Here is a 230,686-nt window from a genome sequence, read left to right as displayed (position 1 = left end):
TGGGCACGCGCCGGCGGGCGACTGGTGTTCGTCGCCGAATCGCTGTGGGATGAGCAGACGAAACAGAGCAATGACCTTTTGCTCGACCGGGTGCAACTGCATCAATCCCTGAGCAAGGATCTGAAAGACTTACCCGCAGACGCTGAACCAGAGCGCTTCCCGAAACTGACCAAACTTTATCTGGAAGACGAAGACGCACCGGCCTACGCCGGCTTCGACACCGACTTCCACCTCGAAGACCCGAAGAATCTGGCGCAAGCCTGGGCCAACAGTGCCAAGGCCACGCACATGATGCAGCTGCCCTACAGCCTGGGCACGATCACCGTGGTCACCGACGCCGAGTTGTGGAAAAACAAGACCATCAGCCAATACGACAACGCCTGGCTGCTCTGGTACCTGAGCGCCGACACCGACGTAACGTTGATCTACAACACCGAGCACGACGGCCTGCTGACCTTGCTCTGGCGCTACTTCCCGCAAGCCATCGTCGCCCTGCTCGCATTGATCGGCCTGTGGCTGTGGCATGTCAGTCTGCGTCACGGTCCGCTTCAGACGCCGGCCCCGAGCGGGCGGCGACAGTTGCAGGAACACCTGCGCGCCAGCGCCGATTTCCTGTTGCGCCACAACGGCCAGCAAGCCCTGCTGCAAGCCCTGCAACAAGATGTGCTGCGCCGCGCCCGTCGCCGGCACCCTGGCTTTGATCAATTGAACGTTGCCGAACAATGGCTGGCATTGTCGCGCCTGACCCGGCAACCCACCCGCTCAATCAGCCAGGCCCTGAGCCCGGTGCCGAACCGGCAGCTATCCAGCGCCGAATTCTGCCGCCAGGTCGCCCACCTGCAAACCCTGAGGAACACGCTATGACTGAACAGATCGAGCCCGGCAGCGCCAGCCACGCCGCCCAGCAACGCCAGCGTGCCAGCCAGTTGGCGCAAGCGGTGCGCGGAGAATTGCAGAAGGCCCTGATCGGCCAGAATCAGGTGATTGATGATGTGCTGACAGCGCTCATCGCCGGTGGCCACGTGCTGCTCGAAGGCGTGCCAGGGCTGGGCAAAACCCTGCTGGTGCGGGCACTGGCCCGTTGCTTCGGTGGCGAATTCGCGCGGATTCAATTCACCCCGGACCTGATGCCCAGCGACGTCACCGGTCACGCGGTTTACGACCTGCAAACCGAGCAGTTCAAGCTGCGCAAAGGCCCGCTGTTCACCAACCTGTTGCTGGCCGACGAGATCAACCGCGCCCCGGCGAAAACCCAGGCCGCCCTGCTCGAAGCGATGCAGGAGCGTCAGGTCACGCTCGAAGGTCGCGCCCTGCCGATCGCGCAACCGTTCATGGTTTTGGCCACACAGAACCCGATCGAACAGGAAGGCACCTATCCCCTGCCGGAAGCCGAGCTCGATCGCTTCATGCTCAAGGTGCGCATGGACTATCCCGATGCCGAACAAGAGCTGCACATGGTGCGTCAGGTGTGTCGCTCGACCCGTGCCGACATGCTCGATGTGCAACCGCTGCGCACCGTATTGCAAGCCAAGGATGTGCAAGCCTTGCAACGCATCGCCAGTGATTTGCCACTGGACGACCAGGTGCTCGATTACGCCGTGCGCCTGGCGCGCAGCACGCGCACCTGGCCAGGACCTGATCCTTGGCGCCGGGCCACGCGCCTCGATTGCGTTGGTACGCTGTGCCCGTGCACGCGCCTTGCTGCGTGGCGGTGAGTTCGTGATTCCCGACGACATCAAGGGTTGCGCACTGGCGGTGCTGCGTCATCGGGTGCGCATTGCCCCGGAGCTGGATATCGAAGGCCTGCAGGTCGATCAAGTGCTCCAGCAACTGCTTGAGCAGATTCCGGCGCCGCGTCTGTGAAATTCGGGATGAGCCAAAAAGATCGCAGCCTTCGGCAGCTCCTACACGGAGTGAAGGCATGAAGCCGTCGAAACTGCTGTTGATCTGGCTGGCCTTGTTGCTGGCCATCGGCATTGTGCTGGGCACGTTGCGCGCACTGGAGATCGAGATCCCGGCGAGCCTGATCTCGATCAACTGGGGTTTGCTGCTGGCACTGTTGGCCCTGGCGATACTGGATGCGCTGCGCCTCAAACGTCTGCCGACGCCACGCGTCACTCGACAGATGCCCGGCAGTCTGGCACTCGGCCGTTGGGGTGAAGTGCGTCTGGAAGTCGAACATGACTTGAGCGAGCCGATGCACATTGAACTGTTCGACCACCCGCCAGAAGGGTTGAGCTTCGAAAACCTGCCGCTGTCGACTGAATTGCAACCGGGCCAGCGCAGCCTGCTCGGTTATCGGCTGCGCCCGCTCAAGCGCGGTCATTTCAGCTTCGAATATTGCGAAGTCAGCCTGCCTAGCCCTTTGGGATTATGGTCTGGCAGACGCCGGCTCAATGTCAGCGACCAGACCCGCGTTTATCCCGACTTCGCCCGTCTCTACGGCGGTGAACTCTTGGCAGTGGACAACTGGCTCAGTCAACTCGGCGTACGCCAACGGCAACGTCGCGGTCAGGGTCTGGAATTCCATCAACTGCGCGAATTCCGTGAAGGCGACAGCCTGCGCCAGATCGACTGGAAAGCCACCGCGCGCCAGCGCACACCGATTGCCCGCGAGTATCAGGACGAGCGCGATCAGCAGATCATTTTCATGCTCGACTGCGGCCGCCGCATGCGCAGCCAGGATGATGAACTGTCGCACTTCGACCACGCACTCAATGCCTGTCTGCTGCTCAGTTACGTGGCTCTGCGCCAAGGTGATGCGGTGGGTTTGAGTACATTTGCAGGTGATCAGCCGCGTTATCTGGCGCCGGTCAAAGGAAGCGGGCAACTGAACGTATTGCTCAACGCCGTTTATGACCTGGGCAGTACCCAGCGCCCCGCCGATTACCAGGCGGCCGTCAATCAACTGCTGGCCAGACAAAAGCGCCGGGCGCTGGTGGTGCTGGTGACCAATCTACGTGATGAAGACGACGATGAGCTGCTGAATGCGGTCAAACGCCTGAGCGCGCAACACCGGGTGCTGGTGGCGAGCCTGCGCGAAGAGGCGCTGGATTCGATACGCCAAAGAGCGGTGCAAAACTTGCCCGAAGCGCTAGCTTATTGCGGGACGGTGAATTACCTGAACGAACGGGCAGAACTCCATGAGCGCTTGAGTGTTCATGGGGTTCCGGTGGTGGATGTTCGGCCGGCGGAGTTGGGGGCCGAACTGGTGACGCAATATTTGAGCTGGAAGAAGGCTGGCTGCTATTGATGGAAAAACGCCCTTTTTTTAAAAAGGGCGTAAATGCCTGTAAGAGAAGGTGCTATGGAACAACGCTCCCATCATAAGGATTCTGGATTGTCAGACCGAGCGACGCGCCGGAGTTAAAAATAACGAACTCCCCCGCTTCATTCGTTTTAACAGGGTAAGGCGTTACCCCCACTCCGCTCACCATAACCACAACGTTTGGAGCGGGGTTACTCGAGAACGGAGAGGTCGCGCGAATTCCCCACTCAAACCTTGTCTCACTGTGCCTCGTCATCCACCGCTCAGCAGTTACCAGGTTATGTCCCAGTGACATAGCGAATGGCAAAGATTCCCAATCGCCGCCGCGTGTGGTTTTAAGCTTCAATGAAATTGTTCCGCTCTCCGTGATACCACGACAGATCAGCGTCCAAGACAACCATTCGAGATCAACTTGTTGCTCCTCATCAAGCGCGGGCATTACTTGAACACCAAGACTTTCTCCTTCCCACTCCAACTTGACAAAGCCACCCAACAAAGAACTGTCAGGTTTGGCCCGCAGTTTGAAGACGTGTAACGCTCCAAGGCAGGGGTACGAAGTGCCGTGACCAAAAAATTTCGGGAAGCTGTCGAACTGTACGTCGAATTCATCAAACAACTTACCGGGCAACAATCGATCAGGTATATCGGGGCTGCACAATTTCAACGTAAATTCGCCATTCGGCCCGCTAGTGGCAGCAGATACGGACCAATGAACAGGTTTGCCATCCACCGGATATAGGGTTTCCAGTTCAGGATCAAACTTCAACCCCAGCGCCTCTGCTCCGGTGAAGTCTTCCAGAGCCACACTCGCCCAACCAATCAACCAGCTATGCTTCCTGACCCTTAATTCCAGGTCATAGGCCAAGGCGCGTGACAGAACCAACTTTCCATCAACAAGATCCACCTCTTCGTCATTAAGCCAAAGCGTGAACTCCTGCTGCCAGGTATCCGAGTTTGGAATCGCGGTAAACATTATCGATTTGGCCTCCCATCCGGCATAACCACCTTTGACAGTGGCGAGCAACCACCCCTCCCTGACCGGAGGAAGCCTGAACTTGACTTCGGCTTTGCCGGTAGCGTCCGTTTTCGTCGAGGCAATCTTGATGCCCGGATACTCATATTCCACCTCGACACCAAGCAACGCTTCACCCGTCTGCGTGGAAACCACAACCACATATGCTGAAACTTCCTGTCCCGGATGCCCACTGGGTTCCGCACTTTGCAGTGACTGTATTTCCCGTGGTTGATGCAGGAAATAAGGCAACGCAATTGACTCTGAATACAGGCTGTCGCCCACTGTGGCCGTCAACTGCACTGCACCAGGTGTCGTCGGTACAAACCGCACGCGCGCCCTACCGTAGCGATTGGTGGTGGTTGTCACTTCGCCAAGATCCAGGCTGCGCCACGTCACGGGCACCCCGGCCATCGGCCTGCCGCTGATCACCGATACCACTTCGACTTGCTCCGACACCTCATCCCCCCAGAGCAATGTCTGGTTGACGCGCTGGCGCTCAGCGATTTTCAGCACGCGTTCACCCGGCCCCAGCGACATTGCAATGATGGGGGACAGGCGGGCCAGCCGAGTGGACGCAAAGCGCAAGCCAAAACTTCCGTCCGTGGAGCCGTTCGCCTTGAACGCATAGGTCTGTCCAAGCTCTGAAAAAAGTCGGGGATCACCCAGCCTTGGTTCCTCAAACTGCAAGCCCAGTGCTGCCGGCCCGGGGCCCGTCATTGCCAACGTCAGATACTTGTCCACCAAGGCACTGTTGCTCGGCGCGGTGACGTTCAATACATGCTGGAGATTGTGCCGGGGGAAGAACGTTTGCGTACCCACTGGCTGTTCGTCCTGAAGGTCGAAACTCACCATCAGCCCATCCCAGGGATCGCTTGCCAGCGCGTTGACCGTCATCGGACGACGCTCTTCAAAGCCGTCAAAGCGACTGAGTACGGTCGCGATCACCAACTGTTCGCCGGCTTTTTGCGGCTTGAATTCGAAACCGCTCCAGCCATCCACCGTGGTGTGGATTTCTCGCGGTTCGGCATCGATTGTCCAGCTTACGGGCGCTTGATCAACGGGCTTTTCAGTGTGATGCGAGTAGACCTGCACCCACATCCACGCCGCATCCTGGTTCATGACCGGATCCACCGCCGATTCACGCCACGCCTCAATCCTGAGTTTGTTGTGGTCCAGCACCATCGGCTTGGCGACCGCTTCGAATTGGAGCTGCGGCAAGACCAGCGCGAGGGCAAATTCGTCCGGCCTCTCGCTCCCTTCAAAGTCCAGCTTCCAGGTCGCACCGCCGTCGCTCAATGTCTGTGGATAATCCCAGCGCGGATCAACCTTCGCATTCAATGAGTCAGCGGATGCGCCCGTCCAGATCAACGATGCCTTGAGCCCGACCAAAGGACTCAGCGCATGGGGTAAAACCCTGAAGCGGTGAACAGCCTTGAGACAGGGATACAGACTGCGCTCGTCCAACGAGGACTGCACCTGATCGAGCATCAGCGCTATTTCCTCCTTCAGGTCCTCGGCGAGCAGGCGTCCTGACAACTCGCGTACGCTCGACAGATTTTCAAGTCGCAGTTCAAGCTCAAACAAACTGCTGTGACTATCGGTTTTGTCTGAAACAAGCTCCCACTGCACTCCGCTCTCTATCAACGGTTTGGGCACTGTCAGCTCTGCGGGTTTCAATCCGATACCGGGATCCTTGTCACCCCGCCAGTGCAGGCTTATTTTTTGGTCAAGCCACTCACTGCCGGCAATGGGCACGACCTTCAGCGTGTGGGTCTTTCCACGCAGACAAAGCACACCAAGTGGATTGCCTTGAACATCGGTGTCGTCGATCCAGATGCTGACCTGGCTTTTCCAAGGGCTCGTGGCGATGGCCGAGACGCTGAAGTAGTGCTCAATCGATGCCGCATCATCATCATGGGCCCTGAGAACAGCTTTGACAGTCAGTTCGCCAGCGGTCTTTGGCGTATACAGCAAACTCGCCCAACCACCGGATCCGGTTACATCGCGTACCGGTTCACCATCCGGAATGCTCCATTCGACCAAGGCGTTGCTGACCGGATCACCGTCACCACTGACCGTCTCATGCACGGCCTGCAGCCGTAGCAACACACTTTCGGCTTCGTCCACGACCGGGAACTTGTTGGCTTCGCGCACCTCGCCCACCCTGACCCGATTACGCGCCAGCGACATCGGTTTGGCGGGTGACGGCAACAACAGTTTCGAACAGACCAGAAACAGCTTGAAGGAACCGTCGCGCTTATCTTCACTGCTCAGGGTCCAGACCATATCAGCGCCAGTGCGTTCTACCGGAACCTCAAGCGCAGGCGTGACATCGACACCCAGTTGCTCAGGGCTTTCGCCAATCCAGCGCAAAGAAAACCCGCTTTCCGACAATGGACTGTCAGACGGTAGCGGCAGGCGCACCCGCAGCTCATGAGAGCTTCCACGATTCGGATAACCTTGCGCATCCCAGGCCGTCTCTTTACCTTCGACCACGGCGCGCAGATCTTTCCATGGGTCGTGGGCCAATACCGGCACATTGAAATTTTCAGTCCATACTCCACTGGCGTAATAAAGGCTTTCGACCGACGCTTCGATAACCGCCTCCCCCGCCTCCTTCGGCTCGAAGTCGTAGTAAGCCCAGCCCTGTTCATCGGTATTGGACGCAGCTGTCACTCTGCCCCCCGCCAGCGACCAGTTCACCGTGCAGCCCTCGATGGACTGGGAGGTGTAGTAAGAAATAACCTGCACGCCCAGTCGCACACGTTGTTCAAATTCCAGCACCGGGTAATACGCCGCTTCGAGTTTCTCCCTGAAGACCAAACGGTGATGCCCCAGTGATAGGCAGATCGGAAAGGCTTCTGCGCGGTACTGGTTCTGCAAGCTCAGCGAAAACTCGTAGGGCAGTGGAACATTGATCATCGGAACATCAATCGACCACGCTGATGTCAAAAGTTGATCGACGCCCCAATCGGGCTTCACGACGACCGCCTCCTGCGGATTGCCTGTGCTGATCAAGGCAGCCTTGGTACCTAGCCATGCATTGCCTGGCTCGGGCTCAAACGACAACTGGTGAGGCATGAGCATCGGCAATTGGTTTTGATCCATTGCCGACGATGCCCCCACACACAGATACACCTTTTGCTCTGACGTCAGGCGTTCTTGATCCAGTTGCACCGCTTGCAGCTTCAAATCATCCAGTTGCAGTTGGATGTCCAGTTGGGTGATGCAGATTTTTGAGTAACGATCATTCGCGTCATTTAGCGGGCTGTGAATCTCGATACGCAGCGTGTCATCACGAGCGAACGCCCCCCCCAGAGGCAAATTGTATGGTTTCAGGTCCAGCGCCAATGGTTGCCCGGCTTCGCAATGGGTCTGACCTTGTGCGTGACCAAGCGGGCTGTGTGGTTTGAGTTCGACCCGGTGCAATTCCTCCTCACCCTTGCAGATGCGCACCCAGCCCGATTTTTCGTGTCTCGTTTCGCACATGAAACTCAACGTATAACGCGCGTCTTCACCGGGATTCTGCGGTATCCGCAATTGCTGACTTGCCCGGCCACCATTCTTGATCGACAAAAAGGGGGTCAGGAACCCTTGCCACAACTCTGCCTCTTTGGCAGCTGCCCCCGACGTATTCCAATGAGTCAGTCCTTGAAGAAACTCACCGTTTCGAATCAGACTTTCGTTGGCGTAAATCCCTGGTTTACTCATGGCGGCTCGCTCCTTGACGTTGACGCTTTGCACGCGCTTTTTTAGCCGTGGTGACCAAGTCTTCCACGTGCCGCCCGAAGGCCGGGTCACCCGCCTTGGCCGTGTAGTAGACGCGCACCACGACGTCCGACAGAGAGCGCAGCATTGCCGCCTGGGAATCTTGCGCGGCCCAAGGGAAACTCAATCTCCAGTTGGAAACCGCACCAGTATTTTCGAACGGATTGAGCAAGCCCTCATCAGGCTTCATCGCCGTCAGACCATTGTCGGCAATGCCCTTGGAAAGGACGATCTGTTGACCGCTGCGCAGGTTGAATTGCACCTCGACAGGAGCCCCACCCCCCTCAACGTTATGCAAGTACTTGACCGACTGCGACGTTGCCTTGGTGGCCGTCATGCTACCGAGCTGAACCACAGAGGCGTGCACATCCTCGTGAGGCCCGGTAAGAACCGGCAGATCAATCTCCACCGCGCTGATCTGTCGGCAGTAATGTCCAGGGTGATCGCGGTCGAACAGCAACTGTGTGAGTTTGAATTCCAGCGAGCCATTGGTTTGCAGATCCGTCAACGCATCCGTCCAGCTACCAATACCCGGCTGAGGGTCAATTTCATCATCGAACAATTGGCGCAACGAAACGGTCTTGACAAGTTCCAACCGTCGCTCATTGCGTTGCAGGTACTCTCTTTCCATACGCAGGAGGTACGCACGCAAATGCTCGCCAGCCGTCAACCCATGACGCTGATCCAGCCAGAACTGCTGCAACGGCAACTGTGTTTCGTAATCGCCGGTTTCGGCACTCAAAGACGCCTGGGCACTGAAGCACAAACTGAGCACCGCATCGTAGGCCTGGTAATGCAACGCCTTGAGCTGACCGATCATCCAGCCGTACAGCTCAGCATTGGTCGCACGTTTTTGCAGAAAGTTGTACACCTCCAATGCCTGGCCGTTGGCCCGCAGCGTTTGCGCCAGGTTGGCGAGGGCAGCCGCCACCGCATGCCGTTGCGCCTCGATTTGTGCGTTGATCGCACTGACCTCCGCCAGCGCCTGATCGCGTTGCAACCTCCATTCATCTCGGCGACGGCGATAGCCTTCAGTGGTTGACTGTTTATCGGCATCGATTTGCAACAGCGACGAGGCGATTTCCAGCCCGAAACACACGGCATCGGTGATTTTTTCAACACGATGGCCGCCGTTGGCCAGGCCAAAAACGTTTGGAAACGACGCCAGAACTGCCCCTACAGGCTTGATGACCTTTGCGGTCAACGCCAATACCTTCGACTGATTCAGGCTGGCCATGACCTCATATTCAACTGGCGACACGTGTTCGACAAAGCGCTGTGCATACACATCAGCACGCTCCTGTGCCACCGTACGACTCTGCTCGAGAGCCGTTACGCTCGCCTCCAACTGGGCGATGGATTGCTCTTGTACTGTCTGTGCGTAGCTGCCCAGTTCCACCAGATGGTTTTGCTGCAGTTCTTCCTGCTCGGCGCGGTCGCGACGCTCAAGCAGATTGAGTACCTGACTACCGTAATCCTGCAGTGCTTGCACGGCTCGCAATGCAACCTCGAATGTCACGCGCCAACGGAATGCGTTGACCACCAACCGCCCTCCCAAAGGCCTCGGGCCGGCGGCACCGGCCGCCGCGAGATCGCGCAGCAATTGATTCGGATCAGTCGCAGGGCTGAACAAGGGAATGTCCAGAGGCTTGCCGTCCAGCGAGAGGTTGTTACGCATGTTGAAAATGCGCTGCTGCGGCGCGGCAAACAGGTCGAGCAACGATTGATTGATGGGAATTTTGAATGGCTTGCAGGCCAATAGCCCAAGCATCGGCGCAGTATCTGAGCCGGACGGAACATCGGCCAGACTGAAGTTGAATGTCTGTTCGAATGTTTCCAGAGCCGGACGCGTGCCACACTGCAACAGCAGGTTGCCGACCGTATCGGTTTGCCAATGACTCACCGCCCGAGCATTGGGCGCCTTGCCCATCAGAAAGCCAGCCTGCACGTAACACAGTTTGGCCGCCACCAGGCTGTCTCGTGTCAGTTGGCGGTAATACCAATCCCCCCACGCCATCAGATTTTTAACGTACTCGGTAAACATCAGTATTCTGAAGTGCACTGGCTTCGAATAGCCGATGGCATCCGGGTCGGCCGGAGCCAGCGCTTCGCAGCCGGCATTGCCTTCATCCATCCCCAAGGGTCGGCTGCGCCAATAGCGCGGTTTAGCCGGCAGCGAGGCGTCCTCTTTGATCGCCTGCGGGTCAAAAATGTAATGCAGCCACTGTTGCGCCTCAAGATAACGTTCCTCATCACGCAGGCGTGTCGCCACAAGGTGCGGCAAATGAACAAACAATTCCCAGAAAAACAGCCCGTTGGCACCATCAAAAGCACCGTTTGGCTCGATGAAATCACTGCCTGTCGGCGGCGGTTCATGCATGAACTGGGTGTCCCAGTGCAACACCGCCTCCACCGAGATATTGGCGCGCCAGACCAGTTCCGGACCAATCTGCGAATTCAAGCGGGTGTATTGCAGCTTTAGCGACGATTGGTTGAATGAGAGAAACTGGGCGGCATCGACGGTGTTCTTCACCAGAGTGGGCGGGATGAAATCCAGCAGATTGGCAACATTCAGTGTGAATTTCTTGATGCCGTACGCTCCGGCGTCAAGAGCGAACGTGGTTTCCTTCGACCAGGTTCCTTTCGCTCGAGTGAACTCCTTCGAGGCGTCCACGCACCAGTTACCAGCAATAGCAAGAGACGCCTCGACGTCCAGCGGATCATCATCTGTTCTATTCAACAACTGCAATTTAACGGTCGTCTTAGCGTCACCCGATTGGCCCGTGGGCATACAAAATCCCCGCACCACCAGTACATCTTGACCCGCCGCACCTTCACCTTCACGTCGTGCCGTGACGTGCAACCCCAGAAACGCGGCCATCGTACCGCCTGCTTCTACCCGGCTGACAATTTCTACTTGGCTGGGCAGTCGATGCTGAACGGTCTCGGGAGTCTTGAAGCGCGTCTCCCTCGCCTTGTCCAGCCACGCGCCATCGTCATATGTCACGGGGCGCATCAGTACGTCGTGAACCGTACGCGCCGACACTTCATGAGGGCCATATACCCCTTCGAACAGGATGCCCAGCGTCCCTTTGGGTTCCACAGAATCGGTGCGCACCGTCGCCACCATGGCAGTAAAGGAAAACCTGTCCCCTTCATCAGTACTCCTTGAATACGCGGAACTGTGCACAATCAAGGGTGCCGACCATTGCCCGTTCTGCGTCATGAAAGCCAGATTGATATCCAGCTTGCCGTCTATGGACTCTTCCTTGTCTTTACCGGCGACCGGCTCGCGCCACTCCGCCCAGACCAGACACAATCGGCCATTCCAGAACACCGGGCGTATATCCACAACCCGATTGGCTGGCTGAACCTCAATGGCTTGCCATTCGCTCCACGCCGCCGGGTTGACCGCCGTACAGGTCGGCGTCAGCTCAATCTGTGCCCTGCGCCAGAAGTACTGGCACGGTTGCACACGCTGGCGCCCGATGAAGTAATAATCGGCACGTTCAGGCGTATCTCCGTCCATGTAGCAACTGAGAACATCCAGATCGCAGGTTTGCTCGAACGTTTGCAAATATCCGCGCATCGCTGCCTGAACCGAATCCACACTCAAGCGCGTTTGATTGAGGTCGTTTTCAAGGTTTTTGAACAGGCTGGTCTTGCGCTGGCGGACAAACGGGGTGATGTAGTTTTCCGGGTAGAGGCTGATCAGTTGTACTGCTGCCCAGTCCGGATAGTTGCTGTAGAGGTCCCACTGCGCCAGATGCTCTGCGGGCACTTGGTAATTGGTGAAGCCCGGTTCCAGTTTGCGATGCACCGCATTTATGTACTGCTGCACGCAACTGATCGCTTCAGCGACCCATGAGCTTTGCCTGGCATAAGTGTCCAGTGGATCCATGCGCAGCAATTCAAACAGATCTTCCGGCGTTTTCAGGAACGGGTACTTTTGCCTGTTGACCTTTCCAATGCAGTAATCGAGCAACGCCGAACGACGTTTTTCCAGCAAATCACCAGTGCTGTTCAAATCCATGATCCGTGCTCCCTGAGACAAAATCCTGGGTCAAATGGCCGTGAGGCCACGCTGCTCATTGCTCGGCTTCATGCCGGCAAAGGTGATGGGCTCGAAATAGGCTTCTATTTCGCCACCATCGGTACGCACGCTGAATACGAATGTCCCGCCGGTGGGGCTGGAGACGACCACGCGCGTCACCCCTTCCTGATTGGTGAATCCATCAGCCGGTCGGATGATCGCTTCATTGATTTTCGATGGCGGCACGCTTTCCACGAACCATTTCACAAGCACGTCTTTCCCGAGGTTGCCGTATCTGTCTTCCGCCGTTGCGTAAAGCTCGATTTCCTGCCCTCGGGGAACTATCCCCAGCGGTATCGGGGATTTGAACTCACTGGGAAACCCCATGGTGCTGCCATCAAAGTTGATATAGACGGGGGCGACAGGCTCGGGCGCGAACAAGTCCAGCCAGTAAAGGATCTGGTCTACTCCCATGACCTCGCCAGGCCTGTATTCAACCTCGACCTCACCGTTTATATCGGTTGCTATGTTTCGCATGGTCCCTAATGTGGTTTGCCAGTTAACGTTGACACCCGAAAGGGGGGTGTCTGCAGCATCTGTGACAGTCACTTTATAGGTAGCTTTTTCATCAGCTTTTTTTGCAATCAAATAGTTGCTGTCAATGATTTCAGACCTGGTTTTGACCAATGCCTTGAGGTCTCCCGGTGCATGCACCAGTGGTACCTGGCGTCGGGACTCGTTCAGCAAGGCAAGCTCAGCGGCCTTGGCGTAGGCCACCTTGTCCACCGTCTCAGGCAGATTGCCGATCTGGAAAATCGTCGATGCGTCCATGCCGGTTTTGCTTGATAGCACGCGTACACGCATCAACAGATCGAGTTCGATGAGACCTCCGAGCACCAGATTTCCAGACCGGTCGATGTGTTTCAGACAGTCGCGCGCTTCCTGCGCGCTCCAGCCGAAAAACTCAGCCAGTCTGATTGCCGAGGCCTGTTGCGCCAGCCACAATGCATTCCCTGAGATCTCAGGCAGGGCATTGACCTCGCGCAGGTAATCCAGCAGCTTTTGTGGCGGTTGCTGGCCAAGATCGAAGGCGCGCGTCAGCGTGCTCAAGTAGTACAGAGTGCGCACCGAGAGTTCAGGCTCAGCGTTCGGGTTCTTGCCAAACCAGACCTTGTGGCCGTAATCCACGTAGTCCTGCAATAATTCAGCACTGAGGTTCAGTGTCATGGCCACTTCACTGCGCCGCCGCACTTCGGCCAATAAATCGAACAATGGACCGCCAGCGTCACGACGTCCCTGCTCAATATGCGCAACCACCTGATCCAGAAAAGAGTGAGCGGTTGAATTCGCCCAACTCAATATCGGTATGGCGTGCCCGGCCGGGATCCCGGCATAGACGGCCAACGTCTCCTTCAACAGTGATAATTGAGCATCCCGGGCCTGCAAAAGCACTGTGAGCATTGTGTTGACGAGGGTGTCATGCACAAACTTGTCGAACCCACCAAAAGCATTTTCCACAACCCACAGGAGTTTCGTGCGCACGACAGCCTCGTATGCCTCTGGCGTTCCAGCGAAGGGCAACACCAGTCCGTAATGATCGACGAGAGCTCCCCCCCCCTACTGGTCGACAGGAAGTCCATCCAGTCGACCACGCCAACAGAAGTAACGCCTGCCGTCAAAAAGGCATTATTGGACAGCCGCGCAGCTGGCAGGAGGTTGGTGATTTGATCGAAGAATTGCAGGTCCGACTCGCTCGCCATGCTGACCCGCTGCGGTACGGCAATGTGTCGCAACATCCAGAGCACCGACAGATTACTTTGCTCGCACCATTGCACACAGGTGTCCATGGCTTCGACCAGACTCAGCACATCCGGTTTGGTGCTCGCCGAGGCGTTGATCACCGGCACGCCTGCCAGGCCATCGACCCATTGCTGCCCGCCCAACAACGTCAGCATCAATACACCTTCGACCGGTGTCATGTTAAACAGCCGCGGCAGTATGACCAGGCGACAAAAACTGGAAACGATCGCGGGGGTGAGACGCAAGGTTTCTTCACACTTGTGTGCGCCGGCGACCGCCAGAGCCAGATAATGATAGGTCTGCAGATCGATACCCAAGCCATTGCACAGCTGGCTGATCGTCAGATCGGCTACACCGGGTACCGGCGTCACCGGGAACAATCCATCACCGAGTTTCAAGGGTTCGCGATATGCCCCCTGACCATTGAAGATCTGATCGAATTGCGAAAGGGTTTCGCCACGACCATAGATCGATAATTGGTCAACAATGACAGCGAAATCCGCCGCCGTGCAGCGATAGCGTTCGCGCAAATGCTGGAACAACCCCAACGCATGCACGACGCTGTCCGATATCACCCATGTCGGCTCACTTGTAGTGCTACGAGCTTCAGCTCTGATTGCCGCCGTCAACAGGGCATCCACCTGGTCGCTCGGCAAATCAAGCCAGATGTCCAGGCGCAGTTTGCGGTTCATCCGGTCGATTGCAGTCAGACCTGCCAAGGTCTCGGGTTTAACCGTCAGCGTGTTGAATTCTGCGTAGTCGATATGGATACCGGGGTGCACATTGGCATTGATATAAACGGAGCCAGAACGCGCACTTTCCGCAAATGAGTCCGTATTGTCGACATAGTCGATGTTCCTCGAGCGCACCGGTGCAAAATCACCCACCGATAACAATCGTTCGATCTCCACCGCTCCGAGTTTGGTTGCTTCACCGAAATACTTGACCTGGTTGAAGGTCTTCCAATCAGACTTGTCAGTATCGAAGTTGTCTCGGTAAAACGTCTCGGCATGCGATAAATCGTACATAGGTTCAGTCAGCAGATTTCGCTGATATGGGCCCAGCCGCGAGGCATGCGCCAACGCCCGAGTGTTACGGGCAGCACCGACAACCGACGTTAGAAAATAGGGATAGGACAGATCAATGGTGCGGTCGAAATCGCCCACCGAAAGCCCTTTGGAGCGCGCCACACCGTCAATCGTGACCCAATGCTGATAGTAAGGCAGGCCGTTGGGATAGCGCGCGGTGATCAAGGCATCTTCGATTGACCCTGGTTGCTCTGCCGTGATGAATTTCTCCAGCACCGCGATGATAATGTCGACCGACGACACCGCCTGATGCACCGCTGGCCCGTCGACAGACAGCAACTTCAAGTCGGTACGGCGGTCATGCAGCAGGAGCTTTTCTTTCGCGTCACCATTAGGTTCGATACGCAGTAGAACCCAGCGCAACAGATCGATCAGGTATGCCACGGGCGAGATGCATGATTCCAACGCCTCGGGGGGGCACATGCTATCGAATCGGGTAGGGAAGATAATCTCGTATTTCGGGCCATCAACCATCGACAGCAGCCCGCTCGACGGACCGGTCTGTATGGTTTTATCGCCCTTTAAAGTGTGTTCGATAAACTCACGCCGGATATACGTGACGTAACTGTTGGCCCGCCGGATGAGCTGGCGGGCGTCGCCCACACTGAGTTGGTGCTCACTGACCAAGGCCTGAGCGCCTTTTTCCACCAGCGGAAAAATCGAACCGCCCTGCTCGAGATAAGACCTCAGCTTCTCCAGCCCGGCGTTTTCTGTGATTTGTGCTTCACCAAATATTTGCTCGAACATCTGCACAACGGGGCGGGACGCAACAGTCATGATCAATATCCTTGAGACGATAGCGGGTGCCGGCAACCTGGCTTCACCATCAGATTGCCGGTGGGTGCATAAGGATTTAGCGCTTTTGAGTGACATTCGCCTACTGTCAGATCTGACAGTATTTATGACCACTCATCGGAAAATTGACTTATGAAAATTTCGAAGAACCCGGTTCGACCTCAAAGCGCTCGCTATCAATCCAGTCAGAGCCTTTTTCAGCATCGGTGAGGCTCTGCCTGAATCGAAACCATTGCCCTCCCGCCATCAGCAACGGTCCGGACTGCGCTTGCCAGCCGTTCAAGGGATCGACGGGAATGTTCGCGGTCAATACCAGATCCGGGTTGAACCAGCTCACGACTGCTCCGACGCCTTGGCGACCGTTGCCTGCCAGGGACACCGGGTTAGCCACCCAACTACCTGGTGCCGGCACCTCAATGGTGGGCTCGTAAGTGTTCAACACAATCGGCCGCGTTGCCGGCGCCGATTCGAATTCACCGAGCGCCGAGACCACCTCCAGCAAAGAATCGCCACCAGGCTGGTCGAGTTCCAGCCTCACCCACCAAGTGCGATCGGCCCTCACAGGGGCACTTTGATGTGCACTGCCCACCTTGACCGTGACTGTGTCGCCCGACACGCCGAAACCGGACACAACCAATACCCGCCCGGCATGATCATCTGTCGTCGGGGATTCGATATCAGGTGCTTTCGGGACGACCTGATAGGTCACCCGATCACTATCCCTCGAAGTTTGCGGGTCACCGTCATTGTCGTAAATTTGCAGGGCCCAGATGGTTTTATGACCCACCGGCAAGGTCACCACAACACTCCATTCGCCTTCGCTATTTACCTCCGCTTCGGTGAGTGGCGCAGAAGTATCGCCGAGCATCCACACTTCGACCTGTGCGTACGGCATCCCCTTCCCGGAGAGCGTCGAGGTGCGTGACAACTTTTCTCCGCCGTTCGGACAAGTAATCTCCGGAGGGAGTACAACTGCCTTGAATTTGCATTGCTCACTTCGCTTGAAAGGTCGCTCGTAGATCGTTTGCTCCGCCCGAATGACATGCTCGTCAAAAGCCAGACCGGTGAGGTCGATTGACCATTTATCATTGTTGGTGAGCCTCTGCGGCAAAGTCAGATACTTCCCGAATCGGTCATCCCACAATCGCATCGTGGCGCCCTCCATGCCGCCCGAGCCGGTGACGGATATGTCACGGGGTACTTCACTGCCTTGCAGCGGATAAGTGATGACCGGTTGGGCTATCACAGGATAAACCGTGAAAGTCCTGTCCACTTTCGGTGAATCAAGCCCTTGGGCAACCTGATGCACTTCGATCTTGTGAGGGGTATTCACGCTAAAGGGGGTGGGTCGCTGGAACGTCCAGACCTTTGCAACGACGTTCACTTTATACGTCTGTGGATCATCGCTGAAGTTGATGTACACCTCCGCTCCCGACCAACCGCTGCCGCTGAATACCGGGGAAAGGCCCTCTTCGGAAGGTACGTTGAGTTCGGGCGCCAATGGCGGAATAGTGACGTTGAGGACGCACCAGGTGGGTGACCATTGACCATTCAAAACTTGTTTGATGTGGACTTCCCGATTGTTTGTGGGTCCCCACTCTGCCGAAGCTGTGGTTGACCATTCATTACCGACAACATCTTTCGCTGGCGCGGCCAGGTTGGCACTGTTGGGATGACGAACGTGCACCGTGGCGCCATTGAAACCTTTGCCACTGAAGGTTGGCCGGTATTCCACGGTGTGCTTCAAATCGCTGACATCAGGCAGCGCTTTGTTCAGAGTGAATTCCAGGGGCAGCGATTCGATCCAGCCGCCAGCACCGTCGGTAAGTTTCTGAACAATTGTCAGCTTGTATGTACCAACCGGCCAGTTCGTTGCGATGGTTTCCCATTTGCCATTCGCCACGACAACAGGGGGCGGAGGTGTTGCACTCGGGTCACTGTCGATAGTGAACTGCACTGTGGCGCGGTCATGGCCCGCTCCAGAGAATTTCACTGTGGTGTCAGTGGGATAGGTGACGACAGGGTCGGCCAACTTTGGAGGGCGGATTTTGAAGGCGCGGGCAGCGCTGGGCGTCGATGGAATGCCATCCACTTCCTGCACTGCTACAAGGGACAGCACTCCTGGGGCGAGGCTTGCCAGTGATGCGGCCCAATCTCCGGCCGTCGCACCGGGAATACTGATCAACGGCGGATTGCCGGACAGATCCTTGAAGATCTTGATGGTCGCATTTGCCACCGCGCCTTTCCCAGTGAGGGTGAACGATGTGTTTTGTATGCTTGCTGCAGGAGGACCGGCGATCAGAAGCACGGGAGGCCGGATTTGCAGTGACAACGTTTGGCTACGGCCTGAGCGGACGTTATTCGAAATCTGTTCGACGACGAGATTGAGCTTACCCGACGGTACTCCAGTGAGCGGAATACTCCAGGCACCATCGCCCGCTGGCACGGTGCCCGAGCCATAAAGCGGAGTGTCACCCACAGGGGGCAGCACCTCCAGCCGGGCGCCGGGCGTACCGTTGTTACCTTCCAACAGGAAAGACTGATCGTTCAAGGAAGACGGTAGTGGTTTGAGGACCACAGGTGGGGCCAGCACCGTGAAGAGCACAGGTAATGTATATATGCTGGTCGTACCGACATGAGAAACCAAAGCACTGACCGACACGGGACCATTGAGCGTATTCGCTGTAAGAGGCGCTTGCCAGTTTCCTTGGCCATCAATGGTAGTTTCAGCGCTCAGAACTTCACCATGATGGGGAGGAGACTTGACGATGAGCACCTTCGAGTTCGGAGCACCGATGCCACGAAAAATCAGGCCGTTAGCGAGTTCAGGAGTGTTGGGTCTCGGAAAAGTCAAGATTGCTCGATAGATCTCCATTGGCGCTGTACGTTCAGAATACTGTCCGTCGAGTCTCTGAAGTACTTCGATTCTGCTTTTGTTTACGTTAACGGGGAAAGTGATCGCCCCACTCCATTTTCCGGATGTAACAGGCGCCCCCCCAATTACTCCAGTCGGCGTACCCGCGACATAAATAAAGACATACGCTCCGGAAATACCTGTGCCTGCGCCGGGATAAGGTGAACCGGAAATGTTTTTGATCAGATTGATGGTCGGGGGGGGAGGAGGTATGGAATCAAGAGAGACGTCAGAACTCTCGACAGGGAAGTCAACCTGTTCGGATCCACTTTCAACTTCGCCACCCCCTTGTGGGACTTCCAGGGACTCGCCAGGCGTGTCCTCATTTGTACCGTCATTAGATATGGACATAACTGTCTCCTGGACTGTTCAAGAATGGCGATGCTGAGTGCAAAAAATCCTAGGGCGAACTCGTGCACTTGCGCACCTGATACTTCTGACAGTCCCGACCAACGGCAACACTTCCCACAACCTACTCTGACTGCGTCCTGCAAGGGGAGTGACAGCGGGCTACATCGATCACTACTCAAAAAAGCCGCTACTGCGCCGTCGCGCAATTACGTGAATCGTGGCATGCAGATACTCATGGTCGCGCCTGACGTTAACCCCGAAGCGATGGCCATTCAAACCTACTAAACCTTTTCTTCGGTCAGCATTCTGCTGCTCGACCCCGTGACAGCCCCGAAGACAAGCCAAGGCATCTGACGATGGCGATCTATCAATTGAGAGAGATGGGAGTTATTACAGGTGGAGAAGGCGCTGGATCAGGAGCGAGTGATCGCTGTGGTCTGGTTTTGGATCAGGGGAACCTGTGAAGACTCCATCGTTCGCAAGCCCGCTCCGACAGGGTCTGCGTCGACAGCAGCTCTCATGCACAGTGCCAAACTTACAGGCGGCGGCTTACCAGCAATGGCAACAGCGAGCGCCGCCGAAATCAAGCCGAAGCCGGCAACGGCTGAAAACTGAAATACTGCCGCAACGCCTGCACCAACTGGCCAAACTCCACCGGCGGCTGCAGGAGAATGAACCCGGCGTCGTAATGCAGTGGTGTGGCGTCTTCATGGCACCAGACGCAACACGCGGTGAAGTCCATGACCTGTTGGCAGCCATCGCTGGCGGGGATTTTCAGGCGTAGCTGGAAGTCCACGCCCACCATCATCGGCAACTGGCTGATCAGCATCAGCCCGTCTGCGGAGACATTGCCGAGAAAACCGATCTGTTTGTCGGTAACGGTATTGAACACTCTGAGGAAATACGGCAATTGATGCCGTTCGATCCGGCGGTCGGTAAACATGCGCAGTTCGCCATGCAAGGCTCCGTCACAGAGCCGCACCTTTGCTTCGGAACGTTCCTGCATTGCAGGCCCGCTCTCCCCGCTTCCGGTGTGACGGTCGCTACGTCGCCGTCACTTGACCACTTGCCAGTCGCAGGTGTTGCTCCGGGTTTACAGATTCGGCTCTAAACCCGGGTTATTCGACTATAGCTCAGCTTGTACACACGGCCAGATTTTGTATGACAACTGTCATCAGAAGCGGGTCGGGCGCACCACGGCAGCGGCACTGCGCGTCGGGTAATGGCCCAGGCTCTGCAAGGTTTCCAGACGCGCGCGGGCGCGGAAGGCGTATTCGCTGTTCGGGTAAGACGCAATGATGAACTGGTAGGTCTGCGCCGCGTCGACAAACATCTTCTGCCGTTCCAGACACTGGCCGCGCATCATCGACACTTCCGGCCACACGTACGGGCGGGCACGGCTGGCGCGTTCGACCTTGGACAGTTCGAGCATGACCTGCTCGCAATTGCCGCGGTCATAGGCGCTGTAAGCGTTGTTCAAATGATGGTTCATCGACCAACGGGTGCAGCCCGTCACGGCGAGGACGCTGAGGGCAAGGGCGGCAATGGGCAACAATCGCATGGGGGTTCTCCTGTCTTGTGCTCTGTATCGACCCACGGTCGGAAATCTTCAGGCGCGTTTGTCCCAAAGTTGCCTTGTTCAATAAAGAAACCATTAAGTAGTGCAAACGAACAATGACTACACCCTTCGAGCATAGTAGCCTTCGCTAGCGCTTGAACTCAGGAGTCTTTGCATGTCCGTCCGTCGTACCAAAATCGTCGCTACCCTTGGCCCGGCCAGTAACTCGCCGGAAGTTCTCGAACAGCTGATTCTGGCTGGTCTGGACGTTGCCCGTCTGAACTTCTCCCACGGCACCCCCGACGAGCACAAGGCTCGCGCGAAGCTGGTGCGTGACCTCGCTGCCAAGCACGGCCGCTTCGTCGCCCTGCTCGGTGACCTGCAAGGCCCGAAAATCCGTATCGCCAAATTCGCCAACAAGAAGATCGAGCTGAAGATCGGTGACAAGTTCACCTTCTCCACCAGCCATCCGTTGACCGAAGGCAACCAGCAAGTGGTCGGCATCGACTACCCGGATCTGGTCAAGGACTGCGGCGTGGGCGACGAGCTGCTGCTCGACGACGGCCGTGTGGTGATGCGCGTTGATACCCAAACTGACGACGCATTGCATTGCACCGTGACCATCGGCGGCCCGCTGTCCGACCACAAAGGCATCAACCGTCGCGGTGGCGGCCTGACCGCGCCGGCCCTGACTGAAAAAGACAAGGCCGACATCAAGCTCGCCGCTGAAATGGAAGTCGACTACCTCGCAGTGTCCTTCCCGCGTGACGCTGCCGACATGGAATACGCCCGTCAACTGCGCGACGAAGCCGGCGGCACTGCCTGGCTGGTGGCGAAGATCGAACGTGCTGAAGCCGTGGCCGATGACGAAACCCTCGACGGCCTGATCAAGGCGTCCGACGCAGTGATGGTTGCCCGTGGTGACCTCGGTGTGGAAATCGGCGACGCCGAACTGGTGGGCATTCAGAAGAAAATCATTCTGCACGCACGCCGCCACAACAAGGCTGTGATCGTCGCGACCCAGATGATGGAGTCGATGATCCAGAACCCGATGCCGACCCGCGCCGAAGTGTCCGACGTGGCCAACGCCGTGCTCGACTACACCGACGCCGTGATGCTGTCTGCTGAATCCGCTGCCGGTCTGTACCCACTGGAAGCTGTGCAAGCGATGGCGCGCATCTGCGTTGGCGCTGAAAAGCACCCGACCGGTAAAACGTCCAGCCACCGCATCGGCAAGGAATTCACCCGCTGCGACGAAAGCATCGCACTGGCGACCATGTACACCGCCAACCACTTCCCGGGCGTCAAAGCGATCATCGCCCTGACCGAAAGTGGCTACACCCCGCTGATCATGTCGCGTATCCGTTCTTCGGTGCCGATCTATGCGTTCTCGCCGCACCGCGAGACTCAGGCGCGCGCAGCCATGTTCCGTGGCGTGTACACCGTACCGTTCGATCCGGCCTCGCTGGAACCGCACGAAGTCAGCCAGAAGGCGATCGACGAACTGGTCAAGCGCGGCGTTGTGGAAAAAGGCGACTGGGTCATCCTGACCAAGGGCGACAGCTACCACACCACCGGCGGCACCAACGGCATGAAGATCCTGCACGTGGGCGACCCGCAGGTCTGAGTGATGCGCTGAAAAACCAAAGCCCCGCCATGTGAATGGCGGGGCTTTTTGTTGTCTGCGTTGAATCCGACCGGTTCTTTCAAGTCGATGTATAACGCATTACACCTCGGTCGGCTCCCTCTGGGAGAGGGCTGGGCGGGCGGCGTTCCAATGAGGGTTGGCTTTTCAATGCCGTTTGATAAACCCGGTCAACGCCGCCATTGCTTCCGGCGAACGAAGGCGCTGGGTGAACAACACGCCCTCCTCCTCGATCACCTTGCGAATCAACTCGCGATCCGGGGCTTTCATCAATTGTTTGCTGATGCGCACCGCTTCCGCCGGCAATTCTTCAAAACGCAATGCCACTTCCCGTGCCTTGCGCAACGCCGCTTCACCACTGCCCAACGCCTCAGTGGCAATCCCCCACTGCGCAGCCTGTTCACCGCTAAATCCTTCGCCGAGCAACAACAACTCCGCCGCTTTGGTCTGCCCAAGCAAACGCGGCAGGATCAGGCTCGAGCCGAATTCCGGGCACAACCCAAGATTGACGAACGGCATGCGCAACCGCGCATCGCCGCTGACGTAAACCAGATCGCAATGCAACAACAGCGTGGTGCCGATGCCCACCGCCGCGCCGGCTACAGCGGCAATCACCGGCTTGCGGCATTCGAGCAGATTGAGCATGAAATGAAACACCGGGCTGTCGAGGTCGCTCGGCGGTTGCTGGATAAAGTCGGCGATGTCGTTGCCGGCGGTGAAGCACGCGGCGCTGCCGGTGATCAGCACGGCGTTGATCTCAGGATCGCCATCGGCCTGCTTCAGCGCTTCGGCGAGACGGCTGTACATGGCGCGGGTCAGGGCGTTTTTCTTGTCCGGGCGATTGAGCCGCAGGGTCAGCAAACCGCGTTCGCGCTCCAGCAGGATGGCATCAGTCATGGCGTGTCTCGCGTCTGAAATTCAGCGCTCAACCACGGCTCAAAAATACGTCGGCCAGCAGTTGGTTGCGCGGCAATCCGGCCAGGTACAGACGCCTTGCGAAAGCGTCGACACTGGTCGTCGAGCCGCAGACTAAGGCCAGGGTTTGCCGGGAAACAAGGCGCAGTTGCGCCAAAGCGGCGGCTGAGTCGGCCGCCGCCCACAGTTCGACAGTGAGGTTTTCGCGCTGTGCGGCCAGTGCGGCAAGGGGTTTGGCCAGATAGTGTTCATCAGCGTCATGAGCCACATGAATGACGCGGATCGCGCCTTGGTGATCCTGACGCAAGGCTTCGCGCAGCACGCCGAACAACGGGCCAAGACCGGTGCCGGCGGCGAGCAGCCATAGCGGCCGGCTGTGCCAGTCGGGGTCGTAATGCAAGGCGCCGCCGCGCAATTCGCCAAGGCGAATCGCGTCGCCGATCTGCAAACGTCGCGCCGCATCACTGAATTCGCCTGGCTGACGGCAATCAAGGTGGAATTCGAGAAAACGGTCTTCTTCCGGCAGGCTCGCCAGCGAATATGGCCGAGCGATGTGATCGATCCACAACACCAGATGTTGCCCGGCGCTGTAGCGCAACGGCCGTTGCGGGGTCAGACGCAAGCGCAGGACGCTGTCGCTGAGCCAGTCCAGCGCCTCGACCACCGCCGGGCGACCGTCGGTGACCGGGTCGAAGGTGTGCACCTGCAAGTCTTCGACGACCTGACACTGGCACGCCAGACGCCAGCCTTGCTGACGCTGTTCGGCGCTCAAGGCGTCCGGGCGATTGTCGGTGGGCAGGCCTTGCACGCATTGCACCAGACAGGCATGACAACTGCCGGCGCGGCAGCTGTAAGGCACAGCGACGCCGTTCTGATTGAGGGCATCGAGCAGATTGCTGCCCGCCGCCACTGACCATTGTCGTTCACCGACGCGAAGTTCAGGCATCGACGCTCTCCCACGCGGCCGCACAACGATTGCGCCCGTCACGCTTGGCCCGATACAACGCCTGATCGGCACGCTGCAAGGCGTCGTCCAGATCATCGCCCAACGCCAGCAGGGTCATGCCGGCCGACAGGCTGAGGTTGCGCACATTCAGTCCGACCAATTCGACGTCGGTGAAGGCGATGCGCAGACGCTCGCAACACGCGGTCAGCCGTTCGGCATCGCAATCGGGCAGCAACAGGACGAATTCCTCACCACCATAGCGCGCCAGCACATCGCCGTCGCGCAGACAGGCTTGGGCAACGCCGGCGAAGGCCTGCAACACCTGATCGCCGGCGGCATGGCCGTGCAGGTCATTGATGCGTTTGAAGTGGTCGAGGTCGATCAGTGCCAGACCGTGCACGACATCATCGTCCATTGCATTGAGTTCACGTGTGGCCAGACGCAGAAAGTGCCGACGATTGAACAGGCCGGTCAATTCGTCGGTGGCAACCAGATCTTCGAGCTGACGCATCATCCCGCGCAGGGTGTCCTGATGCGCCTGCAAGGCAAACCGGCGCTGGCGCTGGCGTTGCCGCGAAACCTGGACGAACCGTGCGTAAAGCACCAGCCACGCCAGCACCATCGCCAGAATGCACACCTGCAGGGCAGCAAGCGCCGGTTCGCGCAAGCGGAAGTGGTAGCCGTCCCACAGGGTGATCGCGCAGAAACTGAAGAACACCAGCAGTGCGCAGCGGATGAACGCCCGTCGACTGAGATGGAACAGGCCGAACAGCAGGATCAGCACGTAGAACACCAGAAAGGCGCCACGGGCTTCATCCAGATGGGCGATCAGCCAGGTCTGCCAGCCGAGACCGACCAACACCTGCGCTTCGGTCAGGCTGGGATCGGCAAAGCGCAGGTTGCGCCCGCTCCAGAACAGCGCGAACAGCACCGACTGGCTGATCACCACCAGCGCACTGCCAATGGTCACGGAGCTCAGGGACTGGGCGTAATGTCCGGTAAAAAACGCCAGCCACAGCAGCAGCAAAGCCAATCCATAGGTGGCTGCAGCGAGGGCAAAGCGTTTGAGCAAAAGACGTTGAATGGCGTTATGGGTCAATCGTTGACTCACCGTGCGAAAAGAGGCTGACCGAGTGTCCTACTCTACAGACCGGCTGCCACTTTAGAGGCGTAGTCGATAAATGACCACCGATTTTCGGGCTCGAAATTTGACGTCAAAAGTGTGGCCTGCGTCTACCGTCAAAAGCCCCTCACCCTAGCCCTCTCCCAGAGGGAGAGGGGACTGACCGAGTTGTTTTTCCGAGTTACACCGACCTGAAATACCGAGCCGAACTCAGGCTTGAACAACATGAAGATCAGCTTCCTTTCCCGAGTCGAACTCAGGTCTGAACTACATGAAGGTCGGCTCCCTTTCCCCCTCGCCCCCTTGGGGGAGAGGGCTGGGGTGAGGGGGTAGATGCTGAAGTGCAAACCCGATGTCCGATATTCGCCCACCCATGCGACCAACGAATGACTGCCGGCGCGTGTATGCCCCAGCGAGGCGCGGTATACTGCCGCGCCTTTTTAGCGTCGCGCCAGCAGCCCCGGCGTGCCCGGCCCCAAGGGCCAGCTTCAAGTTGCAAGCTTCAAGCCGCTAGCTCAAGCAGTCCGCGTACTGCTCCAACTTGCCGCTGAAAGTTTGAAGCTTGTAGCTGCCCCATAGAATGTTCCCGTCTTTTAGAGGAGCGCGACTCATGACCGTGATCAAGCAAGACGACCTGATTCAGAGCGTTGCCGACGCCCTGCAGTTCATTTCCTATTACCACCCCGTGGATTTCATCCAGGCGATGCACGAAGCCTACCTGCGCGAAGAATCGCCAGCGGCCCGTGACTCGATGGCGCAGATCCTGATCAACTCGCGCATGTGCGCCACCGGCCATCGCCCGATTTGCCAGGACACCGGTATCGTTACCGTGTTCGTGCGCGTCGGCATGGACGTGCGTTGGGATGGCGCCACCATGGGCCTGGACGACATGATCAACGAAGGCGTGCGTCGCGCCTATAACCTGCCGGAAAACGTCCTGCGCGCCTCGATCCTCGCCGACCCGGCGGGCGCTCGCAAAAACACCAAGGACAACACCCCTGCCGTGATTCACTACTCCATCGTCCCGGGCAACACCGTGGAAGTGGACGTGGCGGCCAAAGGCGGCGGTTCCGAGAACAAGTCGAAAATGGCCATGCTCAACCCGTCCGACTCGATCGTTGACTGGGTGCTGAAGACCGTTCCGACCATGGGCGCCGGCTGGTGCCCACCGGGCATGCTCGGCATCGGCATCGGCGGCACCGCCGAGAAAGCCGCAGTCATGGCCAAAGAAGTGTTGATGGAATCCATCGACATTCACGAGCTGAAGGCCCGTGGCCCACAGAACCGCATCGAAGAAATGCGTCTGGAGTTGTTCGAGAAGGTCAACCAGTTGGGCATCGGCGCCCAGGGCCTCGGTGGCCTGACCACCGTGCTCGACGTGAAAATCATGGACTACCCGACCCACGCCGCCTCGCTGCCGGTGTGCATGATCCCGAACTGCGCCGCCACCCGTCACGCGCACTTTGTGCTCGACGGTTCCGGCCCGGCCTCGCTGGAAGCGCCTCCGCTGGACGCCTACCCGGAAATCGTCTGGGAAGCCGGCCCGTCGGCCCGTCGTGTCAACCTCGACACCTTGACTCCGGAAGACGTGCAGAGCTGGAAGCCGGGCGAAACCGTCCTGCTCAACGGCAAAATGCTCACCGGTCGCGACGCCGCGCACAAGCGCATGGTCGAGATGCTCAACAAGGGTGAAACCCTGCCGGTCGACCTCAAAGGTCGCTTCATCTACTACGTCGGTCCGGTTGATCCGGTCGGTGACGAAGTGGTTGGCCCGGCGGGCCCGACCACCGCAACGCGGATGGACAAGTTCACCCGGCAGATCCTTGAGCAAACCGGCTTGCTGGGCATGATCGGCAAATCCGAGCGCGGCCCTACCGCGATCGAAGCGATCAAGGACAACAAAGCCGTGTACCTGATGGCCGTTGGCGGCGCGGCTTATCTGGTTGCTCAGGCGATCAAGAAGTCGAAGGTGCTGGCATTCGCCGAACTGGGCATGGAAGCGATCTACGAGTTCGAGGTCAAGGACATGCCGGTCACCGTCGCGGTGGACAGCAAAGGTGAATCGGTACACATCACCGGCCCGGCGATCTGGCAACAGAAGATCAGCGAAAGCCTGGCGGTAGAAGTGCAGTAAGCCCTTCGCTCCAATAAAAAACGGCCGGTTCATCCGCAGGGATGAGCCGGCCGTTTTTTGTATGTGTAACACTCTCGCGATAAAAAACCTGCCGAAGCACACAAAATGATCTTGCGCACCTGTCAGATCTGACAGGTTCATTTCAGCGCCATTCTTGTTAGCGTCAACCCATTCACGCCCAACCTGTGCGCAATGGATTCGACCATGGCCGAGCAACAAGAGCTGAGCATCACCACGCCTTCCATCGCCAAAAGCGCATCGATCGCCACCATCGGCAAAAGCTGGGGCGCCGTGGGGCCGACCGGCGCGGCGTCGTTCGATCTGCCGATTCCCGTTTCAGCCGGGCGCGGCTGGGATCCGCAATTTGCACTGGTCTACAGCAGCCAGAGCGGCAACGGTCCTTTCGGCCTCTCGTGGAACCTCAGCGGCGTAGGACAGATCAGCCGCCGCACCAACAAAGGTGTACCGCGTTACACCGACCACGACGAGATCATCGGCACCGATGGCGAAGTGTGGATGCCGGAGCTTGAGGCCGATGGCTCGATCAAATCGCGCGTGGAATCGCACTACAACGGTGTCGAGACCGGCCCGCACGACGTGGTGCGTTACTCGCCGAAGATCGAAAGCGATTTTGCCCTGCGCGAGCGCTGGCAGCCGCAAACGGAAAAAGCAGACGCCGGCGTGTTCTGGCTGATCCACGGTGCCGACGGCTCGCTGCACCTCTACGGAAAAACGGCCGCGTCGCGCATTGCCGATCCCGATGCACCGCAGCGAGTCGCCACCTGGTTGCTCTGCGAAAGTCTGAACGCTCGCGGCGAACATATCTGCTATGAGTACAAGGCCGATGACGAGGATCCCGCCCCCCTGCATGACTATCGAGCTCAGCGCTATCTGCGCCGCGTGTGCTACGGCAACTTCACCGCCAGCAGCGACCTTTACAGCTGGACAATAGACAATCCCGCCGACCTGGACTGGCACTTTCATCTGCTGTTCGATTACGGCGAGCGCAGCCCGTCACTGACCGAAATCCCGGCGTATGACGGGGCTCCATTGAAACCCTGGAATGTCAGGCCGGACCGTTTCTTGACCCACGGCCAGGGTTTTGAACTGGGCACACGCAGGCTTTGCCGGCAAACGTTGATGTTCCATCACTTTCCAAAGTCCCCAACTGACCGACCGAAACTGGTGCGCCGGCTGCTGCTGGAATACCACACGCCGCAGAACGTTACGCAGTGGGCTTACAGCCAGATCAGCGCGGCGCATTATCAGGCCTTCGATGCCAGCGGTGTTGTCGAAAACACACCACCGATCGAGTTTGAGTGCGCCCCTTTCGACCTCCGGAAAACGCCGTCTCGTTTGTTGGAAGCGAGTGTGCAACCCGGAATCGAAGACGCTGACTCTTTCCTTTGCGTCGATCTTTTCGGCGAAAGTCTGCCGGGGTTTCTCTGCCGCCATGACCAATGCTGGTACTACCGCGAACCGCTGCGAGGCAAGCCCGCAACGGATGAAATCACCTACGGGCCATGGACCGCACTGGACAAGATTCCGGTGGCCGATCGCATCCGCGCCGTGCTCCAACTGCTCACCGACATGACCGGCGACGGCCGCCTCGACTGGATCAGTGCGCAACCGGGCAGCAGCGGTTTCCGCACGCTGACCGCACAGCACGTATTCGCCGATTTCGTTCCCTTTGAAAAATTCCCGCTGGAGTTTTTCAACGCACGCTCGGTGCGGGGTGATTTCAGCGGCGACGGCCTGCTCTCCATTGGCTTGATCAGCCCTCACTCGGTCAAGGTCTACGCCAACCGACGCGAACACGGTTTCGCTGCCGCCGAAGAGGTCGCGCACCAGCCAATCGACGATCGCTTGCCAGTGTTCAGCGACTCCCCCACCGAACTGGTGCTGCTGGGCAATCTGCTGGGCAGCGACATGCCTGAGCTATGCCGCATTCGTCACGATGAAATCCGCTGCTGGCCGAACCTCGGTCATGGACGTTTTGGCAAAGGTCGCAAGATCTGCGAGTTGCCGTTCACCTACGAGCAATTCGATGCGTCTCGCGTACGTCTGGCTGACCTTGACGGCTCCGGCACGGCGGCATTGATTTATCTGAAAGCCGACTTTTTCGAGATCTACCTGAATCGCGGCGGCAACGGTGTGGAGCAGATTCCTGTTCTGGTGCCGTGGCCCGAGGGCGTGCGCTACGACCGCCTCAGCCAGGTCAGTTTTGCCGACCTGCAGGGCTTGGGGTGTGCCAGCCTGATTCTGACCGTGCCGTACTTGAAACCGCAGCATTGGCGCTACGATTTCGTCGACGCGAAGCCCTACCTGCTGACCGGCAGCAATAACAACATGGGTTGCAGCGCCGAGGTGGTCTACCGCAGTTCAGCGCAGGAATGGCTGGATGAAAAACAGCGCTTGCTCAGTCTCAAGCGCCTGCCGGTTTCACACTTGCCGTTCCCCGTGGCGGTGGTCAAAAAACAGCAACAGCTGGATGAAATCACCGGCAATTGCCTGACCCAGACCTTCACTTGGCGCGAAGGCGTCTACGACAGTCGTGAGCGCGAATTCCGCGGTTTCGGCCTGCTGCAACAAACCGACAGCGAGAGTGCCAGCGGTGACGACGACGTCGGCTTCAGCGAACCGGTGCGGGTGTGCACCTGGTTTCATACCGGACAGTCGATGGACCGGTCGCGCGATGGCTATTTCAATCACGACCCCGAGGCTGTGCCGCTGGGCAACACGCTGTTCAGTCGTTATCACGCCGAGGATGACTGCGAAGAACTGATAGCTGCGCCGGACGAGGACACCCGCTATCAGATCGCCCGGGCGCTGGTCGGCTCAGTCATTCGCACTGAAACCTGGGCCGATACCGAGGTGGATGCCCCCGGAATCGCCACACCCTACGCGGTCCAAGAGTCACGTTATCTGGTGCGCGAAGTGACCGCCCAAGGCCGCTATGCCGGCTTGATCGTGTTACCGCTGCTGCTGGAGAAAATCAGCTATCAGTACGACCGGTTCGTCGACGACCCGCAATGCCGCCAAGAGGTAAATCTGCGCTGGAATATCCATGGTCAGTCAACGCATTCACTGGTCATCAGCTTCGCCCGGCGCCTCACCGAAATGGACCAACCGCCGTTTGTCGATCTCGATGAGCGGCAATGGTGGTACGACGCTCACGACGAAGCCCAGCAATCGTTTTACCTGAGTGAGATCCGATCAGCGTTCATTGATCTGCTCACTGACTTGCAGCATTGGCGACTGAACTTGCCCTATCTGCAGCGCAGCAATGCGCTGGTCTTGCCCAAGGGCACCCTGCCCGGCGGGCTTACACCAGCGCAAGTTTGCTATGAAAGCCTGATGGCGCATGAAGATTCGCCGAGCTGGAATACCGAGCGGGTATTGACCACGCAGTCGGTGCAACGCTATCTGGATACCGACGGAACGCTGCTGGACGACGGCGTGGCCGGATTCGAAGCTCTGGTCGGCCCGCTGGAGCTGGCGCAACTGGACAAAACTGCACTGGACGCTTACAGCGTACTGCCCCCGCCATTCAACGTGCGGGACGAACTGCAAAAGATCGGTTATCTGCCGATGCCTTTCCTGTTCTGGGTGAGTCCATTGGGCGGTACGGAGCACGACCTGTGGTCGGCCAGTTTCGGCTATGCCGAATACGCTGGCCTCGACGGTTTCTACAAAGTACAGCGTTATCGCGAAACCCTCAGCCATGGCTACACCCGCGCCGAATACGACGCGCACGCACTGGCCGTGACGCGGGTGGTGCTGCCGGACGGCTGCACCACCCGCATTGAGTACGATTACCACGCGCTGCAACCGCTGAAGATCTTCGATGCCAATGACAACGTTCAGGAAGCGATCTACGAGCCATCCGGCCAGCCGATCGCCAGCAGCTTTTTCGGCACAGAAAACGGCCAGCCTGCCGGCTTCTGCCCGCTGGACAAGTACAGCATTCCAGAAGACCGGCGCCCGGAGACGGCCATTGCCGACCCGGCCGCTGCCGTACAGAAAGCAGCGAGCACTCTGCGCAAGGACCTGTTCAGCTGGATGGGCCAGATTGCGAATGACACCAGCGCTGCCAACGAATGGATTGCCAGCGGTTATTTGCTGCCCAGCGGCCACATCAGGGCCAGCGCGCGCCGTCGACTGGCCCAGCGTCACGGTAACCTGACGGCTGCCGAGCAGGCACTGTACGAGGCGATCGTTGCCGCCTGGCGCGAACCGGTGCACAGCGTCATGCTCACTGCCGACCGTTATCCCTACGATCCAGTGTCAGCGCTGATCCAGATCATCAAAGCCTGTGTCGACGGATTTGGCCGAGAACTGCAGACCCAACAATTGGTCGATCCGGGGATCGCCTATGCCGTGGACGCCAAAGGCTGGTTGATCGTAGAAAACGGCCAGTTGGTAACGGTTCAGGCAGACCCGCGCTGGCGCATCAGCGCGCGGGTCGAATACAACAACAAGGGCTTGCCGGTGCGGCAGTTCCGAGCGTTTTTCGCCGACACCCACCGTTACGTCAACGATGGATCCCTGCGCCAATCGGGCTTTTTCGATCAGTTGTTCTATGACGCTCTGGGGCGCCAGATCAAAGTGGTCAACGCCAAAGGCGACTTCTCCCGCGAGATGTACCATCCCTGGTATCACGCCAGCGAAGACTTCAATGACACCGCAGAGTCGCCTGCGTCCGCCAGGACTTCACGGCCGTGACCGCCAACGTGCATCGACGTACCCCGGCACTGGCCGTGAGCGACGCTCGGGGCCTGCCGGTGCGCCAAATTGCCTACCTGCGCAGCGCCGTCGGTGACGTGGCCGAAACCCTGCTAACCCGTCAGACACACGACCACGCTGGACATCCGGTCGCGCAATATGACCCACGCCTGCCGGCCCCGTGTCTGGTCACGGTCTACAGCCTGAACAGTGCCGTGTTGAAATCCGCCAGTGTCGACGCCGGCTGGCGCCTGAACTTGCCGGGCCTGGCCGGTGAACCTTTACAGCGCTGGGATGAACGTGGCAGCCATTGGCGCACGCGCTTCGATGAGCAATTGCGCGTCGTGGCCGTCGAGGAAAACGCCGAGGCCGATGTCGATGTGTTCACCTACGCCGATGCCTCGGCCGATGCCGCGCACAACCAGCGCGGCCAGTTGCTGGAACAGCAGGACCGCTCGGGTTCGCTGCGCGCCGACAGCTTCGCCCTTACCGGCCAGCCGCGGCAAGAGACGCGCACCTTCCACGATGACGCAGCGTTCACCCGTCATCAGGTTTTCAGCCCATTGGGCGCGCTGCTGGAGCAGACCGATGCCGGCGGCCATCGGCAACAGTCGCGCTATGGTCTCGCCGGGCAACTCAAACACACGCAGTTGCTGATCAACGGCAAGACCGATTGGCAACCGGTGATACTGGACGCGCAGTACAACGCGGCCGAGCAGATCACCGAGCAACTGGCCGGCAACAAGGTCCTCAGCCAATGGAGCTATGACCCGGCGGACGGTCGCCTGCACACCCAGTCCAGCCGCAAGAGCGGCGGCGATGTCCTGCAAGACTTCGAATACTTTTACGACCGCGTCGGCAATATCACCCGCATCGAAGACCACGTCTTCCAGCCACGATATTTCGCCAATCAGTTCATCGACGGCCATCGCGATTTCATTTACGACTCGCTTTCCCGCGTGACCAGTGCCACGGGTTACGACGACGCCCCGCCCTCCGACATACCCGGCCTGCCGCAACCGGGCGACCCGAACAATCGCCTCAACTACACCCGGACGTATAAGTACGATCGTGGCGGCAACCTGATCGAACTTCGCCACGTGCGCGCTGGCAACAATTGCACTCGGCAGATGCGCATCGACCCGAACAGCAATCGCGGAGTGCGCTGGAAACCGGGTGATGCAGAACCGGTGTTCGATGTCCTGTTTGATCGACACGGCAATCAGCAAGCGGTGCAACCGGGACAACCGATCACCTGGAACGCCCGCAACGAAGTGCAAAAGGTGACCCTGATAGTGCGCGCAAACGAGCGCAGTGATGCCGAGCACTACGACTACAGTCAAGGCACACGTGTCCTCAAACACTACGAAACCTTCACCGCCAGCACCGAACATTTCCAGCAGGTGCGCTACCTGCCAGGTCTGGAAATCCGTACGCGGGATAACGGCGAAGAACTGCACGTTATCAATATCGGCAACGCGCGCTGCCTGCATTGGGTGGCGAAAAAACCCGAAGGCATCGACAACGATCAACTGCGTTACAGCCTCGAAGACCACCTTGGCTCCTGTGTCATGGAACTCGATCAACAGGCACAAGTGATCAGCCAGGAAGGCTATTACCCCTTCGGCGAAACGGCGTGGATGGCTTGTCGCAACGAAGTAGAGGTGAGTTACAGATTCATCCGTTATTCGGGCAAGGAGATGGATATCAGTGGGCTGTATTACTACGGCGCCAGATATTACGCACCGTGGCTACAGCGCTGGATCAGTGCGGATCCGGCGGGAGATGTGGACGGGTTGAATCTCTATGGTTTTGTCGGCAACAACCCAGTGCTCCATGTCGACCAGACGGGGACTTCAAAAGTTGTTTTCGACTTGATCAAACAAGCCGTCGGTATATTCAATAGCGCAAAAACAGCGACAGAACAGTTGCACAATTTAACCACCGAATTCGATGGTTTGGTCCCGGAGGGCGCGAACATCGAAGAACTTCGCGAACGTATGACGTTTGGCGAATTCATCAAATCCAGGCACGGCATCAAATCAGTCTTTTATGGCGCCGGGAAAGGTATGGTCATTGGCGGCTTTATTGGCACCGCAGTACCGGGCATTGGCAACGTCATAGGTTCAGTCGCAGGAACGATTGCGGGTGCAATCGTTTTCCCGGTACTTCGCTACCACTTTTTCAAGAAGGGTTTGAAGCTGGCGGAGACGCTGCACACGCAGGAACTCAAAGATGGCTTGAATACACTAGGCCAGACGGTTTCAAACCTGGCGGAAGGCGCAGAGGATTTTATCAAAGGTGGCAAAGCCCTGATCGACAGCATCAAAAACTTCGCCGACACCCTCGAAGCCTATCCGGACCGTATTCAGACAACATTCTATAGTCAGTTTGATTCACTCTCCCCCGAGCTACAACGCCGTGTATTGAAACTGATGAGAGAAGGGATGGATCCGTTTGAGTCAATCACTGAGGTAAGGAAAGTAGCGGAAGATACGGGGGGCAATCCGGTCGCCAGCGCGGGATCCCCAGTGGTGCTTGTTCTCGATTCGGAGGGTACCTTCGTGCCTCCTGGTGCCACAGGAGCGACAAGTGCGCGCAGATCCAGCTCATATCGGCGCAGCAGGAGCGAGTCGTTTACACAAGCCAAAAATGAGACGTACGCGTAACGTCAGCTCGAGCGCCCGTCGCCGGTTTTTTCAGGGTGGCACGCATTCATGGGAGACAATCCCGGCCCATGCTATCGTGCCCGCCCGTCCTGCCGACCCTTCGCCCAGCATGCTGCCGACTTCCCGTACCCTGCGTCTGTCGTTGTATACCCTGCTGATCATCGCCGGCGCGGCGCTTGCCGCCACGCTTGCTATCCGCCACGCCGAACGTCAGGCGCTGGAAGAAGACGCCGCACGCGCCAACCAGCAACTGGCGTTGTACGCCAACTCCCTGCACACCCTGATCGACCGCTACCGCGCCCTGCCCGCCGTACTGGCGCTGGACCCGCAATTGCGTTCGGCGCTGGCTGGGCCGGTCGATGCCGACGAACAGGCGGCGCTGAATCTCAAGCTGGAAAAGATCAACGGCGCGGCGCAGTCCTCGACTCTTGAACTGCTCGATCACACCGGTCTGGCCGTGGCGGCGAGCAACTGGCGTCTGCCGAGCAGTTACGTCGGCCACAATTACGGTTTCCGCCCCTACTTCAGTCAGACCCGCACCCAAGGCACCGGGCGTTTTTACGCGGTGGGCGTGACCAGCGGAATTCCCGGCTACTTCCTCTCCAGCGCGGTACTTGGCGATAACGACGAGTTCCTCGGCGCGATGGTGGTCAAGCTGGAATTCCCCGAGCTGGAACGCGAGTGGAGCCAGGGCAATGACACGCTGCTGGTCAGCGATGCGCGCGGGATCATCTTCATCGCCAATCAGCCCGGCTGGCGTTATCGCGCGTTGCGGCCGTTGAGCGCCCGCGACATGGATGAGATCAAAGCCACCCGGCAGTACGACAAGCAATCGCTGCAGCCCTTGACTCATTTATCGCTGCGTCGCTTCGATGACAACAGTGATCTGCGCCGTGTCGAAGGCCCCGAGGGCACAGCGGATTATCTATGGGAATCACTGCCCCTGAGCGCCGAAGGCTGGACCCTGCATCTGCTGCGTCATCCGCAAGTAGCGTTCGAAGATCTGCGCAACGCCGGACTGGCAGCCGCCGGGGTGTGGCTGGCGCTGGTGTTTCTGTTGCTGTTTCTCAACCAGCGCTGGCGCCTGTCGAAGATTCGCCAGCGTAACCGCGAAGAGCTTGAACAATTGGTGGAAGAACGCACCCGCGACTTGCGTACCGCGCAGGACGGTCTGGTGCAATCGGCCAAACTCGCCGCGCTCGGCCAAATGTCCGCCGCGCTGGCCCATGAAATCAATCAGCCGCTGACCGCTCAGCGCATGCAACTGGCGACCTTGCGCCTGCTGCTCGACCATGGCCGGGTCGACGATGCCTATAAGGCGCTGAAACCGGTGGACGAGATGCTCACGCGCATGGCCGCCCTCACCGGCCACCTGAAAACCTTCGCACGCAAAAGTCCCAGCGGCTTGCGCGAACGGCTGGATCTGGCGACGGTGGTCGATCAATCATTGCAGTTGCTCGATGCGCGGCTGCGCGACGAACAGGTCAGTCTGGTGTTGCACCTGACGCGTCCGGCGTGGGTGCGCGGTGATGCGATTCGTCTCGAACAGGTGCTGATCAACCTGCTGCGCAACGCCCTCGATGCGATGCAGGGCAAACCCTGCAAGCGTCTGCAGATCCGTCTGGAAGCCGATGAACAACTGTGGCGCCTGAGCGTCAGCGACAATGGCGGTGGCATTGCCGAAGACCATTTGGGCCAGGTCTTCGATCCGTTTTTCACCACCAAACCGGTGGGTGACGGCCTGGGCCTCGGTTTGGCGGTATCCTTCGCCATCGTGCATGAATCCGGCGGTCGTCTGAGCGCCGAGAATGGCGACAGTGGCGCGGTGTTCAGCCTGACTTTGCCGATCGATCTGGAGGCGCGTATCTGATGCTCAATTCGGTAATGGTGGTCGATGACGAAAGCAGCATTCGCAGCGCCGTCGAGCAGTGGCTGAGCCTGTCGGGGTTCGAGGTGCAGTTGTTCAGCCGCGCCGAAGACTGCCTCGCCGCCCTGCCCGCACATTTTGCCGGGGTGATCCTCAGCGACGTCCGTATGCCCGGCATGGGCGGGCTGGCGTTATTGGCCGAGGTGCAAAAACGCGACGCTGATCTGCCGGTGATTCTGCTCACCGGTCATGGCGATGTACCGATGGCCGTCGAGGCGATGCGCGACGGTGCCTATGACTTTCTGGAAAAACCGTTCAGTCCGGAAACCCTGCTTGGCAGCTTGCGCCGGGCGCTGGACAAACGTCGTCTGATTCTGGAAAACCGTGCGCTGCACGAACAGGCCGACAACCGCGCGAAACTTGATTCGACATTGCTCGGCGTGTCGCGTGGTTTGCAGACCCTGCGTCGGCAAGTGCTGGACCTGGCGGCGTTGCCGGTCAACGTATTGATCCGTGGTGAAACCGGCAGCGGCAAGGAACTGGTTGCACGTTGCCTGCATGATTTCGGCCCGCGCGCGGCCAAGCCGTTCGTGGCGCTGAACTGCGCGGCGATTCCTGAGCAACTGTTCGAGGCCGAGTTGTTCGGTCATGAAAGCGGCGCGTTTACCGGAGCTTCGGGCAAGCGCATCGGCAAACTCGAATACGCCGATGGCGGCACCTTGTTTCTCGATGAGATCGAAAGCATGCCGCTGGCGCAACAGGTCAAACTGCTGCGCGTATTGCAGGAGCAGAAGCTTGAACGGCTGGGATCGAACCAGAGCATTCGTGTCGATCTGCGGATTGTCGCGGCGACCAAACCGGATCTGCTCGACGAGGCTCGGGCCGGGCGTTTTCGCGAGGATCTGGCCTATCGCCTGAACGTCGCCGAACTGCGCTTGCCGCCGTTGCGCGATCGCCGCGAAGACATCCCGTTGCTGTTCGAAACCTTCGCCCACAATGCCGCTGAACGCTTGGGGCGGACCTTTCCACCCTTGAGTGGCGCGCAGTTGAGTCATCTGCTCAGCCACGACTGGCCGGGCAACGTGCGCGAACTGGCCAACGTTGCCGAACGCCAGGTGTTGGGGCTGGATGAGCCTGCGCCGGGAATTGATCCGGGGCAATCGCTGGCGGCGCAACAGGAGGCGTTTGAGGCGCAGTGTTTGCGTGCAGCGCTGACCCGGCACAAGGGCGATGTGAAAGCGGTGCTTGAAGAGTTGCAACTGCCGCGCCGCACGTTCAATGAAAAACTGCAGCGGCATGGGTTGAGTCGGGAGATGTTTCTGAGCGAGTGAGTCGGGCTTGGGACTTTCTGTGTGGCTGGAATCCATCCCCCTCACCCCAGCCCTCTCCCTCAAGGGGGAGAGGGGGGAAAGGGAGCCGATCTTCATGCTTTTCAAACCTGAGTTCGACTCGATATTCCAGGTCGGCGTAACCCTCAAGAACACCGCGGTCAGTCCCCTCTCCCCCCGGGAGAGGGCTAGGGTGAGGGGCTTTTGATCTCAGCTCCAATAAGCGGAAATCCGCTCACACAATCAGATCCATCGGCACAAATCCGCTCACCCAATCCCGCCCCCCCCCTCTAAACCGGCCCTCCCCCCGTTGGCACACCTCCTGCTATAGCCCTCGCAGGCTGCGTTCCAACGCGCTCCACAAAAACAATTAAACGAAGGATCCTTCAATGGATAACTCCAACGCCCTGCCACTTGGGTCGGCTGCCGCGCCCGCCAAAGAAAGAACCACCGCCAGCCGGATCAAATCGATCTTCAGCGGTTCCGTCGGCAACATGGTCGAGTGGTACGACTGGTACGTGTATGCCGCCTTCTCCCTGTACTTCGCGAAAACCTTCTTCCCTGCCGGTTCCACCACCGCCCAACTGATGAACACCGCCGCGATTTTCGCCGTCGGCTTTCTGATGCGTCCGATCGGTGGCTGGCTGATGGGCATGTACGCCGACAAGGTCGGCCGTAAAAAAGCCTTGATGGCCTCGGTCTACCTGATGTGCTTCGGCTCGCTGCTGATCGCCCTCAGCCCGAACTACGAAACCATCGGCATCGGCGCGCCGATCCTGCTGGTGTTCGCGCGTTTGCTGCAAGGCCTGTCGGTCGGTGGTGAATATGGCACCTCGGCGACCTATCTCTCGGAGATGGCGACCAAGGAACGTCGCGGCTTCTTCTCCAGCTTCCAGTACGTAACACTGATCTCCGGCCAGCTCATCGCGCTGGGCGTACTGATCGTGCTGCAGAACGTGCTGACCACTGAACAGCTGTACGCGTGGGGCTGGCGTATTCCGTTCGCCATCGGCGCGCTGTGTGCAGTCGTGGCGCTTTACCTGCGTCGCGGCATGGAAGAAACCGAGTCGTTCACCAAGAAAGAGAAGTCCAAGGAAAGCGCCATGCGCACCTTGATGCGCCACCCCAAAGAGCTGTTGACCGTGGTCGGCCTGACCATGGGCGGCACCCTGGCGTTCTACACCTACACCACTTACATGCAGAAATACCTGGTGAACACGGTCGGCATGAGCATCTCCGACTCGACCACCATTTCTGCCGCCACGCTGTTCCTGTTCATGTGCCTGCAGCCGATCATCGGCGGCCTGTCGGACAAGATCGGTCGTCGTCCGATCCTGATTGCCTTCGGCGTGCTGGGGACGATCTTCACCGTGCCGATCCTGATGACCCTGCACACCATCCAGACCTGGTGGGGCGCGTTCTTCCTGATCATGGCGGCGCTGATCATCGTCAGCGGCTACACCTCGATCAACGCGGTGGTCAAAGCTGAACTGTTCCCGACTGAAATCCGCGCCCTGGGCGTCGGCCTGCCGTACGCACTGACCGTATCGATCTTCGGCGGCACCGCCGAATACATCGCGCTGTGGTTCAAGAGCATCGGCATGGAAACCGGTTACTACTGGTACGTGACGGCGTGCATCGCCGTATCGTTGCTGGTGTATATCACCATGAAGGACACCCAGAAGCATTCGCGCATCGTTACTGACTGATCGGGTTTTCACAGCCACTGCAATGGTGGCTGTGATGGACTCTTCGCGAGCAGGCTCGCTCCCACATCTGGAAGGCATTTCCCTGTGGGAGCGAGCCTGCTCGCGATTGGGTCAACGCGTTATCCAAACCTGCATGAAAAATCCCTCACACACGCCGCACAGCGATTAATCGCTAATTAATGCTGCCCGTTCATTGTGCAATCACCTGATCGATGACCTGCGCGACGCTCGCTCCGACGAAGAAAGCGAATATTCTGCGTTGCCCTTAATATCAATTTAATCGATTGTTTTTAGCATTAATTTGCGCTTTTTAATCAATTTAGTTGGCGTAGCATTAGACCCATGCAAGACACACCCGCCAACGAATCTGGAGTAACCGACATGAAACCCCAACTGATCCTCGCCCTGACCCTTTCCGTACTGGCCGCTAATACCTTTGCTGCCGACGGTTCGGACAAAACCAAATCCGCCGACTTCATCAACGGCGCCAGCGCCGCCATCGAAACCAGCCACACCGGCACTTACGCTGCTGACGGTTTTGATAAAACCAATATTGGCAAAGCTGTTGCAGCCGATGGTTTTGACAAAACCAATCTGGGTAAAACGGTCGCTGCTGACGGCTTCGATAAAACCGGGACTGCTGCTGCCATCAGCTAACACAGCGCAGTTCCTCCACAGCCCGGCCTTGGCCGGGCTTAGTCATTTCTGGGGGATGAAGATTTCTGAATTCCACACAAACCCTTGTAGGAGTGAGCCTGCTCGCGATAGCGGCGGGTCAGTCAAACATCTATCAACTGACACACCGCTATCGCGAGCAGGCTCACTCCTACACGGGGTTTTGCGTCTGGCTGGAAATATGCGGGGCGTCCTTGCACTATGGCTGCATCCGAAACGCAGCCTCAGGAATTCACCCACCATGCCCGATGACATCCACTTCTACGAACCCGCCAACGGCCACGGTCTGCCCCACGATCCGTTCAACGCTATCGTCGGTCCGCGCCCGATCGGCTGGATTTCCTCGCAGGATGCCAATGGTCAGCTCAACCTGGCGCCGTACAGCTTCTTCAACGCCTTCAACTACATTCCGCCGATCATTGGTTTCTCCAGCGTCGGGCGCAAAGACAGCCTGAACAACATCGAGCAGACCGGCGAATTTGTCTGGAACCTCGCCACCCGGCCGCTGGCCGAGCAGATGAACCAGAGCTGCGCGATGGTCGCGCCTGAGGTCAATGAATTCGAATTGGCAGGATTGACGACGGTCGCGTCAAAGGTGATCTCGGTGCCGCGCGTAGCCGAAAGTCCGGTGTCCTTCGAGTGCAAGGTCACCCAGATCATTCAGTTGCAGCGTGCCGATGGCGAGACGGTGCCGAGCTGGCTGGTCCTCGGCGAAGTGGTCGCCGTGCACATTGCCAAGTGGCTGTTGAAGGACGGCATCTACGACACCGCCGCGGCAGAACCGATTCTGCGCGGCGGCGGGCCGGCCGATTATTTCCAACTGGGGCCTGAGGCCCTGTTCAAGATGTGGCGGCCGGGCGCCAACAAGTAACGCGTTACCAGATCAACTCGGCGTCTTCAGTGACGCCCTTGAGGTTATCCAGCTCATTGATCGCCGCTTCATCGGCGGCAATGGCGCCGGGGAAGATCTGATCATTCAGCAGTTTGTGAAAGCGTGGTGCGCCGCCATCGACCAGGGCCTTGACCGCGATTGCCGCGTGATAGCCCTTGTTGCCGCCCAACTCGACGGGGACGACTGCGGAAACTGCTTCGAAGTGTTCGAACTCTTTACGTGCCATGTCACACATCCCGGCTCAGACAAATTAAGCCGGACATTAAACCCTCAACCGACGAGTTTGTGTACCGGCGCCGGGCACTGACCGAGGGCTTGTGCCGCCGACACGTCCTTGAAGGTGTGGAAGTCGAGGCTGTTGACCACCAGTTCCTGCACCAACTCGGCGAAGATTTCCATCGACGGGCTGTTGAAATAGTTGGTCATCATTTGCTGACTGCTCCAGAAGCCGGAGACCAGCCACAACTCGGGATCACACTGCGAATGCTGCAAGGCAAAGCTCAGGCAACCGGGGGCGGCGCGGGACGGCTCGATCAACGCACTGAGGCGTACACCGAGTTCCGCCGAACGCCCGGCGCGCGCTCGAACGAAGGCCATATGACTGACGGGAATCTGCTTGGACATGTTCAACCCTCCCAGGGAGTCGCGTGGCAGCCGGGGGACGGGCTGCGACAGGATCAAAGGTTAAGGGCCGCACGCCCGCCGCCGTTAGTCGATTCCTGCCGCCGCGTTGCACAATCCTGCGAGACTGCATGCAGAACCTGTAACAACCTGTAAACCTGTGCAACACGTCTGTCATACGCGTTTTGTGTAGGAGTTGCCGAAGGCTGCGATCTTTTGATTTTGCTTTAAAGATCAACAGATCGCAGCCTTCGGCAGCTCCTACAGGGTTGGATCGCGACAGGCGCGGAGACACCCCGGGGCAGAATCAGGCAAGCATTTCGCAGGATGTGTCTACCGCTCGCGCTTGCACAAACATATGCTCTGCTCCATTCCACCTCTCCTGCCGAGGATGCCGTGCATGACGTCATTCGATCGTTTTCAAGCCGAACCCAGCGCTGACATGGAAAAACAGCGTGCGGAACTGGCGGCTATCATCCGCCGCAACACCACTGACGATGGCAGCTACGAGACCGCCATTGGCTCGCTGTTCATGTCGCGCCACACAAAATCCCACGACTTTGCCCCGGTGCTCGCGCAACCGGCGCTGTGCATCATGGCGCAGGGACGCAAAGAGGTGCGGCTGGCCGACGAGTACTTCAATTACGACCCGCTGAATTATCTGGTGGTGTCGGTTTCAATGCCGCTGAGTGGGCGCGTGGTCAACGTATCGCCGGAGGATCCGATCCTCGCCGTGCGCCTGGATATCGACCCGACAGAAATCACCGCACTGATCGCCGACGCAGGTCCCATGGGTGTACCAACCCGGCCAACCGGGCGTGGTTTGTATGTCGAGCAAATCGACAGCTCCATGCTCGATGCGGTGTTGCGTCTGGCCCGTCTGCTCGATGCGCCGAAAGACATCGCCATGCTCGCGCCGCTGATTCGCCGGGAGATTCTTTATCGCCTGCTGCGCAGTCCGCAGGGGCATCGCTTGTATGAAATCGCGATTGCCAACAGCCAGAGTCATCGCATCAGCCAGGCGATCAAATGGCTCAACGGCAACTTTGAACAGCCATTGCGTATTGATGATCTGGCGAAAGAAGTGAATCTGAGTGTGTCGACCTTGCATCACCGCTTCAAAGCGATGACGGCGATGAGTCCGCTGCAGTATCAGAAGCAGTTGCGCTTGCAGGAAGCGCGGCGGTTGATGTTGGCGGAGGGGCTGGAAGCGTCGGCGGCGGGGTATCGGGTGGGGTATGAGAGTCCGTCGCAATTCAGCCGCGAATACAGCCGGCTGTTTGGTGCGCCGCCGTTAAGGGATCTGGCGCGGTTGCGGCTTTCGGTGTGACCGTTAGAAGCCCCTCACCCTAACCCTCTCCCGGAGGGAGAGGGAACTGATTGGGGGATATTCAGGAAATACACCGACCTGAAAATGCTTCACCGAATCCATAATCGACTCGATCTCTCAGGTCGATGGACAGCGCCAGACACTTCGGTCGGCCCCCTCTCCCTCTGGGAGAGGGCTGGGGTGAGGGTCGGCTTTCCAAGTGCTTTGACGAATCCATAATCGACCGGATTTTTCAGGTCGATGGACAGCGCCAGACACCTCGGTCGGCCCCCTCTCCCTCCGGGAGAGGGCTGGGGTGAGGGTCGGCTTTTACACCGCCCGGATTACGTGTTTGATTTCCTGAAACGCGGCCAGGCCCCAAGGCCCCAGCTCACGACCAATACTGCTCTGCTTGTACCCGCCCCACGCCGCCTGCGGGAAAATCACTTGCGGCGCATTGATCCAAACCATCCCCGCCTGCAAGGCATTGGCCACGCGATCCGCCGCAGCGGCATCGCTCGTCACAACACTGGCTACCAAGCCAAACGGCGTGTCATTGGCCAAGGCAATCGCCTGCGCTTCAGTGGCGAAACCGCGCACACACAACACCGGCCCGAAAATTTCTTCACACCACAGCGCGCTGTCCAGCGGCACGTCGGTGAAAACGGTTGGCTGCAAGAAATAGCCGCGTGGCAGATCCGCCGGACGGTTGCCGCCGCAAAGCAAACGCGCCCCCGCGCTGAGCCCACGATCGATGTGCCCAAGCACTCGCTGATACTGCGCCTGATTAACCAGCGCGCCCATTTCCACGTTCGGGTCAAACGGATCGGCAACCCGAATCGCTTGTGCACGCTTGTGCAAGCGACGGATGAATTCCTCTTCCAGCTCATCAGCCACCAGCACACGACTGGTCGCCGAACACATCTGCCCGGCGTTGAAAAATGCGCCGCCACAGGCCAGCTCAACCGCCAGATCGAGATCTGCATCCACCAACACCAGCAGCGAAGATTTACCGCCCAACTCCAGGCTGACACCCTTAACCGTTTCCGCTGCGCGCTGCATCACTTGCACGCCGACTGCGTTGCTGCCGGTAAAGGAAATCTTGGCAATACGCGGATCTGCCGACAACGGCGCACCGACCGCCAAACCGGTACCGCAGACCAGATTGAACACGCCGTTCGGCAGACCCGATTCCGCGATGATCGCCGCCAGCTCCAGCTCCGGTAGCGGCGTGACTTCCGACGGTTTCAGCACCACGCAGCAACCGGCGGCGAGGGCCGGCGCGAGTTTCCACGCCGTGGTGACCATCGGGAAATTCCACGGCACGATCAGCCCGACCACTCCGCACGGTTCGCGGCGCAGGCGTGCGCTGAAATCATCGCTGGGCAGCGGCACGTTGCTGTCCTGTTGGGCGTCGAGGCCTTCAGCGAGTTCGGCGTAGTACTCGAATGTGGCGATCACGTCATCGACATCGATAGCCGCTTCGAACTGCGGTTTACCGTTGTTGCTCGACTGCAGTTTCATCAAGTGCTCGCGACCATTGCGCACGCCATTGGCGATGTTGCGCAGGATCGCGCCGCGCTCGGCACCGCTGGTTTTCGACCAGCTCTTGAAGGCTTCGCTGGCGGCCGCAACGGCTTGGTCGACGGCGTGCTCGTCACCGCCATTGACCGTGGTCAGCAGTGCTTCGGTGGCCGGGTTGATCACCCGCAGATGTTCGCGGCCGGCCGACCATTGGCCGTTGATGTAGAGGCCGTCGAGTGTGGTTGGGAAACTGCTCATTGCGCCACCGCCTTCATCCATTGGCTCTGGTCGATTTCAATCAGGGTCGGGCCCTGACGATCGCTTGCACTGCGCAACGCGGTGCGCAGTTGTTCGATGCTGCTGATCGCTTCAGCCGCGCAGCCGAGGCCCTTCGCCACAGCGACGAAATCCGGGGTGTAGATGTCCACGCCGACCGGCTTGATGGCGCGGTTGAGCATGTATTTCTTGATCTCTTCGTAGCCTTGGTTATTCCACAACAGGACGATCACCGGCACCCGCGCTTCGACGGCGCTGGCCAGTTCCGGCAGGGTGAATTGCAGGCCGCCGTCGCCGATCAGGCACACCACCGGAGGGCGTGCGCCTTGGTCGGTTTGGCCGCCGAGCCAGGCACCAATCGCTGCCGGCAAGGCGTAACCAAGCGTGCCGTAACCGGTCGAGGCATTGAACCAGCGACGCGGATGATCCGGGTTGAACGTCAGGTTGCCGGTGTACACCGGTTGCGTCGAGTCGCCGACGAATACGGCGTTGGGCAACTCATCGAGTACGGTGTCGAGGAAACGGGTTTGCGCGAGGGTCGGTGCATCCCAGCTTGCGGCCAGTTCGGCGCGCAGTTTGCCGGCGCGGGCCTGCCCCCAATCGCTGCTGCGCTCGCCGAGCTTTTGCTGCGACAGCATGTTCAACAAAGCTTGCGCGGCGTTGCGCGCATCGGCCACCAGCGCCAGATGCGGCGGGTAGTTGCGCACGGTTTGATCGGCGTCGATATCGATGCGCAGCAGTTTGCCGGGAATCTCGAAACCGCCAGCGAAAGTGACGTCGTAATCGGTCTCAGCCAGTTCAGTGCCGATGGCCAACACCACATCGGCATCGGCGACCAGCGCGCGGGTGGCAATCAGCGTCTGGGTCGAGCCGATCAGCAGCGGATGGCTGCCCGGCAGCATGCCTTTGGCATTGATCGTCAGCGCCACCGGAGCGTCGAGCAACTCGGCAAGTCTGGTCAGCTCTGGCGCTGCGTCGATGGCACCGCCGCCAGCCAGAATCAGCGGACGTTTGGCTTCAGCCAGCAGCTCGCTCATGCGTTTGACGGCCGCTGGCGCAGCGCCGGCGCGGTCGATATTGACCGGCACACTGGCGAGCAATTTATCGGTGTTTTCGACCAGCACGTCCAACGGTATTTCGATGTGCACCGGACGTGGACGACCGGCCTGAAACAAAGCAAACGCACGCGCCAGCACCACTGGTAATTCGGCGGCGGACATCAAGGTATGCGAGAACGCCGCAACACCTGCGACCAGTGCGCTCTGATTCGGCAATTCATGCAGCTTGCCGCGCCCACCGCCCAACTGACTGCGCGATTGCACACTGGAGATCACCAGCATCGGGATCGAATCGGCGTAGACGTCTGGCCCATGGCGGTGGTGATGTTGGTCATGCCCGGGCCGGTGATGATGAAGCACACGCCCGGTTTGCCAGCGGTGCGCGCGTAGCCGTCGGCCATGAACCCGGCGCCCTGCTCATGCCGCGGGGTGACGTGACGAATGCTCGAACGCGCCAGCCCGCGATACAGCTCCACGGTGTGCACCCCGGGAATGCCGAACACCAGCTCGACCCCGTAACCTTCGAGTAACTTGACCAGTACTTCGCCACACGTCGCCATGTCGATTGCCCTTCTTGTTCGCTGAAGACACAGAGCCTTTCTGTAGGAGTGAGCCTGCTCGCGATGGCGTCTGTACATTCAACATTGCGGTGACTGACTCACCGCTATCGCGAGCAGGCTCACTCCTACAAAGAGCCCTTCATGGCTTCATTGGAACGGTCGGCAGGTAGCGGCAACAATCGATTAAAAGTCATACTAGCCATGTCCTCACGTCATACCTTGGATCCCCATGAAACGCCTGCCTCCCCTGCCCGCTCTGCACACGTTTCTGATTACCGCGCAGTGCTGCAACTTCACCCGCGCCGCCGAGCAGTTGCACATCACCCAGGGCGCAGTGAGCCGGCAGATCGCCGGGCTGGAAGCGCATCTCGGTTATCCGCTGTTTATCCGCCTGGCCCGTGGCCTGGCGCTGACCGCCGAAGGACGTGAATGGCTACCCCGTGTGGAAAAAGTCTTCGGCCTGATCAGCGAAGCCACCGAGCAAATCGGCCTGCAGCGCGAAACCCTGCAACTCAAAGCGCCGAGCTGCGTGATGCGCTGGCTGCTGCCGCGCTTGCTGCAATGGCAGAAAGAACGTCCGGACGTGCCGGTAAAACTCACCGCCTCGCTGCAACACGGCGTGGACTTTCAGCGCGAGCAATTTGATGCAGCGGTGATCTACGGCCCGCCACCGGATAACTCCCCGGGCGCCTTGCACCTGTTTGATGAGCAACTGACGCCGGTCTGTTCACCGGCTTTGCTCAAAGGTTCGCCTGCGTTGAATTCACCAGCGGATCTGCAACAGCATCTGCTGCTGCACCCCACTCACGATATTCAGGATTGGTCGGTGTGGCTGAACGCGGCTGAGCTGCGGCTGAACAACATCGGCAGCGGCCAGCATTTCGAAACGCTGGATCAGGCGATGTCGATGGCGTCGCACGGGACGGGGGTGGCGATCGGCGATTGGTCGTTGATTGGTGATGACTTGCGCGCGGGGCGGCTGGTGATGCCGTTTGATTTGAAGGTGAAGACGGGGCTGGCGTATTACATGGTGGTGCCTACGGGAACCGAGCCTTCGCCGCAGCTGGAAGAATTGATGATCTGGTTGGTTGAGCAGGCGCATTGGCGGTGAGGCTTTTTTCCCTCACCCTAACCCTCTCCCAGAGGGAGAGGGGACTGATTGTGGGTTGCTGAAGAAATACACCGACCTGAAAATGCTGTACCGAATCCATAATCGACTCGATCACTCAGGTCGATGTACAACGCCAGACAACTCGGTCGGCTCCCTCTCCTTCGGGAGAGGGCTGGGGTGAGGGGCGAGGTTTCACTCAATACCCGACAGTAAACCGCTGACGCGAATGCTTCGGAGTTTCCACTTCGTCGATCAGCGCAATCGCGTAGTCAGCAAAGGTAATCCAGCTACGCCCCTCGGCACTCACCAGCAAATGATCCTGGTCGACACGGAAACTACCCGTGCGCTCACCTTCAACAAACTCTGCCGACGGCGACAGGAAGGTCCAGTCCAGATCCTGCTCCTGACGCAACGCCTCAAGAAACGCCGCACCGGCACTGGCTTCAGCTTTGTACTCTGCCGGGAAACCCGCGCTGTCGATCACTCGCGTATCGTCCGGCAGCAACAACGAACCGGCACCGCCGACCACCAGCAAACGCTTCACACCCGCCTGCTTCACTGGCCCGACAATCGCCGCCGCTGGCACTGTGGCGAAATGCGCGGCGGTGATCACCACATCGTGACCGGCCACTGCGTCTTGCAGCGCAGCCGAATCCAGCACATCGACATTCTTGCTGAGCACACCAGCACGGGCGCCGATCTTCGAGGTGTCGCGGGCGATAGCGGTAACGCTATGGCCGCGACGCAGGGCTTCTTCCAGCAGTTGGCTACCGGCACGGCCGGTGGCACCAATGATTGCGATCTTGCTCATGACATTCTCCAGTTGGCTTGAGAGTGCTGCGGTTTCGTAAATCGGCTTACCACTGCATTTCGCCCTTGGCGACTTTCGCGCTCAGCTCCAGCGAGCTTTCTTCGCCGAGCTTCGGGTAGCGCTTTTTCATCGCGGCGATCAGTGCGGTGGAGTCTTTGGCCTTGGCGGTTTCCGCGTCGAAAGCCTTAATGTAGTCGGCGGTGAATTTCACGCTGGCCAGCGAACGGCTGCTGTCGCCCAAGTAGTGACCTGGCACCACGGTGTTCGGCTTGAGGGTTTCGATCGAGTGCAGGGTTTCCAGCCAGTCGGCATGAGATTGTGCGGTCTGGGTGTCAGCCATCCACACATGGATGTTCTCGGCGACAACCACACCACCGACCACGGCCTTGAGTGACGGAATCCACACAAAACTGCGATCCGGTTGTTTGCCGTCCAGGCCGACAACCTGCAATTTCTGCCCTTCGAGCATCAGGTTGTCGCCCTTGAGCACACCCGGCACGATGGTTTTCGCCGGAACGTCAGCGCCCATTTTCGGGCCCCAGAAGGCCAGTTTGCCGGCGAAGGTTTTGTTGATGTGATCGACGGTCGGTTGCGAAGCCAGCACCTTGGCGTCGGGGAACGCCTGAGTCAGGGTGTCGAGGCCGAAGTAGTAATCCGGGTCACCGTGGCTGATGTAAATGGTGGTCAGGTGCTTGCCGCTGGCGCGGATCTTTTCCACGACTTGTTCTGCCTGGGATTTGCCGAATTGCGCATCAACGAGGATCGCGTCTTTCTCGCCGCTGACCAGCACCGAGGTCACCGGGAAAATCGCCTTTGTCCCTGGGTTATAGACGTCGAGGGTGAGGTTGGCCGCCGCTGCATGCGCGGCGAAACCCAGGGAAGCGGTGGCGAGCAGAAAGCGTTTGAGTGTGGTGAAGCCGATCATCTGTTGCTCCGGTGTCCGAATGCCGTGTTTGGCGATGGGACAGAGCTTAGTTGCCTGACTCAGTACAAAAAATGCGATGCTTGAACATAGTTTGTTTCTGAAAGCGGGCAAATCATGGATCGTCTCCAAGCAATGCGGGTGTTTGTCACGGTGGTGGATCTGGGCAGTCAGTCGGCTGCGGCTGATCATCTGGACCTTTCGCGACCGGTGGTTTCACGTTATCTGGCGGAGCTGGAGGATTGGGTCGGCGCCCGCCTGATGCACCGCACCACGCGCAAATTGAGCCTGACCGCCGCCGGCAGCGAAATCCTGCCGCGCTGTCGGCAGATGCTCGAACTGTCGACGGACATGCAGGCGGCGGTCAGCGAACCCCACGATGCACCGCGCGGCTTGCTGCGAATCAGCGTCAGCACCTCGTTCGGGCAGGCGCAACTGGCTGATGCGATGGCCGCTTACGTCAAACGCTATCCCGGTGTGAGCATCGATCTGCAAATGCTCGATCGCACGGTGAATCTGGTCGATGAGCGTATCGATCTGGCGATTCGCACCAGTAACGATCTCGACCCGAATCTGATCGCCCGACGTCTGACCGTTTGTCGTTCGGTGGTGTGTGCCGCGCCGGCTTATCTGCAAGAACAGCCGGCGCCGTTGCGGGTCGAGGAACTGAGCCGACACAACTGCCTGACGCACTCGTATTTCGGCAAGAGCCTGTGGCATTTCGAAGAGGATGGCGAACCGGTTTCGGTGCCGGTGCAGGGCAACATCAGCGCCAATGAAGCCAGCACATTGTTGCGCGTGACGCTGGCCGGCGCCGGGGTGGCGATGCTGCCGACCTATCAGGCCGGTGTGCATATTCACAGCGGTGAACTGGTCCGCCTGCTGCCCCATGCCGAACCACGACAAATGAACATCTACGCGGTGTACGCCTCGCGCAAACACATGCCGGCAGCGCTGCGCAGCATGCTGGATTTCCTGGTGCTCAGATTTCCCGAAAATCCCGAATGGGATGAAGCAGCGTCAAGCGTCAAGCCACAAGCTGCGAGCTAGCTGCACCGTAATTCATCTTGACGCTTGCCGCTCCAAGCTTGCAGCTGCCCTTACCTGACCTATGCTGAAAGTAATACCGCAGGGTATGTCGTTCAGAGGTCTACGCCATGAACATCAAAACAAGAAGGTACTTCGCGATTTTCATCACCTGCGCCGCCACGCTGGCGCTGTACGGCACCGCTGCCTGGCGGGTCGAACAGCTGCGACAGCTGCCGCGCGAGTATGCGAGCTGCAACTTCGAGCGCTGTATTCCGCACAATGCAACGCTGAACGCATTGCGCTGAATCATCTGGGCTGGAATGCGATTCTGTGTGGGAGCGAGCCTGCTCGCTCCCACAGTAGACCGCAGCGCTTAGAGGGTTATTGCTCGGCCTTCAGGCTGTCGCGGAAAGCCTTTGGCGATATCCCCACCCTACGCCGAAACAGCCGCGTGAAGTTGGTCGGGTCGGAAAACCCCAACAACTCCGACATCTCGTAAATCGTCATGCTGGTGTACGTCAGCAAGCGCTTGGCCTCCAGCAACTGCCGTTCATGCATGATCTGCAACGCCGGTTGTCCTGCCAGCTCACGGCACGTGCCGTTGAGGTGCGACACCGAAATGCCCAAGCGATGGGCCAGGTCTTCGACCTTGACGTGCTGGCGGTAAGTCTCCTCGACCAACTGAATAAAACCGTTGAGGTATTCGCGCTGACGTTGCGGCCGCTGACTGGCTTTGTGCCGCACGATCGCCTGACGGCTGACCCAGACCATGATCACGCTGACCAGCGAATGCATGAGCATTTCCCGCGCAGGTTGATGACCGTTGTATTCAGCCTGCAACGCCGAAAAAAGGCTGTTGAGGTAATCGCCGTCGTTGCCTGCCGGGTAGTTTTCCGCGCTGGCCAGCGCATGTACCGAATCGCCCAGTTGCGCCTGCAAGTGGTTGATCAGCGGTGTGGCGAGGGTAACGATGAACCCTTCGACGTCTTCGGAAAAACGAAAGCCGTGCACCGACAACGGTGGCAGCACCTGAATCGCCGGGGTCTGGAGTTGCGTGCGTTGCCCTTCGATCTCAAGCTCTGCCTGACCTTTGAAGACGAAGAGTAATTGGCACAAATCAGCATGGCGGTGGGGTTTGATTTCCCACTCATGTTCGCGACTGCGGGAGGAAATGGTTTCACAGTGCAGCAAGTCAGGGGTCGGCCAGTCCAGGCTTTCACCGTAGAGCTTGAACACTGGAATCGAAGGCAGCTCAGGCTTGTTCATCACTTCAATCCAGGCCTCGGGGTTGTGGGCGATAATCGCACCGATTGGCAGAATGTACAGGTATCGGCTCAGTTTTCACCTTCAATTGACAGACCCGCAAGGGAAAAATGCAAGCACTCGATCCATAAAAATCATTCACCGGTCTTGGCCGCGTGAAGCTTGCGAGTCATAAAAACAATGAAAACGCTGAAAACCCAAGTCGCCATTATTGGCGCCGGTCCGTCCGGATTGCTCCTCGGCCAGTTGTTGCACAACGCCGGCATCGATACCCTCATCCTCGAACGCCAGACTCCCGATTATGTCCTCGGCCGTATCCGCGCCGGTGTGCTTGAACAAGGCATGGTAGAGCTGTTGCGTCAGGCTGGCGTGAGTCGGCGCATGGACGCCGAAGGGCTGGTGCATGGCGGTTTCGATCTGGCCCTGGACGGGCGTCAGGTGCACATCGATCTGCACGCGCTGACTGGCGGCAAGACGGTGATGATCTACGGTCAGACTGAAGTGACTCGTGACCTGATGGCCGCTCGTCGGGAGACTGGCGCGCTGACGATTTACCAGGCACGCGATGTCGTTCCTCATGGCATGAAAAGCGACGAAGCTTTTGTCACCTTCGAAAAGGACGGCGAAACCTTTCGCGTCGATTGCGATTACATCGCCGGTTGCGACGGTTTCCACGGCGTCGCTCGCCAATCGATTCCGGCCGATAGCCTGAAAGTGTTCGAGCGGGTTTATCCGTTTGGCTGGCTGGGAATTCTCGCCGACACGCCGCCGGTGCATGAGGAGTTGGTCTACGCCCGTCATGAACGCGGCTTTGCCCTGTGCAGCATGCGCTCGGCCACCCGCACACGTTATTACCTGCAAGTGCCGGCGGATGAAAACGTCGATGCCTGGAGCGATCAGCGCTTTTGGGATGAATTGAAAAAACGCCTGCCAGTGGAGCTTGCCGAAAAACTGGTCACCGGCCCGTCGATTGAAAAAAGCATCGCGCCGCTGCGCAGTTTTGTCGTTGAGCCGATGCAGTACGGGCGGATGTTTCTGATCGGCGACGCGGCACATATCGTCCCGCCCACTGGCGCCAAGGGTTTGAACCTGGCGGCAAGTGACGTCAGCACGCTGTTCAATATTCTGCTGAAGGTTTACCGCGACGATCGCACCGATCTGCTGGAGAAATACTCGGAAATCTGCCTGCGCCGAGTATGGAAGGCCGAGCGCTTTTCCTGGTGGATGACTTCCATGCTGCACCGCTTCGATGATCACGATGACTTCAGCCAGCGCATCAGCGCTTCGGAACTGGACTACTTTGTCAGTTCAGAAGCAGGGCGAAAAACCATTGCAGAAAATTACGTCGGACTTCCGTACGAGGCTATCGAATAGCCTGCTACCGACTTACACTGGCGAGCATCCCCGCTCGCCTGACGATCTGCGGGACTCTCACTGCCCGCAGGTTTTGCCCGTGACCAATCTCAATCAGCCTGAAACGCCCAAACCGGCCATTCGCAGCGTGCTGGTCGCGCTGATGATGGCGATCTTTCTCGGCGCGCTCGACCAGACCATCGTCGCCGTGTCGATGCCGGCCATTTCTGCGCAGTTCAAGGACGTAAGCCTGCTGGCCTGGGTAATTTCCGGGTACATGGTCGCGATGACCGTGGCGGTGCCGATCTACGGCAAGCTCGGCGACTTGTACGGGCGGCGCAAATTGATGCTGTTCGGCATGGGCGTGTTCACCCTCGCCTCCCTGTTTTGCGGCATGGCACAAAGCATGGAGCAACTGGTGCTGGCGCGGATCCTTCAGGGCATCGGCGCCGGCGGGATGATTTCGGTGAGTCAGGCGATCATCGGCGACATCGTGCCGCCGCGTGAACGCGGGCGTTATCAGGGTTACTTCAGCAGCATGTACGCCGTGGCCAGCGTTGCCGGTCCGGTGCTTGGCGGGTACATGACCGAATATCTGTCTTGGCGCTGGGTATTTCTGATCAACCTGCCGCTGGGACTTGGCGCGTATTGGGTGGCGCGACGCAATCTGCGCGGGCTGCCGATTCCGCAGCGCAAACCGATCATCGACTACCTCGGTACGTTGTTGATGATCATCGGCCTCACTGCCCTGCTGCTGGGCATTACTCAGGTTGGTCAGGGTCATTCGTGGCGCAGCGCTGAAGTGCTCGGTTTGTTCGCTTGTGCGGTGGTGGTGCTGGCGCTGTTTGTCTGGCACGAGCGGCGTGCCCGTGAGCCATTGCTGCCGATGCACCTGTTCGCCAACCGCAACGCCCTGCTGTGCTGGTGCACGATTTTCTTCACCAGTTTCCAGGCGATTTCGCTGATTGTGCTGATGCCGCTGCGCTTTCAGACCGTCACCGGTGCCGGTGCTGACAGCGCCGCCCTGCACTTGCTGCCGTTGGCGATGGGACTGCCGATTGGTGCATTTTTCGCTGGCCGACGTACGTCGATCACCGGGCGTTACAAACCACAGATTCTGACCGGCGCTCTGCTGATGCCGATCGCGATTCTCGGTATGGCGTCCAGCCCGCCCGAGGCGACGCTGGTCAGTGGTCTGTTCATGCTGCTCTGCGGTATTTCCAGCGGCATGCAGTTTCCAACCTCGTTGGTCGGCACCCAGAATTCGGTGGAACAACGCGACATCGGTGTAGCGACCAGCACTACCAACCTGTTTCGCTCTCTGGGCGGCGCAGTGGGTGTGGCGTTGATGTCGGCGCTGTTACTGGCGTTGCTGCAGGATTCAAGTTTCGCCCATCTGGCCAGCAGTTCGCTGATGAGCGAAGGTCATTCGGGTAACGTCTTGCTGGATGGTCTGAACGCCGCGCCGGGTGATGCGCAGAACGCCTTGCGTGCGGAGTTGCTGGTGACGTTCCGGCATCTGTTGTGGGTGAGTGCGGCGGTATCGTTGCTCGGGTTGGCAGCGGCGATTGCGATGCCTAACAACCTGCTGCGCGGGCGCGAGCACGGCGCCAAATAACCGCAAAAGATCGCAGCCTTCGGCAACTCCTACATGCGCATGCATAACCCTGTAGGAGCTGCCGAAGGCTGCGATCTTTTGATCTTCATGGGCTGTAGTAACCCACCGCAACGAGGAAATGCCCGGCCTTCTTCAGGTAAGCATGCTTGTCCTCGACCTTGCCGGTCACCGGGTTTTTCCAGCGATATTCATATTCGCCCTCATCCTGCTTGCCGATCAGCGCCAGAATCGGCTCGCCCACCGGTTTGCCTTCCGGATCCTTGACCTTACCGAAGTCGGTGTTGATCAAGCGCAGATTGGTGCCGTGGGCAACGTAACGCTGGGTGTTCAGGTCGACCACAAACACGTACAAGTCATCCTGTAAGTAACCGCCCTTGAGCGAATTGATCGCAGTCAGTGTGGCTTTCTCGTCTTTGCCCAGATCAGTCGCCGCTTTGTCGAGCAATGCCTTGGCCTGCTCCGCCGAGGCTCGCGGCAAGTAATAACCGACCGCCAGAATCCGCTGGCCGATGCGCTGGTAATACACATGCTTGCGCTCGACCTTGCCATCGGACCAGTTCTGCCAACGGTATTCAGCCTGCTGGATGCCATTGCCTTCCGGCACTTTCAAAGCGTCCTTGAAGGTTTTCTGCAAATCAGGGCCGAGCACCTCACTGACATCACGGCCGATCAAAGCCGAGGAAGGCCCGCCGCTGGCGAGCATCACGCCTTTGGTATCGACCACGAACACATAGCGATCCTTGTCGACGAACTCGCCCTGGCGGCTGAACGCGGCGAACGCCTTGTCACCGTTGTCGTGGTAATAGGCCAAGGCTTTTTCCAGCAAGGCGATGGCGGCCTGGCTGTCATCCTTGGCGGTCGTGGCGGCGCTGGCCTGGCCGAAACCGGCCAGTAACATCACGCCGAGCCAGGCCACTTTATGCAAAAACCCCATAGCGCATCCCTCGTTCTTGTTGGTGTTTCAAGAGCGTAGACGGCTTGGGGTGATGTACGAGTATTCAGAATGATGCAGGGGATTACAGAATCCCCTGCACTGATCAACAAAGCTTATGGGCGGGAATTGATCTGCTGCTGCAAATTCTGAATCTGCGCCTGAAGGGTGTTGATGTTGCGGGTCATCTGCCCACGGAAGGCATCGAACTCAGCGGTATTGCCGCCACCCTGAGGAGCCGCCGGGCGGTTGTCCTGCTCGCTTTTGAGTACAACGATTTCCTGTTCGAGACGATCGATCGCCGCGCTCGGATTGCCCTGCTTTTTCAGTGCAGCGATATCAGCGCCGAGGCTTTTGAACTGCGCATCGAATGCTTTCAACTGCGCGTCGACCTTGCTGGTGTCGGCCGGCGTGCTTTTCACCGTCGCCAATTCCGCAGTCAAGGCTTTGACCTGCGCCTGCAACTGGGTATTGGCGTTCTGCTGTTCGGTGGTCTGCGCAGTCATCTGCGCCAGTCGCTTGTCCAGATCACTGGCCTGCCCTGCTACGCCTTGCTGCTGTTTGCTCTGATCGAGCAGCTTGCCTTCGAGCTGTTTGATTTGCAGCTTCAGGGCCTCGCTGTCACTGGTGACGTTGGACTGACTGGCGACGACCTTGCCGGAAATGTCCTGCAGGCGTCCGGCCGCTTCTTCGCTGATTCGCGCGAAGCTTTCCTGAGTCGCGACCAGTTGCTGCTCCATCAACGAGATCTGCTGGAAACTCCACCAGGCCAGACCGACGAAGGCGAAGAACAGCGCACCGACCAAGGCCCACAATGGCCCGGTGCTCGCGGCTTTGACCTTGACCACCGGCGGCGTGCGCGAGTGTACGGAGGTGCGGGCGGTGGTCGGAATGTCATCGTCGTCGAAGGTGTCGGCACGCAAGCTCGGGACATCATCGAAATCGTCGTGGGCATCATTACGCATGGACATTGAGGCAACCTTTGTGAAACGCGGTGATGGCTAAATGCTGCGAAGTATAACCGCCGCAGCCGCAGGGATTGACCCCCAAGCGGCTACACGGTTCATTGCCGCCCGGCCGAATCGTTTCAACGGATGTCCTGAGCTTTCCACCACGCGCAGAACTCATCCAGCGCCGACCACAGGCTGACTTTCGGATCGTAGTCCAGATAATGCCGGGCGCGGCTGATGTCGAGGGTGAAATTTTTTTTCATTACCTGCATGCCCAGACGCGACAGGGTTGGCTCCGGACGCCCGGGCCAGAGCTTGCACGCCCCTTCGTTGAGCGCCGCAACGCTGTAGGCCAGACCATACGAACGGTACTTGGTGACCTGCGGCACTTCCATCTTGCGCATCACGTAATTGACCACATCCCACAACGGTACCGGTGTGCCATTGCTGATGTTGTAGGCCTTGCCCAGCGCGGAACCGGCGGCCAGCAAGCTGCTGAGCATTGCTTCGTTGAGGTTCTGCACACTGGTGAAATCGACCTTGTTCAGGCCATTGCCGATGATCGCCAGCCGGCCCTTGCGCTGCATGTTAAGCAGGCGCGGGAAGATGCTCATGTCGCCGGCGCCGGTGACGAAACGCGGGCGCAGGGCGATGGTTTCGAGGCCGAATTCCTGCGCGCCGAAGACCTTTTGCTCGGCCAGGTACTTGGTCGCGGCGTAGTGATGTTTGAAGCGCTTGGGCACTTGCTCTTCGGTCAGATTGAGGTGATCACGGCCATCGAAGTAGATCGACGGCGACGACAGATGCACCAATCGCCGGACGCGCTGCTTCAGGCAGGCTTCGACGACGTTTTCGGTGACCTGTACGTTGCCTTGGTGAAAGTCCTGATATCGGCCCCACAGCCCGACAGCCCCAGCGCAGTGCACCACGGCTTCGACGTCGGAACACAGTTCGCGTACCAGGTCGGGATCGGTCAGATCGCCGGGGACAAACTCGGCACCACGGCGCACCAGATGTTCGACGCTCTCGGCCCGGCGACCGTTGACCCGCACGTCCAGGCCCTGCTCCAGGGCGAAACGCGCAAAGCGCCCGCCAATGAAGCCGCTTGCGCCGGTGACCAGAATTTTCATGCAAAACTCCAACAAAAAAGCAGCTGCGAGCATCAAGCCTCTAGCTGCAAGTTTAAAACGGTGCGCAGCGCTTGACTTGCCGCTTGCAGCTTGACGCTCATGGCTGTTTTAAAGGCACCAGCCATTGCGCCGATGAACGCACCAATTGCTCGGTCAGCAAGCCCAGCAACTGACCGCCATTGCGCCAATGATGCCAGTACAACGGCACGTCGATCGGTTTATCTGGCAACAGTTCCCGCAATAACCCGCGTTGCAGTTGATCGCGCACTTGCAGTTCCGGCACCAGGCCCCAGCCGAGTCCGGCTTCGGTGAGGCGGATAAAACCCTCCGAGGACGGGCATAAGTGGTGTTCGAATCCACCATCGACACCCAGCGAGGCGAGATAGCGATGCTGGAGGAAATCATCCGGGCCGAACACTAGCGCCGGGGTGCGCGGCAATTGCTCTGCGCGTACGCCGTCGGGGAAATGCCGCTCAATGAACGCAGGGCTGGCCAGCGCGCGATAACGCATCGCCCCGAGCAACACACTGCGCGCGCCGGCCACCGGTCGTTCGCTGGCGCAAAGGCACGCGGCCACTTCGCCGGCGCGCATGCGTTTGAGGCCGACCGTCTGATCTTCGACAATCAGATCGAGCAGCAAATGTTGTTCAGCACAGAAATCGCCTACAGCTTCAGCCCACCAGGTGGCGAGGCTGTCGGCATTCAAGGCGATGCGCAGACGTTCCGGCAGGCCCTCTTCGTCCAGCGCGGGCACAAGGGTTTGCAAGTCGCGCTCAAGCAAACGCACCTGCTGCACATGGTTGAGCAGGCGCCGGCCTATTTCCGTCGGTGCCGGTGGTGTGCCGCGAATCAGCACCGGTTGGCCAACCCGCGCTTCGAGCAGTTTGATCCGCTGCGAAATCGCCGATTGCGACAAGCCGAGCACCTGCGCGGCCCGTTCGAAACCGGCCTGCTCGACCACAGCGGCCAGAGCGGACAGCAATTTATAGTCGAACATCAGTTTTCCTAATGAGCGATCAGCAATATTGGTTTTTCTTATACAGGTTTCGACCGGAGAATAGCCAGCAAGCACTCTTTCTCAAGGATCACTTTCATGGCTGGCGAAACTTCACTCACGACTTTGTTGCGCAGCATGAGCCCGCAACTCAACGTCGGCGAATACGTGTTCTGCACCCTGCGCGACGGTCTGCTTCCAAGCGGTCTGGAGATTGTCGGCAGCTTCCGCGAACAGGAAGGTTTGACGGTGATTCTTGAACGCTCCCATGCCGAACAGGCCGGTTTCAGCTTCGACTATGTCGCCGCGTGGATCACCTTGAATGTGCACTCGGCGCTGGAAGCGGTGGGCCTCACCGCCGCGTTTGCCACGGCATTGGGTAAAGCCGGGATCAGTTGCAACGTGATTGCCGGCTATTACCACGACCATTTGTTCGTCGGTCAGGCCGACGCCGAACACGCCATGCAAGTGCTGCGCGATCTCGCAGCCAACGGGGAGTGAATCTTATGTGGCAAAGCTATGTGAACGGCCTGCTGGTGGCGTTCGGACTGATCATGGCGATCGGCACGCAGAACGCGTTTGTATTGGCGCAGAGCCTGCGTCGTGAACATCACCTGCCGGTGGCGGCGCTGTGCGTGGTGTGCGATGCCCTGCTGGTGGCGGCCGGGGTATTCGGGCTGGCGACGATTCTGGCGCAGAACCCGACGCTGCTGGCGATTGCCCGTTGGGGCGGCGCGACGTTTCTGATCTGGTACGGCGGCCAGGCGCTGCGCCGGGCCTGTTCGAAACAGAGCCTGGGTCAGGGCGAGAACCAGACTGTGCGCTCACTGCGGGCGGTGATGCTCAGCGCTTTGGCGGTGACGCTGCTCAATCCGCACGTTTATCTGGATACGGTGTTGCTGATCGGCTCTCTCGGCGCGCAGCAATCGGTGCCGGGCGCTTATGTAGTGGGCGCGGCGAGCGCTTCGTTGCTGTGGTTTTTCACGTTGGCATTGGGCGCTGCGTGGTTGGCGCCATGGCTGGCGCGTCCGAGCACTTGGCGGATTCTCGATCTGGTGGTGGCGTTGATGATGTTTACCGTGGCCGGGCAATTGATTTTCGCCAGCTGATTTATTCCAAACAGCTAAGGGGATGCCCTCACTAAATGACGGGGCGGCGGCCCTTCGGGTTGGAGCTGTGATCGTGCCAAGCGGCGTTGCGGGACTCCAAGAGGCAAAAAGCATCCTCTTCGTCCCGCGCCTTGCTTGGCACGATCACAGCTCCAACGCGATCCGTCATTTAGTGAGGGCATCCCCTTGAACCTCTATCCCACACAGTTGTTGCGTGGTTATGCCGCAACCCCGGTGCTATGATCGAAACCCTGCGCCGCAAAGAGTAAAAACTCGCCGGTGCATTTCTGGCCGCCCGTGATCGGCCTTGCGCTCACCGCAACAGACCTGATTAGGAGAATCATCATGGCTTTCGAATTGCCGCCGCTGCCTTACGCACACGATGCCCTGCAGCCGCACATTTCCAAGGAAACCCTGGAATACCACCACGACAAGCACCACAACACCTATGTCGTGAACCTGAACAACCTGGTGCCAGGCACCGAGTTCGAAGGCAAGACCCTGGAAGAAATCGTCAAGACTTCCTCGGGCGGTATCTTCAACAACGCCGCTCAGGTCTGGAACCACACTTTCTACTGGAACTGCCTGGCGCCAAACGCCGGCGGTCAACCAACCGGCGCGCTGGCTGAAGCCATCAACGCAGCCTTCGGTTCGTTCGACAAGTTCAAGGAAGAGTTCAGCAAAACCTCGATCGGCACCTTCGGTTCCGGCTGGGGCTGGCTGGTGAAAAAGGCTGACGGTTCCCTGGCCCTGGCCAGCACCATCGGCGCCGGCAACCCGCTGACCAGCGGCGACACCCCGCTGCTGACCTGCGACGTCTGGGAACACGCTTACTACATCGACTACCGCAACGTTCGTCCTAAGTATGTCGAAGCGTTCTGGAACCTGGTCAACTGGAAGTTCGTTGCTGAGCAGTTCGAAGGCAAAACCTTCACCGCTTAAGCTGCGCGCCAGTCAAAAAACCCGGCTTTTGCCGGGTTTTTTATGCCTGCGTTTAAATAGCGTTTTTCTCACCCTGAAAGCCGTCTACCGCTGCTTGCTGCCGTGCCACAGCGGGCTACCATCAAAAAGACGAAAAAATGCTGCGAACCGCTCAAGTTGAAGGCCGAAACTACCGACACAGTACAAATAGGGCTAATACTCCAATCAGCAGCATTTCGGCCAAGGCCACGGGCAAATCATCCCCGGTCTGATTGTCCCTTTGACTGCCAACACGGGATTGCCAATACTCATGGCAACTTGACGCTACCCGCACGGAACAAGGAATAAACCTTTGAAGCTGGAACTCAAGAACAGCTTGTCGGTGAAGTTGCTCCGGGTCGTGCTCCTGTCGGCATTGATCGTAGGCGTAGTCTTGAGCTGCGCGCAGATCGTTTTCGATGCCTACAAAACCCGCCAGGCTGTTGCCGGCGACGCCGAACGAATCCTCGACATGTTCCGCGATCCCTCGACCCAGGCTGTCTACAGCCTCGACAGGGAGATGGGCATGCAGGTGATCGAAGGCCTGTTCCAGGACGATGCCGTGCGCCAGGCCTCAATCGGCCATCCCAACGAAGCCATGCTCGCGCAGAAATCCCGCGACCTGCAGCAGTCCAACAGCCGCTGGCTGACTGACCTGATCCTCGGCCAGGAACGCACCTTCACCACGCAATTGGTGGGACGTGGGCCGTACAGCGAGTATTACGGCGATCTGAGCATCACCCTCGATACCGCCACTTATGGCGAGGGCTTTATCGTCAGTTCGGTGATCATCTTCATTTCCGGGGTTTTGCGCGCACTGGCCATGGGTCTGGTGCTGTATCTGGTTTATCACTGGCTGCTGACCAAACCGTTGTCGCGGATCATCGAACACCTCACCGAGATCAACCCGGATCGCCCCAGCGAGCACAAGATTCCGCAGCTCAAGGGCCACGAAAAAAACGAACTGGGAATCTGGATCAACACCGCCAATCAGTTACTTGAGTCGATCGAGCGCAACACCCATCTGCGCCACGAAGCCGAAAACAGCTTGTTGCGAATGGCCCAGTACGACTTCCTCACCGGCCTGCCGAACCGCCAGCAATTACAGCAGCAACTGGACAAGATTCTGGTCGACGCCGGCAAGCTGCAACGCCGGGTCGCGGTGTTGTGCGTGGGACTGGATGATTTCAAAGGCATCAACGAGCAATTCAGCTACCAGACCGGCGACCAATTGTTGCTGGCTCTGGCCGATCGCTTGCGTGCCCACAGCGGCCGCCTCGGCGCCCTCGCCCGTTTGGGTGGCGATCAGTTCGCCCTGGTCCAGGCTGACATCGAGCAGCCTTATGAAGCGGCAGAACTGGCGCAAAGCATCCTTGATGATCTGGAGGCGGCGTTCGCCCTCGACCATCAGGAAATCCGCCTGCGCGCGACCATCGGCATCACCCTGTTCCCGGAGGACGGCGACAGCACCGAAAAGCTGTTGCAAAAAGCCGAGCAGACCATGACCCTGGCCAAGACCCGCTCGCGCAACCGTTATCAGTTCTACATCGCCAGTGTCGACAGCGAGATGCGCCGTCGTCGTGAACTGGAAAAAGACCTGCGTGATGCGCTGTTGCGCGATCAGTTCTACCTCGTCTATCAACCGCAGATCAGCTATCGCGATCACCGCGTGGTCGGCGTCGAAGCGCTGATTCGCTGGCAGCATCCGGAACACGGTCTGGTGCCGCCGGACCTGTTCATTCCGCTGGCCGAGCAGAACGGCACGATCATCGCCATTGGCGAATGGGTGCTCGATCAGGCCTGCAAGCAATTGCGCGAATGGCACGATATGGGTTTCGCCGACCTGCGTATGGCGGTCAACCTGTCAACGGTGCAGTTGCACCACGCCGAATTGCCGCGCGTGGTCAATAACCTGCTGCAGATGTACCGCCTGCCGCCGCGCAGCCTGGAACTGGAAGTCACCGAAACCGGCCTGATGGAGGACATCAGCACCGCCGCGCAGCACTTGCTCAGCCTGCGCCGCTCCGGCGCGCTGATCGCCATCGATGACTTCGGCACCGGGTATTCGTCACTGAGCTATCTGAAAAGCCTGCCGCTGGACAAGATCAAGATCGACAAGAGCTTCGTCCAGGATCTGCTCGATGACGACGACGATGCGACCATCGTTCGCGCGATCATTCAACTGGGCAAGAGCCTCGGCATGCAGGTGATCGCCGAGGGCGTGGAAACCGCCGAGCAGGAAAGCTACATCATTTCCGAAGGCTGCCACGAAGGTCAGGGCTACCACTACAGCAAGCCGCTGCCGGCCCGGGAACTGGGCGCCTATCTCAAACAGGCACAACGCACTAACGCGGCCATTCTCTAAAAGTCAAAAGATCGCAGCCTGCGGCAGCTCCTACATGAATCGCATTCCCCTGTAGGACCTGTCGAGTGCAACGTGGCTGCGATCTTTTGATCTGTGCCATCACACCGACGTAAATAAGAAATATTTCCAGCCACAACCCTTTACACATAATGCGAAAGATTTGCATTATGTCGCAGTTTTGCGCCCCCCCAGCGCGAGTCCACTCAACTATCGAAGCAGGATGTTCGCCATGATTCGTATGCCTCTGGCTACCGCCAGTCTGCTGGCCATCGCTATTTCCCTCGCCGGTTGCGGCGAAGGCAAAGACAAGGCCGCCGCTCCGGCCGCACCGACGCCAGCCGCCAGCACCGCCGCACCTGCGGCTGCTCCTGCCGCTGCCGGTAAAGTCGACGAAGCCGCCGCCAAGGCTGTGGTCGCGCACTACGCCGACATGGTCTTCGCCGTTTACAGCGATGCCGAATCCACCGCGAAAACCCTGCAGACCGCCGTCGACGCTTTCCTCGCCAAGCCGAACGCCGACACCCTGAAAGCCGCCAAGGCCGCCTGGGTCGCCGCGCGCGTTCCGTACCTGCAGAGTGAAGTGTTCCGCTTCGGCAACACCATCATCGACGATTGGGAAGGTCAGGTTAACGCCTGGCCACTGGACGAGGGTCTGATCGACTACGTCGACAAATCCTACGAGCACGCACTGGGTAACCCGGGCGCCACCGCCAACATCATCGCCAACAGCGAAGTTCAGGTCGGCGAAGACAAGGTCGACGTCAAAGACATCACCGCGGAAAAACTCGCCAGCCTCAACGAGCTGGGCGGTTCCGAAGCCAACGTCGCCACCGGCTACCACGCGATCGAATTCCTGCTCTGGGGCCAGGATCTGAACGGCACCGGCCCTGGCGCTGGCAACCGTCCGGCCTCCGACTACCTGGAAGGCGCCGGCGCCACTGGCGGTCACAACGATCGTCGTCGTGCCTACCTGAAATCCGTGACCCAACTGCTGGTCAGCGACCTCGAAGAAATGGTCGGCAACTGGAAGCCGAACGTGGCTGACAACTACCGCGCCACTCTGGAAGCCGAGCCGGGCGAAACCGGTCTGCGCAAAATGCTCTTCGGCATGGGCAGCCTGTCGCTGGGCGAACTGGCGGGCGAGCGCATGAAGGTTTCCCTGGAAGCCAACTCCCCTGAAGACGAGCAGGACTGCTTCAGCGACAACACGCACAACTCGCACTTCTACGATGCCAAAGGCATTCGAAACGTTTACCTGGGCGAGTACACCCGTGTTGACGGCAGCAAAATGACCGGCGCCAGCCTGTCGTCGCTGGTGGCCAAGGCTGACCCGGCTGCCGACACCGCACTGAAAGCCGATCTGGCTGCAACTGAAGCCAAGATCCAGGTCATGGTTGATCACGCCAACAAGGGTGAGCACTACGACCAGTTGATCGCGGCGGGCAACACCGCTGGCAACCAGATCGTTCGCGACGCCATCGCCTCGCTGGTCAAGCAGACCGGTTCGATCGAAGCCGCTGCCGGCAAACTGGGCATCAGTGATCTGAACCCGGACAACGCTGATCACGAGTTCTGATCAACCGCGTCTGCGTCAAAAAAGGCGACCTTCGGGTCGCCTTTTTCATACCTGCCGTACACAAACCTTTGTAGGAGTGAGCCTGCTCGCGATAGCGGAGTGTCAGCCAGAAGTTAGTCGACTGACACTCCGCTATCGCGAGCAGGCTCACTCCTACAGGGGTTTTGCATTGCTCTTCAGATTTGCGCTGTATCAAGCAAACGATAATTCCTCTTATTCAATCATCCCGGCCCTGTTAGACTTTGCGCCTTTATTTTTGCCCGTCCGCAGGATGTCTGATGCCCTCGCTGCCTCTTCGCTTGTCCGCACTGTTGCTGGCCCTGGGCCTGAGTGCCTGCGATGACGCCCCGCGTTTCACCAAGGCCGAGCCCGGTGAAGCCCGTTCGGGCGGTGCAGCGACCGTGCGCAAGACTGATCAGAATGCGTTTTCGTTGCCTTCGGCGAATCTGCCACCGTCGCGGCGGGTGGACTTCAGTGTCGGCAACAGTTTCTTCCGCAGCCCATGGGTGATCGCACCGTCGACCACCACTGCGCGCGATGGTCTCGGCCCGCTGTTCAACACCAACGCCTGCCAGAACTGCCACATCAAGGACGGTCGCGGCCATCCGCCAACGCCGGATGCCGCCAACGCGGTGTCGATGCTGGTGCGCCTGTCGATCCCTGATGCGCCGCAATTCGCCAAGCTCATTGAGCAAGTCGGCGTAGTGCCGGAGCCGGTCTATGGCGGCCAGTTCCAGGACATGGCGGTGCCCGGTGTCGTGCCGGAAGGCAAAGTCCGCGTTGACTACACGCCAGTGCCGATTCGTTTCAAGGACGGCACCGAAATCGAACTACGCAAACCGGTCTTGCAGATCACCCAGCTCGGCTACGGCCCGATGCACCCGGACACGCGTTTTTCCGCCCGCGTCGCGCCGCCGATGATTGGCCTGGGCCTGCTCGAAGCGATCCCCGAAGAAGCCATCCTTGCCAATGCCGCCGCACAGGCCAAAGCGAAAAACGGCATCAATGGCCGCCCCAATCAGGTCTGGGATGACGCCTTGCAGAAAACCGTCATGGGCCGATTTGGCTGGAAAGCCGGGCAACCGAACCTCAATCAACAAAATGTTCACGCGTTTTCGGGTGATATGGGTCTTACGACGAGCTTGAGACCCTTTGATGACTGCACCGACGCGCAAACCGCCTGCAAACAGGCGCCAAACGGCAATGGCCCGGACGGCGAACCGGAAGTCAGCGACAACATCCTGCGTCTGGTGTTGTTCTATAGCCGCAACCTCGCCGTGCCGGCACGCCGTGGCGTTAACGATGCAGACGTCATCGCTGGCAAAAACCTGTTTTTCCAGGCTGGCTGCGATTCCTGCCACACGCCGAAATACACCACCGCCGCCAACGCCGCCGAACCTGAACTGGCCAATCAGGTTATTCGCCCGTACAGCGATCTGCTGCTGCATGACATGGGCGACGGTCTGGCCGACCACCGCACGGAATTCCAGGCCTCCGGCCGCGACTGGCGCACGCCGCCGTTGTGGGGGATTGGCCTGACGCAAGCGGTCAGTGGCCACACACAGTTTTTGCATGACGGTCGCGCGCGCAATCTGCTTGAAGCGGTGCTCTGGCACGGCGGCGAAGCGAAGGCGGCGCAGCAACAGGTTTTGTCTTTCAATGCCGAGCAGCGCGCTGCGTTGCTGGCGTTTTTGAACTCACTTTAAACACTGATAAAGAATCGGGAGCCCGACATGTTCCGTCCCAAGCTACTGTTCACCAGCCTTGCCGCACTCGCCCTCGGCGCCTGCTCGCCACAGGATCCGCAAGCGGTCACCTCGGCAGCCATCGCCAAATCGGTGATCCTGCCGACCTACACCCGTTGGGTCGAGGCCGACAAGCAACTGGCCGTCAGCGCCCTCGCCTACTGTCAGGGCAAAGAAACCCTGGAAACCGCCCGCGCCGACTTCCTCCACGCACAGAAAGCCTGGGCCGAGCTGCAACCGCTGCTGATCGGTCCGCTGGCCGAGGGCAACCGTTCGTGGCAGGTGCAGTTCTGGCCGGACAAGAAAAACCTCGTCGGCCGTCAGGTCGAGCAGTTGGTCGTCGCGCAGCCGCAGATTGATGCCGCCGCACTGGCCAAATCGAGCGTCGTCGTTCAAGGCCTGTCGGCTTACGAATACATCCTGTTCGACGCCAAGCCTGACGTGGCCAACGCCGAGCAGAAAGCCAAGTACTGCCCGCTGCTGATCGCCATCGGCGAGCGTCAGAAGCAACTGGCCGAAGAGATTCTGCAGAACTGGAACAACACCGACGGCATGCTCGCGCAGATGACCAAGTTCCCCAACCAGCGCTACGCCGACTCCCACGAAGCGATCGCCGATCTGCTGCGCGTGCAGGTCACCGCGCTGGACACCCTGAAGAAAAAACTCGGCACGCCAATGGGCCGCCAGAGCAAGGGCGTGCCACAGCCGTTCCAGGCCGATGCATGGCGTAGCCAGTCGTCCCTGACCGCGCTGGAAGCCAGCCTCGCCGCCGCCAAAGCCGTGTGGGAAGGCGTCGACAACAAAGGCCTGCGCGGTCTGTTGCCGGCTGAGCAGAAGCCACTGGCGGACAAGATCGACGCTGCCTACGCCGCTTCGCTGAAACTGTTCGACAGCACTCAGCGTTCGCTCGGCGAAATGCTCGAAGACGACGCCGGTCGTCAGCAACTCAACGACATCTACGACAGCCTCAACGTCGTCCATCGCCTGCACGAAGGTGAACTGGCCAAGGCGCTGGGCATCCAACTGGGCTTCAACGCCAACGACGGTGACTGATGAGGGCAACGGCCATGCTGCGACGTCAGGTTCTGACTTTAGGTAGTGCACTGCTGGGAGCAGTGACGCTGGGCGGCTGGACGCTGTTCAAACGCAAGGATCAGAGCCCGCTGTTGCTGTCGGCGCGCGACGACACCGACGGCAAGCATTACGCCGTCGGCTATCGTCTGGATGGCACGCGGGTGTTCGCCACCGAAGTCGGCCAGCGTTGCCACGACATCATCAACCACCCGACGCAGCCGATCGCGCTGTTCGTCGCACGTCGCCCGGGCACCGAAAGTTACCTGATCGATCTGCGCGACGGCACGTTGCTGCAGACGGTGACGTCGCAGCCGAACCGGCACTTCTACGGCCACGCCGTGGTGCACAAGGACGGCGAATACCTGTACGCCACCGAGAACGACACGACCGATCCTGGCCGTGGTTTGCTCGGTGTGTACAAGTTCGAAGGCGAACGGCTGGTGCATAGCGGCGAGATTTCCACCCACGGCCTCGGCCCGCATCAGGTGTCATGGATGCCCGATGGGGAGACGCTGGTGGTGGCCAACGGCGGGATTCGTACCGAGGCGGAAAGCCGCGTCGACATGAACCTCAATGCCATGGAGCCGAGCCTGGTCTTGATGCAACGTGACGGCACTCTGCTGAGCAAGGAAACCCTCGCCCAGCAGATGAACAGCGTGCGCCATCTGGGCATCGCCAGCGATGGCACCATCGTTGCCGGTCAGCAGTTCATGGGCGCCTCGCATGAGCGTTCGGAGCTGCTGGCGATCAAGCGTCCGGGGCAGCCGTTCGTGGCGTTCCCGGTGCCGGAGCATCAGTTGCAGTCGATGGGGCATTACACCGCCAGTGTTGCGGTGCACAGCGATTTGCGTCTGGTCGCACTGACAGCTCCGCGTGGCAATCGCTTCTTTATCTGGGATCTGGACAGCGGCGAAGTGCGCCTCGATGCGCCGTTGCCCGATTGCGCCGGTGTCGGTGCGGTGAAGGACGGTTTTGTCGTGACCTCCGGGCAAGGACGTTGCCGGTACTACGATTGCCGTCAGGATGAGCTGTTGGCCAAGCCGCTGGAATTGCCGGCGGGGCTCTGGGACAACCATCTTCATCTGATGGCATAAAACAGCCTTAAAAGATCGCAGCCTGCGGCAGCTCCTACATTGGAATGCACTCCCCTGTAGGAGCTGCCGCAGGCTGCGATCTTTTTGCGCCACCCTGTAAGAACTGCCAGTTGGAATCCCCCCTGTACTCGGAGTAATGTGCCCGCCTGTCTCACCTGATTTATCCAAGGAACTGGAAATATGCTGCGTCGCCGCATGCTGATCATGTTGGGTGTTGTTTTGTTGATCGTCCTGGTGCTGGGCGGGTACAAGGCCTTTTCGATCTACACCATGATCCAGGGCTTTTCCAAGCCGAAACCGCCGATCAGCGTCGCCGTGGCCAACGCCTCCGAACGCCCGTGGCAGATGCGCCTGCCCACCGTCGGCAGCCTCAAGGCGCTGCAAGGCGTCGACCTGAGTCTTGAGGTCGCCGGCACTGTCACCGAACTCAAATTCGAATCAGGACAAAAGGTCAAGGCCGGGCAACCGCTGCTGCAACTCGACAGCGCCGTCGAAGCAGCACTGCTGGAGACCGCCAAGGCCGACCTGGGCCTGGCGCAACTGGACTTCGGTCGTGGCAGCCAACTGATCGACAGTCGCGCCATTTCCAAAGGTGAATACGACCGGCTCTCGGCTGTTCTGCAAAAGGAGCGAGCCACGGTCAATCAGCTCAACGCAGCGCTGGCGAAAAAGCGCATTCTCGCGCCGTTCAGCGGCACCATCGGCATCCGCCAGGTCGACATTGGCGACTACCTCGCCAGCGGCACCAAAATCGCTACCCTGCAGGATTTGAGCAGCCTCTACGCCGACTTCTACGTGCCCGAGCAATCGATCCCGAAGCTGGCCATCGGCCAACCGGTGAATATCTCGGCTGCCGCCTACCCCGGCCAGACCTACCCGGGCAAGATCAGCGCGATCAACCCGATCGTCGAAAGCAGCACACGCAATATTCTGGTGCGCGCCACCCTGGCCAACCCCGATGGCAAACTGCTGCCGGGCATGTTTGCCAGCCTTGAAGTGCTGCTGCCCGATCCGCAAAAACACATCGTCGTGCCGGAAAGCGCGATCACCTACACCCTCTACGGCAACTCAATCTACGTGGTCGGGCAGAAGAAAGCCGAGGACGGCAGCGTCGAAAAGGATGACAAGGGCCAACCGGTGCTGATCGCCGAACGCCGCTTCATCGAAACCGGTGAACGCCGTGATGGCCTGGTAATGATCAACAAGGGCGTGCAGAGCGGCGAACAAGTGGTGACGGCCGGCCAGATCAAACTGGACAACGGCGCACACATTGCCATCAGCGACGACAAGACCCTCGGCGAGCAGAACAGTCCGCCTCGCGCCGACTGATCAAGGAATCCCCATGGCTTTTACTGATCCGTTCATCCGCCGCCCGGTGCTCGCCACCGTGGTCAGTCTATTGATTGTGTTGCTCGGCTTTCAGGCCTGGAGCAAGTTGCCGCTGCGCCAATACCCGCAAATGGAAAACGCCCTGATCACGGTGACCACCGCTTACCCCGGGGCCAACGCCGAAACCATTCAGGGCTACATCACCCAGCCAATGCAGCAAAGTCTGGCGAGCGCCGAGGGCATCGACTACATGACCTCGGTCAGCCGGCAGAACTTCTCGGTGATCTCGATCTACGCACGCATCGGCTCCAATACCGACCGCTTGTTCACCGAACTGCTGGCCAAGGCCAACGAGGTGAAAAACAAGCTGCCGCAGGACGCCGAAGACCCGGTGCTGAGCAAGGAATCGGCCGACGCTTCGGCGCTGATGTACATCAGCTTCTTCAGCAAGGATTTGAGCAACCCGCAGATCACCGATTACCTGTCACGGGTGATCCAGCCAAAACTGGCCACCCTGCCGGGCATGGCCGAGGCTGAGATTCTCGGCAATCAGGTGTTCGCCATGCGCCTGTGGCTCGACCCGGTGAAGCTCGCCGGTTTTGGCCTCAGCGCCGCCGACGTGACCAACGCCGTGCGCCAGTACAACTTCCTCTCCGCCGCCGGCGAAGTGAAAGGCCAGTACGTGGTCACCAGCATCAATGCCAACACCGAGCTTAAATCCGCCGAAGCTTTTGCGGCGATTCCGCTCAAGGTCAGTGGTGACAGCCGCGTGCTGCTCAGCGATGTCGCGCGGGTGGAAATGGGCGCGGAAAACTACGATTCGATCAGCTCGTTCGGTGGCACGCCGTCGGTGTATATCGGCATCAAGGCCACCCCGGGCGCCAACCCGCTGGACGTGATAAAGGAAGTGCGCAAGCTGATGCCCGAGCTGGAAGCGCAACTGCCGCCGAACCTCAAGAGCGAGATCGCTTACGACGCCACATTGTTTATTCAGGCCTCGATCGACGAAGTGGTGAAAACCCTGTTCGAAGCGGTGCTGATAGTGATTGTTGTGGTGTTCCTGTTCCTCGGCGCACTGCGCTCGGTAGTAATCCCGGTGGTGACCATTCCGCTGTCGATGATCGGCGTGATGTTCTTCATGCAGATGATGGGCTACTCGATGAACCTGCTGACGCTGCTGGCGATGGTGCTGGCCATCGGTCTGGTGGTCGACGATGCGATTGTCGTGGTGGAGAACATCCACCGGCACATCGAGGAAGGCAAGACACCGTTCGATGCAGCGCTGGAAGGCGCACGGGAAATCGCCATGCCGGTGGTCTCGATGACCATCACCCTGGCGGCGGTGTATGCGCCGATCGGTTTTCTCACCGGCCTCACAGGAGCGCTGTTCAAGGAGTTTGCCCTGACCCTGGCCGGCGCGGTGGTAATTTCCGGCATCGTCGCCCTGACCCTGTCGCCAATGATGTGCGCGTTTTTGCTGCGTCACGAGGAAAACCCCAGTGGCTTGGCACACCGCCTCGACCGTATCTTCGAAGGCCTCAAGCGCCGCTATCAAAGCATGCTGCATGGAACGCTGAACACACGGCCGGTAGTGCTGGTGTTCGCCGTGATCGTGTTGTGCCTGATCCCGGTGTTCCTCAAGTTCACCAAATCGGAGCTGGCCCCGGACGAAGATCAGGGCATCATTTTCATGATGGCCACTGCGCCGCAGCCGACCAACCTTGATTATCTGAGCACCTACACCGACGAGTTCATCAAGATCTTCAAGGAATTCCCGGAGTACTACTCCTCGTTCCAGATCAACGGCTACAACGGCGTGCAGGCGGGCATCGGCGGCTTCCTGCTCAAGCCGTGGAACGAACGCAGCCGCACGCAGATGCAAATCCTCCCCGAGGTGCAAGGCAAACTCGAACGTATCCCGGGTTTGCAGATCTTCGGTTTCAACCTGCCCTCCTTGCCCGGCACCGGTGAAGGCTTGCCGTTCGAGTTTGTGGTCAATACCGCCAACGATTACGAGCTGTTGTTGCAAGTCGCCGACCGGATCAAGAAACGCGCGATGGAATCGGGCAAGTTCGCCTTCGTCGACCTCGATCTGGCGTTCGACAAACCCGAGGTTGTGGTCGATATCGACCGCGCCAAAGCGGCGCAGATGGGCGTGTCGATGCTGGACCTCGGTGGCACGCTGGCGACGCTGTTGGGCGAGGCGGAAATCAACCGTTTCACCATCGAAGGCCGCAGCTACAAGGTGATTGCTCAGGTCGAACGGCCGTATCGTGATAACCCGGACTGGCTGAACAATTACTACGTGAAGAACACCCAGGGTGAGCTGCTGCCACTGTCGACGCTGATCAAGGTCAGCGACCGCGCGCGACCGCGTCAGCTCAATCAGTTTCAGCAGCTCAACGCGGCGAAGATTTCCGGTTTCCCGTTGGTCAGCATGGGCGAAGCCATCGACACGGTGTTGCAGATTGCCCGCGAAGAAGCACCGGCCGGGTTTGCCTTCGACTATGGCGGCGCCTCACGCCAGTTCGTTCAGGAAGGCAGCGCGTTGTGGGTGACGTTTGCCTTGGCCCTGGCGATTATCTTTCTGGTGCTGGCGGCGCAGTTCGAGAGCTTCCGCGATCCGCTGGTGATTCTGGTGACGGTGCCGTTGTCGATCTGCGGGGCGCTGATTCCGTTGTTTCTCGGCTGGTCGAGCATGAACATCTACACCCAGGTCGGGTTGGTTACGCTGATCGGCCTGATCAGTAAACACGGAATCCTGATCGTCGAGTTCGCCAACCAGTTGCGCAAGGACAAAGGCCTGACGGCGCGTGAAGCCGTTGAGGAAGCGGCGGCGATTCGCTTGCGGCCGGTGCTGATGACCACGGCGGCGATGGTGTTTGGCATGGTGCCGTTAATTCTGGCCACGGGTGCCGGTGCGGTCAGCCGCTTCGATATCGGCATGGTGATTGCCACGGGGATGTCGATTGGCACATTGTTTACGCTGTTCGTCCTGCCGTGTGTTTACACCCTGCTGGCGAAACCTGATCCCAAACCAACCGCGTAACCCCTGTAGGAGTGAGCCTGCTCGCGATAGCGGTATGTCAGTTAATAATGATTTGAATGACACACCGCTATCGCGAGCAGGCTCACTCCTACAAGGGATGTGTGTTGCTCCAGGCATAAAAAAAGGCCTCGCATCTGCGAGGCCTTTTATGTGGGCTTCAATCGTTTCAACTCTGCGGCCTCATCCCTTGAGAAAGTCCGAACATGAACAGCAATAAATCATGATCGGGTTTGGTCGCCACGGCGGCTTTCGCCACCCGTGGGACGGCGCAGTGGGCGTCGTCTACGGACGCGCCAACCACCTGCATGCGAGGCTGCTCCCAGGCAGCCACCGCCAATGACGCAACTGCCAAGGCTCCAACCAAAAACAAACCTCGTGCAATTTCTAGTTTCATCGCTATAAACCTTTGATAGCGCTGCCAAACGCCGTCTCATAAAAGTAGACGAGTTTTTTCCAGTCCGCGTCGCGGAACGACGAATGGCGGCGCAATTGCTTCATATCGTGGGAGGCTGCACGATAGGCGGTCAGACGCTGGCGGCACTTCTCCAGATCGATCAAAGCGACTTCGACATTGGCCGACTCACCTTCGCCCGTCACGCGCACAAACACGTGTTTGATGTAGATGCAGCTGTGCTGCCAACGACCCTTGTGCATGCGCGCCAGGTTCTCGGCGAGGTCCTTGAGCACGCGCTCATAAACCACATCGCCACATTGATCGCGACCGCCGGCAGCCGCCAGCCAGTGTTCCAGTTCCTGGAAACCGTCCAGGGACTTGGTCACCAGCAGCGCGCGCCATTTGTGTTGAGGATCAGGCTGGGCGCCGCAGAAAACGATTTCTGGCACGCGCACACCGAGCTTGCTGACGCCGGTCAGCGCATCCAGCTCGCGCAAAACCGTAGGCCGGCCGAAAGGGTGCAACCAGCTGCGATAGATATGACCCGTCTGGCGCTTGGCGTACAGCAGTTGACCATCGCGCCCCACGACCCTTTGCACACCACTTTCGCCACCGCGTCGAACATTGGGTTCTTCCACCCACTCACCGCGCTGGTTCCAGTAATAGTCAAAGCGATCTTGCGAAGCGACTTCCGTTTCTGCTGCCAATTGCACTGCCATCCTCTTACCTCTTGCGTAATACGTAAACCCGCCACATGGCGTAGAGCGGAATAAAGTCCAGTTGTTCCTGAATCCGAAAACCTGCTTCCTCGAATTCCTTTTCCACCGTAGCGGCCGGTAACACAAAGCGATTCTGATACTCGCGTTTGTCACGGTTGCGCTCGGCTCGCTGGCGTTTCCAGGCTTTGAAATTGCCATCAACCCACAGCGAAACGATCACACTGTCACGGGTGACACGCTCGAATTCGCGCAGAATCGCCCGGCGATGCTCGGCTTCACCGATATGGTGGAGCAGACGCATGCAGAAAATGCTGTCGACGGCGTTGTCAGGCAAGGCAATGTCGAAGGCAGATGTGTGCAAGGGTTGTACCCGTTTCACCACATCGGCCGGTTGCGACTGCATGGCCGTCTTGATCATCGACTCGGAATTGTCCGCGCCGATAATCACCCGATTGGCCTTTTCGCCCAACAGGGGCCAGAAACGCCCGGCACCGCAAGGCAGATCCAGCACCAGTCCCGGCTCACCCACCGACGTCAGCGCCTTGCGGGCCATCTGTTCGTCACGCCAGTGGGAGAGACGACGTCCAAGGCTTTCTTTGTGCTTGCGCAGGTATTTCTGCGCATGTTGATCGTCGTACTTTTCGGAAAAATCGAGTTTGATCGGACCGGCCATCACCTGGACTCCTGAATTGCTGATGTCACCACCTTAAGGAGCGGCGTGTCAGCGTCAGGTCATCCATTTGTGAAAAAAATGTCCGGTAAATAGACAAATTATTACAGCGTTATACAGGATTCAGACAGGTAAGAGGGAGTAGCCTTGCGCCACCCCCTGCGTCAGATTTTGCCCAGATCCACCTCGAAGCGGCAGCCATTGGGTTCCATCGTGCTCAAACTGACGGTCCAGCCCTGGTTCTCACAGATCCGCTGCACCAGCGACAACCCCAGCCCCAGGCCCTCGCCGCGCTTTTCGCTGCCACGTACGAAGGGCTCGAACATGGCTTCGCGCTTTTCTTCCGGAATGCCGACGCCGGAGTCTTCCACCGCGAAGCCATTGGTAGTGAGTGTCAGACGAATGAAGCCGCTTTCGGTGTAATGCAGCGCGTTGCGCAACAGGTTGCCCATCACGGCATTCAACAGGGTCGCGTTGTAGCGAATGTCTGATGGACTGCCAGGTTCGAAGATCAGTTTCAGGCCCTTGCTCTCGATCGGCCCGCGCCACAGACACAACAGACTCTCGGCAACTTGCGAAAGGTCCTGCTGCAGCGCCATGCCGGCATCTTCGTGCTGGGCACGCGCCAGCATCAGGAAGGTCTGCACCAACTCACGCATTTCTTCACTGGCGCGGGCAATACGCTCGACCTGCGAACGACCGCGCTGGTCGATCCCAGGGTTTTCCATCAGCAGTTCGCAGGAGCTGGCCAGCACCATCAATGGCGTTCGCAACTCGTGACTGACATCGCTGGTAAATAATCTTTCACGCGTCAGCGCCTGACGCAGGCGCCCCAACGTGGCGTCGAATGCCACCGCCAGCTCACCCACTTCGTCAGCCGCATAATCCGGTGCCAGCGGTGGTGCCAGGCCGAGTAACTGATCGCGGTGACGCACCTGCCTTGCCAGTCTCACAACCGGTGCCATCACTTTGCGCGCGAGCACCCAGCCGAGGAACACCGCCAGTGCCAGGCTGAGCACGAACCCCACCAGCACCACGGCAAACAGCACGCGCTCGCGCTCTTCAAAATCGCTTTGATCCTGCAGCAATACGTAACGTCGACCGTCAACGATTTCGACCATCGCGTGATACGACAGCTGCTCGCGAAACACTTCATGGAAACCTGAATCGAGGTGGCGCAGGTCTTTGGGCAACTCGAAATCGCCCGGCCCACCGCTGAAATAGAACAACTGATCCGGTTCCGGACGATGGCTCCAATCAGAAACGTTGTCCATCAGCAGCAGGCGCTGTAAATCGCCACCCAGCCCCGCTGAAATCAGTTTTTCTTCTACCAGGTGCACGGTCGCGACAATACCCATCGCAAAGGCTCCGGCCACCAATGCGCTCATCAAGGCAAAGGCAATAATGATCCGCTGGGATAGGCTTTGCTTAAACTCCATTACACATCGGCCAGCCGGTAACCCACGCCGTGCACGGTGTGCAGCAATGGTTTGGTGAACGGTTTGTCGATTACCTGACGCAATTGGTGGACGTGGCTGCGCAGGCTGTCGCTGTCCGGGCAATCATCGCCCCACAACGCCTCTTCGAGAATTTCCCGACGCAGCACGTGCGGGCTCTTCTGCATCAACACTGCCAGCAACTTGAGGCCGACCGGGTTGAGCTTGAGCAATTTGCCTTCTCGGGTCACTTCCAGCGTGTCGAGGTCGTAGCTCAGATCGGCGACCTGCAGCGCCCGACGGCCACCGCCTTGGGCGCGGCGCATTACCGCTTCGACCCGCGCGGCAAGTTCGGACAAGGCAAATGGCTTGATCAGATAATCATCAGCCCCGGACTTGAACCCCTGCAGACGATCATCGAGCTGATCACGAGCGGTGAGCATGATCACCGGCGTGTCGCGGCGGGCATCTTCACGCAGGCGTTTGCACAGGGTGTAGCCGTCGATCCCGGGCAGCATGATATCGAGGACGATCAGGTCGTAATGTTCGGTGGCGGCCAGATGCAGGCCTGACAGACCGTCTTGGGCGCAATCGACGGTATAGCCTTTGAGGCCCAGATAATCGGCCAGATTGGCCAGGATGTCGCGGTTGTCTTCGACCAGCAGAATTCGCATGGGCACCTCCTCCGTACGGGGTAACGGCCGTCTTGGCCCGCGCAGCTTACGGCCAAGTGTGGCTCAGGGCTAGGCGTGTGTCGGGTTGTTTAGCGATAAAAACGCTCATTGCGCATGCCAACGATTTTTTCACTTTCGGTTAACAAATCGGCGACGCCAGCACGCGCAGACTCCGCGCGGTTGCGCTCCTCAGAACATACTTACCGACCAAGGAATTGCCCATGGCGTCGACTTCTGCCCGCCCCGTTTCCAGGCCACTGAATTTTTGGTTATGCCTGGGAATCCCCACCTTCGCGGCGATCATTCTGGTAGTGCTGGAACTGACCGACCTGGACATGGATCTGGCCCGCCTGTTCTACGACCCAGTTGCCGGCGATTTTATCGGGCGGCACAGTTACTTCCTCGAGGACATCCTGCATGACCGCGCCAAACAGGTGGTCATTGCTTTCTCGGTGTTTGCCATCCTCGGTTTCATCGGATCGTTCTTCGTCGGCAGACTGAAACCGTTCAAGCGCGAACTGGGCTGTCTGGTACTGTCGCTGGGCCTTGCCACTTCGTTCGTTACCCCGGTGAAAGCGGTGACTGCGGTGCAATGCCCGTGGAGTCTGGAACAATTCGGTGGTCATGAAACCTATAGCAAGTTGATGGAGCATCGCCCGCAGACCGATAAGCCAGGCCGTTGCTGGCCGGGTGGTCATGCGGCAACGGGGTTCACTCTTTTTGCGCTGTTTTTTGTCTTGCGCGATCGCCGTCCGCGTCTGGCCCGTCAAGCATTCATCTTTGCCTTTGCATTGGGTTCGGTGTTTTCGATCAGCCGGATGATGCAGGGCGCGCACTTCTTTTCGCACAACGTGTGGACGGCGATTTTCTGCTGGCTGATTTGTCTGGGGTCGTATTACTGGGTGCTGTATCGCCCGGCGGTGAAGGCTGAAGTCGTCGCCAAAGCACACCCCGTCAGCGCCTGAAACACAAATCCAATGTAGGAGTGAGCCTGCTCGCGATAGCGGTGTGTCAGTCGCAATCATGTTGAATGAAATACCGCTATCGCGAGCAGGCTCACTCCTACAGGGGTTATGTGTGAAGCTGAAATTTGGGCAATAAAAAACCCCGCTGACTTTCGCCAGCGGGGTTTTGCGTTACAGGGACAAGGCTGGCTTACATCATGCCGCCCATGCCACCCATGCCGCCCATGTCTGGCATGCCGCCGCCAGCACCGCCGTCTTTCTTCGGCGCATCAGCTACTGCCGCTTCGGTGGTCAGGATCAGACCGCCGATCGACGATGCCGCTTGCAGAGCGGAACGAGTCACCTTGGTTGGATCCAGGATGCCCATTTCGATCATGTCGCCGTATTCGCCAGTCGCAGCGTTGTAACCGAAGTTACCTTTGCCGTTCTTGACTTCGTTGACCACAACGCTTGGCTCGTCGCCGCTGTTGGCAGCGATCTGACGCAGCGGAGCTTCAACAGCGCGGCGCAGAACAGCGATACCAACGTCCTGGTCAGCGTTGTCGCCTTTCAGGTCGTTCAGGGTTTGCAGAGCGCGGATCAGCGCAACGCCACCGCCAGGTACCACGCCTTCTTCAACGGCTGCACGAGTTGCGTGCAGGGCGTCTTCAACGCGGGCTTTCTTCTCTTTCATTTCAACTTCGGAACCAGCGCCAACCTTGATCACTGCAACGCCGCCGGACAGCTTGGCCAGACGCTCTTGCAGTTTTTCACGGTCGTAGTCCGAGGAAGTTTCAGCTGCCTGGGCACGGATCTGAGTGATTCGCGCCTGGATATCAGCTTCTACGCCAGCACCGTCAACGATGATGGTGTTTTCCTTGGAGATGGTCACACGCTTGGCGCTACCAAGGTTTTCCAGGGTAGCGGCTTCCAGGCTCAGGCCGATCTCTTCGGAGATAACGGTACCGCCGGTCAGAACAGCGATGTCCTGCAGCATGGCCTTGCGACGGTCGCCGAAGCCTGGCGCCTTGACGGCTGCGACTTTAACGATGCCACGCATGTTGTTCACAACCAGGGTCGCCAGGGCTTCGCCTTCAACGTCTTCGGAAACGATCAGCAGTGGACGGCCGGCTTTGGCAACGGCTTCCAGCACTGGCAGCATTTCGCGGATGTTCGAGATCTTTTTGTCGACCAGCAGGATCAGCGGGCTGTCCAGCTCGGCAACCATGGTCTCTGGCTTGTTGACGAAGTACGGGGACAGGTAGCCACGGTCGAACTGCATGCCTTCGACAACCGACAGTTCGTTTTCCAGGCCAGTGCCTTCTTCAACGGTGATCACGCCTTCTTTGCCGACTTTTTCCATGGCTTCGGCAATGATGTCGCCGATGGAGCTGTCGGAGTTGGCGGAGATGGTGCCTACCTGAGCGATTGCCTTGGTGTCAGCGCATGGCTTGGACAGGTTTTTCAGCTCTTTGACGATGGCGATGGTCGCCTTGTCGATGCCGCGCTTCAGGTCCATCGGGTTCATGCCGGCAGCGACGGCTTTCAGGCCTTCGTTGACGATCGACTGAGCCAGAACGGTAGCGGTGGTAGTACCGTCACCAGCGTCATCATTGGCACGGGAGGCAACGTCTTTGACCAGCTGCGCGCCCATGTTTTCGAAGCGATCTTCGAGTTCGATTTCTTTGGCGACGGAAACGCCGTCCTTGGTGATGGTCGGAGCGCCGAAGCTCTTCTCGATGATCACGTTACGGCCTTTCGGGCCCAGGGTCGCTTTTACTGCGTCAGCCAGGACGTTGACGCCCTTGAGCATTTTTTTACGGGCGGAATCGCCAAACAGAACTTCTTTAGCAGCCATGATCGATATTCCTTAAATACTTTGTAGTAGCGGGAAAATGAACGGGGGTATCAGCCTTCGATAACAGCGAGGATTTCGTTCTCGCTCATTACCAGCAGGTCTTCGCCGTCGACTTTCACTGTATTGCTGCCGGAGTAAGGACCGAATACAACCTTGTCGCCCACTTTCACGGACAATGCATGAACTTCACCGCGCTCGCGTTTGCCTGGGCCTACAGCGAGGATTTCACCGTGGTTGGCTTTTTCAGCAGCCGAACCTGGCAGGACGATACCGCCAGCGGTTTTCTTTTCTTCTTCGCTGCGACGGATTACGACGCGGTCATGCAGAGGACGAAGCTTCATTGTCGATCTCTCCTAATTGTGGTTTTCATCGGCCGGTGTAGTCCCGGCGGGTTTAACAAATCCGGCCTGCGCCGGTTGCGGTTCGTCAAGCGAGCCGCGGAAGACTGACTGGCTCAAATGCCAGAAACCTTTCGGTGACCGATACATAAGGGCGCATAAGCTTATTACAAGGGCGAGCTGAGAAAATTTTTCACTCTGGAGGCCCATAAATGAACACGGCACCCGAAGGTGCCGTGTGGCTAACGCAGTTACTTGCTGTCGCGGTGTTCGAACTCGCCTTCGATCACATCACCCTCGCGGCCCAGAGGCTGACGCGGTGCAGGACCGCCACGGGGTTGCAGATCGTCGGCGAACGCACGCTGACGCATGGCCTGTTCTTCGGCGCGCTGACGCATTTTGTTCGCCAGCAACCGGCGGCTGAATGGCAGCAACATCACCAGACCGACCACGTCGCTGATGAAGCCCGGCAGGATCAGCAGGCCACCGGCCAAAGCCAGCATCAGCCCTTCGAGCATGGTTTGCGCGGGCAGTTCGCCGCGGTTCAGGCTTTCACGGGCACGCAGTGCAGTGGCCAGACCGGCGACGCGCAGCACAAAAACACCGAACATCGAGCCGACAATGATCAGCAGCAGGGCCGGGAAAAACCCGATAGCCCCTGCCACTTTGACGAATACGAACAGCTCCAGCACTGGAAACAGCAGAAAGAGCAACAGAAAAGGGCGCATCAAAGTTTCCTCAACGCAAGAAATGCCTTGCAGTAAGCCTTAGATGACGTCGCCCTTTCGTGAATTCAAGCGTCGACCACTGCATTTTTTGGCCAGACCTGTGCGTGAGCCAATGAAACCAAGGCTTCGCGCACTTGTGTCGGCGTATGACAAGGGGCTTGAAACGGCAACCAGTACAGCGCCTGACCGATGCGCAGGTGCATGCCTTCGGTGTCGATTCCGGCCAGTTGCGCCGGCACGGTTTTCGGCAGACCGGCAAGGTCGACGTAGTGCGCGATGGCTTTGGCGTGGTCGCTGTTCATGTGCTCGACCATGCTGATTTCAGCCTTGCCGGCGAACGGATTGGCCAGGGTCAGTTGATCGACCCAGTGGATCGCGCCGAAACCGCCGATGTAGCGATGACGCACCGGAGTCAGCACCCAGAAATCGAAATCGTGGGCCTTGTGGTAGTTCTGCGAATCCGGGAAAAAACGGTAGTACCGCTCGGCGGCGGCATCGATGGCAGCGGCATCTTCGAGCTTCTGCGCTTCGGCCAGATAAGTCAGGCGACCAACGGCTTGCACGTCATCGGCTTCGCGCTCCCCCACCAACATCGAGCATTTAGGGTCTTTTTGCAGGTTGTGGGTGTGCTGGGCGATGCGACTGATCAGGATCAGCGGCCGACCCTGCTCATCCAGGCAGTAAGGCACCACGGAGCCAAAGGGAAAACCGGGCATCGATTTGGAGTGGGTCGACAGCACTCCCCGGTATTCCTTGAGAAGCAATTCTCGGGCATTCTTCGCCACTTCAACGCTCAATTTATGACTCCTTAAATAGTATCCGTCGAAAAAACGGACGGGCGCCCGGGATCAAGTCCCCGTCACGCCAGCGGGCAATTCTCATGTGCACCCTGCCAAGGCCGGTGCAGATCGGGAGTCGCTGAAAACAAAAACTACTCAGACCTGCTATCGGGGCATGCGAATGCAACTCAACGACAAAGTAATCATTATCACTGGCGGATGCCAGGGTTTGGGCCGTTCGATGGCCGAGTATTTCGCCGGCAAAGGCGCGAAGCTGGCGTTGATCGACCTCAATCAGGAAAAGCTCGACGATGCGGTCGCGGCTTGCAAGGCCAAAGGCGTCGAGGCGCGCAGCTATCTGTGCAACGTGGCCAATGAAGAGCAGGTCGAGCACATGGTCGCTCAGGTCGCCGCCGATTTCGGCGCGATTCACGGCCTGATCAACAACGCCGGGATCCTCCGTGATGGCCTGCTGCTCAAGGTCAAGGACGGCGAAATGACCAAGATGAGCCTGGCACAGTGGCAGGCGGTGATCGACGTCAACCTGACCGGCGTGTTCCTCTGCACCCGTGAAGTGGCGGCGAAAATGGTCGAGCTGAAGACCAGCGGCGCGATCATCAACATCTCGTCGATCTCGCGGGCGGGCAACGTTGGCCAGACCAACTACTCGGCGGCCAAGGCCGGTGTTGCTGCAGCGACAGTGACCTGGGCCAAAGAGCTGGCGCGTTACGGCATTCGTGTCGCGGGGATTGCACCGGGCTTCATCGAAACCGAGATGACCCTGGGCATGAAACCGGAAGCGCTGGAGAAGATGACTTCGGGGATTCCGCTCAAGCGCATGGGCAAGCCGGAAGAGATCGCCCATTCGGCGGCGTACATTTTCGAAAACGACTATTACACCGGGCGGATTCTGGAGATGGATGGCGGGTTGCGGATCTAACCCCCACCACAAAACCCGTGTAGGAGTGAGCCTGCTCGCGATTGCAGTCATTCATTCAACAAATCTGTTGAATGGTATTCCGCTATCGCGAGCAGGCTCACTCCTACAGGTTTATTCAGTGTTGCGGATGCATCAATCGTCGCTGATGGTGATATTCGGCATCGCCGGCGTTGCCGCTTCCTGCAACACGATCCGTGCGCCGACGTGGCGGGCCAGTTCCTGATAGACCATGGCGATCTGGCTGTCCGGCTCGGCGATCACCGTTGGCTTGCCGCCATCGGCCTGCTCACGGATCAGCATCGACAGAGGCAGCGAAGCCAACAGCTCCACACCGTACTGGGTCGCCAGTTTCTCACCACCGCCCTCACCGAACAGATGCTCGGCATGCCCGCAGTTCGAGCAGATGTGCACGGCCATGTTTTCCACCACGCCCAGCACCGGAATGTTGACCTTGCGGAACATTTCCACGCCTTTGCGCGCGTCGAGCAAGGCCAGATCCTGTGGCGTGGTGACGATCACCGCACCGGCCACCGGGACTTTCTGTGCCAGGGTCAACTGGATGTCGCCGGTGCCTGGCGGCATGTCGATGACCAGATAATCCAGATCGCCCCACGCGGTTTGCGTGACCAGTTGCAGCAGCGCGCCGGACACCATCGGCCCGCGCCAGACCATCGGCGTGTTGTCGTCGGTCAGAAAGGCCATCGACATGACTTCAACGCCATGGGCCTTGAGCGGCACGAACCACTTCTGATCCTTGACCTCAGGGCGGGTGCGCTCGGGGATGCCGAACATGATGCCTTGGCTCGGGCCGTAGATGTCGGCGTCGAGAATCCCCACTTTGGCGCCTTCACGGGCCAGGGCCAGCGCGAGGTTGGCGGCGGTGGTCGACTTGCCCACACCGCCCTTGCCCGACGCCACGGCGACCACGTTCTTGACGTTGGCCAGCCCCGGGATCTGCGCTTGCGCCTTGTGCGCGGCAATCACTGTGTTGACCTCGACCTTGGCGACAACCACGCCGTCGAGGTTTTCGATGGCCAGTTGCAACAATTGCGCCCAGCCGCTCTTGAACAGACCGGCGGCGTAACCGATTTCCAGCTGCACGTTGACGCGGTCACCGACGATCTCGATGTGCTTCACGCAACCGGCGCTGACCGGATCCTGGTTCAGGTAAGGGTCGGTGTATTGGCTGAGGACGGCTTCCACCGCTGCGCGAGTGACGGCGCTCATGGGCAACTCCGATAACAAGACTGGGAAAAGATGGCGGGTATCCTACCCCTTCTGTCCTCCGGACGGCACGCCCGGCAACGATTTGCAGGGGTGAAATATCTTTCCCGGCGCTTTATAGTGGCCGACCTCCGTTTCATCAAGTAGCGAAGCCCCACATGTCCGAACCACGCAAGATCCTCGTCACCAGCGCCCTGCCCTACGCCAACGGTTCGATTCACCTTGGCCATATGCTGGAATACATCCAGACCGATATGTGGGTGCGCTTCCAGAAGCATCGCGGCAATCAATGCATTTACGTCTGCGCCGACGACGCCCACGGTTCGGCGATCATGCTGCGCGCGGAAAAGGAAGGCATCACCCCGGAACAACTGATCGCCAATGTGCAGGCTGAACACAGCGCCGACTTTGCCGAGTTCCTGGTTGATTTCGACAACTTCCACTCCACTCACGCCGAAGAAAACCGTGAGCTGTCGAGCCAGATCTACATCAAGCTGCGTGACGCCGGGCACATCGCCCAACGCTCGATCACCCAGTATTTCGACCCGGAAAAGAAAATGTTCCTGGCCGACCGCTTCATCAAGGGCACCTGCCCGAAATGCGGCACCGAAGACCAGTACGGCGACAACTGCGAAAAATGCGGCGCGACCTATGCACCAACTGATTTGAAGGATCCGAAATCTGCGATCTCTGGCGCCACTCCGGTGCTCAAGGATTCCCAGCACTTCTTCTTCAAGCTGCCGGACTTCCAGCAAATGCTGCAGACCTGGACCCGCAGCGGCACCCTGCAGGACGCCGTCGCCAACAAGATCGCCGAATGGCTGGACGCAGGCCTGCAACAGTGGGACATCTCCCGCGATGCGCCGTACTTCGGTTTCGAGATCCCGGGCGAGCCGGGCAAGTATTTCTATGTGTGGCTCGACGCGCCAATCGGCTACATGGCCAGCTTCAAGAACCTTTGCGACCGCACGCCGGATCTGGATTTCGACGCGTTCTGGGCCAAGGATTCCACCGCCGAGCTGTACCACTTCATCGGCAAGGACATCGTCAATTTCCACGCACTGTTCTGGCCGGCGATGCTTGAAGGCGCCGGTTACCGCAAGCCGACCGGCATCAACGTACACGGCTACCTGACCGTCAACGGCCAGAAAATGTCCAAGTCGCGCGGCACCTTCATCAAGGCCCGTACGTATCTGGATCACCTGTCGCCGGAATACCTGCGCTACTACTACGCAGCCAAACTGGGCCGTGGCGTCGATGACCTTGACCTGAACCTCGAAGATTTCGTGCAGAAGGTCAACTCCGACCTGGTCGGCAAAGTGGTCAACATCGCCAGCCGTTGCGCCGGTTTCATCCAGAAAGGTAACGGCGGCCTGCTGGTCGACACCAATGCTGCGCCGGAGCTGACTGAGGCTTTCCTCGCCGCAGCGCCAAGCATTGCGGATGCCTATGAAGCTCGCGACTTCGCCCGCGCCATGCGTGAAACCATGGCCCTCGCCGACCGCGCCAACGCCTGGATCGCCGACAAGGCACCGTGGTCGTTGAACAAGCAGGAAGGCAAACAGGATGAAGTCCAGGCGATCTGCGCCACCGCCATCAATCTGTTCCGCCAACTGGTGATCTTCCTCAAGCCGGTGCTGCCGCTGCTGGCCGCCGATGCCGAGGCGTTCCTCAATGTCGCCCCGCTGACCTGGAACGACCACACCACGCTGCTGGCCAACCACCAGCTCAACGAATTCAAACCGTTGATGACCCGCATCGACCCGGTAAAAGTACAAGCCATGAGCGACGCCTCGAAAGAAGACCTCACCGCCAGCCAGACCGACACCGGCGCCGCCGCCCCGGCCGGCAATGGCGAACTGGCCAAGGACCCGCTGTCGCCGGAAATCGACTTCGATGCCTTTGCCGCGATCGACCTGCGCGTCGCACTGATCGTCAAGGCCGAACACGTGGAAGGTGCTGACAAGCTGCTGCGTTTGACCCTCGACATCGGTGACGAGCAACGCAACGTGTTCTCGGGCATCAAGAGCGCATACCCGGACCCGTCCAAGCTCGATGGTCGCCTGACCATGATGATCGCCAACCTCAAGCCACGGAAAATGAAGTTCGGTATCTCCGAAGGCATGGTGATGGCAGCAGGCCCTGGCGGTGAAGAGATCTACCTGCTGAGCCCGGACAGCGGCGCCAAGCCGGGTCAGCGCATCAAGTAACACTCGGCGGCAGACCGATCCCACAGGCGTGCACCGCATGCCTGTGGGATTTTTCATATCTGGCCGGATAATGCCTAACCTTAAGAGACATCCGCCCGTTTCGCTGGCAGAACCATGACCGAACTCGTGCTTACGCTTATCAGTGCTGCGCTGCTCAACAACTTCGTGTTGCACTGGCCGCTGGGCGTCGATCCGCTGCTCGCGGCCAGTCGTCGACAGGTGCATGCGCTGGGGCTGGCGACGTTGTGTCTGATGCTGATCGTTGGCGTTACCAGTTACGCGGTCTGGCATTGGCTGCTGAGGCCGCTGCAACTTGAAGCCCTGCGCCTGTTCGTGTTTCTGCCGTTGAGTGTGTTGCTGATTGCGCCACTGTTGAAGCTGCTGGCGCGCAGGCTGCCGAATCTGCCTTTCGAAGGTTTGTGGCCATTGTTGCTGGGCAATGCCGGCGTGCTCGGGCTGGCACTGATCAATGCGCAAAACGATCGAGGTCTGCTGCAGGCGACCACTTTGAGCCTCGGTGCCGGGCTGGGTTTCTGGCTGGTACTGAGCCTGTTCCAGGATTTGCGTGAACGTACGGCCGACAACGATATTCCCCTGCCCTTTCGTGGCTTGCCGATCGATTTGATCAGCGCCGGATTGATCGCAGTGATTTTTCTCGGATTCAGTGGACTGATCAAAACATGAGTCTGATTCAACGCATCGATGCCCTTCTGCCGCAGACCCAGTGCGGCAAGTGCGGCCATCCCGGATGCAAGCCGTATGCGCAAGGCATCGTCGCAGGCGAGCCGATCAACAAGTGTCCGCCGGGTGGTGACGAAACCATCGCCGCGCTGGCTGAACTGTTGAAAGTACCGGTGCTGGAACTGGACATCAGTCGCGGCGCAGCGCCGGCGCAGGTGGCGTTCATCCGTGAAGCCGAATGCATTGGCTGCACCAAATGCATTCAGGCCTGCCCGATCGACGCGATCGTCGGCGCGGCGAAACTGATGCACACGGTGATCATTGACGAATGCACCGGTTGCGACCTGTGTGTTGCGCCGTGCCCGGTGGATTGCATCGAAATGCATCCATTGCCACCGAGCACGTTGCCGGTGGTTGGCGGTCTGGCATTCAATCTTGAAGAACAGCGCGCACGGGCGGCCAAACGCGATCACGCGCGTCAACGTTTCGAGCGTCGAAACGAGCGCTTGCAACGCGAAGAACAACAAAAGCAGGCAGAGCGTGAAGCGCGGGCAAAACGGGCGGCGCAACCTGAAGTGACTGCAACCGATCCGGTACAGGCAGCACTGGAACGGGTGCGTGCGCAGAAAGCGGCGACCGCTGATGCGGCGCTGAAGAAAGCCAAGATTGATGTGGCAATGAGCCGTGCGCAACTGCACAAATCGCTGAAGGCCTTCGGCCACCCGCCGACGTTCGAGCAGCAGGCGCAACTGATCGTATTGCAGCAGCAGTTCGAAGCCGCCGAACAAGCTCTGGCGGCCGTTGAAAGCAGCGCTACGCCAGCGCCCGTAGTGCCTGCCCCAGCCAAAGACGCTGATCTGAAACGGGCGAAGATTCAGTTGGCCATGCGCCGCGCTGAACTGAAAAAGGCACAAACCGCCGAAGCGGCGCCCGAGCAGATCGCCGCGCGGGAACAAGCATTGCGCGACGCCGAACAGGCCCTGCACGCCGCCGAAGCCACAAGCGATCAGCCGTTGCCTGACCTGGTGCGCGTCGAAAAACGCCCGATCGACAGCCAGCTTCGCCAGTTGAAAACCGAATTGGCCTACGCCCGCGCGGACCTCAACAAACTCGAACGTCGCGCCGACACGCCCATCGAAACCCTCGACAAGGCCCGCGCCCGCCTGCAAGACGCCGAGCGCCAGGTGCAAGATCATGTCGCCCCTTGAGGCACCGGACGATCGCCTGCCACAGGCGATGAAACTGGTGCTGCTCGCCGCCTTGCCGGGGCTGCTGACGCTGTTCTGGTTGTATGGCTGGGGCGTGTTAATCAATCTGCTGTTGGCGATCGTCACCGCGCTGGTAGTCGAGGCAACTGTCCTCCGACTGCGTCGACAGCCATTGCAGCCGACACTAAGTGACGGCAGTGCGCTGGTCAGCGCGACATTGCTGGCCGCCGCCCTGCCGCCTTATTGCCCGTGGTGGCTGACGGTGACGGCGATTGCCTCGGGTCTGTTGTTTGGCAAGCACTTGTACGGCGGCGTCGGTAGAAATCCATTCAATCCGGCGATGCTCGGGTTTGCCTTGGCCATGGTGATGTTCCCGCAGCCGATGACCCATTGGCCGGCCCATGGCCTGGATCTGACGGCAACGTTTCAACAGGTATTCGGCGCAGGCCAGGCGCCGGACGCCTGGGCGCAAGCTACCGTGCTGGACAGCCTGCGCATCAACAAAAGCCTGACCATGGACGAATTGTTCGCCAGCAATCCGGCGTTCGGTCGCTTTGGCGGCCACGGTGTGGAATGGGTGAATCTGGCGTTTCTCGCCGGCGGGCTGGTTTTGCTGCAGCGCCGGATCTTCGGTTGGCACGCACCAGCAGGCATGCTCGGCAGCCTGTTTGTTGTCAGCCTGCTGTTCTGGAATGGCTCCGGGTCGGACTCTCAGGGTTCGCCGCTGTTCCACCTGCTCAGTGGCGCGACCATGCTGGGCGCGTTCTTCATCATCACTGAACCGGTCTCCGGCGCCAGAACGGCGCTTGCCCGATTGCTGTTTGGCATCGGTGTCGGCTTACTGACTTACCTGATTCGCAGTTGGGGCGGTTACCCGGATGGCGTCGCGTTTGCAGTGCTACTGATGAACCTTTGCGTGCCGGCGCTGGAACGATTTTCCGCGAGTCGTCAGCCACAGGTGAGTTCATGAACCGCACGGCCAGCGCACTGACGTTATTCTTGTGGGCGGTGGTCGGCATTGGTGCGACGTACCTGCTGCAACGCAGCAGCGCACCGCAGATCGCTGCTGAGCAGCGCCTGGTCGACAGTCGCAAACTGCTCGACATGCTTCCCCCTGACAGCTACGACAACCAACCGCTGGAACGGCCAATTACACTGACCGATACCGGTCTGAGCCATAGCACGCTCGCGGCTGGTTACCGTATAACCAAGAATGGTCAAACCGTTGCAGTGTTGCTGCGTAACCAGACCGAGGGCTACGCCGGTGCCATTGAATTGCTGATTGCTATCGATGCCAACGGCAAGTTGCTCGGCGTGAAAACCCTCAAGCAAAACGAAACCCCGGCACTCGGTGGGCCCATTGGCGACTGGCCGAACCGCTGGCTTCAGGTTTTCAACGGCAAATCACGCGGTGAACCGAATGACGCTGGCTGGGCATTGAAAAAAGATCAGGGGCAGTTCGATCAAATCGCCGGTGCGACCATCACCTCTCGCGCGGCGATCAGCGCTATCCATGATGCCCTGCGCTACTTCGATGAACATCGGGCGGCACTGCTGGGGAGCGGAACATGAACCGCTCGGCAGCCCTTTCGAATGCTTTGATGCTGACACTGCTGCTTGGCACCAGTGACTCCTTGGCAGGCGCACTGGGGGCATTATTGATGTTCGCCAGTGTCGTGGGTCTGTATGGCCCGTGCATGCCTGTTTTACGGTCTCGCCTCACTGGCACAAGCGCATTGCTGGCCAGCCTGCTGCTCGCCGCGACTTTCACCAGTTGTGCAGACCTGTTGGCGCAACGCTGGTTTCTGCCCTGGCAGCAAACATTCGGCCTCTATGCCGGCCTGATAGCCTTGCAATGCGTGGCACTGGAGCACAATGGCTTCTGGCGCTCATCGCTGGTCGAGCGCTTGAAACTCTGCGGCATGTTCGGCGGATTGATGTTGCTGCTCGCCGGGCTGCGTGAACTCATCGGTCACGGTAGTCTCGGCCGGGGGCTGTCCGAAGACTGGCCAGGTCTAGTTGTGTTTAGCGAAGGCCTGCACCTGATCACCTTGATCCCCGGTGCTTTTATTTTGTTGGCGCTGCTGTTGGCGGCGCGCCAGGCGTTGATTCGCCCGAACTCGATATCCAAGGAAACGCATCGCCCATGAATGCCGCAAAACGTCTGGAGATTTTCCGCCGCCTGCACGAAGACAATCCGGAGCCGAAGACCGAACTGGCCTACTCCTCACCGTTCGAGCTGTTGATCGCCGTGATTCTTTCGGCGCAGTCGACTGACGTCGGTGTCAACAAAGCCACGGCGAAGCTGTTTCCGGTGGCCAATACGCCGGCGGCGATCCACGCTTTAGGGGTCGAAGGTCTATCGGAATACATCAAGACGATCGGTCTCTACAACAGCAAGGCCAGGAACGTCATCGAAACCTGCCGCCTGCTGGTCGAACGCCATGGCAGTGTAGTTCCGCAAACCCGTGAAGAGCTCGAATCCTTGCCGGGAGTGGGCCGCAAGACCGCCAACGTCGTACTCAACACGGCATTCCGCCAACTGACCATGGCCGTCGACACCCACATCTTTCGCGTCAGCAACCGCACCGGCATCGCACCGGGCAAAAATGTGGTCGAAGTGGAAAACAAGCTGATGAAATTTGTACCCAAGGAATTCCTGCTCGACTCTCATCACTGGCTGATTCTTCACGGTCGCTACGTGTGTCTTGCCCGCAAGCCACGGTGTGGGAGTTGTCGGATCGAAGACTTGTGCGAGTACAAAGACAAAACTTCTGACGATTGACCGGCTATTGGAATAGTTGATAAGTCGATTGAAAAAATCTTTTTTACCCGCTGCAGGAATGTCGATATAAGGAGCGCCAGAGGCATTCTTAGCCGGGAGTTAGCTGATGAGTAGCGACAAAGAGACACTGGATGTAGATGACGATCTCACTGCGGAAACTGATGATGCCGAACCTGTGGTCGAAGTCGCCAAGACCAATCTCAGCAAGCGCCGTACGATCGATAACCTGCTTGAGGAGCGCCGACTGCAAAGGCAATTGGCCGATTACGATTTTGATCTCTGATACTTGAAAGCCTCCCGAACCGGAGGCTTTTCTCTTTGTACGGCTAGCTGAGCTTGATCGGCCCATGACCCCGTCAGCCATCGATAGATTCAGACCAGACCATTGCGCTGCGCCAATTCGATCAGATCAACCAGAGAACGCGCATTGAGCTTCAACAACAAGCGCGTCTTGTAAGTGCTCACGGTTTTGTTGCTCAAAAACATGCCATCTGCAATTTCCTTGTTGGTTTTGCCCCGCGCCAACTGCTGCAGCACCATCATTTCCCGACCGGACAGACGATCCACCATATCGGCTTCACTCGCATTGCCCAGACTTGTACGCACGGTATGCAAAGCCTGATTGGGAAAATAACTGTAGCCGGACAATACGGCCTTGATTGCGCTGAGCAACTCGGTCAAGTCCTGCTGTTTGCACACATAGCCGGCCGCCCCCGACTGCATGCAGCGCATGGAAAAGTGCCCGGGAGCCTGGGAAGTCAGAACCAGTACCTTAATCGGCATGGCCGTTGAAGTCAGGCGTGCGATAACTTCCAGACCATCAAGTTTTGGTATTCCAATGTCCAGAATGACAATATCCGGCATTTGTTCTCGAGCAAGTTGTAATGCATCCACACCGTTATCAGTTTCTGCGATGACTTCGTAGCCATGACGTTCCATCAGCATACGTACCGCAAGACGAATGACAGGGTGATCATCCACGATCAGCACTTTATTCATGGGCAAGTCCAGTTTCGCTGTTCGAATTTTTAGAACACGCACAATAGCCCAGTCACTTGCTCTATGGCATGCCAGTGTTAACACGCACTTGCATCGAGAGACATGCCCTACATCCATCGCGGATTAATCCTACAAAAAACCTCCGTCCATCTAAACATCCGACACCGCAGACTCTTTCGCCGGAGGCAAAAATTCTCTTTTCAACCTGTTACAGACTACGATCACCGGTGCAAAACCCACACCTCGCCGCTGCAGCTCATTGCGCCCGAACGGCGCTGGCGCCCGGGCCTATGTGCGCGCCTGAAAAATATCGGAATATCGGAAACACAAAGCAACAGCGGTGGCACCGGCACTATAACGCTGGGAAAAACATAAACACTTGAAACAAGATATTTATACCAAGCACTATACTTTTGCTATAAAAACAAACACTGAATCCAAACTATCTATGCCCAACCAATACGAACTTATTAACCATGAGAAAGACCAGGCAAAAGAGTACAAACATGCTAAAAATAAAAAAAAAGATCAGCAACCCAATGACCGTCATTGCCATATTTGCGGCCATCTCTGAAACATCAGCCGCTGTATCTCTGCCTTTCCTTGACAACAAGGACAGGGAAATCTATGTGTGGTTCCTGATCAGCTTTCCATTTTACTTGCTATTTCTTTTCTTTATTACCTTGAATTTCAACTACCGTTCCCTCTATTCACCTTCCGATTTCGGTAAAGACAAGAACTTCCTGAAGGTAATCGATACCAATGATCGCGAGAACAAACGACACACCTCGACGCAAGAACCTGGCACACCAGGTACATTCGGGTTCTCCAGTTGTATAGTGCCGAGCGAAACTGGCACTGTCGAATGCAAAGACTCGTGCAAAGTACACAACGCACCTGACCCGCCTGCGGACAGCAACGTAAAACCGAGCCTGATTGTTCAGCACAACATTCAGTTGCCCGCATCGATCAGTAATTTGCATCTCATAGATGCCAGAGATGTCGATGCATCGAGAGAGTTAGCCACAATGGTGGAAAATATCCGCAACCTGGACAGGAAAACGGCCCGTGTGGTCGTCTTTCTTTCCAATCATGTGTCGGATGTTTTACTGACGCAAAATGCACTACTGCAAATAAGGCACATAAAGAAAGGCTCTGGCAACACACTGTGCATTGTTTATAACCTGTGCTCACAAGCGGTGACACTACTGGGGCGGGCCTGAAGGCGGAGTCATTGCCCCACGCGCGAAACCCTGAACATGACTCGAACAGAAACAACCAAAGAATTTACGTAAAAAGGGCGGCGTTGTCTCAATGACAAGGCCGCCCTTTTCATTGCGCGTCAGTCTGTAACACTCAGAACAGCTTGCGGCCCTTGTTGGCAGCAATGCGCATGCGCAGCGCGTTGAGCTTGATGAAGCCCGCCGCGTCGGCCTGGTTGTAAGCACCGCCATCTTCTTCGAAGGTCGCGATGTTGGCGTCGAACAGCGAATCGTCGGACTTGCGGCCAGTGACGATCACGTTGCCTTTGTACAGCTTCAGGCGGACGACACCGTTCACGTTAACCTGGGAAGCATCGATCATCTGTTGCAGCATCAGACGTTCAGGGCTCCACCAGTAACCGGTGTAGATCAGGCTGGCATATTTCGGCATCAGCTCGTCTTTGAGGTGAGCGACTTCGCGGTCCAGGGTGATCGATTCGATGGCGCGGTGAGCGCGCAGCATGATGGTGCCGCCCGGGGTTTCATAGCAGCCACGGGACTTCATGCCGACGTAACGGTTTTCGACGATGTCGAGACGGCCGATACCATGAGCGCCACCGATCTTGTTCAGCGTTGCCAGCACGGTGGCCGGGGTCATTTCGACGCCGTCCAGTGCAACGATGTCGCCGTTACGGTAGGTCAGTTCCAGGTACTGTGGTTTATCAGGAGCGTTCTCCGGGGAGACGGTCCATTTCCACATGTCTTCTTCGTGCTCGGTCCAGGTGTCTTCCAGCACGCCGCCTTCATAAGAGATGTGCAGCAGGTTGGCGTCCATCGAGTACGGCGACTTCTTCTTGCCGTGACGCTCGATCGGGATCGCGTGCTTTTCGGCGTAGTCCATCAGCTTCTCGCGGGACAGCAGGTCCCACTCGCGCCAAGGAGCAATCACTTTAACGCCAGGCTTGAGTGCGTAGGCACCCAGTTCGAAACGCACCTGGTCGTTGCCCTTGCCGGTGGCGCCATGGGAAATGGCGTCAGCGCCGGTTTCGTTGGCGATTTCGATCAGACGTTTGGCGATCAGCGGACGTGCGATGGAAGTACCCAGCAGGTACTCGCCTTCGTAAACGGTGTTGGCGCGGAACATCGGGTACACGAAATCACGCACGAACTCTTCGCGCAGATCATCGATGTAGATTTCTTTGACGCCCATGGCCTGAGCCTTGGCGCGCGCCGGCTCGACCTCTTCGCCCTGACCCAGGTCAGCGGTGAAAGTCACCACTTCACAATTATAAGTATCCTGCAGCCACTTGAGGATCACCGAAGTGTCCAGGCCGCCGGAATACGCCAGAACGACCTTGTTTACGTCCGCCATGCCATCACTCCACGGGGTTCTACGGAAAGCCGAGGAGTCTACCGCCCAAACGCGATAATTTACAGAGGCGCGACAGCTTAAGACGACAAAGCGACAGAATCTGTCGAGAGCGCGACGATGACCGGCAGGTCAGGAAGTCGCTGCAGTACTGGCTGGCGTGCTCGCTTGCGGTGCTGGAGCGGTCACTGGAGCCACGCGCGCCAGTTTGACATTGACCCTACGGTTCTTCGCACGATTGGCCGCATTGGTGTTCGGCACGATCGGATATTGCTCGCCATGGAAGCGCACGGTGATCTGCGATTCCTGAATGCCGTTGGCCTTGAAGAAGTCGACCACTGCCAGCGCTCGGCGGCGCGACAGTTCACGGTTGGTCAGACGATTACCGCTGTTGTCGGAATGGCCATCGAGTTCGATGTGATTGACCGTCGGATCGGCCTTCATGAATTCGAGCATCACTTGCAGCTTGGCCTTGGCGGCGGCATCGAGGTCAACGCCCTCGCCGGGGAAGCCGATCTGCGACTGCTTGATCTGGTCGAAATTCTGCGGAAGCAATTTCGCTACACAAGTCTGATAGTCGTTAAACGCCTTGCTGAATTTCACCGGCAATAAACGCACTTCCGAGACACGGCCATCGCCAGACGCGCGACGTACAACCGGGCTGCGACCGTCCAGCAAACCACTGATCAGACCGCCGGCCTGCGACTGTGAGCTGCTGAACAGCACGTTGCCACTGCCGAGCCTCACGGAGCCCAGATTGATGTCACCACGCCCCGGCTGCCAAGGTGCAGCCGCCGCGAGCAACGTCGCCGAACCACCGCCAAGCATGGCGTTGTAGGCGTTCAGGCGGAAGATCGCCTGCTCGCCCGCCTTGCGCACGAACTCACCCGAGCCGAAATCGGTGATCGGTTGGGTCAGACGACATTCGAACTTGTCGCCGGCGACCGTCCACTCAATGTTCTCCAGACGGGTCTGGTACGTGAGCGCCATCGCGGGGAGGCTGGCAAACACACTGAGCAAGGCTAAATAACGCTGGCGCACGGGAGGCTCCATTGGCTTCTGAAACACAAAGACCGATTCACACTATGTTTACGGCATACCTACGGGATATCGGAAGGTTCCCGCAAAACTTGATAGCGAGTGCCTGCAAGAGTCTTTTCCGGTAGCATTCGCCTCAGTTTGACCCGCCTGGAATCCCCTCATGTCCGACCGCCTGACCCTGCTGCGTCCCGACGACTGGCACATTCATCTTCGCGATGGTGCCGTGTTGACCAATACCGTTGCCGATGTTGCGCGCACTTTTGGCCGCGCGATCATCATGCCCAACCTGGTACCTCCGGTGCGCAACGCCGCTGAAGCCGACGGCTATCGCCAGCGGATTCTCGCTGCCCGCCCGGCCGGCAGTCGCTTTGAGCCGCTGATGGTGCTGTACCTCACCGACCGCACCCAGCCTGAAGAAATTCGTGAAGCCAAGGCCAGTGGTTTTGTCTACGCCGCCAAGCTGTACCCGGCCGGCGCGACCACCAACTCCGACTCCGGCGTGACCAGCATCGACAAGATTCTGCCGGCGATCGAAGCCATGGCCGAAGTCGGCATGCCGCTGTTGATCCACGGTGAAGTCACCCGTGGCGACGTCGATGTGTTCGACCGCGAAAAGATTTTCATCGATGAGCACATGCGCCGCGTCGTCGAGCGCTTCCCGACGCTGAAAGTGGTGTTCGAACACATCACCACCGGCGACGCCGTGCAGTTCGTCAACGAGGCTTCGGCCAACGTCGGCGCGACCATCACTGCGCATCACCTGCTGTACAACCGCAACCACATGTTGGTTGGCGGGATTCGGCCGCATTTCTACTGCCTGCCGATTCTCAAGCGCAATACACATCAGGAAGCCCTGCTCGACGCCGCCACCAGTGGCAGCGCCAAGTTCTTCCTCGGCACCGATTCGGCGCCACATGCGCAGCACGCCAAAGAAGCCGCTTGCGGTTGCGCCGGCTGCTACACCGCGTACGCCGCCATCGAGATGTATGCCGAAGCCTTCGAACAGCGGAACGCGCTGGACAAGCTCGAAGCCTTCGCCAGCCTCAACGGCCCGCGTTTCTACGGCCTGCCGGCGAACACCGACCGCATCACCCTGGTTCGTGAAGAATGGACCGCCCCGACCAGCCTGCCTTTCGGCGAGCTGACCGTTATCCCGCTGCGCGCCGGTGAAAAACTGCGCTGGCGCCTGCTGGAGGAACACGCGTGAGTGAAGACCATTTCGACGACGAACTGGACGGTCAAAGTGGTGGTGGCGGTTCCCGTCACCCGATGGCAGCACGCTTTCGCGGCTACCTGCCGGTTGTCGTCGACGTAGAAACCGGCGGCTTCAACTCGGCCACCGATGCGTTGCTGGAGATTGCCGCGACCACCATCGCCATGGATGAAAAGGGTTTCGTTTACCCGGATCACACCTACTTCTTCCGCGTTGAGCCATTCGAAGGCGCCAACATCGAAGCAGCGGCGCTGGAGTTCACCGGGATCAAGCTCGATCACCCGCTGCGCATGGCCGTCAGCGAAGAAACCGCACTGACCGACATCTTCCGTGGCATCCGCAAGGCGCTGAAGGCCAACGGCTGCAAGCGCGCGATTCTGGTCGGCCACAACAGCAGCTTCGACCTCGGCTTCCTGAACGCGGCGGTCGCACGTCTGGACATGAAGCGCAACCCGTTCCACCCGTTCTCCAGCTTTGACACCGCGACGCTGGCCGGTCTTGCCTACGGTCAAACCGTACTGGCAAAAGCCTGCCAAGCCGCCGACATCGATTTCGACGGCCGTGAAGCGCACTCGGCGCGTTACGACACCGAAAAAACCGCTGAGCTGTTCTGCGGCATCGTCAATCGCTGGAAACAGATGGGTGGCTGGGAAGATTTCGACGACTGATTGATGGTCGTCGGATAAATCCCGCGCATAAAAAAACCGGCTCAATGAGCCGGTTTTTTTGTACCTCGACGTTGCGCCTTACAGGGCAGCAGCGTTCTCGGTCAGGTAAGCCGCAACGCCTTCTGGCGAAGCGTTCATGCCTTTGTCGCCTTTTTTCCAGTTGGCAGGGCAGACTTCGCCGTGCTCTTCGTGGAATTGCAGAGCGTCGACCAGACGGATCAGCTCTTCCATGTTACGGCCCAGTGGCAGGTCGTTGATGATCTGCGAGCGAACAACGCCTTTGTCGTCGATCAGGAACGCGCCACGGAAAGCCACGCCGCCTTCGGATTCAACGTCGTAGGCTTTGGCGATGTCGTGCTTCATGTCAGCAGCCATGGTGTATTTCACCTGGCCGATGCCGCCATTGTTCACTGGGGTGTTGCGCCATGCGTTGTGAGTGAAGTGCGAGTCGATCGACACAGCGATCACTTCAACGTTGCGTGCCTTGAAGTCGGCCATGCGGTTGTCCAGAGCGATCAGCTCGGACGGGCAGACGAAGGTGAAGTCCAGTGGGTAGAAGAACACCAGGCCGTATTTGCCTTTGATGGCCGAGGACAGGGTGAAGCTGTCAACGATCTCGCCATTGCCGAGTACGGCCGGGACGGTGAAGTCAGGGGCTTGTTTGCCTACGAGTACGCTCATTGATATCTCCTGGTGTAAAAACTTGAAGTTCAGGGTCCGCGCCAGCCTGCCACCCTCAGGCGACAGCCCTGTGACACGAACCCCCTTCGCAAGGGCCGACCATCATACACTGCGAATTTGGCCTGTCCTTAACGGTTTTTCAAAGCAGACGCATAACGGTGCTGCATTTACGGGGCCAGGCAAATCGCCAGCAAATACCGTTCGTCAGTGATGGCTGTGAATCAGCAGAAGCGTTCCGAAAGCACTTTGACAATCATTCTCGTTAACATTAAGATCCATCGCAATTGAGTCACAACCAGCGACGGTTCTCACTTATGTATGTTTGTCTCTGCACTGGCGTCACCGACGGACAGATCCGCGAAGCGATCTATGAAGGTTGCTGCAGCTATAAAGAAGTCCGCCAGGCCACCGGCGTCGCCAGCCAATGCGGCAAATGTGCCTGCCTTGCCAAGGAAGTGGTCCGCGAAACCCTGACCAAGCTGCAAACGTCCCAGGCTGCGATCCCCTATCCGGTAGAATTTACTGCCGCGTAATACCCCCTATTTCAAAGAACCGGACTTATGTCCGGTTTTTTTATGCCTGAAAATCAATTGCTTAGCGTCCAGACGCGGAACACAAACATTCTTATTCCGATTAATTTTCATATATTATTCAATAACTTAGGTTTGACACTTATAAGTACGAAGCTCAAACTCTGCCGTATATACAGCGAATACAGGGCAGGACTCCGATCATGAAAGGCGACATTACAGTCATCCAGCATCTCAACAAGATCCTTGCCAATGAGCTGGTCGCGATCAATCAGTACTTCCTGCATGCGCGCATGTATGAAGATTGGGGTCTGAACAAGCTCGGCAAGCACGAATACAAAGAATCCATCGACGAGATGAAACACGCGGACAAGCTGATCAAGCGCATCCTGTTCCTCGAAGGCCTGCCGAACGTGCAGGATCTGGGCAAGCTGCACATCGGCGAGCACACCAAGGAAATGCTTGAGTGCGACCTGCGTATCGAGAAGACCGGCCACGCTGACCTGAAGACCGCGATCGCGCATTGCGAAACCGTCGGTGACTTCGGTAGCCGTGAACTGCTTGAAGACATTCTCGAATCCGAAGAAGAACATATCGACTGGCTGGAAACCCAACTGGGCCTGATCGATAAAGTAGGTCTTGAGAACTATCTGCAATCGCAGATGGGCGAAGAGTAAGCGCTGCCGCCGGCTGCGATCGCTTCAGATTGCACCGGCAACTTGCAGTAACTTTTCGAACGCACTAAAAAGCCCCGCCCTCTTTCGAGTGGCGGGGCTTTTTATTGGCTGAAGATCAGAAGATCGCAGCCTCGTTTCACTCGACAGCTCCTACACAAGCAGGAAGTGTCGGGTGAGACCCAGCCTTATCAGGCTTCGGACTTGTTCGCCGCTGCCGCTTCAACAGCCGACTTGATGGTGGTTTGCAACGAACCATCTGCAGCCATCTCGGTCATGATGTCGCTACCGCCGACCAGCTCACCGCCAACCCACAGTTGCGGGAAAGTCGGCCAGTTGGCGTACTTAGGCAGGTTGGCGCGGATTTCCGGGTTCTGCAGGATGTCCACGTACGCAAACTTTTCGCCACACGCCATCACAGCCTGTGCAGCTTTCGCGGAAAAGCCACACTGTGGGGCATTCGGCGAGCCTTTCATGTAAAGCAGAATGGTGTTGTTGGCAATCTGCTCTTTAATCGTTTCGATGATATCCATGGAGCACCTCGGCTGAACTTTCCGACTCATGGGTCGGCACGGTGACGCATTGTAACGGAATCCCGAGCGCCATGCTCGGTCTCCCCGACAGTCACGTTCAGGCCGCTGCCACCGTGACTGGCACGCCATTAAGCGCCGCGTTACCCGACAACTCATCAAGCTGGCATTCATCGGTCAGGTCATTGGCACTCGATCCGGGCTGGCCACTGGCAATCGCCATTTTCACACCTGGGCGCGCATGGCCCCAGCCGTGCGGCAAACTGACCACGCCTTTCATCATGTCCAGACTGCCGAGCACTTCCACCTCGATCTGGCCGACCCGCGAACTGACACGCACAAGCTGACCATCGTTGAGCCCACGACTGGCGAGATCATCCGGGTGCATCAGCAACTGATGACGCGGCTTGCCCTTCACCAGACGGTGATAGTTGTGCATCCACGAATTGTTGCTGCGTACGTGGCGACGGCCAATCATCAACAGTTCATCGACGGCCGGCGCCTGCAAGGCAGCGAAACGTGCAAGGTCAGCGAGAATCTCTGGCGGAGCGGCCTGCACGCGCTGATTCGGCGTTTTCAAGCGCGACGCCAGATTCGCTTTCAGCGCACCCAGATCAATCCCGTGCGGATGATCGAACAACGTCGCCAGTGACAGCTTTTGCTCAGACGCGTCGCCGTACATCCCCATACGCAGGCCCATGTCGATCATCTTCGCCGGTGGCATGGTCGGCTTCAGCTCTTTACCGGTCTTCTCGGCGAAAGCCTTGGCCAGGCCGACGAAGATCTCCCAGTCATGTAAAGCGCCCTCTGGCTTGGCGAGGATCGCGCGGTTGAAGCGGGTTACGTTACGCACCGCGAACAGATTGAACGTCGTGTCGTAGTGATCGTTTTCCAGCGCCGAGGTCGACGGCAGAATCAGGTCGGCATAGCGCGTGGTTTCGTTGATGTACAGATCGATGCTGACCATGAACTCCAGACCGTCCAGCGCCTGCTCCAGTTGCCGCCCGTTCGGCGTCGACAACACCGGGTTGCCAGCGACGGTGATCAGCGCACGAATCTGGCCCTCGCCTTCGGTAAGCATTTCTTCGGCCAGCGCCGAGACCGGTAACTCGCCGCCATACTCGGGACGCCCGGAAACGCGACTCTGCCATTTGTTGAAATGCCCGCCAGAAGTCGACGCCACCAGATCCACCGCAGGTTCGGTGCACAGTGCGCCGCCGACGCGATCAAGATTACCGGTGACCAGGTTGATCAATTGCACCACCCAGTGGCACAGGGTGCCGAAGGCTTGGGTCGAGACGCCCATCCGTCCGTAACACACCGCACTCGGCGCTGCGGCGAAGTCGCGGGCCAGTTGGCGGATCTGCTCAGCAGGCACGGCGCACAGCGGGCTCATGGCTTCAGCAGTGAAACCTGCGACGGCTGCACGCACTTCGTCCATACCATCAACCGGCAGATGACTGTCGCGGGTCAGGCCTTCACTGAACAGCGTGTTGAGCACGCCAAACAACAACGCCGCATCGCCGCCCGGGCGCACAAACAAGTGCTGATCAGCCATGGCCGCCGTCTCGCTGCGCCGTGGATCGACCACAACGACTTTACCGCCGCGCGCCTGGATTGCCTTTAAACGTTTCTCAACATCCGGCACGGTCATAATGCTGCCGTTGGACGCCAGCGGATTGCCGCCGAGGATCAGCATGAAATCGGTGTGATCGATGTCCGGAATCGGCAGCAACAAGCCGTGGCCGTACATCAAATAGCTGCTCAGGTGATGCGGCAACTGATCGACCGACGTCGCGGAGAAGCGATTACGCGTCTTCAACAACCCAAGGAAATAGTTGCTGTGGGTCATCAACCCGTAATTGTGCACGCTCGGGTTGCCCTGATAGACCGCCACTGCATTCTGCCCATGACGCTCCTGAATTGCCGCCAGTTTCTCGGCCACCAGCGTAAACGCCTCGTCCCACTCGATCGGCAGCCACTCACTGCCCACCCGGCGCATCGGCTGACGCAGACGATCCGGATCGTTCTGGATATCTTGCAGCGCCACGGCTTTGGGGCAGATATGGCCACGGCTGAAGATGTCGAGCGAATCGCCTTTGATCGAGGTGATCGCGACGTTGCCGTCGGTTTCGGTGGTCTCTATGGTCAGACCACAAATGGCTTCACACAGGTGGCAGGCACGGTGATGGAGAGTCTTGGTCATGGCCAGTCTCTGTCTTGTTCTGGGCGGGTAATCACGCCCGCGGGAACAAAACTATGGCCCCGGGGCCGTTCAGGCGCCAGCGACGTTCGTCTTGTGAATCGACGCCTATCAGGTGAGCCGATAAACCGCCATGATCAGTTCGACGGCAACTGCGGCGGCGCGGCCAGCTGAATTTCCTGGATGGTTTCGATCTGCTCGTGGGCGACGTGCACGCCGGTGAGTTCGCCGATCAATCGCCAGTGTTCGTCGAGGTCGGCGCTGATGGTCGCCATGCGATCGATCATATGGCGACCGGCGCTCTTCACCACTTCGTCTTCGCTGCGCAGCAGTTCGAAAGACATTGAGGTGACCGACGCGGTGAGATGAGTCAGTGAGCGAGCCGTGTGGCCCAGCAATTCCATTAACAGTTTTTCTTTCGATTCCATGCGGAGGCTTCCTGCGTCGCTCGAAACTTATTTATAACCCAGCACTTTGCTTTAGCAAATGTTTCAGCCAGAGCATCCGACCAAATGATGGCATGGCGCCACGGTCGTAAACCGACCCAAGCGATACGATCCCCGCCACGCCGCATTGCCAAGCCCTGCGAGGCCAGTGTACAAAGAGTCTCGCGGCGCCTCTGAACCAGGCTGAAAATACGCGACTGCAACATCCAGTGCACCCTTCGATTCCCGCAAAAACCGTAGTCTATTGGAAAAACGCGACATTTAGTGTCAATATCGCGCCTCCCCCTATTTCGTCGCCCCGTGCGGCTTACGCCGCAGGTCTCGCCCGTTGTTCAGTTAAACAAGGCTTTGAGCATCTGCGGTTTGTAGCAAAAAGGTAGTCAATGATGAGCGCAAGGCACTTTCTCTCCCTGATGGATTGCACGCCCGAAGAGCTGGTCAGCGTGATCCGTCGAGGCGTTGAGCTCAAGGACCTGCGTAACCGCGGCGTACTGTTCGAGCCTCTGAAAAACCGCGTGCTGGGCATGATCTTCGAGAAATCCTCGACCCGCACCCGGATCTCGTTCGAGGCCGGCATGATCCAGCTCGGCGGCCAGGCGATCTTCCTGTCGCCGCGCGACACTCAACTGGGCCGTGGCGAGCCGATCGGCGACTGCGCCATCGTCATGTCGAGCATGCTCGATGCGGTGATGATCCGTACCTTTGCCCACAGCACCTTGACCGAATTCGCCGCCAACTCGCGCGTACCAGTGATCAACGGCCTGTCCGATGACCTGCATCCGTGTCAGTTGCTGGCCGACATGCAGACGTTCCTTGAGCATCGTGGCTCGATCCAGGGCAAAACCGTGGCCTGGATCGGCGACGGCAACAACATGTGCAACAGCTATATAGAAGCGGCGATCCAGTTCGACTTCCAGTTGCGCGTCGCCTGCCCGGAAGGCTACGAACCAAATCCTGAGTTCGTCGCCAAGGCCGGCGATCGCGTGACCATCGTTCGCGATCCGGCCGACGCCGTGCGCGGCGCGCACCTGGTGAGCACCGATGTCTGGACTTCGATGGGTCAGGAAGAGGAAACTGCCAAGCGCCTCAAGCTGTTCGCGCCGTTCCAGGTCAACCGTGCCCTGCTCGACCTCGCTGCCGAGGACGTGCTGTTCATGCATTGCCTGCCAGCGCACCGTGGCGAAGAAATCAGTCTCGACCTGCTTGATGACCCGCGCTCCGTCGCCTGGGATCAGGCAGAAAACCGTCTCCACGCACAGAAGGCCCTGCTCGAGTTCCTCGTCGAACCGGCATATCACCACGCATGAGCCATGAATTACTGCTGAACCTGCGCAACCTCGCTTGCGGTTATCAAGATCAACGTGTGGTGCAGAACCTCAATCTGCACCTCAACGCCGGCGACATCGGCTGCCTGCTCGGCTCGTCCGGCTGCGGAAAGACCACCACCCTGCGCGCCATCGCCGGTTTCGAACCGGTGCACGAAGGTGAGATCACCCTCGGTGGCGAAACCATTTCCAGCGCCGGTTTCACCCTGGCGCCGGAGAAACGCCGGATCGGCATGGTGTTCCAGGATTACGCGCTGTTCCCGCACCTGAGCGTCGCCGACAACATCGCCTTCGGTATTCGCAAGCATCCGAACAAGGAGCGCGTCACCGAAGAGCTGCTCGAACTGGTCAATCTGAAGAACCTTGGAAAGCGCTTCCCGCACGAGTTGTCCGGCGGCCAGCAACAGCGCGTCGCCCTCGCCCGAGCCTTGGCGCCGGAACCGCAACTGCTGCTGCTCGATGAGCCGTTCTCCAACCTCGATGGCGAACTGCGGCGCAAGCTCAGCCATGAAGTGCGCGACATCCTCAAGGCTCGTGGCACCAGTGCGATTCTGGTGACTCACGACCAGGAAGAAGCCTTTGCCGTCAGCGACCACGTTGGCGTGTTCAAGGAAGGTCGACTGGAACAGTGGGATACGCCGTACAACCTCTATCACGAGCCGGCAACGCCTTACGTGGCCAGCTTCATCGGTCAGGGTTACTTTATTCGCGGCCAGCTCGGCAGCCCGGAATCGGTGCAGACCGAACTGGGTGAGTTGCGCGGCAATCGCGCTTATACATGGCCGATTGGCGGCGCGGTGGATGTGCTGTTGCGTCCGGATGACATTGTGTATGCGCCGGACAGTGCGCTGAAAGCGCGGATTGTCGGCAAGACGTTCCTTGGCGCGTCGACGCTGTATCGTCTGCAATTGCCGACGGGCGCGCAGCTGGAATCGATCTTCCCAAGCCATGCGGATCATCAGGTTGGCGCGGAAGTGGGAATTCGTGTTGCCGCCGAACACCTGGTGTTGTTCCAGGCATCGGGCAGCACCGCCGCACAAATCCCGGCTGCGGAAAACGGCGTCCGCCGCTACAGCACCGCCCTCTGATCTGCTCTGGATCAAAACTGTGGGAGCGAGCCTGCTCGCGAATGCAATGTATCAGTCACAGATGATTTGACTGACCGACCGTATTCGCGAGCAGGCTCGCTCCCACAGTGTTTTTGGGCTAGTCCAACAACAATGTACCGCTCGCAACCAGCGTCGCATTGCCGCCAATCTTCACCCGTTCGCCCTCTAGCCGACAGAACAGCTCCCCACCCCGCGCCGAACGCTGACAGGCGGTCAGGCTCGACTTACCCAGTCGCTTCGACCAATACGGAATCAGGCTGCAATGCGTCGACCCGGTCACCGGATCCTCATTGATGCCGATCGCCGGTGCGAAATAGCGCGAGACGAAGTCGTGCTGATTACCCCGCGCCGTGACGATCGCGCCCAGCCACGGCAGCTTGGCGAGTGCAACCATGTCCGGTTTGCAATCAAGCACCGCCTGCTCCGATTCCAACACCACAAACAATTCGTTGGAGCCGAGCACATCAACGGCTTCAACGCCCAATGCGCGTTCGACATCCAGCGTCACACCAATCTCTGACGGCACAATCGAAGGGAAATCCAGCCACAAGCGGCCATCTTCACGGCTGACGCTCAATGGCCCGGACTTGCTGGTGAAGTCGATTCGCTCGGCGGTTTCTTTGTAGATCTCGAACAGCACATAAGCACTGGCCAGCGTAGCGTGCCCGCACAACGGCACTTCAGTGGTCGGGGTGAACCAACGAATGTGCCACGCCTGACCTTCGCGGACCAGAAACGCGGTTTCCGCCAGATTGTGTTCCGCTGCGATGTTTTGCATCAGCTCATCCGCAAGCCATGCATCCAACCGGTAAATCATCGCGGGATTGCCACTGAACGGCCGATCACTGAACGCGTCGACCTGATGAAACTCGAGCTGCATAACCTTCTCCCTAAGTCAGTCGCCAGAGCATGCAACCACGATGCGCTCAGCGCCAGTGACAGAACCGGGCAATTTTCTGCATACAGCGATAACGATTACGCGCGGCCAATGTCGGCAAATTTTGCCTGGGTATGTTCGGCGAGCACGGCCGGCGCCAATTCGACTTCCAGACCACGCCGACCGGCGCTGACATAAACAGTCGCAAAACCCTGAGCCGAGTTATCGATGAAGGTGCGCAGGCGCTTTTTCTGCCCCAACGGACTGATGCCTCCCAACAGATAACCGGTGGAGCGCTGGGCCGCCGCAGGGTCAGCCATCTCGACTTTTTTCACCCCCGCCGCATGCGCCAGACCTTTGAGATCGAGGCTTCCGACGACCGGCACCACCGCCACCAGCAACTCGCCTTTTTCGCTGGCCGCCAGCAAGGTTTTAAACACCTGCGCCGGTTCCAGTGCCAGTTTCTCTGCGGCCTCCAGCCCATAGGACGCGGCTTTGGGGTCATGTTCGTAACTGTGCACGCGATGTTCGGCACGAACTTTTTTCAACAAGTCCAACGCAGGGGTCATGGCAGCTCCAGGCTCGGCAGTGACAGAAAAATGCTGCGTCGGATTCTAGGCGATCAGCCCCCAAAAGGCTCTATCCCAAGCCACGATTCCCGTGGCTTGCAGACATTCTGCAAACACCATCGCGCGTGGACGACACAGGATCATTCACGCAACGAATAGTTTTATTGTGACCGACGGTTCACTTTCGACCTTTGACAGGTTTGTTTCTTGTCTATATTTTTTCGAATCTGAATAATGTAAGAATTATCGTCACCGCAGCACCCAGCAGTAAACCGGGAACGGAATGGGGATTCCTACCTGGTGAAAATCGCGCCCTGCCCTATCGGCAAGACGCCAGACAACAACAAAAACCGAGGTTTTCAATGACAACTGCTTTACAGCAACCAACGCTCTCGAGCCAATGCATGGCCGAGTTTCTGGGTACTGCACTACTGATCTTTTTCGGCACCGGCTGTGTTGCCGCGCTCAAAGTCGCGGGCGCCAGCTTCGGCTTGTGGGAAATCAGCATCATCTGGGGCGTCGGCGTGAGCATGGCGATCTACCTCACTGCCGGCGTTTCCGGCGCGCACCTGAACCCGGCCGTGAGCATCGCACTCGCCATTTTCGCCGACTTCGAAAAGCGCAAACTGCCGTTCTACATTCTTGCCCAGATCGCCGGCGCCTTCTGCGGAGCGCTGCTGGTTTACACGCTGTACAGCAATCTTTTCTTCGATTACGAACAAACTCACCAAATGGTTCGCGGCTCGGCCGCCAGCCTCGAGTTGGCCTCGGTGTTCTCAACCTTCCCGAATCCGGTACTGTCGACCGCGCAGGCATTCCTCGTCGAGATGATCATCACCGCAATCCTGATGGGCGTGATCATGGCCCTGACCGATGACAATAATGGCCTGCCAAGAGGCCCGATGGCGCCGCTGCTGATCGGCTTGCTGATCGCGGTGATCGGCAGTTCGATGGGCCCGCTGACCGGTTTTGCGATGAACCCGGCACGTGACTTCGGTCCGAAACTGATGACTTTCTTTACTGGCTGGGGTGAAATTTCCTTCACTGGCGGCCGCGATATTCCGTACTTCCTGATTCCGATTTTTGCACCGATTGTCGGTGCCTGCCTCGGCGCTGCCGGGTATCGCGGGCTCATCGCCCGTCACCTGACCGGCGCCACACCTGCTACAAAGGATGCAGAACCGGCCATTGACGGCAAACCAAGAACTTCTTGAAACAGTCGGCGCAGGCTCCTGCCCAATAGAGCCTGTGCCACGGCCCACTCTCCCTTATTTCGTCCAAGGCAATCGACATGACCGACATTCAGAATAAGAACTACATCATTGCCCTCGATCAGGGTACGACCAGCTCTCGCGCGATCATTTTCGACCGCGATGCGAACGTGGTCTGCACCGCGCAGCGCGAGTTCGCTCAGCATTACCCACAGGCCGGTTGGGTCGAACACGACCCGATGGAAATCTTCGCCACTCAGAGCGCAGTAATGGTTGAAGCGCTGGCCCAGGCCGGTCTGCACCACGACCAGGTCGCCGCCATCGGCATCACCAACCAGCGCGAAACCACCGTGGTCTGGGACAAGACCACCGGCCGCCCGGTGTACAACGCCATTGTCTGGCAGTGCCGCCGCAGCACCGAGATCTGCCAGCAGCTCAAGCGCGACGGTCACGAAGAGTACATCCGCGACAACACCGGCCTGGTCACCGACCCGTACTTTTCCGGCACCAAACTGAAGTGGATCCTCGACAACGTCGAAGGCAGCCGCGAGCGTGCGCGCAACGGCGAACTGCTGTTCGGCACCGTCGATAGCTGGCTGATCTGGAAATTCACCGGCGGCAAGGTACACGTCACCGACTACACCAACGCCTCGCGCACCATGCTCTTCAACATTCACTCGCTGGAGTGGGATTCGAAGATGCTGGAAATCCTCGACATTCCGCGTGAAATGCTCCCTGAAGTGAAGGCTTCTTCGGAAATCTACGGTCGCACCAAGAGCGGCATCGCCATCGGTGGTATCGCTGGCGACCAGCAGGCTGCTCTGTTCGGTCAGATGTGCGTCGAGCCGGGCCAGGCGAAAAACACCTACGGCACTGGCTGCTTCCTGCTGATGAACACCGGCGACAAAGCGGTGAAATCCCAGCACGGCATGCTCACCACCATCGCCTGCGGTCCGCGTGGCGAAGTCGCTTACGCGCTTGAAGGCGCGGTGTTCAACGGCGGTTCGACCGTACAGTGGCTGCGCGATGAACTGAAGATCATCAACGACGCCCACGACACCGAATACTTCGCCAATAAAGTGAAGGACAGCAACGGCGTGTACCTGGTGCCGGCGTTCACAGGTTTAGGCGCTCCATACTGGGACCCGTATGCCCGTGGCGCGCTGTTCGGCCTGACGCGCGGTGTTCGCGTCGATCACATCATCCGCGCCGCGCTGGAATCGATCGCCTATCAGACCCGCGACGTGCTCGACGCCATGCAACAGGACTCCGGCGAACGCCTCAAGGCCCTGCGTGTGGACGGCGGTGCGGTAGCGAACAACTTCCTCATGCAGTTCCAGGCCGACATCCTCGGCACGCAGGTTGAGCGCCCGCAAATGCGCGAAACCACGGCACTCGGTGCGGCATATCTGGCCGGTCTGGCGTGCGGTTTCTGGGGCAGCCTGGAAGAACTGCGCGGCAAAGCGGTAATCGAGCGCGAGTTCGAACCGAGCCTGGACGAAGTCGAAAAAGAGAAGTTGTACAAAGGCTGGAAAAAAGCCGTCAGCCGTACCCGTGACTGGGCGCGTGAAGACGCTGAATAAGCCAACCTGAGTACTCGTATCTGTATGTAACTGGTAGGGAGCGGATTCCTGCGGCATCATGGGCAAATTTTGCACGGCAGCCCAAAGGAAGCCCCATGAATCTGCCTCCCCGTCAGCAGCAAATCCTCGAGCTGGTCCGCGAACGCGGCTATGTGAGCATCGAGGAAATGGCCACGCTGTTCGTTGTAACCCCGCAAACCATCCGCCGCGATATCAATCAGCTCGCGGAAGCCAATCTGCTGCGTCGCTACCATGGCGGTGCTGCCTACGATTCCAGCGTCGAAAACACTGCCTATGCGATGCGCGCCGATCAGATGCGCGATGAAAAACAACGCATCGGTGAAGCCATCGCCGCACAGATACCCGATCACGCCTCGCTGTTCATCAACATCGGCACGACCACCGAATCGATTGCCCGCGCCCTGCTCAATCACAATCACCTGAAGATCATCACCAACAACCTGCACGTAGCGTCAATGCTCAGTGCCAAGGATGATTTCGATGTACTGCTGACCGGCGGTAATGTTCGTCGTGATGGCGGCGTGGTCGGCCAGGCCAGTGTGGATTTCATCAATCAGTTCAAGGTTGATTTCGCCCTGGTCGGGATCAGCGGTATTGATGAAGATGGCAGCTTGCTGGATTTCGATTATCAGGAAGTGCGGGTTTCGCAGGCGATCATTGCCAATGCACGACAGGTGATTCTGGCGGCGGATTCGAGCAAGTTCGGGCGCAATGCGATGATCCGGTTGGGGCCAATCAGTCTGATTGATTGCTTGGTCACGGATCAGCAGCCGGTACCGGCGCTGGCGCAGTTGTTGAGTCAGCACAAGATTCGCCTGGAAGTCGTCTAGTTACTCGTTCCCACGCTCCGCGTGGGAACGCAGCCCGGGACGCTCTGCGTCCCACCTCAAAAGCCGACGCAGAGCGTCGATGGATGCATTCCTTTGCTGCGCATGGGAACGATCTGCCCGTAAATGTTCGAAAATTTTCTTTTAACCGCCCTTCGATGAGTTTTTTCAATCGAACGTGACTGGCTGCGCGCGTGTTTATGGGCTACCATTTTCGCAAATGAACATTCATGTTCGATTTCCAATATAGAAAATCAAAAGAACCCGAGGCCAGCCGATGTCCACCTCTACCTTGCGTACGCCCCCAATCTCCGAGATCTACGATATCGCCGTTATCGGCGGCGGGATCAATGGCGTGGGGATCGCAGCGGATGCCGCCGGTCGCGGGCTTTCGGTGTTCCTTTGTGAGAAAGACGATCTGGCCAGCCACACCTCGTCGGCCAGCAGCAAGCTGATCCACGGTGGCCTGCGCTACCTCGAACATTATGAATTCCGTCTGGTGCGTGAAGCGCTGGCCGAACGCGAAGTGCTGCTGGCCAAGGCGCCGCACATCGTCAAACCGATGCGCTTCGTGCTGCCGCACCGTCCGCACCTGCGCCCGGCGTGGATGATCCGTGCCGGCCTGTTCCTCTACGACAACCTTGGCAAGCGCGAAAAACTGCCAGGTTCGAAAAGCCTGAAGTTCGGCGCCGACAGCGCGCTGAAAAGCGAAATCAAGAAAGGCTTCGAATACTCCGACTGCTGGGTCGATGATGCTCGTTTGGTCGTTCTGAACGCCATGGCCGCCCGCGAAAAAGGCGCCCACGTGCACACTCAGACCCGTTGCGTCAGCGCCCGCCGTGCCAAGGGCCTGTGGCACCTGAACCTGGAACGTGCCGATGGCAGCCTGTTTTCGATCACCGCCAAAGCGCTGGTGAACGCCGCCGGCCCGTGGGTCGCCAAGTTCATTCGTGATGACCTGAAGATGGAGTCGCCGTACGGCATCCGCCTGATTCAGGGCAGCCACATCATCGTGCCGAAGCTGCATGAAGGCGATCACGCGCACATTCTGCAAAACGAAGATCAGCGCATCGTTTTCACCATTCCGTACTTGAACCACTTCACCCTGATCGGCACCACCGACCGCGAGTACACCGGCGATCCGGCGAAAGTGGCAATCACCGAAGGCGAAACCGATTACCTGCTGAAAGTGGTCAACGCGCACTTCAAAAAGCAGATCAGCCGTGACGACATCCAGCACAGTTACTCGGGTGTACGCCCACTGTGCAACGACGAATCCGACAACCCGTCGGCTGTCACCCGCGATTACACCCTGGCCTTGTCGGCTGGCGGCGAAGAAGCGCCACTACTGTCGGTATTCGGCGGCAAGCTGACCACCTACCGCAAACTCGCTGAGTCGGCGATGGCGCAGTTGCTGCCGTTCTTCACCCAGATGCGCCCGAGCTGGACAGCCACCGCTACCCTGCCCGGCGGCGAAGACATGACCACGCCACAGGCTTTGTGCGCGCAGATTCGCGACAAGTTCGACTTCGTGCCGACCGAGATCGCTCGTCGCTGGTCCACCACCTACGGCAGCCGCACCTGGCGCATGCTTGAAGGTGTGGAAACCCTGGCGGACATGGGCGAGCACCTGGGCGGCGGGCTCTACACCCGTGAAGTCGATTACCTGTGCAGCGAAGAGTGGGCAACCACGGCGCACGACATTCTCTGGCGCCGCAGTAAACTGGGCTTGTTCACAACGCCGGCGGAGCAAGAAAAACTGGCCGCATATCTGGGCAAGGTTGAACAGAACCGCAAGATCGAAGCGGCCTGATTTTCGGATCGTCGCTTGAACGAAAGCCCCTGAGTTGTGAGATTCAGGGGCTTTTTGTTGTGCCAATGAGATCCAGCCCCCCTCACCCCAGCCCTCTCCCCCCAAGGGGGGCGAGGGGGAAAGGGAGCAGATTGGGGGGCGTTCAAATACCGCGCAGGGAAAGGGAAGAGCCGATCGGGGCTTTTCAAACTCTGAGGTCGGCTCGATATTTCAGGTCGGCGTAAGTCGCAAGGACGACGCGGTCAGTCCCCTCTCCCTCTGGGAGAGGGCTAGGGTGAGGGGCTTTTAAGCCTGCATCACTGCGCCAAATGCAACAACAGAAAATCAATGAACGCCCGCGACTTGTGCGGCAGATGCGGGGTGTTGGGAAATACCACATTGATTGACTGCGAAGGCAGCGAATACTCCGGCAACAAGCGCACCAGACGTCCGGCGGCAATGTCATCTGCCACCACCCAAGCCGGCAGAACCGACACGCCCAGCGACGACAACGTCATCGAGCGAATCGCCGTCGACGAGTTCGATTCGAAGTGGCTGGTACCGCCAACCTCGACGCCCTGCCCTGACCCATGACGTAATGTCCACTGGGTCGGCGCCTGCAAATTGCTGTTGGCGATCCACGGCACGCTGTTCAGATCCTGCGGTTCCCGCACCGGATACCGGGCGAGAAATGCCTCGGTGGCCACCAGCACGATTTCATAATCGGCCAACTTGCGACTCTTGAATGCCGAATCCGCCAAGTTGCCCAGACGAATCACCAGATCAAGCTTTTCCGCCACCAGATCATTCAACGAAGAGTTGAAGTTGTAGCACAGGCGAATTTCCGGATAACGCTCGGAGAACAGTGGGATCAACGGCAAAATATACTTTTCACCGTATTCACTGGTTGAACTAATCCGCAACTTTCCGGAGACCCGATTATTACCTTTCAGAACATTATCGAAGGCATTGTCGATGTCCGCGACAATCCCCTTGAACTCCTCATAAAACTCCTGACCTATTTCGGTCAGCGATATATTGCGAGTATTGCGGATCAACAGCGTTGCCGACAAAACTTCTTCCAGCGCCTTGACATGCAGGCTGGCCATGGCTTTGCTGATACTCAGATAATTTGCGGCTTTGGTATAAGAACCAAAATCCACCACCGCGAGAAACGTCTGGACCCGATTAAGATGAGAATGCATGGCGCTATGGCTCACTGTTAAATCCTGTCAAACATTGTTTTAAGCATAGTCGTATCGACACTTCAAGTCCATCGCCCCTATGCTGCGCGGCAAAGGGGATACAACATGAACTATCGCTACAAGATTGCGCTAATCTTTTTGATCGGCTTTTTTATTGACTGTATAAACATATTTATGTCGGCTGTGGCATTGCCGAGTATATCGGCAACTTTACAGGTCAGTACTTCATCGGTGGCATGGGTCGCCAATGCTTATATTCTGGGCCTGACCCTGATTATTCCGGTCAGCACCTGGCTGGCCGGGCGTTTTGGCAGCCGCGAGATTCTCACCGCTTCGATGCTGGTGTTCACCGGTTCTGTGTGGATGTGCGGCATGGCCGACAGTTTCCATGAAATGGTGATCTGGCGGTTCGTTCAGGGCGTCGGTGGTGGCTTGCTGATTCCGGTCGGTCAGGCACTGACCTTCAATCTGTTTCAGGGCGAGCAGCGGGCCAAGATCTCCACACTGGTGATGGCCGTCGCGCTGATTGCCCCGGCCATTTCGCCGACAGTCGGCGGCATCATCGTCGACAGCAGTTCCTGGCGTTGGGTGTTCTACAGCAACATTCCGTTCTCGCTGATCGCCGCCGGGCTGTCGTGGTTGTGGATCAAGGAAAGCAAACCAGCGGACCTGCCTCGTCCGGACATCAAAGGCCTGCTATTGGTCAGCGCAGCACTCGCCAGCCTGCTGATGGGCATGTCGCTGTACGGCGGCGACTACCCGGCGCTGGCCGCGTTGAGCTGTGTCGCGGCGGGTTTGCTGTTCATCGCGCTGTACCTGCGGCACTACCGCCGCTGCAGCAACGCGATTATCGAATTGAGCCTGCTCAAAAGTAAAAAACTCAGCACCTCGATCTTCATCTATTACGCGATTCCCGGCGTGTTCACCGGGGTCAACCTGATGAGCATTTTCTTCCTGCAGAACACCCTGCACTTCAGCGCCCGACTGACCGGGATGTTCATGATCCTTTATGCCATCGGCGCGTTCATTGCGATGACGATTTGCGGCCGGGTCTACAACCGCGTCGGCGCGAAACGCCTGTTCACCCTCGGCATGCTGCTGCACAGCGCCGGCATCGCCACGCTGATTCTGGTCAACGCGCCGACGGACCTGTGGGTGATCGTCATCGCTTACAGCCTGATGGGCATCGGTGGCGGTATCGGCGCCAACACCGCGCAAACCACCTCGCTGATGGATTTCGCCGGTGGCGATACGCACAAGGCCAGCGTGATCTGGAACATCAATCGGCAGATGTCGTTCAGCCTCGGTGCCGCGTTGTTTCTGATGATCTTCAATGTGCTGCTCAAGCAGTTCGACACCACACAGGCCTATCACGCGACGTTCGCGATTGCGGCACTGGTCGGGCTGTTCCCGCTGTTTCAGATGAGTCAATTGAACCCTCCAAAGGAATGCCATGAACAACAACCTGGTTGAACGAGCGCAACACAGTATTCATCACGTGCACGAACTGATTCACCGCGTCTTTACCGACGCCGACGGGGCCGGCGCAGACGCCATCGCCCCGCTGATGGCGGTGTTCGCCGAGCACTTCAGCATGGTCACCACGTCGGCCGCCGTGGTCGGTCGGGCGCAAGTCGAGCAACTGTTCAGCGGCGCTGTCGGGGCCCGCAAAGGTCTGGAGATTCTGATCAGCGACCTGCACACGGTCTGGCACGAAGGCTCGACCGTAGCCCTGCGTTACAAGGAAACCCATCGTCTGAATCAAAGCGAAACCTCGCGTATTTCGCTGGCGATCCTTCGCGTCCAGCACCACGACGTCCAGTGGTTGTACCTGCACGAAACACCGATCAGCCAGGAAAAGCCTGCATGAAATACACCGTCACCCACTGCCGGATGCTCTCGGCGTCGATCAAGGAAGTCACCGTCAGCGGTCCAGCCTCCTTGTCAGACATGACTCATGCCGGTGCGCACTTCAGATGGCTGATCCCGGGGCTGGACGACTGTCGGCATTACTCGACTGTGCATGTGGACGAGGTTGCGGATGGTCAGTTCACCTTCGCCATCCGCCTCTCGCCGGACTCCGCCAGCAGCCAGTACATCCGCACCTTGGCGGTCAATGACAGCGTGGAACTTGAAGGTCCGCTGAACACCTTCAACTACCCGCTCAATGCTGACAGCGGGCGCGATATCGCGATTGCCGGCGGCATCGGCATCACGCCGCTGACCGGCATCCTGCGCCACCTGGACGCGTTGAACCGCCCTGCGCACCTGCACTACTTCGCCAAGAGCGCCGACGACGCGGTCTACGCCCGGCACCTGCAAGAACAGCTGCAAGAACGCCTGCAACTGCACCTCTCCGGCAGTCGCCCGGCAATCAGCGAGGTGCTTGCCGACTTGAGCGCCGATGACCGTCTGTATGTCTGCGGCCCGGCGGCGATGCTCAGCGCAGTGCTCAGCCATGCCGAAAGCGTTGGCCTGGCGCGTGAGCAGATCCATCTGGAAGTGTTCAACGTTGCCCGCGATGACGCCGCGCAAGGCTTTGTCATCGAGGCGGCCGACTCCGGCATCAGCGTCAATGTCGGCCCGCAACAGTCGTTGCTCGAAGCCTTGGAGGCGGCCGGACTCGATCCGCTGTACGACTGCCGTCGTGGTGAATGCGGCGTCTGTGCGCTGGATGTACTGGAGGGCGATGTCGATCACCGCGACTTCATCATGAGCGAACAGGAAGCGGCGTGCAGTGCGCGAATCTACCCCTGCGTCTCCCGCGCCAAAAGCCCGCGCCTGAAACTGGCGATCTGAGAGAGGACACCCCGTTGGACAACTATTTCAATGGCAGAGAAGTGCATAAATCTCTGTTCCTTGATCAGGCGCTTTTCGAACAGGAACAACAGCGCGTGTTTGCCGCGAGCTGGTGCTACCTGGGTCACGACAGCCTGATCCCCGAGACCGGCGATTACTTCACCACCACCCTCGCGCAACAGCCGCTGGCGATGGTTCGGCAGAAGAACGGCGGCATCGTCGTGCTGCACAACCGCTGCCCGCACAAAGGCGTGAAAGTGCTGGCCGAAGCCCGCGGTAATGTCGGCCGCTTCATGCGTTGCCCGTACCACGCGTGGACGTTCAAGACTGACGGCGAGCTGCTGAGCATTCCAGTGAAAAAGGAATACGACGACTGCGACCTCAGCAGTTGTTCTGCGCACAAAGGCATGCGCCCGGTGAACGCGGTGCACAACTATCGCGGCTTCGTCTTTGTCCGTTTGACGGAAGAAGGCCTCGGCTTCGAGGAGTTTTTTGGTGAGTCGCTGTCGACGCTCGACAACATGGTCATGCGCTCGCCGCAAGGCGAGTTGAAAGTGATCGGCCAGCCACTGCTGCACCGCCATCGCTGCAACTGGAAAATGGTCGTCGACAACCAGACCGACACCTGCCACCCGATGATCGCCCACGAATCTTCGGCCGGCGAAGCCATCCGCCTGTGGCAGGAAACCGGTGATCAGGGCAAGCCACCGATGGCGGTCGAACTGTTCTCGCCGTTCATGGCCTCCTACGAGTTTTTCGCCGGCATGGGCATTCGGGTCTGGCCCAACGGCCACGGGCACACCGGGGTCAGCAATTCGATCCACAAGGCGTACACCGACATCCCCGGTTACTGGGACTTGATGGTCGAAAGCTACGGTGAAGAGCAGGCCCGGGCGATCCTCGACGACACCCGCCACAACACCGTGTATTTCCCCAACCTGATGGTCAAGGGACCGATCCAGACCTTGCGCGTGATCAAACCGGTCAGCGCCCGCGAAACCATCGTCGAGTCGTGGATCTTCGAACTGCAAGGCGCCCCCGTGCAGTTGCTGGAAAGAACCGTGCAGTACAACAACCTGATCAACTCGCCGTGCTCGATGGTCGCCCACGACGACGTGGAAATGTACGAACGGGCCATGGAAGGCCTGGGCAGCGACGCCAACGAATGGGTCAACGTCGCCCGCCTGTTCAGCCCGAACGAATCCTATGCGCAAACCCAAGTGGTGTCCGGCACCAGCGAAATGGCCATGCGTAATTTCTATAACAGTTGGCAGCACTTGATGCGGGACGACCATGCAACACGATCAATCTAATCACCACGCAATCGAGCAACTGATCGAAACCGAACTGCTCTTGCTCGACCAGCAGGATTTCGCCGCCTGGCAGCAACTGCTCAGCGATGACTACCACTACTGGATTCCCATGACCCGTGAGCAGGTCAGCCCGTTGCACGAATCATCACTAGTGTACGAAGACCGTTTTCTGACCACGCTGCGGATCAACCGGCTGGCCAATGCGCGCAACTTTTCCCAGCAACCGAAGAGTCGCAGCCTGCACATCGCCCAGCGCCCGCGCATCACCCTCGACGCAGCCACGTTCAGCGCCTTCGCCAGTTCCAACATGCTCTATTGCGAAGCGCGCGGCGACAACGAATGGCACTACCCGGTAACCGTCGAACATCAACTGATCAACATCGATGGCACGTGGAAGATTCACGGCAAGAAGATCCTGTTGCTCAACCCCGCACGCGCCCTTGAAAGCCTGCAGTTAATTATCTGATTGATCGAGAAGTCCCCTGTGAAGCCTATTCCCCATGATTGCAGTCAGGCGTCCGCGTGCCTGTCTTTTCCCTACGTCGATCTGCTGTATGACTATGGCCAGTTCCTGCGCAGTGCCGATGAGGCGATTGGTTATCTGCCAGCGGAAACTGCCGAAAAACACATCGGCATCGTCGGCGCCGGCCTCAGCGGGCTGGTCGCCGCTTACGAATTGCTGCGCGCCGGTGCGCGTCGCGTGACGTTGTTTGAAGCGGAACCTGAGCATGTCGGCGGGCGTCTGCTGACGCAGTGTTTTGATGAGGAAAAGCCGCAATTCATCGCGGAAATGGGCGCCATGCGCTTTCCGCCGAGTGAAGTCGGTCTGTTTCATTACCTTAATCGTTTCGGCATCCAGACCACCGAAGCGTTTCCTGACCCGGGCGTTGTCGACACTGAAATTCACTACCGCGGCGAAGCTCATCACTGGGCGGCCATGCAGCCGCCGCCGGCGCTGTTCAGCACTGTGCACCAAGGCTGGATCGCGTTTCTCAGCGAAGGCGTGACCCTCGATGACGGCACGTGCCTGGCACCGCCACTGCTGATCACCGAATTGCTCAAGCAGCACAATTACTGCGAAGTGCAGCCCGAGTGGCAACGCTATCTGGACTGTTTCGGCGACAGCTCGTTTTACTCGGCGATGGTGCGCATCTTCACCAGCAAAAAACCGCCGGGCGGCAAGCCGTGGCGCAAGCCTGAAGACTTCCATCTGTTCGGCTCGCTGGGCATTGGCTCCGGCGGTTTCCAGTCGGTGTACCGCGCCTCGTTCACCGAAATCCTGCGGCTGGTCGTGAATGCGCTGGAGGTCAATCAGCGTCTGGTGCCCAACGGTATTTCCTCGCTGGCCGAGCGGATTGCCGACACCGAATTCAACGGAATTCAGGTGCGCGACATGATTTGCCGCACGCGCATCGAGTCGATCAACAAGGGAGCACACGGCGAGATTCTGCTGGCCGGCAGCAATGGCGAAACCTACGCCTGCGACCGGGTGATCACCACCACCACGACCCGCGCCCTGCAAGTGAACCTCAAGCTCACGCAGAACCAGGCCTTCGTCAATCGCGACGTCGCGCGGGCGATCAACGAAACGCACATGGTCGGTTCATCCAAGTTGTTCATCCTGACCAAGGACAAGTTCTGGCTCAAACATGGCCTGGCGCACAACATCCAGACCGACACCCTGGTCAAGGGCGTGTATTGCCTCGACTACGCGCCGCACGATCCGGATTCCTGGGGCGTGGTGCTGATCAGCTACACCTGGGAAGACGACTCGCACAAGATGGTTTCGATGACCGACAAAGTGCAGCGCTGCCTGCGTCTGGTCGACGAGTTGGCGATGAGTGCACCGGATTTTGCCAGCCATCTGCTGCCGCTGGACGGTGACTACCAGCGTTACGTTCTGGAGTACGACTGGTTGACCGACAAACACGCGCTGGGCGCTTTCAAGCTGAATTTCCCCGGTGACGATATTTACTCCGAGCGCCTGTTCTATCAGTTCCGCACCGCACTCGACCCGAAACAGGACACCGGTTTGTACCTGGCCGGTTGCGGCGCCTCGTTCACTGGCGGCTGGGCCGAAGGCGCCATCCAGACCGCGCTGAATGGCGCGTGCGCGGTGATCAGCAGCCTGGGCGGCGACCTGATTGCCGGCAACCCGCTCGACGACTTGCACTCGCAGTACCGCTACTGCTGACCCAGTCCCTTTCCACGCCGAGAATCATCCATGTACAGCCAGCTTTCAATTGAACAGCTCGTCAACGGCTTTCGCAGTGGTCAACACTGCCCGGACACCTGGCAGCACGCCCTGCGCGAGCGCCACGTGCAGATGCAACACCTGAACAGTTTCATCACCTTCGACCCGTCAGCATTCAAGGCAAATGCTGCCGCGCGCGACAGCGCACTGTATGGCCTGCCGGTGTCGTTCAAGGACAACATCAATGTCAGCGGCCTGCCGACCACCGCCGGCACGCCCGGGCTGGCCGACTATGTGCCGCAGGCCGATGCCGGCATCGTCGAGCGCTTTCGGCAATTGGGTGCGCAGATCGTCGGCAAGAACAACATGCACGAATTGTCGTTCGGCGTGACCTCGGCCAACCATTCCCATGGTGCTGTGATCAATCCCGCCAACGAACGCCACAGTGCCGGTGGCAGCAGCGGCGGTTGCGCGGCGGCAGTCGCCGCCGGGCTGGTCCCGTGCGCGGTCGGCACCGACACCGGTGGCTCGGTGCGGATACCGGCGGCGTTCTGCGGCATCGTCGGGTTTCGTCCGACTACGGGCGTGTACCCCGCCGATGGCATCGTCCCGGTGTCACAAACCAAAGACACCCCGGGCCTGCTGACCCGCACCGTGGAAGACTGCCAGTTCGTTCACGCACAACTGACCGGCAGCCTGCAACAGGCAGAAACCCGGCCGTTGCGCATTGGCATTCCCGAGTGTTTTCTCTGGACCGACCTCGCTGACAATGTGCAACGCGCTTGCCGCGCGGCCATCGATAACCTGGCCGCGCGTGGCGTGATCATCGTGCCGGTCGACGATTCCGTGATTGGCGAGATCAACGAGAGCATCCAGTTTCCCCTGCCGATCTATGAGTTCTTCATCGACTTTCCACGCTTCCTGATGAAAGCAGGCCGCGGCGAACAGTTCCTCGACATCCTCGCGCAGATTCGCGACCCGGCGATCAAGAAAATCCTCACTGCCCAATTGGAAAGCCCGGCGATTTCCTACACCGACTACGTGCAGGCATTGATGAGCAAACTGCGTCTGGAAAAGGAATACCGCGCCCTCTTCAGCCGCCATCAACTGGATCTGCTGGCTTACCCGACCGTCACTTGCAGCGCGCCACTGCTCAGCGCTTGCGCGGATGAGAGCAACTTCGAAACCTTCGTGCGCAACACCGACCCGGCGAGCAACCTGGCGGCGCCGAGTATCAGCGTTCCGGTGGCTGCGGCGGGTGAGTTGCCGGTGGGCCTGTCGTTTGATGCGTTGCCGGGGCAGGACGGCTTTTTGTTGGCGAATGTGCAGCATCTGACGCACCTGCTCGACATCGGTTAACCCACGATCCCTGCTCGCGAAGGCGTCGTGTCAGTCGACATCAACTTCGTCTGCCAGACCGCATTCGCGAGCAGGCTCGCCCCTACAGGGGCTCTGCGTCGATGCACCTATAACAATTCAAATTGCGGGCCTTGCCATGCGCGTCACCTCAATATCTTCCGTTCCCGCTGTCGAACGTTCGCCGTCGATCCTCGGCGGTGCCATGATCATCGGCGGCACCATCGTCGGTGCCGGCATGTTTTCGCTGCCGGTGATCATGTCCGGGCTGTGGTTCTACGGCTCGGTTGCCGTGCTGCTGTTTGCCTGGTTCTGCACGTTGCACTCGGGCCTGATGATTCTTGAAGCCAATCTCAACTACCGTGAAGGGGCGAGTTTCTCCACGATCACCCGCGATCTGCTCGGCAGTAGCTGGAGCCGTTTGAACGGCTTGAGCATTGTCTTTGTCCTGTACACCCTGACGTACGCCTACATTTCCGCCAGCGGCTCAGTGATTCACCACACCGCGCAAACCTTCGGGCTTGAGTTGTCATCGCGCGCCGGCGGTTTGGGGTTCACGCTGCTGGTGGCGTTCATTGTCTGGCTCAGCACCACAGCGGTCAGTCGCATAACCACGCTGGTGTTCGGGGCAAAAATCCTCGCGTTCTTTCTGACCTTCGGCGGTTTGCTGGGCCATGTGCAAAGCACCACGCTGCTTGATCTGAACAGCGGCGACAGCCACTACTGGCCCTATTTGCTGGTGCCCCTGCCCTTTTGCCTGACTTCATTCGGTTTTCACGGCAATGTGCCGAGCCTGATGAAGCACTACGGCAAGGATCCACAGCGGATTCGCGCCTGTCTGGTTGGCGGCACCTTGATCGCACTCGCGCTGTATCTGGTGTGGATGCTCTGCAGCATGGGCAACATTCCCCGCGACACGTTCAAGGACATCGCCCAGCGCGGCGGCAACATCGATGTGCTGATCAGCGCCCTGGGTGCACGGCTCAACAGCGCCAATGTCGATTTGCTGCTGACGTTTTTTTCCAACTTCGCCGTAGCCTGTTCGTTTCTCGGGGTAACCCTGGGTCTGTTCGATTACCTGGCCGATGTGCTGAAGTTCGACGACAGCCCCCTCGGTCGCCTGCAGACCGCAGCCGTGACGTTCGGGCCGCCGATGCTCGGTGGTTTTCTCTGGCCGGAAGGTTTTCTGCATGCCATCGGCTTCGCCGGGTTGGCGGCAACGTTGTGGGCGGTGATCACCCCGGCGCTGCTGGCGCGGGCTTCGCGCAAACGCTTTGGCAGCCCGCGTTATCGCGTGTGGGGCGGCACGCCGATGATCGCGCTGGTGCTGTTTTTCGGGGTAATTTGCGCGACCTCCCATGTGCTGTTCGTGCTGGATTGTCTGCCAGTGTGGCGCTGAGGCACTGCGTTCGGTTTTCCGAACGCGACTTCACGGTCGATTCGGCTAACCGGATCAGCCAAGGTAAAAAATACCGCCACAAAACTTTAATAACGTTATAAATCATCAGCTTAGCTATCGGCGACTGGTCTGGCACGAGTCATGCTCTACACTCTCTCGACGAATGCCTGTTGCGCCAACACTTCAGGAGCCGTCAGGCATTCGAAGCACAAAAGGGCCGACGAACTGGCTCCATAAAAAAAACAATTCGAGGAAAATTTGATGCGCATCGTTCCCCATATCCTGGGCGCAGCCATTGCGGCCGCTCTGATCAGCACGCCAGTTTTCGCCGCCGAACTCACCGGCACCCTGAAGAAGATCAAAGAGTCCGGTGTGATCACACTGGGCCACCGCGACGCCTCCATCCCGTTTTCCTACATCGCTGACGCTTCCGGCAAGCCGGTTGGCTACTCCCACGATATCCAGCTGGCCATCGTCGAAGCGATCAAGAAAGACCTCGACCTGCCAAACCTGCAAGTCAAATACAATCTGGTGACCTCGCAGACCCGTATCCCGCTGGTGCAGAACGGCACCGTGGACGTCGAGTGTGGCTCCACCACCAACAACGTCGAGCGTCAGCAGCAAGTTGATTTCTCCGTCGGCATCTTCGAAATCGGTACTCGTCTGCTGTCCAAGGCTGACTCCAAGTACAAGGATTTCGACGACCTCAAAGGCAAGAACGTCGTGACCACCGCGGGCACCACATCCGAGCGCATCCTGAAAGCGATGAACGCCGACAAACAGATGGGCATGAACGTTATCTCCGCCAAAGACCACGGTGAATCCTTCCAGATGCTGGAATCGGGTCGTGCCGTTGCGTTCATGATGGACGACGCGCTGCTGGCCGGTGAAGCCGCCAAGGCCAAGAAAGCCACCGACTGGGCCGTGACCGGCACTCCACAGTCGTACGAAATCTACGGCTGCATGATGCGCAAAGGCGACGAGCCGTTCAAAAAGGCTGTGGATGACGCCATCAAGGCCACTTACGCTTCGGGCGCGATCAACAAGATCTACGAGAAGTGGTTCATGCAGCCGATTCCGCCAAAAGGCCTGAATCTGAACTTCCCGATGAGCGACGAGCTCAAGGCCCTGATCGCCAATCCGACCGACAAAGCGGCTGACGACAAGAAATCCTGATTTCTGACTAACCTTATCCCCTGAGGAGGCTTCTGCTTTTTCAGGGGATGGTCACTCCCTGCTGGCATTTTCTGGAAACACTCGAACCGGTGGCTGTCGAGCCGATCGCGTGTGCCTGACCGTCAAGGTCAGGGAGGGAACGGAGTTTCCCCAAGCGGGCACTTGTACATCGATCGAATCGAGGGGAGACCCTAATGAATTACAACTGGGACTGGGGCGTGTTCTTCAAGTCCACCGGCGTGGGCAGCGAGACCTATCTCGACTGGTTCATCTCCGGTCTGGGCTGGACCATCGCCATCGCCATCGTGGCCTGGATCATCGCCCTGCTGCTGGGCTCGATACTGGGCGTCATGCGCACCGTGCCGAACCGTATCGTGTCGGGTATCGCGACGTGCTACGTCGAGCTGTTCCGTAACGTGCCGCTGCTGGTTCAGCTGTTCATCTGGTACTTTCTGGTGCCCGACCTGCTGCCGCCGGATCTGCAGGAGTGGTACAAGCAAGACCTCAACCCGACCACTTCGGCTTACCTCAGCGTAGTCGTTTGCCTGGGTCTGTTCACCGCCGCCCGTGTCTGCGAACAAGTGCGCACCGGTATCCAGGCGCTGCCGCGTGGCCAGGAATCCGCCGCCCGCGCCATGGGCTTCAAGCTGCCACAGATCTACTGGAATGTGCTGCTGCCCCAGGCTTACCGGATCATCATTCCGCCGCTTACCTCGGAATTCCTCAACGTCTTCAAGAACTCCTCCGTGGCCTCGCTGATCGGCCTGATGGAGCTGCTCGCGCAAACCAAACAGACTGCCGAGTTCTCGGCCAACCTGTTTGAAGCGTTCACCCTGGCGACCCTGATCTACTTCACCCTGAACATGAGCCTGATGCTACTGATGCGCATGGTCGAGAAGAAAGTCTCAGTGCCCGGCCTGATTTCCGTGGGGGGTAAATAATGGAATTCGATTTCAGTGGCATCGTCCCGGCCATTCCCGGTTTGTGGAACGGCATGGTGATGACCCTCAAGCTGATGGCCATGGGTGTGGTCGGCGGGATCATTCTCGGCACGATCCTCGCGCTCTGCCGTCTGTCGCACAACAAGCTGCTGTCGAATGTTGCCGGCGCGTACGTCAACTATTTCCGCTCGATCCCGCTGCTGCTGGTGATCACCTGGTTCTATCTGGCGGTGCCGTTCGTGCTGCGCTGGATCACTGGCGAAGATACACCGATCGGCGCATTCACCTCGTGCATCGTGGCGTTCATGATGTTCGAAGCGGCGTATTTTTGCGAAATCGTCCGGGCAGGCGTGCAATCGATCCCCAAAGGCCAGATGGGCGCAGCGCAAGCGCTGGGCATGAGCTACGGCCAGATGATGCGTCTGATCATCCTGCCGCAGGCCTTCCGCAAAATGACCCCGCTGTTACTGCAACAGAGCATCATTCTGTTCCAGGACACTTCGCTGGTTTACACCGTGGGTCTGGTTGACTTCCTTAACGCGTCCCGCGCCAGTGGCGACATCATCGGTCGTTCCAACGAGTTCCTGATCTTCGCCGGTGTCGTCTACTTCATCATCAGCTTTGCCGCCTCGCTGCTGGTCAAGCGTCTGCAAAAAAGGTTCGCCGTATGATCTCTATCAAAAACATCAACAAGTGGTATGGCGACTTCCAGGTGCTGACTGATTGCAGCACCGAGGTCAAAAAAGGCGAAGTGATCGTGGTCTGCGGCCCGTCGGGTTCCGGCAAATCGACCCTGATCAAATGCGTCAACGCGCTCGAGCCGTTCCAGAAAGGCGACATCGTCGTCGACGGCACGTCGATTGCGGACCCGAAGACCAACCTGCCGAAACTGCGCTCGCGCGTGGGCATGGTGTTCCAGCATTTCGAACTGTTCCCGCACCTGACCATCACCGAGAACCTGACCATCGCGCAGATCAAGGTATTGGGCCGCAGCAAGGAAGAGGCGACCAAGAAAGGTCTGCAACTGCTCGAACGCGTAGGCCTGTCGGCGCACGCCCACAAGCATCCGGGGCAACTGTCCGGTGGCCAGCAACAGCGTGTGGCGATCGCCCGTGCGCTGGCAATGGACCCGATCGTCATGCTGTTCGACGAACCGACCTCAGCGCTCGACCCGGAGATGGTCAACGAAGTGCTCGACGTGATGGTGCAACTGGCCCACGAAGGCATGACCATGATGTGCGTGACCCACGAAATGGGCTTCGCCCGTAAAGTGGCTGATCGGGTGATCTTCATGGACGCCGGCAAGATCATCGAGGACTGCCCGAAAGAGGAATTCTTCGGCGATATCAGTGCCCGCTCGGAACGCGCGCAGCACTTCCTCGAGAAAATCCTGCAGCACTAAAAGCAACACCGCCTCCCCCTGTAGGAGCTGCCGCAGGCTGCGATCTTTTGACTTTGTTTTTAAAGATCAAAAGATCGCAGCCTGCGGCAGCTCCTACAGGGGATAGGTGAAGTTTGTTGTGGTGGTTGACCCAAGGCAACTGTGATGAAATGCGACCCCAATCTCTATCGCGCCGCGCCGCCATCACTTGCCGTGAAGCCCCGTCTGATTCGTCATTTGTTCCTGCCGCCACTGATCATCGCCCTGATGATCGGGTTGGGTTTTATCGGCTTCTGGACCAGTGAGCATTTCGGCATTCGCAGCCTCGGCGAAAATGGCCAGCGCCAGCTCGAACTGCACGCCCGCGCGGTCGAAAGCGAGATCAGTAAATACACCTACCTGCCCAGCCTGCTGGAACTCGAAACCAGTGTGTCGCAGCTGCTAGCCGACCCGAGCCCGGAGCACCGGCAAAAGGTCAACGATTACCTTGAAGGCCTGAACCGGCGCAGCCGCAGTCGGGCCATCTACGTCATGGACACTACCGGCCGCGTCATGGCCACCAGCAACTGGCGCGATGTCGACAGTTACCTCGGTGAAGATCTGTCCTTTCGTGCCTACTTCCAGAGAGCCATCCGTGGCGAACCCGGGCGGTTCTACGGCATCGGCAGCACCAACGGCGAACCGGGTTACTACCTCGCCCACGGCCTCGAAGAGCACGGCAAGATCATCGGTGTCGCGGTGGTCAAAGTGCGCATGGAAGCCATGGAGGAACGCTGGCAACGCGCGCGTCTCGAAGCGTTCGTCAGCGATGAAAACGGCATCATCATTCTTTCCAGTGACCCGGCGCGACGCCTCAAGTCAGTGATTCCGCTCACCGACGAAATCAAGGAAAAACTCGCGCGCAGCCTGCAGTACTACTGGTTCCCGCTCAATGAACTGCAACCGCTGGCTCGGGAAACATTGTCGGAAGGCGTGGAAAAACTCACCTTCCCGGCCAACAGCGAAGTGCAGTCCGATGCAGACAACATCAGCTATCTCGCGCAAACCCGGCAATTGAGCGACACACCGTGGAATTTCACCCTGCTCACGCCGTTGCAGGACCTGCGCCGTGAAGCGATCAATCAAGGGATTCTGGTCGCGGTCGCCTTCGCGTTGGTGGCCTTTCTGCTGATCGCCTGGAACGAGCGGCGCAAGGTCATCGCCACCCGCCTAGCGGCCCGTGAAGCCTTGCAGGAAGCCAACAATCAGCTGGAGCGTCGGATTACCGAACGCACCACCGACCTGCGCGCCAGCAACGAACGTTTGAAGAGCCAGATCCGCGAACGTCGTCAGGCCGAAGAGACTTTGCGCCGCGCTCAGGATGAATTGGTCCAGGCCGGCAAACTCGCCGCCATCGGCCAGATGTCGACCAGCATTGCCCACGAACTGAACCAGCCGCTGGCAGCGATGCGCACGCTGTCGGGCAACACCGTACGCTTTCTCGAGCGCGGTCAGCTGGATGTGGCCAGCACCAACCTCAAGACCATCAATGACCTGATCGACCGCATGGGCCGGATCACCGCCAGCCTGCGTTCGTTCGCCCGGCGCGGCGACAACCAGGGCCAGGCCAGCCTCGGCAAAGCCGTAGAGGCAGCGCTGCAATTGCTCGGTGCACGCCTGGAGAGTTCGGCGGTGAACATTCACCGCCAGTTCATCGACGTGCAAGTGCAGATCGACCAGACCCGCCTCGAACAGATTCTGGTCAACCTGATCGGCAACGCCCTCGACGCCATGCAGGCGCAACCACAGCCCGAACTGTGGCTGGAGGGCGAAGAGTTCAACGCCAAGTATCGCCTGCGCGTGCGCGACAACGGCCACGGCATCGACGCCGAAGCACGCAAGCATCTGTTCGAGCCTTTCTTCACCACCAAGCCCGGCGAACAAGGCCTGGGCCTGGGCCTGACCCTTTCCGCCAGCCTCGCGGCCGCCACCGGCGGACACCTGGGTGTTGAACACCCGGCCAGCGGTGGCACCACCTTCGTCCTCAGTTTACCGTTGGTAAGCCCTACTCCTGCCGAGCCAATATGAACCACGACCTTAGTGTGCTGATCGTCGAAGACGACCCCCATGTGCTGCTCGGCTGCCAGCAGGCGCTGACCCTGGAAGACATTCCCTGCGTCGGCGTCGGCAGTGCCGAGGAAGCGCTGGAACGTGTCGGCGACAACTTTGCCGGTATCGTCATCAGCGATATCCGCCTGCCGGGCATCGATGGCCTGGAACTGCTGACCCGCCTCAAGCAGCGCGATCGCAGCCTGCCGGTGGTGTTGATCACCGGCCACGGCGACATTTCCATGGCCGTCGGCGCGATGCAGAAAGGCGCCTACGACTTCATGGAAAAACCGTTCTCGCCGGAGCGTCTGGTCGACGTTGCGCGACGGGCGCTGGAGCAACGCAGTCTGGCTCGGGAAGTGTCTTCGCTGCGTCGGCAATTGGCCGAGCGTGACTCCCTGGAAGGACGGATCATCGGCCGCTCGCCAGCCATGCAGAACCTGCGCGAACTGATCGCCAACGTCGCCGACACCTCGGCCAACGTGTTGATCGAGGGCGAGACCGGCACCGGTAAAGAACTGGTCGCGCGTTGCCTGCACGATTTCAGTCGTCGCCACGGCAAACAATTCGTTGCGCTGAACTGCGGCGGTCTGCCGGAAAACCTCTTCGAAAGCGAGATTTTCGGCCACGAGGCCAACGCGTTTACCGGCGCCGGCAAACGCCGGATCGGCAAGATCGAACACGCCGACGGCGGCACGCTGTTCCTCGACGAAGTGGAAAGCATGCCGCTGCCGTTGCAGATCAAACTACTGCGCGTGTTGCAGGAACGTACCCTCGAGCGCCTCGGCTCGAACCAGAGCGTGGCGGTCGATTGCCGGGTGATCGCGGCGACCAAATCCGACCTCGACGCATCAAGCAAGGCCGGCGAGTTCCGCAGCGACTTGTACTACCGCCTCAACGTGGTAACGCTGGAATTGCCGCCCCTGCGCGAACGCCGCGAAGACATCCTGCAACTGTTCGAACACTTCACCCAGCAGTCGGCGCTGCGCTTTGATCGCGCGCTGCCGGAGCTGGATAACCAGACCCTGTCGAACCTGATGAGCCACGACTGGCCGGGCAACGTGCGTGAACTGCGCAACGTTGCCGAACGTTTTGCCCTCGGTCTGCCGGCGTTCAAAAAGTCCGGCGCCGGCAGCGCTGGCCAAGGCCTGGCGTTCGCCGAAGCGGTGGAAGCGTTCGAACGCAACCTGCTCAGCGATGCCCTGCAACGCAGCGGTGGCAACCTGACTCAGGCGAGTCTTGAGCTGGGCATGGCCAAGACCACGCTGTTCGACAAAGTGAAAAAGTACGGGTTGAGCCACTGATGGATCTGTTTTTCAAAGCCCTGTTGGGCGCCGCGGTAGTACTGATCATCGCGGCGCTGTCGAAAACCAGAAACTATTACATCGCCGGGCTGGTGCCGCTGTTTCCGACGTTTGCGCTGATTGCGCATTACATCGTCGGCAAGGGGCGTTCGATTGAGGATTTGAAGACCACGATCGTGTTCGGGATGTGGTCGATCATTCCGTACTTTGTGTATCTGGCGACGTTGTATGTGATGGTCGATCGGATGCGGCTGGAGGCATCGCTGGCGGTGGCGGCGGTGGCGTGGCTGATGGCTGCCACTGTTTTGGTGACTGTTTGGGTTCGCCTGCACAGCTAAGGTCAAAAGCCACCCTCACCCCAGCCCTCTCCCGGAGGGAGAGGGAGCCGACCACAGTGTCTCGCGTCTGACATCGACCTGAAAAACCGAGTCGATTATGGATTCGGTACAACACGCTCAGGTCGGCGTATCACTCCAACATCCCCCAATCAGTCCCCTCTCCCTCTGGGAGAGGGCTAGGGTGAGGGGCTTTTGCTCTTCAGTTGACGGTCCCGCCCTTGGACTCCGCCATAATCTGCCGAATCGCCCCGACAAACGTCTCCACCGGCTGTCCACCCGTCACCGCATACTGCCCGTTGAACACTACCGTCGGCACCGAACTCACCCCACGCTGCAGCCACTGCTGCTCTTCCTCGCGCACCTCATCGGCAAACTCGTCGGAACCCAGAACGGCCTCGGCACGCTGACGATCCAGCCCGACATTTTCCGCAATCTGCACCAGTTGCCGGTGATCCGACGGATTGCCGCCATCACTGAAATACGCCTTGAACAGCGCCTCTTTCAACGGTAGCTGCACACCTTCAAGCCCCGCCCAATGCAGCAAGCGGTGTGCATCAAAAGTGTTGTAGATGCGGCTGTTGCCATCAGTGCGAAAGGCAAACCCCAGCTCGGCGCCACGGGCGCGGATCGCTTCGCGGTTCTTCTGCGACTGCTCCGGGGTCGAGCCGTATTTCTCTTGAATGTGCTCGGCAATGTTCTGCCCTTCGGCGGCCATTTTCGGATTGAGCTCGAACGGCTGAAACCGGATCTCGGCCTGCACTTCGTTGCGCAGAATTTCCAGTGCCTGTAACAGGCCATACAAACCGACGACGCACCAAGGGCAGGACACGTCGCTGACAAAGTCGATTTTCAGAGCGGAATTCATCAAATACCTCGCTGGGGAAATCGTGCGGGAAAGTTTGCACGATACACCTGCGCCAGATTTTTTGGTGACCATAGCGGCCCCCTTCGCGAGCAGGCTCGCTCCCACCCTTGGAGTGCGTTCCTCAGTGGGAGCGAGCCTGCTCGCGAAGAGGCCCGCTCAGACAACACAAATACCTCGGCTACAGCAGATTCGCGCCCACCACCGGCTCGATCTGCGCCCAATGCGAGGTGTCTTCACGATGCGCCTGCAAATACGGCAGCACCGCCGCCAGTAACGGTTCCTTGAATGCCTCCTGAAAACGATGGGCCAACCCCGGAATCAGCTTCAACTGGCTGCCGCGAATATGCGCCGCCAGATGCACGCCGTGCATCACCGGCAGCAACGGATCCGCCGTGCCATGCACCACCAGCGTCGGCACACGCAACTGGTTGAGTAATGCCACCCGACTCGGCTCGGCGAGGATCGCCATGATCTGCCGTTTCACGCCCTCGGGGTTGAACGCACGGTCGTACGACAGCGCCGCCTGATGCAACAAGACCTGCCGATCATCGGTGACCGCCGGGCTGCCCAGTGCCGCGAGCAAATCCGCCTGTTGCTCCAGTGCCACCTGACGATTCGGTGCGCCGCGTCGCGATAGAAGTTGCACCAGCGCTGCACTCGGTGCTGGCAAACCTTCGGCACCGGAACTGGTCATGATCAACGTCAGGCTTTCGACCCTTTGCGGCGCCATCGCCGCCATGTGCTGGGCGATCATCCCGCCCATGCTCGCGCCCAGAACGTGAAACTGCTCGACGTGCAACGCGTCCATCAAACCCAGCGCGTCGTCAGCCATGTCGGTCAGGCTGTACGGCGCTGCCACTGGCAGACCGAGCTTGTAACGCAGCACTTCAAAGGTCAGATTGGCTTCAGCCGGCGCCCGACGCCAGGTCGACAGGCCGACATCGCGGTTGTCATAGCGAATCACCCGAAAGCCCTGCTGACACAGCGCGACCACCACTTCATCCGGCCAGTGGATCAACTGTCCACCCAGGCCCATGACCAGCAACAACGCCGGGTCCGACGCGCGGCCAATACTCTGGTAAGCAAGGCTCACCTGCTGCAGATCGACATGCTCGGTCGGCACATTCACATCGCAGCGCGCCGCCGCAAACGACGACGGAGCGAAAAAAATCGCGGCCAACAAAGCCGCGACAGAAAATAAACCCTTAGCCATGAAAAACACCGAAACGCAGAACCCCAGTAGAGCGCGAGTCTGATGAAGTTTGTACAAGCGCGCTGCCACAGTTCGATGACAGTTTGATGAAGACTGCCGAGCGGTCATGCAGGCACGTTGCAAACAATATCTATGTACCGCCATCGCCTTGCGCGATTTCTCTTGAATGACGCGTTCACGGAGCGGATTTCCCGCTCCACTGCGAGTCCGCCACATGCCCGATCGAATTATTCTGGATGACCCCTCCGCCCCCTCCCCGCTGCCGACGGTAGCCGAGCATTTGCCGGCAGTGACCGATGTCAGCCTGTTATTGCAGGCCAGCCAGCGCTGGCGCGCCAGCAGCGAAGGGTTGCGCGAGTTGTTTAGCACCAGTCCTGCCTTGCGCGACACGGTCAATGAGCTACTGCGACAACACCTGCAACTGGACGGTGAGAAAACCACGCTGCACTTTACTGCCACCGATGGGCAAGCGGAATGCATCGTCAGGCTCACCGATGCCTGTGCCTTTGTCGTTCAGCACCCGACGCTGGAATCAGATCTGGATCAGCGTTGTCACGTTACCGGCATCAGCAAAAATCACCCGTTGTACGCGTTGAAACCGCTGCAACTCCTTGAACAGCTCAAATCGCTCGACCCCAAACAGAGCCACGCCACGCGCTGGCGATCATTCTGGGAAGCACGCGCACCACACACGCCGATATCACGCAGCACCCGCGCCACGCAGCTATACCGTGCGCATTTCGAAGCCACTGCGCACACCGCCCTCGCCCACAAAGCCATTACCGCTGCGCAATTCAAACTTCTGCAACAGATCATCGATTCAGGTGCCGGTGCACTGACCATCGACGGTCAATCCATCCACACGGAAAAACCGGCACTGGTGCTGAGCAACGGCAGCAAAGTCAAACTACCGGGAGCGTGGGTCATCAGCGCGGGCGATCCGGCCACGGCGGGACCGTTGCTGTATCTGCCGGGCAGGCCGGTAGCGATCCAGGCCTTCAAGAACCGCGCAGACCTGCAAACCTGGCTGACTGGCCAGGTGCAGATCCCCACTGGTCTGCCCAAGGACATCCAGCGCTTTGATTACAGCGCTGCGCAAGACCCGATGGTCACAGGGGCAAGCGATCTGTTCGCCGACCGACAACACGCCCAACTGGATGCCTTGCGCAACACCAACAAAGGTAAACCCGGGATAAGCCAGCACGGTGCGCAATCACTGGCCCATGTCGACCTGATCGATCATCAACGCAGCAGCGCTGTCATTGTGGCTGCGCCGCCGAAACCGGTGCTGGCCGCCAGCGATATCGAGGTGGACGAAAAACCCCTGTTCGGCAGTCTGTCGGCCAGTATTCCACTGTCCGTACGGCAGGCAGCGCTGAAGCGTGAGCGCGAGGCGTTCGAACGCTTGCTGGCCAATGACAGCGACGGCTACCGCTACCGGCAGTGCAACGACCTGCTCAAAGCGCTGGAGGCTGCCGAACTGGCCGGCGAGACTGCGGCCACATCCGTGCTTTACCGCGAAAGCGCCTCGGACATGACCGCGTTCAATACGGCATTGAAAACCCTCCAGCAGGCGCATGAGGACGGCTTGCACGCTGAAGCTCAATTGCAAACGGCGCTCGGGCAACTCGACAGCGCCGAGCACGACCTGCTCAAAGCCGTGCTGGAACTCCCCGTCGCCGCCGAACGCGACGCTGAATTTTGCGCTGCCAGCCTGACCTTGTCGCTGACCGCAACAAAGGACGAGGTCACCACCACGCAAAGTGAAACGCTGAGAGGCGCGCTGGTGATCACACGCCAGGCGGCCCTCGCGGACCACGCATCGAGCGCCAGCCTGTTGCTCTACTGGCCCGGCACCGGCGGTGGCCTGCAACGCTTTGCAGACCGCCGCGCACTGGAGCGCGAGCTGTTCAAGATTCACCACCCGGACAGCGAACTGACCTTGCAGCTGAATCTGCTGACCACGGATCCGCTGCACCACTGCCTCAATGAGCTGATTGCCGGCTTCGAAACCAAAGCCAAAGACCTGCGCGCCAAACCTGAACAGGCTGATGCATTGGAAACGCTGCGCCAAGGTTGTCTGGCCAATCTTCAGGTGCCGGTTCACGCGGCCAGAAGCCTGTCTTTTGCCCACTTGCATGAACAGGAACGCAGCGCCACCCTTGCCCGCCAGTTGCCGGACTGGCTGATCAAACTCAAGAACGTCGAACGTAGCGGGCTCAAACAGAACATCAAGGCGTACATCGCGGCGATGCATCACAGCCACACCCTGATGACCCTCGCGCTGGAACCCCGGGATGACTTCACCCGCCGACATCTGCACGCGCGACTGCGCAAGGACTTTGCGCTTGAGGGGCATTTTTCCGTACAGATCGAACTGCCCGACTCGACCAAAACCGAACAGGTCCGCCAGTCCGGACCGGGGGGTGTCAGTTCGGAAACAGTGATTGTACCCAGCAAAACCAGCAGCAAAATGTCCCTGGAGGATCTGGCACAGCTCAATATCGATAATGTGCAATCGGTACTCAATGACGCGCTGTCGCAACGTCTGGTATTCCTGCGCCCGAAAGTGAGCGCGACGCTGAAAAACGATCGCACGCGCCTGCTCAATGGCATCAACCTGACCTATCTGCGCAAAGTCCTGCCGGAACTGGACCTGCCCAAGGCCTACGAACAGAAGATCCGCGACGCGTTCCACGGCGCGGCCCGTGAGTCCGCGTTCGTCAAACAGCATCGCCGCGAAAGCCTGATCGAGCCATGGCGTCTGATGCTCAGGATTCAGAGTGAAAATGCGCGGCTGCAAAAACACCTCAGCCGCGATGAAGCTGCGCTGCTCAACATTGCCATCGACGCCAGCACCCCAGAAGCGTGGCAAGCCGACGGCAAGCGCATTGTCCTGCTGCCGGTGTCGCTGAAAGTCGGTGGCAAGGACACCCCCGGCGAAGGCCCGGTGACCCTGTCCGGCGTCAGCTTCATCGAAGAACAGATCAGCGGCGTCACCTTGCTGTACTTGCCCGACAGCCATGACGAACAGTTTTTCCGTCGCTACGACAACCTCGAAGCGGCGCGCACAGGGCTGTTCAGGTTGTGCAGCAGCGACAAGTGGATCGCCTACTTCGCCGGCAAAGCCTTGCAGGGCAACGTCAGAGCACATGTCAGCCGAATCGGCCAGGCCGTAGAGAAAAACTTCGATGCCATTATCGAAGTCGGCGCGCGCTGGCCGGCGAGTACTTCGCTGGCCGCGCACCTGCTGGATGCGCACATGGGACGCCTGGTCGAAGCCCATCGCGGCACTTCGCGCTCCAACGATGAACTGTTCTTCGAGCGTTACGCCTTGAAAGGCCCGCGTGCCTTCAATTACATAAAAATGGCGCTGGGCATGGTGCCCTTTGTCGGCAGTGTGCTGGCTCTGTATCAGGCCTGGACCGCCGCCAATCAGGCGGTCACAGCATTCTTGCGCGGCGAAGTGGCTGACGGTCTGGCGGAAATCGAGTCCATGCTGCTGTCGCTGGTTGACGCACTGATGGACCTGCTCCCGGGCGAAGCGGTGGCCTCGACCCTGTCCCGAACCACGCGCGCATTGACCCGCGCTCGTCAACTTCACACGCTAACCGGCAACGTGGCGGCGCTGCATGGCAGGACGCAGCGTCAGGCCCGGCATGTGCTGGCACGCTTCAAGGATTACGAATATGAAAAACCGATTTCCCTCGCTGGCACAGAGCCGTCCAGTCATGGTGTCTACCGTGGTGTCTACCGGCATGCCGACGGCGACTTCATCGAGCGTCAGGGCCGCCTTTACCAGGTTGAGCTGAGCAAGGACTCGCGCCAGTGGCGCCTGTTCGGCAACTCGCGAAAAACCTACAAGCAACCGATCGTGCTGGATGAAACCGGGCATTGGGATACGTGGTTCGGCGTCTACGGCACAACCTTTGACGGCGGTCTGGCCGGTGGCGGCAACGTCGTCGGGCGCGTGGCCGATACGCTGGATCCCTACTGGCCGCCGGTGATTCGCCAACGCCTGCCGCGCTGGCTGGCGGATCGCAACTTCCGCCGCCAGCATCAATTGACCGCCGCCGCGGATGATCTGGCCGATCAAATGCAGGTCGCCGGAACCAACAGCGATCGGGTGCTCAACGCCTACCGCGTCACCGCAATAGAAGACCGCCCGGCCCTGTGGCCGGAACTCGAAGCCGTTTGCGTTAACGATATCCGCCTGGCCGAGCGGCGCTATCAAACGTTGACCGAACTGACCGAGCTGACCCACGGCAGAAAACTCAAGGAAGTCGTCGGCATGCAAGGCAAGAGCGCATGGCTTTTAACCGATCGCTATCGGCGCCGCGCTCTTCACGCCTCGCACAATGTTCATGCGATGACCCTGAAAATCAAGGAGCTGAAGGAGACCCGCAAGGCCTTGCCTCTCGGTACCCTGGCGCAACGTTTGAGCATCATGGAAGAAATACGCGGACTGCGTATCGAGATCGTGAAAAAGCTCGACGAGATGGAGGCGTTCAAGGCGCAGGTCAATCACTGGTATGAGCGCATGCTGGCCAAAGACCGACCGAAGATCTCGGCGTACATCGAGGACATCAACACCCGTCACAGCGATGCCGTCCTGCTCTACCTGAAGACCTCGCAACGCCTGGAAATCGTCAAGAAGGCCGGCGATCCCGACGATGCGTCGTGGCTGTATTTTCTCGGGCTTGCCGATCCGCTTCGACTGGACATCGATCGCGTCCTGTACCGCCAGTACGATCTGCCGAATATCGCTGCCACCACCGCCCAACGCAACCAGATGCTTCAGGAATGTGTGGACCTGAGCGAGCGCTTTCGTCGCGAGATGGGCGTGTGGACTGCCAGTTACCCGCAATTCTTCCATCAGGAAGTGGTCGCGCCCTTGCTCGACGGCATTGACCGTTTGGCCGATCGTGCGCGCGCCGGGATCAACAAGCCGCCGGCGCCGGTACCAAGGGTCGCGGAGCAACCTCTGCAGCGCGTATTCATGACCGCAGACAATCAACTGCGCCATGGCTTCGAACAGTGGGATAACGTGACCCAGACCCGCCGCTACAAATGCACAGGGCCTGGTGGCCATGAGGAAATCTGGGAACACCGGGGTGACGGCACCATCATTCTGCTCAACCCGCAGATCATAGCCGCCCGTTCGCCCGCCACATTGAGCCTGGCAAGCTTGGTGGACGAAGCCCGGCAGCGTCTGGATAACGTCCCGAGCTACCGCTCAACGGTTTTGAGAAACGCCGATACGGGCATGCTCCCCGTCGACCTGCAACACATGCTGGACAGTCAGGCCGCCGAACTCAGCACCCGTGCCGAGCGCATCGCCGCCAAGTCTGCGCAGCACCCGATCATCCAGACGTTGCGCGATCAGGCCGCTGAACTGAAAGTGGCCGGGCGCACCCTGCGTACCGAACGCTCACTGACCAGCCAGCAGCCTACCGACGGCATGCTCTACGACCTCATCGGCCAGCATGCCGTGGAGATACGCCGCACCCAAGCGATCAAACACTTGGGCAGGCACCAAGGCCATCCGGACTACATGCAGGAATACGAGATATGGAATCTCTTCGCGCAGCCTGCCGCTCCGTTGTGGTACGCGCATTTTCATTACCGCAGTGCAACAGCTCCGTTTCGCCGGTTCGAAACCGCGCACCTGAAACTGCGCGAGCACCGCTTCCTGACCCACGCCGACGATGCCACCCTGCCGTATTCGAAGATTGGCAAGCAATCGGCGGTTTTGAGTTTTTTTGAAGACGTTTGAACGAAAATCCATCGACCGTCCGTCGCTACTGTCAGATCTGACAGTAGCGCAGTCGGGTGTTTGCGTAGCCAATGGTTCGGCGACGGAAATCATGGTGAACCGTCGATACGAGCACGGGATGACCGACATGAGTAAAAACTTTCTTCAAAACGGCAACTTCAGCACTGGCAAGTTTGCGCCTTGGGAGGTCCACGTATTCCAAGGCAAGGCGAGTGTCGTTCAGCATAATCTCAGTGCTCAAGCGAAGGTGCTGCCCGGTGTGGACACCGGCGTCGTACTGTTGAACAAATTCACCGCCCCGCCCGGTGCTTTTACGATCAAGGTCGATGCCTCCGCGCCCGGGGCCGAATATCATCAGGATCCGCCGAACATCGATACCCACCCGATTCTGTTTTTTTTCATCTCAGGCTATAACGCAGACGGCAAACTTGTTCAATTCGACGTGGGGAACTGGTGGTTGAAACCCAAGCAGAAGTCCTTCATCTATTCGGGCGTCATGCTGACCGGTGTCGTAGAAGTCGAGTTGCAAGTGTCCTTTCCCTCTGACCCTCTTCAGGTCAAGGGCTCGCTCTACATCGATAACGTCAGCTATTCGCTCGATTCGCCAGGGTCGATTCATACAACACGCTGGAGTCAGTGATACGCAAACCTACCACGACGACGCGGATTACCTAGCGCACAACAATACTCAAAATGACAGCCACCTAGCGAATGACCGCTCATCGGGCAATGTGTCCAACCTGTCAGGTATGACAGTAGGCAAGACAATTTCCGCAGTGCTCAATATCAGGGTTCAGAGCCGTAGCTGAATATTGAGCGCTTCAATCCCACAGGGAGTCACCGGAAATGAACGACTTGTCAACCAATAGCAATAACCTGACGCAAGTGCTGATTTTCTCCACCGACCCGGATCCGGTAAGAATTCTGACGGATTACCCTCCATTCATTCCAGGTTACAAGTCGCTGTCCGGGGATATCGCTGGCGTTAACCGAAACATGGTCAACAGCGACCGCCGAGGTTTGCTCGGCTATGTTTTTCCGTACCTGAACATGGACAGCACCGACCAGTTGCGTGTGTACCTTGGGACCCGTCCAACGCTGGTTGCCGGACCTTTTCCCGTTGGCGCGTATATAAACCAACTGGTACCGTTTTATATTCCAGTCGCGTTTCTCGAACAGATGTATGCGACGCCTGTGCCGATTCCCGAAACGCTTGAGCTCTTCTGCAGCATTCAGCGGGTTAGCGAGAACGAGCGAAACTTCCCTCCCCTGCCGCTCCTGTACAAACCTTTTGGTCCCGGCGAACTCGATACCCGACACGACCTGCCGAACAACCAGGGACTGGCTCTGCCAGTGCCCTCGGAAACCGTCATCGACAAAACCGTTATTGAAAACGGCATGTTCGTCACGATTCCGCAGTATTTGTACCAAGCCATCGGCGATTTGATCTACCTGGCGATAGGCCCGCGCGAACTGAGCCTGGAAGTGACTGCATTGGGTGATGTGCTGTTTGAACTGACACCGGGATTTCTAAAAACATTGCCCGACACCGACAAGGTGGCGATCACTTACGAGATTGTCGATATCGTGGAAAACGGCAGCGGCTGGTCATCGGCCGTTTCGCTTGCCTTGAAGCCGAACACGGTGTTGCTCGCAGCACCATTGGTTGATGAATCGGATGCCGAAGACAATCTCGATCACGACGCACTGGACGGCGGGTCGGCAACCGTAGTGATCACGGGTCAGTTCAAGTCCGGTGACATTATCAACCTTACCGTTGTCCTGTTTACCTCGGTGGGTGATCGGCTGGAGCGCATTATCAAAGAGGACGTGAAAGGCACATCACGTTCGCTGCGAATTCCTCTTGAGAATTCGTTCATTCAGAACGGCATCCGTGCGTCGATGGTACTCAGTTACACCAAGTTGAGCGGTGGCATCACGCAGCATTCAAAATGCACCACAGTCACCATCAGCGGCACGTCCCTCCCCGCCGCGGCTCCCACCATTGAGGAACAGCAAGGTAACGAACTGCCCGCTGACACCTCGCCGGCCCATGTGCACATCCCCACCTACTGGCCGCTGCTCGAGGGAGCGACCGTAAGCCTGTATTGGCAAGTCACCTTGTCCAATGGTGTCGAGAACCTGTACATCTTTAGCCAGATCATCAATGACATCACGCAACCTGTGATCTTTACCGTAACCGGCGAATACATCGACCGGTTCGAGAGCTGCCCGCTGACCGTGCTTTACAAGATCGAAAATCCCGGCAAAACCGTGGTGCAGTCCGGATCGCTGAAAATCACTATCGGCGCCGCAGCCGAATTACCGGCTCCACTCCTGGTACAAGCACTGCCCGGAAATCGGGTTCAGCCACTGGACACTCGCAACACCGCGACCGTGCGGGTCAGCGACCCGGCCATGAATCCGAGAAAAACCTACACCCTGACGATCAGAGGGCGTGCAGGTTTCGGCAGCCCGGTCATTACGTCAAAACCGGGTAACAACAGTGGTGAACTGCTATTCGACCTGCCGCCGACGGCTATCCCCGCCAATATTGGCAGTTACATCAAAATCAGTTGTGTGAAAACCGAGAGTGGCAAACCCGACCAGCCTTCCGGTGTCAGCCGCTATGAGGTACTCCCCGTCGCCAACCCGCAAATCAACTTCCCGCAAATGAGCATCGAGGAAGCCAAGGGAGGCGTACTCGACCTCAATAACTTCAGCGGCGACGCACACTGGATATTGCCGCCGTACCTGTTTCAAGCCATCGGTACCCGTATGCGCGTTGCCATGAGCGATGACGAGCACGTCATCATGCTTTTCGATGCAGTGATCAACGCCACCCATGAGCGAGAAGGCTTGAAGGGAACGATCAGTCGGGAAGAACTGAAAAAATATAAAGACGGCACACAGGTCTTCGGCCTGTCAGTCGCCAACTACAGTGATCGGGGCGGCGTCGATACCTTTTTCCCTGTGCGTGAATTGACGATCAAAACGCAAATACTGGCGAGACCGGCGATCACACAATTAATAGACAATCAGGGCGCCATTACCGGGCCCGTTGCGAACGGTGGTGCCTGCGATGCCACGTCACCACAATTGGTCGGCACGGCAACGCCCGCAAGCAAAGTTCATTTGTTCAACGGCGACAACCTGTTAGGTATTTTTGATGTGGAGTCTTCAGGACTTTGGCGTACGAACGTCAATATCGGATTGGGTCGCCATGTATTAACGGCGAAAACTCCCGATGGGCAACTGATATCCGCTCCCTGGGTTGTCACCATTCGCCCGGATCTTTATGACGACACCAGCTTCGTCGGCGGCTTCAACGGCTGGAGTATTGGGCCAGGTGGCGCAACTGGATACCTCGCGGCCCATACCTATACACAGGCGTTCTGGAACATCACACCTGCGGGCCGTAACTATGCCGGAGCCATTCTGTACAAATATTTGCAGCTTGTTGTCGGAGCAAGCTATCGCTTCGTAGCGCAAGTAGGCGATTTTACGGGGTCGGGAGGGCGGCATTTGCCCGTAATAAATTTGCGCGCGGGCAATATGCTAAATACACCGTTGTTCACGCTTGGCAGACAACAGAATTACACCTTGCAGGGCGACTTCACCGCCAATTCCGCCACAGCATTGTTTGAGATAGTCAGCCATCAAGGCACTCCAGACGGAAACGATTTCCTGATCTTCAATTTGCTGGTGCAACAGCTGACTAACCCACCGTCGGCGTGAAACCAGCGAAAACGGGAACTCGCAATGCACAGTAAAAACGCGCTGAGACGTTGCCTCAGCGCGTTTTTTTTGCGGTAAGCCTCAGCATTCGCAGCCCCTCATGGCGCTTCAGGTTCTATAAACCCTTTTGTCGACAGCCAGGCAATCATGAGACAAACTCAACCTTTTAGTGCTTACCACAAGTTTTACTCATGGAGCCATCGGTGCTTGAAATCCGCCACCTGAAAACCCTGCATGCCCTGCGCGAAGCCGACAGCCTGGTCGATGCCGCCGACCGGCTGCACCTGACGCAATCGGCTTTGTCCCATCAGTTCAAGGAATTGGAGGAACGTCTGGGCATGGCGTTGTTCGTGCGCAAGACCAAACCGGTGCGTTTCACCAGCGCCGGTTTGCGCCTGCTGCAACTGGCCGACGCAACCCTGCCGCTGCTGCGAGCCGCCGAACGGGATATCGGTCGTCTGGCCGGTGGCACCGCCGGGCGCTTGCACATGGCCATCGAATGCCACAGCTGCTTCCAGTGGCTGATGCCGACCATCGACCAGTTCCGCGATGCCTGGCCGGAAGTCGAACTCGACCTCGCCTCGGGCTTCGCCTTCGCGCCGCTGCCGGCCTTGGCCCGTGGCGATCTGGATCTGGTAGTGACGTCTGATCCACTGGAAATCGCTGGCATCACCTATGTGCCGCTGTTCACTTATGAAGCCATGCTGGCCGTGGCCAATCAGCATGCACTGGCGAGCAAACCGTACATCGTCCCCGAAGATTTGCTCACGGAAACGCTGATCACCTACCCGGTGGAACGCGACCGCCTCGACATCTTCACGCGCTTCCTGGAACCGGCCGACATTGAGCCGGCCCAAGTACGCACCTCGGAACTGACGGTGATGATGATGCAACTGGTCGCCAGCGGCCGTGGCGTCTGCGGCATGCCGCACTGGGCGCTGCACGAGTACAGCTCGCGCGGATATGTGAAGGGTAAACGGCTGGGGGAAAAGGGTTTGTTTGCAACGTTGTATGCGGCGATTCGTACCGACATGCTCGATGCACCGTACATGCGTGATTTTCTGCTGACGGCGAAGGACACGTCGTTCTCGACCCTTGATGGTGTCAGCGCCGTGCGCTGACGCTAAAAATCAAAAGATCGCAGCCTTCGGCAGCTCCTACAGAGATCAGTGTAGGAGCTGCCGAAGGCTGCGATCTTTTGATCTAGCCCCCCTCTCAAGGTAATTCACGCCACATATGGATCTTGTCGAAGTAGTCTTCACCCACCCGCACCGCCAATGGTTCGAGGCCGAACTGGATGAAGCCGCAGCGCTGGTAGAGGTTGAACGCGGCGTCATTGCCGGCGGTGACGGTGAGCTGGAGCAGTTTCAGCGCCGGATGGTTTTGCGCTTCGGCAATGGCCGCCTGCACCAGTTCATGGCCCAGGCCATGCTGGCGAAAATCCGCCGACACGTACATGCCGAACAACGTGGCCTTGTGACGAGCCTTTTCCCGAGGCTCCAACGCCAGGCCGACTATGCCGGCCAACGTACCGGCTTCAAACGCGCCAAGCACCACATCGAGTTTGCTGGTCAGGCGCCCTTCCCACCAGCTCAATGGCATCACCGCGCGTTCGCGCACGCTTGAGGTGAAGGCCTGCGGATGACGGTCATAGGCTTCGAGCATCAGTTCCCGGTATGCCAGGGCATGGCTGGCGTCCAGCCGTTCGATCCACATGCTCACGCCGTCCTGCGTTGCTCAAACATCAGGCGCACGGCCAGACCAGCCAACACGAAGCCCATGAAATAACGCTGCAGTACCAGCCATGTCGGGTTGCGCACAAACCACGAAGCAATGCCCGCCGCGAACAGTGCGATCAGCAAATTCACGCAGAAACTGACGCTGATCTGGGTGAGGCCGAGAATGATGCTTTGGGTGAACACCGAGCCGTGTTCTGGCGTGATGAATTGCGGGAATACCGAAAGGTAGAACACGGCGATTTTCGGGTTCAGCGCACTGGTGAGAAAGCCCATGGTGATCAGCTTGCGCGACGAGTCCGCCGGCAACTGCTGCGCTTCGAACGGCGAGCGCGCCCCCGGTTTCAGCGCTTGCCAGGCCAGCCACAGCAGGTACAGCGCGCCGGCCCACTTGAGCACTTCGTAGGCCATCGGCACCGCGAGGAACACCGCCGTCAAACCAGCCGCCGCCGCAAACAGATGCACAAAGAACCCCGCCACCACGCCGAGCAACGACGTGACCCCGGCCTTGCGTCCCTGACAGATCGAACGCGAGATCAGGTAGATCATGTTCGGCCCCGGCGTCAGCACCATCAGCAGTGCAGCAGCGGCGAAAATCAGCAGGTCTTGCAACGGGATCATGGCAAAGTCCTTTGCGTGGATGATCAGGCGATTGCGCTTAGCGAGTTGCGATAAAACGGCAGGATCAGGTCGCGTGTCAATGGTGCCAGATCGACTTCAGGATCAGTGGCCGGATCGACCCAGATCACCTCTTCGATTTCCGCCGCCGGCATGACGTCAGTGTCGATCGTCAGTTGAAAGATTTGCGCTTGCACAACGCACCCCGGCTCATTGGCGGCGGGAGCGGAAAACTGCCCGAGAAATGCCGCCTGCGCAGGATCGATCTGCAAACCCAGCTCCTCTTCCAGCTCACGCGCCAGTGCGTGCACCGGCAACTCGTGCGCTTCGATCTTGCCGCCCGGTTGCATGAACGCCGTGGTCCCGCGTTTGCGCACCAGCAGGGTCTGCCCTTGAGTGTTGAGCAACAATGCGGCGGCAATACGAATCGTGGAAGCAGTCGACATACGAAAAATCCTTGGCGCAAAAGCGCCAAGGATCACATGTCGGTCAACGGTATGCCAAGCCGCAAGGTTCAGCTCGCTTCCTGGAAATCCATCTCCGGCGGCTGCCGGCGGAAACCACCAGTGAGCACCGCCAGATACACCACGCCGATCACCAGCCAGCTCAGGCCTAGATACACCGCCAGATGATCGAGGCTGACCATCAGCCACAGATCCGCGACCAGACCAATGAACGGGAAGAGCAAAAACAGCACCAGCTCACGCAGGCCTTTTTTCTCGCCGCCGATCCAGTAATGGAAAATCACCGACAGGTTGACCAGGCTGAAAGCCAGGAACGCGCCGAAGTTGATGAAGGAGGTCGAAGTGGTCACGTCAAGTTTCAGCGCCAGCAACGCCACCACGGCGCAGAGCAGGATGCTGTTGACCGGCGTGCCGAAGCGCGTGTGCAAGGTGCCGAAGAACGACTTCGGCAGAACGCCGTCACGGCCCATGGCGAACAACAGTCGCGAACCGCTGGCCTGTGCCGACAGCCCTGAAGCGAACTGGCCGACAATCAGACCAATCAGGAAGATCGACACAAACAGGTCGCCACCGATGTTGCGGGCAATTTCATAGGCCGCCGAATCGACGCTGTCGAACTGGAACGACGGGTGCGCTATCTGCACAAAGTACGAAACGCCGACGAAGATCAGCCCGCCGATCAAGGTGATCAACATGATCGCCCGCGGGATGGTGCGGCGTGGGTCGCGGGTTTCTTCGGTCAAGGTACTGACCGCATCGAAACCGAGGAACGAATAGCAGGCAATCGCCGCGCCGCTCATGATCAGCGGCATGTGCATGTCGCCGCTGAAGAACGGTTTGATCGACCACAATGGCGTGCTCGCATCGCCCCCGATGTAGTGCACGCACAGCGCGACGAAAGCGATCAGCACGAGGAATTGCACCAGCATCAACAAGGCATTGATGCCGTTGGCCAGTTTCAGGCCAATGATGTTGATTGCGCTGGTGATGCCGATGAACGCCAGCACCCAGATCCATTGCGGGATCGACGGGAATGCCGAGGCCAGATACGCCGCGCCGATCAGCCAGATCGCCATCGGCAGAAACAGGTAATCGAGCAAGACTGCCCAACCGGCGATAAAGCCGAGTTTCGGGCTGATCGCCTTGCGTACGTAGCTGTAAGCGGAACCGGCGACCGGGAATGCGGCAGCCATGCGGCCGTAGCTCATGGCGGTGAAGAACATCGCGATCAGTGCCGCCAGATACGCGGCGGGCACCATGCCGGCGGTCGATTGGGCGAGGATGCCGAAGGTGCCGAGGACAATGATCGGCGTCATGTAGGCGATGCCGAACAGCACCACCGACCCTAATGAAAGGGTGCGTTGCAAACGAGCCATGGGCGACTTACTCCGAATTTTATTGGATTTATGGCAGAGCCGAGTTCGGCGAATGTTTTCGGGTGTGGCTTTGTTGTTCTGGTGTTGTTTGAGTTTTTTGTTCGGCTTGAAATCTTTTCCCCCTCACCCCAGCCCTCTCCCCCAGGGGGTAGTGGGGGAAGGGAGCCGATATCCATGGGTTTCAACTCCTGAGTAGGACTTGAACTCGCAGTTTCAAACCCTGAGTGCGACTGGATCCGTCAGGTCGGCGTACCTCGAACAATCAACTCGGTCAGTCCCCTCTCCCCCCGGGAGAGGGCTAGGGTGAGGGCATCGGTCAACGGCGTGGAATCAGCAACTCGCGAACACCATCGCCGTGCTCCACCACTTCCCCCGGCAACTTCAAGCGCTGATCATCCAGATAGCGGTAATCCCTGCGCGCAATCTCTAACCGCGCGAAATCCAGCTCAACGCAGAACGTCCCTTCTTCCCGTCCGGCCTCGAACAACAGCGCGCCCAGCGGATCGACCAGCGCACTGCCGCCGGCAAACATCAAACCGTCATCCCCCGCCTCCACGCGATTGACCATCAACGCAAAGGCCTGATTCTCCTGGGCACGGGCCATGATCGCGGTGCGGTGAGTCGGCGCGTACGGGTCCATGTTGCCGTTGGTCACGATCAGCAACTCGGCACCGAGTTGCGCGAGGGCACGGGCCGACTCCGGAAACTCGATGTCGTAGCAGATCAGCAGGCCAACGCGCACACCGTTCCACTCGCAGGTGACGTAGCGGTCGCCGGCCTCGAACACGCCGCGATCCGACGCCCACAAATGCGTCTTGCGGTATTTCAGGGCGATGCCTTCAGGAGTAATCAGCAGCGTGGTGTTGTAGAAGCGACCGTGGTCGTTCTCGGCCATGCCGATCACCACAGCGATATTGCGTTTGCGCGCTGCGGCCAACACGGCGCTGACAGTCGGGCCGTCGACGGATTCGGCGGTTTGCGCCACGGTCTCGGCCGTCGGGAAGCCCATCAGGTGGGTTTCCGGGAACACGATCAATTGCGTGTCGGCAGCGCACGCGGCGATCGCTGCCAGTGCGCGTTCGAGGTTATATGCCGTGGCATTGTCACGGCCCGCCAGTTGGGCGAGTTCGACTTTCATGGGAGTTCCTTGTTATGCGCGTCGGGCGCTGAAAGATTGCCCGGTGGCTGTCTGTGGGCCAGTATGCGCAGCAAGCGAGCGGCCAGGGAATTACGCGGCCGGGGTAACCCGATAGGGGTAGATCGATGACACTTTCGTTTGACGACATCACCTGGCACCGCGCCGTCGGGCAATTGATCGACGCGCTGGACAAGCCGAACTTCTGGGCGCAACTGGTGCGACTGCTCGATCAGTACGTGCCGTTCGATAGCTGGGTGGTGCTGCTGTTCAGCGCCGATCAACACCCGCAGGTCTTCGCCGAATGCCCGGGCGCAGACGGCAGCCCTGACCCGTTGTTTCAGGATTATCTGCGCGGCCTGTACCTGCTCGACCCGTTCTACATCGCCTGTCGCGAGCAAACGCGCACCGGTCTGTATCGCTTGTCCGAGGTGGCGCCGGAGCATTTCGAACTGACCGAGTATTACCAGCGATACTTTCGTCTGAATGTCGTGGCCGACGAAATCCAGTTCAATTGTCAGCTCGAAGGTGATCGCACGCTGTGTCTGTCGCTAGGCAGTGAAAAACGTTTCACTGGCGAACACATCGCCTTGCTGTCATTGATCCAGCCTTGGGTGCTGGGCCTGCTGCGCCAACGACTACCCTATGAGATCAACGAAACCGTGGCCCTCGCCGCCGCCCCTGTCCGGGCAGACTGGCGGGTGCAACTGGAGGCGTCGGTGCAACAACTCAAAGGTGCGCAACTGACCGCCCGCGAGCTGGATGTAGGGCGTTTGATGCTCAGCGGTTGCTCCAGTAAAGAAATCGCCCGTAAGCTGGAAATCTCCGTAGAAACCGTGAAAGTCCATAAGAAACACATGTACAGCAAGCTGGGGATCAAATCCCAGTCCGAGCTGTTTTCGATTTTTCTTCAGGCGCAAAACGCCTGATCGTTTGGTGAAGTTGCCTCATGTAGGAGTGAGCCTGCTCGCGATGGCGTCGGGTCAGTCAAATCATTTGTAGCTGATATACCGCTATCGCGAGCAGGCTCACTCCTACAGGGGAATGTGTTTATCCCTGAATCTTCGCTGATTATTCCGAGTCCGAACCAAGGAAACCGTATGAGCCTGTCACTCCTGAGCCGCTACGCCTTCTTTGCCGTCTGCGTGATATTTACCCTCGCCAGCCTGCCCTTTCTCGAACATGACTGGCTGTGGCCAATCACTGCGGTCACCGGCGTGCTGAGCCTGATCGGTCTGTTCGACCTGCTGCAAAGTCCGCACGCCGTACGCCGTAACTACCCGATCCTCGGCAACATCCGCTATCTGGTCGAAGGCATTCGCCCGGAAATTCGCCAGTATTTGCTGGAGTCCGACAGCGATGCCCTGCCCTTCTCCCGCGCGCAACGTTCGCTGGTGTATTCACGAGCGAAAAACGAAACCGCTGACAAGCCGTTCGGCACGCTGATCGATGTCTATCAATCCGGTTTCGAATTCATCGGCCACTCGATGCGCCCAGCGCCGCTGAGCGACCCGAGCAGTTTCCGCGTCACCGTCGGCGGCCCGCAGTGCAGCCAGCCGTACTCGGCCTCGGTGTTCAACATCTCGGCGATGAGCTTCGGCTCGCTCAGTGCCAACGCTATTCGCGCACTCAACCAAGGCGCAAAACTCGGCAACTTTGCCCACGACACCGGTGAAGGCAGCATCAGCCCGTATCACCGCGAACATGGCGGTGACCTGACCTGGGAACTGGGTAGCGGCTACTTCGGTTGCCGCACCAGCGACGGCCGTTTCGACCCGGAACGCTTCGCTACCCAGGCGCAGAATCCGCAGGTGCGGATGATTGAAATCAAGATGAGCCAGGGCGCCAAACCCGGCCACGGCGGCATCCTGCCCAAGCACAAAGTCACCAAGGAAATCGCCGAAACCCGTGGGATCCTGATGGGCGAAGACTGCGTCTCGCCGTCGCGCCATAGCGCGTTTTCCACACCGCTGGAAATGATGCAGTTCATTCAGCAATTGCGTGAGCTGTCCGGCGGCAAACCGGTGGGTTTCAAGTTCTGCCTTGGCCATCCGTGGGAATTCATGGGCATCGCCAAAGCCATGCTGGAAACCGGCATCCTCCCGGACTTCATCGTTGTCGACGGCAAGGAAGGTGGCACCGGCGCCGCCCCGGTCGAATTCACCGACCACATCGGCGTGCCGATGCGCGAAGGCCTGCTGTTTGTCCACAACACCCTGGTCGGCCTGAACCTGCGCGACAAGATCAAACTCGGCGCCAGCGGCAAGATCGTCAGCGCCTTCGACATCGCCAGCGTGCTGGCCATCGGCGCCGACTGGGCCAACTCCGCACGCGGCTTCATGTTTGCCATCGGCTGCATCCAGTCGCAAAGCTGCCACACCAACAAATGCCCGACCGGCGTGGCCACTCAGGACGCTTTGCGCCAACGTGCGCTGGTGGTGCCGGACAAAGCGCAGCGCGTGTTCAACTTCCACCGCAATACCTTGAAGGCTCTGGCGGAAATGCTCGCAGCGGCCGGGCTTGAACATCCATCACAACTGTCGGCCAAGCATCTGGTACGGCGCATGTCGGCGACCGAGATCAAACTGTTTTCGCAGTTGCACGTGTTCCTGAAACCGGGGGAATTGCTCACCGGGGAAGTCAACGGCGAGTTCTATTCGCGGATGTGGCAGATGGCGCGGGCGGACAGTTTTGAGCCGCAGGAAGTCGCGGCCGCGTAACGGCCAATGCGCCGGTCTGCGCAACGGACCGGCGCGTTACTGCTGATTTTGGCGCAACAAGACAAACCGGAAAAAAAGGTAGCCCGACGACAGATTGAACAGTGTGAAAGACACCACTGTGGCCAATCCATGCCAATGCTGCGCATCGGCAATAGCGCCGATGGCAAAACTCACTCCGCCCATGCCGCCGATAAACAACAGGTAGCGGAGCAGCGACGTATTGCGCTCGAAGGTATACAGCACATTCACGTAAAACGAGAACGCCGCGGCCACGCAAAACGCGGTGAAATTACTGGCAGCCTGCGTCAGCCCCGCGGCGGTGAACAGGACAAAAAATATCTGCCAGTGAATCAGTCCATCGGCGAGGCCGATCACAGTCAATGCAGAGAATCCTTTCATCTCGGTTCCTTGCCAAAGCCGTTTTTGGCGAACAGCCAACCTAGGTCATTACACGCTGGTGGTCTACTGTCAGAAATTACAGGTACAGGGCTGATTGCGACCAACGGTCAGCACTTCACCAAGCCCACAAAGACGTTGAAGCGCTGCCCGAGGCTGCGATCTTTTTTGCTATCGGGTTTTCCGACCTGCAACGCCAAACGCTCGCACTTTGCATTGCATTGCCCGGTTGCAACTAATGTTTCAGGCGACGACGTTAACCGCAATCAGTACGTCAGGATCAGGCAACTCGAAGGATGAGAGATCTTCAACACGGTTGCGACTGATGAAACCATTGTCGATGTCGGCGGGATGAAACTCGCTGACATTGAAATCACGACCAGCACGCTTGCTCCCATAGGTATTGAACGTAACGCTCAACGCTCCGCTTTCCAATGCTTTATGCAAACCCTCCTTCATGGCTTCTGGAGTGGCAAACTTCACTAATCCGGAATTGGGTTCGTAAAAAAGCCACTCGGGTTTACCGTTCCTGACTCTTATTGCTGCAAGCATTGCATGGTCTTTACTGGTCAGTCGTAGAATTTTCGAATTCGGAGAAGTTTCCAGTGCTTCGATAATATCGTCAGCATCCATTTTTGTGCGGGGTGCGCCCATATGAAAGGTGTATTTGTTATTCACCGTATTGTGGAACTGCTCCAGGTTGGAGATAAATTTTGTGGCGTCAGGACTGTAGGGCATCTTGGCCGCCTTGGACAGGTTCTCCATCAGCTTGTCTTCATTGCCTTTGAGAATGGCCAGTGCCATCGCGTTTGAAAGCCCTGCGCACTGACCTTTGGAAACCATATTGACGTGCGCCAGATAATGCCCTTGCGAATAGGCAGTGACTTTGACATTTACGCCCTTCACATCCTGAACAAGCAGCGCGGAAGAATACTTGGCGTCCTGAATCATTCTTGTTTTCAGTTCTTTTGTCAGAGCGCCTATCTCTGTTGGCGTGAGCCCGGGTTCCGATGCCAGATCAATCAGGTCATCAAACTTCATTCTCGGTCGATAGCCACTGATATCCAATAACCGACCTTCGAGGTAGCCATGATTGAAATCAGCAATATTTCTCGGGTTTTTCGCAAATTCAATGTTGTGATAAAAGCCAACGTAGACACGGGAGTTGGCCTCACTGCCCAGCGTCCCTCCCCAACTGACCCCACGCGCCGTGAACTCTCTCGGAGGGCCATAAAGTTGACTGGTATCAATGTTGTACTGATACCAATTGTCATTTTTCAGCACGCCCACACTGTCGATAGTTTGTTCACCTACCTTGAAGGTACCTATCAGGGTAGGCCCATGCTGTTGGCCCACTGCGTGGAGAAACTTGAAGCCATCCGGCGCATTGCGCAATTTGTCGAGTTGTCGTACGGCGAAGGCACCTACCAAGCCGAGCCCTTTTCCTAACAGCTTACTTCCTGCCACCGCCAGAGCGGGCAAACCACTGAACGGATTGAGTTCGCCAATGACGAATGCTCCGATTATCCTCGCGGCCCGGAGTCCCCGGCTGATTGCCGAAGCGGTCCTGCCCACGACCTGAGTCAGTTTGGCTGCGGTCGACGCTCCGGCGGTAATGAATCCCAAGGCATCGAAGAACAGATCCACCGCACCGTCGAAATAGTTTCCTTTTATAAAGTTGGTAATGGCTGACTTGAAGGGAACCAAGTCAACCACGAAATCGATTACCTTCTGCGTGACCGCGTCTTCCCGCTCTTGAGTCGTCTGGCCTTTGGCTGCCTGCAGAATGTCCTCGTTATCCAGGTCCAGATGTTGAACGAAGGCCTGGGCGATCAGTTCGGTTCTCTCGCTGGAATAACTGTTGAGCGGTAACGAATCATTGACGGGTTGTGGAGACAGCTTCCCGGCTTTCGATTTGTCAGTCAGATCCATGGGTTCGATCGTGTATATGAGGCTCGGGACCAAGGGATTGACGCGCTTTACGGGCTCCGCCGGGTCATAAGGTTTGCTCTCGATAACGCTGCGCTTCAAATCAATTTCATAGAGTTTTGTGTCACCGTCCCACTCGACTTTCATTGTCAGGGCGCTACGTGTGGATTCCAGTTTTTTGCCAAAGAAATCCAGATTGAGCCTATAAGTCTTATGCTGATAGAACGAGACATTGCCATATTCGAGACTTTTTCTGTCCTTCAGCGGTAACTCGGCTACCAGATGTTTTACGCTCAGGCGAGCGCCTTCCTTGATGTTGCGGAGTGCACTGTCGAACTGCGTTTGAAAGATATCTTTTACGCCCAGTTCGAGGGGCGTGTTGATTTCGTCAAGAAGCGGACGCAAGCGTGGATCACGAGTAGTCCATCGGTAGTAAGGAGGTCCTCCCATCATCACGATGTCCAGCAGGGAATATCTGCCATTGAGCGTCGGGTACAAACCGCTCGGATCTGCCGCTGGCTGCTCCAGAAGCCGCTCTTCAAAAGGGACGTCACCCTTGAACGTCGCCTTGAGCCTGGTCAGCGCGATTGCTTTGCGGTTTGGGAGTTCGCTGTTCAACAGGATCGAAATATTGAGGCGGTCGGTCAGTTGCTGATTGAACTGCGTTTTGACTTTGTCCAGTTCGTCGAGAGTGTAATGCTCCTCGTGGTTTTTTTTGATCACACCCTTGATCACACCCCAGTCCGCCAAAGCGGCGGCATGGACCGGCGGAGCGACTTGTGGGTCGATCATTGCAGCGCTGTCCGCGCTGGCCATGACTTGGGCAAATGTCATTTGCGGGACTTTGCCGGGCGTGTGAACTTCAATCGTCCGCGCTGCAACAGTCAGGTTGACCCATGCCGCGCTGCCGTATTTCAAACTGTCGGGCAGCTTCTCGATAAGGCATTCGGGCGCCTTGCGCGCGAGTAACAAGTTGGCGGCCAATCCGGCCAACCTGGAGCTGCTCAAGCCTGCGTTGGTCAAGTAATCAACAAGACGATCGAATACCGCCGAAGCAGGTTTGCCCCAGAGCTTTTCATCCAGCAGATCAAAACCCGCAGTGGTGGTGCGCGTCGGACGATCAATCTCACCCTGATGCAGGCTCAAATGAATGCCGGCCATGGTGTATTCACTGATGCTGACATCCGTAGCTATTGCGTTCAGACGGGTTTGTATCGCTTGCCCCAGCGCTTGCCCACGGGAACCGGTAATCAGTGTTGCCAATGCCGAGGACGGATCCCGGAGTGCCGTATCTGAAAGAGGATTTTCACTGTTCAAATAATCCAGCACTCCTGCCCCGGGTGTCGAAATGTGATCGAGGCTGTCCAGATACAGGCTGGTGACTTGCAAGACTTCTTTTTGTTCAGCAGTCGTCAATGGAATTGGCCAAGACATTGCTCCACCAAAATCGCCAAACTTGTGCGGCAAGATTTTTTCAACTTCCAGGTAGGTTGCAACTACTTCAGACTGATTATCGACAGCGGACGAAGCTGTATCAATAACGGACTCATTATATTCGTACATTCGATCTTCCTTGACGGATTAAATTGAATGAAAAGTAAATAATGAAAAACGCCAAAACACCAAGCCAGAAACCATTACAAACTACAGAAGTAACAAGCTGCATATACGACAATTAAATACACAACACACCAACTTGTTACCGATTACATATTAGTAGCCGCGCACAGCATGCCATAGCAGACGCTAACAACCCTTGATCAGCCCACTATTCATTACACTCAGAGCAATAGTCATCGAGCTTTATTACACTATACATCCGAACATATGCATTGAAAAAATACGGGAGAGAAAACACGCAACACTGTTAAAACAGAAAAAGATCACATCCCGCAACAAGACCTACACAATTAAAACCATGTAGATACTGTTACTGGAAGCGATCTTTTACTTTGACCCGTCGCGTTTCGGCAATTACGAGACCGAACGCACTGCCACGGACGATGCACTTCTCGGCTGCAACTTGAACACGTAGAACAAAACGGTCAGCAGCACCAGGAACGCAGGTCCCACATACAGCGCCACGCGGGTGTCGGGGAAGTACGCCATCAGGCCGACCACCAGCACCAGAAACGCCAAGGCAAAGTACGAACTGACCGGGTACAGCCACATCTTGTACTTGAGGCCGGCACGTTCGCTGGCGCTCAGGCCTTTGCGGAATTTCAGCTGGGCCAGCAGGATCATCACCCAGGTCCAGATCGCGCCGAAGGTGGCAATCGAGGTCACCCAGACAAAGACTTTTTCCGGCACCAGATAGTTGAGCATTACGCCCAAGAGCAACACCCCGATCGACAGCAACAGCGCACGACGTGGCACACCATTATTCGAGGTCTTGGCAAAACCGGCCGGCGCCTGGCCGTTCTGCGCCAGGCTGTAGAGCATGCGCCCGGTGCTGAAGATGCCGCCGTTGCACGACGACAATGCTGCGGTAATCACCACGAAGTTGATGATGCCGGCGGCGGTCTTGATGCCCAGACGCTCAAAGGTCATCACGAACGGACTGCCCTGCGTGCCAATTTCGTTCCACGGGTAGATCGACAGAATCACGAACAGTGCGCCGACGTAGAACAGCAGAATCCGCCAGAACACCGATCCGATTGCATCGGGAATGGTCTTCTGCGGGTTCTTCGCCTCACCGGCGGTCAGGCCGATCATCTCGACGCCCAAGTAGGCGAACATGACCATTTGCAGCGACATCAGCACGCCGGTCACGCCGTTGGGCATGAAGCCGCCGTGCGCCCAGAGGTTGGAAATCCCCAGTGCCACACCGTCATTGCCGAAACCGAAGGCGATAATGCCGACGCCGCCGATGACCATGGCGATGATCGTGACGATCTTGATCAGCGCGAACCAGAACTCGAATTCACCGAAGGCCTTCACCGCGATCAGGTTGATCGACCCCATGCTGATCAGCGCGGCCAACGCCCAGATCCAGCGCGGTACATCGGGAAACCAGATGCCCATGTACACCGCCACTGCGGTGATTTCCGCGACGCAGGTCACCAGCCACAGAAACCAGTAGTTCCAGCCAGTGAGGAAGCCTGCCAACGGGCCGAGGTAGTCTTGTGCGTAGCGGCTGAACGAGCCAGCGACCGGGTTGTGCACGGCCATTTCGCCGAGGGCACGCATGATCACCAGGATTGCCAGCCCACCGAGAATATAAGACAGCATGATCGCCGGGCCGGCCATCTCGATGGCCTTGGCCGAACCTAAAAACAGACCGACGCCGATACAGGCTCCGAGCGCCATCAGGCGAATATGCCGTTCGCCGAGTTCACGTTTGAGCGGACCGCCCTGAGCGGTGTCGCCGTGAGGCAGTTGATTGCCGACTGGCATAGGGTGCAACCTCGTCTTGTTATTGGATATGACCACCGAGTATCGAAGCGTCGGCCGATAAGCCTTGGCTGGAAATGAAACCGCGCCTGCTTTGTGGGCAGACGCGTCTTGCAGGGCAACCTGAAAGATCAGCGGGGCGTGCAGTATAAAAACCTTGGTGCAGGTCTTTTCACTCTATAAATCACAAGATTCAGCGGGAGTTGCCGCCAATGCACGAGCTGGTCGAGTAGATCAACTGGCAGAGGTAGGAAAACTCGCCACTAAAAACGGCGGCGAGTATTGCACAACCTTGGTGCGTCGTCTTTTCAACGTGCGGTTTTTATCCTCAGGAATCCGCCCTCAAGCCGCGTTACTTTGCTGTGTCGGGGTGACCACGGTTTTCACGACTCTGGAACCGGTTCTGATGATCTTGTCCTGAGCAAAAGCTTTGGCCACACGGGTTGGCGGTTCAAAATAACCAGGATCTTTTACGGAGTATTTGGCAATGGTCGGCGCACCATACTGGGCTTGGTAGTGAAGCATCCATTCCTTCGTCAAACGCTCATATTTCATGTAAGCAAACCCCGTCAGAATCATGTACGCGTTGCCGTTTTCATCATTACGCAACCCGTAATCCGGAAACTCCATGGCGGTACTCAACCCCCAACCATGTTCGTGCGCAGGCAGATCGTTGTATTGCGCAGCTTCCTTGCCAGCCTCCACGTGCCTCACGCGCAGGACATCTTTCCCCATCTGATCCACGGTAAAAGAGCAGCCGCTGAACCCAGGCGTAAACACATGATCGGGTTCGCCCAGTCCAGGGTGAACGGGAATGTCCACATAGCCTCCCTGAGGAGCCCAATATCCCAATACCGCGTTGGTCTGGTGTGGCAGTTTGTCAAGATCGCTCCACACGCTGATAGCGTTGAATTCGCCTTCGATCACGCCGGAAGTTGTCATCCTTTGCATGGAAAAAATCATCTGCCCTCCGCCTTCGGTATTGGCCATTTGCGGATCTACCTTGCGGATATCCGACCAAAACTGGGGCTTGAAAAGATCAGTGCAGATAGAAAGTTTATCGAATTGCGGAGCCGCCAGGGCCTCACGAATATTCGTGGGCCTGGCGGTGAAAGGGACATATTCAAAGGGTCCCCAATCGTAGGAAAGATGGCGAACATCGTTGAGCGTGACCACTTCGATCCGCGGTTCCCACAGACCGTTGGGCAAACGCTCGCGGTGGAAAGACGGGCGCGCCCAGACCGGTCTGCCAGAGGGGCCTGGCTGCGGTCCGCTGACGTCGTCCGTGTCATGAAGATCATCGGTGATATCGCCGCCGAACAGCGATTGCGGTTGCCATTGATCCGGCGCCACTTGCCGGTACCTGCGAGCCGCCAGTTCGTCGTAACTGGAATCGACAAGGATGACGTCGACCACTTCCGCGTTCAGGGTGAAATCATTCTTGACGCGGTACACCGCGACCTTGCCCCTCTCATCTATATTGCGAATATAACGGCGTTGTCCGTCAGCGCTTTGCAAGATCCCTTTGCCTGCCGGGCTGAGGCGCGCTACTTCGGATGGCCTGACGGCATAGCGACGAAACTCCCTGTTACTGAACCCGGCAGGTGTCGGTTCAACGGATGTCGAAGGAGACGGCAACGCATGTTGCCATTCGCCAGCCCCGTCCTGTTCAACAATCGGCTGGTAAGCCTGCGGTTTGTTCGGGTGAAGAATTCTCGATTGCCCGGTGGCCGGTTCGATGACTTTCTCGAAGACGCCGTCCTTGACCTTCACATAGCGACTGGCGCCGATCGCAAACTGATTCTGTGCATCAGGCTCCACATCTACCAACGACACGTCGCTTCGATAAGGTGCAAGGTCAGGCTTCCACAAACGCTTGTGTCCACCGGGCATCTCGATCGGCGTGAACTCCGAATGAACGCCGGCCAGCAACGGCAGCGTCGCCACACCAATGCCGATATTTTCCAACACGTCGGTGATGTGTTCCCAGCCGGCTTCCTTGTCGCCCTTGCTGAGTTCCTCAAGCCCTTCCAGCACTTCGTCCATCAACTGCACGGCCGACACCCCGAGCATGACCAACCCCAATGGAGGCACGGCAAAAGACAGCACATTGAGTGCGGCCAGGTCGAGCTCGAGGGATAGGGCGAGCAACGATTGCGTGTCCCGTGCATCGGCGTCGGCATTGGACACAGCGGCATCGCGGGCATCACGGAAAATCCGCTGGTTGAACTCCCGCTGCAACGTTGTCCAGATGTCATAGTGCTGGGCCCAAGGATCGCCTGAAGGATCCAGTACCCTGAGTTGCAGAAGAAAATCGGGATCATGCTTTTGCCGACGGGTTTCGTGATCCCACAGCCGTGGTTTGCCCGACGCCGTTGGAACCTCTTCGGTAAAGCTGTAGTAGAACGTCGAACGGTCCTTGTAACGCATGAAACGGCTGAAGAATTGTTGATAGGCCGTTGGCGCCTTGGGCGAGTCACTTTCAGCGCTACGCACGAACTGTTCGATCAATCGGGCCTTGAGTTCCGTCACTGTGGCGTAATGCTTTACGGGATGATCAGGGTCGTCGGGAATGTAGGCGATGAAATCGTTCTTGGCGAAACCGTCAACGGTCGGCAGCAGGTCGTCGAGAATGCTTTCATCGTCCGGATCGGCGATCTCGAAAATGATACAGCTGTGTACGGGCAACTCATTGAAACTCAAGCTGCGACACCACAGCGTCTTACCGTCGACGTGAACAGGTTCCTCCCCGGCTATACTCGACATCAACGCTTCAAAATGTTCCGGGCGAATATCACCCTTACATAATGCAATATAACTCGCCGCCTTCAGCGCCGCTTTCTGGTAGTTGACGAACAGCTTATTCAGCTTGCTCCGAGCACTGGCATCTTCCCAGTGAAGTTCAGTATGCAAGTGGGCCTGATACTGTTTGCCGATATCCAGCTGACGGCATAACGCGATGAACTCATGAACTTCAAGTGCGACTTCGACTGTCTTCCCTCCTGGGGCTGTCGTAAAACAATGCGGCTTGAAAAACAACATCGCCTTTTTTTCAGCCGGATGGTTATGCAGGGCGGCGTCAAGCAGCGAAGCGGGCGGAACTTGCGAGGTGTGAAAATCACTCTTGCCGGACAAATCGACCAGCACCCGATTGACGTCCAGATCCAGGCCGCACCTGTCCTTGATGGCCTTGGCAAGCCTGGGCGCGGCGAATTCATGCGGTGTTTTCACGGAGGCCATGGCGTTATTCAACACGGTGTGCTCCGTTATACTTTCCTCTATCAGGCGTCGAGCATCGTCGCGCTGTTTCGGCGACGCACTCTTCAGCCATTGCGGTGCATCGGCGCCAAAACTTTTTAACATCTCCAGGTTTTCTTTTGACATATTCAACAATGGCGACGGCGTTGCCGCCGTCACAACATCAACATGCTCTGCAATACTGAAAACCTGACCATGAGATTTAAACATCACTTCACCCTAGACAAATAATATTGAAGCCGGAGTTAACCTCAAAACATTCAACGGGCGAAGCCTTCGAGTACTACCAGACTTTAGCAACTTACATTCATACAAACAAGCACTTCTATAAAGTTACAATTACAACTCTGGATGCGCAGCCTTGCAAACCGCACCGTCGCATCGCACGCCCCTTGCCGGGCCCCTTGCCGCTTCCCTGGCCGCACATTTTTTTCACCAGCCCCAACCACCGTCTAAGCTTCAGACAAGTCCGATCAATCTGCGTGAATGGATCAATCGACTATGGGCGCTTTGTGGCAAACCGATTCGAGTAAAGCCGTGGTTCCGACTGACCGTGTGGATGAAGCGCCTGTCCCTGAAAAACCCCGCCGCAATCGGCACGGGTGGAAGGCTTTCTGGTTGTTGCTGGTGATTATCGCGATCGTGGTAGGGCTGGCCGCATCCAAAGAAATGCGCACCTCGCGCTTTCAGTCGCGCGAACTCAGCCAATACGCCGCTTCGCTGACTTACCATCTCGAACCCGGACCCAGCGAAGCGATTCGTTATCCGGGCAACGGGCCGTTCGATCTGCGCCTGGGTTACAGCTCCCTCGATGAATTCCTGCCGCGCCTGCTCAAACGCAACTATGTCGTTACCGAGCAGACGCGTTTTTCTCCGGCATTGCTCAGCTACACCGATAAAGGCCTGTTCGTGCCTTACTCGGAAAAGATCCAGGCCGGGCTGTCGATCACCGACTGCCGGGCTGCGCCACTGTACAAGTACAACTATCCACAACAGCTGTACGCCGACTTCGCAGCCATTCCGCCGGTGGTGGTCAGCAGCCTGTTGTTCATCGAAAACCGTTTTCTGCTCGACCCGAAACAACCGCTGGCCAACCCGGCGGTGGACTGGCCGCGCTTCGGCATGGCGGCGTGGTCGCAAGTCGCCAAATTGCTGCGTCTGCCGGGACAATCGGCGGGCGGCAGTACGTTGGCGACGCAATTGGAAAAGTACCGGCATTCACCGGAAGGTCTGACGGTGTCCGGTGCCGAGAAACTGCGCCAGATGATGTCGGCCAGCGTGCGCGCCTATCAGCCTGGGCCGCAAACCTTGGGGGCACGGCAGAACATCGTGCGCGATTACCTCAACAGCGTGCCGCTGTCGGCGGTGCCGGGGCATGGCGAAGTGCATGGCATGGCGGAAGGTTTGCGCGTCTGGTACGGCAGTGACTTCAACCAGGCCAACGCACAGTTGAACAGCCCGGCCACGGATCCGAAAACCATGGCTGCCAAAGGCCTGGCTCTGCGCGAGATGCTCTCGTTGATGATCGCCCAGCGCCGCCCTTCGTATTATCTGACCAAGGGCCGCGAGGAACTCGCCGACCTTACCGACAGCCACTTGCGTCTGCTCAAACAGAACGCGGTGATCGATGGCGCATTGGCCGATGCCGCCCTCGCCAGCAAGGTCAGCTACCGCGACTGGCAGACCCAGCCGACCATGCAACCGATCGAAACCAACAAGGGCATCAGCGCCGCCCGCAGTCGTCTGGCAAGCATGCTCAACCGGCCGCTGTACGATCTCGACCGCCTCGACCTTTCGGCCACCAGCACCCTGCAGGGCGAGCTGCAAACCCAAGCCACCGCGTACCTGAAAAAACTTGCCGACCCGGCCTACGCCGCTGAAATCGGCCTGCTCGGCGAACGCTTGTTGACGCCGACCAGCACTACGCAAGTGCGCTACAGCTTCACCCTCTTTGAACTGACCCCGGACGGTTCCCGCGTGCGGGTGCAGACCGACAGCACCGACCAGCCGTTCGACATCAACGAAGGCAGCAAGCTCGAACTCGGCTCAACGGCGAAAATGCGTGTGCTGACCACGTACCTGCAAATCATCGCCGAGCTGCACGACAAGTACGGCGCCATGAGCGTGCCGGAGCTGAAAAAGGTCGAAATTCCCGATCAGGATCGCTTGAGCCAGTGGGTCATCGATTATCTGATGCAGAACAAGGATCACGACCTGTCGAAGCTGCTCGGCGCAGCACTCGATCGCAAATATTCAGCCAGCCCCGGCGAGGCGTTTTTCACTGGCGGCGGCTTGCACACGTTCCACAACTTTCGCAAGGAAGACAACGGCCGCCTGCCGACCCTGCGCGATGCCCTGCGCGAATCGATCAACCTGCCGTTCATTCGGCTGATGCGCGATGTGGTGCGTTATGTCACTTATTCGGGGCCCAACAGCAGTGCCGAATTACTCAAGGATGATCGTGACCCGCGTCGCCAGGAATACCTGGCCAGTTTCGCCGACCGCGAAGGCACCTCGTTCCAGCTCAAGTTCTGGAAAAAGTACAAAAACAAAGACACTCAGGCGCGTCTCGACACATTCCTCGACAGCATGCGCCCGACGCCGATCCGCATGGCCGCCGTGCATCGCTACCTGCTGCCCGATGCCAGTCAGGCAGACTTCAACACGTTCGTCCGTTCCCACCTGAAAGGCGCCAGGCTCAACGAAAAACTCACCGATGATCGCCTGATCCGCCTCTACGACTCCTACGGTCCCGGCAGTTACGATTTGCCCGATCAAGGCTTCATCGCCAAGGTGCATCCGCTGGACCTGTGGATGATGGGTTATCTGCTGAACCACCCGGACGCGACCTTCAGCGAGATCGTCAAGGCCAGCCATTTCGAACGTCAGGAAGTCTACAGCTGGCTGTTCAAAAGCAAGCACAAGGGCGCCCGCGACAGCCGTATTCGCACCATGCTCGAGATCGAGGCGTTTCTCGATATTCACCAGCGCTGGCAGAAAGTCGGTTATCCGTTCGACCATCTGGTGCCGTCGCTGGCCACCGCGATTGGCAGCTCCGGCGATCGCCCCGCCGCACTCGCCGAATTGATCGGGACCATCCTCAATGATGGCGTGCGCATGCCGACCCTGCGCATCGACAGCCTGCATTTCGCCGCCGGTACACCCTACGAAACGCAACTGGTCAACGACCCGCACGTCGGCAAACGAGTGATGCCATCCGAGGTCGCCACAGCCATGCGCGAAGCGTTGTCGCAAGTGGTCGACGCCGGTACGGCAAAACGTGTTTCCGGCAGTTTCAAACTGGCTGATGGCAGCCCACTGGCCATGGGTGGCAAGACCGGCACCGGTGACAACCGCATCGAGGCCATCGGTTCGGGCGGACGCATCCTCAGTTCGAAGTCGATCAACCGCACGGCGACCTTCGTGTTCTACATCGGCGATCACCATTTCGGCACCCTCACCGCGTTCGTTCCAGGGCGCTCGGCAGAGAACTTCAAGTTCACCTCGGCCCTGCCCGTGCAGGTGCTCAAGGGCATGGCACCGATTCTCACGCCGTATCTGCAACCGGGCAGCGACTCGCAATGCAAGCCGACGCAAACCGCCAGCGTGGCGATGCTTGAACCGCAACTCCCTACAGCGAGGTAACAATTCGTGTCAGGTATTTCTGCATCAGGGTGACGTTTTTTCGCTGTAGCGGGTGGTACTTATGTATTTTTCAGATTCGAATTTTCGTCGGGTTCGCCAGCAGTAGCGCTGTTTGCCTCCCGATCTTTGAACTTTTGTTTTGCCCTGCCGTGAGTAGGCTGATCATTCCTCAACAATCAAGGATGATTGGCCATGACCCTCCCTCCCCTGCCCATCGCAATCACGGAAAAAGGGCAGCATTACGACTTCATCAAGGCAACCGTCAACGACGCGTTCAAGGGCGCCACCCTCAATCGAGGTATCGCACTGGCCGCCACGCCATTGACGATTCAGCCTTGGTACAGCACGGCCCCCCCGGCTTATCTGGCCAAGCTCTCTGCCGCCAATCTGAAGGCATGGAACTCGCAGAATCAGGTGGATCATCTGCTCGCCAGAACCGATCTTTATGCCTTCGCCGAGCCTTTGCTCAAGGCGAAGATCAAGGAACGTCATGGCATCGAACCCGACGTCAAAACCACCTATTTGCGCCTGTACATTCCCGCCGAAAAACCCTGGTACAACATCAACGTTTCCCAGGGTGTCGTTACACGCACGGTGTCGCTGCTGGACGCCGCATTGCATAACTTCGCCAGCAGTGAAACGGACGGTCATGGTTCGGATTACATCAGCAAACCCGATGAGCGTGGTTTGTTCGATGTACTGGCCATCAAACAGCACATGCCCATCAGCCAGTTCCAGGCGCTGTGCCGTGATCTGGACATTGGCGAGCAATACAAAAAACACCTGGAAAGCTACCTGTTGCCCGGCGAACCCGTCGCCGAAAGCGTCCTGCAATACAAGGTCAACAGCAGTCAGAAAGACGCCCTTGCCGTGGCCGCGCATCTGGCTCTGATCAAGGAAGAGATCCCATACGACGCCTACAAAATGGTGCTCAACCTCGCCGAGGACAAATCGCCGTTGCTGCTCAACGGCCACTCGATCCGCTGCAGCGATCTGAAACTGCTCGGTACCCGCCTGACCGGCGTGCTGCTGTTATTGCACGGCACACGGGACAGCCGTGGCGTGCGGCGCCTGATCGTCTACATCCCGCATGATCCCGATCATCCGCTCAAGGAATACGCTTCGCTCAAGGCGTTCAAGGATGAACTGACGCGCCAGTTGCGCGAGGACAAACTTTGCGCCTCGACCGGCCAGACCTATCGGCAGTTCTTCAGCCAGTTTGTCGATCAGCAGCAGCGCGGGCATTTTTTTGCCGAACTCAAGCAACGTTTGTTCATCGTCCGGTACAACCCGCGCCAGGATCCGACCGATCAACGCCCAACGTGGCGCGAGGTTCCTGTGGAGAACCCCAACCTGGAGTTCAAGAACCAACCCTTGCAAGGCGATTACTGGCGCCATGCCTACCAGCAGAAACTCAACAAGATCCTCAATGATGCCCGGGAAATCGCCGTCTCCACCGCCGACACCGACAGCAAGGCACGCTGGGCCTGGTGGGACAATTTCAAGAAGATCGTCTCGGACATTTTCAATGCGGCGCTGCTGATCGCCACACCGTTCGTGCCGGGGCTGGGCGAAGTGATGATGGCGTACACCGCTTATCAACTGACCACGGATGTCATCGAAGGCGTGGTCGATCTGGCCGAAGGTCTGTGGCAGGAAGCCGCCGGCCACGTGATCAGCGTGGTCACTGACGTCATTCAACTGGCCGCGTTCGCGGCGGGCGCGCAGATTGGCGAGGTGTTCAAGGTCAAGCTGTCGAAGCTGGTCGACAACATGAAAGCGGTCAGGCTACCCGATGGCCAACCCAGTCTGTGGCACCCGGATCTGGCCCCTTATGCGCGACAGGAACTGACCCTCTCCGCCGACTCGAAACCCGATCCCCAGGGCCTGCATGACTATGGCAAGGAGAAGCTGGTGTCGCTGGAGGGCCAGTTGTACAGCGTCGAAAAAGCCTACTCCGACGCGTACTCCAAAACCCACCACATCAAACACCCGAAACGCAGCAACGCTTACCGCCCGAAGATCGAACACAACGGCCACGGCGCCTGGCTGCATGAAGCGGAGACTCCGCAAGACTGGACCGATGCCACATTGATGCGCCGACTGGGCCACCGTGCCGAACGGTTCTCACCTTCGGAGCTGGAGCAGATCCGCATCAGCAGCGGCACCGATCACGACATGCTGCGCCAGATGCATGTGCAAAACAGCCCGCCACCACCGCTGCTGGCCGACACCCTCAAACGCGCCAGCGCTTACGACGATGTGCGTGCGGCCACCAGCGATATCCGTGCAGGCCGGCCGATCGACCCGCAAGCGGTGTGGCTGGAACCGATGCTGACTGGCTTGCCGGGTTGGCCGACCGGCAAAGCGCTGGAGGTTTACGCGGATGCCAGCCTGACCGGCTATTCGCACAAGTATGGCAACCCGCAGGCACCAGTCGCCGAGACCTTGAGCATCAGCCTAGGTGACCTCAACGCGGGCCGGCTGCCGGAGCGCGTGGTGGATTTTCTCGCCGAGGACGATCTCAAGCAGTTGCTCGGCAGCGAGGTCGCCCGTAACGAACGCGTCAGCGCACTGCGCAGTCGCCTCGCCGACGCTGTCGATGAGCGCCGCAGTGCCGTGGCCGACCGCATGTACCAGGCCACCGAACAATCCGGCAAAGTCGATTTGCGCGTGGTCAGGCGGACCTTCCCGGAACTGCCACTGCCGCTGGCGGAAAAACTCGTAGCGCAGGCCTCACCCGCTGAGCTGCAGCGTATCGCCGACGAAAACCGTCTGCCGCTGCGCCTCAAGACTCAGGCCCGCGAACTGAATTTCGAAGCCTCTGCCGTGCGCGCCTACGACGGATTCTACCGCGACGAATGGCTGACCGCCGACACCGAGCGGCTCGCGCTGAACACCTTGCGCGTGCAGACCGACACCTTTGCCGATCTGCGTATCGAAGTCCGCGATGGCAGCTATGACGGGCCATTGCGTTGCAGCGTCGGCCCCGAAGAGGCGACCACCGTCAGGCGGCTGATCCGCGACGAACATGGCCGCTACGAAGTGCTCAATGCCGACAACCGTTCGCTGCACGCCGCCGACGATTTTTACCAATCGATTCTGCAGGCCGTGCCGGCCGAAACGTTGTCGAGTGTGGGCTATCAACGCGGTCAGGGCCGCCCGCTCAAACTCTGGCTCATGGAACAATCAGCCGCGCCTGCCGAGCGTCGAGCGGTGCTGGCCGAGCCGCCGATTCGCGCGGTGGCGAGTATCGAAACCGAAACGCTGGTGCGCGGCTGGCCGCGTTGGCTACGCGGCTCGACTCCAGCGGAGCGCGTCAGTGACCTCTACCCGCGAATGCGCGCAAATGAAGTGCAGCGATTCATCGAAAAGCTGCGCATTGATGGCGATCCCGCCGAAGGCATCGAGCGTCTGGAGAAAGAACGCCAGCACTTTCAGGAAACGCTACAGAATTGGCGCCACACTTACCCTGATGAGTTGCAACCTTCCGGAGAATTTGCGCCGGGCGTCAATATGGATTTCACGCTGAACGGCGGACAGCGCGTCAGAGACCAATTGATCGCGTGCTTCGAACGCCGTAGCGAAATGCCTGGCGAACGCGGCCCGTTCCCCGGACAGGGCTACACCCTGGATCTGTCTTCGGAGTTTGTGAACGGCGATCTAATGCGCTGGTGGCGCGATTTGCGCAAGCAACCCGGCATGCAGCAACACCTCGATCAAATCACCGCGCTACGACTGGACAACCGGCATCTGCCTACCAACGCCGATGAACTGCTCGGCAGCTTTCCCAAATTACGCCAGTTGAGCGCTCGCCAATGCGGATTGACCGATATTCCTGCCAGCCTCGGGCAAATGCGTCATCTGGAGGAACTGGACCTGACGGACAACCGCATCCGCATGACGGCAGAAGCGAGCGAACGTCTGGGTGGCCTGATCCGCCTCCAGTCGCTCAACCTCAATGGCAATCCATTGCACGAACCGCCCAATGTCGCTGGCATGTACCGCTTGCGCTCGCTGAGCCTCGCCAAGACCGGCATAGAGACATGGCCCGAAGGCTTGTTCAAAGTCGGCAATGTCGATAAACACAGGCCGCGCGGTTTTATGCTCGATATGCGTTCGACGCCAATCAGAACGTTGCCCGAGGTCAAACCGGGTTCCGATCAAGCCTTCGTGCTCAGCCGCACGCGTTTCGATACAGCGAGGCTTTCGAATGAAGACCGCGTGCGGTTTGGCAACTACCGCGAGTCCACCGGTTTTGCCTTTCTGCAAGACTATTCGCGGGACGTCGCCGACGAGCTTCGTCATTGGCAGGAATTCGATAACGACGCGCAGATTTACAGCCCGTCGCAGGCACTCAGGCAGTATCGCGAAGAGTCCTGGCACGACCTGATGGATGAGCCTGATTCCGAGGGCTTTTTCAGCGTGATTCGCAAACAGCGCGAGAGCCGGGACTACCTCACCGGCGATGGACGCCGACAACTGACCCAGCGCGTCTGGGACATGATCGAAGCCGCGTCACTGGATGCGCAACTGCGTGAAAAACTGTTCAAGCAAGTCGTCTCGCCGGAAGATTGCGGGGACCTCGGCGCGCAACTGTTCAACTCGCTGGGCATCAAGGTTCTGGTGTCAAAAGCCTACGCTGCGCCAACCTCCAGCAAAGTACTGGACGAGACACTCGTGGGTTTGGCACGCAGCGCCGCCCGGTTGAAAAATGTCGGTGAAGAAGCCAAGGCCGAATTCAGCAGGCAAGAGCAACAACACCTGATCGACCCCGGCAATCCGGCCCCCGATGAAGTGGAAATCTATCTTGCGTTCGAGACCGGGCTGGCAGAAAAGCTGGAACTGCCCTGGCAATCTCAGGGCATGCTTTATGACCTGCGCTCTGGCGTGAAGGCCAAACAAATCGACCGCGCCCACGACATGATCATGAACCGGGAGAAAGGCGACGGCCTGGTCAGTGCCATGATCGATCTGGCCCCCGATAACTTCTGGGAGGAACACCTGCGCAAGACCCATCCGACGCAATACGAAACCAATGACCGTCTGTTCGAGGAAAAGCCCGGGCTGCTTGATGAGTTGCGCGAGGCCCAGGCGCAATGGGCCAATGCCACGCCCCAAACGCCGCTCAATCAGCTCGCACGGAAAATGGAGGGTCTGGCGAAACAACTGGGCATTCCCCAGGCCGATGTCTTCAGTGGCGAGGTCATGAGCGAGGCGCGCTACAACAAACTGCTCGATGACATCGGCTACGAACGCAAAGAACTGTCACGACGCCTGACCCTAGAAGCGATGATCAGCGCAGGGCTCTGAAGGCAACGGGGCGTCACTCGGCCAACCCGCAAGGCTGACCGAGCGGCACCGCGTCTAACCGACTTCGGAATCCCAGATCACCGTGATATTGCCGCGATAGGGTTTGTCCGTGGCATGTTTGATCAGCCAGTCGGTGTCCTGCTCGCCGATCTCGAAGTGCAGGGTGCCCGGCTTGCGCTCGATGTAATGCTCGGGCTGGAAGGTGCCGGAAGTTTCACGCCCCAACAGTTTGCGCCGTACCGGTTGGCCGGCGCTGTCGGTCAGGCCATTGGGCAGACTGACGCTGACGGCGACCGGGCCGGCGAAACCCGATTGACGGTCCATGATGGCGCAGCCCGAGCCTGAGCCCAAAGAGTGCTCGCACTCAAGCTTCATGGTGAATTTCGACGACGCCGAGATATGGAAGATCTGATCACGAAAAAGCCGCACAGGCTTGCGTCCACTGTCGAGCCAGCGCTGCCAGCCGCCTTGGGGCTCCAGTGCGATGTGATTGCCGCCGGGTGGGATATCCACCTTCAGGGTGTGCTGCACATCCAGGACGAAATCCAGGGTCAGGCTGCTGTCGTCCGGCTGGAACAGTTTGCCCATGTCGAAATCACGTCCTGGTCCCAGACTGTAAGTCAATGAACCGGTGTAGCGGCCCGTAGACATCGTCAGTGGGTTGGGGGTGCGCAGCTCGTAGGTGATGTCCAGCTTGTCGAAGTACATCGACGGAATATGGTAGGCCGGCACTTTGAAACAGTGGGCTTCCTGTGTGGTTTTCCAGAAGAACCGCCAGCTGTCTGCCTCGTAGGCACCAACGCCGCTGTGCCAGCAAGGGGCCGGTATGCCTTGTACCCAATTCCCCGTGACCCATAATCTGGAATGGCCTTCAAGTGCATTGTTGCCACCAGCCAGCCGCACCGCCGGATGACTCAGTACATATTTGGAGCCCATGCCAGTGATGCGTATTTCCAGGGATTGCGTTTCCTGCGTCTGGCTGTTTGTCACGGTCAGACGCCGCAAATTGGCGGGCGCTTTTACCGCCGCCCAGTCAAAGAGATCCAGATAGCGAGTTGAGCGGAACCGTACGGGCAATTCGATGCTGAACATTCCGTGACTTTCACACTGACCTGGATAGGTCGCGCAATAACCGCTGTTCGGCGTTTTGTTGACGAACGTATTCTTGTCCGGACCTGGAAGAATCCGGTTGAAACAAGGCGCGGATTTCCTGATTGATCGCCTGCGCCTGCGGGCTGCTCAACACGGCCAGCACCCCCAGCCAAATGTACCTTTTCATTATTCGTCCTGCCTCTGATGAGCCTGATCTGTGTTGCTTTCATTGCGCATCCGGCGCCCGCGCGTTGAACAGCAACACCACGTTGCCGTTGTAATCCCCGGAGCGATAACCGCCGACGGGTTCGATCGGTTCGATTTTCAACGCCACGCGTTTGCCGGTGGCGGCTTCCTCCTGCGAGAGCACTTGGCGAGGGATGATGTGCGAGCTCAATTCGACGCCATTGAAGGTGACCTGCAGCTCGATGATTTCGCCGGGGCGGCCGTTTTCCAGGAACGGCTCGGCCCCCAGGCGTGCCTCGATCGCGCTGCTGTCATGGCGCACATCGAAATTTTTCTCAAGGCCGCCGAGCCTGGCGCGCGGGTAATCCCAAGCCAGACGTTGCGGGCGATGAATCCAGTCCGGCTCGACCGGAATGATGTAGAACGGGCGACTGGGAATGGTCAGGGACACTTCGAAGGTATGTTCTTCGCGCGCGGCCCACGCCCCCGCGCCAGTCAGCGCGGTGGCGGCCAACAGCGCGCCGGCGATGGTTTGCTTGATCATGTGGGTTACCCGATGCGTCATTGGAAAAACTGCCTAGCGACTGGCGATCTTCATGGTTTTTTTCTCGCTGCCTTCGATCAGGAAGAAGCGGTATTCGCGACCTTTCTCTTTATCGAAGGCAAAGGTTTTGCCGGCCAGCACATGGTGTTTGGTGGTGGCGCCGCAGTCGGCTTCCTTGGTCAGCGAACAGCTTTTGAACTCGTCGACGATGATCACGGTGTTGCCGTCGTTGCGCAGTTCGTAACGGCTGTCGGTGTCGTTGACGACCGTGGCGAAGCGGGCATCCTTGGGCCGCACAAAGAAGATCGTGCCGAAACCGGTCATGACGTTGACGCCCGCCGTGAGGGACTTCTTGTAGTCGTCGCGCTCTTCGCTGCTGACGACAAAATCGTCTTCCTGTTCCGGCACCACCGGAACGAAACGCACACGGAAATAGCGCTCGCGATCACGCGCGCCCATGTACAACAGCCGCGTGCCCTGCATGCCTTGGGCCGGCACGATCAATCGCGCCGGACTGGCCATCAGGCCATTGCGCGAGGCACCGTCGGCGGCATTTTCGACGGCAATTTCCTGTGGGGTGCCATCGGCGCCGTAAACGATTTCCAGCACATTGATCTTGACGAACGCGGTGGCGTCACCGCTGTTGAATACCCGTTTGAGGTAGGTACTTTTGTCGGCATCGAGATAGTCGTACACAGTGCCGACATTGATCTGCGGTCCAGCCTGCGCTGTCAGGCAAAACACGCTGAGCAGGCTCAGCAGAAAACCACGGTTCATCGTCTTCAACTCCTGAATAGTGAAAATGGCCCGGCGGGAGCAGTCACGCTTCCGAGTCCCAGATAATGGTGATGTTGCCGCGCAGCCGGTCGTTCTTGCCGGGTTGAAGCAGGAAATTGATCGCGAACGGGGTCATGTCGAAATGCAACGTGCCCGGCTTGCGATCGATATACAGCCCAGGCTGGAAAGGCCCGATCCAATTGTTGAACCTCAAGGGCAGTCGGGTGGCGGTGTTGCCGCCGGAATGGGTGATGCCTGCTGGCAGAGTCATGAAAACTTCAACCTCGGCGGTATCGCCTTTCGGGCTGCCAAGGCTGCAAGCGTTGCCTCCCTGCGAGTTGCACAGCAGCATCACTTTGAACCGTGATGAAGCCGAAATGAAAAACGGTTGATCGCGGAAGATTCTTTTCGGCTTGCGCCCGCTGTCGATCCAGCCGGCCCACCCGCCTTCGGGTTCCAGTGACACCTGATTGCCACCCGGTGGCAGATCGATCTTGAGGGTGTGCTGCACGTCGAGCACGAAGTCCAGGGTCAGGCTGTCGTCGTCCGGTTGAAAATCGGCGCCCATACTGAAATCGCCACCGCTGCCAAGGCTGTAGGTCATTGAGCCGGTATACAGCCCCGACGACATGCTCAGCGGATTGGGCGTGCGCAGTTCATAAGCAAAGTCGAGGGTGTCGAAGTACATCGGCCCGATGACCGCCGTAGACTTCTTGACGCAGTGCGCCTCCTCAGGGGTTTTCCAGAAAAACCGGTAGCTGGCAGGATAGGGCACACCGACGCCGCTGTACCGGCAGGGCGCAGCGGCGTAGACCCAACTGCTGCTTTCCCAGAGTCGCTGGTGGCCCAGCAGTTCGTCATCCACGCCGACCAGTTCGTGTGCCGGGCGAGTCAGCACATATTTAGAACCGATACCGCTAATACGCACTTCAACGGTTTCCGTCTCCTGCGTTTCCGTGTTTGTCACCGTCAGTCGCCGCCAATTGGCAGGGGCTTTGATCCCGACGCCCCAATTGGCGCCAATATGATTGGCACTGAAACGAACCGGCAATTGAATGCTGAACATGCCGTTTTCTACACACTGATTCGGAAAAGTGGCGCAGTACCCGCTGTTCGGGGTCTTGTTGACGAACACGTTCTTGTTCGGCTGCGAAGGATCCGGCTGGAACATCGCGCGAATTTCATGACTGGCCGCCTGCGCCGTGGCAACAGCCAGCGTCAGCGCCAATCCCAAGCTTCCTGCTAATAATTTCATCCCTTCAACCCGCCTTCTGTTCTGTGGTCGTCACGTCGGCCAGCGTGTCCGGCGTGCATCGCAGGTCGCCGATCATCAACACATTGTTTTCGCTGCGGTGGCTGTCGGCATCGAGGCGGAACTGACAGAGCAACTGATTGCCCTGACGCACTTCCAGAGTCGGTGAGCCGGCATTCATTTCCATCGAGAAGAAGCCGTCGACTTCGGTCACGCCTCGGCTGGCGTGGTTGATCACGTGATGGCCCTTGAGCGGTCGTCCTTGCTCGTCAATCAGCCGGCCGAGCACGGTCAGGGTTTTCATCACGCGCACCTTGCGATACTCCACGCCGCCCTTGTTCAGGTGATAACGGCTGCGCGCCGGCTCGATGGTGGCCGCCGGTACGTTGTTGCCTTCGAAGTCGAAGCTCACCGAGCTGTTCTGATACGCCGTGATCGGGATGAAATTGCGCCCCGGTTTCAAGGCCGCCCCGCCGCCGCTGTAATCGTCGGCCCGCAGGACGATGTCCTCGATGTCCGACTCAACGTCGACGATCAACCCGGCGCCGCGCACCTCGCTCTGGCTGGTCATGAGCATTTGCTGGCCGCCGACCACCAGCGTGCTGTCGACGTTGAGGCCGCCGGTGAAATTGCCGTTGTAGGACGAACGCTGGACAAACGCATCGCCATTGACCGCATCGGTGCGGAAATTGGTCAGGCTGGACATGCCCAGGCCATAGGTGTCGGTGAGTGCGGTGACTGACACGCTTTGCAGCACGTGATCCTTGAAATCCTTGCGCCAGCCGAGCGAGGCATTGTTGTCACGCGCGCCGTCGCGGGCCGTACGTGAGCCGATGCTGCCGGTGATCTGCTGACCCGGGGCGCCGAGTGCGAGGTTGACGCTCAGGTCGACCCCGCGATTGCGCGCATCGCCACTGCTGTAGCTGCCCGGCCGATCGAACAGCGACAGGCGCCAACTGGCATCGCTGCCAAACAGCTCGGTGCGCTGGGTCCAGCCCAGGTCCACGCCCATGCCTTCGACGTTGCCTTCGCTGTGGGCAATCCGCGCATTGACCGAACTTTTGCTGGTGAGCCGATGGTTGAGCGCCAGCGAGGAGTTGCTGGTCTGGCCGACAAATACATTGCGCGGGCGAACGCGGGTGCCGTCGGGCAAGGTGTCGTAGGTGTACGTGGTGTCGAGCCAACTGCGGGTGTGGCTGACCACCACGCTGCCCGAGCCGTAGTTATAGAGGCTTTGCAGGTCGAGACCGGTGCCGTAGTCCTCGGTTTTATAGACGTTGGCATAGAGGCTGATGTGATTGGCCAGGGTCCAGTCGACCGAGGTGCCGTACTGCAGCTTTTCACGAATCTGCCGCGCCGACAGACCGAGAATCACCCGAGGATGCAGCAGATAGTTCACCGAGGCGCCGGCCGTGGGGCTTCCGCTGGACTGGGTGTCCCAGTTGCTCAGCAACTTCTTTTCTTCGCCGGCGAACAGGTTGTAGCGCCAGCGCTCGTCGAGGTTGCGCCAGTTGTTGGGCTTGTACACCAACTCCTGGGTGGTGGAAGTGATCTGGCCGTCTTCGATCAGGCGCACTTCCACTTCGTAAATGCCACCGGGCAACGGCCGGGTATCGAGAGTCTGCAAACCGGCCGGCACTGATTGGGTGTTGATCAACAGACCATCGCGCCAGATTTCCACCGAACCCTGGCGGTTGGCGGTGACATAGATCGGATAAACGCTGGGCATCGGACTGTTGATGGCCAGACTGTCGGAGCTGCCATACATGACGCCGACGGCGGTGTCGGGGCTGGTGCCGAACGTGCGCGGCTGGCGGGTCAGCCCTTCGGAATTAGGGGTGAAATAGCCCAGACGGAAAAAACTGCCTTGCAGTTCGCGCTGGGTGTGTAACTCGTGGATTGCGTGATAAAGCTTGTCGTCCGGGCCACCGAGACGGGCCATTTGCAGGTTGAGCGTCTGGCTCCAGTTGCCCAGGCTTGAGCTGGCTTCAAGACCGAAGCGCCCACCAAGATCCTGATCCTGACCGCCATTGAGATTGAGCTGGTTACGCACCATCAAACCACTGCTGCCGCCTTCGGGCTGCTCGTAGTAGCGCTTGGCGGCCACATCGCGCTCAGCGTTTTCGGTGGCGATCGATACCAGCGAGTTTTCCAGGTTGTAGTGCACCGCCAGAAACTGATCCGGGCACGAACCGCTGCACGCCCCCAAGGGCACGCCGGGTTTGAGAAAGCTCGCCCACTTTTCCCGTTCGGCAGGGCCGAAACGGTTTTCGCTGGTGTCGGTGAATTCGAGCAGGGTGATGCGATCATCGCGGGACAACACCACCATGGCCTCGCCCAGCGGTTGTTGGTCGACTTCGACCCGCACCGCCAGAGGCACATCAAAGAAATGCTCCTCGAAATCCGCCGGCAAACCTTTGGCCTGCGCCAACAGACTGCGAGGTGTCGTACCGGCGTTGCTGGAAGCCACGGCTGCGCTGGCACAAAACAACAGCGCAAGCGCAGCCGCGATGGGTGTCATCGGGAACATGAACTCGTACTCTGATTACAAACAATGGAAGTCCGACGGGGCAAACACTTGTGCCTGCCCCGTCGGTTAACGCCGCTGTAGGGTCGGGCGCTTAATGCGTGTTCACGCGATCAGTTGACCGGTGGCACTGCATCAAAAATCATCGCCACGGAACCGGTGTAATCACCCGGCTGGAAGTTGCTGCCACGGGCGCTGATTTTCAGCGGGGCGCGATAGTTGACGTCCGACTCGGATTCACCCACGACCATTTGCGGGGTCAGGGTCAGTTCCTTGTTGTTGAGCAGGACTTGCAGGTCGATGGAAGTGTTGCCGGCCACCAGTTTCGGCTGACTCTCAAGGCTGGCGTGTACCGAACCGTTGTTGTTGCGCACATCGAAGAAGCCGTTGACGTCGCGCATCTTGCCAGTGGTCGGCTGATAGCTCATGTCCTGATCCTTGTTGACCAGATCCGGATCGGTCGGCACGACATAGAAACCGTTGGTCGGCACATGCGCGACAAGGCTGATCGAGTGCGACGCTTCACCAGCGGCGAATGCGCCAGTGGAACCCAGTGCCAGAAGAGCCAGTGGAGCGGCGATTGCGAGTTTCTTGAACATCGTTATGTACCTGTTTTCTTGATAGGGGGATGAGCATTAAAAGTTCAAGAAGTTGAGTGCCCGAATCTCTGCCCGAGTTGCGTCAGATCAACTTGAACTTTCAATGCCGGGGCATCATCGGCTGTTGTCTCTGGAATGTAAGCAGGCAACTTCCGACAACCTCGTAGTTAATCAACCCTATGACCCGCAAGAAAAAAGAACAAAAAACAGCCATTCGAAACAGTGACTGTAAGTTCCACCCTACAGACAGTTTCAGCTAAAAAACCATACAGCAACTTTGCCCTTCCAGTACGGCAACTTATTGCTATTTAGAACATATACTCTACAGCGAATAGAGCGATGACTTTAACTTTCAAGTTATCGTTTCCGACAACCGGGCGAAATTCGCTGCTTGCGCCTGAAGCGCTTTTGCCGCTCGTCAGCCGAGGCCCTTTCTCGGGAAAAAACGTCTTGCAAGCTCATTAAGATATATCTTAAGTTGTATCTAAACACGACGAGAGAAGACAAAATGAGAGACCATCATTCCCCCCACCGCGAACACGGCGACGGCCGTGACGGCTTCGAAAAACGCCCTGGACGCGAGCGCGGCGGCCGTGGCCCACGGGTGTTTGCCCCCGGTGACCTGAAATTGCTGCTGCTGGCGCTGGTCGCCGAGCAGCCGTGCCACGGCTACGACCTGATCCGCCAGATCGAGGGCATGTTCGACGGCGCCTACAGCCCAAGCCCGGGCGTGATCTACCCGACCCTGACCTTTCTCGAAGAAAGCGAGCTGATCACCGGCGACGCCGAGGGCGGCAAGAAACGTTACAGCGTCACCGACGCCGGTCGTTTGTCTTTAAGCGAACAAGCCGTGGCGCTGGATGGCGTGCGCATGCGTATCGATGTGAGCAAACGCTCACTGCGCGGCCATGATCGTCCGCCGGAAATCCATGAGGCTGTGCATAACCTGCGCCACGCCTTGCAGATGCATCACGGCCGTTGGAGCGAGGCAGAAATCCTGCGCGTGCGTGACCTGCTCAACGACACCGCCAAAGCCATCGTCGACGGCCCTGCCGTGCAACCTGTTTCGGAGAAAAGCCAATGACTGCAGTCGATAGCCAAACCATTCATCGCGTGATGCACGAAATCAAACGCCGCAAACTGGAAGTCCTGCGCGTGGTCGACCTTACCCCGCGCATGCGCCGCATCACCCTCGGCGGGCCGGAGTTGGCCGGGTTCATCAGCCTCGGCACCGACGACCACGTCAAACTGTTGTTCCCGCAGAATGCCGAACAGGCTGCAGCCCTCGAAACCATGGTGCTCGGCGCCGGCAAGGACGATGGGCCGAAACCGGAAATGCGCGACTACACCCCGCGTCGTTACGACCTTGATGCCCTGGAACTGGACATCGATTTCGTCCTGCACGGTGACGGTCCTGCGTCGACCTGGGCTGAGCAAGCCAAGCCAGGACAATTCCTGCACATCGGCGGCCCGCGCGGCTCGATGATCGTCCCGGACATTTTCGACAGCTACCTGCTGATCGGCGACGAAACCGCCCTGCCCGCCATCGCCCGCCGCCTCGAAGGCCTCGCGGCCAATCGCAAGGCGCTGGTGGTGATAGAAGTGGAGAACGGCGCCGAACAGCAAGTGCTGGAGAGCGCGGCGCAGGTCAATGTGATCTGGGTGTTGCGCGAAGGGAGCAAGGACAACCTGCTGGCGACGGTGAAGCAATTGCAGGTGCCCACGGGCAATCTGTATGCGTGGGTCGCGACCGAAACGAAAGTTTCACGGCAGATTCGCCGGGTGCTGATCGATGAGCATGGGCTGGATGAGCAACTCATCAAAGCCGTCGGCTACTGGCGCGCCGAGGGATCCGAAGAAGAGTGATATCCCTTGTAGGAGTGAGCCTGCTCGCGATAGCGGAGTGTCAGTCAATAAATTTGCAACTGTTCCACCGCCATCGCGAGCAGGCTCACTCCTACAGGTGCTTTAACTTCGTACGGCTTGCCAGCGGTCGAGGCCGATGACCACCAAGCCAATCCCCACAAACCCCAGCAATATCCCCCCGGCATTGACCAGCACCTGTGGATAACCCAACACCGCCACATCAATGAACGGATACGCATACGCGCCAAGCAAATGCCCGCGCAGCAAGGCGTAAATGAAATACACCAGCGGATAAATCAGCCACACCGGCAGATGCCACCAGCGCAAGGTGCCCTTGGGCACGCACAACCACCAATAACCCAGAAACAGCAACGGCATCACGTCGTGCAGCAGTTCATCGGCAATAAATTGCCAACCTTCCGGGTGCCACAAATGCCGCAGCAAAATGCTGTAGGCCCAGCCCGACCACAGCAATGCTCACGGTAATCCCGCTGCTGACCCACGGCTGTAAAAACCAGCGGCGTGGAGCTGATTCGCGAGCGGTCACGGCACAGGTCAGCACCGTCGCCACTAGCGTATTGGTCAAAATCGTGAAGTAACTGAAAAAGCTCACCAGCCCGCCCAACAGGCTGGCGCCGACGCTCAAGCGCGCGAAAAAAATCAGGTAAAGCTGAATGCCCAACCCCGCCCAGCCCAGTATGGCTGCGCAGGTGATCAGGCGACGACGCCAACAACCGGCGTCCATGTCAGAGCGGTCGCTTGGTGCGCATCAACTTCACGTATAAACGCTCGACCTTCTCCCGCGCCCACGGGGTTTTACGCAGGAACGTCAGGCTCGACTTGATGCTCGGATCGCTCTTGAAGCAGCGGATATCAATGCGCTCAGCCAGCCCCGACCATTCGTAATGGCTCACCAAGGCATTGAGGATCTGTTCGAGGGTGACGCCGTGCAGCGGATCGGGGGTTTGTTCGTTCATGCCAGGCCTTTGGGCGAAGTGAAAATGCAGAAGCCGCGCACCTTAGCCGAGGGGGTGTCCGGGTGGAAGGCCTACCTTCAAATGTAGGCCAACCTGAAAAGATCGCAGGCCGCGAACCGGCCGACAATGCGCCCGTTTGCCGCACTGTTACCGAATCCGAAACGCTGCATGTTCACAAAAGGCCTTTGTCTTTTTGTAACAGATCATTATCCTGCCGCCCTTCCGCTGAATCGCTTCACTGCCTGCGACTTATTGAAGCACTCAGCCCGCACCCCGACAACACCAAAAAAAGACTTAGCCATGCCCGATTTTTCCTTCTCCCGAGACAGCGCTATCTCAACCCTGCGCCTGATTGGCGGCTGCACCGCTCTCGGCCTCGCCACCAGCGTCCAAGCGGCGCCCGCGTTCGACAGTGAATCACCGTACATGCTCGGTGACTGGAACGGCACGCGCACCGAACTCTCGGAAAAAGGCTACGACTTCAAGCTCGATTACACCGGCGAAATGGGCAGCAACCTGCACGGTGGCTACGATCACGACCGCACCGCGCGTTACAGCGATCAGTTCGGCTTGGGCACGCACCTCGACCTGCAAAAGATCCTCGGCTGGGAAGACGCCGAGTTTCAACTGACCATCACCAAACGCAGCGGCAACAACATCAGCAACGACCGCATCAACGATCCGCGCGTTGGCGGCTTCACCTCGGCCCAGGAAGTCTGGGGCCGTGGCCAGACCACGCGCCTGACGCAGATGTGGTACCAGCAGAAATTCTTCGATCAGAAACTCGACATCAAGGTCGGACGCTTCGGCGAAGGCGAAGACTTCAACAGCTTCCCGTGCGACTTCCAGAACCTCGCGTTCTGCGGTTCGCAGGTCGGCAACTGGGTCGGCGGCATCTGGTACAACTGGCCGGTCAGCCAATGGGCGCTGCGCGTCAAATATCACCTGACCCCGGAGCTGTATGCACAGGTCGGCGCCTACGAGCAGAACCCGTCGAACCTCGATCGCGGCAATGGCTTCAAACTCAGCGGTAGCGGCACGCAGGGCGCGATCTTGCCGATCGAACTGGTGTGGACGCCGAAGCTCAACGGCCTGGCGGGCGAATACCGCGCTGGTTATTACTACAGCAATGCGAAGGCCAGCGACGTCTATAAAGACAGCCACGGCCAACCGGCGGCTCTCAGTGGCGAAGCCTATCGCAGCGCGTCGAGCAAACACGGCGTGTGGCTGGGTATTCAGCAGCAGATCACCAGCATCGCCAGCGATAACTCGCGCGGCCTCAGCGTGTTCGCCAACGGCACCATGCACGACAAGAAAACCAACGCGATCGACAACTACGTGCAGGCCGGTATCACCTACAAAGGCCCGTTCGACGCGCGCGCCAAGGATGACATCGGTTTCGCCCTCGCCCGCGTGCACGTCAACCCGGCCTTCCGCAAAAACGCCGAAGCCAGTAACCGCGCCAACGCCGTTTACGACTATGACGATCCGTCGTTCCTGCCGCCGCAAGACACCGAATACAGCGCCGAGCTGTATTACGGCGTGCACGTGACCAACTGGCTGACCGTACGCCCGAACCTGCAATACATCCGCCACCCCGGTGGCGTGAACAACGTCGACGACGCCCTGATCGGCGGGATCAAGATCCAGTCCTCGTTCTAAAGCACACCACGGATCAAATGTAGGAGTGAGCCTGCTCGCGATAGCGGTAAGTCAGCCACCACAGATATTGCCTGACACACCGCCATCGCGAGCAGGCTCACTCCTACAGATAAATTTCGTTAGCTAGACAAGTTTTTATCTGAACCATGCCTGTGCCAAATCGTCATCTAAAGTGACTACAGCGCGGGACTACATAAAACGTCACGGAGAATCACACTATGAGCACCGAAAGTGCTTCGAGTCGGGGCCGTTTGCTACCGAGCCTGCTCGGCATTCTGCTTCTACTGATGGGCCTGGCCATGTTGGCCGGTGGGGTCAAGCTGAGCATGCTCGGCGGCTCGCTGTACTACCTGCTGGCCGGTATCGGCATTGCGCTGAGCGGCATCCTGCTGCTGATGCGCCGTCGCGCGGCGCTGGGCCTGTACGCCATCGTCTTGTTTGCCAGCACCGTTTGGGCGCTGTGGGAAGTCGGTCTGGACTGGTGGCAACTGGTGCCACGTCTGGCCCTGTGGTTTGTCCTCGGCTTCGTGATGTTGCTGCCGTGGTTCCGTCGTCCGCTGCTGCTTAACGGCCCGGCGCCGATGGGCACTGGCGGTCTGACCGTCGCTGTGGTGCTGGCCGGCGTCACCGCTTTGGCCAGCCTGTTCACCCACCCGGGTGAAACCTTCGGTGAACTGGGCCGCGACACCGCGGACACCACCAGCACCGCGCCAGCCATGCCCGATGGCGACTGGCAGGCCTATGGCCGCACCGAGTTCGGTGACCGTTACTCGCCGCTGAAGCAGATCACCCCGGCCAACGTCGGCAAGCTGCAAGAAGCCTGGCGCATCCAGACCGGCGACCTGCCGACCGCTGATGACCCGGTTGAGCTGACCAACGAAAACACCCCGCTGAAAGCCAACGGCATGATCTACGCCTGCACCGCGCACAGCAAAGTGTTGGCACTGGATCCGGACACCGGCAAAGAACTGTGGCGCTTCGACCCGCAGATCAAGAGCCCGGTCGGCTTCAAAGGCTTCGCGCACATGACTTGCCGTGGCGTGTCGTACTACGACGAAGCCGCTTACGCGAAAACTGAAAACGCAGCCTCGGCGGTGATTTCCGAAGCTGGCAAAGCCGTTGCTCAGGCCTGCCCGCGTCGTCTGTACCTGCCAACTGCTGATGCCCGTCTGATCGCCCTGAACGCCGACACCGGCAAGATCTGCGAAGGCTTCGGCAACAAAGGCGTGGTTGACCTGACCCAAGGCATCGGCCCGTTCACCGCTGGCGGCTACTACTCCACCTCGCCAGCGGCGATTACCCGTGATCTGGTGATCATGGGCGGTCACGTTACCGACAACGAATCGACCAACGAGCCATCGGGCGTGATTCGCGCCTTCGACGTGCGCGACGGCCACCTCGTATGGAACTGGGACAGCGACAAGCCAGACGCCACCGAGCCTTTGGCACCGGGCGAAACCTACAGCCGCAACTCGGCGAACATGTGGTCGCTGGCCAGTGTCGACGAAAAACTCGGCATGGTTTACCTGCCACTGGGCAACCAGACCCCAGACCAGTGGGGCGCTGACCGCACCCCGGGCGCCGAGAAATTCAGCGCCGGTGTAGTTGCTCTGGACCTGGCCACCGGTAAAGTGCGCTGGAACTACCAGTTCACTCACCACGACCTGTGGGACATGGACGTTGGCAGCCAGCCAACCCTGCTCGACATGAAAACCGCCGATGGCGTGAAACCTGCGCTGATCGCCCCGACCAAGCAGGGCAGCCTGTACGTCCTCGACCGTCGTGACGGCACGCCGATCATTCCGATCAAGGAAATCCCGGTACCGCAAGGCGCCGTGAAAGGCGACCACACCGCACCGACCCAGGCCCGTTCGGACCTCAACCTGCTGGCCCCGGAACTGACCGAAAAAGCCATGTGGGGCGCGAGCCCGTTCGACCAGATGCTGTGCCGCATCCAGTTCAAAGAACTGCGTTACGAAGGCCAGTACACCCCACCGTCGGAACAGGGCAGCCTGATCTATCCGGGTAACGTTGGTGTGTTCAACTGGGGCGGCGTCTCGGTCGACCCGGTTCGCCAAATGCTGTTCACCAGCCCGAACTACATGGCTTTCGTTTCGAAAATGGTGCCACGCGAGCAAGTCGCCGCCGGCAGCAAACGCGAAAGCGAAACCGCTGGCGTGCAACCGAACACCGGCGCGCCATACGCGGTGATCATGCACCCGTTCATGTCGCCATTCGGCGTACCGTGCCAGGCCCCGGCCTGGGGTTACGTTGCCGGTATCGACCTGACCACCAGCAAAGTCGTGTGGAAACGCAAAAACGGCACCAGCCGCGACAGCTCGCCAATCCCGATCGGCTTCACTTTGGGCGTGCCTAGCATGGGCGGCTCGATGGTCACGGCTGGCGGCGTCGGCTTCCTCAGCGGCACCCTCGACCAGTACCTGCGCGCGTACGACGTGAACAGCGGTAAAGAGCTGTGGAAATCGCGTCTGCCGGCAGGTGGCCAAGCGACTCCGATGACCTACACCGGCAAGGACGGCAAGCAATACGTGCTGCTGGTTGTCGGCGGTCACGGCTCGCTGGGCACCAAAATGGGTGACTACGTGATTGCGTACAAACTGCCGGAATAAGTTTTAGCGGCGGTAAAAATGAAGGCGATGTCTCGTGAGGGACATCGCCTTTTTTGTGCACGCCATTTCTGCATACACCTGAGGACCCTGTGGGAGCGAGCCTGCTCGCGAAGGCGTCAGCACATTCAACATCTACGGTGCCTGACACACCGCTTTCGCGAGCAGGCTCGCTCCCACAGGTTGAAAAGTGTTTATCTGTGGGAAAGGTACTCGTCCTACAGACGTTGAAAGTGGCGCGGAGTTTTCCGACAAGTCGCGTCGGTTGTGCCTCGGAAATCGGCTGGATAGGCTCTGGGGGTCGCTGCAAATTCAGCGAACGGGCGTCGCGGCCCGAGCAGTTCATTCGATTTGATGCATAATCGCCAGCCCAAACTGAAGCGCTCAGGTGCTTTTTGTTTGGTTTGATGGTGGCTGTGCGCGGGATACCTTCGGGTATGCCGAGATTGCCGAATGGCTCGGTCCGCGAACCCGCGTACAGCTGCCACCCTCCGTCGCGTCGCGGTGATTGAGAGTGATAGCCCCACTTATCATTCGGAGTTACACCATGAAAAAGCCGACACCCAATCCCCCCGAAACCAACGACACCTCGCCCTACGAATCCCCCGATTCCAAGAAATTCCACGAAGCCGCCGAACGCGCCCTCGACCACTACCTCAAACCCAACGCCTTGACCCTGCGTTTCCACAAACCCAGCACCATGTTCCAGGTCGCCCCCGAACAGGACAGCGAAAGCCTGCTGGTCCACGCCTGCGAATCCCTGGCCCAGGCCAGCCTGATGACAAGCGACATCGCCGCCTACATCGACCTGCCGCAACGGCGGACGATTCTGGCGATTCAGCAGATCATCATGCTCGCCGAACTGGCGGTGAACCGCGTGCTGGATAACCACGAAATCCCGCAACCCCCAACACACAGCTAACCCCCTGTGGGAGCGAGCCGGCTCGCGAAGGCGTCAGCCCATTCAGCCGTTTGAGTGACTGACACAGTGCTTTCGCGAGCAGGTCTGGGGGGTGACGAAATCGAACACATCGAAAAATCACTCCCCCCATACATAGATACCACCCGTCCCCCACTGCCGCTCGCCATGCTGCCCGCTCACCCTCAGCATGAAAAAGCGCCCATGAACCCCGCCACAGCTCCCACGTCCGAAGAGATCAAAAACGATCTCAACGCGATCGGCCATCACCTGTTTGATACACCAACCCCATTGCTTCCCGAGCAGCCACCGACCACCGAACAGGCCTTTCTGAAACGCCTCGACCAGCAATTGAACACCTACCGCACAAGCTACCTGCAACGCAGCCGCGCGCTGTATCAGGCGTTGGATAACAGCGATCTGCAAAGCGATGCAGGCAAACAGCTGATCGCCACGCTGAAAGTCAGACTGGCCACCCAACTGATCAACATGGATCAGAGCGACCGGATCGACGACAAGCCAGCTAAAACCTTTCTTAAACATGACGCCGGCTTCACCGCCATCGGCCACGAAGCCAGGCAGGCTGTCACCGACCGCCTGTTGCACCCGCAAGCCGGTGAACTGCTGCAAAAGCTCGATTTGGCCCCGATGCTGCGTCCGGCCATGTACGCGCTGCAGTTCAACTATCAAGACACCACCGTTGAGCTGGCCGGCGCCTTTGTTGTCACGGAAAAGAACACTCGCCGAGTCAAGGACTTGCAGACCGACCAGAGCATGGGGTTCGCCCTGCTGTTCACCCCCGCAAGAGGCATCGAGTTCTTCAACTCCCTGGCTGATCTCGACAGTCACCTGCGTACATCGCTGAACCGGGCCAGCGGTCGCGAGGCGTTCATGTCCATGCTGCCGACACGCTTTCACGCCGTGGGCGCAGCAGGGATCTGGCCGCTGCTGCTCGCGCCGATCGACAGCACACCCTTGTTCGAACACACCTACGACGCGCTGATCGAAAAACGCACGCAGGATATCGAGCGCGCCTTGAGCTTCGCCGATAACCCGCAGCAAGACCCCAAGCCATTGCTTACAGCGCTGGAGCGCGCAATTGCTGCCGCCCTGCCGGATATCACTCCGCGTCTGGCATTACGCGCGCAAACCTTGTTCGAACGCCACCTGCGCTATAGCGCGCCGGACTGGTTTCGAAGCGCCAGCACCGCGCAAAAAGACGCGCTGGCGCAGCATCTAGGCAATTACCAGCAGGCGCGGCAACACCTGCTCGACCTGATGGAGCCGGTCTTCAGCCTGACGGCACTGGCCCGCCAGCAATGGCTGGAACGCTTGAGCGAAGACCTGGAAATCGACGATCTAGAGCCGGAAAAGTTAAACCTTTCGACCGAACGTCGAGTGCCGGGCTACGGCGTTTATGAACATCAATCCAGTCTGCTCGAGCTGTCCTTGCGCGGCCCGCACACCGGCGATGAATTACCGGGCTCGGCGTTTTTGAAGCACACCACCCTCACCTACGATGACGCGCCTTTGCCGCCAACCTACGCAGACGTGACGCCGGCATGGCTGATCAAGCAAGCCCTGGAGCTACAGCCTCGAATTGACTTCAATCACTTGCAAAAAGCGCTACAGGCCAAGCCCGCGATCAAACCCGCCATCGAGCAGATGCTCGATCGCCGCATCGTCGCCCTCGCTCACACGGCGGTGCTGCAAGGGCACCTGCTCGACAGTGATCTGCAACTGATTCAGCGTCTGCGCGACGGCAGCGATCCGCGCCTGCGCGCCGCCACCCTGTCGCTGCACGGCGCCCAGTTGCAGGACTTGTGGGTACTGCGCCAGAACGATGACGGCGGTGCGCTCAAACGGCTGTTGCTGTGCACGCCACAGGCGCCGCGAGCGCAACAATTCCAGGCCTTCGACAGTGAGCGCGAATGCCAGACCCACCTGCTCGGCTGGGCCAGGCACAGTGATGTCGCCGAGAGCATGGCCGGCTACCTGATCAGCCGCGCGCCCATGCGCTTTCGCGCGAAGCTGCGCCACGTGTTGGCTGGGCTGAGCTTCAAGCCTGAGGCGCTGGAGCATCAAAAGGTCACGTTCGATTACACCGACAGTCATGCCGATTGCCTGCGTACGATGGCTGAACTTTTGCTGGCCAAACGGATAGACGACTACGATTTCTGTACACCGCTGTGGTATCGCGCCACCACTGCCGCCAACCGCAGGAAGCTGACGACCCTGAGCGAAGACGCCGAAGGCGCCTTGCGTGCGTTCAACAGCCACGCCTTGTCGGGCAGTCGCTTTCCGGTCTTTGATGACTATGTGCACGAACAAGCAAAAATCAGCTTGAACCGCTTGCTCAGGCGCACCACCAACGACGTCGATCCGGATACCGTGTGGGCTTACTCGCCGACCTCCCTCGTGCGCTCGTGGACGCCAAAACCTTTGACCTACACAGCGCTTTATCGCGACGGCTACGCCGACGGCATCGGTTTTCTCGATGAGAAATTTTCCCGCTCGGCGCGCTTCAGAGGCCCGCAGGGTATCGATATCAGCAACCTGAGTGCACAGAATGTCGCGCGCTCGGTTACCGGTGTGTGGATCGGCCAGCGCTACATCACCAAGGTCAAGGCTGAACTGCAAAGTTCGACGAGCGAAGGTTACGACTTCAGACGCAACGCGACCCTGGCCATTACCCAGCGCCAGATGAAAAGCGCCGCGCTGGAATGCCAGCTGCAAGGCCATATCGCCAGCCATGATCTGCAATGGCTGGAGCAAAGTATCGACAGTATGGCTGAGACGTCCGGGTCGATGCGCACGAAATATCCGCTCCAGCGGTTGATGATCGACGGCGAATGGGTGCTCGATGCGTGGCTGTTCAGCCATGGCGACAACCCGGCCCTGCTTTACACCCCCGAGGCGCCCGACGGCGTCGCTTTTCGCGAAGCGCGGTTGTTCAATTACCTGCTTCAACAGCAGTCCGGCATGCTCGAATATTTGACCTTGCGCGTCGGCGTCAGCGCTCGGACCCGGGTTCGCACGCACCTTGAAAACATCAGGAAAGGGCTGCCCAAAGACCTCAATAAAACCACACCCAGCCCTGCACGTTACGACTCGACCCGCGCAGTCGCGGCGGTCAGTGATCTGCGCACGGCCCTTTACGACATGAAACTGCAACGGCGCATCGACGACGTTAACGCCACCACCACCAACCGGGCCGAGATGATTGCCAGTCTGGTCTGGACCAGTGTCGAATGGATCAGCGCCATTGCCACTGCGCCATTCCCGCTGCTGAGCTTGAGCACCGGTCTGCTCCTGGCGTTCAAGGACGCCATGCTCGCCCTGCACGCGTACCGCCAGGGTGACCACGGCGAAGCTTTCCAGCATTTGCTCGGTTATTTGTTCAACAGTGCCGGCGCGGTGCTGACCGACCTGCGTCCGGCGCTGCGTTCGCTCAAGCCCGTGCGTCGACCTTTGCGTCAGAGCACAGCCAGCGCCAGTGCCAACAGCGAACAACAGAATGTCATGACCGTGATCGACCAAGTGACACCGGAACCTGCCTGGGACGACATGCGCGTGGTGGTTTTCAGAAATCAGCTGTTCTTTACCGGAAACAGTCCGGACGCACTCGGTCGCTATCTGCTCTATCGGAGCAAGCCGAATTCCCCCGACCTCGTTTCTACCGGCATCCTGACCGTGCGCAACGCCGACGGGATGATGGTACGCAGCGGCATGGCCGGCGGCGCGCCCAAGTACCAAGCCGTGCCGGAGACACCCGGCCCCTACAAGGTATATGGCGTGGAGCGCAAATACCGGCAACGCATCGAAACGGTGATGAATCCGCAAACCCGCGAGGACATCCTCATGCGCGGGCAGGACGATATAGCCAACAGTCCCTACCTGATAATTGCCGGCGTAGTCGATGAACTCGCCTCGACACGCACCGCCTACCTGAAGCAGGTCGAAAAGCTCAGCACAGACGCCACCGCGCATTTCGCCGAACTTGCCCCGCTACCAGCCCGCGCCGAAGTCCCGACAGTCAGCGACGACCTGTCATTTGCCCGGCTGATCGCCAGCGACGCCGTCAAAGGGAAAAATCTGGTGATCGGCGCCCTGCCCGCTTCGATCGCTAGCAAAAAACTGCTGATCGATCATCTGGACGACCTCGTCAAAAACGGCTTCAAGCGACTTTACGTGGAATATCTGGCAGGAGATGTCTTCAATATCAAGCTGGAAAAAATGAACAAGGGCGGAACCTGGAGACACATCAAAACCCATCTTGAAGCCGTCGACCGTGCGCTGGGCCATGAGAAAAACGCGCCATTCTCTTATCTGGCACTGGTGCGTACAGCGCGCGAAAAGGGTCTGAAAATCCATGCGCTGGATGCTTCGACCAGCTACCAACTGGAAGGAGCGATGGTACTCAACGACGTCTCGCCATTAACCCCACGCAGTAACCGCATCAGGAATTTCTATTCACACAAGACGCTGGCTGCCGATAGCGCCGATGCGCCCGAGGAACGCTGGGTGGTCCTCACCGAACAATCACGCATGAGCACTTTCGACAAGACTCCCGGCCTGGCCGACCTGCACGCGGCCGTTGCCGTGCGCGTGGAAGATGTCGCACTCGATCAACCGGCACGCATCGCCCTCGATTCACCCGGTGCCATCGCCGGGGATACGGCGGCCAGGGGCGATTATCGGGTGCAATGGCCGACGGCGTACAAGGCGCCTCAGCCCGCCTCCCGGCCCGCACCGATTGCCCCTGCTGTCGAGCATTTCAGCGAATACGATATCGCGCCCTCCATGCGCGATGATATTGCGCAAATGCTGCATCAACCCTACGCCATGGATTCACGCTATAGCCCGACCGTAGCGAGTGAAAAACAGGCGTTCGAGGCGTTCATCGCCAACCGCGGGCGCCTGGAGAAAAAGGCCAGTGATGCTTTTGCTCACTACACGCCCCCCGAAGCGGCCACGCTCCCGACGCTCACCTCCGACACAACGTTCGAGGAGTTTTTGCGGCTGATGGCCGACGGACGCTTGAACCTGCTGATCGGCGAGGCCCATTCCCACATAGCGAGCAAAGCGCTGCTGAAAAAGCACATGAAAGCGCTTAAGCAAGCCGGCTATGACACGCTATACGTGGAACATCTGTTCACCGATTTGCACCAGGCCGATCTGGATATTTTCTATCGGACACAGCGCATGCCGGACCGACTGAAGGCTTATCTAAGCGTCCAGGACCGTGGCCACATGCCCACCTACGACGGTAACGATACGTACACAGAGGTCTGTCAGGCGGCGGCCAAATACAACATCCGTATCAGGGCACTCGATTGCACCGCGTCTTACCACCTCAAGGGTGTGTACGACGAAGATATCTCGCGAAACGAGATGTTCAGCTATTTTGCCACCCAAGTGATCGAAGCCGACCAACTGGCACACGGACCGCATAAATGGGTAGCCCTTATCGGCAACGCCCACACCAACTACAACCTGGGTGTGCCGGGTCTGGCGGATACCCTCTCGGCGGTCAGTCTCCAGGTACGCGACACTGCTCCGGAACTGGCCAGAGATATCCACCGCGGGGCGTGGGAAGTGGTGGACAGCAAACGCGGCACCAATAGCCGGGCCTTGCGCAGCGATTTCCTGATGGAAGTGGCCGTCGCCGGAACGAAGCAGCCGGACCCGACGCCGTCTGTCAGCCGCACCCAATTAACCCATTCCGGGATGTTCATGATCGAACGTACGGGCACGGACGGGCCCCGACTGGTGCATAAATCCAAGACCGGCGACATCGTTGTGACACCGATCCAGGTCAATGACCACGGCTTGTTTTTCATTGATCGCTGGGGGAAGAAAGATGAGGGTTTCAAATACCTGCAGAGCTTGATCGATATGCTGGTCGATGATGTGAAATTGACCGAGGTGAAATAAACATCAGCCGTCACCTGCGCATTGCCAACAACCACCGGGCTTCACGGCCCGGTGGTTGTTTATGGACGGATGCCAAAGTTTTACGCCATACCGAATAGTGCGGCCCATTGGGCTCGAACGTATAGCGGAAAAAAAGCCAACACTCACTCCACCCGAAATCGACGACACCACACCCTACGATCCTGTCGATCCAGTAAATCATCATGCTGGCTGAACTGGTGGCGAACCGCGTGCTGGATAACCACAAAATCTCTTAATCCCATCTCACAGCTCAACATAAAGCCATTTATATAGCCGATCTTGAGATGAGACATCGCGAACAAGTATAAAAAAACTGTCAGTTATGTCAGTTCACCGTTTATGACTTCTCCCCTCAGACTTCCTTTTTCCAAAAATCATTGAAAGGAAGCATCCCATGAAAACGCCAAAGGAGTACAAAGCAGTCTTCGCATTCGGTTCTCTTGAGATTGATGTGAAAGGCGTCATTGACGGTATTTATTTGGACCTGATCAGTTACAAGACATCATCCACTTCTATCTCTTTCAGCCCGCTCACTGGTTACATTTTTTATTTCCGCCACAACGACGAATTATCGAGCAGACGAGCCCTGTCTATCGGGCTAAGCGACCCGCTGAATCCAACCGGCCCTGGCTACTCTGAACATGTCGTTTCAGAACGTAGTGGTCTCCAGATTTATGAGTTTGCAATGAAGCCCACTTCAACTATCGCCTTCGCCAAACCCAGTCAAAATCTATACCGATATGAGTTCAAAGATTTCAAAACTTCCGGCAAGGCACGCCATAACGATGACAGGCGTGAACTCACCATTAATGGTTTCGCAGTGGTCCAGGAACTGCCGTGGCCTTTGTAACGACCTTTGGGGGGATATGCAGCGACGTGCAAAAGACGCGTCGAATTCACATTCTGAAAAGCCCCTCACCCTAGCCCTCTCCCGGAGGGAGAGGGGACTGACCGAGTTGTTTGGGAGAGTTACGCCGACGTGCGATACCGCGTGGAACTCAGGCTTTGAAAAGCAAAAAATCGGCCCCCTCTCTCTCGGGAGAGGGCTGGGCGGGCGGAGTTCCGATGAGGGGCAAGAGCACCGCAAAAACAAAAGCCGTGCGCGCCGCGCTCCTCACCACTCAATAGGCCGAGTGTCAGCTCGCCTGCTTTTGATCTTGATCTTGATCCACGGGCGACGTCGGAAGGCTGAGTGGAGGGATTGATCCGGGCGTGGGAGCGCAGCGACCGTTTGGCGAAGCCAAACACAGCGAGAGGAGGTGCAGCGAAGCAAACCGTAGGCGCTGCGCCCGGATCGATCCCGGAGCGAAGGAACCCCGAGCCCCAGCGAGCGGGCCGCACGTAGGAGCAAGCGTTTTTTTGCTTACTTTTTTGAGGCGTTTGTCAAAAAAGTGAGTCGCCGTCAGGGCGAAACCCTAAGCCGCCATTACCGAAAAAACGGATATACACACCCAACACACCCCCAACATGGTCGGCCCAGAGGCCGCCAAGTCCAAAGCGTGAACCCTGTCAAAACCCTGAACACACAAGCAGAAACATCCCCCCCCATTGAAACCACCCAAACCCTGCCCCATCTAAGACCCATATCCCATTGCGCAGGTGCCCCATGAGCGACCAGCAAGAATTTCCGGAAAACCCCGACGACTACAGCCAAGCCGAAAACATCGAACACACCTCCTCCGGCAAAGGCCTCGCCCTGCCCGGCCAGAACCTGCCGGACAAGGTCTACATCATTCCGATCCACAACCGCCCATTCTTCCCGGCCCAAGTCCTGCCGGTCATCGTCAACGAAGAACCCTGGGCCGAAACCCTCGAACTGGTCAGCAAATCCGAACACCACTCCCTGGCCCTGTTCTTCATGGACACGCCCCAGGAAGACCCGCGCCACTTCGACACCGGCGCCCTCCCCGAATACGGCACCCTGGTCAAAGTCCACCACGCCAGCCGCGAGAACGGCAAACTGCAATTCGTTGCTCAAGGCCTCGAGCCGCGTACGCATCAAAACCTGGCTCAAACACCATCGCCCACCGTATCTGGTCGAAGTCGAATACCCGCACCAGCCCACCGAGCCGACCGACGAGGTCAAGGCCTACGGCATGGCGCTGATCAACGCGATCAAGGAACTGCTGCCGCTCAACCCGCTGTACAGCGAAGAGCTGAAGAACTACCTCAACCGCTTCAGCCCCAACGATCCGTCGCCACTGACCGACTTCGCCGCCGCCCTGACCTCCGCCACCGGCCCCGAGCTGCAAGGCGTGCTCGACTGCGTGCCGATGCTCAAGCGCATGGAAAAAGTCTTGCCGATGCTGCGCAAGGAAGTCGAAGTCGCGCGTCTGCAAAAAGAGATCTCGGCGGAAGTTAACCGCAAGATCGGCGAGCATCAGCGCGAATTCTTCCTCAAAGAACAACTCAAGGTCATTCAGCAGGAACTCGGCCTGACCAAGGACGACCGCAGTGCCGACCTTGAACAGTTCGAACAACGCCTGGAGGGCAAAGTCCTGCCGGCGCAGGTGCAGAAGCGCCTCGAAGAGGAAATGAACAAACTGTCGATCCTCGAGACCGGTTCGCCCGAGTACGCGGTCACCCGTAATTACCTCGACTGGGCGACGTCAGTGCCGTGGGGCGTCTACGGCGAGGACAAACTCGACCTCAAACACGCGCGCAAAATCCTCGACAAACACCACGCTGGCCTCGACGACATCAAGGATCGCATCCTTGAGTTCCTCGCCGTGGGTGCTTATAAAGGCGAGATCAGCGGTTCCATCGTGCTGCTGGTCGGCCCGCCGGGCGTGGGTAAAACCAGTGTCGGCAAATCCATCGCCGAATCCCTCGGCCGGCCGTTCTACCGCTTCAGCCTTGGCGGCACGCGCGACGAAGCCGAGATCAAGGGCCATCGCCGCACCTACATCGGCGCACAGCCGGGCAAACTCGTCCAGGCATTGAAAGATGTCGAAGTGATGAACCCGGTGATCATGCTCGACGAGATCGACAAGATGGGCCAGAGCTACCAGGGCGACCCGGCCTCGGCGCTGCTGGAAACCCTCGACCCGGAACAGAACGTCGAATTCCTCGATCACTACCTCGACCTGCGCATGGACCTGTCGAAAGTCCTGTTCGTCTGCACCGCCAACACCCTCGACTCGATTCCGGGCCCGTTGCTCGACCGCATGGAAGTGATTCGCCTGTCGGGCTACATCACCGAAGAAAAAGTCGCCATCGCCAAGCGTCACCTGTGGCCAAAACTGCTGGAAAAGGCCGGCGTGTCCAAGGGCAGCCTGAGCATCAGCGACAGCGCGCTCAAAGCCTTGATCGACGGTTATGCCCGCGAAGCCGGCGTGCGTCAGCTGGAAAAGCAAATGGGCAAACTGGTGCGCAAAGCGGTGATGAAGCTGATCGACGAGCCGAAAGCGGTGATCAAACTCGGGCCGAAAGATCTCGAAGCGTCACTGGGTCATCCGGTGTTCCGCAACGAACAAGTGCTGTCTGGTACTGGCGTGATTACCGGTCTGGCCTGGACCAGCATGGGCGGCGCGACTTTGCCGATCGAAGCGACGCGGATCCACACGCTCAATCGCGGTTTCAAACTCACCGGGCAACTCGGTGACGTGATGAAGGAATCGGCGGAGATCGCCTACAGCTACGTCAGCTCGCACCTGAAACAATTCGGCGGCGACGCGAAGTTCTTCGACGAAGCCTTCGTCCACCTGCACGTACCGGAAGGCGCGACACCCAAGGACGGTCCGAGCGCCGGCGTGACCATGGCCAGCGCCCTGCTCTCGCTCGCGCGTAATCAGCCACCGAAAAAAGGCGTGGCGATGACCGGCGAACTGACCCTGACCGGGCATGTGCTGCCGATTGGCGGGGTGCGCGAGAAGGTGATTGCGGCAAGACGGCAGAAGATTTTTGAGCTGATTTTGCCGGAGCCGAACCGGGGTAACTTTGAGGAATTGCCGGATTATCTGAAGGAAGGGATTACCGTGCACTTCGCGAAGAAGTTTGCGGATGTGGCGAAGATCCTGTTCTGACAGACAGCCCCTCATCGGAACGCCGCCCGCCCAGCCCTCTCCCTGAGGGAGAGGGAGCCGACCGAGTTGTCTTGCGCTATACATCGACCTGAAACACCGAGTCGATTATGGATTCAATGATCTATTTCAGGTCAGTGGACTTCTGGAATATCCCCTGCTCAGTCCCCTCTCCCCCTGGGAGAGGGCTAGGGTGAGGGCTTGGTGTTGTCACACTTTGTCTCATCTTCAGTTATGCTCGCCGTTCGTCGCCAACGCCGGAGCCGCTGACCTTATGTCCCCCACTCGCCTGTTTCTCCCCCTCGCCCTCTCGTTGCTTGCCGCTTGCGCCACGCAACCGAAACACAACGTGACCGTGGAAAAACAAAGCGAATGCCCGGTGCGGCTGACCAACGGGCAAAACCTCATCATCATGCTGCCAAGCAACCCGACCACCGGTTATCGCTGGGCCATTCAGGACTCCGCTGGCGGCGTGCTGCGTGCACTCAGCCCCGAGGTCTACAGCAATCCGGAAGATGCCGGTGTGGTCGGTGCTGCGGGTTTGTCGACCTGGCGTTTCCAGGCATTCGCCCCCGGCACCGGACGTCTGCGTCTGACCTCGCAACAGCCATGGGCACCGGAAGTGTTGCCGGTGGAAACCTTTGACTGCGCCATTTCGGTGAACTGATCGTGGGCTGGCTGATTCTGGCGCTGATGGGCGCGGTGACGTTTCTCTACGGCGTCAGCACCCATGCGGCGCTGCTGTGCTTGCTGGTGAAGCCGCTGCCGGTGCTGGCGCTGCTCGGCTGGCTACATGATGCGCCGCCCAGCGACTATCGGCGCTGGATCAGTCTTGGTCTGATTTTCTCGTTGCTGGGTGATGTGTTGCTCGCTTGGCCGGGGGATTTGTTTGTATTCGGACTTGGCGCGTTTCTGGTCGCGCATCTGGCGTATCTGAAGGCATATCTGAGTGACTGCAAGCGTCTGGCAATTCTGCCGCTGGTGCTTGCACTCGGTGTCGGCGCGGTGTTGCTGGGGATGCTCATTTCCAGCGGGCTTGGGCCGTTGCTGGCGCCGGTGATTGTCTACGGCACTGCGATCAGCGCAATGCTCTGGCGCGCCCTCGCTCGCCTCGGCACCGATGTGCCGAAACGTTCGGCGCTACTGGCGGCGGGTGGTGCGCTGGCGTTTGTGTTCTCAGACAGCGTGATTGGTATCGACCGTTTCGTCGCCCCTTTCCACGCCGCACCTTACGTCATCATCCTCAGCTACTGGCTTGGCCAATGGGGCATCGCCGCCTCGGCGTTCTCTCAAAGTAAACGCGCCAGCCTTTAAAAGATCGCAGCCTGCGGCAGCTCCTACAGAAAACCGCATTCCCCTGTAGGAGCTGCCGCAGGCTGCGATCTTTTGATTTGCCGCTTTATCAGACAACCCAAGCATCCCGACGCCACTTTGGCTAAAATGCCGGCCTTTCCACCGACACCGCCGGAACCGCCGTGAGCAAAGAACCCGATCGCATTTTCGCCAAGCCTTTGGCCCAGGTACCTGACTTCGCCTTCAACGAAGACGTCGTGCGGGTGTTCCCGGACATGATCAAGCGCTCGGTGCCGGGTTACCCGACCATCGTCGAAAACCTCGGCGTGCTCGCCGCGCAGTTCGCCCAGCCGAACAGCGTGCTCTACGACCTCGGCTCATCGCTGGGCGCGGTCACTCAAGCCCTGCGCCGCCACGTGCGTACCGACGGTTGCCGGGTGATCGCTGTGGATAACTCTGCAGCGATGGTCGAGCGCTGTCGCGAATACCTCAACGGTCAGGATTCGATGTTCCAAGAGTTGCTGCCGGTGGAAGTCATCGAAGGCGACATCCTCGCCCTCGACTTTCAACCTGCTTCGGTGGTGGCGCTGAACTTCACCCTGCAATTCATCGCCCCCGATCAGCGCACCGCGTTGCTCTCGCGCATTCGCCAATCGTTGCTGCCCGGCGGCGCGCTGATTCTGTCGGAGAAGCTGCGCTTCAACGATGCCGAAGAACACGCATTGCTGACTGATCTGCACGTCGCCTTCAAACGCGCCAACGGCTACAGCGAACTGGAAATCGCCCAGAAGCGCAGCGCCATCGAAAACGTCATGAAGCCCGACAGCCTCGAAGAACACCGCGAACGCCTGCTGGCCGCCGGGTTCTCGAAAGTCGTGCCGTGGTTCCAGTGTCTTAACTTTGCCTCGTTGATTGCCTTGCCATGATTGATCTGTCCCCCCTCGCCCGCCGTCTGGCCGGCACACCGCTGGCCGAATGGGCTAACACCCTGCAAGCGCAACTCGACAAGAAAATGGAGAAAGGTCACGGCGATCTGGAGCGCTGGCAAAGTGCGCTGGATGCCTTGCCGAAGATTCAGCCGAGCGAAATCGATCTGCTCAACGGTCTGAAACTCGACACCGATTGCGACGACGAAACCCGCGCGCAGATGCACACCGCGTTGATGGGCCTGTCGCCGTGGCGCAAAGGGCCGTTCGACTTGTTTGGTGTGCACGTCGACACCGAATGGCGTTCGGACTGGAAGTGGTCGCGTGTCTCTCCGCACCTCGACTTGAAGGGTAAACGCATCCTCGATGTCGGTTGCGGCAACGGGTATTACATGTGGCGCATGCTCGGTGCCGGCGCGAACAGTGTGATCGGTGTTGACCCGAACTGGCTGTTCTTCTGCCAGTTCCAGGCGGTGCAGCGTTATCTGTCAGAACCGAATGCCTGGCACCTGCCCTTTCCGTTCGAAGACCTGCCGCCGAATCTGGAAGGTTTCGACACGGTGTTTTCCATGGGTGTGTTCTATCACCGCCGCTCACCGATCGAACATTTGCTGGCGCTGAAGGATTGCCTGGTCAAGGGCGGCGAACTGGTTCTGGAAACGCTGGTGGTGGAAGGCGACAAACATCAGGTACTGGTGCCGGAAGACCGTTATGCGCAAATGCGTAACGTGTGGTTCCTGCCGTCGGTGCCGGCGCTGGAGTTGTGGTTGCGTCGTGCCGGGTTCACTGATGTGAAGTGTGTGGATGTGAGCACGACAACGGTCGAAGAACAGCGTGGTACCGAGTGGATGAAGTATCAGTCGCTGAGTGATTTCCTTGATCCGGAAGATCACAGCAAAACGATTGAAGGATTGCCGGCACCGATGCGCGCGGTGATTGTCGCGAAGAAGTAATCCGACCAATCACCGAGGTGAGCCCCCCCCTCACCCCAGCCCTCTCCCCAAGGAGAGGGGGCCGATCTTTGGGCTTTTCTAAACTTGAGTTCGACTCGGTATCTCAGGTCGGCGGACCTCGCCCATCCAATTCGGTCAGTCCCCTCTCCCTACGGGCGGTCCGACGTTTCGGGAGGGTTAGGGTGAGGGGCTTTTTGCTCTTCGGGCGCGAAAGAATTCGGTCAACACCGCGCCACATTCCTCCGCCAACACCCCGCCTTCATACAACACCCGGTGATTCAAAAATCCCTGGGTGAAAAACTGTCCCTGACTCTGCACAATCCCCGCCTTCGGCTCTAGCGCGCCATACACCACCCGCACCACCCGCGAATGCACGATCAAACCGGCGCACATGCTGCACGGTTCCAGCGTCACATACAGCGTGCTGCCCGGCAGCCGATAGTTATCCACTGCCTGCGCGGCCGCACGAATGGCGACCATTTCCGCATGGGCACTCGGGTCGCTGGTGCTGATTGGGCAGTTGAAACCGCGCCCGATGATCTCGCCGTCCTGCACCAGCACCGCGCCCACCGGCACTTCACCCAGCGCGGCGCCTTGTGCGGCGAGGGTCAGGGCTTCACGCATGAAGTCACGGTCTCGGCTGCGGTCGATGATCGCGGCAGGGCGAATCTGGCGCATCACTTCACCTCGATGGCGGCCATCAGGCCGGTTTCCATGTGGTCGATCACGTGGCAGTGGAACATCCACACCCCCGGATTATCGGCCACCAGCGCCACTTGCGCGCGCTCGTTCTTGCCCAGCAGATAGGTGTCGGTGAAATACGGAATGATCTTGTGCCGGTTCGACGCGATCACCTTGAAACTCATGCCGTGCAGGTGGATCGGGTGCTGATATTGGGTCATGTTCTTCAATTCGAAGATATAACTCTGCCCCAGTTTCAGGCTGGCGATCGGCCGGTCGGCGCAAGTCTTGTCGGTGATGTCCCAGGCCTTGCCGTTGATCTGCCACAGGCTCGGCGGCCGGCCATTGTCGACGTTGACCGACACCGAGCCGACCCATTCGAAATTGAAGTTGAGTTTCTCGGCGTTGGCCAGGTCCGGCTCAGCCACCGGGTTGGCCGGTAGCGCTTTCGGCCAGTCGGTCGGCGCCTCGTTATTGGCCACCGAACGCAGGGTGCCGAGACGTACCGGGCCATTGCGCAGCGACAACTCTTCGCCGGCCGCCGGAGCCTTGATCGCCAGACAGATACGCATGCCCGGGCCGAGCCAGTATTCCTTGCCCAACGGGCGCGGCGCGACCGGATTGCCGTCCAGCGCATAGATCTGCGCTTCAACACCGGGAATGTTGATGCGGTAAGTCAGGGTGTTGTCGAGGTTGAGCAAGCGCACCCGGGTGATCTGCCCGGCCGGCAGTTCGATCACCGGGTTCGGCACGCCGTTGATGGTCGACAACCGCCCCGCCGTACCGCCACGAGCCGCTTCACGGGGAATACTGAACTCGACGAAATTGCCTTCCTCATCGATGTGCCAGTTTTTCAGGCTCAAGGTTTTTTCGTACTTGAAACCGGTGGGCTCGCGCTCTTCGATGATCAGCGGCCCGACCAACCCGCGCCCGAGTTCTTCGCTGCTGCTGACGTGCGGGTGATACCAATAGCTGCCGGCATCCGGCACGCGGAATTTGTAATCGAAGTATTCACCCGGCAGCACCGGCAGTTGCGAGACGTACGGCACGCCGTCCATTTCCAGCGGCAGACGAATGCCGTGCCAGTGAATGGTCGTCGCCACCGGCAGATGGTTGATGAAGCGCACCCGCAGCCATTCACCCTGACGCACTCGCAACTCGGTGCCCGGCGCCGACGGGCCGAATGCCCAGGCTTCGGTCTTGTGCCCCGGCACCAGCTCGACGTCGAGCGGTGCGGCGATCAGTTCATAATCGTGGCCCGCCTCGGCGTCGGCCATTTTGCCGAGCCAATAACGCGACGCGCCCCCCGCACCGACACCAACGACAATAAGACCGGCCAGGCCACCGAGGATTTGGCGACGGGTAAAGGACATGAACTCAACTACCTCACGTATCAGCGACAGGCCCTGAAGGCCTGCAAAAGGCGAATACGATACACCTGCGGTTGAGAAACAGTAAGGGCGACCTGAGGCCGCACATCACCTGCCGACTTAAGATCGCAGCCCGGTAATCAGGTGCACCACACCGCCCTCCAAGGGCATCACGCCCGCGACACCGGCGGCGCTCAATGCGTGTTGGTCGATATGCGACACATCACGCAACACCACCCGCACCCGCGTCAACGCCAGCGGCTGCTGCGACTTCAGGTTATCCACACCCCCCAGCGCCGCGACGATATCGGCGCTCAACCCATCGCTTGGCTCGGCCGCTGCTGTCGGTGTGTCCGCGACCAGATCCGGGGTCAGGGCTTTCCAGAATGCCTTCTGCAATTGATCGAACATGTTCAGTTCTCCAGAGCCCGTAAAGTATCGACGGTTGCCTCGTGAAACAGCTGCAACGCCTCGCGCACTTGCCCGGCACTTTCCAGACCGAGCACCTGTTGCGCGATGATCTGACAATCCGCCAGCGCCAGTTCGCGCACTGCTGCCTTGACCGGGGCGATCATCGGCACGCTCACCGACAACTCATCCACGCCCAACCCCAGCAACAGCGGCACCGCCAGACGTTCAGAGGCCATCGCCCCGCACACACCGACCCATTTGCCATGGGTGTGCGCAGCCTTCACAGTCATGGCGATCAGACGCAATACCGAGGGATGAAAACTGTCCGCCTGACTGGCCAGACGCGGATGATCGCGATCCATCGCCAAGGTGTATTGCGTCAGGTCGTTGGTACCGATCGAGAAGAAATCCACCAGCGGCGCAAACAGATCCGCCATCAGCGCCGCCGCCGGCACTTCGATCATGATTCCCAGCTTCGGTCGTTGCGTTAGCCCTAACGCAAGGATTTCCTCGTCGAGCATCTGCCGTGCCAGACGCAGCTCCGAGAGTTGCGTGACCATCGGCAACATGATGTGCAAACGCGTCAGCTCGCCGCAGCCGAGCATGGCGCGGAACTGTTCACGCAATAACTGCGGGCGCTCCAGACACAAACGAATGCCGCGCACGCCGAGGAACGGGTTGGTTTCGCTGTCCATCGGCACATAGGCCAGCGGTTTGTCGCCGCCGACATCAAGGGTGCGCACCACCAGATTGTGCGCAGGTCCCACGCAGCGGGCGATGGCGCTGTAAGTAGCGACCTGTTCGTCATGGCTCGGCGCGTGATTGCGCCCCAGATAGAGAAATTCCGAACGCAGCAGACCGACGCCCGCGCCTCCCAAAGCCATGGCCTGCTCGGTTTCAGCCAATGAGGCGACGTTGGCCGACACCTCGACGTGATGCCCGTCACGGGTTCGCGCGGCGAGGGTCGCGTTGGCCAGTTCATGCTCATGGCGTTGGCGCTGTTGCGCGTGGCGCGCCTGCCATTGTTTGATCGCCGACGGGTCCGGATGCACATGCAGTTCGCCCTTGTCGGCCTCAAGCAGTACTTGAGTGCCATTGCTCAGCGCGAGCATTTGCACCTGCACCCCGCAGATCGATGGCAGACCACAGGCGCGGGCAAGAATCGCCACGTGGCTGGTCGCGCCGCCCCCGACCGTAGCGAAACCCAGTACCTTGCTGGTATCGATGCCGGCGGTCTGCGAAGGCGTCAGTTGATCGGCAATCAGAATGCACCCTTGCGGCAGCTCCAGCACCTGATCACCAATCCCTAGAAGCAGCTTGAGCACGCGGCGCCCGACATCGGTCAGGTCCGCCGCCCGTTCGGCCAGCAGTGCACTGCCGAGTTGGCGAAACATGATCGCGGTTTCTTCAGTGGCGGCGCGCCAGGCGAAGGCCGCGCTTTTGCCCTCGTCGATCAACACTTGCGCCTGATCGAGCAGACCCGGATCTTCGAGCAGTTCCTGATGGGCCTTGAAGATCTCGGCTTCGGCTTCACCAGCAGCGGTATCACGCAGATGCTGCAAGGCCAGATCGGCTTCGATCAGGGCATTGGCGAGGGCTGCACACTCGACCTCTGCTCCGCCGCCGAACTCGCTGACGTCGAAGACCGGCTCGCTGATCTGCAGCACTTGGCCCAACGCCGAACCGGGTGACGCGCAGATGCCCCGCAGCAGCGTCAGCGTCTCGGTGGCGACGACATCGACAGGCGCCACCGACGTCACCGTTTCACCGCAGCCCTCGGTCAGTAACCGGGTCAGCGTATTGATTGCCGCGTCAGCGTCATCGCCCACCGCACTGAGCCGCACGCTATCGCCAAAAGCAGTTTGCAACGCCATGATCGCCACCAGCGATTTGGCGTTGGCTTGAGCCTGCTGCTTATGCAGGTAAATCTTTGCCGTGAAGCCCTTCGCCGCTTGCGCGAACACCGCCGCCGGGCGCGCGTGCAAACCATTGGGATTGGGCAGTTTCAATGGTTGCGAGAAAACAACCTGCCCCTCTGACGCCCCGGCTTCCTCGCTGAGTGCCTGCGTGCTGGCTATTTCAAGCAACGGCTGACCGCTTTCGACCTGTCCGCTCGACGCGACGAGCCAGGTAAACGGCTCACCGCTGACCACCAGCATCAACGTCATCAGGCTGCGCGCATGTCGGGCAATGTAATCGGCGTCGAACTCGATCAGGGCCTGCCCGGCAGCAACCCGTTGCCCCTCTTCGACCAGACGGGTGAAACCTTGCCCGGCGAGGTTCACCGTATCCAGGCCGATGTGCATCAATACCTGCACGCCGTTGTCATCAGTGATGCTCACGGCATGCCCGCTGGCCTGGACGTTGCTAATGACCCCGGCCAAGGGTGCACACAGCGTCGACGAGGTCGGGTCGATGCATAGACCATCGCCGATCACGCGTCCGGAAAATACCGGATCGGGCACTTGCTCAAGCGCCATCAGGACACCGGACAAGGGAGCCAGCAGTTGCAAGGGTTGGGGTGTGGCCATGACGTCACCTGCAGTTTTATTCTTTGAAGTGCCGATGGAGCGCGACGCGCCATCAGCATCGCTTATTTCCACCAGTATTCGACCTGCAATCCGACATTCGCGCCGTGGCGGGCATTACCGAAGGCGCCGGTATCGGACAACGCAGAACCTTTCGCCAGTTGGTTGGCCGCACGCTTGGCAGCCTCGTTCCAGGTGGCGTACGTGTAATACAAACGCACCTCGGGACGCGCCCAGAACTCCGGCCCTTTGGGCGACCAGGTCGGGGCAAACGTGAACTTGCTCAGCTTGCGCGTGCCGCCCGGCGCTTCGACTTGATCGTGACCCAGTTCGCTCACCAGTTTGAAGTGTTCGCTGAGCGCGTAGGCAGGCCGTACCCCCAACGAGATCCAGTTCTGATCGGCACCGTCCGGGCGAATGTCTTTCTGATACACCGCCGCGATTTGTCCGCCAAAACGCGGGGTCACCTGCCAGTCGAAAAACTCGACGATCCGGTAACTCTTGTTGCCGTCATCCAGTTTGACGTTGCCGGTATAACCCAGCCCGGTGCCCGGCCCTTCACCGTATTGCAGGGCCAGTTTGTTCTTGCCGCCGAGAAAATCCTTTTGCACATGTTGCGTGGTGATTGCCCAGCCTCGGTGGGCATCGCGGCTGTCGGGTTTGTCGATATAACTCAAGCCGAACTCCAGCTCACCGCCCGGGTTGGTCTTGAAACCGGCCACGTTGAAGTCGTGCCGATTGATGTAGTCCTTCTGGTACAGGTTGTCCTTGCGCGAGAAGGCATAGCTGTATTTCAGGTCGCCGATCAGCACGTCTTCAACCCCGCCTCCCGTGGCGCTCTGGTTCCAGTAATAGAAGTCGGAAATGTGAATGTCATTGCGCTTGTAGTAACGGCGCCCCGCCCACAGCGAACCGCCATTGAGCGCAGGCACCGCCGACCACTGTGCGTAGGCCTGCGGCAAGCGTATCGAACCATTGTCTTCTTTGAAGGTGGGGCTGCGGTCGTAGCGGTTATACAGTGAGGCCATGCCATCGACGCTCAGGACCGAACCGTCGTCGAGGGTGTACAGATCCTGACGCAACTCCAGCTCTCCGTACTGCTCGCATTCATTACCCAAACGATATTTCGTTTGCGCACCGGGTAACTGGAAGCACGACTGACCGCTGCTGTTGACCGACGTACCGACACCACTACGCAAGTAACCGCCGAACTCCAGCGCTTGTGAATTCGGCGGTAAGGCCAGGCAAAAACCTGCGACTGCAAGGCTGCGATTTATTGTTGTTTTCATAAGCCACCCCATTGTTTTTATTGTCTGGTTGCATGAATTCGGCGCGCAGAAATCCCCCGCGCAGTGCTCTGCGTGTTTTTTGAACGTTGTTTTTTTAGTTAAAGGTCAGGGATCGATCAGGTGCAGGACGAAGGACTCGTAAGGTCGCAACGTCACCTGGCGCTTGCGCAACGCGCCCTCTGGATAATTGCTGATCAACTGGCGCTGGCTCATCGATTCACTGATGACCGTCGCCGGTAATTCCACTTCACAGGTTGTCCCGTAGAAGTTGTTCACCACCAACAGGCGCTCGGCATCACCTTCACGCACATACGCCCAGACTTGCGGATGTTCCGCCAGCAATTGTCGGTACAGCCCTTCGGTGATCAACGGCTCGTGGCGACGTAACGCGATCAGACGGCGGTAGTGATGCAACACCGATTCCGGATCATCGATCTGGTGGGCAACGTTGATCTGCGCGGCATTCGCCGGCACGCCGATCCACGGTTCGACGCTACTGAAACCGGCGTTCGGGCCGGCGTCCCAGTGCATCGGTGTACGGCCGTTATCACGGGACTTCTGCATGATCGCCGCCATGTTGTCGGCATCGCTGCTGCCGGCTTCGCGCTTGAGGCGAAAGATGTTCAGCGTCTCGACATCGCGATAATGCTCGATCGATTCGAACCCCGGATTGGTCATGCCCAACTCTTCGCCCTGATACACGAAAGGCGTGCCTTGGAGAAAATGCAATGCAGTGCCGAGCATCTTCGCCGAGAGCTCGCGGTGTTCGCCGTCATCGCCAAAGCGCGAAACCACTCGCGGTTGATCGTGGTTACACCAGAACAGCGCGTTCCAGCCACCGCCGGCCTGCATGCCGGTCTGCCAGTCGGACAGAATCCCCTTGAGCTGAAGGAAATCGAAGTCGGCGCGTACCCACTTCTGCAGGTTCGGATAATCGACTTTCAAGTGGTGAAAGTTGAAGGTCATCGACAGTTCTTTAGACTGCGGATTGGAATAACGAATGCAGTGTTCGAGGCTGGTCGATGACATCTCGCCGACATTGATCAGCTCGTGCCCTGCGAAGACTTCGCGGTGCATCTGCTGCAAGTACGCGTGGACATTCGGCCCGTCGGTGTAGAAGCGTCGGCCATCACTGCTGTCCTCGGGAAAGTCTTCGGGCTTGGAGATCAGATTGATCACGTCCAGCCGAAAACCACCCACACCCTTGTCTCGCCAGAACTGCATCATCCGGAACACTTCGGCACGCACCTGAGGGTTGTCCCAATTCAGGTCGGCCTGGGTGTGGTCGAACAGGTGCAGGTAATACTGACCGGTCTGGGCCTCGTACTCCCAGGCGGAACCGCCGAACTTGGATTCCCAGTTGTTCGGCTGATCACGCCAGATATAGAAGTCACGGTAAGGGTTGTCGAGGCTGCTGCGCGCCTGCTGGAACCAGATGTGTTCGATCGAGGTGTGATTGACCACGATGTCGAGCATCAGCTTGATCCCGCGCTTGCCCGCTTCGGCGATCAGCAATTCACAATCGGCCATGCTGCCGTAGCTCGGGTCGATGGCGTAGTAATCGCTGATGTCGTAGCCATTATCACGCTGCGGCGAACGCAGAAACGGCGTGATCCACAAGCAATCGACACCCAGCCAGTGCAGGTAGTCGAGCTTGGCGACGATACCGAGCAGATCACCTGTCGGGTTGCCGGCGTGGCTATGAAAACTCTTCGGGTAGATCTGGTAGATCACCGAACGCTGCCAGTCTTGCATGGCTCATTTCCCTCTTGAATTTTACGAGCTCCTACAGATCGATTCAGGCAACCCGATAACCGGGCCGGACAATCTTCATGCTCAATGCACAGGTCAGAACAAACGGCACGAGCATGGCAATCAGCATCCCCAGCACAAACATCGGGATGTACTGCGGAATGATCGAGATGAATCCCGGCAGGCCACCGACGCCGATGGCCGAGGCCTGAACCTTGTTCAGCGAAAGGAATACGCAGCCCAGCGCCGAGCCGGTGAGCGCGGCATAGAACGGAAATTTGTAACGCAGGTTGACCCCGAACATCGCCGGCTCGGTGATACCGAAGTAGGCGGAAATCGCCGAGGTCGACGCCATGCTCTTGTCCCGCGCATTACGGGTCATCCAGAACACCGCCAGGGCGGCACTGCCCTGAGCGAGATTGGACATGACGATCATCGGCCAGATGAAGGTGCCGCCCTGGGTCGAGATCAATTGCAGATCGACCGCGAGAAACATGTGGTGCATGCCGGTGATCACCAGCGGCGCATACAGCAGACCGAAAATCGCGCCACCCACCATCGGCGCCAGGTCAAACAGCATGACCAGCCCTTCGGTGATAAAGATTCCGATGTGGCGAGTCACCGGGCCGATTACCGCCAGCGCCAGCACGCCGGTGACGACGATGGTGGTGATCGGAACCACGAGCAACTGAATCGCGTTGGGCACGCGTGCGCGCAGCCATTTTTCGATGACGCTCATCACGTAGGCGGCCAGCAGAATCGGCAGGATCTGCCCCTGGTAACCGACCTTTTCCACCTGGAACAACCCGAGAATGTCGAAGTACGGCAGTTGCTGCCCGTCCAGCCCGGCCACGGCCTTGCCGTAGTTCCAGGCGTTGAGCAGATCGGGATGCACCAGCATCAGACCGAGCACGATGCCGAGGATCTCGCTGCCGCCAAAGCGTTTGGCCGCCGACCAGCCCACCAGCGCCGGCAAAAACACGAACGAGGTGTTGGCCATCAGGTTGATCAGGCTCCACAGCCCGTCGAGTTTCGGGTAGGCATCGAGCAGGGTTTGCCCTTCGATGAACATACCTTTGGCGCCGAGCAGATTGTTGATGCCCATCAACAGGCCGGCAATGATCAGCGCCGGCAGGATGGGCATGAATACGTCGGAAAACACCCGCACCAGACGCTGCATGGCGTTGATCTTTTCGGCGCTTTTCTGTTTGACGTCAGCGATGGTCGACGCCGCGAGACCGGTCTGCCGACGCAATTCGGCATAGACCTTTTCCACGTCACCCGGACCGATCACCACCTGATAGAGGCCACCGGTGAAGAACGAGCCTTTGACCAGATCGATCTGGTTGAGCGTGGCGCTGTCGACCAGGCTCGGGTCCTTCAGGGCCAGTCGCAACCGCGTGACGCAATGGGCGCCCTGTTCGAGGTTGTCGCTGCCACCGAGGCTCTGCAGCAATTGCGCGGCGATGTTCGGGTAGTCGTGGCTCATGCTTGTTCTTCCGCTGGGATTGTTGTTATTGGCAGCACGCCGAAGCGAAAAATACTCGTCTGTACGAGTTAATGCAACAACTCGTACAGACGAGTTTGTTTATGTATGTTCCCGCCAGACCGAAGACGAATTTTCCTACTCGTCCCTAAGGCGATTTCCATCGTCCACATGGACAAAGCCCTACCCTGGCCGTAAGGTTCGAAGCTTTGAGCACCGTCGGCACCGAGCCTCCCCATGAGCAAATACAACCAGATCTATAGCGATCTGCTGGCCAGCATCACGACTGAACGCCTGGAGCGCGGCGCCCGCTTGCCCTCTGAAACCGAACTGATGGACAGCTATCAGGCCAGCCGTGGCACGGTGCGCAAGGCTATCGAACTGCTTCAGGAGCGCGGCTTTGCGCAGAAGATCCACGGCAAGGGCACCTTCGTGCTTTCGACCAACCCGATCGAGTTTCAGCTCGGTGGCATCGTCAGCTTTCAAGAGACCTACCCACGCCTGGGCAACGACGTCAGCACCGAAGTGGTCGAAATGAGCCAGATCCCGCTCGAAGGCGCCCTGCTTGAGCACATCCATGCCGAACCGGGCAGCCTCATCACGCGGATCAAGCGTGTGCGGCGGATTGACGGCAAACGGGTCATCCTCGACATCAACCATTTTGTCAGCGAAGTGATTCCCGGCCTGTCTCTCGATATCGCCGAACAGTCGATCTACGCCCATATCGAACAGACTCTGCAGTTACAGATTGCCTACGCCCAACGCACCATCGAAGCCGTGCCGCGCAGCAAGGACGATCAACTGCACCTGGACCTCGACGGCCAGAGCCATGTGATCGTGGTCAGCAACCAGACCTTCCTTCAGGACGGTCGTCAGTTCGAGTACACCGAATCACGGCACACCCTCGACAAGTTCTACTTTTCCGACGTAGCCCGACGCTGACCCCCGCACGTTTCGAACAACAATGTGCGGTACATATGTAGTGCACTCCACTTGAGTGAACAGGCCATGCTTGGCCTTCATTTTCTCAAGGATGGAGAAAGCATGAACGCCCACCTACCACCGCCCCTGCCTAACGCCGCGGACAAAGCGGCTCTGAAGAAGATCGCCTTTACTGTCGTGCAAAACTGCCCCGGCCTGCAGGAAGCAGCACAGCAAGCTGCCCGTGATCTACTGGAAGCAAACGGCTTGTCGAGCCTCGATCCGGATCAGGTTTACTTCCATCGTTTCAAGACTGCCCAGAGCAGCGTCCACACGTTTACCGGTTGGGAGCACATCGATGAAAAGCCCTACGAATCGATGACCCTGACACAGCTGGTTATTCATCGTTTTCGCGCGACCGACCAGGACAACGCCGATCTTCTCGACTTGTACGGCGGTTTTTATACAAAAGGTCCGCAAACCGGGAATTTCGACGAAAAAAATCAGGTGCGACTGCATGGCAACGAGGTTTTGAAAGCGTTCTGGAGCCTCGATTTCAGTGGTCACTACACCGCCATCCTGACGGACTTCTGGAACACTCACGCCGACGATTTCCGCACCTTGGCCAAATGCAATTTTCTCAACAGGGCGGTGCAGGCTCTGGATCTTGGGCAGCTCACCAGTCATGACTTTCAATGGCTGGTAAATTCAGTGGTGGGGCCTGTCAGTTGGCCGGTCACCCTGAACATGCTGCAAGCGAGTCGAACTGCAACGGGGGATGTTTATGCCTTTGACGTCGACGGGCATGTCGCCACTCGGTTGCTGCGCATTGTTGACTCTGCGGGTCGGCAGATTATCTATCTGCCCGGTGAGGCCGAAGCATTCGTGATCAAGGACACGGCGGCGGATCTGCATTGGTGGGTGCTGGAGCAGATGAACGACGCGAAACGCCGCGCGTCCTTCCTGGATCACTTTGCCCTCGCCGACCGTCAACACATGAGCGAGAACGTGACCGATCTGATGAATCGCCTGGTGGGCACTTGGGGCCGGTCCGATCATCACCTGATCAACCGTACAAACCTGGTGCTGACCGATGATGCATTCAGTTGGCTGCGCGACTCGACTCGCCAGGCGATGTTTGCAGAAGCCCAACTGTCGCTGACATCCAATGGCGATCTGCGCAAAAAGCTGTGGATCGGCTACCTGAGTGGGGGCCTCAAGGTGTTCGGGCCGATGGCCACTGTCGGTTGGCCACTGGCATTGCCAGTGATTGGCGCCACCCTCGCCAGCATGGGTCTGAATATCGATCAGGCACAAAACGGCAAGACAAGGGCCGAGCGCAAGGCCGGCTTGCTGGGCGCAGTCTTGAGTGGCATCAACCTGTTATTCAACCTCCCATTACTTATCGACACCGGGTCGATGCTGGAGGTTGGCGCAGAAGTCGAGGCGGCGGAGGCCGCAGAAATGGCCGAGTACAACGAAGCCTTGAGTCCTGCTGTCGAGAGCGACAACCCATCGCCAATCATGGTGCCGGACGATGTCGATATCACCCTGCCGAATCTTCACGAGACCGTGCTGATCCCGGCGCAAAAAACCGCACCGCCGCCGGTGCCCGAACGCTATCAATGCAACGAGTTGCTCGACGGCACAGCACTCGACGAAGAGTCCGGGAAATACCACGGTGTTTACCGTCTCGACTCCGATCCGCCCTACGCCATTCTGATGAATGACACTCCCTACTATGTGCGCTACTTCGCCAATTCTCGCGGTAGTGGTGATTGGGCAATCGTTGACCCGGAGCGACCCAATCAGTTTGTCCACGCCTTACCGGTCCGCCTCAATGGCGCAGGCGAGTGGGAGCGGATGCCTGCACTGGGACTCAAAGGAGGCGGTCAATGCATGGGCAAAAAATGCACCCCGGATATCGAACTCGATACCTTCGAACCCGTACCGCCCGAGATACCCGCAGAAGAGGCGGCAGAACCGCAGCCCTCGACATCGCGCCCTCCACGTCCGGTGAACAGCGCCTACGACATCGATCCGCTCGTGCGCCGTTCGATAAGAGGCTGGGCGTTGAACCTCAACGAAACCCATGCCCAGTTACAGCCCGACGGGGCCGGTGGCTTTGGCATGGACGACCCGTTCGAGCTGCATGCCGTTGGTAAACGCCTGCTACTGCAGAGTTCAGCCAGAAGCTTTTTCAAGAATCTGCCGTGGATGATCCAGCCCGCGCGGCCAACGCTGCCCGAGCTCAGCGGCTCGATGCCACTGGCCGAACTTGTCGATGGCATTTTTGAAAACGCATCAGGTCTGGTGGTAGGAGAAACCCTTGATCGCATCGCCAGCATGCGTTTTCTGATTGAAAGCATGCCGGCATTGGCCCGCCACGCGAAAACCCTCTACCTGCGCGGGCTGCTCAGTGACTTCGCTCAGGTTGAACTGAATCGCTACTTCACCAGTGGCATTATGTCCGCGGACCTGCGCAGTTATTTGATCAGTCTCGGCACCGATCCGGGCGGTCGTTTCAACCCACTGAAACTGGTTCAGATAGCAGGAGCGAACGGGGTTCGAGTCCAGGCGCTCGACTGCGCCGCGAGCTACAAAATGAAAACACCTCTGCCCTCCGTCGACGAGCAAATGATGAGCACCTACCTGACAAACAACATCATGACCGGCGACGTCTACCTCAACAGCCCGCAGAAATGGATTGTCGTGACGGATGCTCAAAACACCAACACCTTCAGAGGACTACTGGGTGTCAGTGAGTTGAAGGGAGCAATCGGCCTGAGAATCGCTGAAGTCGGCCCCGGTGAAGACCTGGGCGTTGATGTCGATCCGGGTATTGAAGTACCACGCGGCAGCTCGCCCGGCGGCGCTGTCAGGCAAGGTAATCCGGACCTTCTGCGCGCCGACTTGCGATTGAAAGTTCAGGCACCTGAGCAGGCCTGGAGCGAGGAGACGCTGGAGAATCTTTTGTACAGGCGTGGCATGTATCTGTTTGAAAAAGCGGGGGACAGCTACACGCTGATCCACCGCAGCAAACAAGGCATGCTCCAGCGCACGCCGATAACTCGATTGAGCGACGGCAAAGTCTCCCTTCACCGACCTGCGTGGCAGCGGGTGAATGACATCGCGTACGCCAACCTGAAGGACATGTCTCAGCGGCTGTCCGATACCGGACTGATATTGCGTAGCCGGATCCCTGATTGAGGCTCTCCGGTTAAACATGAGCAGGGGAAACCCGACAACAAAAAATGCCCGTCAGCAAAACTGACGGGCATTTTTCATCAAGCTTCCTCCGCACTTGTGAAGCCAGCTAGCGCCTGCAGGACGTCCTGCAATCTGCCCTCCTCCAGCACTCCCACCCTATTATCAACAAGGGCAATGCGGTAGCCCGGTAGTGCACTGCCCTTGCGCGAATCAGTCATGCTCGATCTTTGTTTCTCAAGGATGAAGAACGCATGACCTCACCCGAACGACGTCTCCTGCCAAACGCAGCGGATAAAACTGCCCTCAAAGCCATTGCCGCGACTATCGTGCAGACCTGCCCGAGTTTGCTCGACGCAGCCCGGCAAGTCGCCAACGAAATCCTGGCGGAAAAAGGACTGTCCGGCCTCGATCCTGACCGGATTTACTTCCACCGTTTCAAAACGGCGCAGAGCAGTGCGTTGACCTTCACTGGTTGGGAACATGCGCTGGAAAAACCTTACGAAACGCTCACCCTCACGCAGTTGGTGATCCATCGCTTTCGCGCGACCGATCAAGACAACGCAGATCTGCTTGGCCTCTACTGCGGCTTCTACTCGGATGGCCCGGAGGCAGAGAACTTCAATCAGAGCAATGAAGTGCGATTGCTCGGCAGCGATGTGCTGAGGGCATTCTGGGATGTCGACTTCAGCGCGCGCTACACAGGTCAACTGACGAGATTCTGGCAAACCTCGGCGGATAACTTCCGCGCCCTGGCAAAGTGCAACTTTCTCAGTCTGGCTGTGCAGGCGCTGCAGCAGGGTGACCTGGATGGCGCTGATTTTCAGCGCATCGTCGGCTCGGTCATCGGGCCCGTCACTTGGCCCGTTACCTTGCAAATGCTGCAAGCGCTACACCCGGTCGGTGCTGAAGTGCGGGCGCTGGATCTCGATGGCCACGTCGCCTTCAATGCTCTGCGTCTGGTGGAAAGCAGTGGCCGCCAGACCCTTTACTTGCCAGGCGAGGCCCGAGCATTCCTCTTTAAGGACAATGAAGCGGATCTGCATTGGTGGATACTTGAGCAGATGAATTCAGACGACAAGCGCACGGCATTTCTCCAGCATTTCCCGCTGGCTGACCGTAATCACATCAACGAAAACCTCACCGATCTGATGAACCGCCTGGTGAGCACCTGGGGTCACAGCGATCACCGCATGATTAATCGCAGCAACGTCGCGATCAGCGGTGACGCATTCACTTGGTTGAGCGAGTCGACACGTTCAGGCATGGTTGCCGAGGCGCACTTGGCGCTCACGTCCAACAACGACCTGCGCAAAAAACTCTGGATCGGTTATTTGAGTGCCGGGCTGAAAGTATTCGGCCCGATGGCAGCGGTGGGCTGGCCCTTGGCGTTGCCTTTGATTGGCGCCAGCATCGCGAACATGGGATTGAACATCGATCAGGCCATCAACGGCATTACGCCCACCGAACGCAAGGCCGGTGTTACTGGTGCAGTGCTCAATGCCATCGACATTGTGTTCAGCATTCCGTTTCTGATCAGCACGGGCGCGCAACTTGAAGTGGGCCCGCAGGTGGATTTTGCCGAAGCTGAAGAAATGCTCGGGTTGATCGAGTTCACTTCGCCAGACTCACCCTTCTTGCCGCCTCTGGATCAACCGCCAGTCCCGGTGGTTGATCCAGAGGTAGCCGTTGAGCTGACAAACGAAATCCCCACCGAGACTCCCATCGCATCCATCCGGCCGTTGGCCACGGCTGCTGCGCGCCAAGGTTCGCCCTTGCCAAAGATTCCTGCCCGATATCGATGCAACGAATTACTGGTCCACCGCTCTGTAGAGGCAGCGCCGGGCAAATATGAAGGTATTTACCGCCTGGACAAGGATCCGGGCCATGCCATCGAAATGGAGGGTAGCGCGTACTACGTGCGCTACTTCGCCGACTCCGAAGACGCCGGCAACTGGGCCATCGTCAATCCCGAGCGACCCAATCAGTTCGCTTACTCGTTGCCAGTACGCTTCGGCAGTAGCGGCAAGTGGCAACGCATACCCGCCTTGCGTCTCAGGGGAGGCGGCCAATGCGTGGGCAAGGCCTGTTTCCTGGACTCCGACCTTTCCTCGTCCTCGGCCCAGGCTTCATCAACGCCGTCAGCGGAGCTTCCCCTCGTCGAACCGGTTTCACCGGTCGCGCGACCACTGCGCCTGGTGACGCCCCTCAACGACATCGAAGGCGTGGACATGGCGAGAATGAAAAGATGGGCAATGAACTTGCCCGAGACGTTCGCCGAGCTCTCCAGTGCAAACCGCGGTAAACCATCAAGTGTCGATACGTATGCGGCCTATTTTCGCGACAGACGCTCGTCCTTGCTAAACGAAGCCAAAGAGTATTACTCCGAGCTGAACTGGACCAACTTGCCCGCACGGCCCGTCATCCCGCCAATCGATGCCGCGATGCAGACGGCTGAGTTGATTGATCGCATCTTTGCCAATACCGATGGACTGGTCGTCGGCGAAACCCTTGATCGCATCGCCAGCACACGCTTCATGATCGAAAACATGCCGGCGTTCGCACGGCATATCAACACGCTGTACGTACGGGGTTTGCTGAGTGATTTTGCTCAGGCAGATCTCAACGACTTTTTCCTGTCGGGAGAGATGTCAGAGGATCTTCGAGGCTACTTGTCCAGCCTGGGTACTGACCCTGATGGCCGGTTCAACATGCTGGAATTGATCAAGGCTGCCCAGGCCAATGGCATCCGGACCCAAGGTCTTGAAGTCGCGCACAGTTACAAGCTGAAGATACCGCTGACTTCGATCGAAGAGCAGATGATCCACGCCCGGCTCGCCTCTCAAATCATGTGGGGTGACGAACTCCTCAACAGGCCAGGCAAATGGGTTGCCCTGGTCGAGGCAACGAGCACCAATACCTTCAGAAATCTGCCCGGCATCAGCGAACTCAGGGGTGGCATCGGGTTACGGATTGAAGAAGCGACATCCACCGAAGTGGCCGGCGTCAGGATAGACCCGGGACTGGAAGTCGCTCGGGGCCCGTTTGATAACGGGGCATCGACGCGCAACTCATCCGACTTTCTATTCGCTGATCTGCGCTTGCAGATCGAAACGCCTGTGCCGCGTTGGACTGAGGCAACAGTGAATACCCTGCTGAATCGCAACGGCATGTTCATGCTCGAAAAAACCCAGAATGCATACACGCTTGTGCGTCGCAACAGCGACGGCAATATTGTTCGAACAATGGTGAATCGCCGAGGGGATGGTCAGGTTTACATCTGGGCACAGTCGATGCCCCGAATCAGCGGCATCATGTTCCGTGACATCGGCGCGTTATCCCAGCGCCTGATAGAGATCGGCTTGACCCTGCAAAGTCGCTTACCCAGCTAACCCGTTTTCCGGGCATGAAACGAAAAAACCCTTGGCTTCAGGCCAAGGGTTTTTCGTTAATCAACTTGCAGCGGGATCATTCCCACTCAATGGTCGCCGGCGGCTTGCTCGACACGTCGTAAGTGACGCGGGAGATGCCTTCGATTTCATTGATGATGCGGCCGGAGACGGTTTCCAGCAATTCGTAGGGCAGGTGTGCCCAACGCGCGGTCATGAAGTCGATGGTCTCTACGGCACGCAGGGCCACGACCCAGGCGTAACGACGGCCGTCGCCAACAACGCCAACCGATTTCACTGGCTGGAACACCACGAAGGCCTGGCTGACTTTATGGTACCAGTCGGCTTTGCGCAGTTCTTCGATGAAGATGTGGTCAGCGCGACGCAGCAGGTCGGCGTATTCCTTCTTCACTTCACCGAGGATGCGCACGCCCAGACCCGGGCCCGGGAACGGGTGACGGTAGACCATGTCGTACGGCAGGCCCAGTTCCAGGCCCAGACGACGGACTTCGTCCTTGAACAGTTCGCGCAGTGGCTCGACCAGTTTCAGGTTCATTTCTTCCGGCAGGCCGCCCACGTTGTGGTGCGACTTGATTACGTGAGCCTTGCCGCTTTTCGCGCCAGCCGACTCGATCACGTCCGGGTAGATGGTGCCCTGCGCGAGGTACTTGATGTTTTCCAGTTTATTGGACTGGGCATCGAAGACGTCGATGAAGGTACGACCGATGATCTTGCGCTTCTTCTCCGGATCGGCTTCGCCGGCCAGGTTGTTGAGGAACTGATCTTCAGCGTTGGCGCGAATGACTTTGACGCCCATGTTCTCGGCGAACATGGCCATCACTTGCTCGCCTTCGTGCAGACGCAGCAGGCCATTGTCGACGAAGACGCAGGTCAGTTGGTCGCCGATGGCTTTGTGCAGCAGCGCGGCAACCACCGAGGAGTCAACACCACCGGACAGACCCAGCAGCACGTTGTCGGTGCCGACTTGTGCGCGGATGTTGGCAATGGCGTCTTCAGCGATCTTCGACGGGGTCCACAGGGCTTCACAGCCGCAGATGTCGAGGACAAAACGCGACAGGATGCGACCGCCCTGCTTGGTGTGGGTCACTTCCGGGTGGAACTGCACGCCGTAGTAACCACGGTCGTCGTTGAACATACCGGCGATCGGGCAGCTCGGGGTGCTGGCGAGGATGTGGAAGTCTTCCGGCATCCTGGTGACCTTGTCACCGTGGCTCATCCACACGTCGAGGCCGAACAGGCCGTCAGCGTCGATATGGTCTTCGATGCCGTCGAGCAGGCGGCTCTTGCCGACCACGTCAACGCGGGCGTAACCGAACTCACGCAGTTCGGAACCTTCAACCTTGCCGCCCAGTTGCTCGGCCATGGTCTGCATGCCGTAGCAGATACCGAAGACCGGTACGCCCAGATCGAACACTGCCTTTGGGCAGCGCGGGCTGTCGGCGACGTGCACGGACTCGGGGCCGCCGGCGAGGATGACGCCTTTAGGAGCGAATTCGCGGATCGCATCTTCGTCCATGTCGAACGGGTGCAGTTCGCAGTACACACCGATTTCACGCACGCGGCGGGCAATCAGTTGGGTGTATTGCGAACCGAAGTCGAGGATCAGGATGCGGTGAGCGTGAATATCGAGGGCCATGATTCAGTCTCGTCTAAGTCGTTCAGAAACAGTCGTGATTCAGAAACAACTCGGGGCTGAATCAAACAGCCCCGGTTGCTTACTTTATTGCTTGAAGGCTCAACCTACGCGGTAGTTTGGCGCTTCTTTGGTGATCTGCACGTCGTGAACGTGGGATTCGGCCATGCCAGCGCCGGTGATCCGCACGAATTCAGGCTTGGTGCGCATCTCTTCGATGTTGGCGCTGCCGGTGTAGCCCATCGAGGAACGCAGACCGCCCATCAACTGGTGAATGATCGCGCTCAGGGTGCCTTTGTAAGGAACACGGCCTTCGATGCCTTCCGGAACGAGTTTCTCGGCGCCTGCCGAGGAGTCCTGGAAGTAACGGTCGGAAGAACCTTGTGCCTGGGACATGGCGCCCAGCGATCCCATGCCGCGATAAGCCTTGTACGAACGGCCCTGGAACAGTTCGATTTCGCCCGGCGCTTCTTCAGTACCGGCGAACATCGAGCCCATCATCACGCAGGAAGCACCGGCTACGATGGCCTTGGACAGGTCACCGGAGAAACGGATGCCGCCGTCGGCGATCAACGGAACGCCAGTGCCTTCAAGGGCAGCGGCGACATTGGCGATGGCACTGATTTGCGGGACGCCGACACCGGCGACGATACGGGTGGTGCAGATCGAGCCAGGGCCGATACCGACCTTGACTGCGTCAGCGCCTGCTTCGGCCAGAGCCTTGGCAGCGGCGCCGGTGGCGATGTTGCCGCCGATCACCTGCACTTCAGGGAAATTCTCTTTGACCCAACGAACGCGGTCGATCACGCCTTTGGAGTGACCGTGCGCGGTATCGACTACCACGACGTCCACGCCAGCATTGACCAGAGCGGCAACGCGGTCACCGGTGTCTTTACCGGTGCCGACAGCGGCGCCAACGCGCAGACGACCTTGATCGTCCTTGCTGGCCAGCGGGTAGGCTTTGGCTTTTTCGATATCGTTGACGGTCATCATGCCTTTGAGGGCGAATTTGTCGTCGACGATCAGCACGCGCTCGATGCGGTGCTTGTGCAGCAGTTCGCGTGCTTCGTCCTTGCTCGCGCCTTCCTTGATCGTGACCAAACGCTCTTTGGGCGTCATCACTTCACGGACGGTGGCTTCCAGACGGCTTTCGAAACGCACGTCACGGGAGGTGACGATGCCGACCAGGTCGCCATCGTGCAGCACCGGAACGCCGGAAATGTTGTGCATGCGGGTCAATTCAAACAGATCACGAACCGTGGCATCAGCCTCGATGGTGATCGGATCCTTGACGACGCCGGCTTCGAACTTCTTGACCTTACGCACTTCGGCAGCTTGCTGCTCGATGGTCATGTTCTTGTGGATAATGCCGATGCCACCTTCCTGAGCCATGGCGATTGCCAAACGGGCTTCAGTGACGGTGTCCATTGCAGCAGAAACCAGAGGAATGTTCAGCTCGATGCCACGGGTAAGGCGGGTCTTGAGACTGACTTCGTTAGGAAGCACCTCGGAATAACCAGGCACTAAGAGAATGTCGTCGAATGTCAGAGCTTCTTGGCTGATACGCAGCATCGCGGGGGCTCCCGAGCGGGAAAATGGAAGCGCGCCATTATAGTCATCCACCCCCTGCTGTTCAATGTAAAACTCAGCTTAATATCAATGTTGCTGATGTACGGAGATCCCCGGCCCTACAGCTCCACCTTGACCCAAGAGACAGGTTGATCGAGCCAATCGGCGAACTCATCGATAAAGCTCTGCTTGAAGCCCGCCTCCAGCCAGTTGTTGAAGATGAAACCGAGGTTGGAAAACGCACATTCCTGCAAAAACAGAAAACCGTTGATGTCATCTTCATGCCCGCATTCCGGGCAAGTGAAGTTGTCGGTGCGACCTGGAAACCAGTCTTCAAGGCTTTCGAACAGCGCTTCGCCGACCTCGCGACGGCACTCGGCGCAACCGGCTTCTTCGAGAAAACCTTTGGCCGGGGTGTAGATGCAGCGTTTGGTGACGATCTCCAAGCCGTTGATCGGCTCACCAAACGGCAACGCTTGCGGGTGCAGCACCACGGCGCGCGCGCCGTCAGCGATCGCGTAAGCCATGCGATTGCCGGTGCGGCCACAGGTGCTCAGCTCTTCTTTGATGATGTTCTTGCGTACCAGCCAGCGCACGATCGCCCGCGCCCGGGGCTCGTGGACCGGCAGGGTGGAGATTTTCGGGACGATGATGCTTTGCGAATTCATGGAAAGTCCTGCGGTATGGCTTCTGACGCCTTCGCGAGCAGGCTCGCTCCCACAATGGAATGCAGTTCCCTGTGGGAGCGAGCCTGCTCGCGAAGAGGCCCTAAAGGCCGGCAGCTTAATCCCTGACGAAATCCGGTCAAGTGCTGAGGTAGCGCCCGATCAACGCCAGCCCGCTCGCTAGCACCAGCCATGTCACCAGCCGCACAAACGCTTCGCGCGACAACTTCATGGTCAACCGCCGCCCGATCCACAATCCCAACGCCATGGCCGGTAACAAACACAGCGCCAACATCAACAAGGGTAGCTCGGCATACACGCCGGCGATGGCAAAAAGACTTAAACGCACCACCGTGCTGCAACTGATCAGCGCACTTTGCGTGGCCCGAGCTGAGTCTTTCGGCAGTCGGCTGTTGAGATAAATCGCATATAAAAAGCCGCCACTGCCAAACAGCGCCCCAAACAACCCGCCCACCGTGCCCATCGGCACCGCCCACCCCGCCGACAATTGCGTCGGCCGCGCTTTCACCCACAGGCTGTAAATCGCGTAAGCGCTGATAAACAATCCCATCAATAACAGCAACACATCGGATTTGAGGTTGAGCAGGAAAATAACCCCAAGCGTACAGCCCACCGCCATGCATGGCAGTAGCCGCAACAACTCCGGTTTCGCCACATCCCGCCGCGACGGCAGCAGGTTGCCGAACGCCGCGACAAAATCCAGCAGCACCAGCAACGGTACGATCTTCGACAACGGCATGAACAGAATCAGGATCGGCCCGGCCACTAACGCCGTGCCGAACCCGGCAATGCCGAAAACGATATAGGCCAGGGCGATCCCCAGCCCAATCACCGCCCAGCCGCCGGCGCCCCACGCCCAGTCACTCAACAATCCCGCCACGCTCATCGATTCGCGTCCTTAATAAACCTGCAATGACTTTAGCCAGCGTCGAGCGTTGCGACTAATATCTTCAAAGCCACCGACCCATCTCAAAAAGGCATTGCTGTGCTTTCAACCCGTCAATTGCGTTACTTCGTGGAAATCGCCGAATGCGGCAGTTTCAGTGCGGCGGCCGAGCGCCTGTTTATCGCGCAATCGGCGCTGAGCCGGCAAATCAAGGACATGGAAACGCGTCTGCAAACACCGCTGTTCGAACGCACGGCACGCCAGCCCCGACTGACGGCGGCGGGCGAAGCGTTTTTGCCGCGGGCAAGAAATCTGCTCAATGAGCTGAGCAAGGCCAGCGCCATGGCCACTGAGGTCGGCAATGGTCAGCTCGGCACCTTGCGCCTCAGCCATTCCAGCACAGTGTCGATCAGCGGCCGTTTGCTCAGAGACATCGGCGCGTATCTGCAGCGACAACCCGGTGTATCGCTGGACATCGGCAAGTTGTCTTCCGAGGCGCAACTGGAAGAGTTGGCCGAGGGCCGACTCGATATTGGCTTGCTGCGCCTGCCGGTGTTACGCCAGCGTGAAGGGCTTCAGATTGTGCCGCTGTTTACTGAGCGGTTGCTGCTGGCGGTGCCGATGGATCATCGATTGGCGGAGGCTGAGCGAGTCGATCTGGCGCAATTGAAGGACGAAGCGTTCATCTCCATTCCACACCCGCAACGCGGCGGACTGAGCTACCTGTGTGCCGACTTGTGCATGCGCCAGGGTTTCTTCCCGAAAGCGGCGCGGGTGATGTCGCGCAAGACCACGCAGCTACAGTTGATTCGGGCCGGCTTCGGCATTGCACTGCTGCCGGAATCGATGCAGGACATCGCCCCGAGCGGCGTGCGTTTTGTACCGCTGGCCGATCCCGATTGCCAAAGCACCGTCGCCCTCGCCTATCGCCAGAATCCCACTCCGCTGATTCACCACTTCATCGAAAACTTCACAACCCCCTTGTAGGAGTGAGCCTGCTCGCGATAGCGGTTGAACATTCAACCTATCCTGCGACTGACACACCGCTATCGCGAGCAGGCTCACTCCTACAGGGGACTTGTGGTGATTCAACGGCAAATGCCTTTAAACTGCGCCCCATGATTAAAGATCCCTTTGCAAGACTTGGCCTGGACCGTGAAGTCCTGACCGTCAGCCAGCTCAACGGCCGCGCGCGGGTGTTGCTTGAAGACGTGTTCAGCAACATTTGGGTCGAAGGCGAAATCTCCAACCTCGCCCGCCCGGCGTCCGGCCACATCTATTTCACCCTCAAAGACAGCGGCGCGCAGGTGCGTTGCGCGCTGTTCCGGCAGAACGCCGCGCGAGTGCGCCAGGCGTTGAAGGACGGCTTGGCGGTGAAGGTGCGCGGCAAGGTCTCGCTGTTCGAGGGCCGTGGCGACTATCAGCTGATCCTCGACACTGTGGAGCCTGCCGGTGACGGCGCGCTGCGTCTGGCTTTCGATGCACTCAAAGAAAAGCTCAGCGCCGAAGGCCTGTTCAGTGCCGAACGCAAAGTGCCGCTGCCCGCGCATCCGCAACGCATCGGCATCATCAGTTCGCCGACCGGCGCGGTGATTCGCGACATCATCAGCGTGTTCCGCCGCCGTGCGCCGCAAGTGCAACTGACGCTGATTCCGACCGCCGTGCAGGGCCGCGAAGCCACCGCACAAATCGTTCGTGCGCTGAAAATGGCCGATGCCCGTGGCTTCGATGCGTTGATCCTCGCCCGTGGCGGCGGTTCGCTGGAAGACCTTTGGTGCTTCAACGAAGAAGCCGTGGCCCGTGCCGTTGATGCGTGCGTGACGCCGATTGTCAGCGCCGTCGGCCATGAAACCGATGTGTCGATCAGCGACTTTGTTGCCGACGTGCGCGCACCGACGCCATCTGCAGCTGCCGAGTTGCTCGCTCCGGATTCCAGTCATCTGATCCGTCAGGTCGAAAGCCTGCATCGCCGCTTGGTGATGCGCATGCGCGACCGTTTGATGCGTGATCGCCTGCGCCTGGAAGGCATGGCCCGTCGCCTGCGCCATCCCGGTGAACGTCTGCGCCAGCAAGCGCAGCGTCTGGACGATCTGGACATGCGCATGCGCCGGGCGTTCGAGCGTCACCTCAATACTCGCCGCGAACGCTTGATCCGCCTGGAAACCCGTCTCGCCGGGCAACATCCGGGACGGCAATTGGCGATGCTGCGCCAGCGACTCGACAGCCTCGCCGAACGCTTGCCCCGCGCCATGCGCGAAGGCCTGAAAAATCGCCGTCTGCAACTGCACAGCCAGATGCAGACGCTGCATGTTGTCAGCCCGTTGGCAACGCTCGGTCGTGGCTACAGCATTCTGCTCGATGAGCGTGGCCACGCAATCCGCAACGCCGCCCAGACCCACACCGGCCAGCGCCTGAAAGCCAAACTCGGCGAAGGCGAACTGCAAGTGCGCGTCGAGGACAATCACCTGACGCCTGTCACCCTCTCTTTACTGGACTGATCCATGCCGCGTTTTCTCGCTCCATTGTTTTTGCTCTGCCTGACCTTCAATGCCCACGCAGACAGTTACATCACCCGGCTGCTGAACAAACCGGTGCCGGGTGGCGTGGCGGTGGTTGATCTGGGCGCGGCCGCGCAGGCACCGAAAGCCACGTATCAGGGCAAACCGGTGCTGGTGGTGAAAGAACAGAACAACTGGCTGGCGATTGTCGGCGTGCCGTTGACGGTGAAGCCGGGCGCGCAGCAGATCAGCAGCGGTGGGCGCAATCTGCCATTCACCGTGGGCAACAAGAAATACCCGGAACAGCGCATTACCCTGAAGAACAAACAGCAAGTCAACCCGGATCAGTCGAACCTCAAACGCATCGAGGGTGAACTGGCCGAGCAGATCAAGGCGTATCGCAGCTTCAGCCCGAACACACCGAGCAATTTGCTGCTGGACAAACCGGTCAATGGGCCGCTGTCGAGCAAATTTGGTGTGCGTCGCTTCTTTAACGATGAAGAGCGCAACCCGCATGCGGGCCTCGACTTCGCGGTGCCGGCGGGTACGCCGATCAAGACCCCGGCGGCGGGCAAGGTGATCCTCACCGGCAATTACTTCTTCAACGGCAACACCGTGTTTGTCGACCATGGGCAGGGCTTTATCAGCATGTTCTGCCACATGTCGAAGATTGATGTGAAAGTCGGCGATCAACTGGCGCGCGGCGCGGTGGTCGGCAAGGTTGGCATGACCGGCCGCGCGACCGGCCCGCACATGCACTGGAATGTCAGCCTGAATGATGCGCGGGTGGATCCGGCGATTTTCATTGGCGCATTTCAACCTTGAATATGTGTTGAGGCGACCGGCCTCTTCGCGAGCAGGCTCGCTCCCACAGGGGATCTTAATCACAACAAAGATCCCCTGTGGGAACGAGCCTGCTCGCGAAGGCGGCCTATCAAACACCGCCACACTCAATGAATCTTCAAAAACTCAATTGCGCCCCAATCTAACCTCGCGCAAATATCACAATAATCAGCGACCTCCAGCGCAATAAAATCCTGCAAAAACCCGCTTTCCGAGTATTCCTCTCAATTTTTTCCGACTGCTTGCCAACCTCTCCCCCCGCGGTTAGGGTTGAAGGCATGAAAACCTCTCACACCCTCATTCAGCTTCGCCAGCACCGCAGCCTGTGCCTCGTCAGTGCACGACTGCCAGGCTGAATCGCGGCACCTCGTCCCACGCTTTTCCCAGAACATTCGTAACACCGGCAGGCCGCCTCTTTTCGGCCCAGACAATAAGGAATTTCCCGATGAGCATGCTCAAAGATCCGTCTTCGAAATACCGCGCGTTTCCTGTCATCAACCTGCCGGATCGCACCTGGCCGTCGAAAACCATCGACACCGCGCCGATCTGGTGCAGTTCCGACCTGCGTGACGGCAACCAGTCGCTGATCGAACCGATGGACGCGGTGAAAAAGCTGCGCTTCTGGAAAACCCTGGTGCAGGTCGGTGTAAAGGAAATCGAAGCCTCGTTCCCGGCCGCTTCGCAAACCGACTTCGACTTCGTGCGTACCCTGATCGAAGAAGGCCACATCCCGGACGACACCACCATTCAGGTGCTGACCCAGGGCCGTGAAGATTTGATCGAGCGTACTTTCGAATCCCTGCGCGGTGCGAAAAAAGCCATCGTTCACTTGTACAACGCCACCTCGCCTTCTTTCCGTCGCATCGTCTTCAACCAGGACAAGGACGGTATCAAGGCCATCGCCGTGAACGCGGCCAAGCTGTTCGTCAAATACGCGGCGATGCAGCCGGACACCGAGTGGACCTTCGAATACTCGCCGGAAACCTTCAGCGCCACCGAGCTGGAATTCGCCAAGGAAGTCTGTGACGCGGTGATCGAGGTGTGGAACCCGACGCCTGAGCACAAGATGATCCTCAACCTGCCCGCCACCGTTGAGTGCGCGACACCGAACATCTACGCCGATCAGATCGAGTGGTTCGGCCGCAATATCAACCGTCGTGACAGCGTGATCATCAGCCTGCACACCCACAACGACCGTGGCACTGGCGTCGCGGCTACCGAACTGGGCCTGATGGCTGGCGCCGATCGCGTCGAAGGCTGCCTGTTCGGCAACGGCGAGCGTACCGGTAACGTCGACCTCGTCACCGTCGCGTTGAACATGTACACCCAGGGTCTCGACCCGCAGCTGGACTTCTCCGACATCGACGGCGTGCGCAAAGTCGTCGAAGAGTGCAACCAGATTCAGGTTCACCCGCGTCACCCGTACGTTGGCGACCTGGTGCACACCGCGTTCTCCGGCTCGCACCAGGATGCAATCCGCAAGGGCTTCTCCCAGCAGAAACCAGACGCGCTTTGGGAAGTGCCGTACTTGCCGATCGACCCGGCCGACATTGGCCGCAGCTACGAGGCAGTTATTCGCGTCAACAGCCAGTCGGGCAAGGGCGGCATCGCTTACTTGCTGGAGCAGGAATACGGCATCAGCCTGCCACGTCGCATGCAGATCGAATTCAGCCAGGTGGTGCAGCGTGAAACCGATCGTCTCGGCCTGGAGATGACCGCCAAGCAGATCCACTCGCTGTTGATCAGCGAATACCTGCAAGCCAACACCCCGTACGCGCTGGTCAGCCATCGCCTGCAGGAAGAAAACGGCAACAGCGCCGTCGAAGTGGAAGTGGCGAGCAAAGGTCAGGGCGAAACCAACCTGCACTGGCGCGGCAAAGGCAACGGTGCGCTGGAAGCACTGGTCGCCGGCCTGCCGGTTCCGGTGGAGATCATGGACTACAACGAACACGCGATCGGCGCGGGCACCAATGCCAAGGCAGCGGCGTACATTGAGCTGCGTGTGAATGGCGAACGTGCGGTGCACGGCGTGGGTATCGATGAAAACATCACCACGGCCAGCTTCAAGGCCCTGTTCAGCGCGCTGAACCGCTCGCTGAGCCAGCCTGAGGCGAAAGCGGCGTAATCGACCGCTGAAATGCAAAAGGCCCCGGCGTTTGAACTTCGGGGCCTTTTTGTTGAAGATCAAAAGATCGCAGCCTTCGGCAGCTCCTACATTGTGATGTCGTACGCCATGTAGGAGCTGCCCAAGGCTGCGATCTTTTGCTTTTCAGGTGAACTCGAAGGTGTCGGCATCCAGATTCGCCGGGAAACGCTCGCGATACGCCGCGAGCGGAGCCGCTTCCAGCACAGCCTTGAACACACCATCCGCCTCCCCCGCCGCCAGCAAGGTTTCACCCTGGAAATCCAGCACCTGACTGTCTCCGGTATACGCGAAGCCCTTGCCGTCGGTGCCAACGCGATTCACCGCCGCCACATAACAAAGGTTTTCGATCGCTCGCGCTGGCAACAGGCGATTCCAGTGCAGACGCCGCGCGCCTGGCCAGTTGGCGGTGTACAGCAATAGATCGGTGTCCTGGGCATCGCGGCTCCACACCGGGAAACGCAGGTCATAACAAATCAATGGCCGAATCCGCCAGCCCTTGAGTTCGAACTGCACCTGACGTTCGCCGGGGGTGTAGTGGTTATGCTCGCCCGCCATGCGAAACAGATGGCGCTTGTCGTAATGCAACACTTCGCCGTCCGGTCGCGCCCACAACAGGCGATTACGATGGCTACCGTCAGACGCCTGAATAATCACGCTGCCGGTAATCACCGCATCGAGTTTCGCCGCCTGAACGCGCAGCCATTTGCTGGTCGGGCCGTTCTCGGCTTCGGCAAGGGTCTCGGACTCCATGGAGAATCCGGTGGTGAACATTTCCGGCAGGATGATCAGATCAGCGCCCTGCGCCTGCTCCAGCAACTGCTCGAAATGCTCGAAGTTGGCCTGACGGTCGTGCCAGGCCAGGCTGGTCTGGATGAGCGCCAGGTTGAGATCGGGTAACGCACTCAGATCACGCATAGTTTTGCCGCCGCTTCACGCAGCGTCTCCTCGCGTTTGGCAAAGCACAGGCGCACCAGGCGCTGACCTTCGGGTGGGTTCTGGTAGAACACCGACACCGGAATACTCGCCACGCCGTGTTCGCGGGTCATCCACATGGCCATCTCGACGTCATTCAGGTCAGGACGGATCTGCGAGTAATCGACCAACTGAAAATAGGTGCCAGTGACACGGGTGAAGGTGAAGCGCGACGGCGCCAGCAGATCGCAGAACAGATCGCGCTTGGCCTGATAGAAGCCCGGCAGTTCTTCAACGTGTTCCGGGTGCTCGGCCATGTAATCGGCCAGCGCATATTGCAGCGGAGTGACACCGCAGAAGCTGACGTACTGATGAACTTTGCGCAATTCGGCCGTAAGCGCTGGTGGAGCAACGACGTAACCGGTTTTCCAGCCAGTGACGTGATAGGTCTTGCCGAACGAGCTGACCACGAAGGCGCGCTGATACAGCTCCTCATGGGCGAGCACGCTGACGTGCGGCACGCCGTCGAACACCAGATGTTCGTAGACTTCGTCGCTGATCAGATAGATGTCGCGATCGCGGATCAGCGCCGCCAGTTGATCGAGTTCGGCACGACTGATCAGTGCGCCGCTCGGGTTGTGCGGGGTGTTGATGACGATCATCTTCGTGCGCGGGCTCAGGGCCGCGGCGAGCTGATCGAAATCAATGGAGAAGTCGTCCGGGTTCAGTTGCACATGCACGCAACGACCGCCCGCCAACTCCGTTGCCGGTGCGTAGCTGTCATAGCACGGGTCGAACACGATGACTTCGTCGCCGCTGTGGATAACCGCTTGAATTGCACAGAAGATCGCCTGGGTCGCGCCCGGCGTGACCGTCACTTCGCTGTCGGCATTGACCTGCACGCCATAGCTGCGAGCAATCTTCGCCGCAATCTGCTCGCGCAAGGCCGGCAACCCGGTCATTGGCGAATATTGGTTATGACCACTGGCGATGTGCCGACCGACTGCATCGCGCAGTGACTGCGGGCCGTCAAAATCAGGAAAACCCTGGGACAGGTTGATCGCGCCGGTTTGCGCGGCGAGCTGAGACATCTGCGTGAAAATAGTGATGCCGACATTCGGCAGCTTACTGGTGATCATCGGGGGTTCCCTGCTCAACACCCGGCTCTGACGACGGCGCGGGAGGGCCCGAGGATAGCCCATCCGGCGCCCATAAAAAAAGGGCGCCGGATGGCACCCTTCTCTCATGTTGATCGTTCCCACGCTCTGCGTGGGAATGCAGCCTTAGACGCTCTGCGTCCACCGCTTTTGTGACGCAGAGCGTCACCGTATACATTCCCACGCGGAGCATGGGAACGATCAACGACCCGCGACCTTATTTCTTGTCGCGGCGCTTCTTGTCGGCTTTCTTGTGGTGCGACATCAAGCGACGCTTCTTGTTGACCTGGCGGTCGGTCAGCGTGGTCTTGTTGCCTTCGTACGGGTTCTCGCCGCCCTTGAACTCAATGCGGATCGGCGTACCGACCAGCTTCAGCACACGGCGGTAAGTGTTCTCCAGATAGCGCACGTACGACTTCGGCACTTTCTCGATCTGGTTACCGTGGATCACGATGATCGGCGGGTTGGCACCACCCAAGTGGGCGTAACGCAGCTTGATCCGGCGGTTGTTGACCATCGGTGGCGCATGCTCGCCCACCGCGTCTTCGAGAATCTGGGTCAGACGGTTGGTCGGCCAGCGGGTGACCGCCGACTTGAACGAGTTCTGTACGGAGGCGTAGAGGTTACCCACGCCAGTGCCGTGCAGGGCCGAGATGAAGTGAATGTCGGCGTAATCAACGAAGAACAGACGACGCTGCAGCTCGACCTTCACATAGTCGCGCTCGCTCGGCGTCATGCCGTCCCACTTGTTGATCGCGATCACCAGCGCACGACCCGACTCGATGGCAAAACCGAGCAGGTTGAGGTCGTGATCGACCACACCTTCGCGGGCGTCCATCACGAAGATCACCACGTTGGCGTCTTTGATCGCCTGCAGGGTTTTGACCACGGAGAATTTTTCGACTTCTTCGTGGATCTTGCCGCGCTTGCGCACACCCGCGGTGTCGATCAGCGTGTACTTCTCTTCATTGCGTTCGAACGGAATGTAGATACTGTCACGCGTGGTGCCGGGTTGGTCGTAGACGATTACGCGGTCTTCACCGAGCATGCGGTTGACCAGGGTCGACTTGCCCACGTTCGGACGGCCGATGATGGCGATCTTGATCCCGTCTTTTTCGCTTGGGCCAGGAATGCGCTTGGCTTCCTCGCCTTCGGCAACGATCTCTTCTTCGCCGTCTTCCGGCTCTTCTGCGTCTTTGGGGAAATCACCCAGGGCGATTTCCAGCATCTGGGTGATGCCACGGCCGTGAGCACCGGCGATCGGGATCGCGTGGCCCATACCCAACGGAGCGAATTCAGCGCGGGCCATTTCCGGGTCGATGTTGTCGACCTTGTTGGCGACCACGTAGGAACGCTTGTTACGTTTGCGCAGGTGTTCGGCGATCATCTGGTCGGCGGCGGTAAAACCGGCCTTGGCATCTACCAGGAACAGCACAACGTCTGCTTCTTCAATGGCTAGCAGCGACTGCTCGGCCATTTTTTCGTCCATACCGTGCTCGTCACCGGAGATACCACCGGTGTCGACCAGAATGTAGGAACGCCCTTGCCACTTGGCCTCACCGTACTGGCGATCACGGGTCAGACCGGACAAGTCGCCGACGATGGCGTCGCGAGTCCTGGTCAGGCGGTTGAACAAGGTGGACTTGCCGACGTTCGGTCGGCCCACCAGGGCGATTACGGGAACCATGCGGCTCTCCACTTCGTTATTTCAGAAAATACAAAAGCCGCTGCGAGGCAGCGGCTGGTGCTCGGGGCAACGCCTGTTAGCGCTGCAAGCCCCATGAATCCGGGGCCGCCTGGGGGTTTAACCCCAAGCATAGTTGTTACTTGATGGTCAGGGCTTCCAGTTTGCCGCTGTTGCCATAGACATAAATCGTGTCACCCACCACCAGCGGACGGGCACGCAGGCCGTCGCTGTCGATGCGCTCACGGCCGACGAAACGACCGTCAACCTGACTCAACAGGTGCAGATAACCTTCCAGGTCACCCACTGCAACATAGCTGGAGAACACTTCCGGAGCCGACAGTTGACGGCGAGCCAACGAATCGTTGCTCCACAATGCTGTGGTGGAACGCTCGTCGACGCCTTCAACGGTGCCCGAGGACAGGCTCACGTAAACGCTGCCGAAACCCTGAGCGATACCGGCATAGCTCGACGCATCGCGCTGCCAGAGTTGACGACCGCTTTCCAGATCCAGTGCCGCAACGCGCCCCTGGTAGCTGGCAACGTACAGCGTACCGCCGGACAACAGCAGACCGCCGTCGATATCGACCACGCGCTCCAGTTCCGAACGACCCTGTGGAATCGCGATCCGTTGTTCCCAGACCGGCACGCCGTTGGAAATGTCCAGAGCGACCACTTTACCGGTCGACAGGCCAGCCACCGCGAGGCGGTTGGTCACCAGCGGCGCACTGGTGCCACGCAGGGTCAGTACGGCCGGGGTGCTGTCATACACCCAACGCTGGGTACCGGTGGAAGCATCCAGACCGATCAGACGATCGTCCTGAGTCTGCACCACTACCACGTCACCGTTGTTGGCCGGTGGCGCCAAGACTTCGCTGTTGACGCGAGCGCGCCACTTCTCTTCACCGTTGCTGGTGTCGAGAGCAACGACTTCACCGCGCAGGGTGCCGATCAGCACCAGACCATAACCAACGCCGACAGCGCCGGAGACAGGCAGGTCAAGATCCTGCTTCCATTTCACGTCGCCGTTGCCGCGATCCATGGCCATCACCACGCCGGTTACATCAGCGGCGTAGATGGTGTCACCGTCGATCGCCGGCACCAGCATGTTGTAGGTTTCGCCCTGACCGTCACCGATCGAACGACTCCACTGCTTTTGCAGAACCACTTCTTCTTTGAAGTCGGTCAGTTCAGCCGGTGGCAATTCTTTCTTGCTGTTGCTGCTGCAACCCGCGGCCAGAAGGGCCAGAGCCAGCAATGCTGCATGCTTCCAACGGATCACGTCACGCATCCCCTTTGGCCAGGTCGTCGAGCTTGATTTGAAGGCCACCGACCGCCGCTTCATCCGACAGTGCCGCCTTGGCTTTTTGATACGCCTTGTTCGCGTCATCGGTACGGCCCAGCTGCACCAGCAGGTCGCCCTTGAGTTCTTCGCGAGTGGCCAGGAACGCTTTGTCGGCGTCGCCGTCGAGCAGTTTCAGGCCGTCTTCAGCCTTGTTCTGCGCGCCAAGCACCTGCGCCAGACGCTGACGGGCGATTTCGCCCAGCGCCGGGTTGGCCGGTTTGTCGACGATGGCTTTCAGCTCGGTAGCGGCGTCGTCCAGCTTGCCGCTGTCGACCGCCACTTTGGCCACGAACAGGCTGCCGTACTGCGCATAGGCAGAACCGCCGAACTCGCTGTTGAGCTTGCCGGCCAGGTCCGCAACGCGGGCAGCATCAGGCTTGCCGTCAGGCGTCAGCGTAGTTTCCAGCAGTTGCTGATAGAGCACCGAGGCGCCTTGCGACTGGTTGCTCTGATACTTGTGATAAGCCTGCCAGCCGAACACGATGACCAGCGCCAACAGGCCGCCGGTGACCAGAGGTTTGCCGTTGCGTGTCCACCAGTCCTTCAAATCCGCCAACTGTTCGTCTTCGGTACTCGACACCCCAATACTCCTTAATCGCTAAATCGGCTGTTTGGACAGCTTCAACCCTGCACGACGCAGGTGGCCAGGTGAGCGGCAAGCGCATCCCAGGCAATGCTTTGTTGTTCGCCCTGGCCACGCAGGGGTTTGAAACCTACCACTTGCTGGGCCATTTCGTCGTCACCGAGGATCAGTGCGTACAGCGCACCGCTCTTGTCGGCCTTCTTGAACTGGCTTTTGAAGCTGCCGGCGCCAGCATTGACTTGCAGACGCAGGTTTGGAAGTTGATCACGAACACGCTCAGCCAGGGCCAGACCGGCCAACTCGGCTTCTTCACCGAAGGCGCACAGATAGACATCAACCTGACGGGAGATTTCTTCCGGGATCTGTTCCAGGGTTTCCAGCATCAGTACCAGACGCTCGATGCCCATGGCGAAACCGACGCCGGTGGTTGGCTTGCCGCCCATCTGCTCGACCAGACCGTCGTAACGGCCACCCGCGCAAACAGTGCCCTGGGCGCCGAGCTTGTCGGTAACCCATTCGAATACGGTTTTGCTGTAGTAATCGAGGCCGCGCACCAGCTTCGGGTTGAGCACGTACGGAATGCCAACGGCATCCAGACGCGCTTTCAAACCTTCGAAGTGCGCACGGGATTCGTCGTCGAGGTAGTCGGCCATTTTCGGCGCATCGACCAGCACCGCTTGAGTGTCGGCATTTTTAGTGTCGAGCACGCGCAGCGGGTTGGTTTTCAGGCGACGCTGGCTGTCTTCGTCGAGTTTGTCGTGGTGCGCCGAGAGGTACTCGACCAGCGCTTCACGATAACGCCCACGGGACTCGCTGGTGCCGAGGCTGTTGAGTTCGAGTTTGACCGCATCACGGATGCCCAGCTCGCCCCACAGGCGCCAGGTCATGATGATCAGCTCGGCGTCGATGTCCGGACCGTCGAGGTTGAACACTTCCAGACCGATCTGGTGGAACTGACGATAACGACCTTTCTGCGGACGCTCGTGGCGGAACATCGGGCCGATGTACCAGAGTTTCTGCACTTGGCCGCCACCGGTGATGCCGTGCTCAAGCACAGCACGCACGCACGCCGCGGTGCCTTCCGGACGCAGGGTCAGGGAGTCGCCGTTGCGATCTTCGAAGGTGTACATCTCTTTTTCGACGATGTCGGTCACTTCACCGATCGAGCGCTTGAACAGCTCGGTGAACTCGACGATCGGCATGCGGATCTGCTTGTAACCGTAGTTATCCAGCAAACGCGCTACGGTGCCCTCGAAATAACGCCACAGCGGGGTCTGTTCGGGCAGGATGTCGTTCATGCCACGAATGGCTTGCAATGACTTGCTCACTTTAAATCCTTAAATTCGTTCGGCTCTTCAGTCAGGCTCAGCCGCGCGCAATAACCGCAGCGTCAGCTTCGACCTTTTCGGCCGCTTTCTGGCGGATCAGCTTTTCCAGCTCGTCCACCAGATTGTCATTCGTCAGTTTCTGCGACGGCTTGCCGTCGATGTAAATCAGGTTTGGCGTACCGCCGGTCAAGCCGATATGGGCTTCCTTGGCTTCGCCGGGGCCGTTGACCACGCAACCGATCACCGCGACATCCAGCGGCACCAGCAGGTCTTCAAGGCGCCCTTCCAGCTCGTTCATGGTTTTCACCACATCGAAGTTCTGCCGCGAGCAGCTCGGGCAGGCGATGAAGTTGATGCCACGGGAACGCAGATGCAAAGACTTGAGAATGTCGTAACCGACCTTCACTTCCTCGATCGGGTCGGCCGCCAGCGAGATGCGGATAGTATCGCCAATCCCCTCGGCGAGCAGCATACCTAGGCCCACGGCGGATTTCACTGTGCCCGAACGCAATCCACCGGCTTCGGTGATGCCCAGGTGCAGCGGCTGGACGATTTCTTTCGCCAGCAAGCGGTACGCTTCGACGGCCATGAACACGTCGGAAGCCTTCACGCTGACCTTGAAGTCCTGGAAATTCAGGCGCTCGAGGTGTTCAACGTGGCGCAGAGCGGACTCAACCAGCGCGGCTGGAGTCGGCTCGCCGTATTTCTTTTGCAGGTCTTTTTCCAGCGAACCGGCGTTGACGCCGATGCGGATCGGAATGCCGCGATCACGCGCTGCATCGACCACCGCACGAACACGGTCTTCACGACCGATGTTGCCCGGGTTGATGCGCAGGCAGTCCACACCCAGCTCAGCGACGCGCAAAGCGATCTTGTAGTCGAAGTGGATGTCGGCAACCAATGGCACCTTGACCAGTTGCTTGATCTTGCCGAACGCCTCGGCGGCGTCCATGTCCGGCACCGAAACGCGGACGATATCGACGCCAGCGGCTTCCAGACGATTGATTTGCGCAACGGTGGCCGCAACGTCATTGGTGTCGCTGTTGGTCATGCTCTGCACCGCGATCGGCGCATCGCCGCCCACCGGTACGTTGCCGACCCAGATCTTGCGCGAAACGCGACGTTTGATTGGAGATTCGCCGTGCATGACTTATTGACCCAACTTCAGGCGAGCAGTCTCGCCACTGGTGAACGGAGCGATATCGACCGGCTGGCCGTTGTAGCTGACCTGTGCAGCACGGGCAACGCCCAGACGCACGCTAAGCGGCGGCTTGCCGGAAACGCTGACGCTATCGCCTTTATGCTTCAGACCACTGAAAATCACTTTGCCACGGCCATCGGTCACTTGTGCCCAGCAATCGGCGCTGAACTGCAACTGGACCTGACCGTCGCCAGCCACCGGCGCGGTTGCTTCTGCGGTTGGCGCGGCGGTAGCAGGAGCAACCGGCGCAGTGGTGGTCGGTGCTGGAGTCGCGGGAGCGTTTGGTGCCGGGGTTGCCGGGGTAGCGACAACTGGCGCTGGCGTATGAGCCGGGGCGGTCGTCGTTGCCGCCGGCGCAACCGGTGCGGCCGGAGTGGTTGCCGGGGTGGTAGCTTCGGCACCGGTCGATTCAGCGGTGGTTTCAGACTGAGGCAGCGCCAGCGCTGTGGAAGTATCAGCCTGATTCTCCTCGAC

At 58.8% G+C, this 230,686-nt stretch carries 165 protein-coding genes and 4 pseudogenes (2 of these 169 cut by a window edge); 91 read left to right on the top strand and 78 right to left on the bottom strand.

Going from position 1 to position 230,686, the window contains the following annotated elements:
• The 3 genes and pseudogenes from ACOYXE_RS29245 to ACOYXE_RS29235 all read left to right on the top strand — a co-directional run.
• Positions 1–864, top strand: the 3' portion of a protein-coding gene (locus tag ACOYXE_RS29245; protein WP_460929901.1) for a DUF4350 domain-containing protein. 285 nt of this gene lie to the left of the window's left edge; the window shows 864 of its 1,149 coding nt (coding positions 286–1,149); its start codon lies off the left edge, out of view; the stop codon is at positions 862–864.
• A pseudogene (locus tag ACOYXE_RS29240) lies at positions 861–1,863 on the top strand (AAA family ATPase). The gene ACOYXE_RS29245 and the pseudogene ACOYXE_RS29240 overlap by 4 nt, the downstream one beginning before the upstream one ends.
• Before the next feature lie 58 nt (positions 1,864–1,921).
• Positions 1,922–3,253, top strand: a complete 1,332-nt coding sequence (locus ACOYXE_RS29235; RefSeq protein WP_405122990.1) for a DUF58 domain-containing protein — start codon at positions 1,922–1,924, stop codon at positions 3,251–3,253.
• 52 nt (positions 3,254–3,305) lie between these two features.
• Here ACOYXE_RS29235 and ACOYXE_RS29230 read toward each other — a convergent pair whose 3' ends face one another.
• The 6 genes from ACOYXE_RS29230 to ACOYXE_RS29205 all read right to left on the bottom strand — a co-directional run bounded on the left by ACOYXE_RS29230 (position 3,306) and on the right by ACOYXE_RS29205 (position 20,593).
• Positions 3,306–7,994, bottom strand: coding sequence for an Ig-like domain-containing protein (locus tag ACOYXE_RS29230; RefSeq protein ID WP_460927244.1), 4,689 nt, complete (start codon positions 7,992–7,994; stop codon positions 3,306–3,308).
• Entirely contained in the window at positions 7,987–12,036 is a 4,050-nt protein-coding gene (locus ACOYXE_RS29225) for a Tc toxin subunit A-related protein (protein WP_460927242.1), read from the bottom strand. Before ACOYXE_RS29225 ends, ACOYXE_RS29230 begins: the two co-directional genes overlap by 8 nt.
• 1,460 nt (positions 12,037–13,496) lie before the next feature.
• A complete protein-coding gene (locus ACOYXE_RS29220; protein ID WP_460927240.1) occupies positions 13,497–15,749 on the bottom strand; it encodes a Tc toxin subunit A in 2,253 nt (750 codons plus the stop codon).
• A gap of 148 nt (positions 15,750–15,897) precedes the next feature.
• Positions 15,898–19,032, bottom strand: coding sequence for an Ig-like domain-containing protein (locus tag ACOYXE_RS29215; RefSeq protein ID WP_460927238.1), 3,135 nt, complete (start codon positions 19,030–19,032; stop codon positions 15,898–15,900).
• A 583-nt stretch (positions 19,033–19,615) separates the two neighbouring features.
• Positions 19,616–19,975 carry a PilZ domain-containing protein gene (locus tag ACOYXE_RS29210; RefSeq protein WP_160060131.1) on the bottom strand — a complete coding sequence of 120 codons (360 nt, stop codon included), beginning with the start codon at positions 19,973–19,975 and terminating at the stop codon, positions 19,616–19,618.
• Between the two features lie 231 nt (positions 19,976–20,206).
• Entirely contained in the window at positions 20,207–20,593 is a 387-nt protein-coding gene (locus tag ACOYXE_RS29205) for a tetratricopeptide repeat protein (protein WP_160059201.1), read from the bottom strand.
• A 172-nt stretch (positions 20,594–20,765) separates the two neighbouring features.
• Between ACOYXE_RS29205 and pyk the strand changes: the two genes are divergently transcribed.
• Positions 20,766–22,217: a pyruvate kinase gene (pyk, locus tag ACOYXE_RS29200; RefSeq protein ID WP_122589649.1), complete on the top strand. Its 1,452-nt coding sequence runs from the start codon at positions 20,766–20,768 to the stop codon at positions 22,215–22,217.
• Between the two features lie 165 nt (positions 22,218–22,382).
• Here pyk and ACOYXE_RS29195 read toward each other — a convergent pair whose 3' ends face one another.
• Genes ACOYXE_RS29195 through ACOYXE_RS29185 form a run of 3 tightly spaced genes read right to left on the bottom strand, consistent with a single transcriptional unit; the run spans position 22,383 to position 25,195 of the window.
• A complete protein-coding gene (locus tag ACOYXE_RS29195) occupies positions 22,383–23,132 on the bottom strand; it encodes an enoyl-CoA hydratase-related protein (RefSeq protein WP_460927235.1) in 750 nt (249 codons plus the stop codon).
• A gap of 28 nt (positions 23,133–23,160) precedes the next feature.
• Positions 23,161–24,096 carry an iron-sulfur-binding ferredoxin reductase gene (locus ACOYXE_RS29190; protein WP_160059203.1) on the bottom strand — a complete coding sequence of 312 codons (936 nt, stop codon included), beginning with the start codon at positions 24,094–24,096 and terminating at the stop codon, positions 23,161–23,163.
• Positions 24,089–25,195, bottom strand: a complete 1,107-nt coding sequence (locus tag ACOYXE_RS29185) for a GGDEF domain-containing protein (protein WP_160059204.1) — start codon at positions 25,193–25,195, stop codon at positions 24,089–24,091. The genes ACOYXE_RS29190 and ACOYXE_RS29185 overlap by 8 nt, the downstream gene beginning before the upstream one ends.
• 634 nt (positions 25,196–25,829) lie before the next feature.
• On the opposite strand from ACOYXE_RS29185, the gene ACOYXE_RS29180 reads away from it, so the two are divergent.
• From ACOYXE_RS29180 to ACOYXE_RS29145, 8 genes are all read left to right on the top strand, one after another.
• Entirely contained in the window at positions 25,830–27,353 is a 1,524-nt protein-coding gene (locus tag ACOYXE_RS29180) for a fumarate hydratase (protein ID WP_007916251.1), read from the top strand.
• Between the two features lie 204 nt (positions 27,354–27,557).
• Positions 27,558–32,078, top strand: coding sequence for a SpvB/TcaC N-terminal domain-containing protein (locus ACOYXE_RS29175; RefSeq protein ID WP_460927232.1), 4,521 nt, complete (start codon positions 27,558–27,560; stop codon positions 32,076–32,078).
• The gene (locus ACOYXE_RS29170; protein WP_460927230.1) at positions 32,075–34,747 is read left to right on the top strand and encodes an RHS repeat-associated core domain-containing protein; all 2,673 of its coding nucleotides are present in this window, start codon (positions 32,075–32,077) and stop codon (positions 34,745–34,747) included. Before ACOYXE_RS29175 ends, ACOYXE_RS29170 begins: the two co-directional genes overlap by 4 nt.
• A gap of 109 nt (positions 34,748–34,856) precedes the next feature.
• Positions 34,857–36,617 (top strand): ATP-binding protein, encoded by a 1,761-nt coding sequence (locus ACOYXE_RS29165; protein ID WP_405124186.1) that lies wholly within the window; start codon positions 34,857–34,859, stop codon positions 36,615–36,617.
• The gene (locus ACOYXE_RS29160; protein ID WP_160059207.1) at positions 36,617–37,945 is read left to right on the top strand and encodes a sigma-54-dependent transcriptional regulator; all 1,329 of its coding nucleotides are present in this window, start codon (positions 36,617–36,619) and stop codon (positions 37,943–37,945) included. The genes ACOYXE_RS29165 and ACOYXE_RS29160 overlap by 1 nt, the downstream gene beginning before the upstream one ends.
• 386 nt (positions 37,946–38,331) lie before the next feature.
• A complete protein-coding gene (locus tag ACOYXE_RS29155) occupies positions 38,332–39,651 on the top strand; it encodes an MFS transporter (protein ID WP_093430526.1) in 1,320 nt (439 codons plus the stop codon).
• A gap of 381 nt (positions 39,652–40,032) precedes the next feature.
• Positions 40,033–40,308, top strand: coding sequence for a hypothetical protein (locus ACOYXE_RS29150; RefSeq protein WP_460927228.1), 276 nt, complete (start codon positions 40,033–40,035; stop codon positions 40,306–40,308).
• 259 nt (positions 40,309–40,567) lie between these two features.
• Positions 40,568–41,197, top strand: coding sequence for a flavin reductase family protein (locus ACOYXE_RS29145; protein ID WP_116030009.1), 630 nt, complete (start codon positions 40,568–40,570; stop codon positions 41,195–41,197).
• Positions 41,198–41,201: 4 nt separating this feature from the next.
• Here ACOYXE_RS29145 and ACOYXE_RS29140 read toward each other — a convergent pair whose 3' ends face one another.
• Positions 41,202–41,444 carry a hypothetical protein gene (locus ACOYXE_RS29140; protein ID WP_095048247.1) on the bottom strand — a complete coding sequence of 81 codons (243 nt, stop codon included), beginning with the start codon at positions 41,442–41,444 and terminating at the stop codon, positions 41,202–41,204.
• Between the two features lie 44 nt (positions 41,445–41,488).
• Positions 41,489–41,842 carry a putative quinol monooxygenase gene (locus ACOYXE_RS29135; protein ID WP_093430529.1) on the bottom strand — a complete coding sequence of 118 codons (354 nt, stop codon included), beginning with the start codon at positions 41,840–41,842 and terminating at the stop codon, positions 41,489–41,491.
• Positions 41,843–42,239: 397 nt separating this feature from the next.
• Here ACOYXE_RS29135 and ACOYXE_RS29130 point away from each other — a divergent pair, with 397 nt between their 5' ends.
• Positions 42,240–43,169, top strand: coding sequence for an AraC family transcriptional regulator (locus ACOYXE_RS29130; protein WP_102901084.1), 930 nt, complete (start codon positions 42,240–42,242; stop codon positions 43,167–43,169).
• Positions 43,170–43,478: 309 nt separating this feature from the next.
• Here the strand turns inward: ACOYXE_RS29130 and ACOYXE_RS29125 are convergent, their stop codons facing one another.
• Both ACOYXE_RS29125 and ACOYXE_RS29120 read right to left on the bottom strand, forming a co-directional pair.
• Complete coding sequence (locus tag ACOYXE_RS29125) at positions 43,479–44,930, bottom strand: aldehyde dehydrogenase family protein (RefSeq protein WP_460927224.1); 1,452 nt, start codon at positions 44,928–44,930, stop codon at positions 43,479–43,481.
• Positions 44,927–46,566 (bottom strand): annotated as a pseudogene (locus ACOYXE_RS29120) (5-guanidino-2-oxopentanoate decarboxylase). Before ACOYXE_RS29120 ends, ACOYXE_RS29125 begins: the two are co-directional and overlap by 4 nt.
• Positions 46,567–46,795: 229 nt before the next feature.
• On the opposite strand from ACOYXE_RS29120, the gene ACOYXE_RS29115 reads away from it, so the two are divergent.
• A complete protein-coding gene (locus ACOYXE_RS29115; RefSeq protein ID WP_160059210.1) occupies positions 46,796–47,677 on the top strand; it encodes a LysR substrate-binding domain-containing protein in 882 nt (293 codons plus the stop codon).
• A 196-nt stretch (positions 47,678–47,873) separates the two neighbouring features.
• On the opposite strand, the gene ACOYXE_RS29110 is transcribed toward ACOYXE_RS29115, so the two are convergent.
• Complete coding sequence (locus ACOYXE_RS29110; protein WP_460927222.1) at positions 47,874–48,488, bottom strand: NAD(P)-dependent oxidoreductase; 615 nt, start codon at positions 48,486–48,488, stop codon at positions 47,874–47,876.
• 46 nt (positions 48,489–48,534) lie between these two features.
• A complete protein-coding gene (locus ACOYXE_RS29105; protein WP_460927220.1) occupies positions 48,535–49,413 on the bottom strand; it encodes an MBL fold metallo-hydrolase in 879 nt (292 codons plus the stop codon).
• 114 nt (positions 49,414–49,527) lie between these two features.
• Here ACOYXE_RS29105 and ACOYXE_RS29100 point away from each other — a divergent pair, with 114 nt between their 5' ends.
• Both ACOYXE_RS29100 and ACOYXE_RS29095 read left to right on the top strand, forming a co-directional pair.
• Positions 49,528–50,460, top strand: coding sequence for a LysR family transcriptional regulator (locus tag ACOYXE_RS29100; protein WP_460927218.1), 933 nt, complete (start codon positions 49,528–49,530; stop codon positions 50,458–50,460).
• A 107-nt stretch (positions 50,461–50,567) separates the two neighbouring features.
• Positions 50,568–50,744, top strand: a complete 177-nt coding sequence (locus tag ACOYXE_RS29095; protein ID WP_008085463.1) for a hypothetical protein — start codon at positions 50,568–50,570, stop codon at positions 50,742–50,744.
• 76 nt (positions 50,745–50,820) lie between these two features.
• Here the strand turns inward: ACOYXE_RS29095 and ACOYXE_RS29090 are convergent, their stop codons facing one another.
• Positions 50,821–51,705 (bottom strand): helix-turn-helix domain-containing protein, encoded by an 885-nt coding sequence (locus ACOYXE_RS29090; protein WP_160059214.1) that lies wholly within the window; start codon positions 51,703–51,705, stop codon positions 50,821–50,823.
• A 186-nt stretch (positions 51,706–51,891) separates the two neighbouring features.
• Between ACOYXE_RS29090 and pobA the strand changes: the two genes are divergently transcribed.
• On the top strand, positions 51,892–53,076 hold the full coding sequence (pobA, locus tag ACOYXE_RS29085; RefSeq protein WP_405124185.1) for a 4-hydroxybenzoate 3-monooxygenase: 1,185 nt from the start codon (positions 51,892–51,894) through the stop codon (positions 53,074–53,076).
• Positions 53,077–53,155: 79 nt separating this feature from the next.
• The gene (locus ACOYXE_RS29080) at positions 53,156–54,673 is read left to right on the top strand and encodes an MDR family MFS transporter (RefSeq protein WP_160059216.1); all 1,518 of its coding nucleotides are present in this window, start codon (positions 53,156–53,158) and stop codon (positions 54,671–54,673) included.
• An 85-nt stretch (positions 54,674–54,758) separates the two neighbouring features.
• Here ACOYXE_RS29080 and ACOYXE_RS29075 read toward each other — a convergent pair whose 3' ends face one another.
• From ACOYXE_RS29075 to ACOYXE_RS29060, 4 genes are all read right to left on the bottom strand, one after another.
• Positions 54,759–55,607 (bottom strand): cache domain-containing protein, encoded by an 849-nt coding sequence (locus tag ACOYXE_RS29075; RefSeq protein WP_160059218.1) that lies wholly within the window; start codon positions 55,605–55,607, stop codon positions 54,759–54,761.
• A gap of 113 nt (positions 55,608–55,720) precedes the next feature.
• Positions 55,721–56,575, bottom strand: a complete 855-nt coding sequence (locus tag ACOYXE_RS29070; RefSeq protein WP_093430545.1) for an ATPase — start codon at positions 56,573–56,575, stop codon at positions 55,721–55,723.
• Positions 56,576–56,691: 116 nt separating this feature from the next.
• The gene (locus tag ACOYXE_RS29065; RefSeq protein WP_160059219.1) at positions 56,692–57,684 is read right to left on the bottom strand and encodes an NAD-dependent epimerase/dehydratase family protein; all 993 of its coding nucleotides are present in this window, start codon (positions 57,682–57,684) and stop codon (positions 56,692–56,694) included.
• Positions 57,685–57,781: 97 nt separating this feature from the next.
• On the bottom strand, positions 57,782–58,681 hold the full coding sequence (locus tag ACOYXE_RS29060) for a LysR family transcriptional regulator ArgP (RefSeq protein WP_460927214.1): 900 nt from the start codon (positions 58,679–58,681) through the stop codon (positions 57,782–57,784).
• A gap of 96 nt (positions 58,682–58,777) precedes the next feature.
• On the opposite strand from ACOYXE_RS29060, the gene ACOYXE_RS29055 reads away from it, so the two are divergent.
• The 10 genes from ACOYXE_RS29055 (at position 58,778) to ACOYXE_RS29010 (ending at position 72,979) form a co-directional block, all read left to right on the top strand.
• The gene (locus tag ACOYXE_RS29055) at positions 58,778–59,179 is read left to right on the top strand and encodes an ACT domain-containing protein (protein ID WP_460927212.1); all 402 of its coding nucleotides are present in this window, start codon (positions 58,778–58,780) and stop codon (positions 59,177–59,179) included.
• 5 nt (positions 59,180–59,184) lie between these two features.
• A complete protein-coding gene (locus tag ACOYXE_RS29050; RefSeq protein ID WP_460927210.1) occupies positions 59,185–59,787 on the top strand; it encodes a LysE/ArgO family amino acid transporter in 603 nt (200 codons plus the stop codon).
• A 345-nt stretch (positions 59,788–60,132) separates the two neighbouring features.
• Complete coding sequence (locus ACOYXE_RS29045; protein WP_007918933.1) at positions 60,133–60,729, top strand: superoxide dismutase; 597 nt, start codon at positions 60,133–60,135, stop codon at positions 60,727–60,729.
• Between the two features lie 331 nt (positions 60,730–61,060).
• Positions 61,061–63,112 carry a putative bifunctional diguanylate cyclase/phosphodiesterase gene (locus ACOYXE_RS29040; protein ID WP_077574345.1) on the top strand — a complete coding sequence of 684 codons (2,052 nt, stop codon included), beginning with the start codon at positions 61,061–61,063 and terminating at the stop codon, positions 63,110–63,112.
• Positions 63,113–63,341: 229 nt separating this feature from the next.
• On the top strand, positions 63,342–64,688 hold the full coding sequence (locus ACOYXE_RS29035; RefSeq protein WP_405122976.1) for an imelysin family protein: 1,347 nt from the start codon (positions 63,342–63,344) through the stop codon (positions 64,686–64,688).
• A gap of 278 nt (positions 64,689–64,966) precedes the next feature.
• Positions 64,967–66,394 (top strand): di-heme oxidoreductase family protein, encoded by a 1,428-nt coding sequence (locus tag ACOYXE_RS29030; protein ID WP_160059223.1) that lies wholly within the window; start codon positions 64,967–64,969, stop codon positions 66,392–66,394.
• 27 nt (positions 66,395–66,421) lie between these two features.
• Positions 66,422–67,486, top strand: a complete 1,065-nt coding sequence (locus ACOYXE_RS29025) for an imelysin family protein (RefSeq protein ID WP_405122974.1) — start codon at positions 66,422–66,424, stop codon at positions 67,484–67,486.
• A gap of 14 nt (positions 67,487–67,500) precedes the next feature.
• The gene (locus ACOYXE_RS29020) at positions 67,501–68,601 is read left to right on the top strand and encodes a DUF1513 domain-containing protein (protein ID WP_405122973.1); all 1,101 of its coding nucleotides are present in this window, start codon (positions 67,501–67,503) and stop codon (positions 68,599–68,601) included.
• Between the two features lie 180 nt (positions 68,602–68,781).
• Entirely contained in the window at positions 68,782–69,930 is a 1,149-nt protein-coding gene (locus ACOYXE_RS29015) for an efflux RND transporter periplasmic adaptor subunit (RefSeq protein WP_160059225.1), read from the top strand.
• A gap of 13 nt (positions 69,931–69,943) precedes the next feature.
• Positions 69,944–72,979: a multidrug efflux RND transporter permease subunit gene (locus ACOYXE_RS29010; protein ID WP_460927205.1), complete on the top strand. Its 3,036-nt coding sequence runs from the start codon at positions 69,944–69,946 to the stop codon at positions 72,977–72,979.
• 166 nt (positions 72,980–73,145) lie between these two features.
• Here the strand turns inward: ACOYXE_RS29010 and ACOYXE_RS29005 are convergent, their stop codons facing one another.
• From ACOYXE_RS29005 to colR, 5 genes are all read right to left on the bottom strand, one after another.
• A complete protein-coding gene (locus ACOYXE_RS29005; RefSeq protein WP_016986677.1) occupies positions 73,146–73,373 on the bottom strand; it encodes a hypothetical protein in 228 nt (75 codons plus the stop codon).
• A gap of 2 nt (positions 73,374–73,375) precedes the next feature.
• Complete coding sequence (locus tag ACOYXE_RS29000) at positions 73,376–74,092, bottom strand: lipopolysaccharide kinase InaA family protein (RefSeq protein WP_160059227.1); 717 nt, start codon at positions 74,090–74,092, stop codon at positions 73,376–73,378.
• A gap of 4 nt (positions 74,093–74,096) precedes the next feature.
• Complete coding sequence (locus ACOYXE_RS28995; RefSeq protein WP_160059228.1) at positions 74,097–74,765, bottom strand: class I SAM-dependent methyltransferase; 669 nt, start codon at positions 74,763–74,765, stop codon at positions 74,097–74,099.
• A gap of 161 nt (positions 74,766–74,926) precedes the next feature.
• A complete protein-coding gene (locus ACOYXE_RS28990; protein ID WP_160059229.1) occupies positions 74,927–76,201 on the bottom strand; it encodes a sensor histidine kinase in 1,275 nt (424 codons plus the stop codon).
• Entirely contained in the window at positions 76,201–76,872 is a 672-nt protein-coding gene (gene colR, locus ACOYXE_RS28985; protein ID WP_160059230.1) for a two-component system response regulator ColR, read from the bottom strand. Before colR ends, ACOYXE_RS28990 begins: the two co-directional genes overlap by 1 nt.
• 221 nt (positions 76,873–77,093) lie before the next feature.
• Between colR and ACOYXE_RS28980 the strand changes: the two genes are divergently transcribed.
• The gene (locus ACOYXE_RS28980) at positions 77,094–77,837 is read left to right on the top strand and encodes a phosphatase PAP2 family protein (RefSeq protein ID WP_460927201.1); all 744 of its coding nucleotides are present in this window, start codon (positions 77,094–77,096) and stop codon (positions 77,835–77,837) included.
• A gap of 190 nt (positions 77,838–78,027) precedes the next feature.
• On the opposite strand, the gene groL is transcribed toward ACOYXE_RS28980, so the two are convergent.
• From groL to ACOYXE_RS28960, 4 genes are all read right to left on the bottom strand, one after another.
• Positions 78,028–79,674 carry a chaperonin GroEL gene (groL, locus tag ACOYXE_RS28975; protein ID WP_016986670.1) on the bottom strand — a complete coding sequence of 549 codons (1,647 nt, stop codon included), beginning with the start codon at positions 79,672–79,674 and terminating at the stop codon, positions 78,028–78,030.
• Positions 79,675–79,724: 50 nt separating this feature from the next.
• A complete protein-coding gene (locus tag ACOYXE_RS28970) occupies positions 79,725–80,015 on the bottom strand; it encodes a co-chaperone GroES (RefSeq protein WP_039758325.1) in 291 nt (96 codons plus the stop codon).
• A 248-nt stretch (positions 80,016–80,263) separates the two neighbouring features.
• Complete coding sequence (locus ACOYXE_RS28965) at positions 80,264–80,740, bottom strand: FxsA family protein (protein WP_160059232.1); 477 nt, start codon at positions 80,738–80,740, stop codon at positions 80,264–80,266.
• 65 nt (positions 80,741–80,805) lie between these two features.
• The gene (locus ACOYXE_RS28960) at positions 80,806–81,537 is read right to left on the bottom strand and encodes a HugZ family pyridoxamine 5'-phosphate oxidase (RefSeq protein WP_160059233.1); all 732 of its coding nucleotides are present in this window, start codon (positions 81,535–81,537) and stop codon (positions 80,806–80,808) included.
• 163 nt (positions 81,538–81,700) lie between these two features.
• Between ACOYXE_RS28960 and ACOYXE_RS28955 the strand changes: the two genes are divergently transcribed.
• Positions 81,701–82,459 carry an SDR family oxidoreductase gene (locus tag ACOYXE_RS28955; RefSeq protein WP_160059234.1) on the top strand — a complete coding sequence of 253 codons (759 nt, stop codon included), beginning with the start codon at positions 81,701–81,703 and terminating at the stop codon, positions 82,457–82,459.
• A gap of 132 nt (positions 82,460–82,591) precedes the next feature.
• Here ACOYXE_RS28955 and apbC read toward each other — a convergent pair whose 3' ends face one another.
• Positions 82,592–83,686: an iron-sulfur cluster carrier protein ApbC gene (gene apbC, locus ACOYXE_RS28950; protein ID WP_160059235.1), complete on the bottom strand. Its 1,095-nt coding sequence runs from the start codon at positions 83,684–83,686 to the stop codon at positions 82,592–82,594.
• Positions 83,687–83,841: 155 nt separating this feature from the next.
• Between apbC and metG the strand changes: the two genes are divergently transcribed.
• The 8 genes from metG (at position 83,842) to ACOYXE_RS28910 (ending at position 90,850) form a co-directional block, all read left to right on the top strand.
• A complete protein-coding gene (metG, locus tag ACOYXE_RS28945; protein WP_160059236.1) occupies positions 83,842–85,893 on the top strand; it encodes a methionine--tRNA ligase in 2,052 nt (683 codons plus the stop codon).
• Between the two features lie 114 nt (positions 85,894–86,007).
• Complete coding sequence (locus tag ACOYXE_RS28940; RefSeq protein ID WP_160059237.1) at positions 86,008–86,577, top strand: electron transport complex protein RnfA; 570 nt, start codon at positions 86,008–86,010, stop codon at positions 86,575–86,577.
• Complete coding sequence (gene rsxB / locus ACOYXE_RS28935; protein ID WP_460927197.1) at positions 86,574–87,782, top strand: electron transport complex subunit RsxB; 1,209 nt, start codon at positions 86,574–86,576, stop codon at positions 87,780–87,782. The genes ACOYXE_RS28940 and rsxB overlap by 4 nt, the downstream gene beginning before the upstream one ends.
• A complete protein-coding gene (locus ACOYXE_RS28930) occupies positions 87,769–88,752 on the top strand; it encodes an RnfABCDGE type electron transport complex subunit D (protein WP_160059239.1) in 984 nt (327 codons plus the stop codon). Before rsxB ends, ACOYXE_RS28930 begins: the two co-directional genes overlap by 14 nt.
• Positions 88,749–89,354, top strand: coding sequence for an RnfABCDGE type electron transport complex subunit G (locus ACOYXE_RS28925; protein ID WP_460927194.1), 606 nt, complete (start codon positions 88,749–88,751; stop codon positions 89,352–89,354). The genes ACOYXE_RS28930 and ACOYXE_RS28925 overlap by 4 nt, the downstream gene beginning before the upstream one ends.
• Positions 89,351–89,932 (top strand): Rnf-Nqr domain containing protein, encoded by a 582-nt coding sequence (locus tag ACOYXE_RS28920; RefSeq protein WP_160059241.1) that lies wholly within the window; start codon positions 89,351–89,353, stop codon positions 89,930–89,932. The genes ACOYXE_RS28925 and ACOYXE_RS28920 overlap by 4 nt, the downstream gene beginning before the upstream one ends.
• Positions 89,929–90,567 carry an endonuclease III gene (gene nth, locus ACOYXE_RS28915; RefSeq protein ID WP_160059242.1) on the top strand — a complete coding sequence of 213 codons (639 nt, stop codon included), beginning with the start codon at positions 89,929–89,931 and terminating at the stop codon, positions 90,565–90,567. The genes ACOYXE_RS28920 and nth overlap by 4 nt, the downstream gene beginning before the upstream one ends.
• Before the next feature lie 106 nt (positions 90,568–90,673).
• On the top strand, positions 90,674–90,850 hold the full coding sequence (locus ACOYXE_RS28910) for a PA3496 family putative envelope integrity protein (protein ID WP_174244477.1): 177 nt from the start codon (positions 90,674–90,676) through the stop codon (positions 90,848–90,850).
• A gap of 89 nt (positions 90,851–90,939) precedes the next feature.
• Here ACOYXE_RS28910 and ACOYXE_RS28905 read toward each other — a convergent pair whose 3' ends face one another.
• A complete protein-coding gene (locus ACOYXE_RS28905; RefSeq protein ID WP_007916656.1) occupies positions 90,940–91,566 on the bottom strand; it encodes a response regulator transcription factor in 627 nt (208 codons plus the stop codon).
• A gap of 506 nt (positions 91,567–92,072) precedes the next feature.
• On the opposite strand from ACOYXE_RS28905, the gene ACOYXE_RS28900 reads away from it, so the two are divergent.
• Complete coding sequence (locus tag ACOYXE_RS28900; protein ID WP_160059243.1) at positions 92,073–92,789, top strand: hypothetical protein; 717 nt, start codon at positions 92,073–92,075, stop codon at positions 92,787–92,789.
• Positions 92,790–92,922: 133 nt separating this feature from the next.
• Here ACOYXE_RS28900 and ACOYXE_RS28895 read toward each other — a convergent pair whose 3' ends face one another.
• Both ACOYXE_RS28895 and ACOYXE_RS28890 read right to left on the bottom strand, forming a co-directional pair.
• Positions 92,923–94,140, bottom strand: a complete 1,218-nt coding sequence (locus ACOYXE_RS28895; protein WP_016986656.1) for an argininosuccinate synthase — start codon at positions 94,138–94,140, stop codon at positions 92,923–92,925.
• A 129-nt stretch (positions 94,141–94,269) separates the two neighbouring features.
• The gene (locus ACOYXE_RS28890) at positions 94,270–95,178 is read right to left on the bottom strand and encodes a flagellar protein MotY (RefSeq protein WP_160059244.1); all 909 of its coding nucleotides are present in this window, start codon (positions 95,176–95,178) and stop codon (positions 94,270–94,272) included.
• A 160-nt stretch (positions 95,179–95,338) separates the two neighbouring features.
• Between ACOYXE_RS28890 and pyrC the strand changes: the two genes are divergently transcribed.
• Positions 95,339–96,385 carry a dihydroorotase gene (gene pyrC, locus ACOYXE_RS28885; RefSeq protein ID WP_007916661.1) on the top strand — a complete coding sequence of 349 codons (1,047 nt, stop codon included), beginning with the start codon at positions 95,339–95,341 and terminating at the stop codon, positions 96,383–96,385.
• Complete coding sequence (rnt, locus tag ACOYXE_RS28880) at positions 96,382–97,059, top strand: ribonuclease T (protein WP_007916667.1); 678 nt, start codon at positions 96,382–96,384, stop codon at positions 97,057–97,059. Before pyrC ends, rnt begins: the two co-directional genes overlap by 4 nt.
• Before the next feature lie 78 nt (positions 97,060–97,137).
• Here the strand turns inward: rnt and ACOYXE_RS28875 are convergent, their stop codons facing one another.
• Positions 97,138–97,740: a peroxiredoxin gene (locus ACOYXE_RS28875; RefSeq protein ID WP_003227723.1), complete on the bottom strand. Its 603-nt coding sequence runs from the start codon at positions 97,738–97,740 to the stop codon at positions 97,138–97,140.
• A gap of 314 nt (positions 97,741–98,054) precedes the next feature.
• Between ACOYXE_RS28875 and ACOYXE_RS28870 the strand changes: the two genes are divergently transcribed.
• The gene (locus ACOYXE_RS28870) at positions 98,055–98,273 is read left to right on the top strand and encodes a bacterioferritin-associated ferredoxin (protein WP_160059245.1); all 219 of its coding nucleotides are present in this window, start codon (positions 98,055–98,057) and stop codon (positions 98,271–98,273) included.
• 200 nt (positions 98,274–98,473) lie between these two features.
• A complete protein-coding gene (gene bfr, locus ACOYXE_RS28865; protein WP_007916671.1) occupies positions 98,474–98,947 on the top strand; it encodes a bacterioferritin in 474 nt (157 codons plus the stop codon).
• 188 nt (positions 98,948–99,135) lie between these two features.
• On the opposite strand, the gene grxD is transcribed toward bfr, so the two are convergent.
• From grxD to ACOYXE_RS28850, 3 genes are all read right to left on the bottom strand, one after another.
• A complete protein-coding gene (gene grxD, locus ACOYXE_RS28860; RefSeq protein WP_007916674.1) occupies positions 99,136–99,477 on the bottom strand; it encodes a Grx4 family monothiol glutaredoxin in 342 nt (113 codons plus the stop codon).
• A gap of 97 nt (positions 99,478–99,574) precedes the next feature.
• Positions 99,575–101,680, bottom strand: coding sequence for a molybdopterin oxidoreductase family protein (locus ACOYXE_RS28855; RefSeq protein ID WP_460927187.1), 2,106 nt, complete (start codon positions 101,678–101,680; stop codon positions 99,575–99,577).
• Positions 101,681–101,814: 134 nt separating this feature from the next.
• Entirely contained in the window at positions 101,815–102,105 is a 291-nt protein-coding gene (locus tag ACOYXE_RS28850; protein WP_460927185.1) for a hypothetical protein, read from the bottom strand.
• Positions 102,106–102,509: 404 nt separating this feature from the next.
• On the opposite strand from ACOYXE_RS28850, the gene argF reads away from it, so the two are divergent.
• Together argF and ACOYXE_RS28840 are read left to right on the top strand one after the other, a co-directional pair.
• A complete protein-coding gene (gene argF, locus ACOYXE_RS28845) occupies positions 102,510–103,430 on the top strand; it encodes an ornithine carbamoyltransferase (RefSeq protein ID WP_042704963.1) in 921 nt (306 codons plus the stop codon).
• Complete coding sequence (locus ACOYXE_RS28840; protein ID WP_160059247.1) at positions 103,427–104,536, top strand: ABC transporter ATP-binding protein; 1,110 nt, start codon at positions 103,427–103,429, stop codon at positions 104,534–104,536. The genes argF and ACOYXE_RS28840 overlap by 4 nt, the downstream gene beginning before the upstream one ends.
• A gap of 118 nt (positions 104,537–104,654) precedes the next feature.
• Here ACOYXE_RS28840 and ACOYXE_RS28835 read toward each other — a convergent pair whose 3' ends face one another.
• Positions 104,655–105,437: a PhzF family phenazine biosynthesis protein gene (locus ACOYXE_RS28835; RefSeq protein WP_160059248.1), complete on the bottom strand. Its 783-nt coding sequence runs from the start codon at positions 105,435–105,437 to the stop codon at positions 104,655–104,657.
• Positions 105,438–105,532: 95 nt separating this feature from the next.
• Complete coding sequence (gene ybaK, locus ACOYXE_RS28830) at positions 105,533–106,003, bottom strand: Cys-tRNA(Pro) deacylase (RefSeq protein WP_160059249.1); 471 nt, start codon at positions 106,001–106,003, stop codon at positions 105,533–105,535.
• Positions 106,004–106,365: 362 nt separating this feature from the next.
• Here ybaK and ACOYXE_RS28825 point away from each other — a divergent pair, with 362 nt between their 5' ends.
• The 4 genes from ACOYXE_RS28825 to glpD all read left to right on the top strand — a co-directional run bounded on the left by ACOYXE_RS28825 (position 106,366) and on the right by glpD (position 111,458).
• Positions 106,366–107,217 (top strand): MIP/aquaporin family protein, encoded by an 852-nt coding sequence (locus ACOYXE_RS28825; protein ID WP_141128446.1) that lies wholly within the window; start codon positions 106,366–106,368, stop codon positions 107,215–107,217.
• A gap of 77 nt (positions 107,218–107,294) precedes the next feature.
• Entirely contained in the window at positions 107,295–108,797 is a 1,503-nt protein-coding gene (gene glpK, locus ACOYXE_RS28820; RefSeq protein ID WP_007916698.1) for a glycerol kinase GlpK, read from the top strand.
• Positions 108,798–108,892: 95 nt separating this feature from the next.
• Positions 108,893–109,648, top strand: a complete 756-nt coding sequence (locus ACOYXE_RS28815) for a DeoR/GlpR family transcriptional regulator (RefSeq protein WP_007916700.1) — start codon at positions 108,893–108,895, stop codon at positions 109,646–109,648.
• Positions 109,649–109,922: 274 nt separating this feature from the next.
• Entirely contained in the window at positions 109,923–111,458 is a 1,536-nt protein-coding gene (gene glpD, locus ACOYXE_RS28810; protein ID WP_460927181.1) for a glycerol-3-phosphate dehydrogenase, read from the top strand.
• A gap of 296 nt (positions 111,459–111,754) precedes the next feature.
• On the opposite strand, the gene ACOYXE_RS28805 is transcribed toward glpD, so the two are convergent.
• On the bottom strand, positions 111,755–112,642 hold the full coding sequence (locus tag ACOYXE_RS28805; protein WP_160059251.1) for a LysR family transcriptional regulator: 888 nt from the start codon (positions 112,640–112,642) through the stop codon (positions 111,755–111,757).
• A gap of 105 nt (positions 112,643–112,747) precedes the next feature.
• On the opposite strand from ACOYXE_RS28805, the gene ACOYXE_RS28800 reads away from it, so the two are divergent.
• The 15 genes from ACOYXE_RS28800 (at position 112,748) to ACOYXE_RS28730 (ending at position 128,931) form a co-directional block, all read left to right on the top strand.
• Positions 112,748–114,115: an MFS transporter gene (locus ACOYXE_RS28800; RefSeq protein WP_160059252.1), complete on the top strand. Its 1,368-nt coding sequence runs from the start codon at positions 112,748–112,750 to the stop codon at positions 114,113–114,115.
• Positions 114,096–114,512, top strand: coding sequence for a DUF4440 domain-containing protein (locus ACOYXE_RS28795; protein WP_160059253.1), 417 nt, complete (start codon positions 114,096–114,098; stop codon positions 114,510–114,512). Before ACOYXE_RS28800 ends, ACOYXE_RS28795 begins: the two co-directional genes overlap by 20 nt.
• Positions 114,509–115,441 carry a flavin reductase family protein gene (locus ACOYXE_RS28790; protein WP_160059254.1) on the top strand — a complete coding sequence of 311 codons (933 nt, stop codon included), beginning with the start codon at positions 114,509–114,511 and terminating at the stop codon, positions 115,439–115,441. Before ACOYXE_RS28795 ends, ACOYXE_RS28790 begins: the two co-directional genes overlap by 4 nt.
• Before the next feature lie 14 nt (positions 115,442–115,455).
• Positions 115,456–116,754, top strand: coding sequence for a Rieske 2Fe-2S domain-containing protein (locus tag ACOYXE_RS28785; protein WP_160059255.1), 1,299 nt, complete (start codon positions 115,456–115,458; stop codon positions 116,752–116,754).
• Positions 116,735–117,220 carry an aromatic-ring-hydroxylating dioxygenase subunit beta gene (locus ACOYXE_RS28780; protein WP_160059256.1) on the top strand — a complete coding sequence of 162 codons (486 nt, stop codon included), beginning with the start codon at positions 116,735–116,737 and terminating at the stop codon, positions 117,218–117,220. The genes ACOYXE_RS28785 and ACOYXE_RS28780 overlap by 20 nt, the downstream gene beginning before the upstream one ends.
• 18 nt (positions 117,221–117,238) lie before the next feature.
• Positions 117,239–118,948, top strand: coding sequence for an NAD(P)/FAD-dependent oxidoreductase (locus ACOYXE_RS28775; RefSeq protein ID WP_160059257.1), 1,710 nt, complete (start codon positions 117,239–117,241; stop codon positions 118,946–118,948).
• 30 nt (positions 118,949–118,978) lie between these two features.
• Positions 118,979–120,307: an amidase family protein gene (locus ACOYXE_RS28770; RefSeq protein ID WP_160059258.1), complete on the top strand. Its 1,329-nt coding sequence runs from the start codon at positions 118,979–118,981 to the stop codon at positions 120,305–120,307.
• 136 nt (positions 120,308–120,443) lie between these two features.
• The gene (mtr, locus tag ACOYXE_RS28765; RefSeq protein WP_460927176.1) at positions 120,444–121,703 is read left to right on the top strand and encodes a tryptophan permease; all 1,260 of its coding nucleotides are present in this window, start codon (positions 120,444–120,446) and stop codon (positions 121,701–121,703) included.
• A gap of 261 nt (positions 121,704–121,964) precedes the next feature.
• Complete coding sequence (locus ACOYXE_RS28760) at positions 121,965–122,879, top strand: glutamate/aspartate ABC transporter substrate-binding protein (protein WP_095112346.1); 915 nt, start codon at positions 121,965–121,967, stop codon at positions 122,877–122,879.
• A gap of 194 nt (positions 122,880–123,073) precedes the next feature.
• Positions 123,074–123,820, top strand: coding sequence for an amino acid ABC transporter permease (locus tag ACOYXE_RS28755; RefSeq protein ID WP_160059260.1), 747 nt, complete (start codon positions 123,074–123,076; stop codon positions 123,818–123,820).
• A complete protein-coding gene (locus ACOYXE_RS28750; RefSeq protein WP_095190467.1) occupies positions 123,820–124,491 on the top strand; it encodes an amino acid ABC transporter permease in 672 nt (223 codons plus the stop codon). The genes ACOYXE_RS28755 and ACOYXE_RS28750 overlap by 1 nt, the downstream gene beginning before the upstream one ends.
• Complete coding sequence (locus ACOYXE_RS28745; RefSeq protein ID WP_007916729.1) at positions 124,488–125,222, top strand: amino acid ABC transporter ATP-binding protein; 735 nt, start codon at positions 124,488–124,490, stop codon at positions 125,220–125,222. The genes ACOYXE_RS28750 and ACOYXE_RS28745 overlap by 4 nt, the downstream gene beginning before the upstream one ends.
• A 144-nt stretch (positions 125,223–125,366) precedes the next feature.
• Positions 125,367–127,268, top strand: a complete 1,902-nt coding sequence (gene aauS / locus ACOYXE_RS28740) for a two-component sensor histidine kinase AauS (RefSeq protein ID WP_405122960.1) — start codon at positions 125,367–125,369, stop codon at positions 127,266–127,268.
• Between the two features lie 44 nt (positions 127,269–127,312).
• Positions 127,313–128,593, top strand: a complete 1,281-nt coding sequence (gene aauR / locus ACOYXE_RS28735; RefSeq protein ID WP_460929897.1) for a two-component response regulator AauR — start codon at positions 127,313–127,315, stop codon at positions 128,591–128,593.
• Entirely contained in the window at positions 128,593–128,931 is a 339-nt protein-coding gene (locus ACOYXE_RS28730) for a GlpM family protein (RefSeq protein WP_150794611.1), read from the top strand. The genes aauR and ACOYXE_RS28730 overlap by 1 nt, the downstream gene beginning before the upstream one ends.
• 199 nt (positions 128,932–129,130) lie before the next feature.
• On the opposite strand, the gene ACOYXE_RS28725 is transcribed toward ACOYXE_RS28730, so the two are convergent.
• Both ACOYXE_RS28725 and ACOYXE_RS28720 read right to left on the bottom strand, forming a co-directional pair.
• Positions 129,131–129,796, bottom strand: a complete 666-nt coding sequence (locus ACOYXE_RS28725; protein ID WP_460927172.1) for a DsbA family oxidoreductase — start codon at positions 129,794–129,796, stop codon at positions 129,131–129,133.
• A 178-nt stretch (positions 129,797–129,974) separates the two neighbouring features.
• Positions 129,975–131,009, bottom strand: coding sequence for an alpha/beta fold hydrolase (locus ACOYXE_RS28720; RefSeq protein ID WP_160059265.1), 1,035 nt, complete (start codon positions 131,007–131,009; stop codon positions 129,975–129,977).
• 214 nt (positions 131,010–131,223) lie between these two features.
• Between ACOYXE_RS28720 and ACOYXE_RS28715 the strand changes: the two genes are divergently transcribed.
• The 4 genes from ACOYXE_RS28715 to metR all read left to right on the top strand — a co-directional run bounded on the left by ACOYXE_RS28715 (position 131,224) and on the right by metR (position 141,644).
• Positions 131,224–136,785, top strand: a complete 5,562-nt coding sequence (locus ACOYXE_RS28715; RefSeq protein WP_460927169.1) for a dermonecrotic toxin domain-containing protein — start codon at positions 131,224–131,226, stop codon at positions 136,783–136,785.
• Positions 136,772–137,425: a hypothetical protein gene (locus ACOYXE_RS28710; protein WP_160059267.1), complete on the top strand. Its 654-nt coding sequence runs from the start codon at positions 136,772–136,774 to the stop codon at positions 137,423–137,425. Before ACOYXE_RS28715 ends, ACOYXE_RS28710 begins: the two co-directional genes overlap by 14 nt.
• 206 nt (positions 137,426–137,631) lie before the next feature.
• A complete protein-coding gene (locus tag ACOYXE_RS28705; protein ID WP_460927167.1) occupies positions 137,632–140,523 on the top strand; it encodes a hypothetical protein in 2,892 nt (963 codons plus the stop codon).
• 203 nt (positions 140,524–140,726) lie between these two features.
• Positions 140,727–141,644 carry a transcriptional regulator MetR gene (gene metR / locus ACOYXE_RS28700; RefSeq protein WP_007916739.1) on the top strand — a complete coding sequence of 306 codons (918 nt, stop codon included), beginning with the start codon at positions 140,727–140,729 and terminating at the stop codon, positions 141,642–141,644.
• Between the two features lie 94 nt (positions 141,645–141,738).
• Here the strand turns inward: metR and ACOYXE_RS28695 are convergent, their stop codons facing one another.
• From ACOYXE_RS28695 to ACOYXE_RS28675, 5 genes are all read right to left on the bottom strand, one after another.
• Positions 141,739–142,239, bottom strand: coding sequence for a GNAT family N-acetyltransferase (locus ACOYXE_RS28695; RefSeq protein WP_160059269.1), 501 nt, complete (start codon positions 142,237–142,239; stop codon positions 141,739–141,741).
• A 2-nt stretch (positions 142,240–142,241) separates the two neighbouring features.
• Positions 142,242–142,880 (bottom strand): LysE family translocator, encoded by a 639-nt coding sequence (locus tag ACOYXE_RS28690; RefSeq protein WP_405122956.1) that lies wholly within the window; start codon positions 142,878–142,880, stop codon positions 142,242–142,244.
• 23 nt (positions 142,881–142,903) lie between these two features.
• Positions 142,904–143,323, bottom strand: a complete 420-nt coding sequence (locus tag ACOYXE_RS28685) for an NUDIX hydrolase (protein WP_160059271.1) — start codon at positions 143,321–143,323, stop codon at positions 142,904–142,906.
• A 68-nt stretch (positions 143,324–143,391) separates the two neighbouring features.
• Entirely contained in the window at positions 143,392–144,717 is a 1,326-nt protein-coding gene (locus tag ACOYXE_RS28680) for an APC family permease (protein ID WP_160059272.1), read from the bottom strand.
• A 316-nt stretch (positions 144,718–145,033) separates the two neighbouring features.
• The gene (locus tag ACOYXE_RS28675) at positions 145,034–145,855 is read right to left on the bottom strand and encodes a carbon-nitrogen hydrolase family protein (protein WP_160059273.1); all 822 of its coding nucleotides are present in this window, start codon (positions 145,853–145,855) and stop codon (positions 145,034–145,036) included.
• A gap of 125 nt (positions 145,856–145,980) precedes the next feature.
• Between ACOYXE_RS28675 and ACOYXE_RS28670 the strand changes: the two genes are divergently transcribed.
• Positions 145,981–146,781 (top strand): helix-turn-helix transcriptional regulator, encoded by an 801-nt coding sequence (locus ACOYXE_RS28670; RefSeq protein WP_038368479.1) that lies wholly within the window; start codon positions 145,981–145,983, stop codon positions 146,779–146,781.
• 171 nt (positions 146,782–146,952) lie between these two features.
• Positions 146,953–148,572, top strand: coding sequence for an FMN-binding glutamate synthase family protein (locus tag ACOYXE_RS28665; RefSeq protein ID WP_405122954.1), 1,620 nt, complete (start codon positions 146,953–146,955; stop codon positions 148,570–148,572).
• Between the two features lie 36 nt (positions 148,573–148,608).
• On the opposite strand, the gene ACOYXE_RS28660 is transcribed toward ACOYXE_RS28665, so the two are convergent.
• From ACOYXE_RS28660 to ACOYXE_RS28645, 4 genes are all read right to left on the bottom strand, one after another.
• Positions 148,609–148,971, bottom strand: a complete 363-nt coding sequence (locus ACOYXE_RS28660; RefSeq protein ID WP_160060134.1) for a polysaccharide synthesis protein GtrA — start codon at positions 148,969–148,971, stop codon at positions 148,609–148,611.
• Positions 148,972–149,211: 240 nt separating this feature from the next.
• A complete protein-coding gene (locus tag ACOYXE_RS28655; RefSeq protein WP_460927163.1) occupies positions 149,212–152,460 on the bottom strand; it encodes a hypothetical protein in 3,249 nt (1,082 codons plus the stop codon).
• A gap of 411 nt (positions 152,461–152,871) precedes the next feature.
• Complete coding sequence (locus ACOYXE_RS28650; RefSeq protein ID WP_160059276.1) at positions 152,872–154,293, bottom strand: amino acid permease; 1,422 nt, start codon at positions 154,291–154,293, stop codon at positions 152,872–152,874.
• Positions 154,294–154,632: 339 nt separating this feature from the next.
• The gene (locus tag ACOYXE_RS28645) at positions 154,633–157,758 is read right to left on the bottom strand and encodes a dermonecrotic toxin domain-containing protein (RefSeq protein WP_460927161.1); all 3,126 of its coding nucleotides are present in this window, start codon (positions 157,756–157,758) and stop codon (positions 154,633–154,635) included.
• Between the two features lie 291 nt (positions 157,759–158,049).
• Here ACOYXE_RS28645 and ACOYXE_RS28640 point away from each other — a divergent pair, with 291 nt between their 5' ends.
• Both ACOYXE_RS28640 and ACOYXE_RS28635 read left to right on the top strand, forming a co-directional pair.
• A complete protein-coding gene (locus tag ACOYXE_RS28640; protein WP_160059278.1) occupies positions 158,050–161,193 on the top strand; it encodes a transglycosylase domain-containing protein in 3,144 nt (1,047 codons plus the stop codon).
• A 192-nt stretch (positions 161,194–161,385) separates the two neighbouring features.
• Positions 161,386–166,506, top strand: coding sequence for a dermonecrotic toxin domain-containing protein (locus ACOYXE_RS28635; RefSeq protein ID WP_460927159.1), 5,121 nt, complete (start codon positions 161,386–161,388; stop codon positions 166,504–166,506).
• 54 nt (positions 166,507–166,560) lie between these two features.
• Here the strand turns inward: ACOYXE_RS28635 and ACOYXE_RS28630 are convergent, their stop codons facing one another.
• From ACOYXE_RS28630 to ACOYXE_RS28605, 6 genes are all read right to left on the bottom strand, one after another.
• Positions 166,561–167,598 carry a hypothetical protein gene (locus ACOYXE_RS28630; protein WP_460927157.1) on the bottom strand — a complete coding sequence of 346 codons (1,038 nt, stop codon included), beginning with the start codon at positions 167,596–167,598 and terminating at the stop codon, positions 166,561–166,563.
• Between the two features lie 226 nt (positions 167,599–167,824).
• The gene (locus ACOYXE_RS28625) at positions 167,825–168,328 is read right to left on the bottom strand and encodes a CS1 type fimbrial major subunit (RefSeq protein ID WP_405122949.1); all 504 of its coding nucleotides are present in this window, start codon (positions 168,326–168,328) and stop codon (positions 167,825–167,827) included.
• Positions 168,329–168,361: 33 nt separating this feature from the next.
• Positions 168,362–169,105 carry a molecular chaperone gene (locus ACOYXE_RS28620; protein ID WP_160059282.1) on the bottom strand — a complete coding sequence of 248 codons (744 nt, stop codon included), beginning with the start codon at positions 169,103–169,105 and terminating at the stop codon, positions 168,362–168,364.
• Between the two features lie 43 nt (positions 169,106–169,148).
• A complete protein-coding gene (locus ACOYXE_RS28615; protein WP_160059283.1) occupies positions 169,149–170,360 on the bottom strand; it encodes a hypothetical protein in 1,212 nt (403 codons plus the stop codon).
• A 4-nt stretch (positions 170,361–170,364) separates the two neighbouring features.
• Complete coding sequence (locus ACOYXE_RS28610) at positions 170,365–172,887, bottom strand: CS1-pili formation C-terminal domain-containing protein (protein ID WP_160059284.1); 2,523 nt, start codon at positions 172,885–172,887, stop codon at positions 170,365–170,367.
• 110 nt (positions 172,888–172,997) lie between these two features.
• Positions 172,998–173,483: a CS1 type fimbrial major subunit gene (locus ACOYXE_RS28605; RefSeq protein WP_160059285.1), complete on the bottom strand. Its 486-nt coding sequence runs from the start codon at positions 173,481–173,483 to the stop codon at positions 172,998–173,000.
• 508 nt (positions 173,484–173,991) lie between these two features.
• Here ACOYXE_RS28605 and ACOYXE_RS28600 point away from each other — a divergent pair.
• Together ACOYXE_RS28600 and ACOYXE_RS28595 are read left to right on the top strand one after the other, a co-directional pair.
• Positions 173,992–174,567 (top strand): PadR family transcriptional regulator, encoded by a 576-nt coding sequence (locus ACOYXE_RS28600; protein WP_160059286.1) that lies wholly within the window; start codon positions 173,992–173,994, stop codon positions 174,565–174,567.
• Positions 174,564–175,349 (top strand): siderophore-interacting protein, encoded by a 786-nt coding sequence (locus ACOYXE_RS28595; protein WP_160059287.1) that lies wholly within the window; start codon positions 174,564–174,566, stop codon positions 175,347–175,349. Before ACOYXE_RS28600 ends, ACOYXE_RS28595 begins: the two co-directional genes overlap by 4 nt.
• A gap of 102 nt (positions 175,350–175,451) precedes the next feature.
• Here ACOYXE_RS28595 and ACOYXE_RS28590 read toward each other — a convergent pair.
• Positions 175,452–176,094: pseudogene (locus ACOYXE_RS28590) on the bottom strand (Pr6Pr family membrane protein).
• Position 176,095: 1 nt separating this feature from the next.
• Positions 176,096–176,326: a VF530 family protein gene (locus ACOYXE_RS28585; protein WP_007916799.1), complete on the bottom strand. Its 231-nt coding sequence runs from the start codon at positions 176,324–176,326 to the stop codon at positions 176,096–176,098.
• Between the two features lie 300 nt (positions 176,327–176,626).
• Between ACOYXE_RS28585 and ACOYXE_RS28580 the strand changes: the two genes are divergently transcribed.
• The 10 genes and pseudogenes from ACOYXE_RS28580 to cmoB all read left to right on the top strand — a co-directional run bounded on the left by ACOYXE_RS28580 (position 176,627) and on the right by cmoB (position 194,686).
• Positions 176,627–177,988 carry a carbohydrate porin gene (locus ACOYXE_RS28580; protein ID WP_405122947.1) on the top strand — a complete coding sequence of 454 codons (1,362 nt, stop codon included), beginning with the start codon at positions 176,627–176,629 and terminating at the stop codon, positions 177,986–177,988.
• A gap of 218 nt (positions 177,989–178,206) precedes the next feature.
• Complete coding sequence (locus ACOYXE_RS28575) at positions 178,207–180,618, top strand: glucose/quinate/shikimate family membrane-bound PQQ-dependent dehydrogenase (protein WP_077574400.1); 2,412 nt, start codon at positions 178,207–178,209, stop codon at positions 180,616–180,618.
• Positions 180,619–181,162: 544 nt separating this feature from the next.
• Positions 181,163–181,537, top strand: coding sequence for a DUF6124 family protein (locus ACOYXE_RS28570; protein ID WP_405122946.1), 375 nt, complete (start codon positions 181,163–181,165; stop codon positions 181,535–181,537).
• 201 nt (positions 181,538–181,738) lie between these two features.
• Positions 181,739–187,471 (top strand): membrane-targeted effector domain-containing toxin, encoded by a 5,733-nt coding sequence (locus tag ACOYXE_RS28565; RefSeq protein WP_460927151.1) that lies wholly within the window; start codon positions 181,739–181,741, stop codon positions 187,469–187,471.
• 415 nt (positions 187,472–187,886) lie between these two features.
• On the top strand, positions 187,887–188,342 hold the full coding sequence (locus ACOYXE_RS28560; protein ID WP_460927149.1) for a hypothetical protein: 456 nt from the start codon (positions 187,887–187,889) through the stop codon (positions 188,340–188,342).
• 756 nt (positions 188,343–189,098) lie between these two features.
• Positions 189,099–191,517 (top strand): annotated as a pseudogene (lon, locus tag ACOYXE_RS28555) (endopeptidase La).
• A gap of 271 nt (positions 191,518–191,788) precedes the next feature.
• Positions 191,789–192,181 carry a protease inhibitor I42 family protein gene (locus tag ACOYXE_RS28550; protein WP_007916811.1) on the top strand — a complete coding sequence of 131 codons (393 nt, stop codon included), beginning with the start codon at positions 191,789–191,791 and terminating at the stop codon, positions 192,179–192,181.
• Between the two features lie 2 nt (positions 192,182–192,183).
• The gene (locus ACOYXE_RS28545) at positions 192,184–192,828 is read left to right on the top strand and encodes a lysoplasmalogenase (protein ID WP_174244478.1); all 645 of its coding nucleotides are present in this window, start codon (positions 192,184–192,186) and stop codon (positions 192,826–192,828) included.
• A gap of 161 nt (positions 192,829–192,989) precedes the next feature.
• Positions 192,990–193,733, top strand: a complete 744-nt coding sequence (cmoA, locus tag ACOYXE_RS28540) for a carboxy-S-adenosyl-L-methionine synthase CmoA (protein ID WP_007916813.1) — start codon at positions 192,990–192,992, stop codon at positions 193,731–193,733.
• On the top strand, positions 193,730–194,686 hold the full coding sequence (cmoB, locus tag ACOYXE_RS28535) for a tRNA 5-methoxyuridine(34)/uridine 5-oxyacetic acid(34) synthase CmoB (RefSeq protein ID WP_160059295.1): 957 nt from the start codon (positions 193,730–193,732) through the stop codon (positions 194,684–194,686). Before cmoA ends, cmoB begins: the two co-directional genes overlap by 4 nt.
• Before the next feature lie 177 nt (positions 194,687–194,863).
• On the opposite strand, the gene tadA is transcribed toward cmoB, so the two are convergent.
• The 7 genes from tadA to treP all read right to left on the bottom strand — a co-directional run bounded on the left by tadA (position 194,864) and on the right by treP (position 204,206).
• Complete coding sequence (gene tadA / locus ACOYXE_RS28530; RefSeq protein WP_460927146.1) at positions 194,864–195,364, bottom strand: tRNA adenosine(34) deaminase TadA; 501 nt, start codon at positions 195,362–195,364, stop codon at positions 194,864–194,866.
• Positions 195,364–196,740: a multicopper oxidase family protein gene (locus ACOYXE_RS28525; protein ID WP_405122942.1), complete on the bottom strand. Its 1,377-nt coding sequence runs from the start codon at positions 196,738–196,740 to the stop codon at positions 195,364–195,366. The genes tadA and ACOYXE_RS28525 overlap by 1 nt, the downstream gene beginning before the upstream one ends.
• A gap of 117 nt (positions 196,741–196,857) precedes the next feature.
• On the bottom strand, positions 196,858–197,148 hold the full coding sequence (locus ACOYXE_RS28520; protein ID WP_460927143.1) for a PTS transporter subunit EIIB: 291 nt from the start codon (positions 197,146–197,148) through the stop codon (positions 196,858–196,860).
• A 2-nt stretch (positions 197,149–197,150) separates the two neighbouring features.
• Positions 197,151–199,679 carry a phosphoenolpyruvate--protein phosphotransferase gene (gene ptsP, locus ACOYXE_RS28515; protein WP_405122940.1) on the bottom strand — a complete coding sequence of 843 codons (2,529 nt, stop codon included), beginning with the start codon at positions 199,677–199,679 and terminating at the stop codon, positions 197,151–197,153.
• 62 nt (positions 199,680–199,741) lie between these two features.
• Complete coding sequence (locus ACOYXE_RS28510) at positions 199,742–200,965, bottom strand: maltoporin (protein ID WP_160059299.1); 1,224 nt, start codon at positions 200,963–200,965, stop codon at positions 199,742–199,744.
• Between the two features lie 105 nt (positions 200,966–201,070).
• Positions 201,071–202,720, bottom strand: a complete 1,650-nt coding sequence (gene treC / locus ACOYXE_RS28505; RefSeq protein ID WP_160059300.1) for an alpha,alpha-phosphotrehalase — start codon at positions 202,718–202,720, stop codon at positions 201,071–201,073.
• Between the two features lie 43 nt (positions 202,721–202,763).
• Positions 202,764–204,206 (bottom strand): PTS system trehalose-specific EIIBC component, encoded by a 1,443-nt coding sequence (treP, locus tag ACOYXE_RS28500; RefSeq protein WP_160059301.1) that lies wholly within the window; start codon positions 204,204–204,206, stop codon positions 202,764–202,766.
• Positions 204,207–204,440: 234 nt separating this feature from the next.
• Here treP and treR point away from each other — a divergent pair, with 234 nt between their 5' ends.
• The 3 genes from treR to ACOYXE_RS28485 all read left to right on the top strand — a co-directional run bounded on the left by treR (position 204,441) and on the right by ACOYXE_RS28485 (position 211,723).
• A complete protein-coding gene (gene treR / locus ACOYXE_RS28495) occupies positions 204,441–205,145 on the top strand; it encodes a trehalose operon repressor (RefSeq protein WP_160059302.1) in 705 nt (234 codons plus the stop codon).
• Positions 205,146–205,247: 102 nt separating this feature from the next.
• Entirely contained in the window at positions 205,248–208,334 is a 3,087-nt protein-coding gene (locus tag ACOYXE_RS28490) for a membrane-targeted effector domain-containing toxin (RefSeq protein ID WP_460927139.1), read from the top strand.
• A gap of 251 nt (positions 208,335–208,585) precedes the next feature.
• On the top strand, positions 208,586–211,723 hold the full coding sequence (locus ACOYXE_RS28485; RefSeq protein ID WP_460927138.1) for a membrane-targeted effector domain-containing toxin: 3,138 nt from the start codon (positions 208,586–208,588) through the stop codon (positions 211,721–211,723).
• 76 nt (positions 211,724–211,799) lie between these two features.
• Here ACOYXE_RS28485 and guaA read toward each other — a convergent pair whose 3' ends face one another.
• The 4 genes from guaA to ACOYXE_RS28465 form a co-directional block, all read right to left on the bottom strand.
• Positions 211,800–213,377 carry a glutamine-hydrolyzing GMP synthase gene (gene guaA / locus ACOYXE_RS28480; protein WP_160059305.1) on the bottom strand — a complete coding sequence of 526 codons (1,578 nt, stop codon included), beginning with the start codon at positions 213,375–213,377 and terminating at the stop codon, positions 211,800–211,802.
• Positions 213,378–213,476: 99 nt separating this feature from the next.
• On the bottom strand, positions 213,477–214,946 hold the full coding sequence (guaB, locus tag ACOYXE_RS28475; RefSeq protein ID WP_007916845.1) for an IMP dehydrogenase: 1,470 nt from the start codon (positions 214,944–214,946) through the stop codon (positions 213,477–213,479).
• 116 nt (positions 214,947–215,062) lie between these two features.
• On the bottom strand, positions 215,063–215,611 hold the full coding sequence (locus ACOYXE_RS28470; RefSeq protein ID WP_077574417.1) for a sugar ABC transporter ATPase: 549 nt from the start codon (positions 215,609–215,611) through the stop codon (positions 215,063–215,065).
• Between the two features lie 136 nt (positions 215,612–215,747).
• On the bottom strand, positions 215,748–216,515 hold the full coding sequence (locus tag ACOYXE_RS28465) for a sulfite exporter TauE/SafE family protein (RefSeq protein WP_160059306.1): 768 nt from the start codon (positions 216,513–216,515) through the stop codon (positions 215,748–215,750).
• A 99-nt stretch (positions 216,516–216,614) separates the two neighbouring features.
• Here ACOYXE_RS28465 and ACOYXE_RS28460 point away from each other — a divergent pair, with 99 nt between their 5' ends.
• The 4 genes from ACOYXE_RS28460 (at position 216,615) to leuA (ending at position 221,981) form a co-directional block, all read left to right on the top strand.
• The gene (locus ACOYXE_RS28460; protein WP_160059307.1) at positions 216,615–217,502 is read left to right on the top strand and encodes a LysR family transcriptional regulator; all 888 of its coding nucleotides are present in this window, start codon (positions 216,615–216,617) and stop codon (positions 217,500–217,502) included.
• A 131-nt stretch (positions 217,503–217,633) separates the two neighbouring features.
• Positions 217,634–219,013 (top strand): exodeoxyribonuclease VII large subunit, encoded by a 1,380-nt coding sequence (xseA, locus tag ACOYXE_RS28455; protein ID WP_016984362.1) that lies wholly within the window; start codon positions 217,634–217,636, stop codon positions 219,011–219,013.
• A 3-nt stretch (positions 219,014–219,016) separates the two neighbouring features.
• Positions 219,017–219,838, top strand: a complete 822-nt coding sequence (locus ACOYXE_RS28450; RefSeq protein WP_160059309.1) for a M23 family metallopeptidase — start codon at positions 219,017–219,019, stop codon at positions 219,836–219,838.
• Positions 219,839–220,301: 463 nt separating this feature from the next.
• Positions 220,302–221,981 carry a 2-isopropylmalate synthase gene (gene leuA, locus ACOYXE_RS28445; protein ID WP_016984364.1) on the top strand — a complete coding sequence of 560 codons (1,680 nt, stop codon included), beginning with the start codon at positions 220,302–220,304 and terminating at the stop codon, positions 221,979–221,981.
• A gap of 144 nt (positions 221,982–222,125) precedes the next feature.
• On the opposite strand, the gene ACOYXE_RS28440 is transcribed toward leuA, so the two are convergent.
• From ACOYXE_RS28440 to ACOYXE_RS28405, 8 genes are all read right to left on the bottom strand, one after another.
• The gene (locus ACOYXE_RS28440) at positions 222,126–222,917 is read right to left on the bottom strand and encodes an amidohydrolase (protein ID WP_405122934.1); all 792 of its coding nucleotides are present in this window, start codon (positions 222,915–222,917) and stop codon (positions 222,126–222,128) included.
• A complete protein-coding gene (locus ACOYXE_RS28435) occupies positions 222,905–224,053 on the bottom strand; it encodes a pyridoxal phosphate-dependent aminotransferase (protein WP_460927132.1) in 1,149 nt (382 codons plus the stop codon). The genes ACOYXE_RS28440 and ACOYXE_RS28435 overlap by 13 nt, the downstream gene beginning before the upstream one ends.
• A 235-nt stretch (positions 224,054–224,288) precedes the next feature.
• Complete coding sequence (gene der / locus ACOYXE_RS28430; protein ID WP_095122497.1) at positions 224,289–225,758, bottom strand: ribosome biogenesis GTPase Der; 1,470 nt, start codon at positions 225,756–225,758, stop codon at positions 224,289–224,291.
• Between the two features lie 136 nt (positions 225,759–225,894).
• On the bottom strand, positions 225,895–227,046 hold the full coding sequence (bamB, locus tag ACOYXE_RS28425; protein WP_016984368.1) for an outer membrane protein assembly factor BamB: 1,152 nt from the start codon (positions 227,044–227,046) through the stop codon (positions 225,895–225,897).
• Positions 227,039–227,680, bottom strand: coding sequence for a YfgM family protein (locus ACOYXE_RS28420; RefSeq protein WP_007916865.1), 642 nt, complete (start codon positions 227,678–227,680; stop codon positions 227,039–227,041). Before ACOYXE_RS28420 ends, bamB begins: the two co-directional genes overlap by 8 nt.
• Positions 227,681–227,721: 41 nt before the next feature.
• On the bottom strand, positions 227,722–229,011 hold the full coding sequence (hisS, locus tag ACOYXE_RS28415; protein ID WP_027612134.1) for a histidine--tRNA ligase: 1,290 nt from the start codon (positions 229,009–229,011) through the stop codon (positions 227,722–227,724).
• Between the two features lie 37 nt (positions 229,012–229,048).
• On the bottom strand, positions 229,049–230,158 hold the full coding sequence (gene ispG, locus ACOYXE_RS28410; RefSeq protein ID WP_460927129.1) for a flavodoxin-dependent (E)-4-hydroxy-3-methylbut-2-enyl-diphosphate synthase: 1,110 nt from the start codon (positions 230,156–230,158) through the stop codon (positions 229,049–229,051).
• A 3-nt stretch (positions 230,159–230,161) separates the two neighbouring features.
• A protein-coding gene (locus tag ACOYXE_RS28405; protein WP_460927127.1) for a RodZ domain-containing protein crosses the window boundary here: on the bottom strand, positions 230,162–230,686 show its 3' portion. It continues 519 nt past the right edge of the window; only the last 525 of its 1,044 coding nucleotides appear in the window; the start codon falls outside the window, past its right edge; it ends in the stop codon at positions 230,162–230,164.

It is taken from the genome of Pseudomonas sp. MC6, assembly GCF_054790575.1.
Note: the sequence above shows the minus strand (reverse complement) of the source record. Positions and strands in the feature narration are given on the sequence as shown.

Excerpts from the sequence above, each read along its gene's own strand:
- ACOYXE_RS29235 (WP_405122990.1), top strand. The coding sequence starts at position 1,922 with ATGAAGCCGTCGAAACTGCTGTTGATCTGGCTGGCCTTGTTGCTGGCC.
- ACOYXE_RS29230 (WP_460927244.1), bottom strand. The coding sequence starts at position 7,994 with ATGAGTAAACCAGGGATTTACGCCAACGAAAGTCTGATTCGAAACGGT.
- ACOYXE_RS29220 (WP_460927240.1), bottom strand. The coding sequence starts at position 15,749 with ATGACTGTTGCGTCCCGCCCCGTTGTGCAGATGTTCGAGCAAATATTT.
- ACOYXE_RS29215 (WP_460927238.1), bottom strand. The coding sequence starts at position 19,032 with ATGTCCATATCTAATGACGGTACAAATGAGGACACGCCTGGCGAGTCC.
- ACOYXE_RS29210 (WP_160060131.1), bottom strand. The coding sequence starts at position 19,975 with ATGTTTACCGACCGCCGGATCGAACGGCATCAATTGCCGTATTTCCTC.
- ACOYXE_RS29205 (WP_160059201.1), bottom strand. The coding sequence starts at position 20,593 with ATGCGATTGTTGCCCATTGCCGCCCTTGCCCTCAGCGTCCTCGCCGTG.
- pyk (WP_122589649.1), top strand. The coding sequence starts at position 20,766 with ATGTCCGTCCGTCGTACCAAAATCGTCGCTACCCTTGGCCCGGCCAGT.
- ACOYXE_RS29195 (WP_460927235.1), bottom strand. The coding sequence starts at position 23,132 with ATGACTGATGCCATCCTGCTGGAGCGCGAACGCGGTTTGCTGACCCTG.
- ACOYXE_RS29190 (WP_160059203.1), bottom strand. The coding sequence starts at position 24,096 with ATGCCTGAACTTCGCGTCGGTGAACGACAATGGTCAGTGGCGGCGGGC.
- ACOYXE_RS29180 (WP_007916251.1), top strand. The coding sequence starts at position 25,830 with ATGACCGTGATCAAGCAAGACGACCTGATTCAGAGCGTTGCCGACGCC.
- ACOYXE_RS29175 (WP_460927232.1), top strand. The coding sequence starts at position 27,558 with ATGGCCGAGCAACAAGAGCTGAGCATCACCACGCCTTCCATCGCCAAA.
- ACOYXE_RS29165 (WP_405124186.1), top strand. The coding sequence starts at position 34,857 with ATGCTGCCGACTTCCCGTACCCTGCGTCTGTCGTTGTATACCCTGCTG.
- ACOYXE_RS29160 (WP_160059207.1), top strand. The coding sequence starts at position 36,617 with ATGCTCAATTCGGTAATGGTGGTCGATGACGAAAGCAGCATTCGCAGC.
- ACOYXE_RS29155 (WP_093430526.1), top strand. The coding sequence starts at position 38,332 with ATGGATAACTCCAACGCCCTGCCACTTGGGTCGGCTGCCGCGCCCGCC.
- ACOYXE_RS29150 (WP_460927228.1), top strand. The coding sequence starts at position 40,033 with ATGAAACCCCAACTGATCCTCGCCCTGACCCTTTCCGTACTGGCCGCT.
- ACOYXE_RS29145 (WP_116030009.1), top strand. The coding sequence starts at position 40,568 with ATGCCCGATGACATCCACTTCTACGAACCCGCCAACGGCCACGGTCTG.
- ACOYXE_RS29140 (WP_095048247.1), bottom strand. The coding sequence starts at position 41,444 with ATGGCACGTAAAGAGTTCGAACACTTCGAAGCAGTTTCCGCAGTCGTC.
- ACOYXE_RS29135 (WP_093430529.1), bottom strand. The coding sequence starts at position 41,842 with ATGTCCAAGCAGATTCCCGTCAGTCATATGGCCTTCGTTCGAGCGCGC.
- ACOYXE_RS29130 (WP_102901084.1), top strand. The coding sequence starts at position 42,240 with ATGACGTCATTCGATCGTTTTCAAGCCGAACCCAGCGCTGACATGGAA.
- ACOYXE_RS29125 (WP_460927224.1), bottom strand. The coding sequence starts at position 44,930 with ATGAGCAGTTTCCCAACCACACTCGACGGCCTCTACATCAACGGCCAA.
- ACOYXE_RS29115 (WP_160059210.1), top strand. The coding sequence starts at position 46,796 with ATGAAACGCCTGCCTCCCCTGCCCGCTCTGCACACGTTTCTGATTACC.
- ACOYXE_RS29110 (WP_460927222.1), bottom strand. The coding sequence starts at position 48,488 with ATGAGCAAGATCGCAATCATTGGTGCCACCGGCCGTGCCGGTAGCCAA.
- ACOYXE_RS29105 (WP_460927220.1), bottom strand. The coding sequence starts at position 49,413 with ATGATCGGCTTCACCACACTCAAACGCTTTCTGCTCGCCACCGCTTCC.
- ACOYXE_RS29100 (WP_460927218.1), top strand. The coding sequence starts at position 49,528 with ATGGATCGTCTCCAAGCAATGCGGGTGTTTGTCACGGTGGTGGATCTG.
- ACOYXE_RS29095 (WP_008085463.1), top strand. The coding sequence starts at position 50,568 with ATGAACATCAAAACAAGAAGGTACTTCGCGATTTTCATCACCTGCGCC.
- ACOYXE_RS29090 (WP_160059214.1), bottom strand. The coding sequence starts at position 51,705 with ATGAACAAGCCTGAGCTGCCTTCGATTCCAGTGTTCAAGCTCTACGGT.
- ACOYXE_RS29075 (WP_160059218.1), bottom strand. The coding sequence starts at position 55,607 with ATGGGGTTTTTGCATAAAGTGGCCTGGCTCGGCGTGATGTTACTGGCC.
- ACOYXE_RS29070 (WP_093430545.1), bottom strand. The coding sequence starts at position 56,575 with ATGTCCATGCGTAATGATGCCCACGACGATTTCGATGATGTCCCGAGC.
- ACOYXE_RS29065 (WP_160059219.1), bottom strand. The coding sequence starts at position 57,684 with ATGAAAATTCTGGTCACCGGCGCAAGCGGCTTCATTGGCGGGCGCTTT.
- ACOYXE_RS29060 (WP_460927214.1), bottom strand. The coding sequence starts at position 58,681 with ATGTTCGACTATAAATTGCTGTCCGCTCTGGCCGCTGTGGTCGAGCAG.
- ACOYXE_RS29055 (WP_460927212.1), top strand. The coding sequence starts at position 58,778 with ATGGCTGGCGAAACTTCACTCACGACTTTGTTGCGCAGCATGAGCCCG.
- ACOYXE_RS29050 (WP_460927210.1), top strand. The coding sequence starts at position 59,185 with ATGTGGCAAAGCTATGTGAACGGCCTGCTGGTGGCGTTCGGACTGATC.
- ACOYXE_RS29045 (WP_007918933.1), top strand. The coding sequence starts at position 60,133 with ATGGCTTTCGAATTGCCGCCGCTGCCTTACGCACACGATGCCCTGCAG.
- ACOYXE_RS29035 (WP_405122976.1), top strand. The coding sequence starts at position 63,342 with ATGATTCGTATGCCTCTGGCTACCGCCAGTCTGCTGGCCATCGCTATT.
- ACOYXE_RS29030 (WP_160059223.1), top strand. The coding sequence starts at position 64,967 with ATGCCCTCGCTGCCTCTTCGCTTGTCCGCACTGTTGCTGGCCCTGGGC.
- ACOYXE_RS29025 (WP_405122974.1), top strand. The coding sequence starts at position 66,422 with ATGTTCCGTCCCAAGCTACTGTTCACCAGCCTTGCCGCACTCGCCCTC.
- ACOYXE_RS29020 (WP_405122973.1), top strand. The coding sequence starts at position 67,501 with ATGCTGCGACGTCAGGTTCTGACTTTAGGTAGTGCACTGCTGGGAGCA.
- ACOYXE_RS29015 (WP_160059225.1), top strand. The coding sequence starts at position 68,782 with ATGCTGCGTCGCCGCATGCTGATCATGTTGGGTGTTGTTTTGTTGATC.
- ACOYXE_RS29010 (WP_460927205.1), top strand. The coding sequence starts at position 69,944 with ATGGCTTTTACTGATCCGTTCATCCGCCGCCCGGTGCTCGCCACCGTG.
- ACOYXE_RS29005 (WP_016986677.1), bottom strand. The coding sequence starts at position 73,373 with ATGAAACTAGAAATTGCACGAGGTTTGTTTTTGGTTGGAGCCTTGGCA.
- ACOYXE_RS29000 (WP_160059227.1), bottom strand. The coding sequence starts at position 74,092 with ATGGCAGTGCAATTGGCAGCAGAAACGGAAGTCGCTTCGCAAGATCGC.
- ACOYXE_RS28995 (WP_160059228.1), bottom strand. The coding sequence starts at position 74,765 with ATGGCCGGTCCGATCAAACTCGATTTTTCCGAAAAGTACGACGATCAA.
- ACOYXE_RS28990 (WP_160059229.1), bottom strand. The coding sequence starts at position 76,201 with ATGGAGTTTAAGCAAAGCCTATCCCAGCGGATCATTATTGCCTTTGCC.
- colR (WP_160059230.1), bottom strand. The coding sequence starts at position 76,872 with ATGCGAATTCTGCTGGTCGAAGACAACCGCGACATCCTGGCCAATCTG.
- ACOYXE_RS28980 (WP_460927201.1), top strand. The coding sequence starts at position 77,094 with ATGGCGTCGACTTCTGCCCGCCCCGTTTCCAGGCCACTGAATTTTTGG.
- groL (WP_016986670.1), bottom strand. The coding sequence starts at position 79,674 with ATGGCTGCTAAAGAAGTTCTGTTTGGCGATTCCGCCCGTAAAAAAATG.
- ACOYXE_RS28970 (WP_039758325.1), bottom strand. The coding sequence starts at position 80,015 with ATGAAGCTTCGTCCTCTGCATGACCGCGTCGTAATCCGTCGCAGCGAA.
- ACOYXE_RS28965 (WP_160059232.1), bottom strand. The coding sequence starts at position 80,740 with ATGCGCCCTTTTCTGTTGCTCTTTCTGCTGTTTCCAGTGCTGGAGCTG.
- ACOYXE_RS28955 (WP_160059234.1), top strand. The coding sequence starts at position 81,701 with ATGCAACTCAACGACAAAGTAATCATTATCACTGGCGGATGCCAGGGT.
- apbC (WP_160059235.1), bottom strand. The coding sequence starts at position 83,686 with ATGAGCGCCGTCACTCGCGCAGCGGTGGAAGCCGTCCTCAGCCAATAC.
- metG (WP_160059236.1), top strand. The coding sequence starts at position 83,842 with ATGTCCGAACCACGCAAGATCCTCGTCACCAGCGCCCTGCCCTACGCC.
- ACOYXE_RS28940 (WP_160059237.1), top strand. The coding sequence starts at position 86,008 with ATGACCGAACTCGTGCTTACGCTTATCAGTGCTGCGCTGCTCAACAAC.
- rsxB (WP_460927197.1), top strand. The coding sequence starts at position 86,574 with ATGAGTCTGATTCAACGCATCGATGCCCTTCTGCCGCAGACCCAGTGC.
- ACOYXE_RS28930 (WP_160059239.1), top strand. The coding sequence starts at position 87,769 with ATGTCGCCCCTTGAGGCACCGGACGATCGCCTGCCACAGGCGATGAAA.
- ACOYXE_RS28925 (WP_460927194.1), top strand. The coding sequence starts at position 88,749 with ATGAACCGCACGGCCAGCGCACTGACGTTATTCTTGTGGGCGGTGGTC.
- ACOYXE_RS28920 (WP_160059241.1), top strand. The coding sequence starts at position 89,351 with ATGAACCGCTCGGCAGCCCTTTCGAATGCTTTGATGCTGACACTGCTG.
- nth (WP_160059242.1), top strand. The coding sequence starts at position 89,929 with ATGAATGCCGCAAAACGTCTGGAGATTTTCCGCCGCCTGCACGAAGAC.
- ACOYXE_RS28910 (WP_174244477.1), top strand. The coding sequence starts at position 90,674 with ATGAGTAGCGACAAAGAGACACTGGATGTAGATGACGATCTCACTGCG.
- ACOYXE_RS28905 (WP_007916656.1), bottom strand. The coding sequence starts at position 91,566 with ATGAATAAAGTGCTGATCGTGGATGATCACCCTGTCATTCGTCTTGCG.
- ACOYXE_RS28900 (WP_160059243.1), top strand. The coding sequence starts at position 92,073 with ATGCTAAAAATAAAAAAAAAGATCAGCAACCCAATGACCGTCATTGCC.
- ACOYXE_RS28895 (WP_016986656.1), bottom strand. The coding sequence starts at position 94,140 with ATGGCGGACGTAAACAAGGTCGTTCTGGCGTATTCCGGCGGCCTGGAC.
- pyrC (WP_007916661.1), top strand. The coding sequence starts at position 95,339 with ATGTCCGACCGCCTGACCCTGCTGCGTCCCGACGACTGGCACATTCAT.
- ACOYXE_RS28875 (WP_003227723.1), bottom strand. The coding sequence starts at position 97,740 with ATGAGCGTACTCGTAGGCAAACAAGCCCCTGACTTCACCGTCCCGGCC.
- ACOYXE_RS28870 (WP_160059245.1), top strand. The coding sequence starts at position 98,055 with ATGTATGTTTGTCTCTGCACTGGCGTCACCGACGGACAGATCCGCGAA.
- bfr (WP_007916671.1), top strand. The coding sequence starts at position 98,474 with ATGAAAGGCGACATTACAGTCATCCAGCATCTCAACAAGATCCTTGCC.
- grxD (WP_007916674.1), bottom strand. The coding sequence starts at position 99,477 with ATGGATATCATCGAAACGATTAAAGAGCAGATTGCCAACAACACCATT.
- ACOYXE_RS28855 (WP_460927187.1), bottom strand. The coding sequence starts at position 101,680 with ATGACCAAGACTCTCCATCACCGTGCCTGCCACCTGTGTGAAGCCATT.
- ACOYXE_RS28850 (WP_460927185.1), bottom strand. The coding sequence starts at position 102,105 with ATGGAATCGAAAGAAAAACTGTTAATGGAATTGCTGGGCCACACGGCT.
- argF (WP_042704963.1), top strand. The coding sequence starts at position 102,510 with ATGAGCGCAAGGCACTTTCTCTCCCTGATGGATTGCACGCCCGAAGAG.
- ACOYXE_RS28840 (WP_160059247.1), top strand. The coding sequence starts at position 103,427 with ATGAGCCATGAATTACTGCTGAACCTGCGCAACCTCGCTTGCGGTTAT.
- ACOYXE_RS28835 (WP_160059248.1), bottom strand. The coding sequence starts at position 105,437 with ATGCAGCTCGAGTTTCATCAGGTCGACGCGTTCAGTGATCGGCCGTTC.
- ybaK (WP_160059249.1), bottom strand. The coding sequence starts at position 106,003 with ATGACCCCTGCGTTGGACTTGTTGAAAAAAGTTCGTGCCGAACATCGC.
- ACOYXE_RS28825 (WP_141128446.1), top strand. The coding sequence starts at position 106,366 with ATGACAACTGCTTTACAGCAACCAACGCTCTCGAGCCAATGCATGGCC.
- glpK (WP_007916698.1), top strand. The coding sequence starts at position 107,295 with ATGACCGACATTCAGAATAAGAACTACATCATTGCCCTCGATCAGGGT.
- ACOYXE_RS28815 (WP_007916700.1), top strand. The coding sequence starts at position 108,893 with ATGAATCTGCCTCCCCGTCAGCAGCAAATCCTCGAGCTGGTCCGCGAA.
- glpD (WP_460927181.1), top strand. The coding sequence starts at position 109,923 with ATGTCCACCTCTACCTTGCGTACGCCCCCAATCTCCGAGATCTACGAT.
- ACOYXE_RS28805 (WP_160059251.1), bottom strand. The coding sequence starts at position 112,642 with ATGCATTCTCATCTTAATCGGGTCCAGACGTTTCTCGCGGTGGTGGAT.
- ACOYXE_RS28800 (WP_160059252.1), top strand. The coding sequence starts at position 112,748 with ATGAACTATCGCTACAAGATTGCGCTAATCTTTTTGATCGGCTTTTTT.
- ACOYXE_RS28795 (WP_160059253.1), top strand. The coding sequence starts at position 114,096 with ATGAACAACAACCTGGTTGAACGAGCGCAACACAGTATTCATCACGTG.
- ACOYXE_RS28790 (WP_160059254.1), top strand. The coding sequence starts at position 114,509 with ATGAAATACACCGTCACCCACTGCCGGATGCTCTCGGCGTCGATCAAG.
- ACOYXE_RS28780 (WP_160059256.1), top strand. The coding sequence starts at position 116,735 with ATGCAACACGATCAATCTAATCACCACGCAATCGAGCAACTGATCGAA.
- ACOYXE_RS28770 (WP_160059258.1), top strand. The coding sequence starts at position 118,979 with ATGTACAGCCAGCTTTCAATTGAACAGCTCGTCAACGGCTTTCGCAGT.
- mtr (WP_460927176.1), top strand. The coding sequence starts at position 120,444 with ATGCGCGTCACCTCAATATCTTCCGTTCCCGCTGTCGAACGTTCGCCG.
- ACOYXE_RS28760 (WP_095112346.1), top strand. The coding sequence starts at position 121,965 with ATGCGCATCGTTCCCCATATCCTGGGCGCAGCCATTGCGGCCGCTCTG.
- ACOYXE_RS28755 (WP_160059260.1), top strand. The coding sequence starts at position 123,074 with ATGAATTACAACTGGGACTGGGGCGTGTTCTTCAAGTCCACCGGCGTG.
- ACOYXE_RS28750 (WP_095190467.1), top strand. The coding sequence starts at position 123,820 with ATGGAATTCGATTTCAGTGGCATCGTCCCGGCCATTCCCGGTTTGTGG.
- ACOYXE_RS28745 (WP_007916729.1), top strand. The coding sequence starts at position 124,488 with ATGATCTCTATCAAAAACATCAACAAGTGGTATGGCGACTTCCAGGTG.
- aauS (WP_405122960.1), top strand. The coding sequence starts at position 125,367 with ATGAAATGCGACCCCAATCTCTATCGCGCCGCGCCGCCATCACTTGCC.
- ACOYXE_RS28730 (WP_150794611.1), top strand. The coding sequence starts at position 128,593 with ATGGATCTGTTTTTCAAAGCCCTGTTGGGCGCCGCGGTAGTACTGATC.
- ACOYXE_RS28725 (WP_460927172.1), bottom strand. The coding sequence starts at position 129,796 with ATGAATTCCGCTCTGAAAATCGACTTTGTCAGCGACGTGTCCTGCCCT.
- ACOYXE_RS28720 (WP_160059265.1), bottom strand. The coding sequence starts at position 131,009 with ATGGCTAAGGGTTTATTTTCTGTCGCGGCTTTGTTGGCCGCGATTTTT.
- ACOYXE_RS28715 (WP_460927169.1), top strand. The coding sequence starts at position 131,224 with ATGCCCGATCGAATTATTCTGGATGACCCCTCCGCCCCCTCCCCGCTG.
- ACOYXE_RS28705 (WP_460927167.1), top strand. The coding sequence starts at position 137,632 with ATGAACGACTTGTCAACCAATAGCAATAACCTGACGCAAGTGCTGATT.
- ACOYXE_RS28695 (WP_160059269.1), bottom strand. The coding sequence starts at position 142,239 with ATGTGGATCGAACGGCTGGACGCCAGCCATGCCCTGGCATACCGGGAA.
- ACOYXE_RS28690 (WP_405122956.1), bottom strand. The coding sequence starts at position 142,880 with ATGATCCCGTTGCAAGACCTGCTGATTTTCGCCGCTGCTGCACTGCTG.
- ACOYXE_RS28685 (WP_160059271.1), bottom strand. The coding sequence starts at position 143,323 with ATGTCGACTGCTTCCACGATTCGTATTGCCGCCGCATTGTTGCTCAAC.
- ACOYXE_RS28680 (WP_160059272.1), bottom strand. The coding sequence starts at position 144,717 with ATGGCTCGTTTGCAACGCACCCTTTCATTAGGGTCGGTGGTGCTGTTC.
- ACOYXE_RS28675 (WP_160059273.1), bottom strand. The coding sequence starts at position 145,855 with ATGAAAGTCGAACTCGCCCAACTGGCGGGCCGTGACAATGCCACGGCA.
- ACOYXE_RS28670 (WP_038368479.1), top strand. The coding sequence starts at position 145,981 with ATGACACTTTCGTTTGACGACATCACCTGGCACCGCGCCGTCGGGCAA.
- ACOYXE_RS28665 (WP_405122954.1), top strand. The coding sequence starts at position 146,953 with ATGAGCCTGTCACTCCTGAGCCGCTACGCCTTCTTTGCCGTCTGCGTG.
- ACOYXE_RS28660 (WP_160060134.1), bottom strand. The coding sequence starts at position 148,971 with ATGAAAGGATTCTCTGCATTGACTGTGATCGGCCTCGCCGATGGACTG.
- ACOYXE_RS28655 (WP_460927163.1), bottom strand. The coding sequence starts at position 152,460 with ATGTACGAATATAATGAGTCCGTTATTGATACAGCTTCGTCCGCTGTC.
- ACOYXE_RS28650 (WP_160059276.1), bottom strand. The coding sequence starts at position 154,293 with ATGCCAGTCGGCAATCAACTGCCTCACGGCGACACCGCTCAGGGCGGT.
- ACOYXE_RS28645 (WP_460927161.1), bottom strand. The coding sequence starts at position 157,758 with ATGTTTAAATCTCATGGTCAGGTTTTCAGTATTGCAGAGCATGTTGAT.
- ACOYXE_RS28640 (WP_160059278.1), top strand. The coding sequence starts at position 158,050 with ATGGGCGCTTTGTGGCAAACCGATTCGAGTAAAGCCGTGGTTCCGACT.
- ACOYXE_RS28635 (WP_460927159.1), top strand. The coding sequence starts at position 161,386 with ATGACCCTCCCTCCCCTGCCCATCGCAATCACGGAAAAAGGGCAGCAT.
- ACOYXE_RS28630 (WP_460927157.1), bottom strand. The coding sequence starts at position 167,598 with ATGTTCAGCATCGAATTGCCCGTACGGTTCCGCTCAACTCGCTATCTG.
- ACOYXE_RS28625 (WP_405122949.1), bottom strand. The coding sequence starts at position 168,328 with ATGATCAAGCAAACCATCGCCGGCGCGCTGTTGGCCGCCACCGCGCTG.
- ACOYXE_RS28620 (WP_160059282.1), bottom strand. The coding sequence starts at position 169,105 with ATGAACCGTGGTTTTCTGCTGAGCCTGCTCAGCGTGTTTTGCCTGACA.
- ACOYXE_RS28615 (WP_160059283.1), bottom strand. The coding sequence starts at position 170,360 with ATGAAATTATTAGCAGGAAGCTTGGGATTGGCGCTGACGCTGGCTGTT.
- ACOYXE_RS28610 (WP_160059284.1), bottom strand. The coding sequence starts at position 172,887 with ATGTTCCCGATGACACCCATCGCGGCTGCGCTTGCGCTGTTGTTTTGT.
- ACOYXE_RS28605 (WP_160059285.1), bottom strand. The coding sequence starts at position 173,483 with ATGTTCAAGAAACTCGCAATCGCCGCTCCACTGGCTCTTCTGGCACTG.
- ACOYXE_RS28600 (WP_160059286.1), top strand. The coding sequence starts at position 173,992 with ATGAGAGACCATCATTCCCCCCACCGCGAACACGGCGACGGCCGTGAC.
- ACOYXE_RS28595 (WP_160059287.1), top strand. The coding sequence starts at position 174,564 with ATGACTGCAGTCGATAGCCAAACCATTCATCGCGTGATGCACGAAATC.
- ACOYXE_RS28585 (WP_007916799.1), bottom strand. The coding sequence starts at position 176,326 with ATGAACGAACAAACCCCCGATCCGCTGCACGGCGTCACCCTCGAACAG.
- ACOYXE_RS28580 (WP_405122947.1), top strand. The coding sequence starts at position 176,627 with ATGCCCGATTTTTCCTTCTCCCGAGACAGCGCTATCTCAACCCTGCGC.
- ACOYXE_RS28575 (WP_077574400.1), top strand. The coding sequence starts at position 178,207 with ATGAGCACCGAAAGTGCTTCGAGTCGGGGCCGTTTGCTACCGAGCCTG.
- ACOYXE_RS28570 (WP_405122946.1), top strand. The coding sequence starts at position 181,163 with ATGAAAAAGCCGACACCCAATCCCCCCGAAACCAACGACACCTCGCCC.
- ACOYXE_RS28565 (WP_460927151.1), top strand. The coding sequence starts at position 181,739 with ATGAACCCCGCCACAGCTCCCACGTCCGAAGAGATCAAAAACGATCTC.
- ACOYXE_RS28560 (WP_460927149.1), top strand. The coding sequence starts at position 187,887 with ATGAAAACGCCAAAGGAGTACAAAGCAGTCTTCGCATTCGGTTCTCTT.
- ACOYXE_RS28550 (WP_007916811.1), top strand. The coding sequence starts at position 191,789 with ATGTCCCCCACTCGCCTGTTTCTCCCCCTCGCCCTCTCGTTGCTTGCC.
- cmoB (WP_160059295.1), top strand. The coding sequence starts at position 193,730 with ATGATTGATCTGTCCCCCCTCGCCCGCCGTCTGGCCGGCACACCGCTG.
- tadA (WP_460927146.1), bottom strand. The coding sequence starts at position 195,364 with ATGCGCCAGATTCGCCCTGCCGCGATCATCGACCGCAGCCGAGACCGT.
- ACOYXE_RS28525 (WP_405122942.1), bottom strand. The coding sequence starts at position 196,740 with ATGTCCTTTACCCGTCGCCAAATCCTCGGTGGCCTGGCCGGTCTTATT.
- ACOYXE_RS28520 (WP_460927143.1), bottom strand. The coding sequence starts at position 197,148 with ATGTTCGATCAATTGCAGAAGGCATTCTGGAAAGCCCTGACCCCGGAT.
- ptsP (WP_405122940.1), bottom strand. The coding sequence starts at position 199,679 with ATGGCCACACCCCAACCCTTGCAACTGCTGGCTCCCTTGTCCGGTGTC.
- ACOYXE_RS28510 (WP_160059299.1), bottom strand. The coding sequence starts at position 200,965 with ATGAAAACAACAATAAATCGCAGCCTTGCAGTCGCAGGTTTTTGCCTG.
- treC (WP_160059300.1), bottom strand. The coding sequence starts at position 202,720 with ATGCAAGACTGGCAGCGTTCGGTGATCTACCAGATCTACCCGAAGAGT.
- treP (WP_160059301.1), bottom strand. The coding sequence starts at position 204,206 with ATGAGCCACGACTACCCGAACATCGCCGCGCAATTGCTGCAGAGCCTC.
- treR (WP_160059302.1), top strand. The coding sequence starts at position 204,441 with ATGAGCAAATACAACCAGATCTATAGCGATCTGCTGGCCAGCATCACG.
- ACOYXE_RS28490 (WP_460927139.1), top strand. The coding sequence starts at position 205,248 with ATGAACGCCCACCTACCACCGCCCCTGCCTAACGCCGCGGACAAAGCG.
- ACOYXE_RS28485 (WP_460927138.1), top strand. The coding sequence starts at position 208,586 with ATGACCTCACCCGAACGACGTCTCCTGCCAAACGCAGCGGATAAAACT.
- guaA (WP_160059305.1), bottom strand. The coding sequence starts at position 213,377 with ATGGCCCTCGATATTCACGCTCACCGCATCCTGATCCTCGACTTCGGT.
- guaB (WP_007916845.1), bottom strand. The coding sequence starts at position 214,946 with ATGCTGCGTATCAGCCAAGAAGCTCTGACATTCGACGACATTCTCTTA.
- ACOYXE_RS28470 (WP_077574417.1), bottom strand. The coding sequence starts at position 215,611 with ATGAATTCGCAAAGCATCATCGTCCCGAAAATCTCCACCCTGCCGGTC.
- ACOYXE_RS28465 (WP_160059306.1), bottom strand. The coding sequence starts at position 216,515 with ATGAGCGTGGCGGGATTGTTGAGTGACTGGGCGTGGGGCGCCGGCGGC.
- xseA (WP_016984362.1), top strand. The coding sequence starts at position 217,634 with ATGATTAAAGATCCCTTTGCAAGACTTGGCCTGGACCGTGAAGTCCTG.
- ACOYXE_RS28450 (WP_160059309.1), top strand. The coding sequence starts at position 219,017 with ATGCCGCGTTTTCTCGCTCCATTGTTTTTGCTCTGCCTGACCTTCAAT.
- leuA (WP_016984364.1), top strand. The coding sequence starts at position 220,302 with ATGAGCATGCTCAAAGATCCGTCTTCGAAATACCGCGCGTTTCCTGTC.
- ACOYXE_RS28440 (WP_405122934.1), bottom strand. The coding sequence starts at position 222,917 with ATGCGTGATCTGAGTGCGTTACCCGATCTCAACCTGGCGCTCATCCAG.
- ACOYXE_RS28435 (WP_460927132.1), bottom strand. The coding sequence starts at position 224,053 with ATGATCACCAGTAAGCTGCCGAATGTCGGCATCACTATTTTCACGCAG.
- der (WP_095122497.1), bottom strand. The coding sequence starts at position 225,758 with ATGGTTCCCGTAATCGCCCTGGTGGGCCGACCGAACGTCGGCAAGTCC.
- bamB (WP_016984368.1), bottom strand. The coding sequence starts at position 227,046 with ATGCGTGACGTGATCCGTTGGAAGCATGCAGCATTGCTGGCTCTGGCC.
- ispG (WP_460927129.1), bottom strand. The coding sequence starts at position 230,158 with ATGCACGGCGAATCTCCAATCAAACGTCGCGTTTCGCGCAAGATCTGG.